Raw genomic sequence first — 230,686 nt, forward strand, 5'->3', positions numbered from 1 at the left:
CAACGTGTTTACCCAGCCCGCCTGGGCGGCCGCCAAACGCGACTTACTGGCCGCATTGCTGCGCGCAGAGTTTCCCAATGCCAGAATCACGCAATCACAAGCCATCGTGCAACCGCAAACCCAGGAAGTCTCAATTAATATTGCGGTGGACTCCGGCCCGGTCGTGCGTTTCGGCAAGGTCAATATTCATGGCTTGCAACATTACCCGGAAGCCTTGATCCGCCCGTTGAACACCCTGAAACCCGGTGCTCCATACCGGCAGTCAGATTTACTGTTATTGCAAAACAGTTTCATGAGCACAGGCAAGTTCAGCCAGGTAGATGTGGTGGCAAACACGCACGCACTGAACCCAGACCACACCGCAGATGTAGAGGTGACCGTGCGTGAAATAGAAGAAAAATCCTTTCGCATAGGCGTGGGCGCCAGCACAAATACCGGCGCGCGCATTGTGTTTAATTACACTGATCGCAATTTGTTTGAGCGCGGATTGCTGTGGGATAGCAGCATACGCCTGGAACAGCGTTTGCAGGCCGCCACCTCCAACATTACTTTCCTCACAGATGATAAAGGCTACCGGGACAGCATACAGAACAGTCTGACCCGCACCGACCTCGAAGGGCAAGTGACTACTGCGTTTCAAAACGGGGTGCGGCGCTACTGGGGCCAACCGCGCAAGTTTGAACAATTTGTAGGCGCTAACCTGTTATATGAATTTTTGGAAGTGGATGACGTCACTTCGCAGTTCAATAAAGCCGCCACAGTGACTTATGGTTTGAATATGCGCGAGCTGGATCACCAGCAGGCCCCGACCAAAGGCTGGATATTGAATACGCAATTTCAGCTTTCGCCGTTTGAACGTATTTCTGATGGCCGTTTTTTGCAGTCGCAGGCCAGGTTGCAGGCGTTTTACCCGCTGACCAGCTCGACCCAGTGGCTGGGCAGGATTGAAGTAGGCAGTGTCAATGGCTCCGCCAGCAAGGTTCCTGCGACTTATTTATTCCGTGCCGGTGGTGACCAGTCTGTGCGTGGCTATGCTTTTCAATCGTTAGGCGTGAATGAAGGCGGCGCCACGGTCGGCGGTCGCGTATTGCTCACCGGCAGCAGTGAAGTGGTGCAATGGCTGACGCCTTCATGGGGCGCAGCGGTATTTGTGGATTTTGGTAATGCTGCCAATAGCTGGAAAGACTATGACCCGGTGCTAGGCTATGGCCTGGGTGCGCGTTTCCGCAGCCCGATCGGCCCGGTAGGCGTCGATATCGCCTATGGTGAAGAAACCAAGGAATACCGTTTGCACTTTAACCTGGGAGTGAATTTTTAATGTCATTTGTTCACTTACTGTCACGACTATGCAGGTTAAGTCTTGTTTCCACGCTCTGCCTGAGCCTGATCATCACGCCACAAATGGTCTGGGCCGCCAATGTCATGGTGGTGACCAGCCTTAAAGAATTTGAAACTGACCTCGGCAATGCTACGCTCAAGGTCGAAGGTATCGCTTCGGATATGCGGCTGGGGGTGACTCCTCGTGGCGAACTGACCGTATCGAGCTTTACTGCCAGGCAGGTGACTTTACAGTTCAAAACACCAGCAGATACGCCGCCTGCCAGCACTAAAACGGCAAGCGGCCCCTTGCCAAAGCGCATCAACATCCCACTCCCCTTTCATCTGCTGTCAGGCCATATTGAACGCCTGACCATTATCCAGGGGCAAAGCACTTACCATATAGAACAGATCAGCTTTGACCTGGATGCCGACAACCAGGCCATGCAATTCCGCATTGCGCAGGCGCATAGCCCGTGGGGCGAAATCAGTACTCATTTCCAGATGCAGAATGCGGCACCGTTTCCTTTAACTGGGTGGATGGATGTACAGCAGTCACAAGGCACCCTGCCCTATCATCTGCGTACAGAATTACATGGTGACCTGACCAAGCTGGAAATTGCCGCCAGCCACCATTACCAGCCTGATGCCAAACCATTTGCGATTGTGCCTGCCACGCAAGACGGCCAAGACATAGTGGCGCTCAAAGCCACTATCGGCCTGAACGAGGCGCGCAACAGCCATTTTCTTTTTCATTTGCAACAATTCCAGGCCAGGCATGTGCATCCACAGCTGGCAGGGCATATGGATTTAAAAGTCGTGGCCGATGGCAGCCTCACCGACCAGGGTACGATACAAGTCACGGTAGATGCCGGAGATAGCCGCTTGCAATCGCAACCCCTGATTGTACGCGGCACGGCGACCCTGCAAGCTCAGCAACTGACCAAGCTGGATTTGCTGGCACAACTGGATAAAAACACGTTCACCATCCGCAGCGCCCAGCCTGCGCCGCCCGCAGGCACCCAGCTGAACTGGCAGGCCGATCTACCCAACCTGGCGCACTTTATGCCGGGATTCTCAGGCCAGGTCAAAGGAGATGGCACGGTTCAGCATCTTGCTGATGGCTTTTATGCCAGCTACCGTTTGTCTGGCCAGCAACTGCAACTACCTAAAGGCCTGGTCATCGCTGGTTTTGAGGTAAAAGGACAAGCGTCGGATAATCTGCAGGCTGCCATAGACCAACAAATCAAACTGCACGGCCTGTCGCAACAGAACAGCCAGGGCACTGACAGCCCGCCGATTGAGGCAGAACTGAATTTAAAAGGCACACTGGCGCAGCACCAGCTCACACTGCAAATCAAGGATTCTGACCCGTCATTGCAACGCAATATCCAGCTCGCACTGAATGGTGCCTGGCAGAACGACAGCTGGCAGGCCCAGCTGACACAATTGCAGGATGCCAGCGGTAAAGTTTTCCGGCTGGCAAGCCCGGCAAGCATGTCGTGGAGCGCCGCACAAGGGTTCGACCTGCAACAGCTGGCACTGAATGTGTTTGCCGGTCAACTGCAACTGGAAAAGTTACACTACCGCCCTGCCCAGGCTGACAACCCTGCCTCTGCGCAAGCGGCCCGCATGATGCAATTACAGTCGCGTGGCGTCCTGAAGGATTTTCCACTGCAAGCCTTAATGGCCTGGCTGGTGCCTGAACAATCAGCGCCGTTACCGGCAGACCATCTGCAATTATCTGCACAGTGGGATATGCAGCTGGACCAAAGCCTGAATGGTTTCCTGCAACTGCAGCGCAGCCAGGGCGACTGGCAGGTGTATGACATCAACAATGCCAAATGGCAGGGCTTGGGCCTGCAGACGCTCTCGGCGGATATCAAAGCTGCAAACAACAACGTGAGCGTTGCCAGCACCATCAATTCCGCCGAAGCCATCAACCTGCAATTGTCGGCAAACACCGTGGTTACACCAACGCTGACCGGGCTTGTCATCAAGAACTCGGCCCCGGTTTCCGCCAGTCTGAAAGCGGATATTAAACAACTGAGCTGGTTCGCCAAACTGTTCTCCGACATACAGCCTGCGGGCAGCCTGGCGATAGACGCACAGATCAGCGGCGTGATGGCAGACCCGCAACTGAAAGGGTCTATTCAAGGCGAATCACTTGCCTTGCAAGTACCTTCACAAGGGGTATGGTTGGAACAAGGGCGCTTGAACGCGACCATGGCAGGCGATCAGGTGACTTTCAACCAGATACACTTTGCCGGTAAGAGCGGTGAATTGAATGCCACCGGGGTGTTAGCCTTGAAGCAACCTGGCTGGCAACTGGACCTCTCCGCGCAACTGAACAAACTGCAGGCACTCTCGCGGGTAGACCGCTGGGTGCAACTCAGCGGGGAGACCAAATTACGGCTGAATAGTGAAAACACCAATATCAGCGGCAATCTTAAAATCCATAAAGGCTTATTTGAATTACCTAAAGCGGATAAGCCACAACTGGATGAAGATATCATTATTGAATCGCCGGAAAATGCCGTAGCCAAGCAACAATCACGCGTGACCTTCCACGATTTCGGGCTGGATTTTGGCGACAAACCACTAGTACTACCCTTCAAGGAATCTGAACAGTTCATGCTGCGCGGCCAAGGCTTGAATGGCGCGCTGAGCGGAAAAATGCGGCTGGATGGCGCGCTGGATGACCTGGGGGCGACCGGCACGCTGGATTTGACCGGCACCTACCTGGCTTATGGACAATCGTTGAATATAGAAACCGGCCGGCTGATCTTCAGTGGCAAGATCCCGAATATCGGCCTGGATATCTTGGCCACCCGGCAGGTAGAAAATACCAAAGTCGGCATACAAATCAACGGCAGCCTGCAAACACCGGAACTCAAACTGGTTTCCACGCCGGAAACCAGCAATGAGAACAAGATTTCGCTACTGGTACTGGGGCAACCGATGTCGGCGGTCGGCAGCAATGATTTAGCCATGCTGTCGGTAGCAGCCAGTGCATTATTGTCACAAGGCGACTCCGTCTCCCTGCAAACCAAAATCGCACAGACCATAGGCCTGGACAGCATTGATGTACGTGGCTCAGGTTCTACCAACTATGCGGTCAGCGTAGGCAAACGCATCAATAACAAACTGGTGGTCGGCTATGAAAAAAGCATTGTCGGGCTACTAAATGTTGGTAAACTCACCTACCAATTAACCAACCGCATCTCGATTGAAACCAGGACCGGTTCGGATAATGCGCTGGATGTGTTCTACGGTTTCAGCTTTGATTAATCCAGGAGGATGGCATGCATCAGGACAATAAAAATCCACGGCTGGCAGTCTTGATAGATGCTGACAACACGTTCAAGGTCATTCCTATTATTGATGAACTGTTTGAAGAAATGTCCAAATTCGGCGACATCAGTGTCAGGCGTATTTATGCCGACTGGACTTCAGACCATGTCAAACAGTGGAAGCCGGTATTACCTAAACACGCTATCCAGCCGATACAGCAATACGCCAATACCAAAGGCAAAAATGCCACCGATAGCGCCCTGATCATTGATGCCATGGATTTGCTCTACACTGCCCCGCTCGATGGTTTCTGTATCGTCTCCAGCGATAGCGACTTTACGCGGCTGGCGATACGCTTGCGCGAAGCCGGCAAGTTTGTGTATGGTTTCGGCGAGAATAAAACGCCGGAATCATTAAGAGCCGCCTGTAACCAGTTTGTCTATTTTGAGATCCTGCTGCAGGAGAAAAGCGTGGAGGAATCTTCTGCGCCAGTCGAAGCCACCACCAAACCCAAGCCGGATGACGAACAAATCACGCTGGTGCCGATTGGCAAAAAAACCAAACAACAATTGGCGAACGATGCCAAATTGGTTTCACTGATCCGTTCAGCGATTGAAGGGCTGTCTGACGAAACCGGGTTTGCCGCCATGGGCGCGGTGAAAAACCATATCGTTAAAAACTTTTCCGCCTTCGACTCACGCAATTACGGATATACCAAATTCAGTGAACTGGTGAACGCCATCGGCTTGTTTGAGTTAGATGACCAAAAACAGAAATTACGCGACAAACGAAAAAAATGACTGATATCCTGATTCTTTATTATTCCCAGGGCGGCGCTGTCAAAGAAATGGCGCAACTGATCGCACGCGGTGTCGAAAGCGTGCCTGGCGCCAAAGCCAAGCTGCGTACCGTGCCTAAAATCTCCGCCAATCACGAAGCGACAGAGCCTGATATTCCGACTGCGGGTGCGCCTTATGCCACGTTGCAGGACCTGGAGGAATGTGCCGGGCTCGCTTTGGGCAGCCCTACCCGTTTTGGCAATATGGCTGCACCGATGAAATACTTTCTCGATGGCAGCACCAGCCTGTGGCTGAAAGGCGCATTGATCGGTAAACCGGCAGCTGTGTTCACTTCAACCGGGTCCATGCATGGCGGTAACGAAATGACGCTGATGACCATGATGATCCCACTGATGCATCACGGCATGCTGATGGTGGGCCTGCCTTACTCCGAACCGCAACTGGGCACGACCAAAACAGGCGGCACGCCGTATGGCGCCAGCCATATTGGCGGCGCGAAAGATGACCAGCCGATATCAGATGATGAAAAAAAATTATGCATGGCGTTAGGGAAACGCCTGGCCGAAACCGCACTCAAATTGCAATAACTGTTTACTGAGGAAAACTCGTATGTCCGCCGCTCTCACCCGCGAAGCCCGCCAATTTTTATTCGCCACACGCCATGCCGTGCTGTCCACCTACTCGATGAAGTATCCAGGCTATCCGTTTGGCGCCATCGCGCCGTTCGTCTGTAACCAGCAAGCCGAGCCTGTGATCCTGGTCAACGCCTACGCCGAACATGCTAAAAATATGCATGAAAATGCCAAAGTCTCATTGCTGATATTCTCTGAGGCAGGCAACCAGCAGGCACAACTGACATTAATAGGCGAAGCGCTGCCCTGTGAAAAAAATGACGAGGATTTCCGTGCCCGTTACCTGCGTTATTTTCCCGATGCAGTGACTTATTATGACCTGGATGAATTCCATCTCTACCGTATCCGTGTGGAGCATGTGCGCTTTATTGCCGGGCTTGGCCGGGTGGACTGGTTTGAGGGAGAAAGCCTGAATGAAGATTTAGCAACCAGCATGCTGGCAGCACAGGAAGCAGGCATCGTTACACATATGAATGATGACCATATCGACAGCATGCTGGAATACTGCCAGCACATTCACGGCATCACCGCCGACCAGGCCGAGATGACCGGGCTGGATGCCGAAGGTTTTGACGTCAAATATACGCAAGGCGAAGAAAACTACGGCCAGTTACGCTTTCAGTTCGAGCAACCGGTGTTAAACGCGATGGATGCCCGCAAAGCCCTGGTCGCACTCGCACAAGCCTGCCGATCATGATAGCGACGATTTTGAAATGGAGCCGCCTGGCTGCCAGTATTAGCCTGCTGGGTTTGATCCTGTTATGTCTGGGTTGGGAGATTTTCTGGTCACCCCTGCGCAGCGGCGGCAGTTTGCTGTTTTTAAAAACCCTGCCTTTGCTGGCACCATTGTTCGGCATTTTGCGCGGCAAACGCTATACCTACCAATGGGCTGGCATGCTGATCCTGCTTTACTTTACTGAAGGCGTGGTCAGGGCCTGGTCTGAATCTGGCGTCACGCGCGCACTGGCATGGACGGAAATCGTCTTGAGCCTGGTTTTCTTCGCCAGTGTGGTGGCGTACGCCAAATATACTGGAAAGCGTTACCAGGTTGCCTGATGCTGACATTTGACAATCGCTGATCCGAATTTGCATGCCCTAAATTCTTTCATGTACCGGCATAAACAAGCGCACTAAACCTTATATAATATCCGGCATGAAAATCCTGTTATCCAACGACGATGGCTACCTGGCTCCAGGCCTGGCTGCCCTGGCACAACACCTGAGTAAAATTGCTGATATTACGGTGGTCGCGCCGGAACGTAACCGCAGCGGCGCCAGTAATTCCCTCACGCTGGATAGACCCTTGAGTGTCAAACAGGCTGCCAATGGCTTTTTTTATGTGAACGGCACCCCCACCGATTGTGTACACATCGCCCTGACAGGGTTGATGCAGGAAATGCCGGATATGGTGATCAGTGGCATTAATGACGGTGCCAATATGGGTGATGACACCATTTACTCGGGCACGGTAGCGGCAGCGACTGAAGGTTACCTGCTGGGCATTCCCTCTTTTGCCGTTTCGATGTCACAGCATGCGCCAAGCCATTTTGAAACTGCTGCAAAGGTGATGGTGGACCTGGTCCAGCGTTTTAACCGTAGTGAAATCCTTGAGCCTACCCTGTTAAATGTCAACGTGCCAGATGTTCCATTGCAGGAGATCAAAGGCCAGAAAATCACCCGCCTCGGCAAACGCCACAAAGCTGAACCGGTGATTCAACTGAAAACCCCGCGTGGCGAGACCGTGTACTGGGTCGGCGCGGCAGGTCAACCGAATGACGGCGGCGAAGGCACTGATTTCCATGCTGTTTCACAAGGGTTTGTGTCGATCTCACCCATACAGGTTGACCTGACCAAACACTCCCAAATCAACACCATGCAACAATGGTTACAAGCCAAGAATTAAGCACCATGGCAATTCCGAGAACAACCAATAAAACCGGCATAGGCATGACTTCCTCGCGTACGCGGGAGCGCATGCTAACCCGTTTGCGTGAACAAGGCATACAGGATGAAGTCGTCATCAATGTCATGGCAGAGATCCCGCGCCATATCTTTGTCGATGAAGCATTGTCCATCCGTGCCTATGAAGATGTGTCCCTGCCGATAGGCTATGGCCAGACTATTTCGCAGCCATACATTGTCGCTAAAATGACGCAGATTCTGCGCAATGGCAAACAACTGAACAAGGTGTTGGAAATCGGCACCGGTTGTGGCTACCAGACCGCGGTTCTATCGCGCGTGAGTAATGAAGTATTTTCGCTGGAGCGTATCCGGCCACTGGTCATGAAAGCCAGGACCCATTTGCGGGCATTAAAGTGTACCAATGTGAAACTCGACCACGCAGATGGCAGCATAGGCCTGAAAGATTACGGCCCGTTTGATGCCATCATGGTCACAGCAGCCTCCAGCCATGTGCCGCAGGAACTGGTTGACCAATTGGCAGTAGGTGGCCGCATGGTGATTCCGGTCGGCACCTCGGAACAGGTGTTGCACCTGATTGAAAGGACCGCGCAAGGCGTACAGAAAACCGCCCTGGAACCGGTCAAATTTGTACCATTATTAGGGGGAACCGCTTTATCATGAGATTACGCTCGCTGCTCATCACCGCATTCACTGCCATGACCCTGGCAGCGTGTGCGCTTAACTCCCCCATGCCGCGCGCACCGGTGAGCAGCGCCTCCAAAACCCCAGAAAACAAAACAGCGGCCCCAGTCTCAGTCGGCGCTAACCAGTATCTGGTGCAAAAAGGCGATAACCTGTTCAATATCGGCAGGAAATTCGGCATCCCTCACCTGAAACTCGCTGAAATCAACCAGTTGCAAGCGCCTTACGAGATTCATGTCGGCCAGGTATTGAATATTAAAGCGCCAGCAGCTGTGGCAAACAATAAAGCCAATGATACATCCGGCGCAGACGACGCTGAAGTCGTGACTTCCGCCATCACGCGTCCTGAACTTGCGCCTGCTGGTGAAACTGCCAATTCAACTGTAACCAGCCCTGGCACTGCAACAGATGGTACAAAACCAGCGGCTGAAGGACAGGATATTGAAGCTGTTGCCGATAGTGATATTCAATGGCAATGGCCAGTTTCCGGCAAAGTCAGTGCCGGGTTTGACCCGCAACTGAATAAAGGTTTGAATATCACAGGCGCCGCCGGGCAAGCAATTAACGCTGCCGCTGCTGGAAAAGTCATATACAGTGGCATGGATGTGCGCGGTTATGGCAAGCTGATCATCATCAAGCACAACAGTAATTTGCTGTCTGTATATGCGCACCAGGGAAACTCCCTGGTCAAAGAAGGTGTCTTTGTGACACAAGGTGAAAAACTGGCGATACTGCCCGCCGCAAGCAATAACAAACCACCCACGTTGCATTTTGAGATTCGGCAAAAAGGCAAACCGGTTGACCCGGTCAGCTACTTGCCTGGCAACCCAGGTACCAACTCAAGCGCGGCAGGCAGCAACAGCAATAGCTAACTTTACGACGGCGGATGTAGTATCCGCTTGATAGTAGAGGTGTATCAAACGGTCAATCGCACAGTGTGCAGGATGTTTGGGAAAGGAATTGCTGTATGGATCCTGATCAATTCAACAAGAATCGCGACATTCGCCCGGATGGTGCCTGGCAGGTATTGCAGGCCATCATCACCGTCGCCCTCATTATCTGCGGACTGATAGGCATTGCCGTCCACATGTTTGGCTCCGGTATCACGCCCTATGACTGGTGGTATTGGCTGACCGCCTCGCCGCTCAATAGCGCGATCGCGGTGCTGGCGATTGTGGTGATCATAGTTTTCCACCGTTACAACTCTCATATCAGCAACCAGAAGCGGCGTTACGCCAGCAACCTGCCAGTCTATTTCATGATGCTGGTGGGCGTGTATTTCATCTATCGCTTGCTGACCACCGGGCACTGGTAAACGGTAGCATCAGCCATGCGCTGGCATGACTGACCCCCTAAGTTATAAGGCAGACTTGGTTATCAAGCAGACTTGGCCATAGCCCCTGACACCATGCCTTCTGGAACCAGATCATCTGCAGCAAGACCAGAGCGATTGATACCACTGATGATCGCCTGGATGGAGGCAGTCACAATATCCGGGTGTATGCCTACGCCGTAATACACTTTACCGCCGCAAACAACCTCAACAAAAGCACACGCCGACGCCTCCCCAGCCGAAGCACTGGCGCCGATAGAGCGTTCCTCGAAACTACGCACCTGGGCAAATACACCTATCCCTTGCAGTGCATGAATCGCGGCATCTACCGGTCCATTGCCCTGCCCGCTCAGTATCGTCGACACGCCATTGACATCCACGGTCAGCCGGATGGCCTGGCCGCCTTCTTGCGATTGCAGTTGATACTCATGAAAACTCAGCGATGAGGCGGGTTCGGTATAAGTGCGGTTAAACAGTTGCCAGATATCCTTCGCCGTCACCTCACTGCCATGCGTATCCGTGTATTGCTGCACGACACCGGAAAACTCCACTTGCAGGCGACGCGGCATCACCACGCCATACTGGCTTTCCATCAGGTAGGCGACGCCGCCTTTGCCGGACTGGCTGTTGACGCGAATGATAGAGTCATAACTACGGCCCAGGTCTTTAGGATCAATCGGCAGGTAAGGCACATTCCAGCGCGCATCTTCCTGCTGGCTGGCGAAGCCTTTTTTGATCGCATCCTGGTGTGAGCCGGAAAACGCCGTAAATACCAGGTCACCGGCATATGGATGGCGCGGGTGAATATCAATCTGCGTACACTCTTCGACCGTACGCCCTACCGCATTCATATCCGAGAAATCCAGGCCAGGATGCACGCCTTGCGTATACATATTCAGGGCGACCGTGACCAGATCGACATTGCCGGTACGCTCGCCATGCCCGAACAGGCAACCTTCTACCCGGTCAGCACCCGCCATGATACCAAGCTCAGTCGCGGCCACTGCCGTACCCCTGTCATTATGCGGGTGCAGGCTCAGGATCACGCTGTCACGTCGCGCAAGGTGACGGTGCATCCACTCAATCTGGTCTGCATAAATATTGGGGGTGGCGACCTCCACTGTCGCCGGGCAATTGATGATCACCTGGCGATCAGGCGTCGCGCCCCAAGCCTCTGTCACCGCATCACAGACTTCTTTAGCAAACTCAAGCTCAGTCGCAGTAAAGGTTTCCGGGCTGTATTGCAGAATCACCTCTGTTTCTGGCATATCGGCCGCCATCGCTTTGACCAGTTTGACAGAGTCAACCGCCATCGCTTTCACTTCAGCTTTGCTCATGTTGAACACCACTTCGCGAAAAGTCGGCGAAATCGCATTGTAAATATGCACGATCACACGTCGCGCACCGCGCACCGACTCCATGGTGCGGCGAATCAGGTGCTCACGCGCCTGCGTCAGCACTTCTATCGTCACATCTTCAGGAATATGGTTTTGCTCGATCAATGAACGGACAAAATTGAAATCCGTTTGCGAGGCAGAAGGGAAAGCTACTTCAATTTCTTTAAAGCCGATCTGGCACAGCATATTGAACATACGCATCTTCTTGTCCGCATCCATAGGCTCGAACAGCGATTGATTACCATCACGCAGATCGGTACTCATCCACACCGGCGGCTTGGTGATCACGGCACTTGGCCACTGGCGGTCCTTGAGTTGCACAGCAGGAAACGGCTGATATTTTTGTGAAGGTTGTGCGTGCATGTTGTCATTCCTGAATAGTGATTCGATAGAAGACATGATAGTGATTTTATAAAAAATATTATTGCTTATTTTGTTTAAAATAGCTTAATATTGAAATTCAATTTCAATTTATAAATAATAAATGCAATATTATTTCAATTTAAAATCTAATGCGCAAAAAAAATGAAACTAGACCGTTTTGATAAGCTTATTCTGGATATCCTGCAAACAGATGGACACATCAGTAACCAGGAACTCGCTGAGCGCATAGGACTCTCTCCTGCCCCTTGTTTGCGCCGCGTAAAAGCACTGGAACTGGCAGGCCTGATTACCGGCTACCAGGCCTTGGTCGATGCCAAAAAACTGGGATTGAGCCTGATGGCGTTAATCGGTATTTCTATGGACCAGCATACGCCGGAGCGATTCGCCAATTTTGAAGCGAGTATCGTCAATGTGCCGGAAGTGCTGGAATGTTTGTTGATTACCGGGCAGCAATCAGATTACTTATTGAAAGTGGTGGTGAAGGATATGGATGACTACCAGCATTTATTACTGCACAAGATTACCAGGATCGCTGGGGTGACTGGTGTGCATACCAGCTTTGTCTTGCGCAATGTGATTGCACGTGCCAGATTGCCTATCGTGTAAAAAACAAAAGGCCATGCAATGCATGGCCTTTTATACACGCATTATTTAAGCCTTGTTTTTCTTCGCATCTTCTTCAGCATAATGCTTGCGGATCTGTGTCATGTCATAGTCACGCGCCCATTTGATGATCTCTTCCAAAGCGGGGGCACCAATCTCGCCCACTTGCGCATTGATCCCTGCACGCTCGCGAATCACCAGCAGGCCCGGGATCTGTTTCACATCAAAATATTCGGAGATTTCCGGGTCGGCTTCCGTATTGACCATACCAAACACGATGTCTGTATGCTTGGCAGCGGCGGCTTCAAAGGTTGGTGTGAATGCCACACATGGATCACACCACGGCGCCCAGAAATCTACGATAACAAAATCATTGCTTTCAATGGTTTCTTTAAAATTCGCTTTAGTCAGCGTTAATACTGCCATGATATTTCCTGTTCCAATGGATTAATTTTTGTGTCGTTATTGTAGCAGAGGATACGACTGCTATTACCAACCCGCAGACCAAACTATACCTCCGGCGCTCTCTCTGCGCTATGTCACATAAAGCGGCAACACTTGAATAACATTTCACCTGAGGTATGATGAAGCCAGGAAGTGAGGACGACCCCACCGCTCCATTTGCTCCAGGGACGACCCTGATTTAACCTGAAAGGAATGTAGTATGGCTTGGTTTATTCTTGTGATTGCAGGATTGTTTGAGGTGGGTTGGGCGATTGGCTTGAAGTATACCGATGGTTTCAGCAAATTATGGCCTACCGTAGGCACCGTGTTAGCCATGGTCATCAGCCTGGGTTTGCTGGGGTTAGCGATGAAAACCCTACCTGTAGGCACGGCCTATGCCATCTGGGTAGGCGTTGGCGCCATAGGCACCGTGATATTAGGCATGATATTGTTTGGTGAACCGGCAACGCCATTGCGTATAGGCAGCCTGGTGTTGATTGTGGCAGGCATTATTGGCCTTAAAATAGCAGCCCTGGTTTAATCTTTCCAGGGCATTTCAAACGAAGTGGGTGCAGCCGCGGCCACTTCATTGAGAATCTAAACCCTTTACCATAAAGATAAGGATGACAGATGATACTTTACGTCGATGCCGACTATCTCTCGCCCTACGCCATGTCGGCTTTTGTCGCGCTGCGTGAAAAAGGCCTCACCTTTGAACTGCGTCTGTTAGATCTGCAACAATCCGAACAGTCCGCACCCGCCTACGCCGAGATTTCAAGCACGCAACGGGTGCCCGCCATCGTCGATGATGACTTCAGCCTGTCCGAATCTTCCGCAATCAGTGAATATATTGATGAATGCTATATCGGCCCTAAACTGTATCCCATCGACCTGTTAGCGAGAGCGCGCGCAAGAGCATTGCAGGCCTGGCTAAGGAGTGACTTGCTCCCTATCCGCGAAGAACGCTCGACAGAAGTCGTGTTCCTGAGCCGCTCACCACAGCCATTATCAGCAAAAGCACAGGCGGCGGCCAACAAGCTGTTTCACGCAGCAGCGCAGTTATTGCAACCTGGCCAGCTACATTTGTTTGAACAATGGTCTATTGCCGATACCGACCTGGCACTCATGATTAACCGCCTGGTATTGGCCGGCGACCCCGTGCCTGAATACCTGGCCGATTACGCGACGTTACAGTGGCAACGCGCCAGCGTGCAGGATTGGGTCAACCTGCCCAGAAAAATCACGTAATCTATGGACATAAAAAAGTGCGATAGGCCATTAGCCATCGCACTTTTACATTAGCGCTGCAAATACATTCGTGCAGTGAAACTTGGCTACACTACACGCTTGCTGATAAGGCTATCCCAATTTAGATAATTGGATTTTCCCAAGCGCCATCAAAAAACAACTCACCCAGTGGCTGACGATTACGCGCGGCCAGTTCCCGTTCCTTCACATCGTCAGGCAAGGCCTCTACTGCAGCCAGGTAACCGACAGTCACCATAGGCAAAATCTGGAAGCGTTCCGGCACTTTAAACGTGGCGCGCGCTTTATCGGCATCAAAGCCCCCCATCTGGTGCGCCATCAAGCCTAATGCAGTGGCCTGCAAACACAAGTTTTCTGTTGCAGCACCGGTGTCATAAGGAGCCCATTTGTTTGGTTTGCCATTCGCCCTGAATACGGTGTCTGCGCAAATCAGCAGCAATACCGGCGCATTGACCGCCCAGCCCTGGTTACCTGGCACCAGGCAATCAAAGGCCGCTTGCCAGGCCTGCATATTATCGGCCTTGTTACACACCACATAACGCCACGGTTCATCCCCAAAACAGGAAGGTGCCCAACGGGCGGCCTCTAACAGGCTGATGACTTGCTCTTTGGCCACCGGCTTGCTGGCATCATAGGCTCGGCCGCTCCAGCGGTTGGCGATGACTTCATGAACAGGTTGTTGGGTGATTGCTGGTTTTTGTATGGTCATAAATCCTCACGATTGTTTTCTAAAGTCTCACAGTTGTTTTTTTAAAGCATAGAGCAGTTCTAAAGCCTGCTTGGGCGTTAAGTCGTCTGGTTGTATGCTTTCCAATGCTGCGACCACCGCATGCAGTGGCGGTTCCTCAGGTTCAGCATTGGCGGCAAACAAATCATTTTGCGGTGTGGTGGCCATGCTCTGGTTTTCCAGTTGCTGCAACTTGCGCTTGGCCAGTTGCACCACTGATCTTGGGATACCAGCCAGTTGTGCCACCTGTATGCCGTAGCTCATGGTTGCAGCGCCCTCTTCTACCTTATGCAGGAACACAATACCCTGACCATGTTCAACCGCGTCCAGATGCACATTGGCCGCGTGTTTGGCTTCATCGACGATGCGCGTCAGCTCAAAATAATGTGTGGCAAACAAGGTCAGTGATTTGTTTTTTTCCAGCAATTGCTTGGCGACAGCCCAGGCCAGGCTCAGGCCATCAAAAGTACTGGTACCACGGCCAATCTCATCCAGCAACACCAGGCTATTGGCGCTGGCATTATTCAAGATGTTGGCGGTTTCAGTCATTTCCACCATAAAAGTAGAGCGACCGCCGGCCAGGTCATCCGACGCGCCTATGCGGGTGAAGATGCGGTCAATCTCTCCAATGACTGCCGTCTGTGCCGGCACAAAGCTGCCACAATAAGCCAGCAGTACAATCAGTGCAGTCTGGCGCATAAAGGTAGATTTACCGCCCATGTTAGGGCCGGTGATCAGCAACAACTGGCGATAAGGATTCAGCACCACATCATTTGCCACATAAGGCTGGGCGATGCTCTCTACCACCGGATGGCGACCTAGCTGGATATCTAGGCCAATATCGGCACGGAATTGCGGTTGTACATAATTCAACGCCCGCGCGCGCTCGGCAAAACAGGCGAGTACATCCAGGGTGGCGACTGCGGTGGCAATCCGTTGCAAGGCCGTGATATGCGGCAACATGGCATCCAGCACCTGTTCATACAGCATTTTTTCACGCGCAAGTGCCCGCTCGTTGGCGCTGAGCACCTTATCCTCAAACGTCTTGAGTTCCGGCGTGATAAAGCGCTCCACATTTTTCAATGTCTGGCGGCGACGGTATTCTGCTGGCGCACTCTCCGCCTGCAAACGGCTGATCTCGATATAAAAGCCATGCACGCTGTTATATTCGACCTTGAGGTTGGCAATGCCGGTCCTGGCCTTTTCTGCCGCTTCAAACTGCAATAAAAAGTCGCCGTGGTCAGTTTGCAAAGCACGTAGCTCATCCAGCTCTGCATCATAGCCGTTGGCAATCACGCCGCCTTCACGCAGGATGGCTGAAGGCTCGGCCTGAATCGCTTGTGCCAATAACTGTAAAGCGTCCGACGGGATCTGCAACTCCGCCAACAGGCCGAGAAATAAACTGGATTGCACATGCGGCAATGCCTGGGTGAGGGATGGCAATTGCAACAAACTATCACGCAGGCCGGACAAATCACGTGGCCGCGCACTTCGGAGTGCCACGCGCGCAGTCATGCGTTCAATATCACCGATAGGATGCAAAGCCTGCTGCAAGACGCTCTCTAAAGATTGCGCCAATAACTCAGCCACCGCCAAATGGCGCTGCTGGATCACATGCTGGTTGCGCAAAGGATGGTGCAACCAGTGCCGCAACAAACGTGCGCCCATCGCCGTTTGCGTTGAATTCAACAAAGAATATAAAGTGGGGCTAGACTCACCGCGAATGGTGGTGTCTATTTCCAGATTGCGGCGGGTGGCAGCATCCAGTTGCAGATAATGGTTAGTCTGTTCTACCCGTAAACCGGTGATATGCGGCAATGCCGTGCGCTGGGTATGCTTGACGTAATCCAGCAAAGCACCTGCCGCGGCCACCGCTACCGGCATCTCGCCACAACCAAACCCGGCCAGGTCATGCGTATTAAACTGTTGGGAAAGACTACGTTGCGCTGATTCCTGATCAAACTGCCAGGGCGCCAGCCGCTTCTTCGCACAACGCGCCTGCTGCAACACCTCTGACACATGATCATCACCCGTGATCAATTCGGCAGGATGAATACGTTCCAGCTCCTGTGACAAATGACCGGGCGCAATCTCGCTCAATACAAATTCACCGGAAGCAAGATTCAGGCGTGCCAGCCCCAGCACGCCATCGCCTTTGGCAATACAGAGCAAAGTATTGTCGCGGGTTTCATCCAGCAGCGCTGCATCCGTCAAAGTGCCAGGCGTTAAAATGCGCGTCACTTCACGCGCCACCGGCCCCTTGGAAGTCGCCGGATCACCCACCTGCTCGCAAATGGCGACCGCCTCCCCCATTTTTGCCAGCTTGGCCAGATACTGCTCGGCAGCATGATAGGGCAACCCTGCCATTTTAATCGGCTCGCCATTACTGGCGCCGCGGCGGGTGAGCGTGATCCCTAACAACCGTGACGCTTTTTCGGCATCTTCAAAAAACAGTTCGTAAAAATCGCCCATGCGGTAAAACAGCAGCATGTCTGGATACTGTGCTTTAAGCGCCAGGTATTGACGCATCATTGGGGTGTGGTTTTCGAAGGCCATGCGGGAGGATAGATTTATAAAGATGATGAGTATAAAAAGCTGTTGTATCTTACAACAAAAGCGGCATTTTTCAGTGGGAGATTGCTTGAATAACTTTTAGCAGGATATTCGCCGTAGCAGATCATTATTCAGGCGCTGGCGGTCAAGGTATTGGCTTGATTCGAATAGAGAACGATTGTTGCATTTCCTGCGAAGTTCTAAATGGTATTTCTTTGGATAGTTCTGTGCTCTATTTCACCATTTTCTTTCGCCTCTAGGCGAGTGACTTTTCTTTGCTTGCCCAAAGAATAAGTCACCAAAAGAAAAGGCACCCTAGCTTCCGCTTGTTTCCTCCGTTGCTCGCCAAAATAAGCGGTCACGAAACTCAACCTGGTAGCTCACACAAACCGTGAGCTACTGCGGGATTCGGACAGTCGCTCCCTTCCTCCTTATTTTGCCTGCGCTACTCGGCGCGTCAGATAGGGGCCCGGTTAAAACCACCACGATGAGATGTTGGTTAAACGTATAGCACTCAGGGCGCTAAGTGACTTTTTTATAAGACCTAAAGCAAATGACCAACAAACTACTTTGTTGGTCATTTTGTCCGTTTGCTTTGTTCTATTTCAATGGTTGTACGGGACGCAATGTAAGAAATCTCACTTAAGTAACCGCGTGGTGCTTTTCACGGGCCCCTATCTGACGCGCCGAGTAGCGCAGTCAGCGTGGGAGTTGTCGGCCAGCGCTTGTTTGAGCTCCGCGGTGGCTTGCGTTCTTTGCAAGCCGCTAGGGCGAGTTCCGCTGGACGCCCACGTTGACGAGCAACGCAGGAAATAAGCGGAAGCTAGGGTGCCCTTTCTTTTGGTGACTTATTCTTTGGGCAAGCAAAGAAAAGTCACTCGCCGAGTGGCGAAAAGCATCCGTCCAACAGAGGAACAATAGCAAACTACTCCCCTACAGGCGATAAGCAACCGTGAAATCATCTAAAGAATTACCGTTTAAAACTTCACCGCAAATGCATACTTCGCGCATACGCCACCCACAAAAAAACCCGGCTATCACTACCCGGTTTTTTTCCCAACACTGACCAGACCTACGCCTCTAACGTCGGCGTCTTAATCCGCTCCGTCAAATGCGGTGCAATCACCTGCAACATCTGCCCGAACACCTTCGGGTTCGCCGCCACAATATTCCCGGTCCGTAACCAGCTCTCATTACCTTCAAAGTCACCAATGATGCCGCCTGCTTCCTGCACTAACAACGCACCGGCAGCGATATCCCAAGGTGACAAATTGATTTCAAAGAATCCATCCGAGAAGCCTGCCGCAACATAAGCCAGGTCAAGTGCCGCTGACCCTGGACGGCGCAAACCAGAGGTTTTCTTCGCCATGTCACGGAAAATATTGATGTAGGTTTCAAGGTAGCTGAAATCCTTGAACGGAAAACCGGTAGAGATCAGGCTTTCTTGCAAACGGGTGCGTTGCGTGACGCGGATACGGCGATTATTCAAGAATGCACCGCTGCCCCTGGTGGCTGTGAACAGGTCATTGCGTACCGGGTCATAGATCACCGCTTGTGTGAGTACGCCTTTTTCCTGCAAGGCAATCGAGATACAGTACGCCGGGAATCCATGCAAAAAGTTGGTGGTGCCATCCAGTGGATCAATGATCCAGATGCTTTCTGCTTCAGCATTGGATTTACCGCTTTCTTCCCCCAAAAAGCCGTGTTTTGGATAGGCATCTTTCAAGATATCGATGATCGCTTGTTCAGCACCGCGGTCGACTTCGCTGACAAAGTCGTTAGTATCCTTTTGCTCGATTTTTAAGGCGCCAATATCCTGGGCGGCACGGTTAATGATTTTGCCTGCTTCACGCGCGGCGCGAATGGCGACATTTAGGGTAGGATGCATGCTGTATTTGGGAGGATCAACTGATAAAATAGCATTTTAACGTTTTATCATGCGTTCACAAAATGAATTGCAGTTTAAATTGAATAAGTGATTCATTAAGTACGCGCCAGTTCTATCACCTCAACCAGCCAGGCCATGACTATCCACTTCAATAATATCCGCGTTGTACTCTGCCAGACCAGCCATCCCGGCAACATTGGCTCCACTGCCCGCGCCATGAAAACCATGGGGCTGGACCGTCTTTACCTGGTCAGGCCCAAGCACTTCCCTGATCCTGAGGCAACGTCACTCGCTGTGAATGCCGCGGGTGTACTTGAGGAGGCAGTGGTCACACAAACACTGGAAGAAGCACTGGCTGACTGCCAGTTTGTGATCGGGGTCAGCGGTAAAGAGCGCTCACTGTCACAGCAGGTGATGACTGTGCGTGAAGCGGCGCAAGTAGTGAAAACGACTTCTGAACATAGCCAGGTGGCTTTGGTATTTGGGACTGAGATGAGCGGGCTGAGTAATGCCGAGGCTGATCTCTGCCATGTATTAGCCACTATTCCGGCTAACCCGGAATACACTTCACTGAACCTGGCACAAGCGGTGCAAATCATGAGTTATGAAGTGCGTATGGCGGTGACCACTGGTGAACTGCACTACCAGGAAAAACCATCTGAGCTGGCGACGCAAGATGACCTGGAACGCTTTTATGAGCATATGCGTGAGGTGCTGGAACATATAGGTTATATCAACCCACGCGCACCGAAAAAGCTGTTTGAGCGCCTGCGCCGTTTATATGGCCGCACCCGGCTGGAAAAAGAAGAAGTGAATTTGCTGCGTGGGATACTGACATTATCGGTGAACCCTAAAAAGCATAATAAGTATTAAGCATGACAAGTTGAGAACAACCCCATCGAAAGTTGCTCGCTGCCAAAAGTTGCCTTTGCGGCTGTCGCAACAACTTATGGCATAATGCGCGCATGTTTGATCACCTCAAAGAAGATATCTCAATTGTGTTCGACCGCGATCCGGCGGCACGTACACACTTTGAAATCCTCACTACCTATCCTGGCGTACACGCACTCATTCTCCACCGGGTTAGCCACTGGTTATGGACGCACCGTTTGTACTGGCTAGGCCGTTTGCTTTCTCATTTCGGGCGCTGGATCACTGGTATTGAAATCCACCCCGGTGCGGTGATTGGTCATCGCGTCTTTATCGATCATGGCATGGGCGTGGTGATTGGCGAAACAGCCATTATTGGTGATGACTGTACTTTGTATCACGGTGTCACGCTTGGCGGGACAAGCTGGAATAAAGGCAAACGTCACCCTACGCTGGAAACCGGCGTGGTGATAGGTGCGGGCGCCAAAGTGTTAGGCCCAATCACCATAGGTAAAAATGCCAAAATCGGCTCGAATGCGGTGGTGGTGAAAGATGTGCCTGAGGGCGCGACCGCTGTCGGCATCCCTGCCCGCATCCTCGAAGAAGAAAAGAATAAACAACGGCAAAGCGCTGCGCAAAAAATGGGTTTCAGTGCCTATGCGGTGGGCAATGATGAAAATGATCCCATGATCAATGCCATCAACAGCTTGCTCGACCATGCGCATAAGCAGGAAACCGATATTGCGGAACTAAAAGCGCAGTTAGCCAAGCTCAGTGACGCTGAAACCGAGTCTGGCGTCGGTGAAGCGTTCGCCAAAAAACCGGAATAAGAACCGTTCTCAACACCAATATCTATGCGGCATTCAGCCCCTTTTAAGCATTGAACTTTTCGCCCATAATAATTGACTAAATTAGTAGGTTATTATACAATTTCAGTCTGTTTTAAAAGGTGTTACATAGATGCGATTAACCACTAAAGGACGTTTTGCAGTCACAGCCATGCTGGACATAGCGCTTTATGAGGCTGACAAACCGATCACATTGGCTGGTATCAGTGAACGTCAAAGCATTTCCCTTTCTTACCTGGAGCAGCTGTTCAGCAGGTTGCGCAAGCAAGGCCTGGTTTCCAGTGTACGTGGGCCTGGTGGCGGTTACCGAATTGCCAAGGCACATGCCGAAATTTCAGTCTCTGACATTATCACCGCGGTGGATGAGCAGATTGATGCTACTCAATGTGGCGGCAATGAAGACTGTCATGATGAGGGCCGTTGCATGACGCATGAGTTATGGGCATCACTGAATGGCAAAATCCTTGATTATTTGTCTGGCGTGAGTTTGGCTGACATGGTTGAAATGCAAAAGAAAAAAGGCGCTGGCACAGTGCATTTTTCACCGCGCAAATGTAACTCTGACGCTACGCTTGCAGCTTAAGGCTGATTAAATTCGCATGAATACGGTTTACTTTGACCATAACAGCACCACCGCTTTAAAACCTCAGGTTTTGCAAGCAATGCTGCCCTGGTTAACTGAAACGACCGGTAACGCAACTAGCCGCCATGTATATGGGCGCAATGCGCGCGATGCCGTTGAATCGGCCAGAAAACAAATTGCTGCCTGCCTTGGTGTGCAAGCGTCGCAAGTGGTGTTTACCTCTGGTGGTACTGAAGCGAATAACTTCGCTGTTAAAGGCATCACTGCCAATCTGGCGCCTGCGCAATTACTGGTCAGTGCCATCGAGCATCCTTGTGTATCGCGCCCTGCGCAATCGCTAGCCTGGCATTCTTGGCAGGTGCAAACGATACAAGTAGATGCCCAAGGTGTGATTGACCTGGCAGATGCCGAGCAAAAGTTAAGCACGCGCACCGGCCTGGTTTCAGCCATGCTGGCAAATAATGAAACCGGTGCCATACAGCCCATTGCAGAATTGGCAGCACTGGCCAAAGCCCACGGTGCCTCATGTCATACCGATGCAGTACAGGCGTTTGGCAAGTTAGCAGTAGATTTTAATGCACTTGGCGTCAACGCCATGACGATTTCCAGCCACAAAATAGGCGGGCCGGTGGGTGTAGGTGCCCTGATACTGGATAAGCGTGTGGATATTGCACCGCTGTTACATGGCGGTGGCCAGGAACGCGGCCTGCGTAGCGGCACCGAAAACGTCGCAGGCATTGTCGGGTTTGCTGAAGCCTGCAAGCTGGCAGCCCAGACATTGAAATCGCGTAGCGAGGCCCAATCTAAGTTACGTGCGCAGCTTGAAGTCGGCTTGCAAACGCTGGGTGTTACTTTATTTGGCCAGCAGGCCAACAGGCTGCCAAATACCAGTTTTTTTGCTATCCCCAATATTGAAGGGGAAACACTGGTAACCGCGCTGGACAAAGCCGGTTTTGCTGTAGCAAGTGGCTCAGCGTGTTCCAGCGACAGCACAGAGCCCAGCCATGTGTTACTGGCGATGGGTGTCGAACCCGATCTGGCACGTGGCGCAGTGCGCGTCAGTGTCAGTGACAGCAATACTGAAGTTGAAATACAAGGATTTTTGAAAGCGTTGCAGCAGGAAGTAAAACGCTTAAAAGGATTAAGTGCCGTTGCGGTATAAGATTTTTATTGAAAGAGCTGAAACATGTCTGATAGAAAGCCGATTTACCTGGATTACTCTGCGACCACACCGGTAGACCCGCGTGTTGCGCAAAAAATGATCCCTTTTTTGACTGAAGATTATGGCAATCCTGCTTCACGCAGCCATCCATACGGTTGGACTGCTGAAAAAGCAGTTGAGGACGCACGTGAAGAAGTGGCCAAACTGGTGAATGCCGATCCACGTGAAATCGTGTGGACCTCAGGTGCGACAGAATCGAACAACCTGGCCATTAAAGGTGCGGCGCACTTTTATGCAGAGGGCAAAGGCAAGCACATCATCACGGCGGCAACTGAACATAAAGCTGTGCTGGACACCTTCCGCGAATTAGAACGCGAAGGTTACGAAGCGACTTATCTGCAACCAGAAGCAGATGGCCTGATTAATATCGAGACCTTCAAGGCAGCCATTCGCCCGGATACCGTGCTGGCTTCCATCATGCTGGTCAACAACGAAATCGGTGTCATTCAGGATATTGAAGCACTGGGCAATATTTGCCGTGAAAACAATGTGATTTTTCATGTGGATGCGGCACAAGCGACCGGTAAAGTCGTAATCGACCTGGAAAAACTGCCAGTCGATTTAATGAGCTTCTCAGCGCATAAAACCTACGGCCCTAAAGGCGTTGGTGCATTGTATGTGCGTCGTAAACCACGTATCCGCATCGAGGCGCAAATGCACGGTGGCGGCCATGAGCGCGGCATGCGTTCCGGCACACTGGCCACACACCAGATCGCGGGCATGGGCGAAGCCTTCCGCATCGCACGTGAAGAAATGGCAAGTGAGAATGAACGTATCCGCATCTTGCGTGACCGCTTGCTTCACGGCCTGCTGGATATCGAAGAAACTTATGTAAACGGCGACCTGGATCATCGCGTGCCGCATAACCTGAACGTCAGCTTCAACTTTGTTGAAGGTGAATCACTGATTATGGCGATTAAAGGCATTGCAGTTTCTTCCGGCTCTGCATGTACTTCAGCCAGCCTGGAACCAAGCTATGTACTGCGCGCACTGGGCCGTTCAGATGAACTGGCACACAGCTCTATCCGTTTCAGCATTGGCCGTTTTACCACTGAAGCCGATGTGGATTACACGATAGACCTGCTGAAAAGCAAGATCGACAAGTTGCGTGAACTCTCTCCATTGTGGGAGATGTTTAAAGACGGCATTGATCTGTCCAAAGTAGAATGGGCAGAGCATTAAAAATTGATCTTTGACCGCCTGGTGGCGTAGTCGGATAGCTTGTTTAGAAAAACTAAACGGCGCTACCCTCCGCCTTGCCAGACAGTCAAATCTTCAATTTTTTAAAGAATGGAAGTTTAACTAAAAATTAAAAGGCGAAACAAAATCAAGGCGGTGAGGCGCAGACAGTACGTTTAGTACGGCAAACCGATCCAACGCAGAGTTTGTGCAGCATTTTAATTTTCGAGGAGTATAGAGATGGCATATAGCGATAAAGTTTTGGACCACTACGAAAATCCACGTAACGTTGGTTCTCTGGATAAAAATGATCCTACAGTAGGCACCGGCATGGTGGGCGCGCCTGCTTGTGGTGACGTGATGAAACTGCAAATCAAGGTCAACACAGCTGGCGTGATTGAAGATGCCAAGTTCAAGACCTATGGTTGCGGCTCAGCGATTGCTTCAAGCTCATTGGTCACAGAATGGCTAAAAGGCAAGACGCTGGACCAGGCGCAGGAAATCAAGAATTCAGCGATTGCTGAAGAATTGGCCCTGCCACCAGTGAAGATCCACTGCTCTGTACTGGCAGAAGATGCGATTAAATCTGCCATTGCTGACCTGAAATCCAAACAAGGCAAATAAGATGGCGATTACCCTGACAGAAACTGCGGCTCAACGCGTAGAGAAATTCCTGGCCAACCGTGGCAAAGGGATTGGTCTGCGCCTGGGCGTGAAAACCACCGGCTGTTCCGGCATGGCTTACACGCTGGAATTTGTCGATGACATGCAACCTGAAGACAGCATGTTTGAAAGCTATGGGGTGAAAGTGATTGTAGACCCGAAAAGCCTGGTGTATATCGATGGTACCGAGCTGGATTTCACCAAAGAAGGCTTAAACGAAGGGTTCAAGTTTAACAACCCGAATGTGAAAGATGAGTGTGGCTGCGGCGAGTCATTCACGGTTTAGGCCTGAGAATGATTTGCTTCAACCACCTTACTCACTCTGGCTGACCGTTAGGTAGATTTTGCATCCTCTTTTTTGTTTTTGCTGCTAACCATGCAAAATTATTTCGCCTTATTTCAGCTCCCGCAGCAGTTCAATATTGAACCAGCAACGCTGGATGCTAATTACCGTACTTTGCTGGCTGAAGTGCATCCGGATAAATTTGTGAATGCCTCACCGACTGCGCGCATGCAGTCCATGCAACAAGCCACACTGGCAAATGAGGCTTACCGGACACTTAAACAGCCGACCGCGCGGGCGAGATACCTATTACAGCTCGCTGGTGTCGCCACCGACGAAGAGAACAATACCGCCATGCCTGCTGATTTCCTGATGGCGCAGATGGAATGGCGTGAAGCGATGGATGATGCCAGATCGGCCAAAGATATCGCCGCGCTGGATGCACTGCTGAAAGAAATGAAGTCACAGGCCGCTGCCTTGCAACAGCAAGTAGCAGATGAAATCACCCAGGCACCTGCCGAAGCAGCCAAGACAGTCCGCAAACTGCAGTTTATTGATAAAGTGAGCGAAGATGTGAATGCATTGATCGCTCAGTTGGAAGATTAAGTTTCATGGCGTTATTACAGATTTCAGAACCAGGCATGTCCCCTGCCCCACACCAGCACAAACTGGCTGTGGGTATTGATCTGGGTACCACCAACTCGCTGGTGGCGACGGTGCGCAGTGGCATGAGCACAGTATTGCATGATGAACATGGCCATGCCCTGCTGCCTTCCGTGGTGCGTTATCTGGCGGATGCCGTGATTGTCGGCCATGAGGCGCAAGCAGCGCAAAGCCTGGATCCGATCAATACCATCGTCTCCGTCAAACGCTTTATGGGACGTGCCTTAAACGATATCACCGACCGTGCGCATATTCCCTATCACTTTGTCGAAAATGCAACGTCTGAAGGCATACTGGAACTGAAAACCCGCGCCGGCCTTAAAAGCCCGGTCGAAATCTCCGCTGACATATTAAAAGCATTAAAAATCCGCGCCGAGAAAGCGCTGGGCGGTGAACTCACCGGCGTAGTTGTGACCGTGCCGGCTTATTTTGACGATGCCCAACGCCAGGCCACCAAAGATGCCGCCAGGCTAGCTGGCCTGAATGTATTGCGCTTATTGAATGAGCCAACCGCCGCCGCAGTCGCCTATGGCCTGGATAATGCCGCTGAAGGTATTTATGTGATTTATGACCTGGGCGGTGGCACCTTTGATATCTCGATCCTGCGCCTGAGCAAAGGCATCTTTGAAGTACTGGCGACGAATGGTGATTCCGCACTTGGCGGCGATGATTTCGATCACCGCATCTATTGCTGGCTGCTGGACCAGGTCCGCAGTAAAACGGCAGATTTCAAGCCACTGACTGAAGCCGACACGCGCTTACTGTTGACCAAATCACGCCAGGCAAAAGAATGGCTGACCGATAACCATGAAGCGAACATCCTGTGCAAACTCAGCAATGGCGCACTGGTGGATGAAACGCTGACAGTGAACCAATTTATCAGCCTGACAGAAAACCTGGTCAGCAAGACTTTAAGCCCAACCCGCAAAGCCATGCGCGATGCCGGTTTGAGTATGGAAGAAATCAACGGTGTCGTGCTGGTAGGTGGTGCGACGCGTATGCCGCATATCCGCCATGCGGTGCAGGCGTTCTTCCAGCAGGAACCGCTGACCAACCTGGACCCTGACAAAGTGGTCGCACTGGGCGCTGCCATTCAAGCCAATGTGCTGGCAGGCAACCGCAGTGACGAAGATTTATTGCTACTGGATGTCACCCCCTTGTCATTGGGCCTGGAAACCATGGGTGGGCTGGTAGAAAAAGTCATTCCTCGTAATTCGACCTTGCCGATTGCGCGTGCGCAGGATTTCACCACCTATAAAGATGGCCAGACTGCGATGGCGATACACGTGGTACAAGGCGAACGTGAACTGGTAGCCGACTGTCGATCGCTGGCCCGCTTTGAGTTGCGTGGCATTCCGGCCATGGCCGCGGGCGCTGCACGTATCCGGGTGACCTTTCAAGTCGATGCTGATGGCCTGCTTTCCGTGAGTGCACGCGAGCAAGCCAGCGGTGTAGAAGCCAATATCACCGTCAAGCCATCTTATGGCCTGAACGAAGACCAGATCACCAGCATGCTGAAGGATTCCTTTGGTGCGGCCGAAAGTGACAAAGCAGCGCGTATGCTGCGCGAAGCCACGGTCGATGCGCAACGCCTGATCGAAGCGATTCAGGCTGCCCTGGCAGAAGACGGCGCGACCTTACTCGCGCAAGACGAACGTGACACCATACAAGCGCACCTGGACGCCTTGCACACCCTGTGCCAGGGCACGGATAGCCTGGCCATTAAACATGGCACTGAAGCATTGAACCATGCGACAGAAAACTTTGCTGCCAAACGCATGGATGTGTCTGTACAAAAAGCCCTCGCGGGTAAAAACCTGGACTCTCTGGAACTGTAATATGCCTAAAATCACTATTCTCCCGCATGCTGAACTTTGCCCGAAAGGCGCTGTGATCGAAGCAGAAAAAGGGACCTCTATTTGTGATGCACTGCACAATCATGACATTGATATTGATAGTGCCTGTGGTGGTGTCTGTGCCTGTACCACTTGCCATGTAGTCGTGCGCGAAGGATTTAAAACCTTGAACGAGATCGAGGAAGACGAAGAGGATATGCTGGACCGTGCCTGGGGCTTACAGCCTTTCTCACGGCTCTCGTGCCAGGCCATTTTGCAAGAGGCCGATGTGACGGTGGAAATCCCCAAATACAGTATTAACCTGGCCAAAGAAGGCCATCAATAATCAAAAAAGCCGATGTCAACATCGGCTTTTTTGTTTGGTAGTGCTGAGTGACTCATTCTGCTTAGTCGCCAAGCACGTAGTCATTAGCCTACATACGTATCATCCAGGAAGTTCACCTTACCTGTCGAAATATCATAGATCGCACCAACAATCGCAATTTGCTTGCTTTGTATCATGTCATCCACGATATCGCTGCTGCGGATAATCGTATCTATCTGGTACCTGACGCTTAATTCATTGATCTTTTCCACAAAATCAGGATTTTTGGAATTACGTTGTGCCGGGTCAGCCACCGTTTTTTCATGACGGATCGCAGGTTTGATCAGGTTGATGATTTCACCGATATGGCCATCTTTAAAGTCATCACACGCAGCTTTGACTGCGCCACAGGAAGTATGGCCCATCACCACAATCAATTTGCTGCCCAGGTATTTGCTGGCGAATTCCAGGCTGCCCATGGCTTTGTCTGACGCAATGTTACCTGCCAGGCGGACGCTAAAAATATCACCTAATGCCTGATCGAATAACAACTCGACCGGTGCGCGCGAATCACTGCAACTGAGGAAAGAGGCAAACGGATGCTGCTTATCCTTAGTGATCTGAATCAGCGCCTTGAAATCCTTTTCTTCCTCGATATCTGAAGTAAAACGACGGTTACCTTCTATCAAGATATCCAGCGCCTCACGCGGCGTCATTTTTTCACGGTCCAGTAATGGGTGCTTATACATGTATATATCCTCTAATAAATTTTTTGTATTTGCAGGGCGCCAGGGCCCTGCTTTTTATTAATGCCCCAGAAAATGCTTGGGCGGGTTGAAAGCGATTGTTTCTACGGTAATATTTTTCAGCTTGGCATGTTGCTGATAGCCATGGATGAATTCCACCACATCATAGGCAATTGCTTTGCTGTTGGTGCAATCGATGATGACTTTGCTATTGGGTGGAATAGCTTCCAGTACTTCCAGGATGCTGGCCTTGTTGAAGAAAGACACTTCTTCTGCTAACGCCAGCTCATAGACATCCTGGCCATCTTTAGTCGTGCGGGTCTGCTTGATGTAATGCGAGTTACGATAGCTGTGGTGCAAGGTGAAGAATATCGCGACAACCAAACCCAGGCCGATGCCGGTGAGCAGGTCAGTGAACACAATGGCCACAATCGTCACAATGAATGGAATGAACTGTTCCCAACCCAAAGCATACTGTTGTTTGAACAAACTCGGTTTTGCCAGCTTATAACCGACCATGATCAGGATAGTCGCCAGACTGGCAAGGGGGATGAGGTTCAGGAAACTGGCAATGGTAATAGCGCTGAGTAGCAACCAGAAACCATGCAAAATAGCAGAGATTTTAGTTTGTGCGCCAAAAGTGATATTGGCACTACTGCGCACGATCACCTGAGTGACGGGCAATCCACCAATCAAACCAGAAACGACATTACCCAGGCCTTGCGCTTTAAGCTCACGGTTGGTCGGCGTCACGCGTTTCAAGACGTCCAGCTTATCGGTTGCCTCTACACATAACAATGTTTCCAGGCTGGCGACAATCGCCATCACCAAGGCTGTTTTAATCACTGCAGGATTTGCAATCTGGCTGAAATCAGGGTGGGTAAAGAAGCTGGTGAATTCACCCAGACTACCTGCTACCGGCAATCGTACAATCTGATCTTCAGCCAGCGTGAAATTTAACCAGCCGCGCATAAAGGCAATATTGAACAATATCCCGACCAATACTACTACAATCGGGCCTTGTAGCAACTGAAAGATCCTGTGTTTTTTGGTTAATACGGTATCCCACAGAATCAGGATTGCAAAAGACACTGCGGCAATTAACACAGCCCCTGGCGTCAACAAGTCCCATGCTTGCAAAATATCGCTGAAGGTATTGTGCCCATCAAACGCATCAAAGGACTCATCGCCTTCGTAATCAGCGTCGTAACCGAAGGCATGTGGGATCTGTTTCAGGATGATCAGTAAGCCGATACCGGTCAGCATGCCGGTAATTACCGAAGAAGGCACAAAATAGGCGATAAATCCGGCCTTGAACTGACCCAGTAAAAACTGGAACACACCCGCCAACACCACGGCAGCTAAAAACACTTCATAAGAACCAAGGTTGCCGATCGCAGCCATCACGATCACGGCCAAACCAGCAGCCGGACCACTGACACCCAGTTGTGAGCCACTGGCCAGGCCAACCACGATACCGCCGACGATGCCTGCGATCACGCCTGAGAATAATGGAGCACCAGAAGCAAGTGCAATCCCCAGGCAAAGCGGGAGTGCGACAAAGAACACAACAATTGAAGCCGGTAGATCCCGGTTAAAATGCTTAAACAGGTCGAAAAAATTCGACCTTGATGATGCAGCGGACATAGTGTTTTTCCTTCACAAATGAAACAATTATTTATTATATTATTATCGTTAATTATAATTAAATTTTCTAATTACGCCACATACACAAAACCCCGCACGCATGCGGGGTGATTAGAACTTAAACACAATACTCAGTTCGCACTTAGTCTCTAGGCGTATCAGCAACGTATGGACGCTTGCCGATAAAGTTTAAGCGCAATTGCTGGTGCTTATCAAAGCCTTTGTCTGGCTTGTCAGTCACAATACCTGCGCCTTCCCATTTATCTTCAGCGCTTTGCTGTTTAGCAACCGGTGTTTTAGTGTAAGGACGCTGGCTGCTAAAGTTCTTATGATGCAAAGTACGTACATCATTATCCTGCGCTTGTGTTTCATCTGCATGAACATTCGCTAACAAGCCGAATGAAACCAATACTACCAATAATAATTTACTCATTTCATACTCCTTTATCATTTAATCTGTCACGCAGCCTTCATGCATCCTACATAAGGCCTGGCAGCATTATCTGCCAGCAACCTTACGTGACTCTGACTACAGCGGGCGCTTACCGATCGAATGCATTCTCAATAATTGCAGGTGTTTTTCTTTCTGCTCCTGACCGGCAGTCATGGAAGCACCCACCCAGCCTTGTTCAGCATCAGCCTTGTTAGCCACCACAACTGGTGCCTGGTAAGGGCGTTTGCTCAAAAACTGTTGATGATGCACTTTAGATTCCACAGCGACTTCTTCATCCTGTGCATGTACTGGCAAAACAGCCACCAGACCAAATACCATTAATACTGCAGCATATACGTTACGCATGTTGTTTCTCCTATTCATTGTTTGTTGGACATTCATTGTTGGTTTGTGTTTTATCTGATTCATCATGGTTTGCATTTTGCACCGTGCATGGCAACAAAAAATCTACCGATATAGGTAGTTCGGTATATACTTAACGGCATATGCCGAATGACAGCCCCACCCCGGAAGCCGAGAGCGCATTTGCCCTGCGTAGCGCCTTGAAACAAAGCCAGGCGCAAATGGCGCAGGACAAACTATTTGAAAAATTCGGCCAGCAATTATTCGTTTCCGGCTGGTCTACCGAGTTGTTGCAATGGTTGTTGGATGAGATTTGCCTGCAATTTGGTGCCCAGCACGGTTTGATCAGCCAGCAACACGGTGGCGCATTGAAGATACTGGCCCAGCGCGGCAAGAGCTTTCCCGTGGGCGCACGCATCCCCATGCTCGGTGTCCTGGGGCAATGGTTAAAAGAACCTATCCGCTTTGAAGTACATACGCAATATGTGCCCAGCTTATGGACATTACCAACCCCACTTGATGCGAACATCCATAGTTACCACCTGCCTATCGCCTGCCAGCAACGTGCTGTCGGCCTACTAGCACTGGTCACCGGCAACCCTTTGAGTCACAACAGCTTGCAGATTCTGTATAGCCTGTGCGGCATGCTGGGCTTTGCTTTGTATGGTCAGGCCCAGGCCACCAGTGTGATAGATGACAGTTATGCGCAGAAACTGACGCCGCGTGAGCGCGAAGTATTTGCACTATTGCCCTCTGGCGCCAGCAATGCCTTGTTAGCCGCTAAACTAGGCATCTCGCCCGGCACGGTCAAAATCCACATTGAGCGCATCCTCAGCAAACTGGATCTGAATGACCGCACGCAAGCAGCCGTCAAGGCAGTAGAAGCCGGATTCAAAAGCGATGGATTGTGATTCCTGATATGGCTTTCCGTCACCTACAAGCGTTCAGTTACTTAAACCAATTGTGGCAAGACGCGCCTTTGACCATCAAGGGCATTATATTGAACACCTTGCCATTGACCGTGTTGCTGGCTTCCCTGGCCCTGATTTTTGAAAGTGAACAACAGGCGGCTTTGCTGGAGCGACGCGTGCAGAATGCCTTGCAGATCCAGCAGGATATTCAAACCCTGCAAACACAATTGCTGGAAGCCTCTACCGGCGTGCGTGATTACCTGCTGACCGACAATAGCCAGTTCCTGTCCGGCTACGAAAGCGCGAAGCAAGCCATGCCGCAGTTGCTCAGCTCGCTGGAACTGCGGCTGGATGACCAGGCACAACAGAAACTGCTATTGGTGATACACCCGCTGGTACAAAAAAACCTGAATGACCTGGCCGCCCTGGCCAGCAATACCGAGAAAGAAGCCAACGAAGAACTGATCCGCAAATTCAGCTCGCAGGGCGCAGCGCTGAATCAGTTGCGTACACATCTGGACCAGATGAGTTTGCGCGAGTCGCGCATTGTTGACCAGGATAAAAAAGAAGTCATACATGAGCGTAAACGCAATCTGCGCATCACCTTGATGGCGGTGATTGCCGGTGTATTTGGCTCACTGATAGGCGTATGGGTGTTCACACAAACCATCGTCGCGCGCGTCAGGACCATACGAGACAGCGCCATCCACCTAGTGAAAAGTGAGCCACTGGCGCTGCCCAGCATCAGTCAGGATGAACTGGGCGAACTGACCATGGAACTTGAACATGCCTCACAATTGCTGAAAAAAAGTGCCCAGGAAGCGCATCTGGCAAGAGTGGAAGCCGAAGAAGCCAGTGCCGCCAAAAGCAATTTCCTGTCGCGCACCAGCCACGAGTTGCGCACACCGCTCAATGCGATTTTAGGCTTTGCGCAGATCCTGGAAAATGATTTACCGGATGGCCGCCAGAAAGATAGCGCCACCCTGATCCATAATGCCGGCCAGCATCTGCTCAAACTCATTAATGAGGTGCTGGATATTTCGCGCATTGAAAGCGGCGATATCGGCATGTCTATGGAAGTCATCGCGCTCAACCCATTGCTGGAAGAAGCCTACCACTATCTCAAACCGCTGGAAAAAGTACGCGATATGAGCATGGAAACCCTTTTTGAACCTGGGTTGAAAGTGCGTGCCGACCGCCAACGCCTGTTGCAAGTGATTTTGAACCTGCTGGCAAATGCGCTGAAATATGGTCCTGAAAACACCTCCGTCAAGGTCAGCGCCTATCGCCAGCATGGGCAGATCCGGGTTGAAGTGATTGACCAGGGCAAAGGCATCCCTGGGGAACTGCGTTCACGCCTGTTCACGCCATTTGACCGTCTGGGCGCAGAACGTACAGTGACCGAAGGTACCGGGCTAGGCCTGGTACTCAGTAAACAACTGATGGACGCCATGGGCGGGCAGATTGGCGTAGCTGAAGATAAAAGCATGTTCTGGTTCAGCCTGCCAGCCTGCGAGGATGCACTGCAGGCACAGGCATCGCCCGACTCCGCTACTGAGCTCAATGTGCAGGGCTCAGTCACCACTTCCTCCCGTAAACGCCATGTCCTGTATGTGGAGGATAATCCAAGTAACCAGGCATTGATGGAAGCCATCATGACCAAACATCGCCATATCAAGCTGCATATTGCCGCCAGCCTGCAAGAAAGCATGGTCTGGCTGCGCGACATGACGCCTGATATGCTGTTGCTGGATTTAAACCTGCCTGATGGCTCAGGTGAATCGCTGATTCAACATATCCAGTCCACACGGGATAACCTGCGCGATATACCACTGGTGATCCTGAGCGCTGATGCCTTGCCTGAAACTCTGCAGCGCCTGAATGCGCTCGGCATTACCCATTACTTTACCAAGCCGTTGAACGTCGCGACTTTTAACCAGTTACTGCTAAAAATATTGCCTGAACCGACACCATGAATATTGAACAATTGCGCGCCTCCAAAATCCTGATCATTGATGATGCTGAAGCCAACCTGCGGTTGCTGGAAGAGTTGCTGACCAAGGAAGGTTTTGAGCAAGTGATCAGCACCACTGACCCGACTAAAACCATGGATCTGGTCAATGCCTTCCAGCCAGATTTAATTCTGCTGGACCTGATGATGCCGGTACTGGATGGCTTTGCCGTGCTAGACCAGCTGTCGCATCATGTCGGCCCGCATGATTTCTTGCCGGTTTTGGTGTTAACCGCGGATGCGACTATCGCGACCCGCCGCAAGGCACTGGCATTGGGCGCCAAAGATTTCCTGACCAAGCCTTTTGACCACATGGAAGCCATGCTACGCGTGTGGAACCTGCTGGAAACACGCTGGCTGTTCAACCAGCTCAAAATGCATCAACCCAGCCTGCACTTGCCTGGCATGAATGCGCATACACCTTAATCACCTGCAAAATTCAGCGTGAATTAAGGCACGCAGACTATCGTGATGATTCAACCACTTTAATTTGGAGATCACGATGAACAACTTTATTCAAACATCCAGCCGTGTCCTGATGCTCAGCCTGCTTTGCGGCATGCTGGCAAGCCAGCCAGTGATGGCCGATGATGATGGCGACGACATTCAGAAAATGACAGAAACCGCAAAAGCGTTTGGCTTTATTTCGTGGGAAGAAGCACAAGCGAAAGCCCTGGCAGCCAAACCCGGTGTGGTGAAAGAGGTGGAACTGGAACGCCGAAAATTCAAATCTGGCTATGATTACGAAGTGGAAATCGTCGATGCCAATGGCGCGGAATGGGAAGTGTATATCGATGCGAAAACCGGCAAGGTCAATAGCATCAATCGCGACTGGTTTTAATTTTGAATCAGTGACTGACCTGATGCCTGCGTTATGCTGGCATCAGGCTTAATTGAATACGCAAACCACCTAGCCGCGCAGAATGGTCCAGCGCAATGTCGCCATGGTAATGCTGCACGATATCCTGCACGATCGCCAGGCCCAAACCACTGCCCGGCTTCGATTCATCCATGCGCATGCCGCGTTGCAGCAGTGTTTCCAGTGCTGGTGCGCTGCTGCCGGGCCCATCATCTTCCACGATGATGGTAATGCCATGCTGGCCCGTCATATTTGGTTGTACTTCCATATTTGGTTGTACTTCCATATTTGGTTGTACTTCTATATTTGACTGGACTTGTATATTTAACTGTACTTGGCCACGACACCATTTAAACGCGTTATCCAGCACATTGCCCAGCAGTTCCAGCATATCTTCCCTGTCTATCATCAGCTTGGTCTGTGTGTCGTGTTGCCAGGCAAAAGCCACTTGTTTTTCACTGTAGATTTTTTGCAGGGTCGCTACCAGTTTGGGCACTTCGATTTCCAGGTCGGTCTGCTGACTGGTATACACATCCCCCATCAGCCGGGCACGTTTAAGCTCACGCTCTACATCCTGGTGGATTTCTTCTGCACAGACTTTCATCGACTGCCTGAGTTGCGATATGCCTATCCTGGCTTCGCTATCGAATAACAAATTCAAATGCGCCAGCCTGGTTTTGAGTGCATGCGCGAGGTTGCCGATCGACAATCGGGAGCGCTTGGTTTTCTGGCTGGCACTTTTCAGGATGCGGTTGAACTCATTGACCAATGGCATCACCTCTGCCGGGCCATTGGCAGTGATCTGCTGTAACTCACCGCTGGCGACACGCGCCAGGTTCTCTTTGATTTCTTGCAACGGGTTTAAGCTATTCAGCACGATCCAGCGCTGCAAGGCTAATAATGCCAGCAGGCCTAACAACGACAATGCCCCATAGATACCGTGGAACACGCGCAAACTATGCTGTAAATCGACCAGGCTTTCAGCGATATAAATGGTGATATTGTGCTGCTGTTTACGGTAGCCGTGACCTAAAAACAGCAAAGGCTGGTCTTCAGGACCGGTGATATGTGACACCTGCTGTTCACCCACCGCCAGTGGCGTGACCGGCAAATTGACATCCCAGGCTGAACGCGACTGGAGTTTATGCGTTTCATCCGTCATCACTACAAAATAGCGTCCGGAAAACGGGCGTTGGTAACCAGTAGTGATCAGGCGTTGTTCTACCACTGGTTGGCCGCGGGGATTGATTGTCACTCCCGCCAGCAGGCCTTCTGCTTCCTGCTGCATGCGTTCCGTCATCTGTGACTGCACGAGGTGGTCAATAGTAAAGGTCACCACTGCCCATTGCAGCGTGAGCAGCCCGACCAGCGTGAGCGTCAGGCCCAGAGTGAGCTGCCTGCGTAGCGATTTCATGCGCGATGACTTTCAGCAGCAGGATTGCCGAATACATAGCCCTGCCCGCGCCTGGTCTGTATCTTGTCGACACCGATTTTTTGGCGCAAGCGATTCACATAGACTTCTATCACATTGCTGTCTTTGTCTGCATCATAGGCATACACATGTTCGGTCAATTCGCTTTTGGAGAGTATCCGCCCCGGATGCAGCATGAAGTAGCGCAACAGGCGGAACTCCGTCCCGGTCAATGCATAGGACTCAGCCCCGTGCCAGACTGTTTGCGTATGTTCATCCAGCCGCAAATCTTCCATGGCAAGGTCGCCACTGACCAGGCCTATGCTGCGTTTATGCACGGCGCTGATACGCGCCAACAACTCCTCGATATGAAAAGGTTTGGTGACATAATCATCGGCACCCAGGTTAAAGGCTTCTACTTTTTCCTGCCAGCTACTACGGGCAGTCAACACTATCACAGGCATGCTGAGCCCTTCGGCACGCCAGGCTTGCAGTATTTGCAGGCCGTTCAGCCCCGGCAAGCCAAGGTCCAGGATAGCTACATCATACGGTTCCAGGCTGCCCTGCACTCTGGCTTCGTCACCTTGCTGAAACCAGTCACTGGCATACCCGGCGGCTTTAAGTGCCTGTTGCACATTGGCGCCCAGCAAAGCATCATCTTCTGCCAGCAGCAAGCGCATCAGTCATCCAGTTCCATCTTGAGCAGCTGGCCGGTTTTGGCATCCAGCTTCAGCTCCCATACCTGGCTACGTGTATCCAGGATTTCCACTTCATACACATAGCGCCCATGTTTTTTTTCTAGCTCCACTTCCAGGATCTCACCTGCTTTGTAAGACTTGGCCAGTTTAGATATTTTCTCCAGACTTAAAATCTGGCCTTTGGCAGAAAGCTGCCCGGCACTGGCCGGGCTCTCCCCTGAGCCAGCCTGTGGCATCAACCAGCCTGCGACAGCCATACTCAACACCACAAAACCCGCCATCATTACCGTGCGGGAGAGGGTCAAAAACTTACGCATATCACTCCTTGAGCTATGATAGTCAGCATGCATACTGGTTAAAAGTGTAACAGCAATAAGATTAAATCAAGCTGAATAGTCATGTACGCCCCGCCATTTTATCTTTTTCGCAGTCGCGTTTTTAAAGCAAAAAATACATACGAACATGCATGTAAACGTTACAATAACGCATTGAAGATTGAAACGATTCCACCAGTTAAAAACATGCAATTCCTTACCCATAGTTCCAGCGCCAGGCTGCCTACGCAGTATGGTGATTTTGATCTGCACGTGTTCCAGGACAACCGTACCAATGTTGAACATATTGCACTGACCTGCGGCGACATCACGCGTTCACAGAATCCGCTGGTACGTGTGCATTCCGAGTGCCTGACCGGGGATGTGTTCTCCTCTACCCGCTGCGATTGTGGTGAGCAATTGCACCATGCCCAACGACTGATCCAGGAACATGGCCACGGGCTGGTGTTATACCTGAAAAACCACGAAGGCCGCGGTATAGGCCTGAGCAATAAAATGCGCGCCTATGCTTTGCAGGACCAGGGGCTGGATACAGTAGAAGCCAATGAAGCACTTGGGCTGCCGGTGGATAGCCGCAGCTATGAAGCGGCTTCTGAAATGCTGGCTTTTTTTGAGATTAATTCTGTACGCCTGCTGACCAACAACCTGGGTAAAAAGTCTGCGCTGGAAGCCCTGGGAGTCACTGTGCATCAGCAAGTGCCACTGCTGACAGAACCAACTGCTGAAAACCTGAAATACCTGCAAACCAAATCCATCAAGCTCGGCCATATTATCCCTGACCTGATGGGATAACACGCGGCAAGCGCATGGCCGCGCTTGATTTATCCGCTGCACACCTCTTCTATCGCAGTTATAAGCATTCAATTAAATGTTATAAACGCGATCAAATGCCAGGTTTATACTCCTTTCTTGTCACCTGCAAACACAAGGAGCAAGCGAAATGAAACCTGAAACCATCTCCATCCATGGTGGCTACTCGCCAGAAGCCACCACCAAAGCCGTGGCAGTGCCCATTTACCAGACCACTTCTTACGCATTTGATAGTACGCAGCACGGCGCCGACCTGTTTGACCTCAAGGTACAGGGCAATATTTATACACGCATCATGAACCCGACCACTGCGGTGCTCGAAGAACGTATTACCCAACTTGAAGGCGGCATAGGCGGCCTGGCAGTAGCTTCAGGCATGGCCGCCATCACCTATGCTATCCAGACCATTGCCGAAGCGGGCGACAACATTGTCTCGGTATCCACCCTGTATGGCGGCACTTATAACCTGTTTGCACACACCTTGCCCAAACAAGGCATTGAGGTACGGTTTTTTGATTACCGCGACCCGGCCTCGCTGAAGAAACTGATCGATAGCCGCACCAAACTGGTGTTCGCCGAAACCATAGGCAACCCGCTGGGCAATGTCGTGGATCTGGCAGCGATCAGCGAAGCCGCGCACAAGCATGGCGTGCCTGTGATTGTCGACAATACTGTGGCTACGCCTATCCTGGTAAAGCCGTTTGAGCATGGTGTAGATATCGTCGTCCATTCACTCACCAAATATATAGGCGGGCATGGCACCTCCATAGGCGGCATCATTGTGGATAGCGGAAAATTCCCGTGGGCAGACCATGCCGAGCGCTTTCCTAGCCTGAATACACCTGACCCCAGCTACCATGGTGTCAATTACGTAGAAGCCCTGGGGCCGGCCGCTTTCATCGCCCGTGCGCGTGTCGTGCCTTTACGCAATACCGGCTCGGCCATCAGCCCGTTTAATAGTTTCCTTATCCTGCAAGGGCTGGAGACATTATCGTTACGTATGGAGCGGCACAGCAGCAATGCACTGGCGATTGCGCATTACCTGAAGCAGCACCCGAAAGTGAAATGGGTCAACTATGCAGGCCTGGAAGACCACAGCGATTACCCGCTGGTGAAGAAATACCTGAATGGGCTGGCGTCCGGCATCCTGTCTTTTGGTGTGCAAGGCGGTAAAGAAGGTGGCACCAAGTTTATTGATGCGTTGCAATTATTCACCCGCCTGGTCAATATCGGTGATGCCAAAAGCCTGGCCTGCCATCCGGCGACCACCACGCACCGGCAACTGAATGAGGAAGAACTGGCAAAAGCAGGTGTTAGCGAAGACCTGGTCAGGCTTTCGGCTGGCCTTGAGCATATTGATGACCTGATTGCAGATTTGGAACAAGCGTTGGCACAAGTTTGAATTGTTTAAAATCGATAACGCTTTTGACGAAAACTCAAATTCGACATACCGTATCAGCCTCACTCCATTTAGGAAAAAACAATTGAAGTCTGTGCGCTTATTCATCCTGAGCTTTTTCATCTCCACTTTTGCCGGTGCTGTGGTTGCACAAGAAGCATACCTCGGCCAATTTCTTTTTAAATATGACGGCGGCAGTGTGTATCGCGTGACGGTGAAAAATGCCAAGTCCATGTCATGGGAATGCATAGAAGGCCCGGAAAAAGGTGCGAACGGTGCAGAAAAACCTGAACGGTTTAAAGTGGCAGATAAGATTTACTTTGTCAGCTGGGTGGAGAAGACCGGAATCTATGTCTCTCAGGTGATTAATTTAAACAGCCTGAAAGTTTACTCAACGATTATTGATGGCAAAGAGCGCTATGTTGTTGCTGGCGATATCATTCGTGAGAAATAACTGAAAAGTGAGAAGCAAGAACTTTTCATCTCGACCTGTCATCAGAATGTCTGACAGACCTTCATTGTTTAACCGCATCTTCATAGTTATTGAAAAAATTGGCGCAAACATTTCCTAAAATAAGTCTTTTCCTTAAGGAGAAAATATGAAAAAGATCATCGCACTCACGCTGGCATTTGCCTCAAGCGCGGCATTGGCAGATATCGTTGTGCCATTAAATATAGTGGATGAAAAAGGGCCAGGAGCCAACGCGGGGAAAGTCACTATCTCTGAAACTAAATATGGCCTGGTGTTTACGCCTGAGCTGCAAGGCCTGCCTGCCGGGACGCACGGGTTTCATATACACCAGAACCCAAGCTGTGAGCCTAAAGAGAAAGATGGCAAAGTCGCGGCCGCAGGTGCTGCCGGTGGTCACTACGACCCTGACAACAGTAACAAGCACGATGCACCGTGGGGCGATGGCCACCTTGGGGATCTGCCAGCGCTTTATGTGAACGCCAATGGCACTGCAAATCAACCTGTGTTGGCGCCACGCCTGAAATTGAGTGATGTCAGCGGCCGTGCGCTGATGGTACATGTCGGCGGTGACAATCATTCTGACCATCCTGCCACTTTGGGCGGCGGTGGCGCACGGTTTGCCTGTGGCGTGATTAAGTAAAGCCTGTTCAGCAGAAGCGATTTCATCGCATGACTCACACCAAAACCAAGGCATAGCATGTCAGACACAGATAAGATTAAAGGCCCTGCTTCCTACTTTCCATCGATAGAACAAAAGTATGGCCAACCGGTGGAGCACTGGTTCGATATTTTGCGCCATGCCGGCAACCTCAAACATATGGAACTGGTGGCCCTGCTCAAATCATCACATGGCTTAGGGCACGGCCATGCCAATGCGCTGGTTGCGCACCACCTGTCAAAAGCCAAGGTCTAGGCTACAGATTGAGGTTTTAACTTTGTGCTAAACAAAAAAGGCGTCACGGTGACCGTGACGCCTTTTTATTATCGTATAGCCGATTAAAACACGCGTAATTGCGTAGGTTTCAGGTACACCGTCTCGCCCTGTTTGAAATTCAGCTGATTGAATACATCACGGCCCAATTCCACATCGACATATTGTTCATTATCAGTCCGCTTGATCTCCAGGCGCACTAATGAACCGACCGAATGCACATAAGTTAAGGCACCGGCGATGCTGTTCAAAGCAGGCTCACGGCTGACGGCGATCTCGTAAGGCCGCACAAAGCCTTTGCCTTGTGGCGTATCAAATGCGTTCACATTCCCGAGGAACTCATACACAAATGGTGTGACCGGATTGTCGTACACCGCTTGCGGTGAACCCACTTGCTCTACTTGCCCGTGGTTCATCACAACAATGGTGTCAGCCACTTCCAGGGCCTCTTCCTGGTCGTGCGTCACAAACACGCTGGTGACATGTAACTCATCGTGCAGGCGACGTAACCAGCGGCGCAGGTCTTTACGCACTTTGGCATCCAGCGCGCCAAACGGCTCATCCAGTAACAATACTTTTGGCTCAACCGCCAATGCACGTGCTAGGGCGATACGCTGGCGCTGGCCACCGGACAGTTGTGGTGGGTAGCGGTCTGCCAGCCAGTCCAGTTGCACCAGCTTCAGCAAATCATGTACGCGTTTTTTGATTTCGGCGTTGGAAGGACGTGTTTCCTTAGGGCGCACACGCAGGCCAAAAGCGACGTTCTCAAATACCGTCATGTGCCTGAACAGCGCGTAGTGCTGGAACACAAAGCCGACCTGGCGTTCACGTACATCAGCATGCGTAGTATCTACGCCATCAAACAGCACTTGGCCACTATCTGGCGTTTCCAGACCGGCAATGATGCGCAGCAGCGTGGTTTTACCGCAACCTGATGGTCCTAGCAATGCGACCAGCTCACCGCTCGGCACTTCGAGGTGTATATCACGCAGTGCGCTAAAGCTACCAAAACCCTTGCTAATTTGTTGTATGGTGATGCCCATATTAAACCGTCACTTCCTTTTCCTGAGTAGCTGCATCATGTGATGCCCGCCATTCGACATAGGTTTTCAAAACCAGCGTTACCAGTGCCAGCAAAGTCAGCAGTGAAGCCACTGCAAACGCTGCTGCATAGTTATATTCGTTATACAAGATTTCGACATGCAAGGGCATGGTGTTGGTCATGCCACGGATATGGCCGGACACCACCGATACCGCGCCGAACTCTCCCATGGCCCTGGCATTGGTGAGTATCACGCCGTAGATCAGCCCCCACTTCACGTTCGGCAACGTCACATGCCAGAGGATCTTCCAGCCTGAAGCCCCCAGCACCAGTGCCGCCTCTTCCTCTTCCTTACCTTGCGCTTCCATTAAAGGGATCAGCTCACGGGCCACAAACGGGAAGGTAATAAAAATAGTCGCCAGGATAATGCCTGGTACGGCAAAGATCACTTTGTAATCATGATCGATCAGCCATTCGCCAAACCAGCCTTGCAGGCCGAAGATCAGCACAAAGATCAAACCGGCAATCACTGGGGACACGGCAAATGGTAAATCGATCAGCGTGATCAGGAAACTTTTACCGGGAAAATCAAACTTGGTGATCGCCCAGGCAGCCGCCACACCAAACACCAGGTTTAAAGGCACCGCTACTAAAGAGGCGATCAGTGTCAATTTCATGGCGGATAAAGCATCTGCATCGGTGATCGCTGCCAGGTAAACACCCCAGCCTTTACGCAACGCTTCTGAAAAAACGGCTGCCAGTGGAATCAGCAGGAATAAGCTCAGGAACACTAATGCCGTGAGAATCAGTGCCCAGCGTACCCAGGCAGGTTCTGAAGTGGCACGTTTATAAGCCACTTTGCCCTGGTATTGTTCAAATTGTGTTTTATGCATAGTTTTTATCGTTTAATTAAAACATTCAAGCCGCAGGATCGAGGGCTAGCCAGATGGCAGAAACCGGGAGTGACTGTGTTGTCATCGTTTGCGCAGTCAACCTATTTACCGCCGTGGCGATGGCTGCTCCACCATTGCAATAGATTAATTAATAGTAGCAAGGCGAATGAAATCACCAGCATGACCACCGCAATCGCAGTGGCGCCAGCGTAATCATATTGCTCCAGCTTGGTGATAATCATCAATGGCGTGATTTCTGAAATCATCGGCATGTTACCGGCGATAAAAATCACAGAACCATACTCACCCACCGCACGGGCAAAAGCTAATGAGAACCCGGTGAGTAGCGCCGGCCAGATGGCAGGTAGAATGACTTTAAAAAATGTTTGCCAGCGATTGGCGCCCAGGCTGGCGGCAGCTTCTTCCAGTTCGGTACTGAAATCTTCGAGTACGGGCTGCACGGTACGCACCACAAAAGGCAAGCCGATAAAGGTTAAGGCAACCACGACACCCAAGGGCGTGAAAGCGACTTTAATGCCGTGCGGTTCCAGCCATTGGCCTAGCCAGCCATTAGGGGCATAAATCGCCGTCAGGGAGATACCTGCCACCGCTGTGGGCAAGGCAAACGGTAAGTCGACCAGTGCGTCCAGGATTTTTTTGCCGTAAAACTGGTAGCGCACCAGTACCCAGGCCGTGAGTAAGCCAAATACCAGATTGATTAAAGCTGCAAACAGCGATGCACCAAAGGTCAAACGGTAAGTAGCCAGTACCCGCGGTGTGGTCACCACTGCCCAGAACTCGCTAAAGCTCAATTCAGCGGTGCGCAGGAAAACGGCTGCCAGTGGGATTAATACGATCAGGCTTAAATAAACCAGTGTGTAGCCTAGTGAAAGGCCAAAGCCGGGCAATAAATGTTTTTTTCTAGTTGTCATATTGACTCGTGACCGGTTTGAACAGGGGCTAATGTAGCCGGATTCTTATTATTCACAAAAGAATGATTAATCATTAATTTATAATTGACTGTTATATCAACACTGCCGGATGACTATGTACTGCTTTTAAAGTCATTCCAGCAGTGCAGTATTATAGTATTTAACGCATTTTTATGATCAAGCAAACCAGTATTTAAGCCACTTTCGGGGCACGATGCTGGAATTGGTCATTCAATACCTTGGCAACCACTGGCTCAGCCAGAAAATTACCTTGCAGTATCGTCGCTCCGGAAGCAATGGCGATATCCAGTTGTTGTTGCGTTTCCACTCCAACAATCACTGGCGTGCTGCCCAGGTCCTGCACGGCATGCACCAGCCCGCCCAGCGCTTTGGCCAGTGAAGGCTGTTGCGCTGCCTGGTGGATGACAGAGATATCAAACTTGATAAAGTCATGCTGCACACCCCACAAGCGATAAAGTTTGCTTTGGTGATTGCCGACATGGTCAAACGCAATTCTGTAGCCTAATGAGCGGTAGTTCTCAATCGCTGCGATCAGGTGTTTGTCCTGATCGATCAGGGATTCATTGATTTCCAGCACGACTCTATCAGTTGGCACCGAGTACTGATGCAATATCTGTTCAAACACCTTACCGTGCGCGCTGACTTCCAGCAACAATTTAGGATGCACATTCAGGAACAGCAAGCCGTTTTCCTGGTGGATGGCGCGGAAGTTGAGCACATGCTGCGAGCGGCATACGCGGTCAAACTGCACCAGCTTGCCGGATTGTTCGGCATAGGTGAATGCGAACTCCGGCGTGCTGCCCAGCGTGCCAAACAAGGAAGGACGGATCAAGGCTTCGTAGCCGTAGATATCTCCCTGCTTAGCATCGTAGATAGGCTGAAAAGCCGTTTTCAGGTGTACGCCGATAAAGGTACTTTCATACTCACCGGTATTGGCTTCAATCAGCCCTAACTCTTCCAGATCCAGCGCCAGCACTTGCTTTAACTCGGCGCGTAACTGCACTACATGTTCTGGTTCCTGATGTTGTTGTCGCTGGGTCATCATCCCCTCCTTATACTATGCTGCGTTATTGCTTGTGCGTTTATTTCTGGTAAATTTGGTCAAAAATACCGCCATCACTGAAGTGGGTGTTTTCAGCCTCAGTCCAGCTACCGAATGCTTCTTTTACCGTAAAGGTATGAATCTTTTTAAAGGCTGGCTGCGCGGCTTCACTCACTTGCGGACGCAAATAATGCTTGGCGGCGATGGCCTGGCCTTGAGGTGAGAAATGGTATTCGAGGTAAGCTTGTGCCTGCTTGCGCGTGCCTTTTTTATCGACTACTTTATCGACGACAGACACCGGGTTTTCAGCCAGCACAGTCACTGAAGGATAAACCACTTCATATTTATCTTCGCCCAGCTCTTTTTGCAGTAGATACACTTCATTCTCAAACGTCACCAGCACGTCACCGATTTCACGTTGTGCGAATGTGGTCGTTGCACCACGGCCACCAGTATCCAGTACTGGCACATGCTTGAATAACTCCGTCACGAATTGACGTGCCTTGGCGGCGTCGCCCCCTTTTTGTGTGACATAGCCCCAGGCAGCCAGATAACTATATTTACCGTTACCGGATGTTTTTGGGTTAGGGATCACAGAAGACACACCCGGACGGATCAAATCATCCCAGTCTTTGACATGCTTGGGATTGCCCTTGCGCACCAGGAAAACAGTAGGCGAAGCGCTAGGGACACTATTGTTGGGCAGGCGTGTTTGCCAGTTTGCCGGGATCAATTTACTTTTTTGCGCCAGGATATCGATATCCGCACTGCGGTTCATCGTAATCACATCGGCTGGCAAGCCATCTACGACTGAACGTGCCTGTTTGGTAGAACCGCCATGTGATTGATTGATCGTCAGGGTCTCACCGGTTTTTTCTTTCCAGTATTGTATAAACGCCGGGTTGAAATCTTTGTAAAACTCACGCGTCACATCATATGAAGCATTCAACAACTCTGCGGCTTGCAGTGACACACTGCTAAACAATACGGCCAGAACGGCACTGCGTAACAAAGATGACATACCCTACTCCTGAGATGAATTGGTCTGCACTATACAGACCTATTTATATTTTTAAAAAGAATAAAAAATAATATATTTATAACGTAAAAATATATTAAAAAAGCTTGGTTATTTTACTTCTATTTTATTGCAAACTGCCACGCAGAAGAGTAGCTTTATAGCCTCAATGGATTTACATCAATGTCTTATAAAGAGGCTTTTGAATATTTCTTTACTAATAACCAAATGGAATAAGCAAATAATTAATAATTATTTGACTTAAACCCTGTTCAATTACTGAAGTTTATTTTATAGTGAGCGCACAATCAGCTGTCTAGACCACTGGAAGCCAGTTTGCACTCATGATGCAACTGGTTTTTTGTTTTTGAACAGCCACCAAAGCATACTGACAGGACGAATTGACGATGCAAGAAATCGCGATCGAACACATCGTGCAACAACTGGCCAACATCAGGGAAAGCGCATTGCAACAACGGCAGCGACTATCGCAACCACCCAAGCTGCCTTCACGCAAGGCATTGGGACAGTGCGTGGAATGGCTGGCTGCAGCGCTGTTCCCTAACCGTCTGGGTGACCCGGATATTCAGGCGAATGCCATTAATTTTTACGTGGGCACCACGCTGGATAAGGCCTTGCGTGAACTGCAACACCAGATCCGCCTGGAACTGGCGTTTAAAGCCCCCGGTGAACCCACCAACCAGTTTCGCGCTCAGGCGCATACGCTCACCGGCCAGTTTTCTGAGCAATTACCGCGTATCCGTTTGCAACTGGATACTGACCTGGAAGCCGCTTATCAGGGCGACCCGGCCGCAGACAGTGTGGATGAAATCCTGGTCAGCTATCCAGGCATACTGGCATTGATTCATTACCGTATTGCCCATGTGTTACATGGCTTGGGATTGACCATCATTGCGCGTTTGATTACTGAGATCGCCCACTCGCAGACCGGGATCGATATCCACCCTGGCGCGCGTATCGGCGACCACTTTTTTATTGATCATGGCACCGGTGTCGTGATCGGGGAAACAGCCATTATCGGCAACCATGTACGCCTGTATCAGGCGGTCACATTGGGTGCAAAAAACTTCCCTAAAGATGCCAACGGCCATCTGGTGAAGAAATTCGAACGCCATCCCATACTTGAGGATTACGTAGTCGCCTATGCCGGTGCGACGATCTTGGGTCGTGTCACCATAGGCAAGCATTCAGTCATTGGCGGTAACGTGTGGGTGACCCGCAACGTGCCCGCCAATAGCCACGTCACACAAGCGCATTCGGATGCCAAGCCCATTCCGGCCGCTGCTTGATTTTTTTGTAGTATTTTAAAGCCATACCAAATAAGGAGAATACATGTCACAACAGCCATCACAAAGTGCATTAGGCGATGTCGCCGCACGGACGCTTGCCAATGCCACCAAATCGGTACCTATGCTCAGTACCATCAGCCCACGCTGGCTGGTGCACTTATTGAACTGGGTACCGGTAGAGGCAGGTATTTACCGCGTTAACAAGGCAAAAGACCCAGCTGCGATTACGGTTGATTGTTCAAGCAAGGACGAAAAAGACCTGCCAGCGACCTTTGTTGATTACGAAGAGTGGGGCCGTGAATATGTATTGAATGCAGTCAACACGGTAGTGGATGTGCATACCCGTGTATCTGACCTGTACAGCAGCCCGCATAACCAGATCAAAGAACAGTTACGCCTGACCATTGAAGTAGTGAAAGAGCGCCAGGAAAGCGAACTGATCAATAACAAAGAATACGGTTTACTGAACAATGTGGCTAAATCACAGATCGTGAAAACTCGTAATGGCCAGCCTACACCGGATGACCTGGATGAGTTGCTGAGCAAAGTATGGAAAGAACCAGCGTTTTTCCTGGCGCACCCGAAAGCGATTGCCGCATTTGGCCGTGAGTGTACCCGTCGTGGCGTGCCGCCGCCAACAGTGTCATTGTTTGGTTCACAGTTCATCACCTGGCGCGGCATCCCGCTGATTCCTAGTGACAAACTGCCTATCGTCAATGGCAAATCAAAAATCCTGCTGTTACGCGTGGGCGAAAGCAAACAAGGCGTGATTGGCCTGTATCAACCGAACTTGCCTGGTCAACAAAGCATGGGCCTGTCTGTGCGCTTCATGGGCATTAACCACAAAGCAATTGCTTCTTATCTGGTTTCACTCTATTGCTCACTGGCAGTATTGACTGAAGATGCGATTGCCGTACTGGAAGATGTCGGAGTTGACCACTACTATGACTACAAGTAATCCAAACACACATCAGGCACTAGATTTGGCTGGGTTTGAGCCGGAGGCCATTTTGGCCTCACTGCCGGGCGAGCATCCAAAGATGGCGGCTGCACTGGGTGTAGGCCGTGAGTTGGAACAGACCGGGTCACTCGATATAGACACGCTGAATCAGCTGGTCAATGAGTTGTATGCGGAAGGGTTTCCCGCGACGGCGCCATTTGCAGCGGCACAGTTTGCGCAGACATTGGTCTCACCAAACCAGGCGCAAGCAAAAGTGCCAGCGACTGATTCACTGACAACGCAAGTGGGTAATGTCACCGGTGGCAACGCCAGGGATATTACTTCGCCCAGCTATGCGCAATCGTCTATACAGCCAGTCACGCTGGAATCACAGGCACAGCAATTAACCTATGCGCCAGGGGTTGAGACACTTGCAAGTGATCCTAATCATCAGGATGCGCTGCATACTGACCCTGACTACCTGATTCCTGGGCAATTTGCCAGTTTAGGCATTGAGATTCCATATCAACAGGAATTAAACCGTTGGCTTGGGTATTCGAATCCGTCGACTCCAACGACTCAAAACCAGGTACCTAGTCATGGGTCTCCTGGCATCGGATCACTAGGCAATGTACCGCCTGCCAAGGGTTCTTCGTCAAGCGGGCAGTCGTTTTACTTCCTGCAAGCTGAGCAACCTGCCCTGCACAATAGCCTGCCTGCTTCCGCACATCCGGCATTTGATGTGTTGAGCGTTCGCCGGGATTTTCCTATCCTGAACGAAAAAGTGAACGGCAGGCCATTGGTCTGGTTTGATAACGCGGCCACCACGCAGAAACCACAAGTGGTGATTGATAGGGTTAGCTATTTCTACGAGCATGAAAACTCCAACATTCACCGTGCTGCGCATGAACTGGCAGCGCGTGCGACTGATGCTTATGAAGATGCGCGCGAAACCGTGCGCCGCTTTATCAATGCACCTTCGGTGAATCAGGTCATTTTTGTGCGCGGCACCACTGAAGGCATCAACCTGGTCGCTAAAACCTGGGGTAAAAAGCACCTCAGCGCTGGTGATGAGATTGTGGTCTCCAACCTGGAACATCACGCCAATATCGTGCCCTGGCAACAACTGTGTCAGGAAACCGGTGCGGTGCTGAAGGTCATTCCTGTGGATGACAGTGGCCAGATCTTGCTGGAAGAGTATCAGAGACTGCTGACACCAAGAACCAAGCTGGTATCCTTCACGCAAGTGTCTAATGCGCTGGGCACCGTCACGCCTGCGCAGGAAATGATTGCCATGGCGCATAGAGCGGGTGCCAAAGTCTTGCTGGACGGCGCGCAATCTATCTCGCACATGCGTATCGATATCCAGACGCTGGATGCAGATTTCTTTGTATTCTCCGGTCACAAGATATTTGGCCCGACTGGCATAGGCGTGGTGTATGGCAAAGCAGATGTCTTGCAAGACATGCCTGCCTGGCAAGGTGGTGGCAACATGATCCAGGACGTGACGTTTGAAAAAACCGTCTATCATGCAGCCCCTGCCAAATTTGAGGCAGGTACCGGCAATATCGCAGATGCGGTGGGCTTAGGTGCAGCACTCAAATATGTCGAGCGCATTGGCATCGAAAACATTGCCAGCTACGAGCATGCTTTGTTGGAATATGCCACGGCAGCCATGCGTGATATTCCGCACCTGCGCCTGATAGGCACTGCCAAAAACAAAGCCAGCGTGCTGTCTTTCGCGCTCAAAGGCTACCAGAGTGAAGAAGTAGGTGCTGCACTGAACGAGGAAGGCATCGCCGTGCGTTCCGGACATCATTGTGCACAACCTATCTTGCGTCGTTTTGGGGTAGAAACCACGGTGCGACCTTCAGTGGCGTTTTATAACACCTATGAAGAAATCGATCGTATGATTGTGATTCTGCAACGTCTTTCATCGCGTAAGCCTTGATATAAATGCAGCAAGGATGAATGCAGCCAGGCAACTGGCTGCATTTTTTCTTTCCAGCTACCGCCCTCTTCTGTTGTGACATTCTGTCCAACCCTCTGTAAAATCATTTTCATCCAGACAACCTATTGATTCATCTGCTTTGAGATGAACCGCCCCCTACAGATGAAATTTGACCCGCGCAATAATAAATTTACCGCCATTTTCACTGGTGAGATTCTGGGCGCCATGCTGCCCTCTATCCTGCTGATCTGCCTGGCCCTGTTTGTCGCCTATAAGTTTATTGACCCTGCCCCGCCCCGCAAAATTGTGATCGCCACCGGCAATAACGATATCAATTACAAGGCGTTTGCCTCTATCTATGGCGTGTTCCTGCAGCAAGAAGGCATCACCCTGGAAACCCGCACCACTGCCGGTGATAAAGAAAACCTGCGCTTGCTCAAAGACCCCGACTCTGACGTAGACATCGCTTTCATCCAGGATGGCGAAGCCCATGCAGAAGGCGCGGGTACATTGCTATCCCTGGGCAGTCTTTACTACCAGCCGGTATGGATTTTCTGTCGCTGCAAGCTGGAAACCACGCATCTCTCAGCGTTAAAAGGCAAAAAAATTGCTGTTGGCTATAGTGGCAATGGCACCAACACACTGGTGAGTACACTGCTGGCTGAAAGCGGGGTCACCAACGAAAACAGCCACCTGGTGGAGACAGGTGGCGAAGAAGCAGCGGAAGCGTTGCGCAACGGCAAGCTGGATGCAGCGTTTTTTGTCGATGTGCCGACTTCCTATGTGATCCGCAGTATGGTCGAAGATAAACGGCTTAGCATGTTGAGTATGGATACCGCAGAGGCGTTCTCCCGCAAGTTCTCGTTCCTGCATCATCTGGTATTGCCCGAAGGCGCCATGGATCTGGTGCATAACATTCCCGCCCATGATGTACATATGGTGGCACCAACGGCCACCCTGGTGGTGAAGGAAAACATGCATCCGGCACTGGTTTACCTGATGATGAAGGTGATTGCGCAAGTGCATGGCAGCCCTGGCATGTTTAATACCAAAGATGAGTTTCCTTCTGCCAAAGATACTGACTTCCCCTTGAGCACCCAGGCGCTGAACTTCTATAAATCCGGCCTGCCGTTTATCGACAAATACCTGCCGTTCTGGGCTGCCACGTTCGTGAACCGGACCCTGATTGTGATTCTGCCGTTACTGGCATTATTGATTCCTCTGACCAAAATCATCCCGATGATTTATGTCTGGCTGGTCAAACGAAAGTTATTCCGCTATTACGGCGAATTGCGTTATCTGGATACGCAACTGAGGGAAATTAAAACCGCCGAGGATCAGCGCCTGTTTGTAGAAAAGCTCAATGAAATTGAATCCAAGGTGATCAATGTGCAGCTGCCAGTGCCTTTCTCGCAATATGCCTACGAATTACGTGCGCATATCGAGCTGGTCAGGTCAAAACTGCAGCATGAAAAATACAAGGCGGCTACAGAATCAGCCTCAGGCTAGCTTTATTTGCTGAGAGCGCATACTAACCCCGCGCTTGCACCCATTGCTGCAACGCTCGCTCAGTCATGGGTTTGGCATATAAAAAGCCCTGCACAAAATCACAGCCCAGCCCCTTGAGGTAATTGGCCTGCGCTTCTGTTTCCACCCCTTCTGCCACAATCTGGTAATGCAGGTTTTTGCCCAACACGACAATCGCGCTGGTCACCGCTTCTGAGCGCTCTTTACCCGGCACATCGTTGACAAAAGAACGATCTACTTTCAGGTAGTCTCCGGGAATATCCCGCAAATAAGCCAGGCAGGAGTATCCGGTGCCAAAATCGTCAATCGCCAGTTTCACGCCTATGTGTTTCAGGGCCTGGAGATTTTCCATACTCTTGCAATCAGAATGTACAAACGCGCTCTCGGTGAGCTCTATCACCAACCGCTCTGGGGCCAGGCCTGTTTCCCGCAGCACCTGTGCCACATATTCAGTGAACCCTTCTGACTGGAGTTGCAGGGGTGAAACGTTCACGGATACTTTGGCATTCGCCAGCTCGTGATTTCTCCAGTGAGCAACTTGCTGGCAAGCAGCTTTAAGCACCCATGCGCCCATAGGCACGATCAACCCGGTCAACTCTGCCACGCCAATAAACCTGTTTGGCGGAATGACGCCCTGTTGCGGATGCTGCCAGCGGATCAGTGCTTCAACGCCCACCATCTTGCCGCTCTGGAAATCAATTTGCGGTTGATAGACCAGATAGAATTCCTCATGTGCAATCGCGGCCTCCAGCTCACTGGCAAATGCCAGGTCTTCTGGCGGCAATACTTGCTCGTGGACTACTCCCTTACGGTAATAAGTTGTGGTCATGATGCTGACAATGGCCATCAGCGCAACCGTAATAATAATGGGCGTGACGCGCGGGTCATGCTTGAAGTAGACACCGACACCGCCAAGCACAATTGAACAGAGAAATAAAATACAGACTATCCAGCGCAGATGCTTGCCCGAATCATCCAGCAATAACAGATAACTCATGGAGGTTTGCGAGATCTGTTTGGCCAACAACGCTGCAGCGCACAGCAGCCCGCCAAGGCTGGCTAACGGTGAGAGTTGCCCATAAGCATCAGGAATGCCATATAAAGAGGCCAGCAAGCCATTGACCGGCATCAGTATCACGATGCAAAGCAATGCCTGGCTGCACTTGCTCCACTGAATATGGCACAACACAGATGCAAACATGACTAAAGCAGCCATGATTAAATCTGTGGTCAATTGATCAAGGCTAGTGGCATCATGATAAGCGCTGGCAAGATCAAAATCGATGTGCCTGTGGCTGCTGACCACCAGGAATATTTCAGCCAGAAACAACAGCATGACTGAAGCAGACATGATTTTGGTCAAGCGGTCCTTGCGCCATGTTTCGAGCAGGGTGCGCAAACTGACCGTAATAAAAATCAGGTAGCCCAGGCTCAGGGCAATGCACAAACCGTACTCGTTGGGAAAGGTAATAAAAGGAAACGTCAGGAACACGGTGACAATACTGGCAATCGCCAGCCATGGTGCCTGCTTCTGAACACTACGCAAAAAGCGGTGGCGCATATACTGCCGTTGCGTGCCACATTCTTGAACATTCACAGCTAACCAGTCGATACTGGAAACTGACATATGATGCCCCCTGTCCCTGACGATTTTTATCACCGGCATGGCCAGTGGTTTTTTTATACTATAGGGGGTGCGGCAACCGGATTATCGAGGAAGCAACACTGGATTCATCTTCCTTTTCATTTAATTAGTTTGATATCAAAGATAACGATCACTAAACATCATGCATGCAAACCATACGTACTGAAAAGCATGCTGTTAGTAAAAGAAAAACAGGTCCGATTGCAATGCGGAAGATGAGAATGACCAATCAGGCTAGCTGATAGCCAATTTAGATAATACTTATTTTGGAATGGCGGCAGGCAGGTTTTCGGCTGCCCAATGTTGCAGTGCTTCGGCTTCCAGCGGGCGTGAAAACAAGAAGCCTTGTATGATGTCACCACCAATGTCCTTGATAAACTTAGCCTGCGCCTGTGTTTCAACGCCCTCGGCAATTATCCGGTAATCCAGGCTTTTGCCCAGGCTCACAATGGCCTGGATCACGGCTTCAGCTTTATTATGCCCGGGCAGTTCCATCACAAATGAACGGTCTATCTTGAGGTAGTCACCCGGGATATCACGCAGGTAAGAGAGACAGGAATAACCAGTACCAAAATCATCAATCGCCAGCTTGATGCCGGCTTGTTTTAATTTGTGCATCATGCTGGCGTTCTGGCCATCATCTTGTACAAATGCACTTTCTGTCAGTTCAACCACCAGTCGCTGCGGTGCTAAGCCGGTTTCTTCAAGTATCTGCAAAATATCTTCCACCAGCGTGCCTGATTTCAACTGCAATGCCGAGACATTGACAGCCACTTCTATATTGCCCAGCACCGGGTCATTATTCCACTTGGCAGCCTGTGTACATGCGGTGCGCATCACCCATTTACCCAAAGGCACAATGAGGCCGGTCAGTTCAGCCACGCGAATAAATTTTTCTGGCGAGATAATCCCTTTTTCGGGATGGCGCCAACGTATCAGTGCCTCTACCCCTTTTAACTGGCCAGTGTTGAAATCAATTTGCGGTTGGTACACCATATAGAACTGCTGGTTGTCCAACGCCGTCTCGACCTGGCTGGCGAAATCCATATCGGCAGCAGGCAATACGATTTGCTCACTGGTTTGCCCTTTACGGTAATAGGTGGCCGTCATGGTGTAGATAATCGCAAGAATAGAGACCACCACCACCACTGGCAGCGCGCGCAACATGTTGTCACCAAACTCGACACCAGCCCTGGCTAACATAATCGCGAAGAAACTCAGGAAAACGATACTGAAGCGTATCTGCTTGCCATTATCGTCCATCAGCAACAAATAACTCATAGGCGGGTGCGAAGCATGCTTTGCCAGTAAGCTGAACGCACATAACAAGCCGCTCAACGTAGTGAGTGGTGACATGATGCCGTAAGGTTGCGCAACGCCGCAGAAAAAGCCTAATAAAGGGATCAGTGGAATCATCACGGCGACGTATAAAATCGCTTGGCTAGCTGCTAACCAGCCGGAACGCTGGAATAAATAAGAAGTGGCAATCAGACAAGCCAGCAATGCACCGGCTGCATATTCAAGCACTTGTGAGAAATGATGCACCTGTATTTCACTGGTCATGCGCAACAAATGCGCAGTGTCATTGAAATCGGCAGCGTAGGGAGAAAGTTGAACGACGAATAAACTCACGGTGACCAGCGACATGGTCAGCATGGCCAGATTAGTCCGCCCGTTTTCCAGCAGCAGGTTATAGCTCACCAGAATGAAGGTGAGATAAGTGAGCAACTGTGCCAGCCAGACATTGTTATCCACGTCCAGTAGGTAATGCGGGAAGCCCAATAAGCCACATACCATGCTGGTCATGGCCAGGAAATGCGTATTGTCCTGTACTTTGCGTACAAGACGATGGCGCATGAACTGGCGCTGCGTGGCATTTTCATTGAGTGGCGCTGTTTTCTCGCCAATCCCGTTTTGACTCATTATCTACCCTTGTAAACCCATACACTGCCATTTTATGCGTGATGCACAAAAGACTGATGAGAATGCCATTTAACCTTAAAACCCTAACTGTTTATCGGTTAATAAAGAGGATAAATTTAGACTAAATCAAAGATAAATGTAAAAAAAATTTAAATAGTGGCGAAACTGAACAATCAGGCAGCTTCCAGCACACGTTGCATGCCATCTGCGCTGTTTCGTGTGTAGACCACTTTAAGGCCACGTTTGTGTGCGACATGCTTGATACGGTACATCATGGAATGATTTAACCAGCCGGTCACCAGTACGATCACATTCACATTGGCAGGCAGCTCGCGCTTGACATCACCAGGCTTGCGGCCGGTCCAGTGATCGATTTTGTCTATACCTTGCGCGTGTAATACCTGTTTAATGCCTTCGATACGGTCACCACCAATGACTAATGCTTTTGACATACATACTCTCCTTATAAGAGAAAAAGAAAAAGGCATTGGGTAAATGCCTTTTTCTAGAATCACAGCTTATTTTTGGTAAATCTCATCAAACACACCGCCATCGGCAAAATGTGTTTTTTGCGCTTTCTGCCAGCCGCCAAATGTTTCATCGATTTTGATCAGATTAACTTTTGGAAACTGTTTCTCGTACTTTTTAGCGACAGATTCCAGGGTTGGGCGATAGTAGTTTTTCGCCGCAATTTCCTGGCCTTCTTCACTGTATAAATACTGCAAATAAGCCTCGGCTACTGCTTGTGTATTGTGGCGTTTAACATTCTTGTCCACCACAGTCACTGGCGGTTCAGCCAGGATAGACAACGAAGGCACGACAATATCAAACTTGTCCGGACCCAGCTCTTTTTGTGCCAGGAAGGCTTCGTTTTCCCATGCCAGCAACACATCACCAATACCGCGTTCAACAAAAGTGGTGGTTGATCCACGCGCACCGCTGTCCAGCACCGGCACATTCTTGAACAACTTCTTCAGGTAGTCTTTGGCTTTGGTTTCATCCTGGTTGTTTTGCTTGAGTGCATAAGCATAAGCTGCCAGGTAATTCCAGCGTGCGCCGCCTGATGTTTTAGGGTTAGGCGTGATCACGGAAGTACCAGGTTTCACCAGGTCGCCCCAGTCCTTGATGTTTTTCGGGTTGCCTTTACGCACCAGAAACACAATCGTAGACGTGTATGGAGAACTATTGTGCGGCAAACGTTTCTGCCAATCCGCCGGGAACAACTTGCCCTTGATGCCAACCTCGTCCACGTCATAAGACAGGGCTAAAGTCACCACATCCGCCTGCAGGCCATCAATCACCGAACGTGCCTGCTTGCCGGAACCACCGTGTGACTGTTTGATAATCACGTTATCGCCGGTTTTGGCTTTCCAGTAATTGGCAAACGCTACGTTGTAATCCTGATACAACTCGCGGGTCGGATCGTATGACACATTCAGCAAGCTAACATCCGCTGCCCAGGCCGCGAACGGCGAGGCCAGAGCGGCAATTAACACAGCCTTTTTAAATGTTTGGTTCAGTTTCATATCTATCCTCTATTTAGAAGCCGTACAGGGTTAATTCTGTGTAGAAAAAGTCAGAACTCTTGGAACGGTTTTGATCAAACGTGTTAGGGTTAGTACCCGTTTTGACTGCATCCTGAACAAAATCACCCGCCCAGAAGTGTGCATAACCCAGGTTTAGTGCTGCATATTGATTGATCGGGAAACGTACGCGTAAATCGTATTCTTTACCCAGATCCCTGCCAGAACTACCTGTCCTGTCGCGCAAGTTCGCACCGGCGTTCCAACGGTCACTTGCATCATCCAGCTGGTACCAGCTAAAGCCAGTATCCACTTTTACATTGCTCAGGAAAGGCACTACCGGGTCAAACTCCACACGCACTTTAGCTGCACGAATGTTTTCCATCTGGATATAGTCGTTGTTAGACCATGGACGGGCAAACCCGAACAAGCGGTCAAAACGGCCGTTATCTGAGAAATCATTGCCAGTCGCGGGTGATTTATCCCCAGAAGCTACACCGTAAGAAGTACTGAAACGTGGTTTCCATGGATGCTTAACGGTGTAACCTACTTCTGCGTTGTAGGCATAAGCATCATGGTCAACATTCGCATAGCCAATGGCAGTAGTGATAAAACGTTGTTGGTGACCCCATTGTTTGACATAGCTGGCGTCATAATCCCATTGCGTGCCCGGCACTACCCCAAACACGCGAATACCCCCGGTGTGGATTTCACGATCGATTCTCGCTTGGCTCTGTGCAGCGGCAGTCGTAAAGCGGCGATCACTGAGTGAATTACCGTTAGTGTCGTACACTACATCGTCGCCATTTTGTCTGAGCAAGAAGTAATACGGCTGAATGGTCACGTATTCTGACCAACGACGCCAATCACCGATCACGCCATAGAAATTCTGTGAGTGATCTACTTCATCCAACTTGTCTGTAAAACGTTGTACAGGTTGTACTGCAAACGCTTCCAGTTGCCAGTCATTCTTTTTCTCACCGATGTTTGCACGCACACCCTGGAATGTATTGGTGGTGTTACGCCATTCGTTACGCGCAATCAGGCGACGATCCAGGCTTTCCCAGGCCAGGCGTCCGCCACGTACCCAGAATGGACGGCTGTTACCCAGATCATCCTTGCCAAAAATACTGTCTTTGAAATACAGCTCTAAATAAGCCTGTACAAAATCTGCCTTATCGACATCACGTGTATCGTTGCTACGGGTGTAGTCACTGTTGTTACGGCGTGAATCCTGTGCTTCGACCGCAAAACGGAACGGATCCAGAATATTTTTCAAACCAACATAGGCGCGTGTACGCAACAGGAGTGGCTCATCCAGGTTTTCCCTTGGACGGCGGAAGTCATTGTCACGATATTCGTAACGTGCACGGTATTCAAGGCCTACATCCAGCCAGTCAACATCAGCAAACGCGTCATAGTCTTTCAACCAAGTCTTGTTCAGCTGTTTTACGTAACGTGGTGGTTCAGTTTCTTTTTGTGTACCGTAGCTGCGACGCTCTACGTAATAGCCGTTAGCTGCTTTGGCAGCTGCTTTTTCCTCGGCTTTAATTTCAGCCAGGCGTGCTTCAATTTTTTTCTTTTGTTCAATATCTTCCACTTGTGTGGATGTAGTATCTTCCGCAGCATAAGCTTGCGAAATTCCCGCGATACCACTTGCCCACCATAACCCGGTCGCAGCCATTGCGAGCGTTATTTTTTTTAAATGCATTTAAATCTCCCTAGTGATATAAAACTTCCAGCGGTCTGGTCAGCGCCATAAAAATCATGAATTACTTTTTCGGTTTGCTTGGTTCAAAACGCACTTTTTCGCGTCGCTCAATTTGAGTCACGCGTCCGTCATGCACGGTGACCTCTATAGAGCCATAACCAGTGTCGCGCTGTACCGCAATAATCGCGGCATTCACAGCAGCCAGTACAGCTTCGTCATATTGAATATCCGGCTTGGTCAGAGTTGACGACATGATGCATCTCGCTTGAATGAATGAGCGGCATTATTTCAGACTATGTATATTTTAAAAAATAATTATTTATTATTTTTATATATGAATTTGTTATATATAAAAATAAAAAAATCCCGCCGAGTGGCGGGATTCTATTTTTAGTACTAAATTAAGATTTAGAAGTTGTATTGCAGTTGTACGCGCAATGCGTCTGCTTTGAAGTTTTCGTAATCTTCTCTTGGCTGCAAATTGCTTGCTGTGTTTGCAGCAGAAGCTACACGGCTGCCAGTTACTAGATTAGTACGGTTCATACGGTGATACACCATCGCAATTTCAACCTCTGGTGCCAATTGCCATTCAACACCAACCTCCCAGTCATTCACATGATTTTCTGGAGAGTTAGTTTCAGCTTTGTTATAGCCATCAAAATATTGCCATTTGATGAATGGTATCAAGGTGCCATTGGTACTCAAGAATTGGAAGTTATCGATCTTGTACATAGCCTGTATATAACCACCGTTCAGGCTTTTCTTCTCAATCACGTTTTTGGCGATATCTAAACCTGGTGTATTACCCCAGTTCCATTCGGCCTGAATACCAAAAGGTTGAGGGTACATAATAAAGCTGATACCTACACGTTCATCTTCAATACCGTTTCTACCTGACGACGGTGTACCTGTCCCTAATGTTGGAGTAGCTGTCACGAGAGTTCCAGCAGCATTACGGCGGCTATAAGTATTCACTGATGAAACATATTCCCCACGGTAAGCCTGGATACCCGCTTCGTAAATCTGACCGCTTTCTGTTTTCCATGGATAAGTAAAACGGGAAACCACATGGTAATTGTCGTTTTGTTCTGGGCGGTTTGCGCCTTGACCATTGTAAAGACCCAACGCGAACATACCGTAGTTGCCTGAGTGTTTTAAACCTTGTTTGTTGATATCTTCAAACAAAGCCTGAATATCAGTTGGAGTGTAGTAGTAGAAAGCACCCAGATCACGCTCATCACGCACCGCACTGTTTAACGCATCGTTACGATCCAATGCTAAACGGTTTGAGCTTGATTGCAGGTTTTCAAAACCATAAGGCACTTTGGATTGACCAACACGGACACGGTGTACGCGCGTTTTATCAATATATACATCACCATATGCATCACGTAACTGTGCGAAGTTGTTATTACCTGTACCTGCCGTACTAGCAAAGTCCGGCTGGATGTAGTAACTCAAATGATCGCCATAGTCACCAAAAATAATCAAACGCGCACGACGGATCAGGAAGTTTTTATCCGCATCACCTAGAGACTGGTCATCACCAACTGAACGGTCTGACCATAAGTTAATGCCGTCATCACCACCCAACATAGTGGTGTTACGCACCTGCACATAACCACGCAGGTTTACGCGGCTAGTCCAGCTTTTGCTTTCTTTTTTCTTTTGCACTTCGACCTCAGTACTACGGCCCTTGCTTAACAAGGCGCCTTCCTCTTCAGTCAACACCCCTTTGCTTACTAAAGCTTGTACCAGATCCACGGTCGAGTCCGCCATGGCAGGCAACGATAAGCCAACTAACATGCTTCCCGCTAGGGCGGACAACACGATGTGACGTAATTTTGAGTTCATATCTTTTCCCTGTTTGTATATTCATCAATGCAACGGGGCGTATTTTGAACAAGCAATATGACAATTTGATGACAAATAGATGTCTTGGTACTACAGAAAGACTAGTCCGTTGATAGGCATAAAAAAACCACCCGAAGGTGGTTTTTTTATCACTGTGTCGCTTATTGTTCGGAACGCATATGCGGGAACAAAATCACATCACGGATACTAGCACTATCAGTGATCAGCATCACCAGACGGTCAATGCCGATACCGCAGCCACCGGTCGGAGGCATGCCGTATTCCAGCGCACGGATGAAGTCAGCGTCATAATACATCGCTTCCTGGTCGCCCGCTTCTTTAGCTTTCACTTGTGATAGGAAACGTGCCGCCTGGTCTTCTGCATCATTGAGCTCGCTAAAACCGTTGGCGATTTCACGACCGGTGATAAACAGCTCAAAACGCTCAGTGATTTCCGGCTGCTTGTCAGAAGCACGTGCCAGCGGCGAGACTTCTACCGGATAATCAATAATATAAGTAGGCTGCCAGAGTTGGCTCTCAGCTGTTTCTTCAAACAGCGAGAGTTGCAAAGAGCCCAAACCGGCGTGGTCAAATGCTTTCACGCCAAACTTAAGCAACTCTTGTCTGACAAAAGCGGCATCGTTCAATTGATCTAATTTGTAATGTGGCGCATATTTCTGGATCGCGCCGATAATGGTCAGGCGCTCAAACGGTTTGCTTAAATCCACCTCTTTACCGGCGTAACTCAGCACTGCGGTGCCCCTGGCTGCAATCGCTGCCGCACGTATACATTGCTCGGTGAAATCCATCAACCAGTGATAGTCGGTGTAAGCCGCGTAAAACTCCATCATGGTGAATTCTGGGTTGTGGCGTACGCTCAGGCCTTCATTACGGAAGTTACGGTTGATCTCGAACACACGCTCGAAACCGCCGACAATCAGACGCTTTAAATAAAGCTCGGGGGCGATACGCATAAACATCTGCATATCCAGCGCATTGTGGTGCGTGATGAATGGTTTGGCTGATGCCCCACCAGGGATCGGGTGCAGCATAGGCGTTTCTACTTCCAGAAACGCGTTTTCATTCATGAACTGGCGAATCGCAGTGACTACTTTTGAGCGCGCTTTGAAGGTCTCGCGCGTTTCTTCAGAAGTGATTAAATCCACATAGCGCTGACGGTACTTGATTTCCTGATCTTGCAGGCCATGGAATTTTTCAGGCAATGGGCGCAAAGATTTGGTCAGCAAACGTAGCTCGGTGACATGCACCGACAACTCGCCAGTGCGGGTTTTAAACAGGCGGCCGGTTGCCCCCAGGATGTCGCCCATATCCCAATGCTTGAAGCTTTCATATAACGCTTCGCCGATTTCATCCCGCGCAACATATAACTGTATCCTGCCGCTACCATCCTGAATCGTCGCAAAACTGGCTTTGCCCATCACGCGTTTCAACATCATCCGGCCAGCCACCACCACAGGAATTTCTTGTGGATCCAGCGTTTCCTTATCGGCTTCCGCATAAGTTGTTTGCAACTCAGCAGCCTGATGTTGAGGTTTAAAATCATTTGGGAAAACAGCCGACTGACTTGCCGCTGCCTGTTCGCGCATCAGGCGCAATTTTTCCCGACGTTCTGCGATGACATGGTTTTCGTCAACGGCGGCTTCAATAGGGGCCGATGAGGGTTGATTGGATGATTGTGCTGTCATAGTTATCCGGCTGTTGGCCTGAGTGATCTTTAAAACCGCTTATTTTAACATTGTTGCAGCTGAATACGTGCGAATTCAGCCTATAGAAGACTGGTTGGGGTAAGGCAGATGGATACGTACCATAAAGCCCACCGGCGACAGATTGGCCGCTTTGACATAGCCACCATGCGCTTCCACGATATGTTTGGTCATGGCCAGGCCTATGCCGTGCCCATCAATTTGTGAAGCACTGCGGCCACGGATAAATGGTTTGAATATCTGCTCCAGCTCTTGCTGCTCTACGCCATTGCCCTGATCCTGCACTTCAATGATGACTTCGCCGGTACGCTCGCTGCGCTGCAACTCAATCGCCACTTCCCCTAACACAGGGCCATACTTGACTGCATTACGCACCACATTTTCAATTGCGCGCTGTAGCAGTTCCAGCTGTCCGTGTATCTGGATGACGCTTTCTGGCATATCAAGGTGTATCCGTGCATCCTGCCTTTCAAACTGCACATCGCCAACAATGCCAGCCAGCAATCCTTTTAAATCGAGGTCGGTTTTCTGCAGTTTCTGCATGCCGGACTCCAGGCGGAAAATTTCCAGCAATTCTGCAATCATCTTCTCCATGCGCACAGCTTCGAGCTCAACGCGTTGTAATGAGCTTTGCATTTTTTTTGGATTTTGCATCACCAGCCCGACCGCCATCTGGATACGTGCCAACGGCGAGCGCAACTCATGTGACACATGGTGCAGCATATTCGATTGACTTTTGATCATGCTATTCAGGCGCAATGCCATCAAGTCGAATGCAGCGCCCAACTCGGCAAACTCATCATGACTGACAGTGATTTTGGGGCTGACGCGAACCAGCAGATTACCTTCAGCGGCAGTCTTCAAATGTTCGAGCAGTAATTTGATCGGATGAGAAATGGACCAAGCCAGCACCCCGGCAAAGATCACACTGGTGATTAAACAGAATACCAATGCAGAAAACGGGAAGTTTAATAACAGCTCGACATAATTCAGCTCATTGGGCACATGAACATACCCAGGCCGGTTCTCAACTGTTTTTGCGGGATCTGAAGGGCGGGGAATCGTCAGCGAAGACGATTGCGAGGATGGGAAATGCGTGTGCGCTATTTTCTGATGCAACTCCCACTGCACGATATTCCCTACCGTAATCACGGTGGAGATAAGCGCTAGAAACAGTGCTGCAAACAACTTCCAAAACAGCCGTCCCATAGCCCCCGCTATTATTTCAAATGATTAGTCTCGGACTAATTGATAACCGACGCGGTAAATCGTTTGAATCACGTTTACGCCGCCGGAAGCTTCTGATATTTTTTGCCGGATACTGCTCAAGTGTACATCAATGCTGCGGTCATACTTCACTAATGATCGACCCAAAGCTTTAATAGACAAGTCTTCTTTGCTGACGATAGTGCCCGCATGCTTGGCTAAAATCTCGATCAAACTAAATTCGGTGCTGGTGAACACAATCGGTTGGTCACCCCAGAACACTTTTCTGCGCTCACCGGAAACCACCAGTTGGCCGACCACAATATCATTACCTTTAGGCGCGTCGCTATTCTGGCGGCGCAAGATAGCACGGATACGGGCCACCAGCTCACGCGGCAGACAGGGTTTTTGCACATAGTCATCTGCCCCGCCCTCCAGGCCTTCAATGCGGCCTTCATTGTCGTCTTTGGCTGTCAGCATCAGCACAGGAATATCCGAATGTTGCCTGACGTTCTTTAACGTCTGCATCCCATCCTGGCCTGGCATCATCACATCCAGAATCACTAAATCGAACTTACCGGCCAATACATATTGCTCCCCGGTCAAGCCATCGTGCGCAGTTGTGACACCAAAGCCCTCTTGTGTCAGGAACTCTTTTAGCATATTGGCTAACTCGACATCATCGTCAATCAACAGCAGCTTGCTCATTTTATCCTCTTACTGATTAACAGAAGGCTTTTGAACCTTAGCCTCGGAATCTTATAGAACAATCAAATCAATTAACAAGCGTTAAGCAACAAATTTACCCAAGTTTTCACAGTGTATCAACTTTGTTAATCTTTTTAAATTATAAACCGATTTGATTGATTGCAACATATTTAAATTGAACTAAATGCTTCACACAGCTGACTAAGCAACTGACCAAACAATGGCAGTACTTCTGAGGCCCCGTGCGGGCTTTCGTCATCAGTGGCAGCAATAATATAGCTGATAGTCACTTTATCCAGATTCTCGCGATACTCCAGCCAGTGTTCGGCATCCGCTTCAGCGATCAATTTGAATTTATGGAATCCTGATTCGATAATCTCGGCCAGCAATTCAGCGGAGATGCCTTCAAACAGCGCACTACCTATCCTCACCTGCGCTTCGTCGTAATCCGGCTGATGCCCTTCCTGTGTCAGTGGCATGGATAAAAAGGCAAACACCATTAATGCGAAACACTGGTACACGCCCAGCATTTCAAAGTCACTCTGCAACTCTTCACCCGGATGGCGGCCAGCAGTCTGTATCGCTTTAAATGTGACAAAGCTGGCAATATAATAAGTTGCTTGCTCTACATCTACATTGGCAAACGCGGCTCTGGCTTCTTCTTCAGAGTGCTGTACAACCTGCCGTGTTTCCACCTGACATAACTGGTGCAGTAATTTCAGACGTTCGGTATAAGTCATTTCCATTGATAATCCTTCATTAATAATTCAGTCATTCAGGCAGTGCTTCGAGCTTTTCCTGACATGCCAGCCATTCACCTTCAATTTTGTCCAACTGTTTACGATTTTCTGCCTGCGCCATCAGCAAGCTTTGTAATTCAGCTTTTTGCGAGATTTCATAGATAGCACTGTCAGCCAAGCGGCTTTCCAGCGCATTTTTTTCGATTTCCAGCGTGGCCATTTTCTTTTCCAGGTTGGATAACTCCTTTAACAATGGCCTGCGCTCAATCAGCCTGGCCTGCCTGTCGGCTTTTTGCTGATGGTAGCTGTTTTGTTTGGGCGCCGCGCCATTGTCGGTGGTGGCAGACACTTGCGTCATTTTGAGCAGATGCTGTTTGTAGTCATCGAGGTCGCCATCAAAAACTTCGGCCTTGCCATCGGCGACTAGCATGAATTTTTCGCAGCAAGTCGCCAGCAGCGTGCGGTCATGAGACACCATGACCATTCCGCCCTCATAAGCTTGCAATGCCAGCGATAATGCGTGCCGCATTTCAATATCCAGATGGTTGGTCGGCTCATCCAGCAAAATCAGGTTAGGCCGCTTCCAGATCAACATGGCTAACGCCAGTCTGGATTTTTCGCCACCGGAAAATGGGCCGCAAGCGGTTTTGGCCATTTCGCCACGGAAATCAAAACTACCGAGAAAATCCAGCAATTCCTGCTCGCGCGCTGCAGGGTCCAGCCGCTGCAGATGCTGTAATGGCGAGTCAGTCGCAATCAGTTGCTCCAGTTGGTGCTGGGCAAAGTAGCCAACGCGCAAATCCTTGCCTTCTACCCGCTCGCCAGCCAGCAAAGTCTCCGACTGCGCCAACGTTTTGATCAAGGTAGATTTACCTGCGCCGTTTTTCCCCAACAGGCCGATACGCTCCCCCGGGCGGATAGCCAGATGCCCAAAACTCACCAGCACTTTATCGGCATAGCCCAGCTTGGCCTGGTTCAATACCAGTAAAGGATCAGGCGCGGAACCAGGGTCACGAAAACCGAAACTGAAAGGAGAATCCACATGTGCGGCACTGATGCGCTCCATGCGCTCCAATGCCTTGATCCGGCTTTGCGCCTGCCTGGCTTTGGTGGCCTGCGCGCGGAAGCGATCAATATATTTTTGCAAATGGGCCACATGTTGTTGCTGCTTCTGGTAACTCGCCTGCTGCAACGCCAGCTTTTCAGCACGTTGCCGTTCAAAATCACTGTAACCCCCACGGTATAAATCCAGCTTGCGCTGCTCTATGTGCAGGATATGGTTCACCGTGTTATCCAGAAATTCGCGGTCATGTGAAATCAATAACAGTGTGCCACGGTAGGCATTGAGCCAGCTTTCCAGCCAGATCACCGCTTCAATATCCAGGTGATTGGTCGGTTCATCCAGCAAGAGCAAGTCTGAGCGGCACATCAACGCCCGCGCCAGGTTCAAGCGCATGCGCCAGCCACCGGAGAAATCACTCACCGCTTGTGCTAACTGCGCCTGCGAAAACCCCAGGCCAGCCAATAAGGTACTGGCTCGGGATTCAGCACTATAGCCGTCAATATCGGCCAGGCGCTGATGCCATTCGGCAACAAGCAATGGGTCATGTGCTTCACCAGACTGTGCCTGGGCAAGATTGGTTTGCAAGGCACGTAGCTCTTCATCACCATCCAGCGTAAAGTCCAGTGCTGATTGTGACAGTGCCGGCGTTTCCTGAGCGACATGCGCAATCACCCAATGTGCAGGAATCAATAATTCTCCGGCGTCAGCCACCAATTCACCGCGCAACAAGGCAAATAAAGTCGATTTACCCGCGCCGTTAGCGCCAGTCAAACCTATTCTGTGCCCGGGATGCAATTGAAAACTGGCGTCTTCGACCAGTGCCTTGCCTGCCCTTGAAAAAGTCAGTTGTTTAAACTGAATCACTGCTGACCACTTTCATTTAACTTGATTTCCACTGTGTGACTTTCACTTTAGATTGATTCACTACCTGTTGCTTCGTCGCGCATTCACTGGCGCAGATTGACTTGCGCCTGCACCCGAATCTTGCAAATTCGGCATTTTAAACGATTCATCCTCATCAGACTGCATAATTCTCGCCGTTAAACCAGCATCTCCTGCGGTGCTGCAACTGTTTTCGAGTAAAATAGTCTGTTGATAAACCACCTGCATCCAAGACCCGTCACTGCTCATGCCTCTGCAAAAAATCAAACGCTGGCTGCTCACCTTACTCATTATCTTATTTGTGATCCTGGCAGGCATTATCGGTGTGATCCAGTTTTATGTGTTTCCACACATTGATGATTACAAAGACCGCATCGCCCAGGCATTAAGCCAATCGATGAAGCAAGAGGTCACGATTGCGCATATCGGTATCCGCTGGAGCGGTTTTGCGCCGCATGTGACCCTGGGCAATGTCACAGTATTCGACCAGCAACAGCGCCCGGCGCTGGAACTCGCAAAGGTCACGACCCGCCTTTCATGGAGCAGTGTGGTACTGCTAGCACCTTCATTAACCAGCCTGCGTATAGACGCGCCCAACCTGATTATCCGGCGTACTGAGAATGGTGAACTTTACCTGGCTGGCATTTCCATGTCTGGCCAGGGCAATCCGGCATTTTCCAACTGGCTGCTGTCACAACGACGCATCAGCATTACACACGCCACCGTGACCTGGGTCGATGAACAGCGACAGGCACCGCCGTTATTGCTTGAAGACCTGAATGTAGAAATCCTGACCCCGGTCTGGCAGCGACTGCTCAACCGGCACACCATCCATATGGATAGCCTGGTCTCTACTGGCACCCAGCAGCGCATTACCCTTGACGCTGTATTGATTGGCCACGATGTGGCTAAACCGGAAGCCTGGCATGGCGAAGTTTCCTTGCGCTTGCCACAAATGGATCTGGCTGCCTGGAGCCCATGGCTGGATTTGCCGGTGAAGGTGCATAAAGGGCAAGGCAGTTTAACAACCACCTTTGCATTTGAAGCCATGCAACTGCAACGCCTGGCTGCGCAGGTGAACTTGAAAACCGTTTCTGTCACCCCGCCCAATGGCAACGAGACTTTTTTAGCCAATGCAGTCAGTGGCGAGGTGCGTTGGCAGCGCGTTGAGCAACGCCACATGATTCACCTGAAACATTTTTCTGCGGATATCCATCCCGGCTTAACGCTTGAAGATGCCAACGGCGAGTTGCAATGGGAAGCGCAAGGCCATGAAGGCGTGCTGACAGTCAAAAAACTGGTGCTCGAGCAAGGCGAAGCACTGGCCAAGTGGCTGGATGTGCAATTGCCAGATTCAGAGGTACAAGCCTCGTCGTCCAGTACGGAGCAATCAAACATCGCACAAATGCTTGAGCACGTAGCCCCCAGTGGCAACGCCAGCCAGATCAAACTGCGTTGGCTTAATCGCGCGAATAAATGGCAGGATTACGCGCTTGAAGCCAACCTGAATGCTATTCACACAAAGGCTTATGAACAGCTCCCGGGGCTTGAGAATTGGTCGGGCCAACTGACTTTGCAACCCAATGCAGGGAGTATCGAACTGGACACGCAAAAAGCCAGCATAGATCTAGCCGGCGTCCTGCGCTGGCCAGTGCCTATCGATCGTTTGCAAGGTAACATCGCGTGGGACAATAACGGCAAAAAAACCTTGATCAGCGCCCGTAACCTGCAACTGTCTAACCCACATATTGCACTACGCACCAATCTGGAATACCAACTGGGTGCTGCCGGTGGCGACACGATACAAGTGCAGACCCAGATCGAACGTGGCGATGCCAAACACGCTCCCTTTTATTACCCGCTCATCCTCGGTGAGTCGACATTACACTGGCTGGATACTTCCATCCTGTCTGGCCAGATCCGCCGTGGTGAATTAATCATCAAAGGCCGCATCAAGGATTTTCCGTTTGTGAATGCAGCGCATCATGCAGACCCTGCGTTAGGTTTATTCAAGGTCACCGCCCAGGTAGACCATGCCAGCCTGGAATACGGTACCGGCTGGCCGTTGATTCAAGGTGTAGATGCTTTCCTCAAGTTTGAAGGCAAGCGCATGGATATCGCCGTCAAAAATGGCACTACCGTCGGCCAGCGCATCACGCAAGCACAAGTAGAAATCCCACAGCTGGACGCAGACTGGCCCATGCTGAACGTCAAGGCGACGGTGACAGGCACCGTTGAGCAAGGCGTCAAGTTTGTAAACACCAGCCCGGTGCGTCAGGTGACCATGGGCTTTACCGATTACCTGAAAACGGCTGGCGATGCTGAGTTGAAACTGGCATTGCAGATTCCGCTCAATGATGTCGATCAGAGCCAGTTTCAGGGCGATTATGCGATCAGGAATGGCCGCATTGCTGCTAATCCAGAGATCGCCATGCCGGAAATGACCAATATCAATGGCCACCTGAAGTTTACTGAAAAAGGCCTGCAAGCACAGGGCGTGCAGCTGTCACTGTTTGATAATCCGGCATCCGTCAGCCTGACGTCCAGAAGCGATAAATCCGTCATTATCCAGGGGAGCGGCCGTATCACCGATGCCGCACTTAAAAAGCTGGATAGTAATCTGCTGACCAAAGCACTGCATGGCACCACAGACTGGAAAAGCAGCCTGCTGATTCAACCGCCTGGCAATATCCGCCTGGATATCCGCTCGCAGCTGATAGGCATGGGCATTGATTTACCAGAACCCATGAAAAAAGCTGTAGAAACCCCGGCAAACTTAACCATACGCCTGCGGCAGGAAAGCAACCAGCCTGACAAGATCGCCATCCATTATAACGACTGGTTACATGCCAACTTTTTACGCACGACCGGCGGGCCGGAACCAAAAATCAGTGCGGGTGAAATCTCGGTCAATACACCGCCACGTTTACCTGCTGGCGATGGCATCAACCTGCGGGCGGATTTCCAGAAACTAAACGTCGACGAATGGCTGGCCTATACAGGACAAACAACAGCTGCAGGCACTGAGCCCGCCCGCCCCGTGAACATCCCGCTCAACCGCATAGACCTTAGCGCTGGCACCCTGCAAGTGTTTGACCGTAACCTGCACCAGATCAAGCTTAGTATCACGCCAGATCAGGAACGCCTGAAAATGTCCATCCAGAGCCAGGAACTGGCGGGGGACGCAGACTGGATAACCGCTAAACCGAATAACAAGCTGATTGCCAAATTGAGTTATCTGCGCGTACCACGCAGCCTGGATACTGACAACACGCCTGCTGCCTCCGGCGAAGTGCGTCGCCTCAATATGACTTATCCCGAAGTGGAGATCTCTGCGCAAGAGTTCCAGTTTGGCGACAAGCAACTCGGCAGCCTGGATATCAAAGCCTATAACAGCGGCGAAAACTGGGTGATCCAGAAAATGAACCTCAACAATCCCGATAGCCAACTGACGGCTGACGGCACATGGCGCAACTCTGTACGCAACCCGCAAACCAGCCTCAAATTCAACTTGAGCTCCAGCAACCTGGGCAAAACCCTGCAACGCTTCCAGCCAGGCGGCGAGATGGTCAAAGGTGGCACGGGCGAGATAGCCGGTCAAATCGGCTGGCCGGGTAGCCCGCATCAATTTGCGGTGGAGCGGCTGGATGGCAACTTCAGCATGCAGCTCGAAAAAGGGCAGATCCTTAAAGTGCAACCAGGCGTTGGCCGCTTACTTGGCTTGCTGAGCTTGCAGAGCCTGCCACGCCGCTTGACGCTGGATTTCCGCGACTTGTTCAGCCAGGGCTTTGCCTTTGACAAAATCACCTCTACCGCCAATATCCGTGATGGCATCTTGCATAGCGATGACCTGTTTATGACAGGCCCGGCAGCGGAGGCGAGGCTCAAAGGTGAAACCAATTTAAAAGCGGAAACCCAGCGCCTGAGGGTTAAAGTGATCCCGCACATCAGTGACTCTGTTTCCCTGGCAGCACTCGCAGGCGGGCCTATCGTTGGCGTTGCTGCCTTTATTGCGCAAAAACTGTTAAAAGACCCATTGAATAAAATCAGTTCCAGTGAATATATGATCACCGGCACCTGGGATAACCCACAAGAAGTGGATATTGATAAAGCAGAACCGACTAAGCAGCCTGTTCAACCCTTAAAAAGTATCCAGTGATGTCACACTGGATGTCGTTAAAACATTCATTCTAGTTCCAACGGAAAATATGCCATGGCAGACAATAAAACAAAAAAACTGAAATCCGCAGCAAATGAAGATATCGTCAAAGTAGCCGCCATTCAGATGGCTTCTAGCCCGAATGTGGCAGCCAACCTGGTGGAAGCCAAACGCCTGATTGAAATGGCAGTCAAGGCAGGCGCCAAACTGGTTGTGCTACCTGAATATTTTTGCATCATGGGCCTGAAAGATACAGACAAAGTCGCCATCAGCGAAAAACCGAATGACGGCCCTATCCAGCAATTTTTAAGCAAAACGGCCAAAGCGTTCAAGCTATGGATCATTGCCGGATCGGTGCCCATGCAAAGCAACCACCCAAAAAAAATCCGCAACAGCTGCCTGGTTTACAACGAGAAAGGTGAACAAGTTGCGCGTTACGATAAGATCCACCTGTTTGGCCTGGACATGGGCACCGAGCACTACCATGAAGAAAACACCATAGAGCCTGGTGACAGCGTGGTCGCCATCGACACGCCTTACGGCCGCATCGGGCTGTCGATCTGCTATGACTTGCGCTTTCCCGAACTTTACCGAGCCATGGGCGAAGTCGATATGATTGTGGTGCCTTCCGCGTTCACCGAAACGACCGGTAAAGCCCATTGGGAAACGCTGGTGCGTGCCCGCGCCATCGAAAACCTCTGTTATGTGGTGGCCTCGGCCCAAGGCGGTTATCATCTTTCTGGCCGTGAAACACACGGCAACAGCATGATTGTGGACCCATGGGGTGTGGTGCTGGACAGATTGCCACGCGGCTCAGGGATTGTAATTGCCAATATCAACCGCAACTATATTAAGAACCTGCGTCAGAGTTTACCGGCGCTGAAACACAAAACCATTACTACTGTTTCATGAAAATGCTGAGTGCCGTGATGGCACTCTTTTGATGAAAACATTTCAAACAATGACGTATTAATAAGTTGACCACTATGCAAACGCTACTCACAACTGCCAATGACATGCTCCTACGCCCTGCCGGGCTGGACCAGGACGCCCTCAGTAAAGTCCTGTCTGGCATGATGACGCACAATATTGATTATGCCGACCTGTACTTCCAGTACAGCCGTAGCGAATCGTGGGGGCTGGAAGAAGGACAGGTGAAATCTGGCAGTTTTAATATCGATCAGGGCGTGGGCGTGCGTGCCGTCAGTGGCGAAAAAACAGCCTTTGCCTACTCAGACGATATCCATCTGGATGCCTTGCAGCAAGCGGCCCAGGCAACACGTGCGATTGCAAGTTTAGGGCAAGAAAAAACCGGCCACAGCATACTGACCCGTAGCCATGCGCCACTCTACTTACCGCAAGACCCGATTGCCAGTTTAAGTGCAGATGCCAAGGTCAAACTGCTGGAAAAGCTGGAGCGTTATGCCAAGGCGCAAGACCCGCGCGTGACGCAAGTCATGGCCTCGATCGCGGCCGAGTATGAAGTAGTGATGGTCGCACGCAGTGATGGCGTGATGGCAGGTGATGTACGCCCGCTGGTACGCTTGTCATTGCAAGTGATTGCCGAACACAATGGCCGCCGTGAACAAGGTAGCAGTGGCGGCGGTGGCCGCTTTGATTACAGTTTTTTCACTGATGAGGTTTTGCAGGATTATGCACAAAAAGCCGTACACCAGGCATTGGTGAACCTGGACGCACGCCCTGCCCCGGCTGGCAGCATGACAGTTGTGTTGGGGAGTGGCTGGCCAGGCATTCTGTTACACGAAGCCATCGGCCACGGCCTGGAAGGCGATTTCAACCGCAAAGGCAGTTCCGCCTTCTCTAACATGATAGGCCAGCAGGTCGCTGCCAAAGGCATCACCATTGTCGATGATGGCACCATTGCCAATCGTCGTGGCTCATTGACCATGGACGATGAAGGCAATGCACCACAAAACACCGTGCTGATCGAAGATGGCATCCTGCGTGGCTACATCCAGGATACGCTCAATGCCCGCCTCATGGGCATGGGCCTGACCGGCAACGCACGCCGCGAAAGCTATGCGCACATTCCTATGCCACGCATGACCAACACCTATATGCTCAATGGCGATAAAGACCCGCAAGAAATCATCAAGTCGGTTAAAAAAGGCCTTTACGCAGCCAACTTTGGTGGCGGCCAGGTCGATATCACCAGTGGAAAATTCGTCTTCAGTGCGGCTGAAGCCTATATGATCGAAGATGGGAAAATCACTTATCCGGTCAAAGGTGCTACCCTGATTGGCAATGGTCCAGATGTGCTGACTAAAGTCAGCATGATAGGCAATGATATGTCACTGGATAGTGGTGTAGGTACTTGCGGTAAAGAAGGCCAAAGCGTGCCTGTCGGTGTTGGCCAGCCTACATTGAAGATTGATGGATTGACGGTGGGTGGTACTTCAGCTTGATGCTGCCTGGGCATTGATGCCCATGTCCAGCACATGACTCATGTTTTATTAACGGGCCCTATCACTACAATAAATTTTAGAAATATTTTTAGGTTGATCCATGCCTGCAATCACTTACCCTCGGCTGATAAAAAGAGTACGTGCTGTTCTGATTGATTGGACATTCGCCATACTCGCCATCTTCTTAAGCATATGGGTTGGTAGCAAGATGGGGGTTTCAACTGTCACGGGCAAGGTGATGCTGATTGCTTTGCCAGCACTGATCCTGGACCCTATTCTAGTGACAGTCACCGGAGGCACGATCGGACATCATCTCATGGGCATACGCGTGACGCGTATGGATGGCTTGAGCAGGATTAATATTGTTGCCGCGACTATCCGCTTTATTGTAAAAGCGCTACTAGGCTGGTTCTCGTTTATTTTTGTGCTGACAACCTCAAAGTACCAAGCGATACATGATGTAGCTGTGCATTCAATTGTTGTACACAAAAATCCGCAAGGGCTGCCCAGCTACGAAATCCTGACTGAACGACCACCCAAAACTGACCCCTACCTATACCCCGCTGCATGGCGTAGGTTTTTAGTCATCGCAGTTTACTGGGTTTTGTATACCCTGATCATCAGTGTGTGCTCGGCCATTTTCATCACGCAAACTTGCCTGGATCATCAACATTGCGGAGCGCCTGAGGATATAACGAGCTATATATTATCGCTCGCCTGGTTGCTGGGCATCGGCTGGATCACGGTACGCGCTGGGGTGGCAAATTGTATGGCAGCAGAAGAAAGCTGCTGACGACATCCGAGCCAGGATGAAAAAGAACATCAAGCTATGCGTGTTGCCAGGTTTTTAAACCCCAGCCAGGCAATATACACATAACAGATCACAGGCAAAATAAACGCATGATGCAAGCCCAGGCGATCTGCCAGTAAACCAGTCAATAGCGGTACAATGGCGCCGCCTAAAATTGCCGTAGCCAGCAAACCAGAGCCCTTCTTCTCCTGCCCGGCTTTCAGGCCTTTAATACCTAAAGTAAATATCGTTGGGAACATAATCGAATTACAAAGACCCACCAGCACCATGCTACCTATGGCCAGCGTGCCTGATGCTTGCATGGAAATCAGGATCAAGATCACAGCAAGCAATGCGTGGGTCATCAACACTCGGGCTGGCGCAAATGCCTTCAGGGTGAAAATGCCGAGAAAGCGTCCTACCATGGCTCCACCCCAGTAAAAAGCGACTAAGGGGGCTGCCTGGGTTTCTGTGACCCGGCTGATGTCCATCACATAATTGACCAGAAAGCTGCCAATCGCGACTTCAGCACCCACATAAGCAAATATACCGATCACACCTAGCAACAAGCCTTTTTCTTTTAAAACTTCCAGCCAGCCGCTTTCGTCTGCTGTTGTGCTTTCCAGCCCGGTCAGGTTAATGCGCGAAAGCACCAGCGCTATGACGATCAACACAAAGGCAATAAAGAAATAGGGATAGACCACGCCTTCGGCATGCGTGGAGTTTGTCATGGCAGACAGGATGAAATAGGCACCAAACAATGGGGCGATAAAAGTGCCCAGTGAGTTAAATGCCTGCGCCATGGTCAGGCGCGAAGAAGCCGTTTCTTTTGGGCCGATGACGGATACACAAGGGTTGGCCGCTACTTGCAACAGCACAATGCCGGATGCAAGCACGAACAATGCGGCTAGGAAAAGCGGGTAGGTATGCAATATGACCGCAGGGTAAAACAGCAGGCAACCCAATGCAGCTAAAGCAAAGCCGATCACCATGCCTTTCTGGTAGCCGACACGCTCGATCAATTTACTGAATGGAATGGATGTGAGCCCGTAAGCCGCAAAAAAACAGAACTGGACCAAGGCGGCCTGGCTGTAGCTTAGCGAAAAAATAGCTTTCAGGTATGGCACCAGGATATCGTTCAGACAAGTGATAAACCCCATCATAAAGAACAAGATGGTGAGTGACGTCAGGGCCTTTTTATACATGGATATCCTTATTATTGCGGGTGCGCAAGCACTACATCATAAATAGCCTGGCTTGAAAAGGAAATAATCCCAAACAAAGCTGCGAACTAGTCATTCAATTCAGAGTCTGCTCATTTAGCGGCTTGACGGCAAGTGTTATTTTTTAATAAGATAATCCTCACGAGGTCACAAGCCTCTCACCTTTATTTCACTCTAGATCAAGGAGATATGATGGCCACCAGCAAACCCACAGACAACGGCAATAAAAAACCTGCCGTAAAAAAACAAGCTGCATCCAAAACAGCAGCTTCTAAACCGGTAGCAAAAAAAACTGCCAGCAAAACCACCACCACTAGCAAAAAAACCAGTTCAGCTGCGATTGTCACCAGTGCTGACCGCCTGCAGATGATTGAAGTGGCAGCCTATTATATTGCCGAACAAAATGGTTTCAACGGCCCGAGCGCTGATCACTGGCTTGCGGCAGAGAAAAAGATTGATAGCAAACTAAACGCCTAAAGCGTTTACAAAGCCTGGCACTGCAGCCATCAGTGCTGGTTACCGTATGGATGTAGCGGTGCCGAAGTAAACTGTATGTCGGCACCGCTATGCAGCGCGTATTGCAAAAAACCTAACACTTCTGGATGACTTAAACGCAAGCCGTAAGCAATGTATGGGTACTCAGACAGGGGGACCTGCTTTTGGAAAAAAGGCCAGTGCGGGCTTGGATTATAAAAGCGCTCGACCAGACTGGTGATCCCCAGTAACTCGTATTCTCCACGTGCATTCAGCACTAACCAGGGTCCACCCGAGTCGCCAACGGTAGGCATGGCGATGGTATGGTCATACTGATCCATCTCATTCAGCCGATTGACGGCCAGTAACGCTTTTTCAGCGTGCACCAGTTCCTGCGTATAAGTGAATTGCGTCTGCGCCTGTAAATGCAACATTTCATCCATCTCGCGATAGGCTCTCGGTAACACCTGATAGAAATCAGATAAATCACGCACAGACTTACGCTCGCCGCAACGCGGGTGCCGGGTATCTGCTTCGCCATAGCCACGCCCGTAACCGCAGATCATCAGCATCTCAGGTAAACGATCATCCAGGCGGATGCGCAAAGGTTGAATCGGGCTCAGTACTTTCGCGTCGAACACCAGCACAGCAACATCCTGGGTTAGATCTTCTGATACCTGTTCAAAAGGCCGGTAAAAAGCCTGCTTGAGGTGAATATCTTCAATACCCAGTAATTCCGGCTGCGCGATGGAGAGCATGGGCAAACCCGTGGGGCCAGTCAGCCGCACCTCTTTCAGGCAGTGCGCGGCGGTGAGCAGTGTGAGCGGCTTGCGGCCTACAATGGCTGCGCTACAGATTGAATCGTAGTACTCCCACTTTTCGACTGACTGCAGAAAATGGGCGTGCTGGATGCTCAATTTGACGGTGGAAATCGCCATGCCAGGAAAGGTCAGCCCATGAATAAGCGCCTGCGTAGAATGGCCGATTGTTAAACCCAGGCATACCACCATGATGGGCATGATGCGCCTGAGCAATAGTAATCCAGATTGCCACATTTGGCGACAGCGCTTCAATCTCAGGGCAGGCTTCTGGTCGCGTTAATCTTTAATTCAAGCGGGCCAAAGCAGGCCTCAAGCGAAGGATTATCATCGTCACAAGAAATAAAACTACGCCCATCCGGCTGGAAAAGCACATAACTGGTTTGCTCGGTGTTGATTTCAGAAGTTTGCCGGGTACAGTCCAAGCCTTTGTTGCTTAAGATCACACGATGAGTGAGCTTGAAAAATCCCTGCGCGTCCGGCTGCGGAGTGACCTCGTAACGTGCTTCCAGTTGCTCATCGCCACTGGTAAACACTGCCGTGCCATCTTCTTTGAACCAGTAGGATTCCAGACAGCCGGTCTCGGCAATTTTTGACTCCCAGTAACCGACCAAAGGATGCTTCAATGAACGTGCGTCTGTCTCAGCTACCGACATCGAACTCACAGTGAGCCCAATCAGACTCAAGAGACAAATGATGATGACTCGTTTATTGCTGACCAGCGGATGACGCATTGCAACCCTCCTGAGAGTGAGATGATGTAAAGCTGCCAACGATTGTCAGTGAAAAAAATCATTATCAATAGTGAATCATTCCCAACAATTTACGAAAAATTTCCCTAAACATTCGCCGGTGACATGACAAATACAATAGTGATGCGCAACAAAAAACCCAGGCTAGCCTGGGTTTTTTTAATGCTGAGTAAGCGGTGTGATTATTTCATCACACGGTTACGGTATTCACCAGTGCGGGTATCGATTTCGATCCTGTCACCCTGGCTAACAAACAATGGCACCGGAATTTCAAAACCGGAAGCGATTTTTGCTGGCTTCATCACTTTACCGGAAGTATCGCCTTTAACAGCTGGCTCAGTGTAAGTGATTTCACGCACAACAGTAGTTGGCAGTTCGATAGAAATAGCTTTGCCATCGTAGAAGCGCACTTCACAGGGCATGCCGTCTTCCAGGTATGGCAGCGCATCTTCCATGAATTCTGCATCTACGTCATATTGGTTGTACTCGGCATCCATAAACACATAGGTTGGGTCAGCAAAGTAAGAGAAAGTCACTTCTTTCTTTTCCAGTACGATCACGTCAAACTTGTCCTGAGCAGCGTAAACGTTTTCGCTAGGTGCGTCAGTCAACAGGTTTTTCATTTTCATCTTCACGACCGCTGAGTTACGGCCGGATTTGTTGTATTCGGCTTTCACAACAACCATAGGATCATTACCAATCATGATCACGTTGCCTACGCGTAAGTCCTGAGCGATTTTCATACTAGAGCCTTTAAATTGATTTTTTGGATAATAAAGCGGCGCATTATACCCGATTTGCGCGCAATTTCTCAATAAAAATCACCAAGTTAGTGGCAAGATCAGCCTGCTGCGATAACTGACGTGCATAGTCACGTGCATGCTGCAAAATACTGTCGCGATGCGTGATAAAGGTATGCCAATGCTCGGCAGACCACTCTCCTGTCGCCCAGGCCTGCATGAATGATTCAACTGTAGTTTTCACATCATCATCGGCTGATGCCAGATAATGTTGCAAAAACGCTGCCAGTTTATCCAGGTGCGTGTTTTCGGATTGCTGATACGGTAACCAGATCATGGGTTTGGCAGCCCAGATTGCGCGAACCCAGCTATCTTCACCGCGCACAAAATTCATATCACACAGCGCCAATAACAGGTCATAGTCGATTTGCGACAAAAATGGGATGACAGTGATCGTACAGTGTTGGTGTTGCAAGGTCTGACCTGCGGCTAACATTTGCTGACCTAAAGCCTGTGTGATTAATGGCGCCACACTCTCAGGCACAATCAACCGCACGTGTTGCGGAGAAGCCGCCATGCATTCCAGCAATGCCTTGATCGGTGCATGTGCATAGCAAAACATCGAAACGTTGATAGTCTCGGGCATGGCTGGCAAAGCTAACTGCTGCCAGGCAACAGCTGGGGATTGCTCCGCTTGCAAAGCTAATCGCGGCAGAAACTGCTCGCGCAACAAGCCACCTGTCTGCTGGTTAAAGCCTGGGTAAAAGAAATAGCGTATGCGTCCATTGGCTTGTGGAGATGGCTTGCCATGAAAACCTTGCACCCATGCTTCGGCGGATAAGTAATCTATATTGAGCCAGAGTGTCTGTGGCGACATGACTTGCTGGTAACTATCTGGCAGGCCACAACTAAAAGTTTCAATCACCACCTCTGCTGCCTGCGAAAAACAGGATTCATTCGTCCAGTGCATCAAGGTGACTGACGGATTTCCAGCACCAGAAAATCGCATGGCCAAATCTATATCATCCACCCAGAGTCGGATATTGATTGCATGCTCATCCGCCAGCTGACGCGCCAAACGCCAACTGACGCCAATGTCGCCGAAATTATCAACGACACGGCAAAAGATATCCCAATTGGGCCTAAGTAAACTTGGGGAAGACATGACTGGTGTAAACGACGCTGTTAAACAAGGCACTCTACCATAGCGAGCTATGTGTAGCGTAATGGCTGGCAACAACTGCCAGTTTGTAGGGCGAATCCGAAACTAGCCAGCGAGCTCAGCGGTCATTTCGGTGGTTTTTAACCAGGTGAGCTGCAAGGCTTGGGCATCGATCGCAGCGCGGTGCTGTTGTAAGCCAAATTCATCACGGATGCTCTGCTTGGTGTCATGCCAGACATTTTTCTGCTCTGGAGTCAGTAACACGCTCAGATCTTCCAGCTTGAAAGCCGGGCTCATACCTGCGGCCTCATACAAACTGTGCAACCAGACAAAATCCTGGTACCAGCCATCGGTATACACGGTCTGCCCGGCAAAAGTTTTATTCAGGTGTATGGCGATCTCACGTGCGGTTTGCCCATGCTGTACCAGTTCCTGGCGGGATTGCTGGTGTAATTTTTCCGCTTCATGATCCCAGTGCAGCCATTCTGCATGCGGCTGTATCTGCGCACTCCACACTGCTCCCGCCGCATCGACATAGCCGATCTCAATCGGGTAGCTGCCTACGCCAAAGCCAGAAGCTTCAATATCCAAGATGATGGGGGGATTCATGTGTAGTATTTAATGCCTGAAATCTGGTTGGGTTATATGCGTCGCCTGTATGAGTGACTGCCATACCACACAGAAAATTCAACGACAGATTGCCTGATTATTTGAGTCAAGCTGAGATTATACGCAAGGATATGGCAACTCATTGCCTAAAAATCATGTATTTTCAGTCGCTTATCATGATTTACATATGATTGAACCTGTTTCAATCAGGTGCCGCGACTGGCACAGATGACCAGTCGCAATTGAGTAGCTTAAGCCTTTGTCGCCTCAAGCCACCGGCGTTCTACTTCAGCCCAGTTCACCACGTGGTAAAACGCAGCAATATATTCAGGCCGCTTATTCTGGTAGCGCAGGTAATAAGCATGCTCCCAAACATCCAGGCCCAGGATAGGCGTGTTGCCATGCATCAGCGGGCTATCCTGGTTGCCACTACTTTCGACAATGAGCTTGCCTTGCGGGTTTACGCTAAGCCAGGCCCAGCCACTGCCAAAACGGCTGATCGCCGCTTGTGTAAATGCCGTTTTAAACGCCTCCAGGCCGCCAAGGTCGCGGTCAATCGCAGCCAGTAAATCAGCGCTGGGCTGGCCATCGAATGCCGGTGTCATCACACTCCAGAACAAAGTGTGATTGGCATGACCACCGCCCTGATTGCGCACCGCAGTCTGCAGATTTTCAGGCAGGCTATCAAAGCGGCGCAAGAGTTGGTCAACTGGCTCTTCCTCCAGGCCAGTGCCGGCTAATGCGTTATTCAGGTTATTGATATAGGTCTGGTGATGGCGCTGATGGTGGATCTCCATGGTCTGCGTATCGATATGCGGTTCAAGCGCATTCACGGCATAGGGGAGTGGTGGCAGGCTGTGCGGCATGGTATTTCCTTTTTTTGTGGAGTATAAAAAATCAATGTATGCGTGCAGTCGATCTTGGGAGCTCGGGCGTCATCTGCATTTGAGGTTGTGTACGCGCAAGGCAGGCCTCCACCAGGGGCGACACACGTGAATCATGGCCCTGCGTATGCGCAAACTGTGTGAGAGCGGCGTAGGTCTCGCGTTGATGGCGGCATGCGGCTTCGCGCAGTGCAGGCTCGGCAGCCGGATGGCAACTGCACATCACCAGCCGCTCATGCGCCATACACAGGGTGTCAGCCGCCTCATCGCTACGACCAAGGCGCTGCTGAGTGTCGGCCAGGTTGAGGTAACTGACCACCATTGCTGCCAAGGCATTGTCAGGCGTATCCCAGTCTTCGAAATGCTGTAACAGCATGCTGCGTGCATGTTCGTAACAGGCTAGCGCTTGTATATAAGCATTCTCGTGGAAGTGCGCGTTGCCCTCACTGGTCAGCGCTTTCCATGTGTCGCAAATGTGGCTGCCGCAAATAGTGTTTTGTTTCATGATGCCGTTCGTGGTTTACGCCAAAGCGGTGTCCAGCATCATCATCAACACAAAACCAACCAGCAGCCCGGTGGTCGCGAACAGCTCGTGCCCCTGGCGATGTGATTCTGGGATCACTTCATGGCTGACGACGAACAGCATCGCGCCTGCGGCAAAAGCCAGACCCCATGGCAACATGGGTTGGCTGTAGATCAATACGGCAGCACCCAGTACGGCTGCGACCGGCTCGACCAGGCCGGAAGCCGCACCCAGCAACGCCGATTTCCATTTACCCATACCCACACTGCTCAGCGCGAGCGCCACCACCAGCCCTTCAGGCACATCCTGTATGGCAATGCCGGTAGCTAAGGCAGCAGCACGTGCAGCGTCATTCCCGGCTGCGGATACACCTATGGCTAATCCTTCCGGAATGTTGTGCAGCACGATCGCAAACACGAACAACCAAAGCCTGCGGATGCGCTGCGCACTTTCCGTGCCAGCACCACCGAAGAAATGCTGGTGTGGCAATTTGCGCTCCAGCAACATCAGGCAGCCTGCCCCCATGAGGATACCCGTACCAGTCAGTATCGAAGCGCCCCAGCGTCCCATGCCTTGCGTCTGCGCCACATCCAGCGCAGGCACTATCAATGAGAAACAGGTCGCTGCCAGCATCACGCCTGCGCCAAAGCCCAGCAAAGTGTCATGCACACGGCGACCCGGCGCACGTGTCACCAGCATAGGCACAACGCCCAATGCCGTTGCCAGCGCTGCGATAGATCCTGAACCGAGGGCGATACGCAAGGTGGGCTGGCTTGCAATCAATTGCCAGGCCTCATGCAACAGAAACACAGCGCCGACTGCGCACACTGCATAACCAAGCGTGCGCCACCCGTAGCTCACGGCCAGTCTGAAACCATTTTTCTGAAGGAGGGAGTGCATGTAACACCTTTCAATCACTGAATGTGTGCAGGATGGAAGCCAAACACAATTGTTCTTTTAAACATTATAAATACGAATCATTATTATTCGCAATAAATAAAAACCTTACACTTGCATCAAAATGTGACTAGGCAGGCTCAAAAAAATTCTCTAGCCGCTGCCTGATGACTGAACTTAGCTTGCATATGCATGACCAACCAGAGTTACAAAAACTTTCTAAGGAGGAAAAAATGCATAACAACATTCATAACATAGTGACGGTTTCATTATTAACAGCTGCGATTGGCTTGTCCGGTTGCGCGAACATGAGCGAAACACAGAAAGGCACAGCCAAGGGTGCCGGCATCGGTGCAGCTGCCGGTGGCGTGATTGGTGCCATCGCCAATGGCGGCAAGGGTGCTGCGATAGGCGCAGCTGTGGGTGCAGGTGCCGGCGCCATCGCGGGCAACATCTGGTCCAAAAAAATGGAAGCGCAAAAGCAGGAAATGGAACAGGCGACTGCTGGCACTGGTGTGGCGGTGACCAAAACCAGCGACAATCAACTCAAACTCGAAATCCCCAGCGATATTTCGTTTGATAGCGGCAAGTCTGATATCAAACCGAATTTCCGCCCTATCCTCGATAAATTCGCGACCGGCCTGCAAAGCAACCAGGCGGCACGCGTGACCATTGTGGGCCATACCGATAACAGCGGCTCAGATGCCGTGAATGATCCATTATCAGTCAATCGCGCTTCTAGTGCCCGCAAGTATTTGTCTGAGCGCGGCATTGCCACCAGCCGTATCACGATAGATGGGCGCGGATCGCATGAACCTGTTGCAGCGAATGACACTGCCGCAAACCGTGCAAAAAATCGCCGGGTAGAGATTTTTGTCGCCGAGCCTGATCCGGCAACGCCAAAATAACACCTTCCAGCCAGCAAAAAGCCGACTTCAAGTCGGCTTTTTTTATCACAGTGAAGCCCCGATGACGCATTAAACAATCATCGGGGCCAGGCAAAGATTACTCAATCAGTAACGGTGCCACGAATGCAAAGAATGCGCCTATCATGAACAAAACCACAGAAAACACATACATCCATAGGCTTTGCTGGCGCGTTTTTCTACACAAGGCAGCTAATGCCGGGTCTGTCGGGCAAGGCAGCAGGCGCGCCTGCCATTGCAACCAGCCAGCCACCAGCAACATCGCCCCTGCTACGCTAAACACGAGTGGCTTATGCTCGCTGATCCAGATCAGTTGCGGAAACTGGCTGATCAAACTGGTCAGCGTTGCCACCGAGCCAATTGCCACCAGCGTGGCTGGCAATGCACAACAGATCAAGGTCGAGCCGCTGGTGAATAGCGATAACAGATTGAGTCTCTTGGCCGTCTGCAACCTATGCATTTCAGCGGCCATCACTTGCCGCCTGCTTTTCCGGCATTCGCCACTTGCGCTTGAATCTCAGCCAGGGTCAGGCCGACCCGCTCTATCTTGCTGACAGAGTATCCGGCATCCTGAATGACCTTGTTAAAGGCTTCATCAGAAACCTCTTTTCCTTCTTTCAACTGCAAGGCCACGACGCGGCTTTTTAAATCCACAAAAGCGCCCTGCCCTTCCGGCAATGCCTTGAGCTTTTTCTCTATGCCTTTGGCACAAAATGCGCACACCATGCCATTGACTTCGGCCTTAATTGTCGTTACTGCAAAAGCAGCCGGGGCCATGGCAGATAACATCAGGGTAATCAGTAATTTTTTCATTTTTAATCCTTAAAGTATTGATGGTTAAAACACAAACATGGCATTCAGGCGCGGCGCAAAGCCTTCTCCTTGCCATGGATTGGTTACACCAAATTCGAGAAAGTAGTTTTTGTTGATCAGGCGCAGCGCAGGCGTGATTTGCAGGCCAGGGTCGTTATTGCGCATGGTTTTGGCTTCGATGACAAACCACGGTTGTGTCTGGTCAAACCCGGTTTCATAGAATGAAAACCCAGCCTGGACTGCCGCCGTGTCATAGTTCATCCCAGGCGCACGCACCATGCGGGCCTTGGCCAGGAAATACAAGCGGGTCGATTCCATATCGAATTGCAGGCTGGGTGTATAGGCAAAGCCATCGTACTGGCCTTTGGCCTCGCCTACGCTGCCGTTGAACCAGATATTGGCCTGCGCCGCTGGCAGGTTCCAGCGTTTGATCAACCCGGTGTAATTGATACCAGTGATGGTGGTCGCCCGCTCGCCTTTACCCGACATACGCATCTGCTCTACGCCGATGGCATGCCCGAGTGTGGGCGAGTAGTTCAACATCCACTCCTGGTTATAGCGACCGATTTCGGTCATGAGCATGGCGCTATCTTCAAAGCCCATCAGTGCTGCCGCCTGGGCTGGCAGCGCTAACTGGCTTAAAAAGAAGGCGCTCAATGCAATGGTGTATTGCCTGGACATAAGCCCTCCATATTCAACTTAGCAAAAACGCTTTAGAGCAAAGCGTGATCAGGATAAGCGGACAAATCGACAGACGGATTTGTCCTGCCTGCTAGCTGGATATGGGTGGTTTTATAGCGGGGGGGTAAGTTTGGGAATGTACAGGCGCTGCCACGAACAATGGCGTAGCCGAACTCAGGGCTAACAGTGGCAGATTGGAAAGTGCATAAAAATGTGCGACGCCACCGCTGATGGCGCAAAATCCACATACATCGCAATGATGCGGTTTGGCTGTGTTCGTTTCGCCTGTGTTTGCAGAAGCATGCGCTGACTGGTGCTCATGGCAAGGCATTTCGCTCATCGCCTGCGCTGCATGCGCGTGCGTTTCTGCCGGTTGTGATACAGGAGATAACTGCGACAGCATCATTTGCATAGACATGACGCTAGCGGCCATGACAAAGCATGGCAACCAGCAGATCAGGAAAATGCAAAGACGTTTTTTCATCGTGGCAGTAAGAGAGACTTTAGTCTATTTTAGTTCAAAATCATGCCGTCACGCGCTTATTCATAACGGATATCAATGATTTCGTATTCGGTTTCGGCCGCAGGCGTGACCACACGCACTGCATCGCCGAGATTTTTACCCAATAAAGCTTTCGCCATAGGCGCTACCCACGAAATATACCCCTTTGCAGGGTCCAGCTCATCCTGGCCGACGATGCGGATGATGATCTCACTCTCATCGTCAAGGTTGAACAAAGTCACCCAGGCGCCAAAAAATACTTTTTCTGTATTGGTTTGCGTGCGGCTATACACGATTTCGGCGGCATCCATGCGCTTGGTCAAAAAGCGGATGCGTCCATCAATCTGGCGCAGGCGTTTCTTTCCGTAAATATAGTCACCGTTTTCACTGCGGTCACCATTGCCTGCCGCCCAGCTAACAACACGCACCACTTCCGGTCTATCAACCTTGATGAGGTATTGAAACTCTTTCTCCATCGCAGCGTAGCCTTCCGGCGTAATGTAATTTTTGTGCTCTGCCATTGATTAGTAACTCTATTCAGGGTCTCCCCTGCTCTTGTTCATTTCAGCCCTGCACATCATACAACGGTTCACGATTTCCCCTGCGAATTCATTCGAAATCCTGACTCGTTTTATGAAGCTTTTATGAAGCTTTTATTTTGGCCTTCAGTTCCGGGATTTTCACGCGTAATTCACATGTGTGCTGCTCAAACATCACATATTAAGGCAACGCCAGTTGCTGGTTATTCAAGCATTATCTAGAGGAATTCATGAAAAAATCCATCGCTCATCTGAATGTGGGCACCCGTTTATTTTTAGGGTACGCATTACTCATTCTTTTTACCGCACTCATTTTTGCCATTGCCTGGCGCGGATTCAATCACATCCACCAGACCTGGCAGCATTTTGAAAACACCAACCTGGTCAAACGCAGCCAAATTGAAAATGCCAGCAAAGGCTTGAGTGAAGGCGTGCATCACTTCAAGAATTATGTGTTGCGTGGCGGTCGCGAAGCCACCAAATTCCAGCACAGCATGGAGGATATTGAACAGGCAATGGCGGCTTACAAGGCGACCGGCGAAATCAACCAGCAGGAAGAAGAGATTCTGGGCAATATGGCGCTTGGCCTTGCCACTTACCGCGCTGCGATTGCCCGTTGCGAGGAACTGAAAAATGGCGGCATGAGCGTGACCGAGATCGACGCGACCGTGAAAGGGGCCGACAAGCCATTGAACCACTCGCTGAGATTGCTGATGGATATGAATATCGCAGGCGTCACCGAGGCTTCCGGTCAATTCGCCTCCACCATTGCGGCGGCTAACAAGCAGATTGAAACTGCCTTACTGATCGCTGTCATCATGGCGATAGGCATTGCCTGGAAAATGACCCGCTCTATCACCCGGCCGTTAAACCAGGCTTTGCATTTATCGCACCAGATCGCCAACGGTGAGTTTATGACGCATGAGATACCCACCCGTAATGACGAGACCGGCAGGTTGCTAAATGAAATGCAACGTATGCAAGCGACCATTCAACGCATCGTGGCGTCGCTGAATGAGATGTCCAGCCAGCACAGCGCAGGCCTGATTGATCACCGTATCGACAGCCAGCAATTTAACGGTGCCTATCAGCAACTGACTGAAGGCATCAACCGCATGGTGGAAGAACACATCCTGGCGCAGACGAAATCATTACAGATTGTGACCGCGTTTGGGGAAGGCGATTTCAACCAGCCGCTGGAAGTATTTCCCGGTCAGCGCAGTTATATCAATCAAAGCATAGAGCAAGTGCGCCAGAATTTTAAACTGCTGATAGAAGATGTGCAGACTTTGTCGCAGGCTGCTGAAAACGGGCAACTGAGTATCCGGGCGGATGTGTCACGTCACCACGGTGACTTCAAGCAGATTGTCGCTGGATTTAACCAGACGCTGAACGCTGTAGTCGATCCGTTGAAAACCACTGCCCGTTACCTGGATGAAATGGCGGCCGGTCATATTCCTACCCAGATTGAAGCGCATTTTGTCGGTGACTTTAACCTGGTGCAAACCAGCTTGCAGCACTGTGCAGGTGCTATCCATCAATTGATTACCGATGTGCACCACCTGGCTTCCGACGCACAACAGGGCCAATTGAATACTCGTGTCGATATTGAAGCGCATGCAGGTGACTTCCGTAAAATCATCCACGGCATCAACCAGACACTGGATGCGGTGGTATCACCTCTACACGTGGCGGCTGATTGCGTGAAACGGATTGCGGCGGGGGATATTCCTGCGCCTATCGACAATCAATTCCATGGCGATTTCAAGATATTGATCAACAACCTGAATACCTGCATACATGCCGTTAACCACCTGGTGGAAGACACGCGCCAGATTGCCGGCGAGGCGCAGCAAGGCCAACTTTACAGCCTGGTGGATGTTACCGCCCATACTGGCGATTTCAGGGAAGCATTACAGGGTTCACAGGATATCCTGCAGCGGATGATAGCGCCCATCCAGACGGTCAAAGTAGCAGCTGAGACCATCCAGGTCGCTGCGGCAGAAATCGAGAAAGGCAATAACGACCTTTCGCGTCGCACCGAAACCCAGGCCAATGCCTTGCAGGAAACCGCCACTAATCTGGAAACCTTGACCAGCAACATCAAGCAGACCGCAGATCATGCGCAGCAAGCTAACCAGCAAGCCAACCAGGCCAACCAGCTGGCGCTGGAAGGCGGCGAGGCGTTTAGTGCGCTGACCACCACCATGCAGGCGATTAACCACACCTCGGCGCAAATCGAGCAGATCACCGGCGTGATTGACAGTATCGCGTTTCAGACCAATATCCTGGCGTTGAACGCCGCCGTAGAAGCGGCACGTGCCGGCGAAGAAGGACGTGGCTTTGCCGTGGTCGCCGGTGAAGTGCGCAATCTGGCCAAGCGTTCTGCCGCTTCTGCCAAAGAAATTAAAGAACTGATTGCCGCCTCTGTCTCTCAAACCAGTGACAGCGCCAAGCAGGTCAGCCGGGCCGGGCACACCATGCAGGAGATTGTCGGCGCCGTACAGCAAGTATCACACAGCATACAGGCGATTTCTGAGGCGTCCATGCAGCAAAGTAGCGGCCTGGAGCAAATCTACGAATCCATGACGTCCATCGATGAAACCACCCAGCAAAATGCTGCACTAGTGGAACAGGCAGCCGCCGCGGCAGAAAGCATGCTGGAGCAGGTGCATACCCTGGTGGTGTCAGTGAACCAGTTTAAAACAGAGAACCATGAAGCAGACACCCGGCAACACATGCGTTTAATCGCTTAACCGCGCATTCTATTGACGCATATAAAAATGCTCCCTTTCGGGAGCATTTTTTGTTTTAAGCAGCGAACAATTACTGTTTTTCGTCATCGATCTCTTGCGCATCATAGACATAATGACTGGTCTCGCCAAAACAGCTAGAGGGCACGCCCTTGTGTTCTTTGTATAACAACCGCGCCCGCTCACCTGCCAACTGGTTCACTTTAAGCACCACCGCCGGATCACGCACCGTGAAATGGAATTTTTCAGCTTGCGTGCCGGGGATGGTCACCAGCACCAGCTCGCCTTCCCAGGTTTTGCACACCCAGCCTTTGTTGGAGAGCTTTTGCACATAGCCGATCCGTTCGCCGTAGGAATATACCCAATTCAGGGATGCCCAGGTGTAGAGCGTGAAAAAAACCACCGGGAACAGGATCAGCCAGAATATTATTTTTATAAATTTCCCCATATTTGATATGCACCTAATTAAATATTGTTAGAATCAGCTAGCGTTAAGGATTGATATTACCTGAGAAAATCATCAGGTAAAGAATTGATATTCGCCACGCACCACATTCGCAGTTTTCGTTTGCTCGCATCCCATTTAAACGCAACAATATGTCATCTATGCCGCAAGTAAACTTAATCGTGTTAAAAACTGCCAACCCACTGATTCATTACGCTTAAACTTTCCATCGGATGCATTCCCAGCCCACAGCAAACAAACGCATTATTTTATGCGCCTCCGCGCGCCTGGCACAAGGCATCCGCCAGACGCTGCAGCAACAATGCCAGCAACAAGGTTTGTCGCAATGGGAGGCGCCTGAGGTCTACCCTTTGCAGGATTGGCTTAACCAGCTGACCGAACATGCGATTTTATGCGGGCAGATCGAAGTCTCACAGGCGCCACTGGGCATGCTTTCCACAACGCAGGAAGCATTGCTGTGGGAACAAGCCATTCAATCCAGCCTGAACCGTCACGAAGCCGCGGCGTTATTTAATACCAATGGGCTGGCCAGCGCGGCCCTGGAAGCCAACCGCTACCTGATCGAGTGGAATATCAGCGTGGATATGGACACGGCGACCGAAGAGACGCGCCAGTTCATGCAATGGCGCCAGCAGTTCCAGGCCTTGTGCAGACAGAGTGGTTATCTTGAAAGTGTGCGTTACCAGGCCTGGCAATTGGGGCAACTGCAGCAACAGACTTATTCGTTGCCTGGGGAAATACAACTGGCCGGATTTGACCGCATCAACCCGCATTTGCAGGCACTGATCAGCGAATTGCAGGTGCAAGGCGTCAGCGTAACGACATTTGACATGGGCGTCGCCGCCGATGAAGTCCAACGCATGGTATTTGCCGAAGCCATGGACGAATGCCGCGCTGCCGTGCACTGGGCGCAACAACATTTAGCCACCAACCCCCAAGCCAGGCTGGCGATTGTAGTGCCAGAACTGGATGCCCTGCGTGACACACTGGCCCACCTGCTCGACGATGTATTTCACCGCGAAGCATTGCATCCGGCACATGCAGAAACACCACGTTGTTATGAGTTTTCACTCGGCTTGCCACTCAGCCGCTGGCCGCTGGTGGATACTGCGCTCAGTTTGCTCAGGCTAGCTTTCCAGCAATCGCCTTTTACACAAACCGAGCTTTCTGCCTTATTGGGAAATATTTATTGGTCGCAAGCGCAATACGAAGCCGATCCGCGTGCAGCACTTGATGCAGAGATGCGCAGGCAATTGCCTTTGCAGGTAAAAGCCACGACCTTTCTGCGCTTTATCGAGCGCAGACAACAGGATATCCACCCTATCCTTTGCCCGGCGCTATGCGCTGATTTAAATGCCCTGCTCACACAGGCAAAACAAACACCGCGCAAACAGCTCCCTTCTGCCTGGGTGACCAGTTTTAATCAACTGCTGGCAGCCACGCACTGGCCGGGCGAGCGCAGTTTGTCCAGCCACGAATATCAGTGCCAGCAATCGTTTCAACGAGTATTGGGCCAGCTGGCAGCGCTGGATGCATGGCTAGGTGCCATCGATGCCATGTCTGCCCTGCACCGCTTATCGCAATTATGCCAGGCACAGATTTTCCAGCCGCAAACAGTGCATGTGCCCAATATCACACTGATGGGCATGCTGGAAGCCTCAGCACAACCGCTGGATGGCGTGTGGGTGATGGGCATGAATGACCATGTATGGCCACCGTTATCGCGCACCAACGCCTTGATCCCCGCCGAGCTGCAACGCCAGGCGGCAACGCCGAATGCTAGCAGTGAAGTGCAGATAGACTTTGCCAGCCAGATTCACCAGCGCCTGCTACGTTCAGCCAGGCAGGTGATTTTTTCGTATGCTGACCGTGAAGGTGACCGCCTGTTACGCATCAGCCCGCTGATACAGGCCATCCCGGAAACCACCTCAACACCAGGCGCGGCCACGTTAGCCGAAACACTGGCAAAAAACAGCACCCACGACTGGCAATGGCTAGATGATCATCAGGCACCGGCCGTACAAGACGGCGAGCATGTCAGTGGCGGCACTGGTTTACTGCGTGCGCAAGCGCTGTGCCCGGCCTGGGCGTTTTATCAATACCGCTTGAAAGCCCGCAAACTTGAAACCCCGCACAATGGCCTGGATGCCATGCAGCGCGGCGATTTGATCCACCAGGTGATGGCGGCGTTCTGGGCACAGCAGCCTTCTGTCGCATGGTCAACCGTGCAGCCAGAAACGCTCAAAACTCAACTAGACCAGATCGCCACCGCAGTGATTGCCGATTTCAACCAGGCATTTTCACAACCGTTTTCTGACGTGTTTTGCCAGCTGGAAAGTGAACGTTTGAGCAAACTGGCGTTGACCTGGCTATGGGAAGTCGAACGCGCACGGCCGCAAGCATTCAACGTGACCCTGACAGAAGAAAAATTTACACCCCTGATCGAAGGCATACAAGTCACCCTGATCATAGACCGCGTCGATACGCTGGAGGATGGCCGACTGGTGGTGATTGACTACAAAACTGGCAGCGCGCCTGATTATAAAAACTGGGCCAGTGACAAAATCACCGAACCTCAACTGCCTATCTATGCCGCTTTTATCCTGCAGGATGCAGACATCGCCGCGGTTTGCTTTGGCAAACTGAGGCTGACGGACGGCGGATTCACCGGTGTGGCGGCTGAAGATGACATCGTGACTGGCATCAAAGCGTTCAACCACGAAAAAAACAAATTATTTGATCCAGAAGCCTTCCCCGACTGGACTTCGATATTGCAGCACTGGCGCAACCAGATCACCAAAACCGCACAGGCTTTAAAAGCAGGCGAAGCCGCTGTGATATTTGAATCCGAGCAGGATCTGGATTATTGCGATGTGTTGCCATTGTTGCGCCTGCCTGAAAGGCAATTGCAATTTGAACACAAGCATAGTGGTGACCAGCCATGAGTGTGACTATGCATGATGCTGACTTGCAGCAGGCACTGGCTAACGATACGGCCAACCGCCAGCGCGCGCTGGCAATAGAATCCTTTATTGTTGAAGCGCCCGCCGGTGCAGGCAAAACAGAGCTACTGACACAACGTGTGCTCAAGCTACTGCAAACCGTGCAGGCGCCGGAAGAAATCATAGCCATTACTTTCACCAATAAGGCAGCTTCTGAAATGCGTGCGCGTATTCTCGATAGCCTGCAACTGGCGGCGGCAGGCGTGATGCCAGAAGCCCCGCATAAACAAATCACTTTTGAATTAGGGCAGCAGGCGCTGCAACGTTCAGCCGAACTCAACTGGCACTTGCTGGAAACGCCTGCAAGATTACGTATCTACACCATAGACTCACTGTGTGCCAACCTGGCGCGGCAAATGCCGCTGTTAAGCCGTTTTGGTACACAACCGGCGGTGACTGAAGATGCCTGGGCCTATTACCGCGAAGCAGCCGGGCAAGCGTTGCAGACCATGGACGATGCCACGCTGGGCGAACCGGTACGCCTGGTGTTGCGCTATATGGATAATGACCAGTCACGGCTGGAAGGCCTGCTGATGGCGATGCTCTCAAAGCGTGAACAATGGCTGCATTTGAGCCAGACAGGCGACAAAACTGATGCGGCCAGGCTGGCATTGCACCATTTAATCGAAAGCGAATTACAGCAGGCAGCGCAGGCATTGCCCGGGCGCCTCCAGTCGGCGCTGATGCCGATTGCGCGCTATGCCGCCAGCCAGCTCCCGCCCGATCACGCGATGTCTGCCTTACTGGATTGGCAACAGCCATACACAGCGAGCATTGAGGATTTACCCGGCTGGCGCGCGCTGACCGAGTTATTACTGACTGCCAGCGGTGGCCTGCGCAAACGGCTGGACAAAAACATGGGCTTGCCAGCGACTGATGAAGCCAAGCCCTATAAAGAAGCATTGACTGAAATACTGGATGGGTTGGCACAACACAGCGACAGTGAGGCCAGCATTGCCCGCATCCGCATGCTGCCTGACCCGGACAGTGAAGACGATGCCATCATCCAGGCCCTCAGCCAACTTTTAAATATTGCGGCTGCCCAATTATGGTTATGCTTCCAGGCACAAAATGAAGTGGATTTTGTCGAGATCGCGCAACGGGCATTGGCCGCACTGGTAGAAGGTGGCGTATCCACCGAACTGGCCATGCGGCTGGATTACCGCATCCAGCATTTGCTGGTCGATGAGTTCCAGGATACCAGCCCCATGCAGATCGACCTGCTCAAGGCACTCACGCGTGGCTGGCTGCCCGGCGATGGCCGCACCCTGTTTGCCGTGGGCGACCCCATGCAGTCCATCTATCGCTTCCGCAAAGCCAATGTCGGCTTGTTCCTCAATGTGGCGGTGTATGGCATAGGCGACATCCTGTTAACGCCACTCAAACTGTGGCGCAACAACCGTTCGCGACCACTGGTGGTCGATTGGATCAACCAGACTTTCAAGGGCATGCTGCCTGCCAGGGACGCACCGCAACAAGGTGCCATCGCTTACCGGCCATTTGTGGCGACCAGGGAAGATGCAAATGGCGCCGGCGTCTTTGTGCATCCGCTATTAATCCCTGTCGCTGAAACAGATGACGAACCCGCCGATATCCGCCACCTGGAGGCCGAGCAGATCATCCGCATCATCCAGCAAACACGCGCGGATAAACCGGATACCACCATTGCCGTGCTGGTGCGCGCACGCCGGCATCTGCATGCATTGGTGAGCGAGATGCGCCGTAACCACAGCGAATTAAGTTTTCAGGCAGTCGAGATCGAAGAACTGGTCAATCGCCAGATTGTGCAGGATTTGCTCACCCTCACCTATGCGTTGCATCAACGTGCTGACCGCGTGCACTGGCTGGCGTTGCTACGTGCACCCTGGTGTGGCCTGACCCTGGCAGACCTGCATGCATTGATAGGCCAGGACAGTCATAGAAGTGTGATGCATTTGCTCAGCGATGAGGCGGTGCTCGCCAGGCTGAGTGAAGATGGCCAGCAACGTGCCTGCCATGTAAGGGAAGTCATGCTATCTGCGCTGGATTGGCGCGGGCGGGCAAGCGTCAGCCGCTGGGTACACAATACCTGGTTACGGCTGGGCGGTGCACAATGTCTGTGGAATGAAAACGATGTGCAGGACGTACAGGCGTTTTTTGCGCGTATCGCCGCCTTGGAACAACACAACCAGTTCAGCCCGCAGACGCTGGCAGAAGATGTGAAAAAACTCTACGCCGCACCGGATGCCAAAGCCGATGCCAGTTTGCAGTTCATGACTATCCACAAATCCAAAGGCCTGGAATTTGATACCGTGATCCTGCCCGGGCTGGATGGCGGCAACCCGCCAGATGACGCCAAGCTGGTGATCTGGGAAGAAGTCACGCTAGCGCATGGCATCACAGAACTGGTCGCTGCGCCCTATGTGCCTGCGGCGCGCAAACGTCAGCAGGCCGCACTGGGTAAAACAGCCGTGGTCACAGCCTATGACTATTTAAATGACCTCGACAAAACCCGCGCCGCTTACGAAGATGCGCGCGTGTTGTATGTGGCTGCGACACGTGCCGAGCGACAATTGCACTTACTGGGCGCTGCCAAACCGGATAAAAATGGGGATCCGCAGCCGCGAAAAAATACTTTCCTGCACTTGCTATGGCCTGCGGTGAGCGCATGGTTTACCGCTGAGCACGACCTGGTCGCACGTGCACCGCTTGCGCAAACAGATGCGGATCTCAGGCAGTTCGTGCCGCAACTGATCCGTGTGCGGCAAGCAGAAACCCCTGTTTTGCTACAAGCATCCGGCACCCTGGCGGCAGTGAACTATACCCAACAGACCGAAGATGCACCGGTAGCGGCATTGGAAGCAGACACCGGCACCCTCGCCCACCTTTACCTGCAACTGATTGCCGGGCAAGGTATCGCTCGCTGGGGCGACAGTGTCAAAAATCAATTCCTCATGCACATGCCGGCAATGCAACGCTGGTTTAAACAACGCGGATATGCCGAGAACGAAGTGACGCTTGGCGCCGCCAGAGCCGCCGCCATACTGACCACCACGTTGCAATCGGCCGACGGGCAATGGGTGTTACAACTTCACCCCCAGGCGGCCTCAGAACTGGCGATAGAACAGCTGGCTGATAGCAAAAAAGTCATTGATCGCACGTTTATCGCAGAGGGAGTGCGCTGGATCATCGACTATAAGTCCATGCCCGTGAGCAGCCAGCAAGATCTGAACGTGTTGGCGGCGCACTTTAAGCCGCAGCTGGCGTCTTACGCAAAGCTATTTCAGCAAGAAAAGCTGCCAGTAAAAACAGCCATCTTGTTTTTGAGTGTTGGTAAGTTAGTCACGATCGATTAAGGATGAATAATGATAGCGCAACAAGCCATCCTGGATGCATTCCAGTTCCGCCATGCCTGCAAAGAGTTTGATGCCAGCAAACAAATCCCCGCTGCAGAATTTGAGTTGATACTCGAATCTGCACGCCTTTCGCCCAGCTCGTTTGGTTTCGAACCCTGGCACTTTATTGTGGTGCAAGACAAAACCTTGCGCGAAAGCCTGAAACAGCATGCCTGGGGCGCACCACTGAAACTGGATACCGCCAGCCATTTTGTATTGTGCCTGGCAATGAAATCACCGTTTTTAAAACCGGATGGTGCTTACCTGCCCACTTTTATGCGCGATGTGCAGCATCACCCGCAAGAAGTGATCGATATGCGCCTGGGTTTTTATAGCCAGTTCAAACAATCCGATTTTGATTTAAGCGATGAACGCAAACTGTTCGACTGGGCCAGCAAGCAATGTTATATCCCGCTGGCCAACATGATGACAGTTGCCGCCATGCGCGGCATAGATTCGTGCCCGATTGAAGGGTTTAAACAGAAGGAAACGGATGCATTGCTGGCTGAAAAATTCGGCGTGAATCTGCAAGAGTACGGTCTGGCGTATATGGTGGCATTTGGTTACCGAAAAACTGAACCCAAGCCGAAAACGCGTCGCGATATCAGCCAGCTAGTCACGTGGAAATAGCGACATCGAAATAACAAACGCCTCAATAAAAAAGCTGCCTATCGGCAGCTTTTTTATTATTCGTGCTCGTTTTTAAAATGCCTGCGCACATACCACACGATAAATACCAGCCCCAGCGCGGCAATTACATAATGAGACTCATGGAAGTAGACTTTCAGGTCTTCCCAATGCTCACCGGCTTTCATGCCGATATAGCCAAGCACCCAGCACCAGATCAATGAGCCGACAAACGTATAGGCGACAAACCGTGTCATGTTCATGCGCGCCACACCGGCCGGAAAGGCAATAAAGGTACGCACGGCTGGCAACAGGCGGGCGATAAAGATAATGATCTCACCGTGCTCGGCAAACCAGCGGTCCGCCATATCCAGGTCTTTTTTGCTGATCAGCACATATTTGCCGTACTTTTCCACCAGCGGACGGCCACCGTACATGCCGAGATAATAGGCAGGAATCGAGCCGACCACGCAGCCGATCGCGCCTGCCAGGGCAATGCCCCACAAGGTCATTTCACCTTTGGTGACCAGGAAGCCGGCAAACGGCATGATGATTTCTGAGGGCAAGGGGATACAGGCAGATTCAATCGCCATCAATAACACGATGCCGCCGTAGCCCATGGTGGAGATCACGCCCATGATCCAGGCGGCGATGGCGGCGAGTAATTTTTCTAACATTAACTAAATTCCTTCAATAACGTTTTAACCAGTTCTACCCGGTGATTCAAATTGCCCAGCTGCACTGTAACACGTAATTTATCCGGCCCATTCATGCGGCAGCGCTTGTCGCGTTGCAATAGATTCACCAGCTTCATCGGGTCGATATCGGCTTTGACATTGAACTGCAACTGGATGGCGGCATCGGAGGCATCGACCTTGATGATACCCAGTGGTTTGGCGGCAATACGCAGACGATGGCAGGCGATCAGCGCTTCACCCGGCTCTGGCAATAAGCCAAAGCGGTCTATCAGTTCTTCCTGCATCACATCCAGCGCTTCATCGTCTTCACAGTTGGCAAGGCGTTTATACAGCACCAGGCGTTCATGTACATCCGGGCAATAGTTGTTGGGCAACAACGCGGGCGTATGCAGGTTGATTTCGGTGGTCACGCCCAGTGGTGAATCCAGGTCAGGCTCTTTGCCCGCTTTGAGCTGTTTCACTGCATGGTTGAGCATATCGGAATACAGGTTAAAGCCTATCTCCTGCATCTCGCCGCTTTGGCTATCGCCTAACAGCTCGCCTGCGCCGCGGATTTCAAGGTCATGCATGGCCAGGTGGAAACCGGCACCCAGGTCTTCCAGCAACTGGATCGCATCCAGCCGTTTTTGCGCTTGTGGCGTAATCGTGCGATGCGGGTCTGTCAGCAAATAGGCATAAGCCTGGTGATGGCTACGTCCGACGCGGCCACGTAACTGGTGCAATTGCGCCAGGCCGAACATATCTGCCCGGTTGATAATCATGGTGTTGGCGGTAGGTACGTCAATGCCGGTTTCAACGATGGTGGTACACAATAACAAATTGGTACGTTGCTGGTAGAAGTCACGCATCACATGCTCTAGCTCGCGTTCACGCAATTGACCATGGCCAATGGCAATCCGCGCTTCGGGTAAAAACTTCTCCAGCTTTTCCTTCATCACATAGATGGTGTCGACTTCGTTATGCAGGAAATACACTTGCCCGCCACGTTTGAATTCGCGCATCACCGCTTCGCGGATAATGCCTTCGGAATATTCGGTATGGAAAGTTTTAATCGCCAGCCGTTTTTGTGGCGGCGTGGAAATCACAGAAAACTCGCGCAGGCCTTCCATCGCCATGCTTAAGGTACGCGGAATCGGCGTCGCGGTCAGGGTGAGTACATCCACCTCGGCACGCAGGGCTTTCATTTGCTCTTTTTGGCGCACGCCAAACCGGTGCTCTTCGTCCAGGATAGCCAGCCCCAGGTTCTTGAATTTCACATCTTTCTGGATCAGCCTGTGGGTGCCGATAATGATATCGATACTGCCATCTGCCAAGCCTTTGAGTGCTTCGGCCTGTTCTTTGGCGGTACGGAAACGTGAGATCTCGGCGATCTTGATCGGCCATTCGGCAAAGCGGTCGACAAAATTCTGGTAATGCTGTTCGGCCAGCAAAGTGGTTGGCACGAGTACGGATACCTGGCGGCCACCCATCACGGCAACAAACGCGGCGCGCAGCGCGACCTCTGTTTTACCAAAGCCAACGTCGCCACACACCAGCCTGTCCATGGGGCGGCCTGATTGCATGTCTTTAATGACGTTTTCAATCGCTTCCAGCTGGTCTGGTGTCTCTTCAAACGGGAAGCCTTCACAGAATGCTTCGTAATCCTGCAGGCTCAAGGTAAACGCATGGCCACGGCGCACGGCGCGTTGCGCATACAGATTGAGCAGTTCAGCCGCGGTATCACGGATCTGCTTGAGTGCTTTTTTCTTGGCTTTTTCCCACTGGCCACTACCCAGTCTATGCAAAGGTGCGCTTTCCGGCGGGCCGCCGGAATAACGTGAGATCAGGAACAGCTGCGATACCGGTACATATAACTTATCTTCGCCGAAATACTCGATCAACAGTAATTCTGTTTCGCCCTCGCCAAAATCGATATTGACCAGGCCTTTGTAACGCCCAACACCATGCTGCTCATGCACCACCGGGTCATCCAGGCGCAATTCCGAGAGGTCTTTCAGCATACCCTCGGCATTGCGTGCTTTTTCCTGATTACGGCGGCGCTGCTGGCGCACGGTGCTGGCATACAACTCAGCTTCGGTGATAACGGCTAACTCACCATCCACAAACCCCTGGTGTAATGGCGATACGCCGAGCATGACTGGAAACTGGCTTTTCTCAAACCCGCCCCAATCCTCAGCCAGTGAAAAAGTCACGCCATGTTCGCTGAATAGTTGCGCAATGGTTTCGCGGCGGCCCAGGCTTTCAGCCGCAATTAACACGCGACCCTCAAACTGGCTGATAAAGCCCTGTAATTTGTGCAAGGGCTGCTCTGCGCGGCGGTCGACTTCCACCGGCGAAATCGTAGTGACGTTTTGTATCTGCTGATGTACAAGCGTAAAGGCATGTGTCTGCTTGAAAAACTCATCGGTTTTTTGCAGCAGGGTTTCTGGCCGCAAAATCGGTTTTTCTGCATCGTAAGCCATCAGTCTATGACGGCTATTGGCATCGGCCCAGAAGGTTTGCGCAGCTTTATCCAGGTCACCATGCAGGCACAGCACGGTTTGCTTGGGCAGGTAATCGAACAGGCTGGCAGTTTGCTCAAAAAACAATGGCAGATACCATTCAACACCGCCGCTGGCCGTGCCCTTACTCACATCCTTGTAAATCTTTGCGCGCTGCGGGTCGCCTTCAAAGTATTCGCGGAACTGGCTGCGGAATAATGTAATTCCGGCTTCATCCATGGGGAATTCGCGCGCCGGCAACATGCGGATCTCACCGACCGGATACACACTACGCTGGGTATCGATATCAAACGTGCGTATGGTCTCGATCTCATCATCGAACAAATCGATACGGTAAGGCAGCGTGCTGCCCATGGGATATAGATCCACCAGGCCGCCACGCACACTGAACTCGCCCGGGCTCATGACCTGGCTGACATGGTGGTAACCGGCCTGTGCACATTGGTTACGCAGGGCATCGACATCCAGTCGCTGGCCTTTTTTCAGCATAAACGTGTGCGCCGCCAGGTAAGCCACCGGTGGCAGGCGCAGCAAGGCCGTCGCAAGTGGCACAATCACCACATCACTCTGGTTCTGGCTGAGCTGGTATAGCGTGGACAGCCGCTCGGAGATCAAATCCGGGTGCGGGGAGAACACATCGTAAGGCAGTGTTTCCCAATCTGGCAGCAAATGGACTTCTATGCCTTTACCAAAATAGGGAATCTCATCCATCAGACGCTGCGCTTCAAACGCATTGGCGGTTAAAATCACCAGCGGCGATTGTGTTGCTTTTAAACCACAGGCCAATTCGGCCAGCGCTTTACTGTCCAACCCCTGACTGTGAAAAGAAAAACGTTGGGGATGTCCGACGACGGGAAGTGAAACTGCCATAAAAGAATAAAATCTTATTGCTCAGGTTAGGTGAGTAGTTCTTGGCGAATCTGCCGAGTTTGCTATTATAACTGCAAGCGTCCGCTGACTGTACCGGCATTATAATGAGACGCTAGAGCGATTACGGTGCACAGACACGAAGTTTGTGGGTAAATCCGGCACGGAGAAAACATATGAACGATAAACAGGCCGTCGCGCTAGAAGCAGCCAGCTACGTCAAGAACGATATGATTGTTGGGTTGGGCACAGGTTCCACCGCCAACTATTTTATTGAGGCATTAGCCACCCGCCAGCAACAGGAAAACCTGCGCATCACTACGGTTGCCAGCTCCAATATCAGTATGATCAAAGCCCAGTCTGTTGGCTTAACCGTACTGAGTTTGTCGCAATTAAGCCAGATTGACCTGTACGTGGATGGCGCTGACGAAATCACCGACGACAACAGCCTGCTGAAAGGCCGGGGCTACGACCTGGTCATGGAGAAGCTACTGGCAAAGGCCGCGAAAGAATTTATCGTAGTGGCAGATAAAAGCAAACTGGTCAGCCGTATCGGCGAAAATTACCCTATCCCGATTGAAGTGATGCCATTTGCCTGGCAAGCAGTAAAACGTAGCATAGAAGCGATGGGTGGTAGCGGCGATCTACGCCCGAATGCGGCCAAAGATGGGCTCAGTATCACCAGCTATGGTAGCCTGGTACTTGATATGCGTTTTGACGCCCAATTAGATAGCCATCAATTAAATGCTTTGCTTAATAATATTCCCGGTGTGGTTGAGCATGGCATTTTCACCAAGCTGGCAAGCAAAATTCTGATTGCCGACCAGGGCAAGATCGAAACGCGGGCTTAATCGCTTTTTTGCTCCTGACTTATGCGTTTTCTCACCTGTATTTCCACGCGTCCCGCATGGCAATGGTTGTTGATTACCTGTTTATGCGGTGGGCTGCTGGCCTGTAACGAGCCGACCACGCCCAGGCAACCCGTGCAGGAAAAACCGAAACCAGACCCTCACACTATCCGTTTTGTCACCATTAACAGCCCGGACACCTACTTTATTGATAGCCAGAACAATTACGCCGGACTGGAATATGACCTGGCCAAACGTTTTGTCGATTTCCTTGGCCCGCCTTACAAGCTTGAGTTCATTGTGGTGGAGAGCTTTGATAAGGTTTTCCCCGCCCTGATGCGCGGCGATGCTGATATTGCGGCGGCGGATATCAGCATTACCGCCTCGCGTAAACGCCAGTTCCTGTTTGGGCCAGCCTTTAACCAGGTGCAGTCCATGGTGGTGTATAACCGCGACCAGAATAGCGAACCCGCCAAGCCAGATGCATTACTCAATAAGAGAGTTGTGTTGCCAAAAAGCACCAGTTTTGTTGAACGCATGCGCGAATTGCAATCGCAACATCCGCAACTGACCTGGCGCGAAACTGAAAAACTCAGCTCTGAACAATTGATAGAAGCCGTCGCGCGTAATGAAATCGACTTTACGGTGGCGGATAACCATTTGCTGGCCATCATGCAATATCTTTATCCGCAACTGGATGCCGGACTGATGCTAGGGCCGGTCGATAAAATCGCCTGGGCCCTGAATAAATTTTCCGGCGAAGAAAAACTGAAACAGGTACAGGCGTTTTTCAAGAAGATAGAAAAAGACGGTACTTTGCGTAACCTGCTTGATCGATATTACGGCCACACCAAACGCCTGAAGCAGGTAGATGTAGCGACTTTCTTAAGCAAATCCAATACCTTATTACCCAGATATACGCGGCTGTTCAAAGGCGCGCAAGAGGTGACGGACATAGACTGGCGCCTGCTGGCAGCGCTGAGTTACCAGGAATCACATTGGGATAATTACAGCACTTCACCAACCAATGTACGCGGTTTGATGATGCTCACCGAGCAAACCTCCAACATGATGAATGTGACCAATCGGCTGGACCCTCAACAAAGCATTATGGCCGGCGCCAAGTTTTTGCTGTGGCTGAAAGACCGCCTGCCAACGCGCATCCCCGAGCCGGACCGCACTTTTATGACACTGGCCGCTTATAACAATGGCGTTGGCCACCTGGAAGATGCGCGCATCATTGCGCAACGGCTGGGGCTGAACCCGGACAGCTGGGCGGATGTGAAACGCGGCTACCAGCTATTGAATGACCCCGAGCATTACGTGCATGCCAAGCATGGCTACTGTAGCTGTGGCGCGCCGGTGATTTACACCGAACTGGTGCGCAGCTATTACCAGATCATGCAGAAATACTATCCTATTTATGAGCCTGGCCTGGACCCATACAAGATCGCAGATAACAAAATGCCCTGGTTGTTAGCCAGGGCAGAGTGAAATACTTTTCTTTTCAGATTAAGCCGTAATCACGGCCTTGCCGCCCATATAAGGCTGCAACGCTTTCGGGATAGTCACGCTACCATCCGCATTCTGGTTATTCTCAAGCACCGCCACCAGCGTACGCCCTACTGCCAAGCCTGACCCATTCAAGGTATGCAGCAACTCAGGCTTGCCATTGGCATTCCTGAACCTGGCCTGCAAACGACGTGCCTGAAAAGCCTCACAGTTAGACACAGAAGAAATTTCACGGTAAGTATTCTGCGCAGGCAACCAGACTTCCAGATCATAGGTCTTGGCTGCGCCAAAGCCCATATCACCCGTACATAATGACACCACGCGATAAGGTAATTCTAAGGCCTGCAACACGTTTTCGGCATGGCTGACCATTTCTTCCAGCGCCTGGTAACTGTTTTCAGGGTGCACAATCTGCACCATCTCGACTTTATCAAACTGGTGCTGGCGGATCATGCCTTTGGTATCGCGGCCATAAGAACCAGCCTCTGAACGGAAGCAAGGCGTATGCGCCGTCAGTTTGATCGGTAGTGACTCCAGCGCCACGATCTCATCGCGCACGGTGTTGGTTAAGGTGACTTCAGAAGTCGGGATCAGGTACAGCTTGCTATCGTTATGCGGCGTGACAAACAGGTCTTCTTCAAACTTTGGCAATTGCCCGGTGCCAACCAGCGTCTCGCGGTTAACCATATATGGTGTATAGCATTCGGTGTAACCATGTTTTTCGGTTTGCAGATCCAGCATGAATTGCGCAAGTGCACGGTGCAACCTGGCAATCTGGCCTTTCATCAAGGTAAAACGCGCCCCTGACAATTTAGCGCCGGTATCGAAATCCAGTCCTAACGGTGCGCCTACATCGGCGTGGTCTTTCACTGCAAAATCAAAACTACGTGGCGTGCCCCAACGACGTGCTTCCACGTTTTGCGTTTCATCATGACCGACAGGCACGCTTTCATGCGGCAAGTTAGGCACATTCAGCATCAATGCCTGCAGTTTGGCCTGTACCTCGTTCAATTGCGCTTCAGCAGCTTTTAATTCATCACCCAACCCAGCGACTTCCGCCAGGATCGCGCTGGCATCTTCCCCTTTGGATTTGGCAATGCCGATCTGCTTGGACGCGGCATTGCGTTTAGCCTGCAGGTTTTCAGTGCTGGTCTGTATGGCTTTACGCTCTGCTTCCAGCGCTTTAAATACATCCGCCGGAAAATCAAACTTGCGCGCTTTCAGGCGCGCGGTGACATTGTCCAGATCGTTTCTAAGTTGTTGTATATCTAACATTTATTTTTTCGCTTTGCTGTTCAGGTATTCTTGATCTAGTGCTTGTAAGTGGTTGAGTTTTTCGCTTATTTTACCTTCCAATCCACGCGATGTGGGCTGGTAAAACGATTGCGCGGGTAAATCATCCGGGAAATACTGTTCACCGGCGGCATAAGCATTCGGCTCATTATGCGCATAGCGGTATTCTTTACCGTAATCGAGCGCCTTCATCAGTTTGGTTGGCGCGTTGCACAAATGCAAGGGCACCATGCGTGATTTATCCTGTGCCACAAAGGCCTTGGCCTGATTGTAGGCCATATACGCGGCATTGCTTTTAGCCGCCACCGCCAGGTAAATCACAGCATTACTGAGGGCCAGCTCGCCTTCTGGTGAGCCCAGTCGCTCATAGATCTGGATGGCTTCCAGAGCGATGGTTTGCGCTTTGGGGTCAGCCAGGCCGATATCTTCCACCGCCATACGTACAATACGCCGCGCCAGGTAGAGCGGGTCGGCACCGCCATCCAGCATGCGTACAAACCAGTAGAGTGCCGCATTGGGGTTGGAACCGCGCACCGACTTATGCAAGGCAGATATCTGGTCATAAAACGCTTCGCCGCCTTTATCAAACCGGCGCAACTTGCTGGCCATGCTCGATTGCAAGAATGCATCATCGATCGTCTCTATCTTGGCCGCCAAAGCACCGTTGAACAGCCCTTCGGCAAAGTTCAGCAAGCGTCTGGCATCGCCATCGGCGTAATCTAATATCTGTTCTTTGACCTTATCGTTCAGGGTGATCTCTGGTGCCATTTTGAGGCGTGCGCGTTCAAGTAACTCGGCGAGCTCATCTTCAGTCAACGCCGTCAGCACGAACACCTGTGAACGGCTCAGCAAGGCACTATTCACTTCAAATGAAGGGTTTTCGGTCGTCGCGCCGATAAAGGTGATCAGTCCGCTCTCGACAAAGGGCAAAAACGCATCCTGCTGGCCTTTATTGAAGCGATGGACTTCGTCTACAAACAGAATGGTATTGCGGCCGGTTTGCTGCAATGCCAGTTCGGCGCGCTCCACCGCTTCGCGGATATCTTTTATACCAGACAACACCGCAGACAAAGGCACGAATTCAGCCTCGGCCGTTTGCGCGATCAGGCGTGCCAGGGTGGTTTTACCGACGCCCGGCGGCCCCCACAAAATCATGGAAGGTAACTTGCCGGATTCAAACGCGCGCCGTAAAGGCTTGCCTTCGCCCAGCAAATGCGTCTGCCCAACCACTTCGTTCAGTGTTTTCGGGCGCAGTTGCTCGGCAAGCGGGACGGAAGAAGGTGTTTGTGGTTCAAACAGGGATGACATATTGCCTGTGTAGTGGTGATGGTTTATTCACCAACCACATCTACCCCTTTGGGAACGGTGAACAGGAACTGCGAAGTATTCAATGACGGATTCACTTCTACATTAGAGAACACAATGTGCGTGCTTTGCCCAAACGCATCCACCAGGCGCATTTCGGCCAGCTTGCCGTGGTCAAAGGAAATGATCACCACCTGAAAGCCGCTGTCTTTTTGTTTGGGCTTGGCTTGCACGCGTTGCAGGCCCTCATAATCAACCAGGCGAGACAAACGGAAGCTCTCTTCTACATTGGGCCCGCCTGCCAGCAAAGCGGCCGGGCTGGTGCCTAGTACTTTATCGACTGTACGCACACTCACCTGCTGCAAATCCACATCAAACAAAAACACCTGGCGGCCATCGCTGATGATCTGCTGTTCGTAAGGTTTCTGGTAATCCCAGCGGAATTTGTTAGGGCGCTGCAATAACATATTGCCATTGACCTCCTGCAGCTTGCGGCCCTTTTGGTCGAATACCGTTTGCTTGAACAACGCGCGCATGGATTGTGTGGATTGATAAAAATGCTTTAAATCATCCACGCCATCGGCATATACCATGGCTGAAGAACTCAAGCCGACCACTAATGTGGCTACGCCTAGCGGTGTGCTAAACACTGAAAAAAACCTGGCAGCCCATGTGCGGCCTGGCCACTGCTTACCTAACATATTACTCATGGTCACCTCCTGCTTTCACTAATACTTCACGGTTACCATTACTTTGCATCGCGGATACCAAACCTGCACGCTCCATATCTTCAATTAATCTTGCCGCACGGTTATAACCTATTCGCAACTGGCGTTGCACGGACGAAATAGACGCACGGCGGGTTTTCAGCACAATGGCAACCGCCTCATCATACAACGGGTCTTTTTCGCCACCGGCATCGTCGCCACCCAACACACCATCGATGTCACCACCTTCGGTCTCATTGGTCAGAATACCCTCGATGTAATTAGGTTCACCCTGCGCCTTGAGGAAATTAACCACATTGTGCACTTCGCCATCGCTGACGAATGCGCCATGGATACGTTGTGGGTAGCCGCTGCCTGGCGGCAGGTAAAGCATATCGCCCTGGCCCAGCAAGGTTTCCGCACCCATCTGGTCCAGAATGGTACGTGAGTCTATCTTGCTGGATACCTGGAAAGCCACCCGTGTCGGCACATTGGCTTTGATCAGGCCGGTGATCACATCCACCGATGGACGCTGTGTCGCCAGCACCAGATGGATACCGGACGCACGTGCTTTCTGTGCCAGGCGGGCGATCAACTCTTCCACTTTCTTACCCACCACCATCATCAGGTCGGCCAGTTCGTCAATCACCACTACGATCAGTGGCATTTCATCCAATGGCTCCGGCGCATCCGGTGTCAGGCTGAATGGATGCGGGATAGAAGTCCCTTGTTTTTTTGCGTCCTGTATCTTCTGGTTGTAGCCTGCCAGGTTACGCACACCCAGGGTGGACATCAGTTTATAGCGGCGCTCCATCTCCGCCACACACCAGTTCAGCGCATTGGCGGCCTGACGCATATCCGTGACAACCGGTGCCAGCAGATGCGGAATCCCTTCATACACAGATAACTCCAGCATTTTCGGGTCGATCAGTATCATGCGCACACGATTGGCTTCTGATTTATAGAGCAAGCTCAGGATCAGCGCATTAATCGCGACAGATTTACCGGAACCGGTGGTACCTGCGACCAGCACATGCGGCATTTTGGCCAGGTCAGCCACAATCGGCTTACCGGCAATATCTTTACCCATGGCAATGGCAATAGGCGAATTCATATCGGCGTAAGCCTGGCTGCCCATGATTTCAGACAGCGACACAATCTGGCGTTTGGGGTTAGGGATTTCCAGCCCCATATAACTTTTACCGGGGATGGTTTCGACTACCCGCACGCTGATTACAGACAATGCTCGCGCCAGATCCTTGGACAGGTTGGTGATCTGGCTACCCTTGACGCCTGGAGCCGGGTCCAGCTCATAACGGGTAATCACCGGGCCAGGCTGGGCGAGCACGACTTTGACTTCGATCCCAAAGTCCATCAGCTTGCGTTCTATCAGGCGTGATGTGAAATCCAGTGTTTCTGCTGATTGCAGCTCCACCGATTGATTAGGCACATCCAGCAAATGCAGTGCGGGCAGGCCTTCCTGCTCAATGGCTTCAAACAATACGGTTTGTTTTTCTTTAATCACCCGTTCACTCGGCACTACCAGTACTTCAGGCACGGCAATTTCTACCGGTTTGCGGTCTTCCACGCGCTTGCGTTCAGACTCGACAAACTCTTCACGCGCCTGCAAGGCCTGGCGCCCCACTTTGCGGTCTTGCCAATCCTGGAATTTCAGTGTGCTCCATTGGTGAAAGTGGATTACCCACTCGCCCAGGCGCTCGCTCATGCTGATCAACGACCAGCCGGTAAACAGGCTAAAAGCGGTGGCAAACAACACCAGCAACAACATGGTAGAACCGGCAAAACCAAACATATTGCGCAACAAATGATCAATACCACTGCCGATCACGCCGCCCTGTTTTAATGGGAAGTCGGCAGGAAAGCTGACCAGGTGGCCGGATTCAAGCGCGGCTGAAGCCAACAGTAACAAGGCGAAGCCTACACCGTTTAACCACCAATCCTGCCTTTCGATGGCATCGAGATGCAGCCGCTCATACATCAGCCACACGATGTAAAAGGCCAGCACCACAAACCACCAGGAAGAAAAACCGAACAGGGATAGCAATACATCAGCAATCCAGGCACCGACTGTGCCACCAGCATTGTGAATAATGTCATGCTCGCCGATCGCATGTGTCCATCCCGGGTCCTCATGCGAGTATGATGCCAGTATCACTGCCAGAAATACGCCAAGTGCTGCCAATGCAATCCAGCTGACTTCGCGCAGCAATTTGGCATCGCGCAGCTGCTTTTCTGTCGACACTTTTTCCAAACGGGCATTGGATACATTTTTTTTATTAAAAAACAATGCGTTATCTCTTTCTTTACGCAAGTGAACTTAAATGATTATAACAAAATCAAATTGCACACAGGCGATCTAGCTTTTAAAATACATTCAACGACAACAAGGAGACATCATGGATATTGGTATTAATAATAAAGACCGCCACGAAATTGCAGAGGGCGTATCAAAACTGTTGGCAGATACCTATACTTTGTACCTGAAAACCCATTACTTCCATTGGAATGTCACTGGCCCGATGTTCAACACCCTGCACCTGATGTTTGAAACACAATATACCGAGCTGGCATTGGCAGTCGATCTGATCGCCGAGCGTATCCGCTCACTGGGCGTGCATGCGCCAGGCACCTACGCGCAATTCTCCAAACTGACTTCTATTGAAGAAACTGTAGATGTGCCGAAAGCACAGGACATGATCAGCGAACTGGTGGCTGGCCATGAGGCAGTCTGTCGTACCGCGCGTAGCGTGTTCCCGGCTGCAGAAAAAGCGGCTGATGAAGCCACAGCGGATTTGCTGACCCAGCGTTTGCAGTTACATGAGAAAACTGCATGGATGTTGCGTAGCTTGTTGGAAAAATAAGCGACGCAAGCGGTTTTCGGCGAAGGCTAACTCGGCGCAGCCGATGTTAAGTAAAACGGCCGCAGCCAAAAACCCCTATGCGTAGCCTGTTGGAAAAATAATTCTTTGCCATACAAGTAATATTTAGTACCTGAATTTGGGGATGAAAGCTTGCAACAAGTGATTTCATCCCCATTTTATTGAATAGATTAAACCAAAAAAGAAAGAAAAGTATGGCTACCAAGCATGCGCGTTTATTGATTCTAGGCTCCGGCCCTGCCGGTTACAGTGCAGCCGTTTATGCGGCCCGTGCCAATTTAAGTCCGGTCCTCATCACCGGCCTGGCACAAGGTGGCCAATTGATGACGACGACTGAAGTGGATAACTGGCCTGCGGATGCTGACGGCGTGATGGGTCCAGAGTTGATGGAGCGTTTTCAAAAACACGCCGAGCGTTTCAATACCGAAATGATTTTTGACCATATCCACACCACGCACCTGAAAGAAAAACCGATCCGCCTGGTGGGTGATAACGGTGAATATACCTGCGATGCGTTGATTATCGCCACCGGCGCCTCAGCCAAATACCTGGGCTTGCCTAGCGAAGAAGCGTTTGCCGGTAAAGGCGTGTCTGCTTGTGCAACCTGCGATGGCTTTTTCTACCGTAACCAGGAAGTGGCCGTGATTGGCGGCGGCAATACGGCGGTGGAAGAAACCTTGTATTTATCTAATATTGCCAGCAAAGTGACGCTGGTGCATAGACGCGATAAATTCAAAGCGGAAGCTATCCTGGTCGATAAACTAATGGAACGCGTGAAAGAAGGCAAAGTGGTGCTGGAGACTTTCCATACCCTGGATGAAGTGCTGGGTGATAACACTGGCGTCACCGGCATGCGCGTGAAGGACGTCAACGCTGGCACGACCAAAGATGTGCCATTGAAAGGCGTATTTATTGCAATTGGTCACCAGCCAAATACTCAGATTTTTGAAGGCCAGCTGGAGATGGAAGGCGGCTACATCATTACCCAGGCCGGTCGCCAGGGTAACTTTACGGCCACCAATATCCCCGGTGTATTTGCAGCCGGTGATGTACAGGACCATATTTACCGCCAGGCGGTAACCAGTGCCGGTACCGGTTGTATGGCGGCACTCGATGCTGAGCGCTACCTGACCAGCCTGGAATAAACGGCAAATAATCAGGACAGGCAGTCAATCTGCCAAATCGAAGCGCACCCAGGTGATTATCCAGGGTGCGCTTTTTTCTTTTAGAATGCAGGCTTGAACTAGTAGAATATATCGCCATGACCAACGACGTGCCGAATACAGAGGATGATGACGACATTCACCTGTTCCATGAAGCAGTCAAAGGCGCACGTCCTGTAGCACCCAAGCGTATCCTGCACACGCCTAAAAAACCCAAACCGATCCCGCGACAGCTGATCCGTGATGAACAGCAGGCGCTGATCGATTCCTTAAGTGACCACTATATTCCCGCGCATGAACTGGAAAGCGGCGAAGAACTGCTCTATTTGCGCGATGGCCAATCGCCACTGGTATTGAGTAAATTGCGCCGTGGTCACTGGGTAGTGCAAGCCCATATCGACCTGCATGGCCTGATCAGTGATGAAGCCAGACTGTATGTGTCCGAGTTTATTGCAGATTGTAAAAAGCGTGGTTTGCGCTGCATACGCATTGTGCATGGCAAAGGCTTAGGCTCAAGAAACAAAGAGCCGGTACTCAAACACAAACTGCGCAACTGGCTGATGCAAAAAGATGAAGTCATTGCCTATGCGCAGGCCAGGCAGACAGATGGCGGTAGCGGTGCTGTGATTGTGCTGCTCAAAGCATAAACGCGATCCCGGCACAGGATCGCGTTTCTATTTCACAAAACAATTAAGTTTAAGGCCATACAGGTGAAAGCCATCCAGGTGAAAGCATAGTATTACCTGATGACGGCCTTGCTTTACTCCCAATAACGACGTGGTTTATGTGCCCCGTGCCCTTTGATGGCTTTTGAGCGGTAATCAGACTGGCGATAAGCCGCCGGCCGATACACAACAGGTGCCGGCTGAATCTGGGTGTAATGCGGCCTCATGACTACAGTCACATCCATCACCGGGCCTGGGTCCCTGTCCATCAGCGTACTGTACTGACGGCCCTGGTATTCATAATTCACCATATAGCCAGTGGTCACGGTTTGCCATTGGTCAACCACCACACACTGCTCAACCGGGCGTGTCACAACGCGCTCATAGCCGTAGGTATTCTGGTTGCCTACCCGGTCACCAACAATCGCGCCGACACCGGCGCCCACTGCAGCGGCGGCAACGCGGCCACCGCCTTTACCAATGGTGCTACCCAGCAGGCCGCCGGCCACACCACCGATAATGGCGCCCGTGTTAGAGCGTGCAGGTTGCTCATAGACGCTTTCACGCACATAGCCAGTGTGGCATTCCTGGCGTGGCTGGTTGATCTGCTGCACTTGCGGGCTGACAGACAGCACTCTGGCCCGGTCTATAAATTGCGTATCAGCAAACGCCACTTGGCTGGACGCCATCAATACCACACTTAATCCTATCAGTTTACGCATTCACTTTCTCCTCTCAACAGCCTGCTTGATGCAGTTATTTCCATAACGTGCATTCAATCACGGCAGATGACTGGTGAATGTATCGATCTGTGGCGGATTTGTATCTTTGAAGATACAGGCACAGCATTTATTGGCTGCTGTTGGCCAGTTTGAGCAATTCGCCGCGCTGCTGGATTTCAATCACACCGCGGCCCATGGTCAGCCAGCCTTTCAGCTCAAGACGCTTTAACTGGCGGCTGATGACTTCCCGCGCTGTGCCCAGTTCATCGGCAATCTGCTGGTGTGTACGATGAATGTTGTTATTGCCGATATCCAGCAAACATTTGGCCAGGCGCGCATCCAGCGTCTGGAAAGCCACTTCATCCAGCAACACGATCAAATCGCTGATCAGGGCGCCATAGTTCTGCATGACGTATTGCCTGAATACAGGCGAATCTATCATCAGGCGCTGGAAAATCGCATCTGGCACAATCACATCTTCAATCGCTTCTTCCACAATGGTGGAAGCCGGATACTGGCTATTGCCTAACAAACAGGTGGTGGTGATGACACAGGTTTCACCGGCGCCCACGCGGTAGAGCAGGATTTCGCGGCCGCTGGCAGACATTTTATAGACGCGCGAACGGCCTTTCAGGCGTAGCACATAGCCGCCACAATGATCACCTTCCTGATAACCAATGGTGCCAATCGGCGCTTCCACAATACGTGCGTACTGCAACAATAATTTTTTGCACGGTTCCTCCAGCGCTTCCAGCTCAGGAAAAAGACTCATCCATGATAATGATTGCATACTGTACTTTTGCCCCTATTGGTTTTTTGTTTATATCTGTATCAATGTATCAGTCAACATGAAGTCACGCAGAAAGAACCATGACAGACTTTTATGCGATAAACTTTATCATAATTGATACATTAATCGTCATGACGGTGAATCGATATGACAGGCGGATGATTCAATTACATCAATTCATACAATATAAAAATAATGTTTTTCATAGGGGTAGTATGCAATGTCTGAGATCACAGCGAATATTTTTGAACAGTTGAGAGCATCGGCCGACCAGGCCAGCAGTCTTTTAAAGGTGATGGCCAATAGCGACCGGTTGATGCTGCTATGTCAGCTTTCGCAGGGAGAAAAATCCGTCAGCGCCCTCGAAAGCAATTTGAATTTACGACAACCCAGCCTGTCACAACAGTTAACCGTGTTACGCGAAGCACAACTGGTGATTACCCGGCGTGAAGGCAAAAATGTGTTTTACCGCATCAGCAGCCCGGCGGCGCTGGCAGTCATCCAGGTATTGCACAGGGAGTTCTGCCAACAGGCAGTCCGTTTTGAAAGCGCTTAGGAGTCAAGTATGGAAGTCAAACAAATAGACCCGCGATTTAGCGTCGCAGGCCAATTAAATGCAGCTGATCTGCAAGAAATAGTCGACCAGGGATTTAAGCTGGTGATTAACTTTCGCCCGGATGGCGAAGGCGGTGACGCTCAGCCAGCCAATGCCGCACTGGCAGAAAAAGCACAGGCACTTGGCCTGCATTACGCCTACATCCCTGTCGTCCCTAACCAGGTCCAGGCCAGCGATGTGGATCAATTACGCACCTTTTTAACACAACATACAGGTCCGGCGCTTGGTTTCTGCCGCACTGGCAACCGTGCCAATACGGTTTACCAGCAAGTGCTGCAGTCAAGCAATCAGGGTTACGGTGCCAGCAAACCCGCCTGTTGCCAGCCACAAAATACGCCTGAAAACCTGTCGTCACGTGTATTGGGCTGGATTAAACGGTAAGATTGGCAAAACCAACCTTATGAGCATTGAAACTTATGAATAATACTTCTTTCGAAGTAGTCATCGTCGGCGGCGGCAGCGCAGGCTGCGCTATGGCTGCCAGCCTGAAAAAGCGGTCACCTTCCCTGAAGATCGCCATTATCGAACCTTCTGACCAGCATTATTACCAACCTGCCTGGACTTTGGTCGGTGCCGGCGAGTTTGATGTAAATAAAACCGCCAGGCCCATGGCACAAGCGATTCCCGATGGGGTGACCTGGTTGCAGACAGCAGTGACTGCGTTCAATCCGGCTGAAAAACATGTCACCACCGCCACACTAGGCAACATCGAGTATGCGCAACTAGTAGTGGCCGCTGGCCTGAAACTGAATTGGGAAGGCATTAAAGGCCTGACGGAGACCCTGGGCAAACATGGTGTCACTTCCAATTACCGCTTTGACCTGGCGCCTTACACCTGGCAACTGGTACAGGAATTGCAATCAGGTGTCGCTCTTTTCACGCAACCACCCATGCCTATCAAATGCGCAGGTGCTCCACAAAAGGCGCTTTATCTTTCCTGCGCTGAATGGCTGGGCAAAGGCAGGTTAGGCAAGATCAAGGCATCTTTCTATACGTCAACACCCGCCTTGTTTGGCGTGAAAGAGTATGTAGAGCCGTTGATGCAATATATCCGCCGTTATCAGGTGGACCTCAACCTCAATACCACGCTGGTAGAAGTAGATGGCCCGGCAAAAACTGCCTGGTTCAATGTAAAAGATGCGGAAGGCAATGTCAGCCGCATCAGCAAATCCTTTGATTTATTACACGTGGTGCCGCCACAAACCGCTCTGGATTTCGTCAAGCAGAGTCCGCTCGCGAATGCGGACGGCTGGGTTGAGGTCGACCAGCACAGCTTGCAGCATGTGAAATACCCCGAGATTTTTGGCGTAGGCGATTGCACCAATACGCCGAACGCCAAGACCGCAGCTGCCGCACGCAAGCAGGTGGTGATCGCAGCGGAGAACCTGTTGGCGCAACGTGAAGGGAAACCGTTACCCTCACGTTACGATGGCTATGGTTCCTGCCCGCTAACGGTGGAAAAAGGAAAAATCATCCTGGCCGAGTTTGGCTATGGCGGCAAGATTGTGCCGACTTTCCCCTGGGATTCGACCAAGCCACGCCGCTCAGCCTGGTGGCTCAAGAAATATGTTTTACCCTGGCTGTACTGGAACCTGATGCTCAAGGGGCGTGAGTGGCTGGCGCGCTGTGGCGCCTGCGGTTAGGCATTCACGCTATTTTCTGCCAGAAAATCCTTTAGCCACTGCAAGGTCAATGCCACGCCAAACCCATTGACCTCGCTGGCGACTGCGCCCAGGCCATCTTTGTGTGTATAAGAAGATAGATCGACATGACACCATGAGATATCGCCTTCAATAAACTTGCCGAGAAAGCGCGCCGCGATGATATGGTCAGCGTCGCTTTCCATGGTGCATTGCTTGATATCGGCGATCTCGCTATCCAGCTCACTGTCATAATCTTCGGCATAGGGGAAAGCCACCACGCGCTCGCCACTGGCAATACCGGCAGCCACCATCTGTTGATTCAATTGAGCACGATTGGCGACGATACCACTCATGCGTGAACCCAATGCCGTCTGCATGCTGCCGGTCAGGGTCGCGTAATCGAGCATAACGTCAGGTTGATCACGACTGGCTAATGTGAGTGTATCAGCCAGCACCATACGTCCTTCAGCATCGGTATGCACGATTTCAATGGTCATGCCATTGAGTGCAGTCACCACATCATTCTGTTTATAGGCATTGGGCCCGATATGGTTTTGCGCGATCGCCAGCCAGCAATCAATATTCACCGGCAATTGCTGCTCGCTGATGGCCTGCAACACACCCACCGCCACCGCACTGCCATTCATATCCTGATGCATGCCCTGCATATATTTGGCTGACTTTAAATTATGCCCACCGGTATCAAAGCAAATGCCTTTGCCGACCAGGGCAATGGTTTTTTGTGCCTGCGGGTGCCTATAAGATAATTTGACGATAGCGGCGTCTCGCGGGTCTGAGCCTTGCGCCACAGCCAGAAATGCACCTGCCCCCATTGCTGAAAGCTGGTCACAATCCCATTCTGTATATTGCCAGTGCTGCCCAGTGGCCAGTGCCTGCAAGCGTTGGCGGTAAAGCTGGGGCGTTTGCTGGTTGGGTGGCGTGAGCGTGAGTGCGCGGGTCAAGGTATTGCCTGCCACCGTGGCCTCGACTTCGGCAATCCATGGCAGTGTGCTGACACCAAAGACACAGATATTTTTCAGTTCATTAGATTTCGCTTCTCGCTTTTGCACGGGCAGGTTCTGGGCATTCACAACTGCCACATAGGCCACTTGGCGGGCAATTTGGCTAATGCCTTCATCTTTCCCGACAATTGCAATCGCCAGGCTTTGCGGACGCTCATCCAGCAAGGGTTTCACCGCTTGCCTGAGCAGTGTCAGCTGTTCAAATACCGACTGGTGCATTTGAATCTGTACTGCACTTACCAGCGCCCCGTTCGCCAGTTCCAGCGTCAATGGTTTTTCAGCGATGTCCTTTAAAGACTGCTGGCTGCGTTTCAGTTTATAAGCCAGCGCCTGTTGAAACGGGATGGTTTCAGGCAGGGCATCCACAAATACCAGTAACAGATGCTGGGAAAAATCCAGCATGGTGGATTCGTTTACCTCGGAATGATGGGTCCAGTTAATCAGCATAAAGTCAGAAAACACTCTTATATAAAATATCAAATAAACGTAGCAAATACCTGTAGTTAGGCATTGTTAATTCATGCAAAACTTGACCAAAAGCAGCAAAAAAGAGACACTTACGGCTGATTGAAAGGTTGGCTTCCCGCATCACTATGAGGAAGCGCAACGTGATACCATTAAAATAACAAGTATCCGATTTCGGAACCCCTTCTTGGTAATCAACAATTGCTCAACTCCAGGCACTGCTACTTGGTTTAGTACCCAGCCCTGGATTATACGCACAGCGACTTAAAACTCGGAGAATCCTCACGCATGGCAACGCATTCGCAAGCACACCTCAATGAAACTGATGCTCAAGAAACCCAGGAATGGTTAGACGCACTCAGTGCAGTAATTGAGAATGAAGGGCCAGAACGTGCCCACTTCCTGCTGGAAGCAATGATTGATCAGGCCCGCCGTTCAGGCGGCCATTTGCCGTACAAAGCAACGACTTCTTACGTCAACACGATTCCCACGCACCAACAAAGCAAGCTACCTGGCGATCCTGAAATGGAGCGCCGTATCCGCGCCCTGATCCGCTGGAACTCGATCATGACCGTGCTGCGCGCGAACGAAAAATCGCCTGGCATTGGCGGTCATATCGCCAGCTTCCAGTCCGCAGCGACGTTGTATGACGTTGCTTTTAACCATTTCTTCCGCGCGGCGAATGAAAGTTTTGGTGGCGACTGTGTATATTTCCAGGGCCACTCATCACCAGGCGTTTATGCGCGTGCTTTCCTTGAAGGCCGCATCACCGCAGAGCAGATGGATAACTTCCGCCAGGAAACCGGCGGCAATGGTCTTTCCAGCTACCCTCACCCATGGTTGATGCCTGATTTCTGGCAGTTCCCTACCGTCTCTATGGGCTTGGGCCCATTGGCAGGTATTTACCAGGCGCGTTTCCTCAAGTACCTGCATAACCGCGGCATTGCCGATACTTCCGACCGCAAGGTATGGGTATTCTGTGGCGATGGCGAGATGGATGAGCCTGAATCACAAGGCGCGATCTCACTGGCTGCGCGTGAAGGCCTGGACAACCTGATCTTTGTCATCAACTGTAACCTGCAACGGCTGGACGGCCCGGTACGCGGCAACGGCAAAATCATCCAGGAGCTGGAATCCAATTTCCGCGGTGCTGGCTGGAACGCGATTAAAGTCATCTGGGGCTCTTACTGGGACCCGCTGTTGGCCATGGACAAAGACGGCCTGCTGCGCAAACGCATGGAAGAGTGCGTCGATGGCGAATACCAGAACTTCAAGCAAAAAGGTGGCGCTTACACGCGTGAACACTTCTTTGGCAAGTATCCTGAGTTGCGTGAAATGGTGGCAGCGATGTCTGACGCCGATATCTGGCGCCTGAACCGTGGCGGTCATGATCCGCACAAAGTCTACTCAGCCTACCATGCAGCTGTGAACCACAAAGGTCAACCAACCGTGATCCTGGCTAAAACCGTGAAAGGTTACGGTATGGGCGACGCGGGCGAAGGCCAGAACACCACCCACCAGCAAAAGAGCATGGACATTGCGTCACTGAAAGCTTTCCGTGACCGTTTTGACCTGGCACTGACAGACGAACAGGTTGAAAGCCTGTCTTACTACCATCCTGGTGAAGATAGCCCGGAAATCAAGTACATGATGGAACGCCGTGCGGCTTTGGGCGGCTTTGTGCCTGCCCGTAGACGTAAAGGCAACGAGCTGACCGTACCTGAGCTGTCAGCCTTTGAAAACATGCTGGGCGCGACTGGTGAGCGTGAAATCTCCACCACCATGGCGTTCGTGCGTATCTTGTCTACCCTGGTGCGTGACAAGCAAGTCGGTAAATATGTCGTGCCTATCGTGCCGGATGAGGCGCGTACCTTTGGTATGGAAGGCATGTTCCGTCAATTGGGCATTTACTCTTCCGTTGGCCAGCTGTACGAGCCACAAGATTCTGACCAGGTGATGTTCTACAAAGAATCACAAAGCGGCCAGATTCTGGAAGAAGGCATTAACGAAGCCGGTTCATTTGCCAGCTGGCTGGCTGCTGCCACGTCTTACAGCGTGACCGGCACCCAGATGATCCCGTTCTATATCTACTACTCCATGTTCGGTTTCCAGCGTATCGGTGACTTTGCCTGGGCCGCTGGCGACAGCCGCGCACGTGGCTTCCTGCTGGGTGCCACTGCCGGTAGAACCACCTTGAACGGTGAAGGCTTACAGCACGAAGATGGCCACAGCCATTTGATGTCAGCCACCATCCCGAACTGCGTGAGCTACGACCCGACCTTTTCTTATGAGTTGGCAGTGATCATCCAGGAAGGCATGCGCCGCATGGTGCAAAATCAGGAAGATGTGTATTACTACATCACCCTGATGAACGAAAACTACACGCACCCTGCCATGCCTGAAGGCAGTGCCGAAGGCATCCTCAAAGGCATGTACAGCTTCAGTAAATCCAAAGCCAAAGGCCCGAAAGTGCAATTGATGGGTTCAGGCGTGATCCTGCGTGAAGTTATTGCCGCCGCCGAATTGCTGGAAAAAGACTGGGGTGTCTCTGCTGATATCTGGAGTGTCACCAGCTTTACTGAACTGCGTCGTGAAGGCATTGATGCCGAGCGCAAAAACCTGCTCAACCCTGAAGCCAAACCGACACTGAGCTATGTGGCGCAGTCGCTGGCAAAAGCTGAAGGTCCGGTGATTGCATCTACAGATTACATGCGTTCATTTGCAGACCAGATCCGTAACTTTGTGCCTAACCGCTTTGTAACACTGGGCACCGACGGTTATGGCCGCTCTGATTCACGTGAGGCACTGCGTAGCTTCTTCGAAGTGGACCGTTACTACGTGGTTCTGGCAGCCTTGAAAGCCTTGGCTGATGATGGCAAATTACCAGCCGGCAAAGCGACTGAAGCGATCAAAAAATACAATATCGATATCAGCCGCGCCAACCCAACAACGATTTAATAAGTGACACCGCTACTGCATGCGATGCGGTAGCGCGTTTTTATAAAGGTTTAATACATGAGCTTAAAAGAAGTTCTGGTACCAGATATTGGCAACTTTGACACTGTAGACGTCATTGAAGTCCTGGTCAGCGTAGGTGACACGGTCGCCAAAGAAGACTCTTTGATTACCGTTGAATCTGACAAAGCCTCGATGGACATCCCCTCCTCTTTGGCAGGCGTGGTCAAGGAAATCCACATCAATGTGGGTGACAAAACCAAACAAGGTGCCCTGATCATCACGCTGGATACCGCTGGCGAAGCAGCCCCTGCTGAGAAACCAGCGCCACAACCAACGGCAACGCCAGTAGTGGCAACGGTTAAAGTCGATGAAAAAACAGTGGCCATCCCCGAGCCTAGCCGCCCGGTCGCCGAAGCACCAAAAGTCGTGCAACCACAATCCACGCCTAACCCGGTGGCAGAATCCAGCGTAGGCACGTCCGGCAAACTGGCGCATGCCAGCCCTTCCGTACGTAAATTTGCGCGTGAGCTGGGTGTGAACCTGTCATTGGTCAAAGCCACCGGCCCCAAGAACCGCATAGTACAAAGTGACGTGCAAGGCTACGTTAAAGGCGAGTTATCCAAACCACGTTCAGAAAATATGGGCGTAGGTACCGGTTTAAGCACATTGCCTATGCCAGTCATCGATTTCAGCCAGTTTGGTGCGATTGAAAGCAAGCCGCTGTCACGCATCAAAAAACTGTCCGGCGCCAACCTGCACCGTAATTGGGTGACTGCTCCGCATGTGACGCAATTTGACGAAGCGGATATCACTGACCTGGAAGATTTCCGTAAATCCATGCTGGTGGAAGCGGAAAAGCGCGGCGTGAAACTGACCCTGCTGGCTTTCCTGATGAAGGCAGTGGTCAATGCATTACGCACTTACCCTAACTTCAATGCTTCGCTGTCGCCTGAAGGTGATAGCCTGATCCTCAAGCAATACTACAATATCGGTTTTGCCTGCGACACGCCTGATGGCCTGGTCGTACCTGTAGTACGCGACGTCAACCAGAAAGACGTCATGGACATTGCCCGCGACCTGGCTGACCTGTCTGCCAAAGCACGCGAGCGTAAATTGAAGGTTGAGGAGATGCAAGGCGGCTGCTTTACCATTTCCAGCCTGGGCGGTATCGGCGGCACCATGTTCACCCCTATCATCAATTGTCCTGAAGTGGCGATCCTGGGTGTTTCCCGTGCAGCCATGCAGCCTGTTTACAACAAAGAGTCTAATGGCTTTGATCCACGCCTGATCATGCCGCTGTCACTGTCATATGACCACCGCGTGATTGACGGTGCCGATGGTGCCAGATTCACCAGCCATCTGCGTGTGATGCTGAGTGATGTGAGAAGGTTGTTGCTGTAATTTTTAATAGATAAACACAAAAGGCGCTTTTAGCGCCTTTTGTATTTTTAAGCTGGCAGCCGCATTTTCATAAAATCCCCTGCTTTGATCAGCACCTTATCCGCGACTGACCATTGATAAAGGTAAATCCAGGCGTGTAAGGTGACATTACCATCAATGGCATCAATACGTGCGATGACACGTTGATATTCAGCAGGTTGCGCATGCTGTGCACTACATTCTTCATAGGCATCTAACATCACTAGCGAAGCTTCGGCGTCATGTAAGCTGTAAACTTCACCGTAGATACGCTCATTTGCATCAGCAGAAGCAACCACACCCGGATAATCGCTGATCTGGTACATACGGCCACGAAACCAGCCATAGGAGACGAATTCAGCGTGCGTGGACAAATACACAGCCATCGGATTTGAATGACCTTTACGCAGCGTTCCATACACAAATAGTAAATCAGACATGCGTAGATATTAAAACAGCGCTAGCTGCGCGTTGCTGGGCTTGTGCCGCCATGATTCTGGTACCGCAAACAAATCCGTGCGAAAGCCTGTCCGCTCGCCAGACATCCCTAGCTTGTGGCAACTCAGCTTGAAGCGGTTAGCCAGCAAATCTGCAAAAATGCCTTCTCCGCGCATGCGTTTGCCAAAATCACTTTGATAGCTCTTGCCGCCCCGGCTTTGTTTCACCAGGCTCATGACATGTGCAGCCTTTAGGGGAAAATACTGCTGTAACCATGCTTCAAATAAGGCCGTCAGTTCGTGCGGCAAACGTAGAAACACATAACCGGCTTTTCTGGCACCTGCCTGATGCGCTTTTTCCAATATCTGTTCCATATGATTATCGGTCAACGCCGGAATCACTGGCGCAACCATCACTCCGGTAGGAATGCCCGCTTCGCTCAGTTTGCGCAAAGTCTCAAATCGCCGCTCAGGAGCAGCGGCGCGCGGCTCCAGGCGGCGGGCAATCTGCCGGTCTAATGTTGTAATGCTGAGATAAATGCTGACAAGGCCTTTGGCAGCCATAGGCGCGATCAGATCGATATCGCGTTCGACTAATGCTGATTTGGTGACCAGACTGAAAGGATGATTGGCCTCGCTGAGCACCTGTATCACTTGCCGTGTCAGCTGGTATTCGCGCTCTATGGGCTGGTAGCCATCAGTGTTCATGGCCAGTGAAATCGGTGCGCATGTGTATTTTGGATGCGACAATTCCTTTTTAAGCAGCGCGACGACATCTGGCTTCATCAGTAACTTTGACTCGAAATCCAGGCCAGGCGATAAGCCAAGATAGGCATGGGTCGGGCGTGCGTAGCAGTAAATGCAGCCGTGTTCGCAACCGCGGTATGGATTCAGGGTGCGATCGAAAGGAAGATCTGGTGATTGTATGTAGTTGATGACGGACTTGGTTGCATCCAGCATGACTTCAGTGCGTAAGGCAGGCGCCTCTTCATCCAGGCTACCCCATCCATCATCCAGCGACTCACGTGTGCAGGAATCAAAGCGGCTGACCTGGTTGCTGCTGGCGGCGCGACCTTTATAAACAAGCGGTTTTTCATTCATCGAAATAGCATTCCTGAAAAAAGGCCTCTGACAAAATGCGATTTTTTTTGTTGTTAACCTGCCAAAACCTTCATTGAATAAGGCGTTAATCGATCGTTGCAATCGATTAACGCTTTTTTAAAATCACGCGCCTGGAAATCGTTAGCGTTTTTCAGAAATCCACTGACAAGCCACTGCGCTCCAATACGGTAAAGATTGCAATGCCAGCATGGAGACCCACAATTGCGCATCTAGGTTACTGAATCCACGCGCGTACAGCATGGCTGAACCGCTTAACACCAGGAAAATCAGGATCAGCAACTCTTCTTTAATCGGGTCTATCAGTTGCCAGTTGCTGAGTTTGCCTTTGGTTTTATTCGTCACCACAAACACGCCGGCCTTGTGGGTCAGGCCGCCGATAATGCCTCTGGCAATGGCATGTGACAAGCCTAGGCTGGCCAGCGAAGCCCCAAATATATCTGTCCAGCTGCAATGCATGGTTTTACGGTAAAGCACCGGCCCCAGAATCGCCTTGATCGCCAGGAAACACAAGATCGGCACAATCATGACGACGACCGGCAAGCTGAAGTGCTTAGGGAACACCAGCATGGCAATGGTCCATAAGACAGACCCGATGGTGAACATCAATTGCAAAGCCTCGCCAAACCAGCCAAACCAGCCGGTGAGAAAGTGGTAACGCTGGCTGAAATCGAGTGTCGATTTCCCCAACAGTTTAGGCATATGGTGCTTGAGGATCTGCATGGCGCCGAAGGCCCAGCGATTGCGCTGTGACTTAAGCGCCTTGAAGTTAGCAGGCGTGAGGCCACGGCCAAACGTTTCATCAATATAACGCAGCTCCATTTTGTTTTCGAGCAGGCGCAAACCGAGTTCGGTATCTTCACAAATACACCATTCAGACCAGCCACCCAGGGTTTGCAATGACTCGCGGCGGATCAGCGTCATGGTGCCATGCTGGATCAGCGCATTACGTTCGTGCCTATGATGCATGCCGATACGGAAAAACCCTTCAAACTCCCAGTTACACATGCGATGGAAGAACTGGTTCTCCCACTCACGGTGTGCTTGCGGTGCCTGTACCACAGCAACCTGCGACTCAAGGAAATGAGGCACCAGGTCTGACAGCCAGTCAGTAGTCACCACATAGTCGGCATCGACCACACCGACCACTTGTGCATCCGGGTGCGTTTTATCCAGCGCAAAATTCAGCGCGCCGGCCTTAAACCCTGGCCATGAAGGCAAGTGATAAAAATGGAAGTTATCCGGCAAGGTCGCCATGTAGGCTTCGATCGGTTTCCACTTGGCTTCGTCCTTGGTGTTGTTATCGACCACGATCACTTCATAGCGCGTATAACTCAAATTACGCAGGCTTTCGATAGTCGCAATCACCATATCCGGCGGTTCGTTATAACAGGCCAGATGGATGGAAACAAACAGTTCTTTATCCGCAGGTAAAGGCGTGGCGCGTTTGAATAAACGCCGCCATTGTGGCTTGAACATCACCTCACTAAACTCGGCGGCATAAATCATCAGCACCATAGAAGTCAGGGCGATAGCCAGGATCAAACCGATCAGCACCACAAAATCACGCAGGGTGTAGTAGTAATCACCCGGCAGGTTCCAGGCGATGGTGAGTGTGGTGATACACGCCTGGAACAAGATCGCCATCGACAATACACCGCCTATGCCCCAGTGCTTGAAACGCCAGGCGATAAACATCATAGGGATAAACGCCAGCACTGTTGACCAGGTGGCTTTGGCGATCCAGCGCGTATTGGGCGGCACTGCGCCTTGTAAAGAATATTTCTGGTGCCTATCAGCGTTATACATGCCCCAATAAGCACCCGCCCAGCCTTCCAGGGCGACTTTCCAGGGCTGGTCAAACGCTTCCATCAGGTAAAAGTCGAGATCTTCAATTGAATTACGCGCCAGGAACTCACGGATAAAACGTGCTTGGTTCACTTCACTTGCGACTGAGGCACCGATGGAGGGCCCGCGACTAGGCCAGCCCACCTCGGTAATCACTATCTTTTTACGGGGGAAAGCCGCCATCAGCTGGTTATATCGCTCTATGGTGTATTGCACCGCGCCTTCAACGGGCACGCCTTCGTGGTAAGGCAACAGGTGAACGGCGATGTAGTCTACATGTTTGACCAGCTCAGGGTGCTTGAGCCATACATGCCAAGGCTCAGCGGTAGAGACAGGTACCGTGCTGTGCTCCCTGACGAAATCCAGGTATTTGATGAGTGCTTCGGTCGGCAAATCATTACGCAGCAATGCCTCGTTACCGACAATCACGCGATCGATATTGCTGTAGTTTTCAAGTTTCTCAAGCAAGGCAGACACTTCGCGTGTATTTTTTGCGCCATCCGTATCTATCCAGGCACCCGCAATGACCTTCATATTGCGTCTGGCTGCCAGCGGGATCGTCTCATTCAAATCCAGGGAAGAATACATACGGATATGCTTGGTATGCTTGGACATCAGGTCCAGGTCTTCAGCCAGTTCAGCAGTACTCGGATGCTGCCCATCCAGAGGGCTCTGGTTGCCCCTGTAGCCACTGTAAGCGAACCCGTTCACGGCAGGTTTTACACTGATGAGTGGTAAGGCGCGGTTAGCCAGCGCCCAGACCCCAAAGTGCAATGCAGAAAACAGAATGGCAAACACCAGGCCAGGGATGAGTTTTTTAAACCAGGACAGTATCACTTCTCACACTTTCTTAAACGATGCGTATTTTTTAAAGAGGCCAACAATCAAGCGTCAGTGGTTTTGGCAGCCTGTTGCATACTTTTGGCAGGCAACACAAATAATGCCAGGCCGCAGACGAGGCTCCACCACCAGGCGGTCAGGTTACCAGGTTCCGTCATGGCAACCGCCACAGACAGGTTAGCTGCCAGCAATACCATCACCACAGTGAACCAGATGCCAGTCTGTTGACCAACCGCCTCAGGCTGCCGGAGAGTGATTAAGGTAATCAGCAGGCTTATCAAAGGCAACCATGACAGAATTAACGGGAAATCCAGATAACGCCCATCAAAAGCCAACCCGGCACTGGTGACAAATAGCCCGATGGCAAACAACCTGAGCAGGCATTGCTCAGTGCAAGACTTAGGCGCTAATCCTAACCAATGACGCAGTTGCAATCCCACCAAGCCCCAGCCCAGCAGGACAAAACCACCCAGGGCTGCAAACTCCAGCGTATTACGTGCGGCCAGTTGCACATAATCCACCTGCAAATAACCATGCAGACCAAGCGTCGCGGCCACTACGCCTGACAAGATTTTCTGGCTAGTGGGTAATTGTTTGTGAGTTGTCCAACCGACAGCACCCGCCGCTAATACCAGGGCGATGAGGTAAGGCACCCAACCATCAGACCGTTCTGATACTGGACCTTGCAAATTGAATTTTGGTTGCAACTGATCGTTAAAAATGCCCCAGAAACCGCCAACAGTGCCTTCCAGTTCACGCTTCCACGGCTGATCCATCGCTTCGATGATATTGTATTGCCAGCCGGTTTGCTTGGCGGCCTGTAAAAACCCGCGTACATACAGCACCTGGTTGACCACACTGGGTTTGGCACGGAAACGTTGACGCCCTTGGGAAGGCCAGCCGGTTTCGCCGATGACCAGTGGTTTTTTAAACACGGTGCCCAAATGCCCCATCACCGAAGCCGTATGTGCCACCGCCTGGTCAATCGCGACTGGTTTATCTTCCCAGTAAGGCAAAATATGCACGGTGACGAAATCCACCTCTTGCTCAAGTGCCGGATACTTTAACCAGTATTCCCAGACATCGGCATAGGTCAATGGCACTTTGGTGCGCTCTTTAGTCCATTGCAGGTATTCATGCATTTTGGCTTCGGTCTGCTCGCCGCGCAATAACACTTCATTACCGACGACCAGGCCACGTACAGTGTCAGGATACTGATTGGCCTGTTGCACCGCCAGTTCCAGCTCTTTCCTGTTATCTACATCTACCCAGCCTATCCATGCGCCGAGTATCACCTGCATGCCATACTTCTGCGCTGCTTTGGGCACATAATCCAGCCCTTGCGAGACAGAATAAGTACGCACGCATTTGGTGACTTTGGACAGTGCCTGCAAATCCTGCTCAATCTGCACCGGATCGACAAATGTGTCTTTAATTGTGGGATTCATGCCCGGCTTGTAATAAGGCGCATACGAAACGCATTGCAATGGCAAAACGTCAGAGGGCACCTCGATCAATGGCTGGGGTTGTTGCAACCGCCATACATAAAAGACTGTTCCGATCAGAAACAGGCTTGCCCAAAATAACGCCGGAATACGGTAAAACGAACGTTGCACCATGGTGGATTCTGAAAATCAGCTGTATGGAAAGAGCGTGTATTCTCTCACAAATACTTGTTACATGCGTCCTACAAGCTTCACACCTTAGACGCTAGACTACTAAAAGAGACTTGGTGATTTAAGCAATTGGAATTATGATGAAACGATATTTAAAAAGTATGGCCAAAACTGCTTACTTTAACCCTCTCTCGCCAAATAATTATCTCAGAAGTCATATGAACGTTAAATCCTGTTTAACAGCAATTTGTTTGCTATCCGCTTTTTCCATGCCTGCTTCCGCAGCCCCTGCCACTGTGACGACAGATTACAGCGGCGAGTATCTTTGCAAAGGCAATAACATCACTGTGGGCGATTACGAGGTCACCATTTACCTGAAGAAAAACCGGCGTAACAGCACTTCGCAAATCGCCGTATATGACCTGGCAACCCACACCGAAAACAAACAAAGCTATACCGGGCAAACGATTACGCGCGGTAAACAGCTGGCCATGACCTTTAAATTGTCAGATGCAAAGTTTGCGGAATTTTCTACCGGCCTGGGCCAATTCACCAAAGCGGGCAAGCTGTGGTCATTTAAGAATGACTATTACGAGCCTGACGATACCGGTGGCAATTACGGCCATGAAACCTGCACGCAAAAACCTGTCCTACTTTCAGCACCTGCCAATGGAAAAATTCCAGTGACTAACCGTTAAGCCAGCTGAACACGCTAAAACTGATATCGTTTTTTTGGTGTTAAAATAGCAAAATTCTTCTGAACGTAAGGTTTTCATGAGTCAAATGGTTGAAGTAGTGGTGCCGGATATCGGCAATTTTGACAGCGTCGATGTGATCGAGGTACTAGTCGCAGTCGGCGACACCATCGCTAAAGAAGATTCACTGGTGACAGTAGAATCCGATAAAGCGTCCATGGATATTCCCTCTTCCCACGCGGGTGTGGTGAAAGAACTCAAAATCGCGGTCGGTGATAAAGTTGCCAAAGGCAGCCTGATCCTGCTGCTGGAAAGCGCAGCATCTGCTCCCGCAGAAACCAAACCTGCAGCGCCAGCGACGGCTTCAGCACCTGCAGCCGCTGCAACAACAGCTGAAAACAAAACACCTGCGCCCCAAGCTGCAACAGCCACCGGCAATCACGATGTGACTTGCCAGGTGATGGTACTGGGCTCAGGCCCTGGCGGCTACACTGCGGCTTTCCGTGCCGCAGATTTGGGCCTGAAAGTCGTTCTTGTGGAACGTTACCCTACACTGGGTGGCGTCTGCCTGAACGTGGGTTGTATCCCTTCCAAAGCATTGTTGCATACTGCAAAAGTCATCACAGAAGCTGAAGAAACCGAAAGTCATGGCCTGAGTTTCGGCAAACCCAATATTGATTTGGACAAGCTCCGCAACTGGAAATCCAATGACGTGGTCAACAAGTTGACTGGCGGCCTGGCACAAATGGCAAAAGCGCGCGGCGTTACAGTAGTGACTGGCTTAGGTCAATTCACCAGCCCTAACCAGATTTCAGTGACCGCAGCCGATGGCAAAGTCACCTTGGTGGGCTTTGAAAACGCCATTATTGCAGCGGGCTCACAAGCAACAAAATTCCCTGGCGCACCTGATGATGACCGTATTATGGATTCTACCGGCGCACTGGCCCTGGCAGATATTCCTGGCCGCATGCTGGTAGTAGGTGGCGGTATTATTGGCCTGGAAATGGGTACCGTTTATGATGCACTGGGCAGCAAAGTCAGTGTGGTTGAATTTATGGATGGCCTGATCCCCGGCGCTGACCGCGACCTGATCCGCCCCTTGCAGAAGCGCATGGAGAAGCGTTTTGAAAGCATTATGCTCTCAACCAAAGTCTCCAAGCTGGAAGCCAAAGCCGACGGTATCTATGTCGATTTCGAAGGCGCAAATGCCCCGAAAGAAACCCAGAAATATGACCGCGTACTCGTATCTATCGGCCGTCGTCCAAACGGCAAAAACATAGGCGCTGAAAACGCAGGTGTCGCTGTGGATGACCGCGGTTTTATTGCGGTTGATAAACAAATGCGTACCAATGTGCCGCATATCTTTGCAATCGGCGATATCGTCGGCCAACCAATGCTGGCGCACAAAGCCACCCATGAAGCCAAAGTCGCCGCCGAAGTGATTGCCGGGCACAAGGTTGAATTTGTGGCCACAGTGATTCCATCAGTCGCCTACACCGACCCTGAAGTCGCCTGGGTGGGCCTGACAGAAACTGAAGCCAAGGCCAAAGGCATAGAGATTGATAAAGCCAGCTTCCCGTGGGCAGCCAGTGGCCGCGCACTGTCTATTGCGCGTACTGAAGGTGCAACCAAGCTGATTTTTGATAAAGAGACCCATCGCGTGATTGGTGCCGGCATTGTCGGCATTAATGCCGGTGAGCTGTTGGCAGAAGCGGTTCTCGCCATTGAAATGGGCGCAGATGCCCATGACCTGGGTTTGACGATCCATGCGCACCCGACTTTATCCGAAACCGTATGTTTTGCGGCCGAAGTGAAAGAAGGCACGATCACTGATATGCTGCCTCCCAAGAAACGCTAAACCACTCAAGTGTTAACAACAAAAAGCCCGCGATTGCGGGCTTTTTGTTTTGGTTCTGGCAAGCATCACTGACAAGGTATTTCTTTCAGTACCGCATCGGGGAATTGTGACTGGGACTTCTGCAATGCTGAAAACTGTTGCGGATTGACACTAAATAACTTGATGACTGACTGGCCCTGGCCACCATTGCGAGTCGATTTGATCAGCAAGCGCACACCTTTGGCTTTCAGGTCTTCCATCAATTTATCTGCCAGTTTTTCATCGCGGAATACGCCAAATGAAATCGCATTACGCCATTTAGGATCATCCTGGACGATAAAAAAGTCTTCTACCCCCAGTTTGCGCAGCTCATCTGCTTTGGTTTGCACCGCTTCAGCAGATGCCATAGGTGGTTTGTAAATCCAGTAGCGGATATTTTCCTGGCCAAATACCGGCTGGCCGACCTGCGTTTTAATATTGAGTTGCTGCGCCAGATTGACGGCCTCGTTGACCCGGCCAGTATTAAAACTGCTCCACTCATAACATACCCCTGCGGCCACCGGGCGTGATTCAACGTTTTTTACTGGCTCTTTTTTATCCGTAATTTTCGGCGCTGGCAGCACAGCACTTGCAGTCTCCAGCGGTGGCGGGCTGGCAGCCAGTGAGGTATCTTGTGCAGGCGCCACTGTACGCTTGGGGTATGTTTCCAGCGCACTGGCGCTGAGCAACTTGACTTTCTCAGCATGGACTTCAGGTTTAAGGCTACTCACAGTCGGTGATAAGGCGTCGCGCTTAAAATAGGCAAACACAAGCAGATTTAACAGCAGCAGTACCCAGAATAATCTTTTCATTGTTAATTACTTTCAGCCAAACAGGCCAGCCCCTTTAATACCAGATTATCCACAATAATCGCGTTCAATGACAATGCATCTGGCAAATATCTCTGCAAGATGATTGCATCGCCCCCACTCAACACCAAAACCGGCTGACGTCCGTGTGTCATGGCCTGCAACTGTGTGAACTGGCTGGCCATAGGCGCAATCAATGCCTGCACGCACCCTGCCCACATCGCCTGCTGGCTATTTCGCGCAAAGCCATTGGAGAGCGCGGTGTTGTGTGGGTATTCATAATCAAGTTGCGCCGTCCGCTGTTGCAGGCTTTGCCACATCAGGTTTAAACCCGGCTGTATGCTACCACCGGCAAAAGTGGCCGTCCGTTCAGCAGTTTCATCGGGCTTGATGATCAAGGCATCCATGGTCATCGCCGTGCCTGCAGTCACTACCAGGGCATCTTGTTTATGCAAGCGCCACACTGCCAGCAAACTGCACCAGCGGTCGCTGCCTAACTGTGCCGGCATGCTATAGCTATTGTTTAAGCCCAACACGGCGGGTGTGGCTTTAATCAAGGTGACTTTGTCTTTCACAGCATCCAGCGATTGCAGCCAATCAGCGCCTGCCACATTGCTGATCCAAATCTCATCTGCTTGCGCGATGGCGGCTTTTAGCGCCTGGCTATCCGGGCACTCACTGTCACGCAACCACAACTGGTTTTCCAGTGCCACCATTTGCAAATGCATATCAATTGCCAGTGGCTGCTCAGGGCACCATGCCCATTTGGTACGTGTATTTCCGGCATCGATCAGTAATTTCATGCTGCGCTCCGCACGCTGATTTCACCTGCATTAAAACGTTGCTGGCCATTGGCTGTTTCAACCAGCAGGCTGCCCTCTTCTGCCACGCCTATCACTTGTCCTGGCACGACTTGCCCGTTCGCCATTAATAAATTCACCGCTTGCTGATGAAAGGCGTGGTGTGCCATCCACGACTGCTGGAAGTGCGTAAAACCATGCTCCGTAAACTGGTTCAAATGCACGGCCAAGGACGCCAGGCAACGGCCCAGCAACTCGTTTGCATTCAGGGTTTGTCCAAACAGCTGATTCAGGCCCAGCACTGGCTGATCGATTTGCTGGCGTATGGCCTGCTCTATGTCCAGGTTAAGCCCTATGCCGATGACCGCCGCACTTGGCCCTTCCATATCGCCTTGCAATTCAATCAGAATGCCGCCTAGTTTGTGCCATTGCCCCTGATACATGACCACCAGATCATTCGGCCATTTGAGTTGCACATCTTTCAATCCCACATCATGCAACGCACGTAATAATGCCAATCCGATCACCAGGCTTAATCCGGACAACCCTGCCGCGCCACACTGAAAGCGCCACAATAGTGAAAAAGTCAGGCTACCGCCCAGCTGCGAAAGCCAGGTGCGGCCACGCCTGCCACGGCCAGCAGTTTGGACCTGGGCCACGGCGCATGTACCATGGGCAACACCGCGCGCACTTTCCTGCATCAAATAACGATTGGTGGAATCGACTTGTGCCAGCACCTGCAAATGAAACCATGAAGCATATTCGCCACAGGCCTGGAAAATGGCCTCAGCATCCAGCAGCGTCACTGGTTTGGGCAAGCGATAGCCACGGCCACGCACTGAAAAAACCGTAATGCCTATGGCCTGTGCCGCCTGAATGGCGTTGTACACCGTGGCGCGTGTCACGCCAAATTGCTGCGCCAGGGCTTCACCTGAGTGAAACTTGCCATCGGCCAATACCGCCAATATGGGAAATGCCAGCTTATTCATCGGGTTATTCTATGCACAAGTTTTGAGAGGGTGATCACAGTGTGCAGTTTAGCATAGCCGCCTTGCGCAGCCGGTTGATTAAAGCCTGCCACAAAGCGTATTAAGCGTTTTGGGTCAGGTGATGAAGCGTGTAAAATAAACACACTTTTGAAACTTCAAGATTTGCCATGTCTATAGAAAAAGAACCGATTCCAGCCGCCTCCAACTTTATTCGTGCCATCATCGAAAAAGACCTGGCTGAAAACAAATATGCCAGCAAACACTGGGCAGGATCGCCCGGTGATGCCGCGCATCAATCCAGCGGCCAGATAGACTTTGCTAAAATCCGCACCCGCTTTCCGCCGGAGCCGAATGGCTATTTGCATATTGGTCACGCCAAATCCATTTTCCTGAACTTCGGCCTGGCGCGTGATTACAACGGTGTCTGCCATTTACGTTTTGACGATACCAACCCGGAAAAAGAAAGCCAGGAATACGTAGACAGTATCTCTGACATGGTGCAATGGCTGGGCTTCGGCTGGAACAACAGCACCCCCACCGGTGCCGAAACCAATCTCTATTTTGCATCGGACTATTTCGATGTCATGTATCAAGCAGCTGAAGCGCTGATCAGCCATGGCCATGCCTATGTCGACGAACAAACCGCCGAGGAAGTGCGTATCAACCGCGGCACGCTGACCGAGCCTGGTAAAGACTCACCTTTCCGCAGTCGCAGCGTTGAAGATAACCTGCGCATCTTCCGCGAAATGCGCGATGGCAAACACGCCGACGGCAGCATGCTGTTACGCGCCAAAATCGACATGGCCTCGCCTAATATCAATATGCGCGACCCGGCCATTTACCGTATCCGCCGTGCGCATCACCACAACACCGGTGACCAATGGTGCATCTACCCGATGTACACCTTTGCCCACCCGATTGAAGATGCGCTGGAACAAATTACCCACTCCATCTGTACGCTGGAATTTGAAGACCAACGCCCGTTCTATGACTGGCTGATGGCCCGACTGGTAGAAGCTGGCTTACTGGCCAACCCGGTGCCTTACCAATATGAGTTTGCGCGCTTGAATCTGACCTATGTGGTGCTTTCCAAACGCAAACTGATCCAGCTGGTTGAAGAAAAACACGTCAGCGGCTGGGATGACCCGCGTCTGCCAACACTGGCTGGCGCACGCCGTCGCGGCTACACGCCAGAAGGTTTCAAGCTGTTCACCGACAGAATTGGGGTTTCAAAAGCAGACTCATGGATAGATTACAGCATCCTTGAAGACTGCATGCGCGAAGTGCTCAACGAATCCGCACCGCGTAAAATCGGCGTGCTAGACCCGATCAAACTGGTGATTGATAATTATCCAGACAATCAGGAAGAAGACTGCTACGCACCCAACCATCCGCAAAAACCGGACCTCGGTAAACGCGTAGTTAAACTGTCCAAAGAACTATGGATCGAACGCGAAGACTTTATGGAAGAACCTTCCAAAGGCTACTTCCGCCTGTTCCCCGGCAATATGGTGCGCCTGCGCTACGGCTATGTCGTCAAATGCATTGGCTGTGAGAAAGATGCATTGGGAAATGTCACTGTTGTGCATTGCGAATACCTGCCAGACACCAAATCCGGCACGCCGGGTTCAGACAGCGTTAAAGTCAAAGGTAATATCCACTGGGTCAGCGCAGCACATGCTTATGCAGCTGAAATCCGCCTGTATGATCGCCTGTTTAAAGACGCGCATCCTGGAAGCGGTGATAAAGACTTCCTGGATGACATTAACCCGAACTCGGTGACTTCCATTACGGCACAACTTGAGCAAAGCGCTCAAGAGGCTCATGTAGGTGATATCTACCAGTTTGAACGCCATGGCTACTTTGTGGCTGACCGCAAGGACAGCGTAGCTGGCAAACCAGTGTTTAACAGAACGGTGACATTGAAGGATAACTGGCAAAAATAAGCCATTTTCATCATGCAACCAGTTGAAATCACCAAAGCTTTCAGGTTAATTAACCACGGCCCCACGACTATTATTACCTCAGCCCATGCAGGCAAACAGAACATCATGGCGGCTGCATGGGTATGCGCTCTGGACTTTAAACCACCCAAAGTGACGGTTGTGATTGATAGCAAAACTTACACCCGTGAACTGATGGAAGCTGAAGGTACGTTTGCCATTAACCTACCTTGCGTGAAGCAAATCGAGATGGTGAAAAAAGTCGGCAGCATCAGTGGCCGGGATTTTCCAGATACCGACAAGTTTGCTGAATACGATATTGAAACATTTGCCGCACAGCAAATCAGCGCGCCGTTGGTCAAAGACTGCGTGGCCTGGCTGGAATGTAGAATCATCCCAGAGCCTCACAACCAGGGCACTTATGATTTGTTTATTGCCGAAGTGGTTGCGGCCTATGCCGATGAACGGGTGTTTACAGATGGGCACTGGCATTTTGAAGGCCATGATGATTTACGCACTATCCACCACGTTGCAGGTGGCGTGTTTTATGCCACGGGCCAAGAGTGTTAATACATTAATACCGCCAGATGGCTCAAGCAAAAGCCCTGCGAATCACATGCGGGGCTTTTTTATTTTCAGACGATTCCTACAGACCCGCACTAAACTTCTGTTGTACGCTAGTGTCACTTTATATATCAATTTTGCTGGTTAGTGACACGGTGCTTTCCCATGAAAGCGACGAAACGGATGTCGATGCATTCAAACAAGCAAATATATGTGCATCGCACACTTTCCAATCCTTCACTAGCTAGCTGTACACAGATGATCAGCCTATTAACCGGCTGACCTGTGGTTCAGGTTTTAAAATTGCTGTTAGGAATGTATGCGTGCGCCACATCAACAAAAAAATGACCCTTTATATGTATTACTTATCAGTGTCCATGGCCTGATCCGGGCTGAAGAGCTCGAACTCGGTGTAGATGCAGACACTGGCGGGCAGTGTACTTATGTGCTGGACCTGGCCAAGGCATTGGCTGAGCACCCCCAGGTTGGTAAGGTAGATTTGCTCACCCGCCTGATTCAAGACCCGGATGTAGGAGCTGATTATGCGCAGCCTGAAGAAAAAATCAGTGACAAAGCGCGTATCATCCGCGTGCCATGCGGGCCAAAACGCTATTTGCGCAAAGAGGTACTTTGGCCACATCTGGACCAGATGGTAGACCGTTGCCTGCATTATCTACGCCAGCAAGGCCGCCTGCCGGATGTGATTCACTCGCACTATGCCGATGCAGGCTATGTCGGCCGTCAGCTCTCCATGTTATTGGGCATTCCACAAATTCATACTGGTCATTCCCTGGGTAAGCCTAAACAGGAACGCTTGCTCTCGAGCGGCCGCAAAGCCGAAAAAATTGAAAAGCAGTTTAACTTTGAGCGGCGGATCACAGAAGAAGAAGCCCTGGTGCAGCATGCCTCGCTGATTGTCACCAGCACCCGCCAGGAGGTCGAACTGCAATATGGCATGTATACCCGCCCTGATCCCAAGCGTTTCCGTGTGATTCCCCCAGGTACCGACACTTCACGCTTTTTACCACCGGGCAGACGGCCTATTTCCAGCACGGTTGAGCAAAGTATCAATCGCTTTCTGGATAACCCGAAAAAGCCGATGATCTTATGTATTTGCCGGCCGGAGTTACGCAAAAACATCAAAGGGTTGATTACCGCCTACGGCAATAACCCTGCCTTGCAACGACGCGCCAACCTGGTGCTGGTGGCTGGTAGCCGCGAAAATATCCGTGAACTAGAAAAATCACAGGCGGCCGTACTCACAGACCTGCTGCTGGATATAGACACCTATGATTTATGGGGCAAAGTCTCCATCCCAAAAAACCATGCGCAGGAAGATGTGCCTGAAATGTACCGCATGGCCGCAAAAAGCCGTGGTGTATTTATCAACGCCGCCTTCACCGAGCCATTTGGCCTGACACTGCTGGAAGCCGCAGCCTGCGGTTTGCCGGTGATCGCACCAGACGATGGTGGCCCGCGCGATATCCTTGGCAATTGCCATCATGGCTTGCTGGTGGATACCCTGGATAGTGATGCGATTGGCGATACCCTGCTCTCGGCTTTAACCGATAAACCGCGCTGGAGCAAATGGTCCAAAAGTGGCGTATTGAATGTGAAACGTCATTACACCTGGGCCGGCCATGTGAATAAATACGTGAAGGAAGTGCGCAATTTGTTACGCAAGCAGCGCAAAAACCTGCGCAGGCAGCAGGTTGCCATCCATAACGGCAAGTCACATATCCCGCTGGCACAACATGCGTTTATCACGGATATCGATAACACCTTATTGGGTAACCGCGAGGGGCACGAAGCCCTGGTAGACTGGCTGAGGACCAATTCCGGCTACAATATTTTCGGCATTGCCACTGGCAGGCCGCTGGAAAGCGCCATCGACATTTTGCGCAAAAACCGTATCCCGATTCCGGACGTGTTGATCACTTCTGTCGGCTCTGAGATCCATTATGGTTTGCGCAGCATCCCGGATGTCGGATGGGCCAACCATATCCGGCATTTATGGCGGCGGGAATACCTGCTCGAAGCCATGAAACAAATCCCCGGCATTCAATTGCAGTCAGCCGAAAACCAGCGCGAATTCAAGATTTCTTACATCGTCGATCCGCAAAAAATGCCTGCGATAGATGACATCCATGCGCACTTGCGTAAAGAACACCTGCACGCACAGGTGATTTATTCACATGGCGAGTTCCTGGATCTGCTACCCATTCGTGCTTCAAAAGGCCATGCCATCCGCTACCTGTCTTATAAATGGGGGCTGCCATTGGCCAATTTCCTGGTCTCGGGCGATTCCGGCAACGATATTGAAATGCTGATGGGCGATACGATGGCGGTGGTGGTCGGCAACCATAGTGAAGAACTGACCTACCTGAAAGGCGTCAACCGTATTTATTTTGCCGAGGCAAGTTATGCGCATGGCATTCTCGAAGGCATGCAGCATTACAAATTTGGCGCGCCTGCCCATACCGACAAAACCACAGAGGCATTGCCCACCAAGGCCGCAAAGAAAAAATCGCACGACACTCTAGCTGAAAAAGTGATTTAGGAGCACTGATCATGTACGAACAAATCTCGCATTCTTTATTGAATGACATCCTGACAGAACTCAAACAACCCAAAGGTGAAGATTGGCAGCATTTTTATACGCGGCTGGGTGCCAATTTTTATGCGATTTATTCACTGTTCCAGCATTTATACGGACAGCGTGAAGATTTCAAACCACAGCTGGCAAGCCTGGTGTCTGTGCTTTCAAAGCAATATGCCCAGCGCGCGCCGCATCTGAAGTCAAAAGACCTGGAACGTGAAAAAAACCACGACTGGTTTATGCAGCAGAAAATCGTCGGCATGGCGCTGTATTGCGAAGGCTTTGCCGGCAACCTGGCTAATATGAAAGAAAAACTGGCTTACTTGCAGGAACTGGGGGTAAACCTGGTGCATATCCTGCCGATTTGTGACTGTCCGGAGCAGGCAAATGATGGCGGCTATGCCGTGCGCGATTTCCGCAAGATCGATCCGCGCTATGGTTCTATGGAAGACCTGGAGCAATTAATCACCGCCATGCAGCAATGCGATTTGTTGCTGACGCTGGATGTGGTGGCCAACCATACTTCCGACGAACATGCCTGGGCCATCAATGCAAAAAATGGTGACCAGCGTTATCAGGATTACTACTATATGTATCCTGACCGCGCCGTGCCGGACATGTTTGAGGCTTCGATGCCGGAAGTGTTTCCTGAGCATGCGCCCGGTAGCTTTACCTTTAACCCCGAAACCGGCAAATGGGTCATGACGGTATTCAATAACTACCAGTGGGATTTGAATTACAGCAATCCGGCGGTACTGATAGAAATCGTCGATATCATCCTGTTCTGGGCCAATAAAGGTGTGGATATCCTGCGGCTGGATGCAGTGGCTTTTCTATGGAAAAAGATAGGCAGCACCAGCCAGAACGAGCGCGAAGCCCACCTGATCCTGCAATTACTCAAAGACTGTTGCCAGGTCACCGCACCAGGTGTGATCTTCATTGCCGAAGCGATTGTTGCACCGCTGGAGATCATTAAATATTTTGGTGAAGATGCGGTGAATGCCAAGGAATGTGAGATTGCTTATAACGCGACCTTTATGGCTTTGTTATGGGATGCGGTGGCGACGAAAAATACTGTTCTACTCACCAATGGCGTCAAAGATTTACCAGAAAAACTAGACCGGGCGACCTGGCTGAATTATGTACGCTGCCACGATGATATCGGCCTCGGTTTCAGCGACCAGGCGATTATCGCCTCCGGTTTTGAGCCAGTCTCGCATAGACGCTTCCTGGTCGATTACTACACCGGGCAATATCCTGATTCCAATGCGCGTGGCTTTGCGTTTGGTGTGAACCGTAAAACCGGCGATGCCCGCATTTCCGGCGCGCTGGCCTCGCTTGCCGGCCTGGAAACTGCGCTGGCAAATGATGACCAGCCCGCGATTGACAACGCCATCCTAACCATCGTCTTGCTGCATAACCTGATCATGTCATTTGGCGGTATCCCGCTGCTGTATTACGGCGACTCGGTAGGCACCTTGAATAATGACGGTTATTTGCAGGATTCTTCCAAAATGAACGATAACCGCTGGGTACACAGACCCACACTCGATTGGGAAGTGATGGCACTCAGGAATGAGCCCGGCACTGTGCAGCAACGCCTGTTCAGCCAGATCAAGCAGATGATCGCCATCCGCAAGGAGATCTCTGCGTTTGCCGATTTAAACAACCGTGAGCTGATTGATATGGTCAATCCACATTTATTCGCCTTTAACCGTTATGTGCAGACCGGCATGAATCCGAAAGTCGTGGTCGTTGCCAACTTTGATGTGCATCCGCAGCGTGCCGCCGTGCATCTGTTTAAACAAAAAGGCCTTAAAACAGACGGCACCTTAATCGACTTATGCAGCGGCCAGGCGATACTGATAGAAGATGATGCCATCATCATCCCGAAATTGACCGCTTACTGGTTACCCGTTTAAACATTGAGAAAGTAGATTGAATGACAGAATGGTTCACACACTTTGGTATCGCTGATCCGGCAGAGGCCCTCATACTGACAAAAACGCTGCTGCGTATTTTTGTCATTGTTGTGATTGCCTACCTGCTTAACCGTTTGAGCAAACGTGCGTTGAATGCCTTGCGGGACAGCTTGAGCAACAAAACCGTTGAGAACCTGGAAGAAATCAAGCGCATCAATACCGTGACCATGGTGCTGCGCTATATTATCACTACGGTCATCATCGCCATCACCATTGTCGAAGTGCTGCATGAATTGGGGATTTCGATTGCCCCGGTGCTCGCCGCTGCTGGTGTGGTGGGCCTGGCGATCGGTTTTGGCGCGCAGAGCCTGGTCAAGGATTACTTTACCGGTTTCTTTTTGCTGCTGGAAAACCAGATACGTAAAGACGATGTGATTGAAGTGGCTGGCAAATCAGGCCTGGTCGAAGAGATCACGCTACGCTATATCAAAATGCGTGACGATGACGGCAATGTCCACTATGTGCCTAACGGGCAGATTCTTACCGTCACCAACCGCTCACGCGATTTTTCTTATGCGGTGATAGAGATTACTGTAGTCGATCAGGAAAACAGCAGTAAAGCCATGCAAGTCATGCAGGAAATCGCAGATGAATTAGCGCAGGACGATGCGTTTAAAAACAAAATCCTTGCGTCCGCTGAGGTGAGTGATATCGGCAAACTGACAGACGCTTCATTAGTGCTTCGTTGCCGCTTCAAGGTATTGCCGCTAGAGCAAGCGGCGGTAAAGCGGGAGTATTTTAAACGAGTTAAAAATGCATTCGACCGGCAGAAGATTGAGTTTCACCTGCAAGCCTGATAGGCGCTAATCACTGGCCGGTTTAAAGGCCGGTGAGCCGCTTTCTCTTTTGCCGTTGTCTATAGGCGAGCAACAGAATAATCCCCGCCACATTGGGAAACCAGATATACCAGGTTGACCACGGAATGCCGTCGATCTTGAAATCGGAAACAGGCCAGAACATGGGCGTTGGGAAATATTGCAGGCTATGGAACGGGAAATCCAGCGTAATATGAAACGGCCAGCCTAGCATTGCGAATGCGATATCCTTGCGCCAGATGGCCACCAGGCCAATCACAGCAAAAGCGATCACAAAACTGTGCCCGACCGTGTAAGCCGGATAAATCCAGGCAGGTAATGTCGCCAGCGCCGGCTTGCCCCAGCGATAAGTCCCATCAATCACACGCGTCAACATCAGCGCCCCGAAAGAAATCAGGTCAGGCATGGCGCCCATCAGTGCGGCAAATTTAGGATATTTACGGATGCCAAACAGGCCATATCCCCACAGTGCGTGACTAAAGGTATCCATGCAGTGCTCCTTGTTTGTTAGGCGGCAAGCTGGCGGATAACATCTGCCAGTGTTTCTGCCTGCGATTGCACCAGCGACTGGTTCAGGCCTTCTACCATGACGCGGATTTTAGGCTCGGTGCCAGAGGCGCGTAGCAACACCCGGCCTTCACCATTGAGTGCGGTTTCAGCCTGTTTCACGGCGTCCTGCACTGCGTTTTGCTCCAGATCCAGTTTCTGCTTGGTCGTCACATTGATCAGCACTTGCGGATAAAGCTTAAGATCAGCGCCGAGTTGTTGCAAGGTCTTACCGCTTTCGCGCAATGAATGCAGCACTTGTAGCGCCGCAATAATAGCGTCACCGCTGCTATGTTTATCCAGGGTGAGGATATGCCCGGAATTTTCGCCGCCTAGTTTCCAGTTTTTGCTTTGCAGTAATTCGAGCACATAGCGGTCACCTACTTTTGCGCGGCCAAATGGAATCTGGTGTTTTTGCAGCGCATGCTCCAGCGCCAGGTTGGTCATCAGCGTGCCTGCAACGCCGCCCTTGAGTTTGCCTTTGGCATACAGGCCCATGGCGATGATATACAGTAATTGGTCACCATCGAGCAATTGTCCGGCACCATCAACCATCATGACGCGGTCACCATCGCCATCAAACGCGATGCCCAGATCAGCCTGATGCTCAACCACCGATTGTTGCAACGCTTCAGGGTGCGTAGAGCCTACCTTTTCATTGATATTGAGGCCATCCGGCTGGTTGCCGATGGCAATGACTTCGGCGCCCAGTTCATGAAACACGTCTGGTGCCACGTGATAAGTAGCACCGTGGGCACAGTCGAGTACAATTTTCAGGCCGCGCAGATCTAGGTGGCTGGGGAAAGTACTTTTACAGAATTCGACATAACGCCCGGCTGCATCATCCACACGTCTGGCTTTACCCAGTTTGGCCGATTCCATCACCTGCATGGGTTTGGCAATTTCTGCTTCAATGGCAAACTCCACATCGTCCGGCAATTTCGTGCCTTGCGCGGAGAAAAACTTGATGCCGTTGTCGTAATAAGGATTATGTGAAGCCGAAATCACGATCCCTGCCTGTGCACGTAGCGCACGGGTCAAATAAGCCACGGCTGGCGTCGGCATGGGGCCGGTCAGCAAAACATCCACCCCTGCGGCTGACAAGCCTGCCTCTAATGCCGCTTCCAGCATATAGCCGGAAATCCGTGTGTCTTTACCGATCAGTACCGTAGGGCGCTGTCCATTGGGCAAGTTTTCTTGACCAGCCAGCACCCGGCCAGCGGCGTAGCCCAGTTTCATGACAAATTCGGGATTGATGACTGACTCGCCTACGCGTCCGCGGATACCATCAGTGCCAAAATATTGTTTACCCATACTTATATACTTTCTTGATTTATTTGAGTGCTGTGACAACTTTTAATGCTTCTACAGTCGCTTTGACATCGTGTACCCGCAACAAATGCGCGCCCTGCATGGCACTCACCACGGCAGCAGCCACACTGGCATACAAACGGGCAGCGACATCATTACCGGTCACCTGGCCTAACACCGATTTGCGCGACAGACCTACCAGCAACGGACAGTCCAGAGCTAACAACTCCGCTAAGGACTTAGCTAAAACGATATTATGCGCGCGCGTTTTACCAAAACCAAATCCAGGGTCCAGCAGAATGCGCTCTTTGTCTATGCCTGCTGCCAGGCAGGCATCACGGCGTGCACGCAGAAAATCTTTGACCTCAGCCACCACATTTTCGTACTGCGGGTCGTCCTGCATGGTTTGCGGTGTGCCTTGCATATGCATCAGGCAGACACCTGCATGACTTTCGGCAACGATGTCTAAAGCGCCTGGCTCCTGCAATGCACGCACATCATTCACGATACTGGCGCCTGCCTTGATTGCAGCGCGCATGACGGCGGGCTTATAAGTATCAATCGAAATAGGGACTGGGATATTGCGCGCAACCAAGGCTTCAATCACCGGGATGACGCGTTGCAACTCTTCTTCTAGCGGGACAGGCGTGGCATTCGGCCGGGTGGATTCACCACCGATATCAAGCACAGCAGCGCCCTCTTCAATCAATGCCAGCGCATGTGCAACCGCAGATTCCGTGTGCGTATATTGCCCACCATCCGAAAATGAATCCGGGGTTGCATTGAGTATCCCCATCACTTGAGGGGTGCTTAAATCTAATGTAAATGCGCCGCAGCGTAAGTGCATAAAAACAATTCTGTAAAAAAATAAAGGCTGGCAAAAGCCAGCCTTTATATTCTAACTTAAAGCCCTGAGTCTATTGATTATTTAAATCAGTTTCATCAGTTTTAGCCGTTGGTTGTGGTGATGTGTTGACTACCGTACCACCGCTACCACTACTGCCACCGCTTGTCACTGCAGGACCATTTTTCGGCTTGGCCGGACGCACAGGCAAGCCTGCCATGATATCGTTGATCTGGTCAGCATCGATGGTCTCCATTTCCATCAAGGCTTTGGTCATGGCTTCAACTTTATCGCGATTCTCTTCAAGCAGCTTACGCGCAAGCGCATATTGCTCATCCAGGATACGGCGGATTTCAGCATCTACCTTTTGCTGGGTCGCTTCAGACACTGTACGCGAAGACATGCTACCCATCCATGAATCCTGCTCGCTACCTGCATACACCATAGTACCCAAACTGTCAGACATCCCGTATTTGGTCACCATATCGCGCGCCAGTTTCGTTGCACGTTCAAAGTCGTTTGAAGCACCGGTAGACATCTGATGCATAAAGATTTCTTCAGCGATACGGCCACCGAACAGAATCGAAATATCATGCAACATTTTGTCTTTGTAATTACTGATGCGGTCATGCTCAGGCAACTGCCAGGTCAAACCTAACGCCCAACCGCGTGGCATGATGGTGACTTTATGCACCGGGTCAGCCGTTGGCAACAATTTGGCAACCACAGCATGGCCTGATTCATGGTAAGCAGTATTCAAACGCTCTTCTTCGCGCATGACCATAGACTTACGCTCTGGACCCATGAAGATTTTATCTTTAGCATCTTCAAAGTCTTGCATATCCACAGTGCGCTTGTTACGGCGAGCTGCAAACAATGCGGCTTCGTTCACCAGGTTGGCCAGGTCAGCACCACTAAAACCAGGTGTACCACGTGCCAGGATATCTGCTTTCACATCTGGATCAATCGGCACTTTGCGCATATGCACATTCAGGATCTGCTCACGGCCTTTGATGTCTGGCAAGCCAACCATCACCTGGCGGTCAAAACGTCCCGGACGTAACAATGCTTTATCCAGTACATCGGCACGGTTAGTGGCCGCGATCACGATCACGCCAGAATTAGCTTCAAAGCCATCCATCTCAACCAGCATCTGGTTCAGTGTTTGTTCACGCTCATCGTTACCGCCGCCAGTACCTGCGCCACGGTGACGACCGACCGCGTCGATCTCATCGATAAAGATGATGCAAGGTGCATTTTTCTTGGCATTCTCGAACATGTCACGCACACGGGCAGCACCCACGCCGACAAACATTTCTACGAAATCAGAACCGGAAATGCTGAAGAAAGGGACTTTGGCTTCACCGGCAATGGCACGTGCCAGCAAGGTTTTACCAGTACCCGGAGGGCCTACCATTAATACGCCACGTGGAATACGGCCACCCAGTTTCTGGAATTTGCTAGGATCTTTGAGGAACTCAACCAGTTCGGCGACTTCTTCTTTCGCTTCATCGCAACCGGCCACATCGGCAAATGTCGTGCTGTTATTGGACTCATCCAGTTGGCGTGCTTTGCTCTTGCCAAAAGAGAATGGGCCACCGCCCTTGCCGCCACCCTGCATCTGGCGCATAAAGAATATCCAGACGCCGATCAGCAAAATCATCGGGAACCAGGACACGAAAATGCTCATGAGCATGGATTCGCGCTCTTCAGGCTTGGCATCCACAATCACGTTATTTTTTAATAAATCAGACACCAGCCATGGGTCTGAAGGAGTGAAGGTATCGTAGTTTTTACCTTCATTGGTCGTCACGTGCAAATTACGCCCATCAATCTGGACCTTTGCGACGCGGCCATCCCTGACCTCTTGCATAAATTGTGAGTAAACCACCTGACCACTATTTTTGCTGGTGCCGTTGAATTGATTAAATACCGTCATCAACAACAAGGCGATAGCTACCCAAATCGCGATATTCTTCAATAGATTGTTCAAGATGGTTCCTTAACTTAAAAAACGAAAGGCGGGGGATATCCCTACTGGTGACAATGGAGGCAATAGCAAAATTTTCAAGCCCTACATTGTATTGTATACATAAACTTTAGGTTATGCGATGAAACTAGACGGCAAAAACCATTGCATTTCAAGGTTTTCGATGTAATCCCAGCAAGTACACTTCGCTGCTGCGGTCACGAGAAGCTTTGGGTTTGCGGGTGACGACTTTCTCAAACTGACTACGCATTTGCTTCACGATTTCGTCAAAACCGCTGCCTATAAATACTTTGACCAAAAAATGTCCGCCTGGTTTCAACCAATCCTGACAAAATTCCAAAGCCAATTCTGTTAAGTAAGCTGCCCCGGCCTGGTCGACATCTTTAAGGCCGCTCATATTGGGCGCCATATCAGCAATCACTAAATCCACCAATTTATTTTTCAGGCTCGCTTCCAGTTGCTTCAACACTACTTCTTCGCGAAAATCGCCGCAAATAAATTCTACACCGGGGATAGGGTGCATCTCCAGCAGATCAAGTGCAATAATGCGGCCCTGCCCTTTCAGGCGTTGCACGGTCACCTGGGACCAACTACCGGGCGTCGAGCCGAGATCGACAACCGTCATACCCGGTTTTATGAGTTTGTCTTTATCGTCGATTTCCAATAACTTATACGCCGCGCGGGCGCGATAGCCATCTTTTTGTGCGCGTTTGACGTATTCGTCGTTCAGATGCTCTTGCATCCAGGCTTTGCTGGTTCTGGTAGGTTTCATAGAGTGATTATTCGCTTCGTGCTAAAATAGAGGCTGTCTTGAAGGAATGCTTTTATGCAACTAAATAGTAAACAAATCGCGCATTTACGTGGCCTTGCCCACACACTGAATCCAGTGGTCATGATAGGTAATAATGGCCTTACAGAAGCGGTATTAAAAGAGATCGATCTCAACCTGAATGCCCATGAACTTATCAAGGTGCAGGTATCAGGAGATGACCGCGCATTACGTAAAAATATACTGGATGAAATTGCCACCAAGGTGAATGCACTTGCTGTTCATCACATTGGCAAACAACTGGTGTTTTACCGCGCCAGTGACACGGTAAAAGCTTCGGCAAAAATCGTCATCCCCAAAATTTGAACTAGTGGATTCGATTAAAAAAACGCGCAAATAATGCGCGTTTTTTATTTGCTAACTGGACTTGATCACCAGCCACAATCCCAGCAGACATTCGACCAGGTAAGCCACACTGGCAATACCGTGCCAGGTCTTGAACCGGCTGGCAAACACGCTCTGCATGACATCATTCGGTAAGGCGCTGGCTTTCAGCTGTGCTAACAAAGGCTGGATACCGAACTCGCCGACCAGTACCAGTATCCACATAATCAGCACACTCCAGAACAGGCTTTGCTTAAAAGCTGAAAAACCATCAGCGCTTAAGCGCTGTAACAGCAACCAGAGACCACTGCCTATACCAATATAACTGACAATCGTAAACAGCTTACCCGCTACCAGCCCGGCTAATGACCGATCAGCGATGGTCTGGAATAATACGCTGGCAGTGATGCCTGTCATCCATAATGCCCCCACCCAGAGAGTGAGTAACACCGGTGTTAACCATCCTATCAATCCAGCTTTGCGTGCCATGTGCTTGCCTTATTATTTAGGGAGCCTGTCATCAGTGCTTTTAAATCAGCGCTTAAACTTTAGATATACTGCACTTCAATGATTTCGTATTCCTTGACGCCGCCTGGAGATTGCACTTCAGCGACTTCACCTTCGGATTTACCGATCAGGCCACGCGCAATCGGTGAACTCACGGAGATTTTCCCGTTTTTGATATCGGCTTCATCTTCGCCAACGATCTGGTAGATTTTGCTATCGCCGGAATCCAGGTCTTCAAAACGCACTGTCGCACCGAATACTACACGGCCTTCAGCATTCAATGTCGTCGGATCAATGATCTGCAAGTTGGAAAGTTTGGCTTCCAACTCGGAAATACGTCCTTCAATAAAGCTTTGACGCTCTTTGGCTGCTTCGTACTCTGCATTTTCTGACAAATCACCCTGCGCACGTGCTTCTGCAATGGCCTGAATAATATTGGGGCGATCAACCGCACGCAGGCGTTGTAATTCTTCTTTTAGTAATTCTGCACCGAGCACGGTCACAGGAAATTGATTTACTGCCATAACGAAAACCTTGAAAAAATTAGTATAAAAAAAATAAACCACACCCGGTCGAGCGTGGCTTATTTCAATAACAGTATAGCGCTATATTAAGTGCAATATTTCTTAATGCAATGACCTTAGTTTAAGTTATGCCAGACGTTTGTGCAAGTCTTGCACCGAATACACATCCATATCCTTGCTTTGTGCCATACCGATACAGGCAGCGCGTGCGCCGGCCAGTGTCGTGTAGTAGGTCACTTTGTTTTGCAAGGCACTGCGGCGGATCTCGTATGAGTCTGTAATCGCTTTTTTGTCTTCTGTCACATTCACAATGAGGCTGATTTCATTGTTCTTGATCATGTCGACAATATGCGGCCGGCCTTCGGCTACCTTGTTCACTGGCGTCACTTCCAGGCCCTGCTCTGACAAGGCACGCGCGGTGCCTTTAGTCGCCACAATGCTAAAACCAAGGCTGACCAAATCTTTGGCGATATCAATCACTTTGCGGTGATCTTCATTACGCACACTGATAAAAGCACGGCCACCGGTTGGCATTTTCACCGAAGCGCCCAGCTGTGATTTGACGAAGGCTTCGGCAAACGTATTGCCTACCCCCATCACTTCACCAGTTGATTTCATTTCTGGGCCAAGAATAGTATCCACACCCGGGAACTTGATGAACGGGAATACTGCTTCTTTCACCGAGTAATAAGGTGGAATGACTTCTTTAGTCACGCCTTGCGACTTGAGTGACTGGCCTGCCATACAGCGTGCAGCGATTTTCGCCAGTTGCAAACCACAGGCTTTGGAAACGAAGGGCACGGTACGTGATGCACGTGGGTTCACTTCCAGTACATACACCACTTCACCCTGTTCAGTATTCTGCACAGCAAACTGCACGTTCATCAGGCCTTTAACACCTAATGCCTTAGCCATCTGAACGGTTTGGCTACGTAATTCATCCTGCAATTCGTCGCTCAAACTGTATGGTGGCAATGAACAGGCGGAGTCACCGGAGTGTACCCCAGCTTGCTCAACGTGCTGCATAATGCCGCCGATCAATACGTCTTCGCCATCGCTCAGTGCATCGACATCGACTTCAATCGCGTCATTCAGGAAACGATCCAACAATACCGGTGATTCGTTAGAGACTTTCACCGCTTCGCGCATATAGCGCTCGAGCTGGCTTTGCTCATGCACGATTTCCATCGCGCGGCCACCCAATACATACGATGGACGCACCACTAATGGATAACCGATTTCCATGGCCAGACGAATCGCTTCTTCAGGCGCACGCGCAGTACGGTTTGGTGGTTGTTTCAGGTTCAGTTTATGCAACATCTGCTGGAAGCGCTCACGGTCTTCGGCACGGTCAATCGCGTCAGGCGTGGTACCAATAATAGGCACACCGGCTTTTTCCAGGTCACGCGCCAGCTTCAATGGTGTTTGACCACCGTATTGCACAATCACGCCGACCGGTTTTTCGATATTGACGATTTCCAGTACGTCTTCCAAAGTCACCGGCTCAAAATACAGGCGGTCTGAAGTGTCGTAATCGGTAGATACGGTTTCCGGGTTACAGTTAACCATAATGGTTTCGTAACCATCTTCGCGCATGGCGAAAGCTGCATGCACGCAACAATAGTCAAACTCGATGCCCTGGCCAATCCGGTTAGGACCACCGCCCAACACCATGATTTTCTTGTTGGTGGTTGGTTTCGATTCGCACTCTTCTTCATAAGTCGAGTACATATAAGCGGTATTGGTCGCAAATTCTGCCGCGCAGGTATCCACACGCTTGTAAACAGGGCGCACACCCAAAGCCTGACGGAAAGCGCGCACGGCATGCTGGTCAGTGTCCAGCAATTTGGCCAGACGACGATCAGAAAAGCCTTTGCGCTTCAGCCTGAACACGGTGTCTTTGCTCAGATCCGCAATGTGTTTGCCGATCAGGGATTGTTCCAGTTTGATGATTTCTTCGATTTGCACCAGGAACCAGCGGTCTATTTTGGTGATATCAAAAATCTCATCCGTGCTCATGCCCAGACGGAATGCATCAGCCACATACCAGATACGTTCAGGACCTGGCTCGCCCATTTCCTTGACGATGCGGTCTTTGTCATCGGTGACGCTATCCAGTCCATCAAAGCCGACTTCCAGGCCGCGCAAAGCTTTCTGGAAAGATTCCTGGAAGCTACGGCCAATCGCCATCACTTCACCGACAGATTTCATCTGTGTGGTCAGGCGGCTATCAGCCTGCGGGAATTTTTCAAACGCGAAACGCGGCACTTTGGTGACCACGTAATCAATCGAAGGCTCGAATGAAGCCGGCGTCTGACCACCGGTAATCTCGTTACGCAACTCGTCCAGCGTGAAACCCACCGCCAGTTTTGCGGCCACTTTGGCAATCGGGAAACCAGTGGCTTTAGAAGCCAGTGCAGACGAACGCGACACGCGCGGATTCATCTCGATCACGATCATACGGCCATCATCCGGATTAATGGCAAACTGTACGTTTGAACCACCGGTATCAACGCCGATTTCACGCAGCACAGCCAAAGAGGCGTTACGCATGATCTGGTATTCTTTATCGCTCAATGTTTGTGCAGGCGCGACGGTAATACTGTCACCGGTATGCACGCCCATAGGGTCGAGGTTCTCGATCGAACAGATAATGATGCAGTTGTCCGCCTTGTCGCGCACCACTTCCATCTCATACTCTTTCCAACCCAGCAGTGATTCTTCAATCAGCAACTCGTTGGTAGGCGAAGCATCCAGGCCACGTTCACAAATAGCGATAAACTCTTCACGGTTGTAAGCAATACCGCCGCCGCTGCCGCCCATGGTGAATGAAGGACGGATAATCGCGGGATAACCAATATTAGCTTGAACCTGCAGCGCTTCTTCCAGGCTGTGTGCAATCGCAGAGCGTGCAGAACCCAGACCGATTTTGGTCATGGCTTCTTTAAATTTCTGGCGGTCTTCGGCTTTATCAATCGCTTCTTTGGAAGCGCCGATCAGCTCGACATTATACTTTTGCAGCACGCCATGCTTGTCCAGGTCCAGCGCACAGTTCAATGCCGTCTGGCCACCCATGGTTGGCAGCAATACGTCAGGGCGTTCTTTTTCAATGATTTTTTCAACAATTTGCCAGGTGATAGGCTCGATATAAGTCGCATCTGCCATTTCCGGGTCGGTCATGATAGTGGCAGGATTGGAGTTCACCAGAATCACGCGGTAACCTTCTTCGCGCAAGGCCTTACAGGCCTGGGCGCCGGAGTAATCAAACTCACAGGCCTGGCCGATGACAATCGGACCGGCACCGATAATCAGGATACTTTTAATGTCAGTTCTTTTTGCCATTAGCTGGACTTTCTATCTTGCATTAACTGGATAAAGCGATCAAACAACACACTCATTTCTTGCGGGCCCGGGCTCGCTTCCGGGTGGCCCTGGAAGCTGAATGCTGGCTGGTCGGTACGCGCAATGCCTTGCAGGCTGCCATCAAATAACGAGATGTGCGTGATTTTAATATTGGCTGGCAAAGTCGATGGGTCCGCCGCAAAACCGTGGTTCTGGCTGGTGATATACACGCGTTTGCTGTCGACATCCTGTACCGGATGGTTGGCACCATGGTGACCAAACTTCATTTTCAAGGTTTTTGCACCGCTTGCCAGTGCCAGCAACTGGTGGCCCAAACAGATACCGAATGTAGGGATACCTGTATCCACCAGTGTTTTGATCGCCTTGATGGCGTAGTCACATGGCTCAGGATCCCCTGGGCCGTTGGACAGGAAGATACCATCAGGCTTGTAAGACAATGCCTGTTCAGCCGTGGCCTGTGCGGGCAGCACAGTGACCTTACAGCCGCGCGAAACCAGCATGCGCAGGATGTTCTGTTTTACACCGTAATCGAAGGCAACGACATGGAACTGTTGCTCAGCAGCTGTGTTAAAGCCTTTGCCTAGCTGCCACTCTTGCTGGGTGAATTCGTAAGGTTGGGTACAGCTCACCACTTTGGCCAGGTCCATACCTGCCAAACCCGGGAACCCCTGGGCATAGGCCAAAGCCTGTGCTTCATCGACGGATTCACCGGCCATGATACAGCCAGCCTGTGCGCCTTTTTCGCGCAAGATACGCGTCAGTTTGCGCGTGTCGATATCGGCAATCGCCACCACATCATTGCTGTTGAGATAATCGGAAAGATTTTGTTCACTGCGGAAATTGCTTTCCAATAAGGGCAAGTCACGAATAATCAGACCTGCAGCATAGACCTTGCCTGACTCTACATCTTCACTATTGGTACCATAGTTGCCAATATGTGGATAAGTCAGCGTCACAATTTGTGAGGCATACGAAGGATCAGTAAGAATTTCCTGATAGCCGGTCATGGAAGTGTTGAACACCACCTCGCCAACCGTATGACCCGAAGCGCCAATGCTAATGCCCTTAAAAACAGTTCCATCTGCTAAGACTAAAATCGCTGGAATTGTTTTTGACACCTTTAGCTCCTTAAGTTTGATACGAAACACATCCTTTAGAGGGTTCAGCCTGGCGCCTGAAAGGCATTCAAGCGCCGGTGAATAGATGTGCAAAACGGGAAAAGCTTTTTGGACTCTTCCCGTTTCAGAATTGCAGCATTATAGCCTAATATGACTGGTCACTCAAGAGCGCCCATGCGCGTAAATGACTTAGTTTTTGTCGAAACCCAGCACATCGCGCATATCAAACAAACCGCTGGGCTTATCCGCCAAAAATTTGGCCGCACGCAAAGCGCCTTGTGCAAATGTCGCGCGGCTGGAGGCTTTGTGCGTTAATTCGACCCGCTCACCCACGCCAGCCAACACCACCGTGTGGTCACCAACCACATCGCCACCGCGTAAGGTCGCAAAGCCGATAGTGCCAGTTTCACGTTCGCCAGTGACGCCTTCACGCGCATACACGGCACAATCTTTCAATGCTTTATCAATCCCTTTGGCCGCCGCTTCGCCCAGGCGTAAAGCAGTGCCAGAAGGCGCATCTACTTTGTGGCGGTGATGCATTTCTACCACTTCGATATCGTAGCCCTCGTTCAACACGCGCGCTGCTTGCTCTACCAGGTTAATCAGCAAGGTCACGCCCACACTCATATTAGGGGCGAACACGATAGCTGTTTGTTTAGCAGCGGCTTCAATGGCGGATTTTTCGGCTTCGTTAAAACCGGTGGTGCCTATCACCAACTTCACTTTGGCCTGCTGACAGCTTTGCAAATATTGCATGCTGGCTTCAGGGCGGGTGAAGTCGACCAACACATCGGCACCTTGCAGAGCCAAAGCCACATCTGAGGTAATCTTGACACCCGTCACCTTACCAAACTGTTCTCCGGCATCCCGGCCCAGCATGGCGCTGCCAGCCCTATCCAGTGCCGCATGCAGCTGTAAACCGCTATCAGAAAATACACCATCCAGCAGGGCATGCCCCATACGGCCTGACACACCTGCAATCACTACTTTTAACATAAATCGCTCAATACACTCTAATTCTTGTTCGCCAGGCTTTGGTTAAAACCCGATTTGTTCCGGTGCAGCCTCTGATGACTCCGGGCTAGACTCAGCCGGCGGTGTCGTCAGTTGCTGTTTAGCCGCGGGTAAATCTGTAGCTGTCGTTGCAGTCTCACGCACGATCAGCCAGGCATGCGTCGCCGGATCCAGTTTTAACTGCAATTTTTTGACCATGACATCGCGGTAAGCTTTCGCTGCATATTTTTGCGTAAAAGTCGCGACCGCATTATTTCCATCACGGGTAACATTCACTGCATCAATTTCCAGGCTGATATTACCCTGGTTAGGTGACAAGCGTTTTTTGCGCTGTGCTTCCCAGGCACGTTTGTTAGGCAAGTCCTCTGGCACAAACTCTGGCGAATACGCAGCCAGGTAGCTGGTGATATTTTTGCTGCGCCAGGCTTGTGCCCAGCCTTCAATGGCAGACTCCACGCTAGGTTCAGTTTCAACAGGAATCTGCACCTTCTCCTCTGAAGCAGGCGGCACGGCTACCGTCGCCTTATTAGGCAAAGCCACCACTGCCGGAACGGCTGCAGAACCCAAAGGCGCAGTGCGTTCACGCGTAATCAACCAGCGCTTCTGTGCAGGTTCGTAACGCAGGTCCAGTGTTTTCAACAACTCATCTTTATAGGTTTTTGCCGCATATTTCTGTTCAAACTGCACGACGGCTTCTCCGCCATCACGCTGCACCTGGAGATTATTCAGCACCAGTGTAATCTCACCTTGTTTGGATGAAAGGCGTTGCTTGCGTTGCGATTCCCAGGTTTTTTTACTTGGCACGCCATCAGGCACAAACTCAGGTGCGTAAGCGGCGAAATAGGCATCCACGTCCTTGCTTCTCCAGGCTTGCGCCCAGGCAGCTACCGACTGATTTACACTTGCGTCACTGGTTGCAGATGCTTGCGTCGCAGTTTCAGAGACTGGTGCCAGCTTATCGGCTTGAGGCGCTGCAGATTTTGAAACTGAAGTCGATGCGGTCTCTGCTGCTGCCAATGAAGCTGCACTTGCTGCTGCAGGGGTTACTTTCGCCACTGGTTTCACTGGTAGTGGCGGTAACTCCGGCTCAGGTTCTGGTTCAGGCAGTTGTTCGGCAATAAAAGTAGGCGCTGGCTCAGTCGCTTCACCACTTTCCTTAGGTGCCACGCCCTTTTCAGTGACCTGACGCGCTTCAGCATCAATAGCTGGTGCATTTGCCTCAGCCATATTGCCTTTAACCATGTCCCCTTCGGTAGGGATCACAGGCTCCACATACTCTCCCTCAGCGATATAAGGAATCACCTCATCATCGTCAAGCAGGGCCGGATCTTTGGTTTTGATAATAGTAATACCAGTTGCCTTAGACGCCGCAGCTTGTGGCACGGCAGGTTTTGCCGCTGCAGCTTTAGTAGCCACTACTGATTTGGCCGGTGCGGATTTAGAAGGTGCCGCCTTCGTTACAGCAGCAACAGCCACTGGTGCCGCGGCGACTGCTGGCTTGATAGGTGCAAGCACACTTTTAGTGGCAGTTGTTGCAGTAGCAGTAGGTGCAGCCGGTTGCGGTGCTTTTACGGATGGCGGCAAAACAGGCTCTGGTTCTGCCACGACCGCAGGTGCTGCCACAGCTTGATGCTCAAACACTGGCGGTGGTTCAACAGTTTCAGCTGCTTTGGCAGCCAGTGTCTTTTCATTGACCGCATGCGCATTTGCTTCTGTCACCTGATTCGCGCCGGCATCCAAGTTGCCTTTCGCCATGTCTTGTGGCGTAGGCGCACCCTTGTACTCCCCTTCAGGGATATACGGGACTACTTCGTTATCAGAGACATTTGCAGGCGCTGGTTCAGCAGCTTTAGTGGCTTGAGGCGCCGGAGTTGCTTCAGTGGCTGGCGCTGGCTCTGCCGGCGCAGGAGTGCCTTGTGGTTTTGCTTCTGCATTGACGGGTAGAGCCTCCGTAGCTGGTGCAGCAGCGATTGCAGCAGCACCTGTGGCTTCGGCATTTGCCGCTTCATCACCCTTCCAGAATTTCAGCTTATCTGACCAACTTTGATCTTTTGCTTCTTCAACTTTTTGCTTAGGTGTATCAACAATGGTCTTAATATCAGGATTATCAGCGGATGGAATCACGTCACCACGTACCGCCAGCAAACTGTCTTTATCAAAATCCAGGATGACCCTGCGTTTTTCAACCACGGACCCCTGTTTGCGCAATTCATAAAAATAATCCCAGCGGTTATCGCGGAAACTATCTACAATCAGCGGTGTCCCCATGATGTAGCGCACTTGGGTACGCGTCATGCCCGGACGCAGTTGCAGTAACATTTTGGAAGTCACCACGTTGCCCTGTTGCACTTCCATTTTGAAAGGCTTCATGGATGGAAGCTTTGCGCCACATCCACTCCCCAGAGATGCAACAACCAACACAAAAAAAATAGAATTACGCATTGGATTCACTTTATAATCGGTATATTGAAAACAAACATTAATATACCACGTAGTTTCGCAATCAAATATGCCGGACTACATAACAATGGACAAAACACTATGCATGACTCAAAAGATCTCAAAAATGCCGGTCTGAAAGCCACACTGCCACGTTTAAAAATTCTGGAATTATTCGAGCGCAGTGAGCAGCGTCATTTGTCAGCTGAAGATATTTACAAAGTCATGATAGGCAATGGCGAAGATGTCGGCCTGGCGACAGTTTACCGTGTGTTAACGCAATTTGAACAAGCTGGCCTGCTGGTGCGCCATCACTTTGAAAGTGGCAAAGCAGTGTTTGAACTGAATCATGGTAGCCACCATGACCATATTGTCTGTATCAAGTGTGGCCGCGTTGAAGAGTTTTACGACGAAGAGATCGAGAAAAGACAAAAGAGTGCTGCGGAGCAATATGGTTTTACCATGCAGGATCACTCCCTGACTATTTATGGTGTATGCAAAGACCAGCCTTGCAATGAATAACTGCTGAAAATGTCGAGTTGGCAAGGTGACCTGCCGACTCGCTTTTCGATCTACCCCAACGCATCAGCCTTGACTGATCTCCCAAACACTTCCACCTCTCACTCAGTCGGCTTCCCGCCTATCCTCGGCGATCACCCTGACATTCTGATTCTGGGCTCATTGCCTGGCATCGCATCACTGACTCAGCAACAATATTACGCGCATAGACAAAATGCATTCTGGCGAGTGCTGGAAGCGCTGTTTCAAATTCCGGCCAACGCAGAATATGCGCTACGCTGCGCACAGGTGAAAACAGCAGGACTGGCGATCTGGGATGTCTGTCACTCGGCTTACCGGCCTGGCAGCCTTGATAGTGCCATTAGCCAGAACACCGTGATCGCTAATGATATTAACGGCTTGCTGGCACAACACCCATCCATCAAATTAATCGCATTCAATGGCAATGCCGCCGCCAGCTTATTCAAGAAACATATACAGCTGGAGCAGCCGGCCGCAACCGTTATTTTGCCATCCACCAGCCCGGCTAATGCCAGCATCCCCTATGCAAAAAAGCTGGAAAAATGGTCAGCGTTACTCGATTTTCGTGATTAATCAGCGGGCGTTTGGCGATTTAATAACCAGTGTTTCGTAATTGAAAAACCAGGTTTGTGATTAAACAGAATGCATTGCCCTAAAAGCGCGGCTTGAGATGCTGATTGAATTATTATCGGGATCTTTAGTATTGGCAAAATGGTAGCCATTTGCTTGATGGATGGTGCCAAATACAAGGCCCTGCGCCTGCGCTGCCTGTACAAACTGCGCGACATCCTGCACATCAAATGAAAGCTTAACGCCGACTTGCCCCAGTTTGACTGACTTGGCAGCTTGGTGCACCAGGATAGTTGCGCCACTATGCCTGGGGCGCAGCTCCACCAGCCCCTCAACGATTTCACCTGTCGTTTCAAACCCGAAATGGTCGCGATAAAATGCAACGGTTTTCGGGATATCACGGGCGTAAATAATAATAGTGCCTAGTACTGCCTGCACATTGAGACCTTATTTGCGGAATCGAATGTTTTTAAAGGCCAGTGCATTAATGTGTCGCCAGCTTGAGCATTTCCCGCGCGTGATTACGTGTGGCTTCGGTGATCTGCAGACCACCGATCATGCGCGAGATCTCTTCGATCCGCTCATCCACACTCAAGCCTCGGATACGGCTTAACGTTGCACCGTTCAACTCGGATTTGCTCACCTGCAAATGCTGCTGGGCCTGTGCAGCCACTTGGGCCAGATGTGTGATCACCAGCACCTGGCGTTGCTGGCCCAATTGGTTAAGCAAGCGGCCAACGACTTCTGCCACACCGCCACCGATACCGACATCTACTTCGTCAAAAATCATGCATGGCACACTGCCCAATGAGGCAGTCGTCACTTGCAGGGCCAGGCTGATGCGTGACAATTCACCACCGGAAGCCACTTTATTTAATGGCCGCGGCTCTACACCTGCGTGCCCGGCCACCAAAAACTCCACCTGCTCCAGGCCATGGGCGGCTGCCTCGCCTGGTGTCAGCGCGACTGCAAACTGCCCGCCTTTGAGCGACAGCGTTTGCATTTCTTCAGAAATGGTTAGCGCCAGTTTTTTGGCGGCCTGCTGCCGTTGCGCAGAAAGCTGTGTCGCTGCTTGCTGGTAGGCTTGCCATGCCGCGGCTACCTGCCTGGCTAACTCGCCATCATCTGCAAAACCTTCCAACACCTGCATGCGTGCCGATTGTTGCGCCAACAGATCCGGCAACTCTTCCGGCTTGGCACGATATCTACGCGCCGCGCCGTGAATGGCTTGTATGCGCGCTTCAACCTCTGCCAATCGCTCGGGATCGAGTTCACTTTTCTGCAAATGGCGGTTCAGCGCGCGACTGGCCTCCTCCAACTGAATCACCGAAGAATCCAGGATTTCTGCTATCGGTTGCAAACCAGCATCTATGGCTTGCAGTTCACTTAATTTGACCTGCACTTGCGAAAGTAACGCTAGCGCATTCACTTCGCCATCTTCACTCATCCACTGCAAACAGGTTTCCATGCCGCTAAGCAAGCTGGCACCGTTGCTGAGGCGCACATGCTCCTGCTGCAAGGTTTGCCACTCTTCTACAGAAAACATCAATTGTTTCAATTCACGGGTACTGTCGCGCAGCTCCGCCAGTTCGTCGGCAAACTGGCTGGCATTTTTTTCATAAGCTGATTGTTGTTGATGCAGTTGCAACCAGTCTTTATATAAGACACTGACCTGTTTTGCCAACGGCGTGGCCTGCGCATAGGCATCCAAGATCTCACGCTGGGTAGCGAGTTTTAACAAAGAGTGATGCGCGTTCTGGCTGTAGATATCAATCAGGGTTTCGCCTATGTCACGCAATTGCCCTACGGTGGCGGAGGTGCCGTTGATAAAAGCGCGGCTGCGGCCATCGGCATAGATGAGCCGGCGCAATATCAGTGTGTCTTCAACATCTATTTCCTGGGCTTGCAACCAGTCGCGCGCTGCCTGATTACCGCTGATATCAAAAGTGGTGGATATTTCGGCTTTTTCATGGCCTTTACGCGTCACATCGCCTTCATTGCGCGCACCCAAACTCAGCGAAAGTGCATCAATCAGGATGGATTTACCGGCACCGGTCTCACCGGTGAGGGCGGTATAGCCTGCCGAGAACTCGAGTTCGAGCGACTCAACAATCACAAAATCACGAATAGAAAGGGCTTGTAACATAATTTTTATTATAAAGCCTGGCTTTAACCCCAGTTTAGTTTGTTACGCAACATATCGAAATAACAGTAAGTTTTAGGGTGTACCAGTTGGATTTCCTGTTCGCCACGCGCGATCCGGATATGGTCGCCTTCAATCAGTGCATGCTGGCCCTGACCATCGAAACTGATTTGTGCATCGGCTGCGTTCACGATGATGACTTCAATCACACTCTCTGCCGGGACGGTGATCGGCCGGTAACTCAAAGTATGCGGGCTTATAGGCACAATGGAAATGGCGTGCAGATCAGGATGCATGATAGGCCCACCGGCTGACAAACCATAAGCAGTGGTGCCTGTAGGCGTCGCCAGTATCAGGCCATCCGCGCGCTGGCGCGAAACGAATTTACCATCCACATGCACTTCCAGCTCTATCAGGCGGAACGCGCTTTTAATCACGACATCGTTCAACGCAACTGACTGCCATTGTGACGACTGCGCGCGTGAGACTTCAGATTGCAGCAACATGCGTGATTCGAGCTGGTACTCGCCCTGCAAAATCTTTTCAATTTCACCCAGCATATTGTCGGTTTGCAGATCGGTCAGGAAACCCAGGCGGCCACGATTAATCCCTATCAGCGGCACATTGGTGTCACGCAGGGCGCGGGCCACGCTAAGCATGGTACCATCACCGCCCATGACCACTACCAAATCTGCTTTATGGCCGATATTTTCCAGGCTGGCCAGTTGAAAACCTTCATGCCTGACAAAACGGGCGGTCTGCTCTTCTACGCATACATGCAGGTCTTGTGACATGAGATACTGCACCAACCGCGTCAAGTCATCACGCATGTTTTCCAGCGCTGACTCATCCATGTATTTGCCGACGATGGCAACCGAGCGAAAGTAAGGAAGCATGCGCGCATTAAAGCACAGAAGCCCTGAACTGAAAAGCACAGGGGGCTGTTATCCTGAGCATAAATCGGGCAAAATCCCCCTACGTTAACAAGGCTGTAAAAAGTGGATAAACGCGCGCAAATTTTACTAAAAACCCTGGTTGAACATTACATCAGTGGCGGTCAACCGATAGGCTCACGCACATTGCTGCAACATTCCGGCCTCGATGTGAGCCCGGCGACCATACGCAATGTGATGAGCGACCTGGAGCAATTGGGGTTTATAGCCAGCCCGCATACTTCCTCTGGACGCATCCCCACCAAAAAAGGCTACCGCCTGTTTGTCGATTCATTGATGACAGTGCAGCCTTTGGATCATAGGGCTGTGGCGCAGCTCAAAACCGGCTTTTCTTCGCCTAACCAGCAGGAACTGATCAGCAGTGCCGCAGATATGCTGTCGCAACTGACGCAATTTGCCGGGCTGGTGATGACGCCCAAGCGCACACGCAATGTACTCAAGCATATGGAATTCCTGCATCTGAGTGAAAAGAAAATCCTGGTCATCCTGGTGACAGAAGACGGCCAGGTGCAAAACCGTATCCTGATAGCAGAGAAAACATTCAGCAGCAGCGAGCTGATCGCCGCCAGCAATTATGTCAACAGCCATTGCCAGGGATTAACGCTGGATGAACTGCAGCATAAATTAAAGCAGGAGTTACAGCAGGTGCAGGCGGATATCAACCGGCTCATGTCAGCCGCACTGGATGCTGCCGGCCAACCCGAACCATCCGCCAAGGAAACTGTGGTGATCTCCGGTGAGCGCAACCTGTTGCAAGTCGACGAGCTTTCTACCAATGTCACCAGCCTGCGCAAACTGTTCGAGATTTTTGAGCGCCGCACGGCACTGATGCAGTTACTTGACCACAGCCAGCGCGCAGATGGCATTCAAATTTTTATTGGTGGCGAAAGCGGATATTTACCACTCGATGAATGCAGCCTGATTACCGCCCCCTACGAAGCCGATGGGCAGGTAGTGGGTACATTAGGAGTCATAGGCCCTACCCGCATGGCTTACGAACGTATTATCCCTATCGTCGACATCACGGCAAAACTCTTGTCGAACGCCCTTTCTAATCAATAATTTCTTTATCTTTACATTTTTTTCTAAAATGTATGAATTGTCCGACAGGACAATCAGCCTCCCCCCTCTTCGCCTCTGCTGACTAACTTCTCATAATCACACTACGTTCAATTCAATAGGAATAGAGGTGGTGAAATGAAAAATCATAAACCATTGATATGGTCCATTTTACTAGTGACTGCACTGAGCACTTCCGGCTGTGGTTCTATGAGCTCGCGCGGTAAAAGTACTGCATTAGGTGCAGGTATAGGCGCGGTGGGTGGTGCAGTGCTCACTGGTGGCAGTGCATTAGGCACTGTTGGTGGTGCAGCCGTTGGCGGAGTGGTCGGCAATCAGATCAATAAGAAGTAGCCCTCATATATCCCGTGTAGCCCAGCCCTCCGGCTGAGCTACAGCCTGACATTTAGCTTCATTTTCTCGCTTAATCCGGTGCGTCTACTGTGCCTGTTATGCACAGCTTTGCCTGGATACGTCCGAAAAATGTAAGCCTTAACTCGATTTTTTAACCGTTGCTTTAGGAGTTTAGTATGAAAAAACCTTTATTAATGCTGGCACTCGGCCTGAGCACTGCCTTCGTCTTCAATAGTGCTTACGCTGCCACCTATGCCGCTACACCTTCCGGGGATGGCTACCAGTTCAGTAGTTCATTTTCCGGTGATACCAGCTTTAATGACTACATCAGTTTCAGTACTGTAGGTTTTCAAAATATCGTAGCCAGCATCTCTGGAACATCTATCACTACTTTCGAGTTTGATACATTCAATCTTGTCGATTCAGACAAGAACCTGGTTGCCACCGGCTCTGTGTTAAACGGCATTCCACAGGTGTCATTCGGCTTTCTTGAAAGTGCGCAATCTGGCACTTATTACCTACACGTTGTCGGTAACAGTGTAGGTGCTACCACTGGTTACAATGGCACCATTACCACTACGGCTGTTCCTGAGCCTGGAAACTATGCCTTAATGCTTGCTGGCCTAGGTTTAGTGGGTGTGATTGCACGTAAAAAGATGCGTGAGAACGCTTAAAAACATTATTTTAATGTGACCATGAATCCCCGCTCAGGCGGGGATTTTTTGTTTTTATAGATAGCTGTGTGCTAAATGCCATAAAGGAATGCAACTCTCTTAGCTATCCAGGCCCGAATCGCTTAAAATAACGGCATGCCTTACTACAACTCAGAACCCAAGCAGACCCCTGACAGCCCCGCCAAAGTGGGTATTTTACTGGCCAATCTTGGCACACCTGAGGCGCCCACTGCCAGCGCCTTACGCCCCTACCTGCAACAATTCCTGATGGATAGACGCGTGGTAGAGATTCCACGGTTTATCTGGTGCTGGATCCTGCATTTCATTATCCTGGTTATCCGCCCCAGAAAATCCGCTGAGAAATACGCCAGCATCTGGACCAAGGATGGTTCTCCGCTAATGGTGTACGCCCAGCAACAAAAAACACTATTAGAGGCACAACTGGCGGATGCTTTGCCCGCGCAATGCGCCGTCGAACTGGGCATGACCTATGGTAAACCAAGCATCAAACGCGCGCTTGATTCGCTGAAAGCACAACAATGTGACCGCATTCTAGTGTTTCCCTTGTATCCGCAATATGCCGCCAGCAGCACGGCTGCCGCTCTGGATGCCATCTGGCGTGTGCTTCTGAAAACACGCAACGTGCCGGCGATCCGCACTATTAAGGATTATCACGACCATCCTCAATATATCCAGGCGCTGGCGACCAAGGTCAAAGACTATTGGCAACAACACGGGCAACCAGAAAAACTGGTGATGAGTTTCCACGGTGTGCCCAAGTTCCACCTGGAGAAAGGCGACCCCTATTATTACCAATGCATGGAGACAGGGCGTTTGCTGGCAGCAGCATTGAATCTGGCAAAAGACCAGTACGAGATTGCATTCCAATCTCGCTTTGGTCGCCAGGAATGGCTACAGCCTTACCTGGCAACGACGCTGGATGCGCTAGGCAAGCAAAAACTGAATCGCATAGACGTCGTATGCCCCGGTTTTAGCAGTGACTGCCTGGAAACACTGGAAGAAATCGCCATGGAAGGTAAACATTTATTCCAGTCTGTTGGCGGCGGAGACTATCACTATATCCCTGCATTAAATGCCGAATCTGCTTGGATAGATGCCATGCGCGTCATCACGCTGGAACATTTGCAAGGATGGATAGCAGACACAGATGCGGCGACACCAGCACCAGCTACTCGCTAGCGAGTATAGGCATTGGGAGCCTTGCAATAAGGGTTTATAATGCCCGCTATCTCAACCACAAACTCAACTAGGCGTACGTGTGTACTCGCAACTTCATGATGCGAACTACAGCGTCTGACATGCATTTATGATAGTCATTACCGGTGGCGCAGGCATGATAGGTTCTATCATGGCCTGGCACTTGAATACCAAGCTCGGCAGACAAGACCTGATCATTGTTGACCGCATCACCCATGAGAACCAGTGGCAGAACCTGGTGCATAGGCATTATGCCGAATACCTGGACAAAGACCAGCTGTTCGATTTCCTGGAAGACAATGACGATGTCACAGCGGTGATTCATATGGGCGCCATCAGCGCCACCACTGAACGCGACTTCAACAAGCTGGTTGCAGATAATATGCACTACTCGCAGGACTTATGGTCCTGGTGTGCCGAATATGAAGTGCCTTTCTTTTACGCCAGCTCTGCTGCCACTTATGGCGCAGGTGAGCACGGTTATGATGATGCCAGCATAGAAGGCTTACGCCCGCTGAATGGTTATGGTTATTCCAAGCATTTCTTTGACCAATGGGTGCTTGAACAGGTGAAACAGAAACAGCCTGCACCACCTGCCTGGGCCGGATTTAAATTCTTTAATGTGTATGGCCCTAACGAATACCACAAAGAACGCATGGCCAGCGTGGCTTTCCACACCTTTAACCAGTTCAGTGAAACCGGTACCATGCGCTTGTTCAAAGGCACGAAAGCAGACGTTGAAGATGGCATGCAGTTGCGTGACTTTGTCTATGTGAAAGACGTCGCCGATGTGATGGGTTTTTTCCTGGAAGCGGCCCTCAAGCAAAAACCGGCGACCAGTGCCATTTATAATATAGGCACCGGCCAGGCACGCAGCTTTAAAGACCTGGCAACCAACGTCATGACCAGTATGGCCCGCGAACCGGATATTACCTACATTGATATGCCGCAGGACCTGCAAGGGAAATACCAGTATTTCACCCAGGCCGAAATGCAAAAGCTGCGCAATGCCGGCTACAAAAAACCTTTCACCAGCCTGGAAGAAGGCGTGAAAGATTATGTGCAACAGTATTTAATGCAAGAAGATGCTTATTGCTAACCATGCGCCTGTTATCCTCCACTTGCAATTTCATTCCATTGCCCGCATTTGATGCGTACACAACCACTGATTTAAAGGCGACATCATGAGCTATGTTGAATACCTGGAAGGCGAGCATGCGGCGCATATGGCCATGTTTGAGGCCTTGAAAACCACATTCCCGCTCATCAGTGAAGTCGGCATTGTCATCCGCAACTGTATCCAGCAAGGTGGCAAAATTTTGTTGTGCGGCAATGGCGGCAGTGCGGCAGATAGCCAGCACATTGCGGCTGAAATCGTTGGCCGCTTCAAGAAAGAGCGCAAAGGCCTGCCATCGATCGCACTCACCACCGACACTTCCATACTCACTTCTGTCGGCAACGATTATGGCTACGATTATATTTTTGCGCGGCAGGTAGAAGCCTTATGCCGCCCGGAAGATATCCTGATCGGCCTCACCACCAGCGGCAACAGCGCCAATGTGGTCAGGGCGATAGAGGCTGCGAACGAGATTGGCGCGACGACCATAGGTCTGACCGGTGGTAGTGGCGGTAAGTTAAATGATCTGTGCAAATACAATATCGTCGTGCCCTCGAATGTGACTGCCCGTATCCAGGAAGCCCACATTTTCATTGGCCACAGCCTGTGTGAAATTCTGGAATCCTGATGACTGGCACGCAAACGAATACCAGCCTGGCAGCATTAGTGCAACATTTCGGTGATAAGCACCAGCATGTGCTGGTCATTGGCGATGTGATGCTGGATCGCTATCTTATAGGCGAAGTGAACCGCATCTCGCCTGAAGCGCCGGTGCCGGTGCTACTGATCAAATCCGAACAGCATTGCGCCGGTGGTGCTGCCAATGTGGCTGCCAACCTCGCCTTGCTAGGCATAGACACGCGCATGATAGGGCTGATAGGCGAAGACAATGAAGCATCATTATTATTAAACGCCATGCACAGCCATGGCATTGATACGCAAGCCATGATCAAAACGGCAACGCGCCCGACCATCGCCAAAACCCGTATTCTGGGTGGGCATCAGCAGATGATGCGGCTGGATCAGGAAATCACCAGTGAGCTGACAGCCAGCGAAGCAAGCCAGGCCATCCAGGCCATCCAGGCAGCGCTTGAGCAACAACCTGCCTTGGTGATTCTGTCAGACTATGCAAAGGGCCTGCTCACAGAGCAGATTTGCCAGCATGTGATTCATGATTGCCGCGCTAAAACAATCCCTGTCCTGGTTGACCCTAAAGGCCGTAATTACCACAAATACCGTGGTGCGACGGCGCTGACACCGAACAAGAAAGAAACCGCTGAAGCCTGTGATACCCAGGTCAACGATGCTGCGCTGATTGAAAAGGCCAGCGCATTGAAAGCCAGTATAGCGCTGGATTTCCTGGCTGTGACACGCGGTGAAGAAGGCATTAGCCTGATCACCGACCACACCGAACACCTGGGCGCGACCGCCAAACAGGTCTTTGATGTTTCAGGTGCCGGAGATACCGTGATCGCCACACTGGCGGCTGGCCTGATCCATGGCCTGTCGCCCCTGGAAAGCTTATCCCTGGCCAACATTGCCGCAGGTGTGGTGGTTGGCAAAGTCGGCACCGTACCGATTACCAAAGCCGACCTGGTCTATGCACTTGCAAGTGCACAAGGCAGCGCCCAGGCACACAAAGTCAGCGAATTGCCGGACTTGCTGCAAAAAGTATCCGCCTGGAAGCAGCAAGGGCAAAAAATCGTGTTTACCAATGGCTGCTTTGATTTGCTGCATGCAGGTCATGTCACCTATCTCGAAGGTGCTAAAAAACGTGGCGATAAATTAGTGCTGGGCCTGAATACCGATCGTTCCGTGTCTGCCCTCAAGGGCCCTACCCGTCCCGTGGTCAATGAAAATGACCGCGCACGTGTATTGGCGGCGCTGGAATCTGTGGATGCCGTGATTTTATTTGACGAAGATACACCGCTGAATTTGATCAACGCCATTCGGCCAGATGTGATCGCCAAAGGCAGTGACTACACCGCCGACCAGGTGGTCGGCGGCCAGGAAGTATTAGCCTGGGGCGGTGAGATTGCGCTGATTGACCTGGTCGAAGGCCGCAGTACGACTAACCTGATTAAAAAAATGCACGTATGAACAAGATCCTGGTGATGGGCCCATCATGGGTGGGTGACATGGTGCTGGCACAAAGCCTGTTCAAACAACTCAAGATCGACCAGCCGGATTGCCAGATTGACGTTGCAGCACCGGCCTGGACCCTGCCGCTGCTGGAAAGAATGCCGGAAGTCACGCAGGCGATTGCCCTGCCCTTCAAACATGGGAATTTAGCCATAGGCGAGCGCTACCGGTTTGGCAAGCAACTGGCAAAGCATGGCTACACACAGGCCATTTTGCTGACCAACAGCCTGAAATCCGCCATCCTGCCCTGGGCAGCCAATATCCCTGTCCGCACAGGCTTTAAAGGTGAAATGCGTTATGGCCTGGTCAACGACATGCGGCCGCTGGATAAGTCCATCCTAAAAAAAACCGTGGAACGTTTTGTAGCACTCGGCCGCGCCAAGAATGCGGTTCTCCCACATTCGCTCCCACTGCCAGTATTGGCCGCTGACCGCACCAAGATCACTGCATTGATGCAACAACATGGCATTGCGCCCTCAGCCGGCCGTGTGCTTGGCTTGTGTCCAGGCGCAGAATATGGCGAGGCTAAACGCTGGCCGGTGGAATACTATGCCGAGGTGGCCAACGCTGCGTTAAGCAAAGGCTGGCAGGTATGGCTGTTCGGTTCAGACAAAGACCGGCCAGTCACCGCACAGATCCAGCAACACACACAGCAGCGTTGCGTAGACCTGGCCGGAAAGACCAAGCTGGGTGAAGCGATCGATCTAATGTCTGCCTGCCACACCATGATCAGCAATGATTCTGGCCTGATGCACGTGGCAGCAGCGCTGGATAAGCAGCTGATTGCGATCTATGGCTCCTCTGACCCCAGCCACACGCCGCCTATGCATCCACAGGCAGTGGTTGAGTATCTGGGATTATCCTGCAGCCCGTGTTTTGAGCGCGTGTGCCCGCTTGGCCACCTCAACTGTTTAAAACATATTCCGCCAGAGCGCGTGATACAGCATCTTGCTTTAAGCACGCAAGCACCACAGGCATGACTTATCCGCTGCTGACAGCTCAACACCTGGCTGGTGCACGTATCGTTGAACGTGACCCGCGTGGCATCAAAGTATTACAATTGCCAAATGGCGACTACCTGAAAGTGTTCCGCCTGCGCCATCGCTTCAGCTGGGCACGTTTCCAGGGTTACGCGCAACGATTCGCTAAGCACGCCAGTACACTCGCTGCATTAGGGATCCCCACCCTTAAAGTGATCAATTGCTATCAAGTAAAAGATGCGCGGCTGCTGGATGATACGCTGGCGATGAACGACTCTGAAACCGCATCAGCGCCGTTAAGCCATACCTTTGTCGTGCATTACGCGCCCTTGCCAGGCAATACCCTGAAAGACCTGCTTGATCGACAGCAATTGCAAACGGCACATATCAAGCAACTGGGTACCTTTATTGCTGAGTTGCATGCCAAAGGCATTCACTTCCGCTCACTACATCTGGGCAATATCGTGCTGACACCGGAAGGCGAAATGGGATTGATTGATATTGCCGATATGAAGATTTACCCTTGGGCACTCTGGTTCGGCACACGTCTGCGCAGCTTCAGGCATTTGACACGCTATGCGAGGATGAATGTACCGTTTGGCGCGTCGAACTGGGACATGCTAGTGGATAGTTACATTGAGCATGCAGCACTTGGTCCATCCAAAGCCGATACCCTTAGAAAGAAAATGCAGCATTTCTTGCTGCATCCGCCACACTAGTGAATACGTTTAAACACAAGTAGCTGTTTTTTATGCTTGTGCCCATAGAAGGTTTTATCCAGCTGAAAATCCGTTAGTTGCTGCTGAAACACTTTTAACTTGGCTTGTTCTTCTGCTGTGTCATCAAATTTAATCACCAGATAACTGTATTGCCTGATGCGTCCATCTGTGACTAGCTGTGCCAGGTAATCCCACTCATGATCGAATCTGCCATCATAAGGTGCATCGGCATAGAAGCGCTGCTTGGCCGAGCTGTAAAAAGCCTGCTGGCCTGCTGGCAACCTGGATTTAACATAGGCAACGGCATCAATTTCATAATAAAAATCGGCACCTTTGGGTTTGATGTTGTTGATATACCCCGCAAGTACGATCAGGGCAACCAGCAGCAACAATAATTTTTTGGCATACACCATTTTGTTTTTTGGGTAATGCAATAGTTTGTGTATTGCAAAACTTGAAAACACAATCAGCACGAAGCCGAACAATGCCACATACCGCGCAGATAGCAGGTTGACCTTGAAGGTAATTAAACAGCCTATCACCCACGAGACGAACAACAAAAACAGCAGCACCTGGTATGCCACCGGCTGCATGCTTTTCTTGATGCTATGTTTTTCAGCCAGCACCAGCAATGGTGGCGCCCAGCCAGCCACGCCCAGGCACTTTAGCGTGGCGATTGAAAAGTAGGCCAGCAGGAAGGTAAACCAGGCGTACTCCTGGAATGGTTCACCAATCACTGCGTCGCGCATGATGCCGACACGATGCACGATATCCTGGGTGACATTCATCTCGATATCTTTAAACCCGGTAAAAAGTTCTTTGACGCGGCCCAGGTCTTCCAGACTCATATGCATGGCCAGTAAAACAAATGGGGCAATCAGGCCACCAACCATTAACAGGGAATACGGCGCTGCGATTCTTTTCCACCGCCCTGACACAGGCGGTGAAATCATGAATCCGGCCAGCGGTAGCACCAGCCACTGCACCGCGCCCTCTATCCTGAACAGTGTCGCCAGCAGTACAAATATCTGCCAGTAAATGGCCTGTTTCCAGCGCCCGTGCTGGTAGAACAGAATCAGCTGATTAACGGCATGTATCATCATGGCCCAATAGCCAAGGTCACGGCTGGCCATCGGTAAAATATTTCCCACGATATAACCAGAGCCCAGCAACAAAGCCACGGCATAAAACTGCGTCCAGTCATTTCCCCCGGCAATGCTGACCATGCGCATCAGCCCCCATACCAGCAGCATGAAGAAGACCACAATCAGTAAGTTTGCACAGGTTTGTAAGTCCAGGCCGCTGACTGTATGTAGGCCTGCAATCAGGGCAGGATAGAAGCCCCAGCTATAGCCTTCAAACGGATGCGGATCACCCAGGGCAAAATGGTGTGCCATTCCAAAGTAAAGAATGGAGTCATTGGTGATCCAGCCATGCTGGATGCCGATAATGCGGCAACAGGTGATAAAAGCGAGCGCGAGCGCCAGGTATAGCGGTAAATGTTTGCGGTGGTTAATCATGTTTAATCGCTTGCAGCTCCCATAACACATGGGTCTGCGGTTTTAGTTTTAGTTTTCTGAAGACAGTTTTAAGCTTGGTGGAAAAATCATCGTTGGCACGATAATGCAGCCTTGGATAGACCCACGCCACGCGTTTGGCTTTAAACAGGCCGGTAAAACCATAGTTTTTGCCATAGCAACGCCCTTCACAAAAATAGGTATGCGTTGCATCAGTGATAAAGTTTACATGCGTGGGGTCGATAAACGCTTCTTTGCTCGGATAAGCAGGCGTCAGGGCATAAAACACACCATCGTGCTTTAACACGCGCCATATCTCGTTCATTAATTCAATAAAGGGGAAACGGGTGCCGTACTCGCCACCATTGAGTATGCGTGGAATATGCTCAATAAAATCAAATGCGGAAACAGCATCAAAGCTGTTATCCGGATAAGGGATGGGATCAACAGACAGGTTGGCTGTTTTAATTTCCACATCTGGCGCTACGATAGGATGCGCTACCAGATCGATCCCACACACCACCTCATACGAAAAAGGATTCCTGGGCTTAGCGCCACAGCCTAAGTCGAGGTGATGTCTGGCTGTATGCACTTTACTACCCCTTGGTGAGTTGATTGACCAATCCGCGCAAACCAGCCAGCTCCTTGATGGGGGAGTATTTGTCTTGCAGGGTGGTGATGTTCTCTTTTATCTTATTAAAATCAAAATGCCCGCTATCGATTTCTTTGATTTTATTCAGTATCACTTCCGAAAAGCTGCGGATATCGCCACACTTCACCTCATGAAACTGCCCGTCTAACCAGTACTCCTTACCCGCTTCACCAGTATAGCCAATCACCAGATTGCCAGCCAATGCCGCTTCTATCGGTGGCAGGCCCAGGCCTTCAAGCTCGCTAAAAGATAAGAATATTTTAGATCTGGATAAGGTTTCAGCCACTGCTTGCTGATTCATGTTCTGGATGGGGAAAATCGTCCACGAGGCAGGCAGCTTTCTGGCGATATAATTCAGCACCAGCGTTGAATGTTTCTCAAGCTTGCGTGGCATATAAGTGATGATGTTCTCTTTTTGCAGCGCCGGCTTGAACAGGTTTTCTTCAACAGACAGATGCAGCCGGTAAATTTTCTGCTCAAACTCCGGGAAAAGAAATACCAGGCATGCGTAAATATCATCTGAGACGCAGGTAATCAGCTCTGCATGCTGGTAGGTCGTGTAGACAGAAGCAATATCTGCTTTACGAAAAATATCATAGCCGCCCTGTACTTGTATGATGTACCTGATGCCTTTATCACGGGAGATCTTCGCCTCGCGCGCGGCCCACATCTCATGGATCACAAACACTTCATGCTTTTTATTAAAGATAAAGTTTTTCTTGAAATCCAGGTTGGCAAAGGGCGCATCGCAGCGAAAATTCACATCCTTTGGATGAAATACCTGCGCTTTCACTGCAGCCATCTGCATATTGTTGATCAGCGAAACATGCCGGTAAATCACCTTGACGCCGCCCGACGCTTTTTCTGCATTTGGGCATAGATAAGTCAGGGTCAATGTATGCTCAGACCGTTCATCCCTGGTCTGATACCTGAATTTTCGTAATTTGAAGATCAAATTATTGACTATCTTCGGCAGAGAGAAGCGCATCATTTTTTAATCTTTTGGGTAAATAGCAAAAATTGATTCAATAAAGCATCATGCCACACATGGTCAGGTTCTATCACATTTCCTTCTGCCCACTCGTTCCATGATTTGATCACAATCACCTGGGTTGGTAAATGCTGCTGGCGCTGACTCAATTGCAGATAAATCTTTTGCAGATGCAAGGCAAAAGATTGCGGGTCAAACCCGCTCAAAATGGTACCGCGCCTGAGATGTCGCGGGGTGGTATCCCAACCGGTGAATACGATAGGGATCTGGTGCGGGTCTTCAGATAACGGATCGTTATCTATCACCAGCCCTTGATAGCGATAGACAAATGGCCCCAGTTGCTTGAAGTGGAAGGTCCTGGCCAGTTTTTCACGGATATAAGACCACCAGTTATCCCGTTTGCGCCACTTAAAAATACTGCCGGACTTATTATAGCCATCAAAATATTTCTTCCACGGCTGATGCGGCTCGGTATTATCTGCCAGCCAGTAAATGCCAGCGAAGCCATATTGCAACGCACATTGGTTAAAAGTCTCTATGAACACCTCAAGATCTGGAATATCCCTGGGGCTGAAAATTGAAAATACCGGTTTGCCATCTACCTTGATGTAATTGCCGGACTGAAAATGCGGCAACAACTGCTCAAAGTAAGCGGTGTAATCTTCAGCACCCAGATATTGCTGTAACTGCAGCGTGATATTTTCGCGTTTGTTATACCAGGTGTGGTTAGCCCAGCAGAAGGCATATTTGAAATCCAGCTGCTGATCCAGCACCAGTTGCATGGGCTTTTCGAGTAACTTTTTACCCTGGCCAAACCAGTAATCAAATACCAGGAAACCATCAATACCATGCGCCTGGGCCACTGATTGCTGCCACTCAAATACGGCTGGATTCAATAGGTTGTAATCACCAAAAGGTGTGTCTGGCTTATGAATCTGCTGCCAGTCAAAATACGTTTTTGCCGTATTGAGCTGCTGCCACTCGGTAAAGCCTGCCCCCCACCAGCGATTGTTTTCTTCGATCTCGTGGAATTGCGGCAAATAATAAGCCAGGCTGAGCAGACGATTCGTCATGATGTTTTTTTACCGATCCAGGCGGCTGTCTGCAAGAATGGCTTCACCGTCTATGCCACGCAATTTGGCATTGATGCGTTTCGCGCCTTCACGCATGTTTTTTTCGCTAGTGCCCAGTTGCGGGTTGAATATCAGCGTGGCATGGTTGAGATGGTCTACATACTGACCCAATTGCACAGAGTCCAGAAAGCGCATCTCATAACCCGCGGCGACCATTTTCTGGTGCATGACCATACCGGCAGTTTTATTCTCATCCGAAAAACAGGTGTTCAATGCACGGATGATATCCGTACGGTACATGGCGCAGTGGCTGCGTAAATAATATTTGCTCTCATCCAGCCGGTTAGGGTTATAGCCGCGATAACCAAACCATTGGTGCAACGCCTTTTTCCAGGATTGCTCGAAGCGGATGCCCCAGCGCTGCAAGGTGGTTTTGGATTCCAGCTTCCATGAGCCAACACCGGCCAGCTTGGGATCATCCTTGAAGGGCTGCAATAACATCTGCAACCAATCCGCACGCTTCACAAAAGTATCAGTATGAATAGACAGCACATAAGGTGTGGTGACTTTGGCTAACGCCAGATCGAGCGCGCGCGAGTGCGATAGCGGCACCGTATCGTCAGGTGCAGGCTGGCGCTCAATCAAGGTCACCCAGGGTAAAGAACGCAAATACTCCAGCGACGCATCTTGGGAGTTGTTATCGATCGCAATGACTTCCACCTGGCTGAAATCAGTGTATTGACGCAGCAAGCGCATGCAGATCTTGGTGATTTCCGGCGTTTTATAGTTAGGCACCAGAATGGTGACTTGTTTGTTATCTGTCGTCATGACCGGCATTATAAGTTAGTGTCATTGTTCACTCAAAAGGCGCAAGCGCGCTACTTAAAAGTCTGTGTAAGGCTGTAATTCCAGATGATGGCTCACTGTCACCTGGTGTTGTTTGCAGTAGCTTTGCCAATCCGGCATATCTGTCCAGTCGGAGACAAACACAAAGTCCAGGCCAGCGCCGGTAGAGGCCTGGTGGTCAAAGCGGCTGTCGCCGATAAACAATGCAGGGAACTGTATCGTGTCATCTGCAATCATCTTTGCCAGATGTTCATTCTTTTTGGTTGGTCCGCCGTAAATCCCCAGTTCAAACAGGTGATCCAGCCCTCGGCGTGGGAAAATCTTGCGTAACTCTGCCTGGTCGCCGCCAGACATCAGCATCCATTTGGCATGCGCGGTTTTTTCTTTTAAATGCTCCAGCTCTGGTGCAACCTCGCATTGCATCAGCGTTTCATCCAGGATTTCAGTGAATGTATCCATCAGTGTTTGAAAAAATGTTTCGCTGAAAGGCTGTTTCAGGATGTCGCTGATGTAATAACGGATTTTATCATTGCGCGGAATGCTGCCCAACTTGATATGGTAATCAACAAACGCCTGTGCCTGCGCATCAGTCCCGCCGGTACGTTTGGAAGTATTGTAATAAGCATCCACCTTGGTTTGGTTGCTATTCAGCACGACGCCATCGCAATCCAGCACAATGGTTTTATATTTTTCGAGATTCAGAGACTTGGACATAAGCGGAGGGCAATAAAAAAGGCCTGTATGACTACAAGCCTTGATTATAGCGGATTTGATTTACCTTAATTGTGACGAACTTAATTATGACACGACACTTGCGCAGTCTGGATTATTTGGCCGCAACGATCGCTGAGGCTTCTTTTGCCAGCTTAGTGATATGCGCCCAGTCTTTACGCTCAACGGCGTCATTTGGCGTTAACCAGGTACCGCCACACACCACGACGTTAGGCAATGCCAGGAACTGTGGTGCACTTTCAACACTCACGCCACCGGTTGGGCAGAATTTCACATCGGCAAACGGGCCGGCAAAACCTTTCAACAGGTTGATACCACCTACAGCCACAGCCGGGAACAACTTCAGGAAGTAGTAATCATCAGCGTTCGCCATCATGATTTCAGAACCGGTAGACACGCCTGGCAACAAAGGCAGGCCGATTTTACGGGCAAACTGGCCTAACTCAGTCGTGTAACCAGGGCTCACGGCAAACTGGCAGCCGACATCTTTAGAAGCTTGCGCATCTTTCAAGTTACGCACAGTGCCTGAACCAAGGATCGCATCAGGCACGTGTTTGGCAATTTGCTCCATGGCTTGCAAGGCAACTGGTGAACGCAGAGTCACTTCCAGTACCTTCACGCCACCCGCCAGCAATGCTTCTGCCATAGGCACTGCATCTTCCACTTTATTGATAACAATTACCGGGATGACCGGGCCATGGTTCGCTAAATCTAATGTGCTCATGTGATGAATATTTACCTAATTAATAGTTGAATTCTAAAGAAATAAACTTTTGATATCTCTGTAATTAAAACTTCTAAGCAAGACTAGGCGCAGAGCGAAGACAGTACGAATAGTACGGCAAGCGACTGCAACAACGTATTGCGACGAAGTTTTAATTACAACCAAGTAATTGCGCCTTCTTCGGCAGACAGTACATTCCTGCGCATCCCGCCAAACAACTCACGGCCTAGACCATGCGCGTTATGGTGGCGTTTGGCATCGCTCAACTCTTCAGCCTCACGTTCAGCCCAAGTATCTTCATCAACCAGTACATTCAACTGGCCGACCGTACCATTCAAACGAATAATGTCACCGCTGCGGATTTTAGAAATCGGGCCGCCAGCACTGGCTTCAGGGCTTAAGTGAATCGCTGCCGGGATCTTTCCGGAAGCACCACTCATACGGCCATCAGTCACAATCGCCACGCGGAAACCTTTGTTTTGCAGCACAGCCAACGGTGGCGTTAGTTTGTGTAACTCTGGCATACCATTGGCTTTAGGGCCCTGGAAGCGCACCACGGCAATAAAGTCTTTTTCCAGCTCGCCACGGTCAAAGGCAGCTAGCAGTTCTTCCTGCGCATCAAACACAATGGCTGGCGCTTCAATGATATGTCTATCTTCAGGCACGGCAGAAATCTTGATCACACTACGGCCAAGGTTACCCTTCAGCAAGCGCAAGCCGCCGGACTCATTGAATGGATGCGCCGCGGTACGCACGATGGTTTCATCGCCACTTTCTGCCGGGTAATCTTTCCAAACCAGCTTGTCTGCCTCTTTTTCAGGCTTTTTACCGTAATCGCGCATGCCACCGCCACTGACGGTGTAGACATCAGGGTACATGTAACCGCCTTCGATCAGCTCGCGGATCACGAAACCTGGACCACCGGCTTCCTGGAATTCATTGACGTCAGCCTTACCGTTCGGGTAAACGCTGGCCAGTAATGGCGTCGCCCTGGCCAAATAATGGAAATCGGTCCAGTCGATCACGATACCCGCAGCACGTGCCACAGCTACCCAGTGAATCAGGTGGTTGGTTGAACCACCGGTGGCCAGCAAAGCCACCATGGCGTTCACAATGACGTGCTCATCGACCAGACGACCAATTGGCACAAATTTGTTTTTCTGCGTGTTCTGTATCACCATGCGCACAGCTTCACGGGTAAAGTCTTCACGCATCCCATCATGTGGATGAATAAAAGCAGCGCCAGGCACATGCAGCCCCATGGCTTCCAGCAACATTTGGTTACTGTTTGCAGTACCGTAGAAAGTACAGGTGCCAGCGCCGTGATATGCAGCAGACTCACTGGCCAACAGTTCGTCACGGTCACACAGACCCTGCGCATATTTCTCACGCACTTTGGATTTGGACGTGTTATCGATACCGGTGCTCATCGGTCCCGCGGGGACGAATACACAAGGTAAGTGTCCAAAATGCAAAGCACCGATTAACAGGCCTGGTACGATCTTGTCACACACGCCCAACAGCAATGACGCATCGAATACATCGTGAGACAAAGCGACGGCTGTACTCATGGCAATGGTATCGCGGCTGAACAAGCTCAGCTCCATGCCTGGTTCACCCTGGGTGATACCATCACACATCGCAGGCACGCCACCGGCAACTTGCACGGTTGCGCCATGTTTGCGGGCTTCATCACGAATGATATCGGGATAGTTCACATAGGGCTGATGGGCGGACAACATTTCGTTGTAAGCCGTCACGATCCCGATATGGGTGGGTTTTTCAGCGTAAATCTTGAACTTGTCGTTCTGTGGCATCGCCGCAAATGCGTGCGCCACGTTGGCACAGCCCAGACGATCCGGACCTTTTTCACGGTTCAGATAATCATCAATACGCTGCAAATACGCCTTGCGGGTCGGTCGACTGCGCTCGATGATGCGTTCTGTTACTTCAATGTGAGATTGTTTCATTGACTATCGCTCAACTGTGTTTTAACTACCTGAACTATCCTGATGAACTGCTTTGACTTGCTTTAATCACAGTTTAGGGACTTATTGTATATGAGTCCAAACTGAACTCTATTCCCGATTATCGCTAAACTACTGGAATCAGTCAAACCTAAAAAAGGGTCAACCTCTATTTTTTTGAATGATTCCAAACACTTAAACCGGAAAAAGCGATGGATGGATTTAACTTTTCGTCACCAGCACATCTTCCAGCATCAGGTACTCTAAGTCACAGCCATAAAACATATTCAATGCATCGGTCGGGCTGCAAATCATAGGTTCGCCACGGCGGTTTAACGAGGTGTTCAACACCACCCCATTGCCACGCAGCGTTTCCAGATGCTCTATCAGCGCATAGTATCGCGGATTGGTTGCCTTGGTGACTACTTGCGCCCGTGCGGTACCATCTTCATGCACCACTTCCGGAACACGTGATTTCCAGGCGGGATTCACATCAAAGGTAAAGGTCATATAAGGCGCCGGGTGATTCGTTTGCAGAATATCCTCTGCCACGCGATCGAGCATGCTTGGGCAAAATGGCCGCCAGCGCTCGCGGTATTTGATTTGCGCATTAATGCGATCAGCCACGCCAGGAAAGCTCGGGTCACCTAGGATACTGCGACAACCCAGTGAACGCGGGCCAAACTCCATACGCCCCTGGAACCAAGCCAGCGGATTACCAGCCGCCAGTAACTCGGCTGCTTTTTGCGGGCCATTTTCAACGCGCGTGAATACGGGCTTTTCCGGATGTGCTTCACAGGCGGCAATACATTCTTCATTGCTGAATGCAGGCCCCAGGTAGGCATGTTCCATTTTATGGATGGTTTCACCCGCCAGATGGGCAGCATAGGTAGCAGCACCCAAGCTAGTGCCGTTATCACCGGCCGCCGGCTGCACAAATAACTCTTTCACATGCGGCAACGAGATGATGCGCTGGTTCAGTTTTACATTCAGGGCTACGCCGCCTGCCATCACGATCTTGCCGGTTTCGCGGATAATGTCGCCCAGATAATACTCAATCATCTGCAGCGCAAGGTCTTCCAGCAACTGCTGTACGCTCGCCGCGTAGTGGATATAGGGATCATCAATCTCATCGCCAGAGCGTTTCGGCCCTAACCATTCGATCAGTTTCGGCGTGAAGTAAAAGCCTTTACCGTTTTCTTTATAACGGCGCAAACCTACCACGTTGACATATTCAGTGTTGATCACCAGCTCGCCATTTTCAAACTTGGCTAAACGGCTTAAATCATATTTCTTGGCGTCGCCATAAGGCGCCATGCCCATGACCTTGAATTCGCCATCCAGCATTTCAAAGCCCAGGTATTCGGTAATCGCGCCATATAAACCGCCTAGCGAATCCGGGTCGTAGAATTCCTTTATTTTGTGAATCTTGCCGTTTTCGCCATAGCCAAAGAAAGTGGTGGCGTATTCGCCTTTGCCATCGATGCCGACGATGGCGGTTTTTTCTTTAAAGCCACTCAGATGATAAGCACTGGAAGCATGTGCCAAATGGTGCTCAACCGGCACGAATTTCGCCTTGCTCAAGCCTAAGTCCTGCATCAGTTTGAGGGATTTATCACGATTGCGGCGGAAACGACGGTTACCATTAAAAATGGCATCCAGTGCGCGGTCTGGCGCATACCAGTAACGTTTGGCGTAATGCCAGCGCGCAGGCGAAGCCAGGGAGATTTCACCATAGGGAAAAGCCACGATATCGACTTGCTCAGGCGTGATACCCGCTTGTTTCAAGCAGAACTTAGCCGCTTCATACGGCCAGTGATTTTTGGCGTGCTTATCGCGTATAAAACGCTCTTCTTCGGCGGCGGCAATGATTTTGCCATCGACCAGAATAGCTGCAGAAGCATCGTGCCCCAGTGCGCCGGATAACCCTAATACAATCATTCAGTGACTCTTTAGTAGATTTAAATAGAAATGCCTGCCAGTTTTAACGGTGTGTGATCTGCGTACACCGCCTGAAAACTTTGCAACAGCGCATTATACAGCGAAGTATCGTCTTTCCAATTTTGCAGCAATCGGCGGATGTCTTTCACATGCGCACGCAAAGCACGTCTGGCACAACGGTGCTGTTGCATGCTATCCAGGTCCATCACGATAATCTGACCTTGCGGACTCACCTGTAAATTACTGGCTTTCAGGTCACCGTGAGAGATTTGCAACAGGTAGAACTGGTAGCAAGTGAGCGCCAATTGCCTGAGCGCTTCTGCTCGCAAGGGATCGTTTTTAACCGTCTGAAAAAAGGTGAGTGCATCGGGCAAGGCGCTGATGGCAGACACAAAATAGGCTTCACCACGCATGCCGAAAAATCGTTTTTCCAGCATGGCCAGCGGTTGCGGCGTTAAAAAACCATAATACTGTAAACGATGCGCGTTGGACCATGAATGCGTCGCCCGGCTTGGGCGCCAGCTTCGGCTGAGGGCATGCAGCAGGTGTTTGATATTGTAGCGTTTGATGACCACGCCCTGTTGTCCCAGCCGCGCACTTGCGACGGTGCTGGTGTTGCCATCTTTGAGCACACTCCCCGCTTGCATAGCCGCTTCCAGTGTGTCAGGAGTTAAATCGGGAAAAACCACATGCGCATTGCGCGCCAATACAAATCCAGAGCTTTGCTGCCACACGACATCTGTACAATTACGGAAGATTTTGCGTTCAACATATTCGCGTACTGCCCTGGCTTTATCACGTGAGGCCCAGTCCAATATCTGCTTGGCATTGATCGCGCCTGACCATAACCGCACTTGCAGATAAGCACTTAACAAAGACGCAGCCCATGCCTGCTGGTCAAGCACTGCAAGTTTTCCGATCAACGCAGCAAGCTGCTGATAAGCAGCGCGTTCAGATAATGTTTTCTTGCGTATGCCATCACCATCAATCGACCATACCTGGTCATGGGCGAGCATAAAGTTTTTCAGATGCAAATCAGTCTGCACCAAACCTGCCGCATGTTGCTGAGCCAGTACACGAACGACTTTTTCAATCAGCGCCAACCTTTGCCCAACATCGCTGTGTGCATAGACCTGGTGCACGTTCTCCGCCTGGGGGATAGCGGCATAAATCAACACCTGAGCCGGCCCATTTTGCGCATGGCCCTGCCATAACAAGGCAGGTGTCAGCAGTGCAGCTTCCATCAGCCACAAAGCTCCTTGCGCATCGCGTTTGGCATATTTATCTGCCTGCGGGCCAGTAAAAACTTTGGCGAATACCGGCTGGCCTTGCCACTGCGCGCTGAATACCCAACGGCGTCCCGGCAGCATGCGATGTACCTGCAATTGCGTTAAGGCACTGCCATCTGACAGCAAAACTGCACCCTCAGTGACCATAGGGCATGCGGAAGGCGGTATATCAGTCGTTAAAGGATAAGGGCTTGTTTGCAGGTCAGGCATGCAGAGTGTCATTTCAGAATGATGGCCTATTTTACTGCAAACCACGCCTGATGCATGCCGCAATAGCAACACATAAAAACTTGGCCGCCAGTTGCAGCTTGCCCACCAGAGTTTGTTAAGATAGTCACATCCTCAATTTTGCCTGTGATTGATCACTCATGCTGTTTTACTTTTGCAAATGCATTGCCTGCCTGCCCCTGCGCTGGGTGCATAAACTGGGGGCTGGCGTAGGCACGTTGTCATATTGGCTGGATGGCAAAAGTAACTGGATTGCGCTGGCTAACATTCTGCAAAGCGGCCTGGCTGAAAATCACGACCAGGCCAAGCAATTAATGAACCGTAGCCGCATCGAAGCTGGCAAGGCCTTACTGGAAACTTTTTTCATCTGGGGGCAACCCGCTGAACAACTGCTACCGCTCATTCATGAGGTGCACGGCTGGGAGGCCGTGACGCAAGCACAGCAGGAGGGCAAAGGCCTGATTTTCCTGACGCCTCATCTGGGCTGTTTTGAAATCACCTCTATTTACTATGGCGCACACCACCCGATTACGGTGTTGTACCGTCCGCCAAAAATGCAAGCGCTGAGCAACCTAGTGGTGAATGGACGACAAAAGGGCCAAGTGACGATGGCGCCAGCCAATGCCAGCGGTGTCAGGAAACTATTGCAGGCGCTCAAAGCCGGGCAGGCGGTAGGCATATTGCCAGACCAGATCCCCCGCAGCGGTGAAGGCGAATGGGCAGATTTTTTTGGCAAACCGGCGTATACCATGGGGCTGGCCAGTAAACTGGCCAGCAAGTCTAACGCAGTAGTGGTCATGGCATTTGGTGAACGATTAGCAGATGGTAAAGGCTTTAATATTCACCTGGCCCGCGTCGGCGATATTCATACGCCTGCCCTGCTTAACCAGGCGATTGAACGGCAGATTGCACAATGCCCGACACAATACTTATGGCAGTACAACAGATTCAAACAGCGCCGCTATGCCATGCACAAGCTTGAAAAGCAATCTTCTACCACGCAAGCAGATACGCCAAGCGAATAACTGCTGGTTGAAAAATATGTGTCGCTAGTATTGCAGGATATTAACTGTGTACTAAACCCTGAATCCAGCGGCTGTACACTTTATCGGCAACGGTATGCAAGCGATCACAACCCGCTTCGACTTCTGCCAGCATGGATTCGGCAGATTGCACGGCCGGGCTAGACGAGGACTCTGCGATATCCGCTTTCCATTTATCAGTCCACATCCTGACCATTTCCGGCATCATTTCAATATGGCACTGAAAACCGATATGTTTGCCAAAGGCATAGGCCTGATTTTCGCAATATGGGCTAGCCAGTACACGAGTCGCGCCCTCTGGAACGGTAAAGGTTTCACCATGCCAGTGAAAGCTGTTAAAGCCAGACAAATCGCCGAACCAGTCTTGCGCTAACTGACTATTCAACACCGACACTTCCCCCCAGCCGATTTCCTTGACCGGGTTTTTAGTAATCGTACCGCCAAGTGCCTTGCTGATCAGCTGACCACCCAGGCAATGCCCTAGCAAAGGGATATCTTTGGCTACAGACTCGCGGATCAAATCCAGCAAAGGCGGAATCCATGGCAAGTCATCATTGACACTCATAGGCCCGCCCATCAGCACAATGCCGCTGTACGCTTCGACTGAGGCAGGGACTGCTTCGCCTTTATCAATACGCACTTCGCACCATGGAATGGCATGTTGCGCTAAAAAAGTGCCTAAATAACCTGCACCTTCGCAGCAGGCGTGCCTGAAAACAACCACCGGTTTCATACTGACCCTTTTCGCTTCCTTTGCTTGTTACTATATTTGCTTAAATTAAACTGCTTTATATTTACCAAGCAAGATTCCGTCCAGATTGTATGGGCCGATGGCATAGCGCACCAGTCGCAAGGTCGGAAAGCCCACATGAGCCGTCATTCTGCGTACCTGGCGGTTCTTGCCTTCGCTTATTTTCAGCTCTAGCCAGGTGGTGGGGATAGCTTTGCGTTCACGGATGGGTGGCTCCCGCTGCCACAAATGGGCAGGTTCGGTGATGATTTTGACCTGCGCGGGCTGCGTCACAAAGTCACCTAAATCAACACCTTGCTGCAATGGCATCAAATCTGCTTGTGTAGGAGCACCTTCAACCTGAACCCAGTAGGTTTTGATTTCTTTGTGCTTGGGATGGCTTAAACGATGTTGCAAAGCACCGTCATCGGTTAAAATGAGCAATCCTTCAGAATCGGTATCCAGCCGCCCGGCCGCATATACGTTGGGAATCGGAATATAGTCTTTGAGCGTCGCATGTTTCTCGTGAGGAGTGAACTGGCAGACGACGTTAAAAGGTTTGTTAAACAGTAACAACATGGAAAGCGCTATGTCAAAAATCAAGGTGCCAGCGACTGGCAGCAAAATCGTCGTGAATGCCGATAATACCCTAAATGTTCCCGACCAACCTATTATCCCTTTTATTGAAGGCGACGGTATCGGGCTGGACATCACGCCACCAATGATTAAAGTAGTCGATACTGCCGTAGAAAAAGCCTATGGCGGCAAGCGCAAGATTTCATGGATGGAAGTCTACGCCGGAGAAAAATCCACCGCAGTATACGGCAAAGATACCTGGCTATCAGACGAAACCATGTCTGTGCTGAAAGAGTATGTCATCTCCATCAAAGGCCCATTGACCACGCCGGTCGGTGGCGGCATCCGTTCATTAAACGTCACCCTGCGCCAGGAACTCGACTTATACGTCTGCCTGCGCCCGATCCAATATTTTGAAGGCGTGCCTAGCCCGGTGAAACATCCTGAAAAAACCGATATGGTGATTTTCAGGGAGAATACCGAAGATATTTACGCGGGGATCGAATGGGCTGCCGGTACTGAAGAGGTCAAGAAGGTCATTAATTTCTTGAGCGATATGGGTGTGCGTAAAAAAATCCGCTTCCCTGAAGCGTCTTCCATCGGCATCAAACCAGTCTCTATCGATGGCAGCAAACGCCTGATTCGCAAAGCGATTCAATATGCGATTGATAACAACCGTGCATCGGTGACCATCACGCATAAAGGCAACATCATGAAGTTTACCGAGGGCGGCTTCCGTGACTGGGGTTACCAGCTGGCTAAAGAAGAGTTTGGTGCGGAACTGATTGATGGCGGCCCTTGGTGCAAACTGCCAAATGGCATTGTGATCAAGGATTGTATTGCGGATGCGTTCTTGCAGGAGATCTTGCTGCACCCGGAAGATCATGATGTCGTTGCCGCCCTGAACCTCAACGGTGATTACATCAGCGATGCACTGGCGGCACAAGTGGGCGGCATTGGCATTGCACCAGGTGCGAACTTGAGCGACACCATTGCCATGTTTGAAGCCACGCATGGCACGGCACCAAAAATCGCCGGCAAAAACCTGGCCAATCCAAGCTCTTTGATTTTGTCTGCAGAGATGATGCTACGCCACATGGGCTGGGTAGAAGCCGCAGATCTGGTCATCAGCGGTGTGGGTAAAGCAATCGCCAGCAAGCGTGTGACTGGGGATTTCTCCAGCCAGATGGAGGGCGCAACCCAGGTCAGTTCCGCCGAGTTTGGCGATGAGATCATCAAGCACATGTAAGCTGCCATGTGCGCTATCTAAGTGCCATGCGCTAAAGCAAGGCCATAAAGCAATGAGGTAACAAAAAACGGCTCACCAATGTGTGAGCCGTTTACATTTGGTGCCCCTAAACGATCATTATGCTTTTTGGATATTGCTTGCTTGCTTGCCTTTTGGGCCTTCCGTCAGATCAAAGCTGACGCGCTGGCCTTCTTTTAAGCTTTTGTAGCCTGACTCAACGATTGCGGAAAAATGCGCAAATAAATCGTCGCCGCCATCATCAGGCGTAATGAATCCGAAACCCTTAGAGTCGTTAAACCACTTCACGGTACCTGTTGCCATTTTACTTCCTTACTTTTTTTACTTATTGAAAGGGAGGCGCCCCAAAAGTTTGTCTCAAGTACTTAAGTCGCAATTAACAAGCTTTGCTTTACTTAAAGACGGCTACAAAAAACCTGAACGCAAACGCCTTGAGGACTTTATACATTCAGCATTATTTAAATGTCAAGCGTAATTTTTCATCTTTTCGCGAATTGGCGTAAATCCGATTAAAATTTGTATAAATGCTGCATGAGAGTACGTCTTTTCTCTGATTTGATGAGAATCAATCTAAAGTATACTCAGGGAAAAAGTATTGTTGTATCAATACATTAACCCGAATAACTCGAGCTCAGATATCACTTTATGGCAACGCTTGGCAGTACACAAAAACTTGGCGGCATGGCGCGTACACTGGTGCAGTCTGCGCTCATTAGCGAAGATGAAGCGGGTGAGCTTCAGCTAAAAGCACATACCCAGAAAATCAGTTTTGTGGCGGCGATCCTGGCGCAGAAAAAAATCTCCTCCAGGTTGATTGCGCAGGCAGCATCTGATGCCTTTGGCTTTCCATTTTTTGACCTGGACGCCCTGGACCAGGAGTCGTTACCGGCTAAAACCATTGATATCAAACTGATGCAGTCGCAACGGGTGTTGTTGCTGCAACAAAAAAGCAATGTCGCCTATATTGCAATCTCCGACCCGACCAACCTGCAGGCATTGGATACCATACAGTTTCAAATGGGGGCGACCTTAGCGCCACTGGTGGTGGAAGACGACAAGCTAGGCAAATGGATAGACAGGATTGTAGAGTCTAAAGATACCAGCATGGCGTCGTTGAATGCGGGTAGCGATGACTTTGATCTAGGTCTGGAAGAAGCCAATCAGGAGCAGGAAGCCGAAGCCACTCAAGAAGTTGACGACGCACCTGTCGTGAAATTTCTGCAAAAAATATTGATGGATGCGATCAATATGGGCGCATCTGACCTGCATTTCGAGCCTTACGAAAAGTATTACCGCATCCGTTTCCGCATTGATGGCGTGCTGAGGGACATGGCGCAACCGCCTCTGGCGATTAAAGACAAACTGGCTTCGCGCATCAAAGTGATTTCCAACCTGGATATTTCTGAAAAAAGAATCCCGCAAGATGGCCGCATGAAGTTGCTGCTCTCGAAAACACGCTCGATTGACTTCCGCGTCAGCACCTTGCCATTGATTTATGGTGAAAAAATCGTGATGCGTATCCTGGACCCGACCAGCGCCACATTAGGTATTGAGGCGTTGGGCTATGAGCCTGAGCAAAAAGAAGCTTTGCTTAAAGCGGTTCAGCGCCCTTATGGCCTGGTGCTGGTCACAGGCCCGACCGGCTCAGGAAAAACGGTGTCGCTTTATACCTGTTTGAACTTGCTCAATGACCCTGGCGTGAATATCTCCACCGCCGAAGATCCGGCAGAAATCCCACTGGCAGGTATTAATCAGGTCAACGTCAATGACAAACAAGGCCTGACCTTTGCCGCAGCACTGAAATCATTTTTGCGGCAAGACCCGGACATCATCATGATTGGTGAGATTCGCGACCTGGAAACGGCCGACATGGCGATTAAAGCCGCCTCGACTGGCCACATGGTGTTATCCACCTTGCATACCAATGATGCGCCAACCACTTTATCTCGTTTGGTAAATATGGGGGTTGCACCCTTCAATATTGCCTCGGCAGTGACGTTAATAACAGCACAACGTCTGGCCAGGCGCCTATGCAAGCATTGCAAGGTGCCTTTGGATGTCCCCAAAGAAGCTTTATTGAGTGTTGGTTTTAAAGAGGCTGAGCTTGATGGCAGCTGGCAGTTATATGATGCAAAAGCAGGCGGCTGCGAGCACTGCAACAATGGCTATAAAGGCCGCGTGGGCATTTATCAGGTGATGCCGGTCAGTGAAGAAATGGCCCGCATCATCATGGCGAGCGGCAATGCCATGGATATCGCGGCACAGGCAAAACGCGAAGGCGTCAGGGACTTGCGGGAATCAGGCTTGCTCAAAGTGAAGCAAGGGCTGACTTCTATCGAGGAAGTAGAAGCCGTCACTAACGAATAATGCACCATTTGATGGATCATCAGTAAGAAAACATTATGGCAACTGCAAATATCAAACAATCCGTGTTCCTTTGGGAAGGTAAAGACCGCAAAGGCAAGGTGGTCAAGGGTGAGATGCGCGCCAATGGTGAAGCCGTAGTCAACGCCACCTTGCGCCGCCAGGGCATTGCTGTGACTAAGGTCAAAAAACAGAGTTCGCTGACGATTAAAGGGCGAGTGACGGATAAAGACATCACTTTATTCACCCGCCAGCTGGCGACCATGATGAAAGCCGGTGTGCCGCTGTTGCAGGCGTTTGATATCGTCGGCAAAGGTCACCATAACCCGGCAGTGGCAAAACTGCTGGCCGATATTAAAGCGGATGTCGAAACCGGTAGTAGCCTGAGCGCAGGCTTCCGTAAGTACCCGTTGTATTTTGACAACCTGTTTTGCAACCTGGTCGCGGCTGGTGAGCAGGCAGGTATCCTCGATGCCTTGCTCGACAGGCTGGCCACTTATAAAGAGAAAATCCAGGCCATCAAAAGCAAAATCAAATCCGCACTGGTGTATCCGGTGTCCATTATCGTAGTGGCATTTGTCATTACGGCCGTGATCATGATTTTTGTGGTGCCGGCGTTTAAAGATTTGTTCAGCAGCTTTGGCGCCGACCTGCCCGGGCCAACCGTGGTCGTGATTAATATTTCCGACTTTTTTGTACACTACTGGTGGGCCATCTTTGGCACGCTAGGATTTGGCATCTGGTTTTTCCTGTACACCTGGAAGCGATCAGAAAAGCTGCAAGCCTCGATGGACCGTTTAATGCTGCGCTTGCCTATTTTTGGCGCATTGATACGTAAAGCCACCATCGCGCGGTTTGCCCGTACACTGTCCACCATGTTTGCAGCCGGTGTCCCGCTGGTTGAAGCGCTGGATTCGGTTGCCGGTGCTTCTGGCAACAAGGTCTATTATGACGCCACCAAAAGGATACAAAGCGAAGTCAGCACTGGCACCAGCCTTACAGTTTCCATGCAAAATGCCAATGTATTCCCCAACATGGTGATACAGATGACAGCAATTGGCGAAGAATCCGGTTCGCTGGATTCCATGCTGACCAAAGTCGCTGACTTTTACGAAGGAGAAGTAGACGATGCAGTCGCCTCCATCTCCAGCCTGATGGAACCGGTGATCATGGTGGTATTAGGCGTACTGATAGGCGGCCTGGTCGTGGCCATGTACATGCCTATCTTCAAAATGGGTAAAGTGGTCAGCGGCGGCGGTTAGAACCCTGCCTGAAAAGCAGTGATGACACAAACAAAAGGCCGGTGAAACCCGGCCTCTTGTCTATTGTCACTGCGTGAAAAACTACTTCTTGGCAGTCTGCAATGCTTTTTCGATCTCGTCAGCAGGCTGCGCACCTAACATACGTTTGCCGTTTTCAAAAAACAGGGTCGGCGTGCTGTTTACGCCAACTTTTTGGGCCAGTTCACCCACTTTTTCCAGCGGCACGTCGCACTTGGCGGTGCTCGATGGCAATTTATTATTGAATATCCACTCCTGCCAGGCTTTGACGCGGTTGCTGGCGCACCAGATGCTGCGTGACTTGTTAGCGGCATCCGGATGTAATTGCTCAATCGGATACAGGAAGGTGTAAATAGTGACGTCATTGATTTTGGTCAACTCGTTCTGCTCCAGGCGTTTGCAAAATGGGCAATCCACATCGGAGAACACCACCAGTTTGCGTGCACCATTGCCTTTCACTACTTTAATGGCCTGATCCAGCGGCAGGCTGTTGAAGTCGATTTTTGTCAGTTCATCCAGGCGTTCACCAGTGATGTCTTTTTTGGACTTAGGATCTACCAGGCGGCCTTCAGCAATCAGAAAACTGAATTTATCATCGGTGTAGATAATCTGCCCACCCATGAAAATCTCATATAACCCGGCATAGCTGGTTTTAGTGACGCTATCGACCTTAATTTTCGGGTAAGCCGCTTCAATGGCTTTTCTAACAGAAGCTTCATCTGCAACACTGCTGACTGCGCCCAGTAAACCGACGCTGACTAAACCTGCGCTGACCAAAACCGGTAAGCTCAGCTTGCGAATGGCAGAAAGCCAAAAACCTTTTTTCATAAATCACTCTTTCTTAGCGTGCACACCACTTAACCTTGTGTGGCGGTGCGAATTAAAAATCGTTTTAGCATAGCACTGTTTTCCAGCCCGCGTAAACCCAGGATAGCGGCATGCGTCCATGCCGGCTCCGGCCGTGAGAACAACTTATCCAGACCGCGGGTGAGCGTATGCATTTTCAAGATATCCAGTTGCCGCATGCGCATGACGTGACGCAGAAACCGCACATCTCCCATAGGACGCAAGGCTGACAGTTTAGACAACTCTTGGCATAAGGCCTGCACATCCTGGAAACCCAGATTGACGCCCTGCCCCGCCATCGGATGCACCTGATGCGCAGCATCACCTAATAATAGTACCGCAGGCAATGCCATTTCATCTGCTGTTTGCTGGGTCAGCGAAAACCCCAGGACAGGTCCATTCGGCCGCAGCCTGCCCAGCACATGGCCACAACGTTGCTCGACTTCTGCTGCCAATGCTGCCGGCGACAGGGTCTGTTTGATAGCAGCCTGGTCCTGTGGCAAAGCCCATACCAGAGAGACTTGTTGTTGCGGCATGGGCAGCAATGCCAGTGTTTCATGTGCGCCAAACCATTGCCTGGCAATATTGCCATGTGGTTGGTCGGCCAGGTAATTGGTCACCAACGCTGTTTGTTCAAAATCTACACTGTTAACCCTGACGCCACTTTGCTCACGCACCCATGAACGGGCGCCATCAGCGCCAAGCAGTAGTTGTGCTTGAATGGTATGTTGCGGCAATGTTAACTGCACAATATGACCAGATTGTTGCAAAGATTGCGCCGGGGCGTCAGTGATGACGGTCACTTCTGACGCATCCAGCACTTGCCAGCACGCATGTATCAGGGTCTGGCTTTCGACTATCCAACCCATTTGCGCCAAATGGGCATCTTCAGCATTCATGCTCAGGCTGGGGGTAGCATGTATGGCGGTTGGAGACCATAAATGCATGGCAGTCATGACATTGACGCGACTGGCGGGCACTTGCTGCCACACGCCTATTTCGCTCAACCACTGCACTGTTTCATTGGTTAAAGCATAAATTCGGGCATCCCAGTTCGCGGTATCTTCCACCCAGTCATCGGGCAGTAACGGGCGTGGTTTGGCATCGGTCAGCACCACTTTTTTACCTAGCCTGGATAAAGCAATGGCGGCTGTCAGGCCTACCAGCCCGGCGCCGACGATCACCACATCGCTACTGATCAACGTTTGACTAGCTGCCATAACTCATCTTATTGACCAGAAAGCGACGTGCTACAGGCAGTAGGCTAAGCGCGCCCAGGCCTGCCCCGCGTAATAGCCCGACACCAATCAGGTCATTAGAAAACACATTGACCAGGAAATCGGTAAATAGCAATCCGCGGCCGGTATCACGGGCGCGGGACTGGTGATATTCCGTGAGCCTGTGCGCAGCGCCCCACTCTGCTTCTGTACTGGCGGCGATATTCTTGGCCAGCGACATGGCATCCCTGATGCCAACGTTAAAACCCTGCCCGGCCACCGGGTGCATGGTTTGCGCCGCATTGCCGATCACCACGCAATGCGCTGGAAAAGTCTGCTCCAGTTTACTGAGTTTCAGCGGGAATCTGCCGCGTTTGCCTATCTGTAAAAACTTGCCAACGCGATCGCCAAATGCCTGGTGCAGCGCCTGTAAAAAGGCAGCATCATCCAGTGCAGCGATCTGGTCTATATACGCCTGCTCACCGGTCCAGACCAGGGAAAACTGATCGCCATTCGGCAGCAATGCCATCGGGCCATATGGGGTAAATCGCTCGTAAGCAATATTGCGGTGTGGCAACTCGGCTTGCACCAGGCCGACTAATGCGTCATGGCCGTAATGTTTGGTCTCCCGGATCAAACCGGGGATAGCTTCCAGGCTGCGCCCGCCATCGGCAATCACTGCCAGCGGTGCCACCAGTACCTCACGGCGAGTGGCAGCAGCGCTTTGATACGTTACTTCAGCAGCATTGGCATCCACATGCAGATTCTGTACTGGCACCTGGTAGCGAACTTCAATGCCAGACTTCGTCTCAGCCATGCGCGCATCCAGGGCTTGCATCAATGCGCCATAGGATACTACGTAGCCAAGGGCTGGCAACTGATGTTCACCCGCCTTGAGTAAGGCACGGCCAAAGCCTTTTTGTTGCGAGACATGGATGGTTTCAATCGCTGTGACTTTTGATTGCAGCTGGTGCCAGACACCCAATTGCTCAAGCACCTGCCGGGTGCCATAAGACAATGCCAACGCACGACCATCGCCGTACATTGCGCCGGGCTGCTGCGCTTCAAGCACCGTCACCGGCACGCCAGACTGTTGCAGTGATAATGCCAGTACCAGCCCCACCGGGCCGCCACCTATCACTACGGGATGCGTGACCGTTTGCTTCAATATTTCAGTCTTTCCTGTCACTGCATTTTCATCCTGCGTCACGCATCAGCGCTTCAATATCATCGACAGATTTAATCGCTGCCGCTGTGATCACCTCATGCCCTGTGGCAGTCACCAGCACATCGTCTTCAATCCGTATCCCGATGTTCCAGAAATGGGCTGGCACATTATCCGCTGGTCGCACATAACAACCCGGCTCCACGGTCAGCACATTGCCAGGCTGCAACATGACCCAGTCGCCAGCCGCTGTTTTGTATTCACCGGCATCATGCACATCTAGGCCCAGCCAGTGGCCGGTTCTGTGCATATAAAACTGGCGATAACTGCCATTTTCCAGGACTTCGTCACGGCTACCCTGGCAAAGTCCATAATGGATAAAGCCATCCACCAGCACATCCAGCGCCGCTTCATGCGGTGCATTCCAGTGATGTTGCGGGCTGACACTGGCGATAGCGGCTGCCTGCGCAGCCAACACCAGTTCATACAGATCTTTTTGCGGCCCGCTAAAGCGTCCATTGACCGGAAAAGTACGCGTAATATCAGACGCATAGCCGTCCAGTTCACAACCGGCATCAATCAGCAGTAAATCGCCGTCTTTCAATTGGGCATTGTTTGCGTTGTAATGCAAGGTGCAGGCATTGGCACCGCCAGCAACTATGCTGGTATAAGCCGGTGCCTGGGCGCCGTGGCTATAAAACGCATGCAGGAATTCTGCCTCAATTTCATATTCCCACTTGCCCGGCTTGGCCACCTGCATGGCGCGATTGTGCGCACCGGCGGCAATCTCCGCCGAACGACGCATCACGTCTATTTCCCAAGGGGATTTAATCAGGCGCAAGGTATCTATGTGTTGACGTACATCAACCACCGCCGCAGGTGCCTGTATACCACTACGCGTTTGCGCGCGCACTGCGTTCAGCCAGCCAGTGACTTTAGCATCCCAACCGGCGTCGTTGCCCAGGCTATAGAACAGCGCAGGCTGGTTCGCCATCAGTTTGGGCAATACCTCATCCAGCTCGTTGATGGAATAGGCTTCATCAAAACCAAACGCATCTTTGGCCGCTTGCGGGCCATGGCGGAAACCATCCCAGATCTCCCGTTCAATGTCCTTGTCACGGCAGAAAAGAATACTTTTGTTTTCTGGCCCGGCTACGAGTACCAGTACCGCCTCAGGTTCTGTAAAACCGGTCAGGTAATAAAAGTAGCTATCAAAACGATAAGGGTAATGGCTGTCCCGGTTACGCGTCACTTCTGCAGCCGTAGGAATCACCGCGATACCGGCTTGCATGCGGGACATCAGCTGTTGACGACGCTGGGAAAATTCTTGCCGCGAAGATTCGTGCATGGAAAAACTCAAAGTGATCCTGGATGGTTGGGCATTTTAGCTTATTTGGTAGGCATTTGCTGGAATGGTTCAACGCCAGGCAGGCTTCAGAAGCCCATCATTTCATATAGCTCAGATTGCCTGACATTTTTTTCAGCCTGTTGGATCGTGCCATCCAGCTGCCATTTTTGCAGGATATTCGCCAGGATAGGCTTGACCTGGGTAGCGCGCATGCCCGGCTTGATGGCGGGCTGATAAAGCATTTTCAGCAACAAGGCATCCAGGCCGGTGAGTAGCGATTCAGGCGTATGGTCATTAAAAATGGAGGGGAACACTTTATCCGAATCACTGGGCAGCCCCATCGCCTGCGTCGTCTCTTCCACAATGCAGGACAATAACTGGCGGTGCTCCTGCGCATGGTCAACCGGGATCACCACCCAGGCTTTCCTGATGGCCTTTTTATCGTCCAGGTCCAGGCCAAACATGCAGGCGGCGTCATTTGGCGGTTTGATGGACAAATCACCGCTGACCAGGGCGATGTCATTACGCCAAAGCTGCAGGTGCGAGAACACCACCACAAAGTTGGCTTCCTGCCGCGATCTGGCAAAACTGATGGGATGGCCGGTGATTTTAGCCAAATGCTGGAAGTGGTATTTGGTGAGCAGGCTATGCTGCTCAGTCTGGTCAGTATGATGTTCCAGCCACACTTTGACAGGCTGCAACCATTTGCGTACCGGCTGTTCGCCGGTGACATATTCACTATGCAAGGCAACTTCAACAAAGGCCTGCTGCAGGTATTCAGGTGACTGCCAGGCTTCGTCTGCACACGCCGAAATGGCAAACACCAAACAGCACAGCCCCAGCCAGCAACGATTAGCCATGTTTTACCCCAGCATTGCCCCGTAAGGGCTCCAGTAAAGAAGACAACCCATTATGGTCGATCTCCTGCATGAGTTGCAGCAATCGTCCCAGCTCTCCTGGCGGAAACCCTTCCCGCGCAAACCAGTTCAGGTAATTCCCGGGTAAATCGGCAATCAGCCGATCTTTGTATTTGCCGTAGGGCATTTTCAGGCTTACCAGCTGCATCAGGTCATTTGTATTCATAGCTATTTTTTGGCAATCCAGGGTTTGATTATCGCGAACAATACTTTTTTTATAAATTTTTTATTTTTACTCTCAAAAAATCTAATTAGCCGCCGTTAATCACATTAGGTAATAAAAATTAGTCATTAAAAAAAATAAATTGCGGTGAATTCTACCATCGCGAAAGAGACATGATGCAATACGAAATCAGCAAAGAAAAGAGTGCAGAGTTTCTGCGACAGGCCATTCAGCATATGTCCATGCAGGATGCTGCCTTTCATCCGGTCAGCTACGCCGTCTGGTACGAATATTCGTCCGGCGAGCACGCGCATCTGATAGATGAAGTTAACTCATTGATTGAAAAAGAAAAGAAACTCAACGAGAAAAGCACTGCCCAGCTATTTAACAAGCACATTGCCAGCCTGGATGCAGACAGTGCGCAAAATATCGTTGATCGATTTAATAATGTGGTGTCGGACATTAACGCTTCGACAGAAAAAGCTGGCCAGGAGACCACACAATTCAGGAAGACGCTGGATGCCTGGTCTGGCGAACTGCAACAGCTGGATGGTGAAGTCGCGCGCCATATGGGCGAGCTGTTATCAGAAACCGCTAACATCCAGCAGTCCATGCACACCTTGCAGAATCAGTTGCACTCCAGCATGCAAGAGATCGCCGATTTGAAAAATGAAATCGTCAAAGCCAAGCAGGAAGCGATTTCAGATGGACTGACCGGGTTAATGAACCGCAGAGGATTCGATCTGGTATTGAAACAGAGCCTGGAATCAGCCACTGCGCATGAAGATACCTGCCTGATTATCGGCGACATAGATTTTTTCAAGCGCGTCAATGATACCTATGGTCATTTGTTTGGCGACAAAGTCATCCAGGCGGTCGCCAGGATCATGAAAGCCGTTTCCGGTGACATGTATACCGCAGCCCGCTATGGCGGTGAGGAATTCGTATTGTTATTGCCACACACCCCGCTGGAGACGGCGCGGGAAGTGGCTGAGAATATCCGTCAGCACGTCGCCAATATCAGTATTAAAAATAATGTGACGAGCAAACTGATCTCAAATGTCACGATTTCGCTCGGCGTTACCGCCTATGAAGCCGGGGAAACGACTGACAGTTTCCTGAATCGCGCAGACCAGGCCTTGTATACATCTAAGGCAAATGGACGCAATCAGGTCACCATCATTGCAGAAGAACTGGCTGCCGCTTAAGCAGACACGGCTTTAAACGGCCCCTCCCTTTATAGCAGATCGCGCTTTTGCTCGGGAATATCCTCATAGGGATACCGAGCATGGCCAAATCGCATGACCAGTACGGAAATGGCCAAAATCAAAATCGCTGCAGAGACCGCCAACATATGCGTTTCGGTCATTTCCTTCATATCCAGCAACAGATACCGCGCTAACGCCACCATCGCGATATAGATCGGGTAACGCATAGGCAGTTTTCCGGTACCAAAATAGCTATTGATCATGGAGAAGACTTCCAGGTACAAAAATAGCTGTAGCAGGTCTCCCAGCCCCACCATGCCGACATTCCACATACGGGCCAATTCGTGTGACAGCGAGAAAAAAGTGGCGATGGTCACCAGCGCCAGCCCCAAACGCTCTATCCACATCAATGCCTGATGCGCAATCTTATCGGTTTTATGCTCATATGGTGGTCTCATGATTCCCCCTGTTTTTTTGCTATGTTTAGCGAGTCATCCAGCTGTTTCAAGCGTTCTGGTGTGCCTATATCATGCCACATGCCTGCGTGGTGTTGCCCGCTGACCAGCGCCTGCTGCATGGCACTGATGAGCAAGGGTGCTAATTTGGCGGCCTCACCACGATGAACTGACTGAAACAGGTCTGGATGATAAACCCCAATGCCTGAAAAAGTCAGCTTATGCTCAGCAGTCTGTTGAATCAACCCATGCTGTAAAGCAAAGTCACCTTGCGCATGCTGCGGCGGGTTATCCACCATCACCAGATGCGCCAGCTTGTCTGGCGCCAGCACCAGGCCGGCATAATCAATATCGGTAAACACATCGCCGTTCACCACCAGAAAAGGCTGCGTACCCAGCAATGGCAAGGCGTTGGCAATACCACCTGCGGTTTCCAGGGCGGTTTTTTCAGGACTGTACTGGATATGCACCTGCCATTGCTGGCCATTGCCCAGCGCCTGCTCGATTTGCTGCCCCAAATGAGCATGATTGATGACGATCTCGGTGATGCCTGCCTTTGCCAGCCGCTCGATATGCCACACGATCAACGCTTTACCACCTACTTGCAGCAATGGTTTGGGCGTGTGATCGGTTAACGGCCGCATGCGTTCACCACGCCCCGCCGCCAGTATCATCGCGCGCATGCCTAGTCGGCCTTTTCCAGCGACTGCAACAATCTGAGGAAAGGACGCAACTCTACATAACGTTCGCAGGCTGCTTGCAGGTATTGCATGACTAAAGGCATATCCTTGAGATAGCCGTCTTTACCATCCCGGTGATACAGCCGCGCAAAGATACCCAGCACCTTGATGTGCCGCTGTACGCCCATCCATTCGAAATCACGGTAGAACTCACCGAAATCCTCACGCACAGGCAAGCCGGCTTTTTTGGCCGATTGCCAGTAGCGCACCACCCAATCCATCAGGTCTTCTTCATCCCAGCGGATATAAGCGTCTTTAAACAGCGAAGCCAGGTCATAGGTAATGGCGCCTATCACTGCATCCTGAAAGTCGAGCACACCCGGATTATGTTCTGCCGTGACCATCAGGTTGCGTGAATGGTAGTCCCTGTGCACAGTCACCTGCGGTTGCTGCAAAATATTATCAATCAGTTGGGAGAAGGTCTTATCCAGCACCGCCTGCTGCTCTGCTGACAATGTCTTACTCAGATGTTTAGCCACATACCATTCCGGGAACAACTGCAACTCGCGCATCAGCAAAGCGGCATCATACGGCGGCAATGCCTCTTTATTCGTCGCCAGTTGCATCTTGATCAACGCCTGACAGGCATCGCCATACAAGGCTTTGGCATTTTGCGGGTTGAGTTTAGACAGGTAAGTGTCATTGCCGAGGTCACTCAATAACAGAAACCCTTGTGCGACATCCTGGGCGATCACTTGCGGTACATTGATACCGGCAGCCAATAATTGCTCGGCAATATTCACAAACGGACGACAGTCTTCCTGCGGTGGCGGAGCATCCATGGCGATCAAGGTTTTTTGCGGCAGATGCACGCGGAAATAACGCCTGAAACTGGCATCAGCAGAAGCCGTGGTGAGTGTATAAGGCTGGTCTAAAACCTGCGCCAGCCATTGTTCTAGTTGTTGTGTTCTATCCACAAATTTTCCCGGATCATGAATAAGCGATTCAAGTGCACTCGCTTGCTGTTAAAATGCGGCTCACATTTTAAGTGAAAAATGACTTTTTAAGCGTTTTAATGAATAATATAGCCCAAATGAATGGGGCATCCGGCCAGGTGGCACGAATTGCATGCATATAACAACTCTGCGAGCCGCAGAGCCTACTGAAACTATCACTCTTTGACTAATTTGCAAGTTCATTCCTCCACTTCACGGGAGCGCGGCATTCGCCTGATACTGGCGCTGGTGGCAACCGGCACCCTGACGTCTGCGCATGTGCAGGCGGACGAGAGCAGCAACGTCCCTGTTGTCGTGGCCGAAAATGCCAGTTTGCCTGGCGCAGTCGAGATTGAGGGCGACACACTCAAGCTGCGTATGGACAGGCAGATGTGGGCCAGTGGCAACGCCGTGATCCGCAAGGATGGCCAGCAGGTCACCGGCGACGATATCCGTTATGACATGCAAAATGATGAGTTGCAGGTAGAAGGCAATGCCGTGATTTCAGCCGGCCTCACCACTATTAAAGGGCCGATGTTGCGCATGCGCCTGAGTGAAAATATCGGTGAAATGCGCGATGTGACCATTGAGTTTCAAAGCGCTCCGCCCAGGCCGAGCAATCAGGATACCAATACACTGCTCGATGACCAGGCCATTCTGATCAGTGATCCTAAAAGATATATTGATGATAACGCCTCCTACAGCAATCAGGAGAAAAAAAGCTCTTTTGATAATATCCGCGCGTCAGCCAAGCAGGTGTTTTTTGAAGGGCAGAATATCAAGCGCCTGAAAAGCGCCAGTTACACTTCGTGTGCTGCCGATGTCGATGACTGGTATATCAAAACCGGCAGCCTGGAATTGAATGATTACACGCGTACCGGCGAAGCAACCAATGCCTATGTCGAATTCAAGGGTGTGCCCATCCTCTATACGCCATGGATGAGTTTCTCCTATAACAACCAGCGTAAAACCGGCTTGCTGGCACCATTGTGGGGGACGACTTCACGCAGTGGTTTCGAGCTGCTGACACCCTACTATATCAATATCAGCCCGGATAAAGACGCCACACTTGCCACCCGTGTGCTAAGCAAACGAGGCATACAGTTCCAAGGCGAGTTCCGCTACCTGGGTGAGAACTACATGGGCTCGAATAACTTCGAGTACCTGGATAATGACAGCATGACCGGCCAGGACCGGTTTTATGCCAAACTGGCGCACCGCCACCAGTTTTCCGACCACTGGTCTGGCGGTTACAGCCTGGAAAAAGTCTCGGATGATAAATACTTCTCTGAAATGGCAACCAGGATCCAGGTGACTTCGCGAGTCAACCTGGGGCAGACTGCATTTGTGAATTATGCAGATGAACATCTGACCTTTAACGGCACCATACAGCGCTACCAAAACCTGGATAACCTTTCATTTGTCTACCAGCGATTACCGCAACTGACCGCTACGTACACCAACGACTGGAAAGGCTTTACCACAAATACGGGTGCGCAATTCGTCTATTTTGACGCCATGAAAGAAATGGTGAATGCTCCAAGCGGCAGCCGCTTTAGCTTATATCCATCGATCTCTTATCCGATGAAGAATTCTTATGGTTTTGTCACGCCAAAGGTCGGCGTACAAACCACGCATTACAACCTGACCGGCAATGTGCCGCTGGGTTACACCGAGGAATACAATCAGCTGACCAGAACGTTACCGATAGTCAGCCTGGATTCAGGGATGTATTTTGACCGGCAAACCAACCTGTTCGATAACAGCTATACGCACACGCTGGAACCACGTGCTTACTATGTGTATATCCCGTATCGCGACCAGAGCAAGATCCCTATTTTCGATACTTCGCTCAACACCCTGAACCAGAACTCTATTTTCTACGAAAACCAGTTCAGTGGTGATGACCGCATCAATAACGCAAACCAGGTCACATTGGCCGTGACCAGCCGCCTGATCGACAGCGAGACCGGCATCGAGCGCCTCAGCGGCACCCTGGGCCAGCGTTTTTACTTTGATGACCTGGAAGTCTACATGCCGACCACGGCGCCAAGCACGCGTAAATCGTCTGATATCCTGGCAGCATTCACGGCACGTCTTTCCAGCCGCCTCAACCTGGATACTTACTGGCAATATGACCCAGACCGCGGCAATATGGAACGTAACAATTATTTGCTGCGTTATAATCCGGAACCTGGCAAATCATTCAGCTTTGGTTACCGTTACACCGCCAATACACTTGAGCAAATCGATACCGCCGGCCAATGGCCGCTGGGCAACAGATGGTACGGTGTTGGCCGCATGAACTACTCCATCCGTGATGGCAATGCGGTACAAATGCTGGCTGGCCTGGAGTATGATGCCGGATGCTGGCAAGGCAGAGCCGTGATGCAAAGGGTACAAACCGCGACGGCAGATGCGAACTATGCCATGTTTTTTCAACTCGAACTGGGTGGGCTGACTTCCATCGGCGCCAACCCATTAAACGTCATCAAGCGCAATATCCCGACCTATATGCGCACCAATGACATCCCGGGAATTTACAGAGACCAGAACACCCAATGATGAAATACTTATCAACATTATTACCATCCGCTATTGGCGTTGCGCTGTTACTGAGCGTATCAGCCCATACCAGCGCAGCAGAAAAATCCTCTATTGAAAAGATGGACAGAATTATCGCCGTGGTGGATCAATCGGTGATCACTGAGCGGGAAATGCTGGACCGCATGGAATCGGTCAGAGCACAAATGATCAAAAAAGGCGTGGAATTACCGCCGGACGATGTGCTGCAAAAGCAGATCCTGGAACGCCTGATCGTCGACAACCTGCAATTACAACTGGCCGGGCAAACCGGGATTAAAGTAGACGATGCGCAACTGGATAAAACCATAGAGCGTATCGCCGAGCAAAACAAGTTGACCTTGCCCGCCTTTAAAAAAGCACTGGAAGAAGACGGCACCAAATTTTATAAATTCCGTGAAGATATCCGCAATGACATCATCCTCACCCGTTTGCGCGAGCGTGATGTGGATAATAAGGTCAATATTTCCGAAGCGGAAATCGATAACTACCTGACTACACAGGAAAAAGAAGGCGACCTGGACGAATTCAATATTTCCCAGATCCTGATCCGCCTGCCGGAAGACAGCTCACCGGAAGATATCCAGAAAGCCAGGACCCGGACTGAACAGGCAATCAAAGCTATGTCTGAAGGCATGAGTTTTGAGAAAGCCTCAGCCAACTTTTCCGACGCACCCAATGCGCTCGATGGCGGAGAGCTCGGCTGGCGTAGTGGCCAGCAAATGCCGCCCCAGTTTGTAGACCTGATTAAAACACTGGAGGTAGGTGGCGTTTCACGCCCTATCCGCAGTGGTAGCGGCGTGCATATCTTCAAACTGAATGAAAGACGCGCAGGTGCCAGCACCTTAATCGTAGACCAAACGCATGTGCGCCACATCCTGCTGAAGCCGAATGAAGTACTTTCTGACAAAGAAGCCCAGCAAAAAATCGAATCGATCAAGGAACGTATCGATCACGGCACGCCTTTCCAGGATATGGCACGCCAATACTCTGACGATGGCAGTTCTTCCAGTGGCGGTGACTTAGGCTGGATCAATCCGGGCGATACGGTGCCGGTATTTGAAAAAGCCATGGCCGAACTAGCACCTAATGAAGTCAGTTCGCCTGTACGCAGCCAGTTTGGCTGGCATATCATCCAGGTCATCGAGCGCCGCAAACAGGATATGTCCAAAGAATCCAAACGCCTGAAAGCACGCCAGGAAATCCGCGCCCGTAAGGCAGAAGAAGCTTACAACGAATGGATACACGAACTGCGTGACAAGGCGTTTGTCGAGTTGCGCCTAGAAGACAAGTTTTAAATGGCAAGATATAGTCTAACTGGATGAGCACGCTCCCCCGTATCGCGATTACCGCTGGTGAGCCTGCCGGGATAGGCCTGGATATCTGCGTCAAGCTGGCGCACACCGCGGTGCCTGCCGCACTAGTGATTTTGGCCGACCCGCATGCATTGCAAGCCAGGGCCGCCCAATTAAATCTTCCATTAACCCTGCATTGCTATGAAGATGTTGCGCCTGCGCATGCGGGCGATGGCAGTTTGTGTGTATTGCCTGTGCTGGCAGGTGCCACAGTCACCGCAGGCACGCTGGACCCGAAAAACAGCCCGTATGTCTTAGCCATGCTCGATCAAGCACGTGAAGGCTGTGAGTCCAATGCGTTTGACGCCATGGTGACCGCACCTGTGCATAAAGGCATCATTAATGATGCAGGCATTGCCTTTACCGGCCACACCGAATACCTGGCCGACACCACTGGCACCGCGCAAGTGGTGATGATACTGGTGGGCGGCGGCATGCGAGTCGCATTGGCCACCACGCATTTGCCGCTGACGCAGGTGAGCGACGCCATTACGCGTGAATCATTGACCACCACCCTGCGCATTCTGCATCAGGACCTGGTGCAAAAATTTGGCATTGCCAATCCCACTATTTATGTCGCCGGCCTCAACCCGCATGCTGGCGAAAATGGCTATTTGGGCGACGAAGAAATCAACACCATCAACCCGGTGCTGGATGCCTTACGTGCAGAAGGCATGCAGTTAATCGGCGCATTGCCGGCTGACACCATGTTTTCACAGAAAAACCTGGCCAAGGCAGATGCATTTTTAGCGATGTATCACGACCAGGGCCTGACGGTACTCAAGCATGCCAGCTTTGGTGAAGGCGTGAATGTCACTTTGGGCCTGCCGATTATCCGCACCTCGGTTGACCATGGCACGGCGCTGGACATTGCCGGCACAGGTCAAGCCGATATCGGCAGCATACTCAGTGCCATCAATCTGGCGATTGAAATGGCACACAAACGCGTCGCAGCTGGCTAATCCAGCCTGCTGGCGCATCACACAATCCAAGAATATTCGAGTACATGAAACACCTAGCAAAAAAACGCTTCGGGCAAAACTTCCTCACCGATCAAGGCATCATTGGCAGCCTGATTACCGCGATCTTGCCCGCGCCAGATGACCTGATGGTTGAGATCGGCCCTGGACTGGGCGCCATGACGCAACCCTTGCTCAAACAGCTGAATCACCTGCATGTGGTAGAGATCGACCGCGATATCATTCAGTGGATGCAATCCTTTTACCCTGCTGACAAAATCACCATCCACAACTCGGATGTACTCAAGTTTGATTTCAATACCATAGGCGAACGCATACGCGTCGTCGGTAATTTGCCCTATAACATTTCCAGCCCTATCCTGTTCAAGTTGCTGGAAAACACGGCTCAGATCATCGACATGCACTTCATGCTGCAAAAAGAAGTGGTAGAACGCATGGTTGCCTCGCCCTCTACCTCTGAGTACGGACGCCTTTCGGTGATGCTGCAATACCGTTTGCAGATGGAATATCTGATCACCGTGCCGCCGGAAGCATTTGAACCTGCGCCAAAAGTTGAATCGGCATTTGTGCGTTGCGTCCCACATGCACAATTACCGTTTCCTGCCAATGATGAAGCACTGTTTGCCAAAGTGGTGCTGTCCGCTTTCGGCCAGCGCCGCAAAACGTTGCGCAACACACTCAAAGGCCTGCTAAATGATGACGGATTCATCGCACTTGGTATCAACCCGCAACTCAGGGCCGAAAACCTGAGCGTGGCTGAATTTGTGACAATCAGCAATTATGTTGCCGTAAATCCACTGACTGAATAAGTTTCAAGCAATCGCGTTAGGCCAGCTTTTTTTAGCCTGATATAATCTTTCTTTCCTCAAAAACAATCTTTTGGAGCATGACATGCGTTTGATTCTGCTGGGTGCGCCCGGTGCCGGTAAAGGTACTCAGGCCACTTTCATCAAAGAAAAATACAACATTCCGCAAATTTCTACTGGTGATATGTTACGAGCAGCCGTGAAAGCAGGCACTCAGCTTGGCCTGGAAGCCAAAAAATTCATGGACGCGGGCGGCCTGGTGCCTGATGAAGTGATCATCGGCCTGGTGAAAGAGCGTATCAAAGACGCAGACTGCGCCAATGGATTCCTATTTGATGGTTTTCCACGCACTATTCCGCAAGCAGAAGCCATGAAAAACGCGGGCGTCGCCATTGATTACGTGGTTGAAATCAATGTGCCTGATGCCGCGATTGTTGAGCGCATGAGCGGCCGCCGCAGCCACCCTGCGTCTGGCCGTACTTACCATGTGAAATTCAACCCGCCAAAAGTCGCGGGCAAAGATGACACCACCGGTGAAGAGCTGGTACAACGTGAGGATGACAAGGAAGAAGTCGTGCTCAAACGCCTGCAGGTGTATCACGACCAGACCGAACAACTGATAGGCTACTACTCAGACTGGGCAAAATCCGGCATCGCTGGCGCGCCACAATACGTCAAGGTCAATGGCCTGGGTGAACTGAATGCAATTAAAGAAGAAATCTTTGCTGCATTGAAATAAGAGTTCGCTCTGTTAAGTAAAAAACCCGCCGTTCAATGAACGGCGGGTTTTTTGTTGCTTGTACGATAGCTAATAAAACCTAGAAATCGTAACGGATGCCACCGAATACCTGGCGCTGACGTCCTGCAACCTTACCGTCAACACGACTGATCAAGTACTCTTTATCTGCCAGGTTATGGCCGCTCAAGAAATAAGTGAGCTTGGACCCAGGCGCTTTAAAGTTGACCGATGCGTTAAGCAAGGTATAAGCAGGGATTCTGCCTTCCTGGCCATCCAGACTCTCAACTGTGCTGTTATCGGGATCCACGTATTGTGTACTGACGTAATCCACACCAATACGTGCGTTAATGCCGACTGGATGCTGATAACCAAAATTGATGGAAGCGATATCGCGTGGCGCATAAGGCAAACGATTACCACTGGTTGTTTCATCGGTGTTTTTCTTGAACTTGGCGGTAAACAGGTTTGTGTAATTACCGGCAATATAGAAGTTATGCGGGCTATCATAAATTCTGCCGAAATCTACACGTGCCGCTAATTCCAAGCCAGTTTGCTGTGATTTACCGGCATTGATAAAATCACCCGCGTTTCTTTGAATCACAATCTCATCAAAATCGATATTGAACAATGTGGCTTCAAAACCAACCCCTTTGAAATAAGAAGAACGCACGCCGACTTCTGTGTTGGTGCTTTCCTCTGCACGCGTGCTGCTAATCGCGTCCAATCCAGCCAACTCCTCAAAGTTGATATCACGTGATGGCCTTGGTGGAGCGAACCCTCTGTGAATACCGGCAAACAAGGTGGTATTCGCAAACCCGTTCCAGGTGGTGCCTATGCCAGGCAACCATACGGTCTGGCTATTGGTTTTAGCAAACCCTTGCGGATCCCCTTCTGCCTGCAACACATTGATTTTCTTCTTATAATCCTCAACGCGCAAGCCTGGTGTCAATGTCCAGTCACCCAGGTAAAACGTGTTTTGCGCATAGTAAGATTTCGCTTCGATATCGATACGGATATCTTCACGGAAAGAACCGAATGCCTTGGCATAAGACAAACTTTGCGCACGTGGATCACCATCTCTGAACTGTTGGCGCCTATTGCCTTCTTCATGGTATCTGAAGCCGACGACCGCACTACTTTCAATACCAAATAGGCTATGTTTGATATCTAAACGAGGCTCAAACCCGTAGTAATCATAGCTTCTTGGACGATGGCGGCCACCGCACTGAGCTGCATTTGCGACTGTTGCCGGACCTAAACTCTGGCATCGATCCATGACAGAGACACCTGTTTGAATATCAGGTGAGCCGCTTATAGTGCCAGGCGCATTGATTTGCCTGAATGAGCTACGGAAAGCATCCACATAATAAGCATTTGTGGTTAAGGTGGCGTTAGCGTTGATATCGAAGATATGCTGCAACTGCAATGACTTGCGTTCGTATTCAAACTTGTCATTTTTGCCAGTCGGTGCCTGGTATTTGTCCTGCGCGTATTCAATCGCGCCTAACCCTGTTTCGGATACATGAGAATTTTCTTCATAGTAACCAACTTTCGCAATGATGCGCTGGCTTTCAGTCAGGTTCAATTGACCTTTTACCATCAGCTCGCGCATTTCAAAATCATGATTCTTGCGGATACCATCGCCCTTTTTCTGTATCGCATCAATCATGATGCCGCCCTGCTCACCACCCACACCCAGATTTGCGGCAAAGCCGGTAAAGTCATTGTTACCCACCATACCAGTGACGCTACCTTCAAATCCATTTTTCGGGACTGGTTTAGTCACAAAGTTGATCATGCCGCCAACTGTCTGCGGGCCATACAAAATCTGGCCAGAGCCTTTAACTACTTCGATGCGCTGCACGCGTTCAATAGGCGTGGTGTAATGCGCCGAAGGGTCCCCATAAGGGCCGAGGAACAATGGCATGCCATCTTCCATCAACAATGTGCGAGATGTCCGTCTCGGATCCATGCCTCTGACCCCGATATTGACGCCTAAGCCAAACGTATTTTCGCCAACAATGTGTATCCCTGGCACATTATTGATCGCCTCCTGGATTGAAAACGGCCTGCGCTCATTCAGCGCTTTTTCATCCACTACGCTATACGAGCCAGGCACTGTTTCCAGGCGGTCCGGCAAAATGCCTTTCACTACGACTGAATCTACTTCTAAAGAATCGTTTTTATTTCCCTGTGTTTCTGCAAATACTTGTGTGCCATTGACACCCATCGCTAGTGCTGTCGCAGCCACTATGATGTTTTTATTATATGTGTACATCCTCTTTGTCCTCTTGTTGTAAAAAAATGACGGGGAATGCTAAGCAACATCTACACCACCACAATCACGACAATCATTATCTCGTTGATTTATTTATGCATATATTTTTCCAGTAAATCAGCGGCTTAGAATAAACACACCATTGACCAATCATCATTGGTTCATAAAAGCCAACATGGTTATTTACTGGTTCATATGAACCAAATACAACCGTTAGCTTGCTGCCGTTACACGTCCTCACACACCACCAGCCGCAGGGTTCTCAGGTATAATTACGCTTTTCGTCATTGCGTCCCAATCCCCATGCAACAGCAGTATCCATTTAAAGAAGTCGAACAACAGGCACAGCAATTCTGGGGCGCCAGACAAAGCTTTTTAGCCAAGCCGGAAAGTAACAAACCCAAGTACTACTGTTTGTCCATGTTTCCTTACCCCAGCGGTAAGCTGCACATGGGCCATGTGCGCAATTACACCATTGGCGATGTACTCAGCCGCTACCATCACATGAAGGGTTTCAACGTGTTGCAGCCTATGGGTTGGGATGCGTTTGGCCTGCCTGCCGAGAATGCGGCGATCCAGAACAAGGTACCGCCAGCGCAATGGACGTATGACAACATTGCCTACATGCGCAAACAATTGCAGTCACTCGGCTTTGCCATTGACTGGAGCCGTGAACTGGCGACCTGCCAGCCTGAATATTACAAATGGAACCAATGGCTGTTCCTGCGTATGCTCGAAAAAGGCATTGCTTACAAAAAAACCCAGGTGGTGAACTGGGACCCTGTCGATCAGACCGTACTCGCCAATGAGCAGGTGATTGATGGCCGCGGCTGGCGTACCGGCGCACTGGTCGAAAAACGTGAGATCCCCGGTTATTACCTGAACATCACCGGCCATGCCCAGCAACTGTTGGATGACCTGGACAAACTGCCTGGCTGGCCCGAGCGTGTCAAAACCATGCAGGCCAACTGGATAGGCAAAAGTGTGGGCGTACGTTTTGCTTTCCCGCATACCGTTCAAAATAATGAGGGCAAGCTGATTGATGACGGCAAGCTATGGGTGTTCACCACCCGCGCCGATACCATCATGGGCGTGACTTTCTGTGCAGTGGCCGCCGAGCACCCGTTAGCCACGCATGCCGCGCAAAACAACCCTGCCCTGCAAGCGTTTATCGATAAATGCAAGCAAGGGTCTGTCATGGAAGCCGATATGGCGACCATGGAAAAAGAAGGTATGGATACCGGCCTGACCGTGACGCATCCGGTGACTGGCGAACTAGTGCCGGTCTGGGTAGGCAACTATGTGTTGATGACCTACGGTGAAGGCGCTGTGATGGCCGTGCCTGCACATGACGAACGCGATTTTGGCTTTGCCAAGAAATATAATCTGCCCATCAAGCAGGTCATCAGCGTCATGGACCAAACCTTTGACAATAGCGCCTGGCAAGAGTGGTATGGCGAGAAGAGTAAAGGCGTGTGCATTTACTCGGGCAAATACAACGACCTCAACTATACACAAGCGATTGATGCAGTGGCTGCCGACCTGGCTGAAAAAGACCTGGGCGGCAAACAGACCAATTGGCGCCTGCGTGACTGGGGCATTTCCCGTCAACGTTACTGGGGCTGCCCTATCCCTATCGTCCATTGCGAAAGCTGTGGCAGCGTACCGGTGCCGGATGACCAGTTACCGGTCAAACTACCGGAAGACTGCGTGCCTGATGGTTCTGGCAACCCGCTCAACAAGCGCGAAGACTTTTTAAATTGCGCCTGCCCCAGCTGCGGCAAACCAGCCAAGCGCGAAACCGACACCATGGATACTTTTGTCGATTCAAGCTGGTATTACGCGCGCTATGCGTCCGGCTTTAGTGCAGACGCCATGGTTGATGCGCAAACCAATCACTGGATGCCGGTAGACCAGTATATCGGCGGCATTGAGCATGCCATTTTGCATTTGCTGTACTCGCGCTTCTGGAGCAAAGTGATGCGCGATCTCGGCCTGGTCAATTATGACGAGCCGTTTGCCAACCTGCTGACGCAAGGCATGGTGCTTAACCATATCTTCTCGCGCCGTACGGCAAAAGGCGGCATTGAATACTTTGCACCCGAAGAAGTCGAACTCATCCAGGATGAGAACGGCAAGACGACCGGTGCCAAACTGGTTGCCGATGGTTCTGCCATCGATTACCAGGGCATAGGCACCATGTCTAAATCCAAGCGTAACGGCGTGGACCCGCAATCACTGATAGAACAATACGGCGCGGATACCGCACGTTTCTTCATGATGTTTGCGGCACCACCGGAACAAACGCTGGAATGGTCTGACAGTGGCGTCGAAGGCTCGCATCGTTTCCTGAAACGGGTGTGGAACTACGGCTATGGCCTGTCTGACACACCGGCAGCAGAAATGCCTAACAAGCTGACTGGTGAACTGGCTAATCACAGGCGAGAGATCCATACCGTATTGAAACAGGCCAATGTCGATCTAGCAAAACTGCAATTCAATACCGTGGCTTCTGCCTGCATGAAGATATTGAATACGCTGGAAAAGGTACAGAAAGAGGCAGAAAAAGACTGGTCAGCGGTGGCGTTTGAAGGCTACAGCATTCTGTTACGCGTGCTGTCACCGATTGCCCCGCACATTGCGCAAGTCATGTGGCAAACCCTGAACCTGGGTGAAGATATCCTGGCTGCCAAATGGCCAGAACCTGCCAACTCAGCGCTGGTGCAGGACGAGGTAGAATATGTCGTGCAAGTGAATGGTAAATTGCGCGGCAGTATCAATATCCCCAAGAGTATGGCAAAAGAACAGATTGAAGCCACTGCCGTCAACCAGGACTTTGTGCAAAAATTCCTCAATGAAGGCAGCGTCAAAAAAATCATTGTGGTGCCAAACAAATTGATTAACATCGTCGTTGGCTAACCCATGCCAGCGTTGAATATCGTAGAAAGGATGACCATGCTGCTTTCCCGCCTGACACCATTGTCGCTGAACCGGTTTTCGTTGAGCCGGTTTCTGCAAAATTGTGGCTGGATGGTATTACTGGCAGCGTTGACCTCATGCGGTTTTCAACTACGGCAACCTTCACCCATCGCGTTCAAGAGCATATTCATTTCGGGCAGCTCCACTATTTCTGCACCTTTACGCAAAGCGCTGACTGAGCAAGGCATTAAACTGGTGGAGAGCTCGGAAGATGCCGAGTTACAACTCGAATTGCTGAAGGAAGAAAACGAGCAGCGCATTCTGTCCCTGAGCGGTACCGGTGTGGTGCGGGAATACGAACTGTATTATCGCGTGCAATACCGCACCAAGGCAGCAGGTGAGCCAACCTGGTCACTGCCGTTAGTGATGGAAGGCCGCCGTGACTATACCTATAATGACGCCAACTTGCTGGCTAAACAGACAGAACAAAAACTGCTGACTGAAAGCATGCAAACCGACGTGTTGAATGGTATCTTGCGCCGTCTATCAGTCCTGAAAAAAGCCGAGTAAGCGATGCGCATTCAAGCTGCGCAACTGTCACAGCACCTGCCACCGAAACAGCATTTATTCGTGCTGGCGGGTGACGAGCCGCTCTCAATCACTGAATCCCTTGATCAGATCCGCGCAGCAGCCAGACAACATGGCGCACAGGAACGCGCCAGTTTTTCAGTCGAGCGTTATTTCAACTGGGGGCAAGTCAGCCAGTTTCTGCAAAGCTTCTCCCTGTTTGCCGAGCAACGCATACTCGAAATCAACATCCCGACCGGCAAACCCGGCGTTGAAGGCGCGAAAGCCCTGCAACAATTAGCCGAGCTGCCAGCGGCAGATACCACCATTATCATCACCTTGCCTGCGCCTGACCGCGACATGACCAACAGCGCCTGGTACGAAGCCCTGTTACAACAAGGTGTGGTTCTGATTCATAACCAGGTGCCGCTAGCGCAACTGCCGGATTGGATAGGCCAGCGGCTTGCCTTGCAACAACAGACAGCAGATGAAGTGTCACGCCGCTTTATTGCCGAGCAGGTTGAAGGTAATTTACTGGCCGCGCACCAGGAAATCCAGAAACTCGGATTGTTATATCCGCCCGGCCCCTTGTCTGAAGAAGCCATCCGCCAATGTGTACTCAATGTCGCGCGTTTCGATGTGTCGCAATTGGGCGAAGCCATGCTGCAAGGCGATCAAAGCCGCATCCTGCGTATCATTGAAGGCCTGCGTGAAGAAGGCGAAACCGCAGTCACCGTCATGAACCCGCTGGTGTGGTTATTCCGCCCCCTGTTGCAAGTGCGTATTGCCATGCAAAACGGGCAATCGCTGCAAAATGCCCTGACCCAGGCCAGGCTGTTTGGTGACCGCCAGCAATTAGTTAAACGTGCAGTGGAATTTTTACCGCAAAAACATATCGAAGCAGCACTACAAAAATTGTCAGATATCGACCGCATGGCAAAAGGTGTAGGCGATGGCGATGCGTGGCTGGAGTTATCGCGTTTGTGTACTGGCATTGCCAGGATGGCGGCCAGCAAATCGGCCAGAGCTGGGGCATCAAGAGCACGCTAACTTTTAGGGTGAAGCTGGTTTAGGATAAAATAACAAATTATGGACATTCAACACTATATGAAACAGCTGGGAGAGCAGGCGCGCGCCGCCTCCCGTTTGATGGCTAAGGCAGATACCAACACCAAGAACCAGGCCCTGCGCAATATCGCCACCCTGATCCGCCAGCATGAAAAAGCCCTGCTCGCCGCCAACCAGCAAGACCTGGACGCCGCCAAAGCCAATGGTATGGAAGCCGTCATGCTGGACCGCCTGGCCCTGAGCGAAAAATCCGTGGCAACCATGGCAGAAGGCCTGGAACAAATCGCCAGCCTGCCAGACCCTATCGGCGAAATGAGCAATTTCAAATACCGCCCTTCCGGCATCCAGATCGGCCAGATGCGTGTGCCACTCGGAGTGATCGGCATTATTTACGAAGCCCGCCCAAATGTGACGGTGGATGCTGCCGGTTTGTGCATCAAATCCGGCAACGCCTGTATCTTGCGTGGCGGTTCTGAAGCGATTCATTGCAATCAGGCTTTGGCCAAGCTCGTCCATCAGGGCTTGCAACAGGCGGGCCTGCCACAAGCCGCGGTGCTGGTGGTTGAAACCACAGACCGCGCGGCGGTGGGTGAACTGATCACCATGAAACAATATGTAGATGTGATCGTGCCACGTGGTGGCAAAGGCCTGATCGAGCGTATCAGCAGTGATGCGCGCATTCCAGTGATCAAACACCTGGATGGCAATTGCCATATCTACGTCGATGATGAAGCCGACCTGGACAAAGCGGTACGCATCCTGGAAAACGCCAAGACCCAGCGCCTGGGCACCTGCAACACGGCGGAATCATTACTGGTGGCGCGTAGCATCGCCAAGACGGCTTTGCCTGTACTGGCCGAGATGCTGATCAGCAAAGGTGTGGAGATCCGCGGCTGCGACGAAACACGTGCCATTGTGAAAGAAGCCAAAGCGGCGACAGAAGAAGATTATTACACCGAATACCTGGATGCGATCATCTCGTGCAAAGTCGTCAGTGGTGTGGAAGAAGCGATCGCCCATATCAACCAGTACTCCAGCCAGCATACTGAAGCAATCGTCACCGAGAATTACACCAAGTCACGCCAGTTTTTGCGAGAAGTGGATTCCAGCAGCGTCATGGTCAACGCCTCTACCCGCTTTGCCGATGGCTTTGAGTATGGCTTTGGCGCTGAAATCGGTATTTCTACCGACAAACTCCACGCACGCGGGCCTGTGGGCCTGGATGGCTTGACCTCACTCAAGTATATCGTCCTTGGTGACGGCCACGTTCGCGCCTGACAAATGGCCTGAATCGAGCGCTTCACGGCGTTGCACGGTGCTCGACTACGCCATTTGAACATTGACTGATGCGCCGAAAGAATCATTAAAAATGGAAATCATCGGACTGTTTGGCGGCACTTTTAACCCCATCCACAATGGTCATCTGGCGCTGGCGCAAAGTGTGCTGGATAGCTTGCATTGCAGCCAGATCCGTTTTATCCCGGCCGCCATTCCCCCGCACAAAGCCATACCGACAGTCACCGCACAGCACAGAGCAAGCATGGTGCAACTTGCCATCGCCGATTACCCGCGCTTCGTTCTCGATACCTGCGAACTGGACCGCCAGGGGCCTTCTTACACCATAGAAACCTTGCACCTGCTGCGGCACCGCCTGCCGGACCAGTCGCTATGCCTGATCATGGGGCAGGACAGTTATCTTAAGCTACCCACCTGGCACCGCTGGCTTGAGCTGCTCGATTACTGCCACCTGCTGATCGTGCATAGAGCCGAGATTGAACAGTCACTACACCTGCACCCTGCGCACGCACACAAGCTGGTGGATATCACCCAGGCACCGCAGCAATTTGCAGCTCAAACACATGGCCTGATCTCTTACCTGTCTATCACCCCGCCCGATATTTCATCCACGCGCATACGCGAAGCCTTAAACCAGGCCGACCGTACAGCAATTGATGGCGTACCCGAAAAAGTACTGCACTACATCAAAGAAAATCATTTATACCAATCGTAGGACCCGCTTTCATAGACACTAGCGGCCTCCAAGCTACTAATAAACCCGGGATTCTCCTCGGCCATTTTCGATCAAAACCCGTCATTCTGGCGGAGGCCAGAATCAAGGCCAGGTTAAATACTAGCTTGCTTACCACAAATAGCCATGCGGGAAAATTAACCAAGGCTGGATGCTGGCCTCCGCCAGAATGACGTCGAATTTTTGCATTGGGTGATTGAATTTAGTTTTATTGACTCTTTCTAGCCTACACAATAAGAAAGACTCAGCGGCATTATCGCTGAGTCTTTTTATGGCTATCCTGCAGAAATGTCGCTTCTAGCAAATACTAGTGTTTTGATGGCACACCTATCAGTGTTTTTAACTGTTGCAGGTCGATTTCACCATTGGCGCCATTCAGCTTGCCCAGTATTTCTTCTTTGCGGGCGGTAAAGGTCACTGCCAGTGCACGCAGATCCAGTTCCTTGGACTTTCTCACCTCAGGGAACATTTCTTCCTCCTCCTCATCCACATGGTGAGTAATGTACTCGCCCAGCACAGTCACTTTGGCATCGTACATAGGGTCTGAAGCATCCATAGACTGGATCTGGGCGATCAAGTCTTTAGCACTCTCATGCTCAACGATGCCTTCATTGATCAGCGCGTCATCTTCGGTTGCAGCCAGTGCACCGGGATAAAAAATCTCTTCTTCGGCAAGGGTATGGGCGATCAATTCGGCACAGATTTTATTGGCAAGTTTCACCTTGGCTTTTGTGTCTTGTTTTTCGGCCAGTTTATCGAACTGCTTGAACAGTTTTTTAACCTCGTCATGATCATTTTTCAGTAACACGATGACATCGTGTTTTACGGCAGTCACTGCTGCTGATTTCTTTACTGGTGCATTTGCGGCTGTTCTCATGGTAAATCTCCTGGTAAGTAGCGTTGAATCCGTCTATCAATCCAGCCATTCGCCTATCGAATGACCTTTTTATTAGCCTCCATCATGCGTACTTAGCGCTAAACACACCATGCATTTTCTGCTGAATTTACTGTAGGAAAAGTCACACAAACGCCTACCTTAAGCATGAGGCGATGCTGAGATAGATTGACGCCAAATAAGGGTGCAACAAATTAGGCATTCAATCAGGTGAAATTGCTGTGGGAGGTACTTAAGAATGATGGAACACCACCACCAGGGGTTTGACTTATAAAAATTGAAGCGCTAAGCATGCGGGCTAAATCAGGCGCCCGTCACTCCCAGGTCAAGCGCTACGCTGTTGCCGCGCTAAGAATTGGTCCAACTGTTTGGCAAACGCGTGACGGTCGGAAGACTGCATGGCATTGGGGCCCTCGGTTTGTACACCGCTGGCGCGTAATGACTCCATAAAATCGCGCATCGCCAGCCGCTCACGGATATTTTCCGTTGAGTAAAACTCTCCGCGCGGATTCAGGGCATGGCCGCCTTTTTCAATCACCTGTGCGGCCAGCGGAATATCGGCAGTGATCACCAGGTCACCCGCCGTTAGCGCCTTCACAATCTCATTGTCTGCCACATCAAAGCCTTGGGCGACTTGCATCGCCTTCAGGTAAGGCGATGGTGGCACAAATAATAATTTATTCGCCACCAGCGTGGTGGCTATCTTGGCGCGCTCGGCTGCCCGGAACAGGATCTCCTTGATCACCACCGGGCAGGCATCGGCATCCACCCAAATATGCATTAGCGGCCTCTGGGTTTATTCCTGTTGGCGGCATGATTGCCCTGGCCGTTGGCAGGGTTTGCACCAGGCCTGGGGGTGAACAAAGCGCCAGCAGGCTTGTTGCCACCCTGGCGGTGTTGCGCAGACGCATTCGCCTGGTTGCCATTGGCCGCATTTCCTTGCGCAGGACGGTTTTGGTTAGGCTGACCTGACCTGTTTTGGCCAGGCTGACCTTGCGCCGGGCGTTGACCATTCTGTTGCGATTGCGCCGGTTTTCCGCCAGCAGCTGGCTTGCCTTGACCCTGACGACCCTGGTTAGGGCGCCCCTGGCTCTGACGGCCTGGGTTCTGCCCACGTGGAGGCCTGTCCGGCTCTTCACTGCCTTTTGCCGGTGGCTCAAAGCCTTCTACCTCCACGCGTGGGATCTCACGTTTAATCAGCTTCTCGATGTCTTTCAACATTTTGAGTTCTTCGCGATCTACCAGTGAAATTGCTGCGCCAGTGGCACCGGCACGGCCAGTACGGCCAATACGGTGCACATAGTCTTCCGGCACATTCGGTAATTCAAAATTCACCACTTGCGGCAGTTGGTCGATATCCAGCCCGCGTGCGGCAATATCTGTCGCCACCAGTGCCGGAATCGCACCCGCTTTAAATTCAGCCAATGCCGCCGTACGCGCATTCTGGCTCTTGTTGCCATGGATCGCCATCGCCGGGATACCATCCTTGACCAGCTTTTCCGCCAGACGGTTAGCACCATGCTTGGTGCGTGTGAATATCAGCACCTGCTTCCAGTTATTCTGCTTGATCAGGTGACTGACCATTTCGCGTTTGTGCGCTTGCGGCACCATGTGCACACTCTGCTCGATCAGCGCGTTCGACGCATTACGGCGCGCCACTTCCACCAGGTCAGGCGCATTCAGCAGGTTATCCGCCAGCTGCTTGATCTCGTCAGAGAACGTCGCCGAGAACAGCAGGTTTTGCCGTTTTTTAGGCAGCAGGGCCAGCACTTTTTTAATGTCATGGATAAAACCCATGTCCAGCATACGGTCGGCTTCATCCAGCACCAATATCTCGATGCCGGACAAATCCAGCGCCCGTTGCTGCACTAGGTCAAGCAACCGGCCAGGCGTCGCCACCAGGATATCCACCGGCTTTTTCAGGCGGGCGATTTGCGCATTCACACTCACGCCACCAAATACCACCAGGCTTTTCAGTGGCAAATACTTACCGTAAGTCGTCACTGACTCACCAATTTGCGCCGCCAGCTCGCGGGTAGGTGAAAGAATCAGGCAGCGTGGTTTGCCAGTTGCCGTATTGACTGGGCTTTCAGATAAACGATGCAGGATCGGCAAGGTAAAGCCGGCCGTTTTACCGGTACCGGTTTGTGCGCCCGCCAGCAGATCGCCGCCGCGTAACACGTAAGGGATAGCTTGCGCCTGGATAGGCGTCGGCACGGTGTAGCCGGCATCGGTAATGGCGCGTTGCACAGGCGCACATAAATTTAAATCAGCAAACGTCACGTTTGCAGGGGTATTGTTTTCTATGGACAAAGTAATTCACTTATAGAGCGTGCGCGGCCCATATGAAATAAGGCCACACAACAAATTATTAGGCGCTGGTCTGTTGCGACTCGCAACACCAATCTGGACAAACGAAGATGATATTTCTAGAGGTTTGCTAGGCCGCTGTGATGATTGGAAGGTCACAGGGTGGTGGCATTATACGCGCTATTCGCCAATTTCTAGTGTTTTGAATATATTTGGTTTTTTACAGCACACACCATGACAACCTGGTCACAGGCAGTCATGGGTTATTATCTTAACGGTCTGTCGCTACGCTTTTTCCCCGCGCCGCATGCAACTTCCTGTAGCTATCAATCAGGCGATGATGCCTGTCCAGCCCTTCCAGTTTCATACTGGTAGGTGTCAAGCCATAAAAATGCACACTGCCATCTACTGAGCCAATCACCGCATCCATTCGGGCATCACCAAACATACGGCGGAAATTGACTTCATAGTCTGCCAGTTCCAGCTCGTCATCCAGCATCACTTCTAGCACCACATTCAATGCCTGGTAAAACAAGCCGCGTTCCAGCGTATTGTCGTTGTACTGCAAAAAGGCGCCAACCAGATCCTGTGCCTCTTCAAATTGCTGCAAAGCCAGGTTGATCAATAACTTTAATTCCAGCACGGTGAGCTGGCCCCAGGCCGTGTTCTCATCAAACTGAATACCGATCAGGGTGCCGATATCACCGTAATCATCCAGCTCGCTATTTTCCAGACGATCCAGAAGTGCTTCCAGGCTGGCATCGTCCAGTGTGTGCAGGTTCAGGATATCTTCGCGGAACAATAGGGACTTATTGGTGTTATCCCAAACCAGGTCTTCTACTGGGTACACCTCAGAATAGCCTGGCACCAATATGCGACAAGCAATCGCGCCTAGCTGATCATATACCGCCACATACGTTTCTTTGCCCATGTCAGCCAACATCCCAAACATGGTCGCGGCCTCTTCAGCGATAGCATTTTTGCTCTTACCTGAGAAATCCCACTCAACGAACTCGTAATCCGATTTGGCACTGAAAAAGCGCCACGACACAATGCCGCTGGAATCAATAAAGTGTTCGACAAAGTTATTCGGCTCAGTCACTGCTTCGCTGGCAAAGGTCGGTTGCGGCAAATCGTTGAGGCCTTCAAAACTGCGGCCTTGCAGCAATTCGGTCAGGCTGCGTTCCAGCGCAACCTCCAGTGTCGGGTGTGCGCCAAAAGACGCAAACACGCCGCCAGTACGCGGGTTCATTAAAGTCACACACATCACCGGGTATTCACCGCCCAGCGATGCATCTTTCACTAATACCGGAAAGCCCTGCTCTTCCAGCCCTTTGATACCCGCCACAATGCCAGGATATTTCGCCAGCACTTCCTGCGGCACATCCGGCAAGGCGATTTCACCTTCAATTATTTCGCGTTTCACTGCCCGCTCAAAAATCTCGGATAAACACTGCACCTGCGCCTCGACCAGCGTATTGCCTGCACTCATGCCATTGCTGGCATACAGGTTCTCCACCAGGTTAGATGGGAAATAAACCACCTCGCCATCTGACTGCCGCACAAAAGGCAGCGAACAGATACCGCGCTCGGCATTGCCGGAATTGGTGTCTACCAGGTGCGAACCACGCAGCTCCCCATCGGGGTTGTAAATCTCCCGCGTGTATTCATCGAGTATCTCTTTCGGCAGCGCATCTTTACGGCCAGGTTTGAACCAGCGCTCGTTCGGGTAATGCACAAATTCGGCATTAGCGATCTCCTCACCCCAGTACGAGCCGGCATAAAAATGATTGTTACTCAACCGCTCGATATACTCGCCCAGCGCCGAGGCCAGCGCGCTTTCCTTGGTTGCACCTTTTCCGTTAGTGAAGCACATCGGCGAATGCGCATCGCGGATATGCAGCGACCACACATTGGGCACAATATTGCGCCACGAAGCGATTTCAATCTTTATACCCAGGCTCGCCAGCAGGCCAGACATATTGGCGATGGTTTGTTCTAAAGGTAAATCTTTGCCGGTAATGTAAGTGAGCGCATCAGCCGCCGGATTCACCATCAGCAACGCCTGTGCATCCGCATCCAGATTAGCCACTTCTTCAATAATAAATTCAGGCCCGGCTTGCACCACCTTCTTCACCGTACAGCGGTCAATAGAACGCAAAATCCCCTGGCGGTCTTTGTCGGAGATATCAGAAGGCAACTCAACCTGAATCTTGAAAATCTGCCCATAACGGTTTTCAGGGTCAACGATATTGTTATGCGAAAGACGGATATTCTCGGTAGGGATATTGCGCGTGTTGCAATACAACTTCACAAAATAAGCCGCACACAAAGCCGATGAAGCCAGAAAGTAATCGAACGGCCCCGGCGCCGAGCCATCGCCTTTATAACGGATAGGCTGATCGGCTATCACAGTGAAGTCATCGAACTTGGCTTCAAGACGTAGCTTATCGAGAAAATTGACTTTGATTTCCATGGGGGAGAATTCCGAGAATGCTGCAAAAAATGCTGAGGGCGCTATTATCTCTCAACAAGATGATGCCGCCTAAAGATAAATGGCAAGCTTCTGATTAAATGCGATTTTTAGAAAATGCTGACTAAAACGTCCACACTTCAAATGGCTTTGCTTTTGGCCGTGCCCCCCCTTTCCTCATTAGCACTACACTTTGCTTGTACTAATAAAACTAAAGTCATAATCATATTAATGGATATTTAAAATATGAAGAATTGAGACTCCAGATGAAAGTAAGTAAAAATTGATTCTTTACAAAGCTCTAATATGATCGCTATATCGGTGTTGCAAACTAGATGAAAAGAATCCACCGCAATCATGTAATTTAGTACAACCATCACATTCAGGTGCGAATTCATTTTTCCAGTCTGAAATAGATTTTTTATAAAAAGGCAAAACATCTGCATTGACAGTACAAAGCTGGTGGTTATAAACAGACGTTGTTAATCCATAACTACTTAAAATATTAACTGCATCACTTAAAATGTCCTTATATTCAAAAGGATCTATCCAAAGACTATCCAAGTTTGCTCGCGTAAATCCCATCATTTCCAACCCCATCAGAGCCACATGATCAACAAACAATAAATTTCGCCCGATGAATTCACATAGGTCTGATAAGCCTTCAATTGATTGCTTGTGAATAACAACTCTAATTTCGACTTTTTGATTTAATTTTTTCAGATTTAAAACACCAGCCAACGTTTCATCTAAAGCACCTGAACTTTGAACTATATAGTCGTGTGTTGAGGGATTTGATGAGTAAATTGGGATACCTACCATCATGTCAAAATGATTAATATCGGCATATCTTTTAGCAAAATCTATGTTTTTAAAAGATCGTCCATTGGAAAGAATATGGATACCAGTTTGAGGTAGGTGGCTTTTAGTAAACTCTAATAACTCTAAAAACTTCTCTCCAAACAACGTGGGTTCCCCTCCAGAGAAACCGATTTCCTTAGTATTTTTAGGTATTAACTTAATGAGATTAAAAGCTTCACTTAATAAATAAGAATCGTCGTGATTTTTAGGCGGCTGTGAACACATTAAGCAATAATGATTACATTGCTCTGTAATCATTATCGTATTATTAGTCGCCATTTTGCGGTATAGAACTCGTATGTGTTCTTTATTTGGTGTGATACGAACAATATCTTCATCATTCAAGTAACTAAACTCATCTGGCAAAACAGTAAAGTTCTCACCCTGAGAAAACTCTACTTCATGGACTAGCGACTCAAACGTAATGTAATGTGAAAATCCCTTAGGAGCATTCGTGGACCTAGCAATAAATGCTTTATCGCTTCTTAAAACCTGAGGTAAGTTTGGATTAGAGCTTAACGCAAATAACTTTGCTTTTTCAGAAACAAGTTCATGAACTTGAATTACTTTACCTCCGAGTTTTATCATCGGTTAGCCCATCCGAGGAATAATTTTTTTGTATTAGAATCATTTTCCATGAGAGTAATTAAGTACTTAAAAATACTCATGTTCTTTTTACAAAACTCTGACTCAGGCTTCCGCCCTAAAAAATCCTTATGTATCGCATGGTGATAAACTGGCTCGGAACCACAGTATGGCTCAAATGCACATTCAGAACACATTGGAGCACTCAGAGTAAAAGACTCTTCAATTGCATCAAGTAATTTGTCTGAAAGAATTATATCCTCGTAAGAATCAGACAATATATTACCTAATTCAAAAGTCTTATCCCCCATTTCAGCAAGCATTCTGCTTTCATCCGAAGCATAAACTTTACCATCGTAATTAAACACAATTGCTGCAATCCCAATACCAGCTGGATTCATTAAATCAACATATCCAGACTCTTGGGCTGTAAGAATTTTCTTCAAAATTAAACTGGAGTAATACTCTGAGAACTCAACTCCATTTCGATTCAGTTCAATGATGTAATCAAGGCCAGCTTTATAAAACTGTAACCATCGGTCGGTGTTGTATGCCATAAACTTTTTTGTTTTTATCGCAAAACCGTACGGTGACAGTGGCCTTAAAAAAACACCTTTGAATCCTAGTTTTAAATATTCGTCGATAATGTCTCTAACTTTATCTAGACTCAACTCTGTAGTTGTCATCAAAGCCGAGACTTGATCATAACCAAGTCGACTTCTTGCTTGCTCTAATCCGGTAATGAATCTTTGGTAGCTATCCTTGTTTGGTCTTGGTCTATTTGAATTATGCAAAACCTCGGGACCATCTAGAGAAGTTGATATCTGGATTTTATGTAATTTACAGAAATCTAAAATTTCATCAGTCACCAAAGATAATGTGGTTGCGATTACGAATGCTAGGCTTCTGTTTGCAACCTTGTTTCTATTTTCTGCTGACTCAACAATATATTTGATAAGCTCAAAATTTAGTAACGGCTCTCCGCCTTGGAATTCAATTTTGATAGCTGGTGATGGCGATTTGAATACAAAGTCTAAAGACTTATCTGCCATTTCCATAGTCATATCAAACGATGACTTGTCCTCAGACTGTCTAGAAACTTGGCAATATGGGCAGCTATGATCACAGCGCAGAGTAACTACGAATATATGCAAATTCGTAAATTGAGAAAGTCTGGATAATTTAGTTCTCAACTTAAGAGCCAATAATTGAATTGGTGACTTTTCGTTTGGTAACCTTATAAAGTGCTTAGACCTTAGTTTAGAATATAAACGGTTAGTAACATCGAGTTTTCGATGAACTAATCTTTCTAAGTCGTCATTCTCAACTAGCAGATACTCTCCAACAAAGTTAGTGATAATGTAACTTTCATCATCAAATCTATCAAACTTAAAGGGCAGCAACTCATAAGATGAGTCTTTTATAGAGTAACTTTCAAACCCTTTAAATTTACTCAATTTTTTGCAGATCCGTATTCAAGAAAGTGGCACTTAGTATTAAATTTCTGACAGTCTCCGTTTCTTTTGAAATCAACTGCCGAAGATGCTGATCAAGAATCTCCTTCTTAAAATCTGCTTCTATTTTTTGGAAGTAAGTATCGGAGTGTTCGCCATCTATGCTGATATGACAAAGTATCGCGCCATCATTTAACTCAAAATCTACAGTGAGTTTATTAATTAAGCGATAGGCTGCCTTCTGTATCGTTTCAACAGAATAAATACGCTCATCAAATTTGAGCGTAAATGTTTTTTTGCTCACTTAATAGCCGGATGAATGTGAACGATGAGATGAATGCGAGCTATGTGAGGAGTGAGAGCGATGAGCCGCATAAAAAATGCCATCACTATTTGGTTGAAGAACGAACTGTAATGCAGTTTTATCGCTAAAGTCGAACTTCTTAAATTCGACTGCCTCAATTTCAAGCAAATTAGTTTTCGCTTGATCATCAACTGAAACATTATCAATTGGCTTAGCATTTGATTGATTTGCTGTTAAAGCGCTTGCTAATACTGCCAATGGCAAAAGATATTTTCTTTTCATGATGATCCTCCCAAATATATTTATTTTTAGGAAAACTAACATAAAATTTATATTTACGTCCATAAATTATCATTTCAAATAATATTAAAACGATGTAAATATTGGTATATTTACCAACTTAATTAGTGAACTTAAATTTGTTTTCTTAAAATCAACAAGTTAGAAATATTTCAAAATTATTTATCTCTATCAAATCAAAAAAAGTGTTTAGGCATAAATGCAAATTACATTTAGGACTGGAATCGAAGTTAATTTATGCAAATCACCCTTTAAAGCATTGAATTAAATATGAAAACACTATCTTCAATGTATATACATGTGTAAAAAACTCTGATATCGTGCAAATTATTAAAAAATTACTGTGATTTACACAGAGCGAGACTCGGGGTGACATTAAAAATGTTAGAGCATAATTCTGGGAAATATTTGTATACGATACGCAGCGCGAATGGCGTGTTGGTTGAGAATTTGCAGGTGTATGGCAAATCCCGCACTGAGGCGGATAACAAGATTCGGCAGATGTATTTGCGTTGTGACATTATTAGCTGCGGCCTGATTGAAGATATCAGGGCACGTGTGCCGAACTTGAAAATGAATTGGGTACGACCATAACGGTTAGATAAGACTGGCTTTAAGAACCAGGCATGTTTTAAAACTCAAAAGGCGCTTTTATAAGCGCCTTTTTTATTGTGCTTTATAACCATAAGCACTAAACCTTTAGAACGCGTTTGTTTTGTGTTTAAGTATTAAACATTCACCAATGCCACTGGATACTGCGCCACCACACTATCAGCTGTTACTAAAGTCACACCTTCGACTAATGTTTGCGATAGCAGCATACGATCGAATGGATCTTTATGAATATCAGGCAAGGTTTCAACGTTAATGGCGTGGGCGCTGTTGATTGTAATTTCTTTAAAACCGTTATCCAATAAGCTGCGTCGCAATACGGCTAGATCAACCTTGAAGTCAGTGCGTCCCAGTTTATTTTTGATCGCGATTTCCCATAAGCTAGCGCTACTGAAATATAGTTGGTTATCAGGGTTTTCAATAAGTGATTTTGCTTTGTTTGAAAGCTGATCAGACCCTTCCGCCGCCCACAGCAGAATATGGGTATCTAACAATAGTTTCATGTTATTCAAGCCCAAACAGGTTGGCGATTTCAGTTTTACCCATGTCGTCAAAATCATCGGGGACTTTGATTTGGCCTTTCATAAAGCCGATTCGCCTGAGAGGTGGTGTTTCTGGCCAATCGAGCTTGATAACCTTAACCAGCGGTTTACCTGCTTTTGCGATAATAAAAGCTTCACCGTTCACAGCTTGATCAACCAGCTTGGAAAGTTGTGTTTTTGCTTCATGAATATTGATCGTTTTCATAGCAATCCACCAGACTAAGTTTAATTAGTTTAGTTTAAAACTTACCCTGTTTTAAGTAAAGCTTTTGTCTTAAAACAATGAAAGGTTATTTGCGCGCACAGTATTTTTGCTGGCCCTTTTTCGGGCTAGTTTTTTCACTGGCGCGTGTTTGGGTGTTAGCGAAGGTTCGTCAAACAGGGATTGCTGCGCAGGGAACATGTCGTTTTGCAGTTGCGCGTTTTGCACATCGAGCCTGAGCTCGCAATCGATGCGGATATCTGATTTGGGTACGCAGCAACAAGGCAGGATTTCATCGGCGGCGATAAATGCCAGCGGTTGTTCGAGGTACTCTACTTCGCCAGCCAGCAGACGCACGCGGCAGCCACCACAATAACCGCTCCGGCATTGGTACTCTACTTCGTGCCCGGTGCGTTCAAGGCCTTCTAGCAGTGTTTCCTGCGGGATGAGGTTAAAGCGGATGTGCTGGCTTTGTACAACGCTCACTTGGGGTGGTGTTCACTTAAAAAGTCGAGTTTAAATAAGTGCGCGAGCGGGACAAAGTGCAAGGCTGCAATTTGCCCGCGCAGCCACTTATTACAGCTCAAAGTCGTTAAGGTCATCTGCTGACATTTCAGAATCAATCTGACCGATCAGGTAGGAGCTGAGCTCTACTTCCTGCGGGGCGACTTGCACGGTGTCTGACGACAGCCAGGTATTGATCCATGGAATCGGGTTGCTTTTGGCTAGCGGAAACGCGGGTGCCAACCCGACTGATGCCATGCGGCTGTTGGTGATGTATTCCACATACTGGCAGAGGATGTCTTTATTCAGGCCTATCATGGAGCCATCTTTGAACAGGTACTCTGCCCATTGCTTTTCCTGCTCGGCGGCAGTTTTGAACATCTCGAAGCACTCTTGCTGCAACTCGGCGGCGATCTCGGCGAATTCCGGGTCATCTTGCCCGGAGCGCATGATGTTGAGCATGTGCTGGGTGCCGGTGAGGTGCAGGGCTTCGTCACGCGCGATCAGGCGGATGATTTTGGCGTTGCCTTCCATCACTTTGCGCTCGGCAAAGGCGAATGAGCAGGCGAAGCTGACATAGAAACGGATCGCTTCCAGGATATTGACGTTCATCAGGCAGCGGTAGAGCAGCTTTTTCAACTCGCGTTTGTTGACTGACTTGGTTTCGCCATTGATGATGTGATCACCCTCGCCCAGTTGTGAATACAGCATGGTCTGGTGGATCAATTCATCGTAATAATGCGCGATATCCGATGCGCGTGCGGTGATATTGTCGTTGCGCACGATGTCATCGAAAATGATGGAAGGATCATTGACGATATTGCGGATGATATGGGTGTAAGAGCGCGAGTGGATAGTCTCTGAAAACGCCCAGGTCTCTATCCAGGTTTCGATCTCAGGCAAGGACACCAATGGCAATAAGGCCACGTTAGGGCTACGGCCCTGGATAGAATCGAGCAGGGTCTGGTATTTGAGGTTGCTGATGAAAATGTGCTTTTCGTGCTCGGGCAGGTTCTGGTAATCAGAACGGTCCTGTGACACATCCACCTCTTCCGGACGCCAGAAGAATGACAGTTGTTTCTCGATCAGCTTTTCAAATACCGGGTATTTCTGCTGGTCGTACCGCGCCACGTTGACGGGCTGGCCGAAGAACATCGGTTCTTTGAGTTGTTCGTTGTCGATTTTGGTGAAGATGCTATAGGCCATGGCCGTGTTCCTAATGTTTAAGTGTTAATTCTCAAACTATTTTTAAAATGTATTCATTACCCACTACAAGAAATGCTGAGTAAGCGAGCGAGCGGAATAAAGTGCAAGGCGCCCGGAGCAGAGAAACCGAAATGTACAAGTAGTACATGAGGATTTCGAGCACCGCGCAACGCCGCAATTTACCCGCGTAGCCGCTTAATCAGCGTTTCTTTAAATTTTGCAAGCTCCGCTGGCGCAACCATCATCCTCTGCCTCGGTGCCCCCTTCGGTGGCTCCGTCGCGGGTATTATGGTAATACAGCGTTTTGATGCCCAATTTGTAGACTTGTAGCAAGTCTTTCAACAGTTGCTTCATCGGCACACGGCCGCCTTCAAAACGGGTCGGGTCGTAGTTGGTGTTGGCAGAAATCGATTGGTCGACAAACTTCTGCATAATGCCCACCAGCTTGAGGTAACCCTCATTGTTTGGCATTTTCCACAGCAACTGGTACTGGTCACGCAGGCGGTCAATCTCTGGCACTACCTGGCGCAGGATGCCGTCTTTGGATTGCTTGACGGACACCAGGCCACGCGGTGGCTCGATACCATTGGTGGCGTTGGCGATCTGGCTGGAAGTCTCTGATGGCATCAAGGCAGTCAGGGTGGAGTTACGCAAACCGTCTTTTTGGATCTCGGTGCGCAGGCTTTCCCAATCCAGCAGCAATGGCTCGCTGCAGACTGCGTCCAGATCTTTTTTGTAGGTATCGATAGGCAGGATACCTTTAGAGTAAGTGGTTTCCTGGAACGCGCCGCATGGGCCAAACTCACGTGACAGTTGTACCGAAGCCTTGAGCAGGTAGAACTGGATCGCCTCGAAAGTGCGGTGCGTCAGGCCCAGCGCTTCATCGCTAGTGTAGTTGGTGCCGTTTTTCGCCAGGTAATAAGCGTAGTTGATGACGCCCACGCCCAGTGAACGGCGCTTGTTGGTAGCACTCAGTGCGGCTTTGACCGGGTAATCCTGGTATTCAAGCAAGGCATCCAGTGCACGCACCACCAGGTCGGCCAGGCCTTCCAGCTCGTCCAGTGATTCCAGCGCGCCCAGGTTGAATGCAGACAAGGTACATAAGGCGATTTCGCCTTCGGTATCGTTGATGTCGTTCAGGGCATTGGTTGGCAGTGCGATTTCCATACACAGGTTGGATTGGCGCACAGGTGCCACAGCCGGGTCAAACGGGCTATGCGTGTTGCAATGGTCTACGTTCTGGATGTAGATACGGCCTGTACCGGCACGTTCTTGCATCATCAGCGAGAACAGCTCTACGGCTGGCAGCGTGCGTTTGCGTATGCTTGTATCGGCTTCGTACTGGGTATACAGGCGCTCGAACTCATCCTGGTCGGCAAAGAAAGCGTCATATAAACCAGGCACATCATGTGGCGAGAACAAGGTGATGTTCTGGCTCTTGATCAGGCGCTGATACATCAGGCGGTTGATCTGCACGCCGTAATCCAGGTGGCGCACGCGGTTTTCTTCCACGCCGCGGTTGTTTTTCAGTACCAGCAGCGATTCGACTTCCAGATGCCACAACGGGTAGAACAAGGTCGCGGCACCGCCACGCACACCGCCCTGCGAGCAGGATTTCACCGCAGACTGGAACAGCTTGTAGAACGGCAGGCAGCCGGTGTGTTGCGCTTCACCGCCACGGATTTCACTACCCAGGGCGCGGATACGGCCAGCGTTCACGCCTATACCGGCACGTTGCGAGACATATTTCACAATGGCGCTGGTGGTGGCATTGATGCTATCCAGGCTATCGCCACACTCGATCAGCACGCAAGAGCTGAACTGGCGCGTCGGCGTACGCACGCCGGACATGATAGGCGTAGGCAGCGAGATCTTGAAGGTAGATACGGCGTCATAAAAACGCTTGATCAGGTCCAGACGCGTTTGGCCTTTGTAGTTGGCGAACAGGCACATGGCCACCAGAATGTACAGAAACTGCGGACTCTCGTAGATCTTCTTGGTGACGCGGTTCTGCACCAGGTACTTGCCCTCCAGCTGCTTGACCGCCGCGTAGGAGAAGTTCATATCGCGCCAGTGGTCGATATAGCCATTCAGCACATCGAATTCTTCACGGCTGTAATCGCGCAGCAAGTGCTGGTCGTATTTGCCAAGCTCAGTCAGGTTAGTGACATGGTCAAACAGGTGCGGTGGCTCAAACTGGCCATAGGCGATCTTGCGCAGGTGGAAGATAGACAAACGGGCTGACAGGTACTGGTAATCCGGGGTTTCTTCCGAGATCAGGTCAGCAGCGGACTTGATGATGGTTTCATGAATGTCGTCAGTACGGATGCCATCGTAAAACTGGATATGGGAGCGCAACTCAACCTGCGATACTGACACATTGTTCAGACCCTGTGCTGCCCAGTCAATCACACGATGAATCTTATCGAGATTGATAGGTTCCTTGCGGCCATCACGCTTGGTGGCTTGCATGGATTCGTATTGTGACATTGATGGCTCCCAAATTCAGGAAGCGGAAGGACTACAGCAACGACGCAAAAGCAACACATATGCAGGCCGGGCAAAACCCGGCACCATGATGATAGCTCTGCTACTGCCGAGGACACCCCGCCTCAAACGTTAACAAGTAAAAAACTGACGGTCGGTCTCCTGGCTCTCAGGTCATGATTATTTGCGGTCGCCTTCCCGAATTTCTTCAGTGGCTTAAAGTGTTCGCAAACAACTCGCTGATCACAGTTGCGGGGGCAGCCCTGGCTTGATGACACCTGCGCGGGTTCACGCACCAGATTCCCTTTTAAATGCCGAAGAAGTGTTTCTTCTGCAAACCGTATGGATGCGACTATAAATCAATATCTATGGCTTTTCAATCAGACAAAACACAAGATATAGTTGTAAAGTCTCACTTTGCTATACAAGGTATTGTTTCTATTAAAGAATATATTCAAAGAATTTTTTTAATATATTTTTTGTGAAAATGCATTGCATTTTTAGTTGAATTGCGCATTGAATGTTACAAAGCTGAAACATTTTTATCCGCCTTATCAAAAGCAAAGGCCGGCCATGAAGGCCGGCCTTTAAACCGTCAACAATGAACCGGGTAAAGCCTGATTCATTGTCCATCTGCGACGACTAAAACCTTATATTAAAAACACCCTATGTGAGTTTAATAAAGTGTCATCTTATAAAGTACCGCGTATCGTCAGCATAAAGTTTTGCGGATCGCCGTAAAACGTTTGTAATGCATCCAGGTAGTAGTGCTTGTCGAACAGGTTGTTGATATTCAGTGCTGCTGTCCAGCGGTTATCAATCTTGTAGCTGGCCTGCGCGCTCCAGATGGCATAGCCACTTTGCTCACGCTTCACATTATCGACAGTCGTGGTGAACCCGGTTCTGCTTTGCATGACTACGCCGCCACCGATAGAGAATCTATCCCAGTCACCGTGCAACTTGTAGGTGTTCCAGGCGCGGAACAGGTTGCGCGGGTTATGATCGCCGTTCAGGCGCACGCCATTCAGGTTGGTATCACCGGCCATGACATATTTAGCATCATTAAAGGTATAGCCAGCAGATACTTGCCAGCCTGGCAGTACTTCACCGCTGATCTCAGCATCTATGCCCTGGCTTTCCTGCTTGCCGGCATTGATGTAGCAAGCGCCGCCGGAAGGTGAACCCGCACAAGTGACCGAATTCAAAGGGTCGATAATGGCGCCGTTGGACTGCTCAATTTTAAATAGCGTCAATGCCGTATTCAGTTTGCCTTGATAAAACTCGCCTTTGATGCCTGCCTCGTAGTTTTTGCCTGTCGCAGGTTGCAACGCGCCACCACCTGCGGTGAAGGTATTACTTTGCGGTTTAAAGATCTCCGTGTAGCTACCATAGAGTGACCAGTTGTCATTCAAGCTGTAAATCAGCGCAGCATAAGGCGTGACCTCGTTGGATTGCTTATAAGCGCCATTGAATGAGCTTTCATAGTCATACCAGCTGACCCGGCCACCCAGGATCAGCTTGAGCGGATCAGCCAGTTGTAACCTGACATTGCCATACAGGCCCTGCCTGGTTTCCCTGGAATCCAGCGCAGCAGCATAAACGCCTGGATAGACGCGTGGCACTTGTGACAGGTTCAGGTTATTGTAGTCAATTGGATATTGCGGTGTATAAGCGGTACGCGCAGTCCTGCTCGATGGCATCTCATTTTGCTGCCAGTTGGCACCGGCAAATACTTCATGCGTTTGCCCGAAAGCGTCAAACTTGCCGACCACCTGGGCGTCCAGTGCCGTGGTTTCATACAACACCCTGGAGAATTCCGCACGCAAATAACGCTGACCGGCCAGGGTTTGTGGATTAATCCTGTCATCCGTAGGGCGGATGATCTGGTCTTCCCTGTCATTACGCTGGTAAAGCGCACTTAGCTTGAACTTCCACGCATCATTAAAGTGATGCGTGATATCCGCAAACACTTCTTGCGTCTGGCTTTCATAACCGGTCCAGCTTGGGCCTAACGAGGTAGAACGTGGCAGGTTCAAATTGCTGCCATCGGTAGACATCGGCAAGCCACCGCGCCAGCGACCACCGTACTGGTGGAAATCCTGGTAACGCATACCGATGGCTGCGACCGTATTTTCGCCGAGGTCGGCTTCCAGCATGCCATAGAGTAACGGCAGTTTGCTTTGCGCTTCATCATAGAAATACTGTCTGTCTTCGTAACCGGCGATCAGGCGGCCACGCAGTGTGCCAGCTGCATTGAGCGGGCCTGTGATATCGGCGTCCAGACGGTAATAATCCCAGCTCCCTGCCCGTCCGGTCAGCTGCAACTGCTGCTCGGCCAGAGGCCGTTTGCGCACCATGTTCACGGTACCACCCGGGTCGCCATTGCCGATCAACAGGCCAGGCGCACCTCGCATCACCTCGATACGGTCCAGCATGATGGTATCCGGCGGTGTGCCTATGCCGCCATACTCACCCATGGGCACGCCATCGACCATGAAGTTGCCGATCTCAAACCCGCGTGAATAATAGGAAGAATGGCCATAGCCACGCAATTGTTTGGTCACACCTGTCGTCTGCGTCAACACGCTGTCCAGCGTGGTCAGGTTCTGGTCATCCATACGTTGACGGGTAATCACACTGACTGACTGCGGAGTTTCACGCAGTGTCTGCTCACTTTTGCCTATGCTGACTGCCCGGGCAGCGTATGACCGGGTGCCTTCGCTGATGGCTTCAGACTCGCGTAGCTTGCTGTCAGTGACTTTGACTTCAGGCAACACAGCATGGCTACTCTCATCGCGTGAAGGGGCTGCCTTGCGCAGTTTCCAGTTACCACTTCGGTCTGCGGTCGCTTCAATACCGCTGCCATTGAGTAATTGCTGGAAACCGTCGCTCACGCCATAAGCGCCTTGCAAACCCTTGCTTTGCAGGCCAGCCGTCAGCGCCGGGTTTAAAGAGAGATTGATGCCGCTGGCACCGGCGAAGGCCGCCAGTGCTTTATCCAGCGAACCCGCTGCGATATTGTAGGTTTGCCTGTTTTCGATAGCCGTCGCATCGGCTGCATAGGCTTGCATGCTGGCAGTACCAGTCATGACCACCCAGGCCAATTGCAATGCGACGCGTATCGCTTTGCGCTGCAGTCGCGGCCCTTGATTACCTTGTTGCATATACATTCCTGTTCATTGGTTTTTAATGGTTACATTTCCAATGTCAGGCGAAATTTAAAAAGGGGACACGCCGGGTACATCGCTAGCAAAAAAGCTGAAAATATTATGGGATAAAGAACTATGACCGACCGGTCAAGGTGACCCAGTAACGGGTACGCTGCTGCACGACCACAGGTAAGGTATCTTCCAGCGCTGCCAGAATACTGTCCGTGTTATTGAGCTGAAAGACACCAGACACTTGCAGCTGCGCGATTTCCGCATCGCAGCGGATGATGCCCGGGCGATACCTCGCCAGTTCATCGACAAACTCGCCTAGCGGCATTTTCACGACATATAGCATGCCCTGCGTCCACGAAGTAAGGGTTTCATCCAGTGGCCGTGGTGCATGCAGTGCATGTGCAGTCAGGCTGGTCTGCATGCCGGCCTGGATCACACCATCCTGTTGCTTTGCCGCGGCTGGCGTGGCTTGCACTGCGCCTTCCAGCACGGCAAGCCGGGTCAATTCCGGCTGTTGGCGCACGGTAAACCGCGTGCCCAAGGCACGCAAATTGCCTTCAGCGGTTTGCACGATGAGCGGCCTGTGTGCAGGTGCGTTATCTGGCGCGGTTTGAATGAGGATCTCCCCTGCCAGCAGGCGGATCAGCCTCAATTCACGCGTGAATTCCACATTGACGGCACTGGCGGTATTCAATAACAGCTGGCTGCCATCCTCCAGCACGATCTGGCGGCGCTCGCCGGTGGCGGTGCGGTAATCTGCCATCCATTCCTGCCACGGGCTATAGCGATACGCCAGTATGCCGCTGGGGATTGCCACCATGCATGCCGCCAATGGCTTGATGAAATCCCTGCGGCTTATTGGCCGCCCCAGCACCGGCATGGCGATATCTGTCGGCACCTGGCTGAGTTTTTGTGTCAACAGCCCGGCATGCTGCCAGGCTTGTTCATGTTCAGGGCTGGCGGCGCGCCAATCGGCAAGCCTGTTTTTCTCTGCGGCTGTCATGTTGCCTGAATGCCACAACGCCAGCCATTTGGCTGCCTGGCGTATGGTCATTTTCTGGGAGGCGTTGGCACTCATATGATTGCGCTTACAGCATGGCCAGCAGGCACTGTTCGAATGCCTGCGCCATATAACGTTTCACGGTACGTGTTGAAATATTCAGTTGCTGCGCGATCTGGTCATAGGTCAACCCATCCAGTTGTGACAGCAGGAAAGCACGTCTGGCGTTTTCAGACAGGCCATCCAGTATTTCGTCTATTTCATGCAGGGTTTGCAGAATAAGCAGCCGTTGTTCAGGCGAGATGGTTTCTGGCTCAGGCAACACCGCCAGTGCCTGCGTATAGGCCTGCTCCAGGGATAGTCGCTGATAATAATTGGCCAGCAGGCGCTTGGCGATAGTGGTCAGGAAAGCCCGTGGCTCCTTGATCTCGGCCACTTCACTGCGTGAAGAGAGTATGCGGGTGAAAGTATCCTGTGCCAGGTCATCCGCCTGGTAGCTGCAACTGAGTTTGCGTCTCAGCATAGTCACCAGCCAGCCGTGATGCGCCTGATACAGATCAGCCAACGTTAACTGTGCGGGATTTAAATGCGAGGGCGCTTGTTGGTCTGCCATGAATATTTACGGGATGAAGGAGTCATATGAAAAAATGCAGGCCCTATGACTGACATCCGGGAACCAGCAAACAGAAGGCATCATTATGCAAATAAGAATCATTGTCAATAAGAACACATAAAAAACAAGGTGGGAGTTAGCCACCTTGTTTTTAGAAATCACATTAATAATGCCTCATCAGTGATTAGAAGTTTCCTCGCAATGTCAGCATGAAGCTTTGTGGTTCGCCATACCAGCGATTGCCTGCGACGGTGTAATAGTGTTTGTCGAACAGGTTGTTAATATTGAGTGCGGCCGTCCAGTGATTATCGATACGGTAATTGGCATGGGCGTTCCACACCGAATAACCGCCCTGTGTATAGCGCACACCAAACTCTTCGGTAAATATTTCGCTTTGCACGTTGATGCCTCCGCCGACGGTGACTTTATCCCAATCCCCCGGCAACTTGTAGGTTAACCAGCTGCGGAATAACTGCCTGGGGATGAAAGCACTTTGGTAGGCACCCCCTTCACTGGTGGTCGGATTGCCATTACTGTCACGATCGCGCACATACTTGGCCGAGTTGTAAGTGTAGCCAGCAAAAGCTTGCAGTCTTGGCAGGATCTCACCGTTCACTTCAGCGTCAAAACCTTCACTCTTGAGTTTGCCGCCATTGATAGAACAACCACCCGTAGATGGCGTGCCCGGGCAACTGAGCGGATTTTGCGGATCGGTCTGCGCAATATCATCGAGGTCGATGCGGAATAGCGCAAATGAAGTATTCAATTTGCCATCGTCAAACTCACCTTTGATCCCCATCTCATAGTTGGTACCCGTGGCTGGCTTGAGCGCACTGCCGCTGGCGGTAAATGAATTACTTTGTGGACGGAACACGTCGGTATAACTGCCGTATAGCGACCAATTGTCATTCAGACGCAGGATGGCAGCCACATAAGGCGTCACCTCACGATTTTCCTTGAATCCGGTACCGCCAAAATTACTATCTTCATACCAGCTCACCCTGCCACCCAAAATGACTTTCAGAGGATCTGCCACTTGCAGCTTGAGGTTGCCATAAAAGCCCTGGCTGGTGGTCACACTGCTCATCGGCGCACCGTAAGTCGTCCCGAAAATGCGTGGTAATGCCGATAGATCTGGCGAACTTGGGTTCACGGCTACAGGGGTTGCATATGTCACCCGGCTATCTTTATAGGCAAGCGTTTCTTCACGCTGCCAGTTGGCGCCCACAAACATCTGGTGCTCCTGGCCCCAGGCGTCAAATTTGCCATGCAATTGGGCATCGGCGCCTCTGCGCCTGTAATTGCTCTCTTCAAAATCGATACCGCGTAAGGCGAAGGTTTGCAAAGTCACAGGATCGATAGGGCTGCCACCTGCTGTGGTAAAGATTGGTGCATCTTCCCTTTCGCTCAGCTGGTAAGTACCGCTGAGCTTGACCGACCAGTCGTCATTGATGTGGTGGGTGATATCGCCAAACACTTCCCTGACCGTGCTTTTGAAATAGGACCATTCAGGGCCATAAGAGGTGGAACGAGGCAACCTTAAATCGGTGCCATTATTGGCATAAGGCAAGCCTTGTGCCCAACGGCCGCCTTGCTGCGAATAGTGTTGATAGCGCATGCCAGCGGAAGCTACCGTGTTTTCACCCAGGTCAGCCTCCAGCATGCCATACAGCAATGGCAATTTGCTTTGCGCTTCGTCATAGAAGTAATGCCTGTCTTCATAGCCCGCAATCAGGCGGCCACGCAAGGTACCAGCCGCATTCAATGGGCCGGTGACATCTGCATCAAGACGGTAATAATC

Annotated in this window: 205 protein-coding genes and 1 riboswitch (2 of these 206 cut by a window edge); of the genes, 91 read left to right on the forward strand and 114 right to left on the reverse strand. The window is 50.8% G+C overall.

The genetic code is table 11. The features are described 5' to 3' along the window. The 10 genes from ACSSVF_RS13225 to ACSSVF_RS13270 form a co-directional block, all read left to right on the forward strand. Positions 1-1,318, forward strand: partial view of an autotransporter assembly complex protein TamA gene (locus ACSSVF_RS13225; RefSeq protein WP_492404040.1) — the 3' portion only. The gene continues 425 nt to the left of window position 1, outside the view; 1,318 of the gene's 1,743 nt are visible here — the last part of the coding sequence; the start codon falls outside the window, past its left edge; its stop codon occupies positions 1,316-1,318. Then, on the forward strand, positions 1,318-4,608 hold the full coding sequence (locus ACSSVF_RS13230; RefSeq protein WP_492404042.1) for a translocation/assembly module TamB domain-containing protein: 3,291 nt from the start codon (positions 1,318-1,320) through the stop codon (positions 4,606-4,608). Before ACSSVF_RS13225 ends, ACSSVF_RS13230 begins: the two co-directional genes overlap by 1 nt. A gap of 14 nt (positions 4,609-4,622) precedes the next feature. Then, the gene (locus ACSSVF_RS13235; RefSeq protein WP_492404044.1) at positions 4,623-5,411 is read left to right on the forward strand and encodes an NYN domain-containing protein; all 789 of its coding nucleotides are present in this window, start codon (positions 4,623-4,625) and stop codon (positions 5,409-5,411) included. Further along, the gene (wrbA, locus tag ACSSVF_RS13240) at positions 5,408-5,998 is read left to right on the forward strand and encodes an NAD(P)H:quinone oxidoreductase (RefSeq protein WP_492404046.1); all 591 of its coding nucleotides are present in this window, start codon (positions 5,408-5,410) and stop codon (positions 5,996-5,998) included. Before ACSSVF_RS13235 ends, wrbA begins: the two co-directional genes overlap by 4 nt. A 22-nt stretch (positions 5,999-6,020) precedes the next feature. Further along, entirely contained in the window at positions 6,021-6,740 is a 720-nt protein-coding gene (locus ACSSVF_RS13245) for a HugZ family pyridoxamine 5'-phosphate oxidase (protein ID WP_492404047.1), read from the forward strand. Beyond that, on the forward strand, positions 6,737-7,099 hold the full coding sequence (locus ACSSVF_RS13250; RefSeq protein WP_492404049.1) for a DUF2069 domain-containing protein: 363 nt from the start codon (positions 6,737-6,739) through the stop codon (positions 7,097-7,099). Before ACSSVF_RS13245 ends, ACSSVF_RS13250 begins: the two co-directional genes overlap by 4 nt. Before the next feature lie 97 nt (positions 7,100-7,196). Next, the gene (gene surE, locus ACSSVF_RS13255) at positions 7,197-7,946 is read left to right on the forward strand and encodes a 5'/3'-nucleotidase SurE (protein ID WP_492404051.1); all 750 of its coding nucleotides are present in this window, start codon (positions 7,197-7,199) and stop codon (positions 7,944-7,946) included. 5 nt (positions 7,947-7,951) lie between these two features. Then, positions 7,952-8,626, forward strand: coding sequence for a protein-L-isoaspartate(D-aspartate) O-methyltransferase (locus tag ACSSVF_RS13260; RefSeq protein ID WP_442586102.1), 675 nt, complete (start codon positions 7,952-7,954; stop codon positions 8,624-8,626). Continuing rightward, positions 8,623-9,519, forward strand: a complete 897-nt coding sequence (locus tag ACSSVF_RS13265) for a peptidoglycan DD-metalloendopeptidase family protein (RefSeq protein WP_492404053.1) — start codon at positions 8,623-8,625, stop codon at positions 9,517-9,519. Before ACSSVF_RS13260 ends, ACSSVF_RS13265 begins: the two co-directional genes overlap by 4 nt. Before the next feature lie 95 nt (positions 9,520-9,614). Beyond that, positions 9,615-9,962, forward strand: a complete 348-nt coding sequence (locus ACSSVF_RS13270) for a hypothetical protein (protein ID WP_442586100.1) — start codon at positions 9,615-9,617, stop codon at positions 9,960-9,962. 62 nt (positions 9,963-10,024) lie between these two features. On the opposite strand, the gene leuA is transcribed toward ACSSVF_RS13270, so the two are convergent. Beyond that, positions 10,025-11,740, reverse strand: a complete 1,716-nt coding sequence (gene leuA / locus ACSSVF_RS13275) for a 2-isopropylmalate synthase (RefSeq protein WP_442586099.1) — start codon at positions 11,738-11,740, stop codon at positions 10,025-10,027. A gap of 162 nt (positions 11,741-11,902) precedes the next feature. Between leuA and ACSSVF_RS13280 the strand changes: the two genes are divergently transcribed. Next, positions 11,903-12,367: an Lrp/AsnC family transcriptional regulator gene (locus tag ACSSVF_RS13280; RefSeq protein ID WP_492404055.1), complete on the forward strand. Its 465-nt coding sequence runs from the start codon at positions 11,903-11,905 to the stop codon at positions 12,365-12,367. 45 nt (positions 12,368-12,412) lie between these two features. Here ACSSVF_RS13280 and ACSSVF_RS13285 read toward each other — a convergent pair whose 3' ends face one another. Then, positions 12,413-12,790 (reverse strand): thioredoxin family protein, encoded by a 378-nt coding sequence (locus ACSSVF_RS13285; RefSeq protein ID WP_442586097.1) that lies wholly within the window; start codon positions 12,788-12,790, stop codon positions 12,413-12,415. Between the two features lie 238 nt (positions 12,791-13,028). On the opposite strand from ACSSVF_RS13285, the gene sugE reads away from it, so the two are divergent. Together sugE and yfcF are read left to right on the forward strand one after the other, a co-directional pair. Continuing rightward, a complete protein-coding gene (gene sugE / locus ACSSVF_RS13290) occupies positions 13,029-13,349 on the forward strand; it encodes a quaternary ammonium compound efflux SMR transporter SugE (protein WP_442586096.1) in 321 nt (106 codons plus the stop codon). Positions 13,350-13,438: 89 nt separating this feature from the next. Next, positions 13,439-14,056, forward strand: a complete 618-nt coding sequence (gene yfcF / locus ACSSVF_RS13295) for a glutathione transferase (RefSeq protein WP_442586095.1) — start codon at positions 13,439-13,441, stop codon at positions 14,054-14,056. A gap of 121 nt (positions 14,057-14,177) precedes the next feature. Here the strand turns inward: yfcF and ACSSVF_RS13300 are convergent, their stop codons facing one another. The 3 genes from ACSSVF_RS13300 to ACSSVF_RS13310 form a co-directional block, all read right to left on the reverse strand. Further along, positions 14,178-14,777, reverse strand: coding sequence for a nitroreductase family protein (locus ACSSVF_RS13300; protein ID WP_492406357.1), 600 nt, complete (start codon positions 14,775-14,777; stop codon positions 14,178-14,180). A 33-nt stretch (positions 14,778-14,810) separates the two neighbouring features. After that, a complete protein-coding gene (mutS, locus tag ACSSVF_RS13305) occupies positions 14,811-17,333 on the reverse strand; it encodes a DNA mismatch repair protein MutS (RefSeq protein ID WP_442586094.1) in 2,523 nt (840 codons plus the stop codon). Positions 17,334-18,426: 1,093 nt separating this feature from the next. Then, complete coding sequence (locus ACSSVF_RS13310; RefSeq protein WP_442586093.1) at positions 18,427-19,242, reverse strand: inositol monophosphatase family protein; 816 nt, start codon at positions 19,240-19,242, stop codon at positions 18,427-18,429. A gap of 135 nt (positions 19,243-19,377) precedes the next feature. On the opposite strand from ACSSVF_RS13310, the gene ACSSVF_RS13315 reads away from it, so the two are divergent. The 10 genes from ACSSVF_RS13315 (at position 19,378) to fdx (ending at position 27,734) form a co-directional block, all read left to right on the forward strand. Continuing rightward, on the forward strand, positions 19,378-20,115 hold the full coding sequence (locus tag ACSSVF_RS13315; RefSeq protein WP_442586092.1) for an RNA methyltransferase: 738 nt from the start codon (positions 19,378-19,380) through the stop codon (positions 20,113-20,115). Between the two features lie 92 nt (positions 20,116-20,207). Next, positions 20,208-20,942 carry a serine O-acetyltransferase gene (cysE, locus tag ACSSVF_RS13320; protein WP_442586091.1) on the forward strand — a complete coding sequence of 245 codons (735 nt, stop codon included), beginning with the start codon at positions 20,208-20,210 and terminating at the stop codon, positions 20,940-20,942. A 130-nt stretch (positions 20,943-21,072) separates the two neighbouring features. Next, positions 21,073-21,543 carry an Rrf2 family transcriptional regulator gene (locus tag ACSSVF_RS13325; RefSeq protein ID WP_442586090.1) on the forward strand — a complete coding sequence of 157 codons (471 nt, stop codon included), beginning with the start codon at positions 21,073-21,075 and terminating at the stop codon, positions 21,541-21,543. A gap of 16 nt (positions 21,544-21,559) precedes the next feature. Further along, positions 21,560-22,705: a cysteine desulfurase family protein gene (locus ACSSVF_RS13330; RefSeq protein WP_492404059.1), complete on the forward strand. Its 1,146-nt coding sequence runs from the start codon at positions 21,560-21,562 to the stop codon at positions 22,703-22,705. 24 nt (positions 22,706-22,729) lie between these two features. Further along, positions 22,730-23,947, forward strand: coding sequence for an IscS subfamily cysteine desulfurase (locus ACSSVF_RS13335; protein WP_442586088.1), 1,218 nt, complete (start codon positions 22,730-22,732; stop codon positions 23,945-23,947). Between the two features lie 237 nt (positions 23,948-24,184). Then, on the forward strand, positions 24,185-24,568 hold the full coding sequence (gene iscU, locus ACSSVF_RS13340; RefSeq protein ID WP_379055018.1) for a Fe-S cluster assembly scaffold IscU: 384 nt from the start codon (positions 24,185-24,187) through the stop codon (positions 24,566-24,568). A gap of 1 nt (position 24,569) precedes the next feature. Continuing rightward, positions 24,570-24,893: an iron-sulfur cluster assembly protein IscA gene (iscA, locus tag ACSSVF_RS13345; protein WP_379055016.1), complete on the forward strand. Its 324-nt coding sequence runs from the start codon at positions 24,570-24,572 to the stop codon at positions 24,891-24,893. Positions 24,894-24,983: 90 nt separating this feature from the next. Further along, on the forward strand, positions 24,984-25,496 hold the full coding sequence (gene hscB / locus ACSSVF_RS13350; RefSeq protein WP_492404062.1) for a Fe-S protein assembly co-chaperone HscB: 513 nt from the start codon (positions 24,984-24,986) through the stop codon (positions 25,494-25,496). A 5-nt stretch (positions 25,497-25,501) separates the two neighbouring features. Beyond that, positions 25,502-27,391: a Fe-S protein assembly chaperone HscA gene (hscA, locus tag ACSSVF_RS13355; RefSeq protein WP_492404064.1), complete on the forward strand. Its 1,890-nt coding sequence runs from the start codon at positions 25,502-25,504 to the stop codon at positions 27,389-27,391. A 1-nt stretch (position 27,392) separates the two neighbouring features. Then, the gene (gene fdx, locus ACSSVF_RS13360; RefSeq protein WP_442586085.1) at positions 27,393-27,734 is read left to right on the forward strand and encodes an ISC system 2Fe-2S type ferredoxin; all 342 of its coding nucleotides are present in this window, start codon (positions 27,393-27,395) and stop codon (positions 27,732-27,734) included. A gap of 83 nt (positions 27,735-27,817) precedes the next feature. On the opposite strand, the gene ACSSVF_RS13365 is transcribed toward fdx, so the two are convergent. The 4 genes from ACSSVF_RS13365 to ACSSVF_RS13380 form a co-directional block, all read right to left on the reverse strand. Continuing rightward, on the reverse strand, positions 27,818-28,462 hold the full coding sequence (locus ACSSVF_RS13365; RefSeq protein WP_492404066.1) for a carbonic anhydrase: 645 nt from the start codon (positions 28,460-28,462) through the stop codon (positions 27,818-27,820). Positions 28,463-28,519: 57 nt separating this feature from the next. Further along, positions 28,520-30,106 (reverse strand): SulP family inorganic anion transporter, encoded by a 1,587-nt coding sequence (locus tag ACSSVF_RS13370; protein WP_492404068.1) that lies wholly within the window; start codon positions 30,104-30,106, stop codon positions 28,520-28,522. Positions 30,107-30,248: 142 nt separating this feature from the next. Then, positions 30,249-30,539 carry a hypothetical protein gene (locus ACSSVF_RS13375; RefSeq protein WP_492404070.1) on the reverse strand — a complete coding sequence of 97 codons (291 nt, stop codon included), beginning with the start codon at positions 30,537-30,539 and terminating at the stop codon, positions 30,249-30,251. A gap of 96 nt (positions 30,540-30,635) precedes the next feature. Further along, complete coding sequence (locus tag ACSSVF_RS13380; protein WP_492404071.1) at positions 30,636-30,905, reverse strand: hypothetical protein; 270 nt, start codon at positions 30,903-30,905, stop codon at positions 30,636-30,638. Positions 30,906-31,045: 140 nt separating this feature from the next. Between ACSSVF_RS13380 and ACSSVF_RS13385 the strand changes: the two genes are divergently transcribed. From ACSSVF_RS13385 to ACSSVF_RS13400, 4 genes are all read left to right on the forward strand, one after another. Continuing rightward, positions 31,046-31,813, forward strand: a complete 768-nt coding sequence (locus tag ACSSVF_RS13385; protein ID WP_492404073.1) for a LuxR C-terminal-related transcriptional regulator — start codon at positions 31,046-31,048, stop codon at positions 31,811-31,813. A gap of 8 nt (positions 31,814-31,821) precedes the next feature. Beyond that, positions 31,822-33,789: a hybrid sensor histidine kinase/response regulator gene (locus tag ACSSVF_RS13390; RefSeq protein WP_492404075.1), complete on the forward strand. Its 1,968-nt coding sequence runs from the start codon at positions 31,822-31,824 to the stop codon at positions 33,787-33,789. Next, the gene (locus tag ACSSVF_RS13395; protein ID WP_379054998.1) at positions 33,786-34,250 is read left to right on the forward strand and encodes a response regulator; all 465 of its coding nucleotides are present in this window, start codon (positions 33,786-33,788) and stop codon (positions 34,248-34,250) included. The genes ACSSVF_RS13390 and ACSSVF_RS13395 overlap by 4 nt, the downstream gene beginning before the upstream one ends. 76 nt (positions 34,251-34,326) lie before the next feature. After that, positions 34,327-34,665 carry a PepSY domain-containing protein gene (locus ACSSVF_RS13400; RefSeq protein ID WP_492404077.1) on the forward strand — a complete coding sequence of 113 codons (339 nt, stop codon included), beginning with the start codon at positions 34,327-34,329 and terminating at the stop codon, positions 34,663-34,665. 31 nt (positions 34,666-34,696) lie between these two features. Here ACSSVF_RS13400 and ACSSVF_RS13405 read toward each other — a convergent pair whose 3' ends face one another. Genes ACSSVF_RS13405 through ACSSVF_RS13415 form a run of 3 tightly spaced genes read right to left on the reverse strand, consistent with a single transcriptional unit; the run spans position 34,697 to position 37,049 of the window. Then, positions 34,697-36,097 carry a sensor histidine kinase gene (locus tag ACSSVF_RS13405; protein ID WP_492404078.1) on the reverse strand — a complete coding sequence of 467 codons (1,401 nt, stop codon included), beginning with the start codon at positions 36,095-36,097 and terminating at the stop codon, positions 34,697-34,699. Continuing rightward, complete coding sequence (locus ACSSVF_RS13410; RefSeq protein WP_492404080.1) at positions 36,094-36,774, reverse strand: response regulator transcription factor; 681 nt, start codon at positions 36,772-36,774, stop codon at positions 36,094-36,096. Before ACSSVF_RS13410 ends, ACSSVF_RS13405 begins: the two co-directional genes overlap by 4 nt. After that, on the reverse strand, positions 36,774-37,049 hold the full coding sequence (locus tag ACSSVF_RS13415; protein WP_492406358.1) for a PepSY domain-containing protein: 276 nt from the start codon (positions 37,047-37,049) through the stop codon (positions 36,774-36,776). Before ACSSVF_RS13415 ends, ACSSVF_RS13410 begins: the two co-directional genes overlap by 1 nt. Positions 37,050-37,313: 264 nt before the next feature. Between ACSSVF_RS13415 and ribA the strand changes: the two genes are divergently transcribed. From ribA to ACSSVF_RS13440, 5 genes are all read left to right on the forward strand, one after another. Then, entirely contained in the window at positions 37,314-37,919 is a 606-nt protein-coding gene (gene ribA, locus ACSSVF_RS13420) for a GTP cyclohydrolase II (RefSeq protein ID WP_484179267.1), read from the forward strand. A 148-nt stretch (positions 37,920-38,067) separates the two neighbouring features. Next, complete coding sequence (locus ACSSVF_RS13425) at positions 38,068-39,339, forward strand: O-acetylhomoserine aminocarboxypropyltransferase/cysteine synthase family protein (protein ID WP_492404082.1); 1,272 nt, start codon at positions 38,068-38,070, stop codon at positions 39,337-39,339. A 1-nt stretch (position 39,340) separates the two neighbouring features. After that, the gene (locus ACSSVF_RS13430; RefSeq protein ID WP_492404084.1) at positions 39,341-39,790 is read left to right on the forward strand and encodes a phenolic acid decarboxylase; all 450 of its coding nucleotides are present in this window, start codon (positions 39,341-39,343) and stop codon (positions 39,788-39,790) included. A gap of 145 nt (positions 39,791-39,935) precedes the next feature. Then, complete coding sequence (sodC, locus tag ACSSVF_RS13435; protein ID WP_492404086.1) at positions 39,936-40,448, forward strand: superoxide dismutase [Cu-Zn] SodC; 513 nt, start codon at positions 39,936-39,938, stop codon at positions 40,446-40,448. A 57-nt stretch (positions 40,449-40,505) separates the two neighbouring features. Next, complete coding sequence (locus tag ACSSVF_RS13440) at positions 40,506-40,721, forward strand: DUF4287 domain-containing protein (RefSeq protein WP_492404088.1); 216 nt, start codon at positions 40,506-40,508, stop codon at positions 40,719-40,721. 83 nt (positions 40,722-40,804) lie between these two features. Here ACSSVF_RS13440 and ACSSVF_RS13445 read toward each other — a convergent pair whose 3' ends face one another. The 5 genes from ACSSVF_RS13445 to ACSSVF_RS13465 all read right to left on the reverse strand — a co-directional run bounded on the left by ACSSVF_RS13445 (position 40,805) and on the right by ACSSVF_RS13465 (position 45,690). Beyond that, complete coding sequence (locus ACSSVF_RS13445; protein WP_492404090.1) at positions 40,805-41,782, reverse strand: sulfate/molybdate ABC transporter ATP-binding protein; 978 nt, start codon at positions 41,780-41,782, stop codon at positions 40,805-40,807. A 1-nt stretch (position 41,783) separates the two neighbouring features. Continuing rightward, a complete protein-coding gene (gene cysW, locus ACSSVF_RS13450; protein ID WP_492404092.1) occupies positions 41,784-42,674 on the reverse strand; it encodes a sulfate ABC transporter permease subunit CysW in 891 nt (296 codons plus the stop codon). Between the two features lie 101 nt (positions 42,675-42,775). Then, the gene (gene cysT, locus ACSSVF_RS13455) at positions 42,776-43,606 is read right to left on the reverse strand and encodes a sulfate ABC transporter permease subunit CysT (RefSeq protein WP_492404094.1); all 831 of its coding nucleotides are present in this window, start codon (positions 43,604-43,606) and stop codon (positions 42,776-42,778) included. A 193-nt stretch (positions 43,607-43,799) separates the two neighbouring features. Next, positions 43,800-44,669: an EAL domain-containing protein gene (locus ACSSVF_RS13460; RefSeq protein ID WP_492406359.1), complete on the reverse strand. Its 870-nt coding sequence runs from the start codon at positions 44,667-44,669 to the stop codon at positions 43,800-43,802. 40 nt (positions 44,670-44,709) lie between these two features. After that, positions 44,710-45,690: a sulfate ABC transporter substrate-binding protein gene (locus tag ACSSVF_RS13465; RefSeq protein WP_492404096.1), complete on the reverse strand. Its 981-nt coding sequence runs from the start codon at positions 45,688-45,690 to the stop codon at positions 44,710-44,712. Positions 45,691-46,094: 404 nt separating this feature from the next. Here ACSSVF_RS13465 and epsC point away from each other — a divergent pair, with 404 nt between their 5' ends. The 4 genes from epsC to ACSSVF_RS13485 all read left to right on the forward strand — a co-directional run bounded on the left by epsC (position 46,095) and on the right by ACSSVF_RS13485 (position 51,397). Next, positions 46,095-46,997, forward strand: a complete 903-nt coding sequence (gene epsC / locus ACSSVF_RS13470) for a serine O-acetyltransferase EpsC (protein ID WP_492404098.1) — start codon at positions 46,095-46,097, stop codon at positions 46,995-46,997. Positions 46,998-47,040: 43 nt separating this feature from the next. Continuing rightward, the gene (locus ACSSVF_RS13475) at positions 47,041-47,955 is read left to right on the forward strand and encodes a family 2A encapsulin nanocompartment shell protein (RefSeq protein ID WP_379054968.1); all 915 of its coding nucleotides are present in this window, start codon (positions 47,041-47,043) and stop codon (positions 47,953-47,955) included. After that, on the forward strand, positions 47,942-49,888 hold the full coding sequence (locus ACSSVF_RS13480) for a family 2A encapsulin nanocompartment cargo protein cysteine desulfurase (RefSeq protein ID WP_492404100.1): 1,947 nt from the start codon (positions 47,942-47,944) through the stop codon (positions 49,886-49,888). Before ACSSVF_RS13475 ends, ACSSVF_RS13480 begins: the two co-directional genes overlap by 14 nt. Before the next feature lie 144 nt (positions 49,889-50,032). Beyond that, on the forward strand, positions 50,033-51,397 hold the full coding sequence (locus tag ACSSVF_RS13485) for a TAXI family TRAP transporter solute-binding subunit (protein ID WP_492404102.1): 1,365 nt from the start codon (positions 50,033-50,035) through the stop codon (positions 51,395-51,397). 22 nt (positions 51,398-51,419) lie between these two features. Here ACSSVF_RS13485 and ACSSVF_RS13490 read toward each other — a convergent pair whose 3' ends face one another. The 12 genes from ACSSVF_RS13490 to ACSSVF_RS13545 all read right to left on the reverse strand — a co-directional run bounded on the left by ACSSVF_RS13490 (position 51,420) and on the right by ACSSVF_RS13545 (position 66,376). Further along, positions 51,420-53,042, reverse strand: coding sequence for a putative bifunctional diguanylate cyclase/phosphodiesterase (locus tag ACSSVF_RS13490; protein ID WP_492404103.1), 1,623 nt, complete (start codon positions 53,040-53,042; stop codon positions 51,420-51,422). 279 nt (positions 53,043-53,321) lie between these two features. Further along, positions 53,322-54,983 carry a putative bifunctional diguanylate cyclase/phosphodiesterase gene (locus tag ACSSVF_RS13495; protein WP_492404105.1) on the reverse strand — a complete coding sequence of 554 codons (1,662 nt, stop codon included), beginning with the start codon at positions 54,981-54,983 and terminating at the stop codon, positions 53,322-53,324. Between the two features lie 173 nt (positions 54,984-55,156). Then, on the reverse strand, positions 55,157-55,435 hold the full coding sequence (locus ACSSVF_RS13500) for a DUF2325 domain-containing protein (RefSeq protein ID WP_029146612.1): 279 nt from the start codon (positions 55,433-55,435) through the stop codon (positions 55,157-55,159). A 66-nt stretch (positions 55,436-55,501) separates the two neighbouring features. Continuing rightward, positions 55,502-56,509, reverse strand: a complete 1,008-nt coding sequence (locus ACSSVF_RS13505) for a sulfate ABC transporter substrate-binding protein (protein WP_492404107.1) — start codon at positions 56,507-56,509, stop codon at positions 55,502-55,504. Between the two features lie 13 nt (positions 56,510-56,522). Further along, on the reverse strand, positions 56,523-58,217 hold the full coding sequence (locus ACSSVF_RS13510) for an alginate export family protein (RefSeq protein ID WP_492404109.1): 1,695 nt from the start codon (positions 58,215-58,217) through the stop codon (positions 56,523-56,525). Positions 58,218-58,278: 61 nt separating this feature from the next. Then, a complete protein-coding gene (locus ACSSVF_RS13515; protein WP_492404111.1) occupies positions 58,279-58,470 on the reverse strand; it encodes a YezD family protein in 192 nt (63 codons plus the stop codon). Positions 58,471-58,625: 155 nt separating this feature from the next. Continuing rightward, positions 58,626-60,071 carry a porin gene (locus ACSSVF_RS13520; RefSeq protein WP_492404113.1) on the reverse strand — a complete coding sequence of 482 codons (1,446 nt, stop codon included), beginning with the start codon at positions 60,069-60,071 and terminating at the stop codon, positions 58,626-58,628. A 161-nt stretch (positions 60,072-60,232) separates the two neighbouring features. After that, entirely contained in the window at positions 60,233-61,777 is a 1,545-nt protein-coding gene (lysS, locus tag ACSSVF_RS13525; protein ID WP_492404114.1) for a lysine--tRNA ligase, read from the reverse strand. Between the two features lie 75 nt (positions 61,778-61,852). Continuing rightward, complete coding sequence (locus ACSSVF_RS13530; RefSeq protein WP_492404115.1) at positions 61,853-63,004, reverse strand: sensor histidine kinase; 1,152 nt, start codon at positions 63,002-63,004, stop codon at positions 61,853-61,855. 24 nt (positions 63,005-63,028) lie between these two features. Next, on the reverse strand, positions 63,029-63,709 hold the full coding sequence (locus ACSSVF_RS13535) for a response regulator transcription factor (RefSeq protein WP_442586053.1): 681 nt from the start codon (positions 63,707-63,709) through the stop codon (positions 63,029-63,031). Positions 63,710-63,879: 170 nt separating this feature from the next. Continuing rightward, a complete protein-coding gene (locus ACSSVF_RS13540) occupies positions 63,880-64,455 on the reverse strand; it encodes a hypothetical protein (RefSeq protein ID WP_492404116.1) in 576 nt (191 codons plus the stop codon). 25 nt (positions 64,456-64,480) lie between these two features. Continuing rightward, positions 64,481-66,376, reverse strand: a complete 1,896-nt coding sequence (locus tag ACSSVF_RS13545; RefSeq protein ID WP_492404118.1) for an ATP-binding cassette domain-containing protein — start codon at positions 66,374-66,376, stop codon at positions 64,481-64,483. 265 nt (positions 66,377-66,641) lie between these two features. Here ACSSVF_RS13545 and ACSSVF_RS13550 point away from each other — a divergent pair, with 265 nt between their 5' ends. The 4 genes from ACSSVF_RS13550 to ACSSVF_RS13565 all read left to right on the forward strand — a co-directional run bounded on the left by ACSSVF_RS13550 (position 66,642) and on the right by ACSSVF_RS13565 (position 73,772). After that, the gene (locus tag ACSSVF_RS13550) at positions 66,642-70,553 is read left to right on the forward strand and encodes a YhdP family protein (RefSeq protein ID WP_492404120.1); all 3,912 of its coding nucleotides are present in this window, start codon (positions 66,642-66,644) and stop codon (positions 70,551-70,553) included. A 54-nt stretch (positions 70,554-70,607) separates the two neighbouring features. Beyond that, positions 70,608-71,465, forward strand: coding sequence for a carbon-nitrogen hydrolase family protein (locus tag ACSSVF_RS13555; protein WP_492404122.1), 858 nt, complete (start codon positions 70,608-70,610; stop codon positions 71,463-71,465). A 74-nt stretch (positions 71,466-71,539) separates the two neighbouring features. Beyond that, complete coding sequence (tldD, locus tag ACSSVF_RS13560; protein ID WP_492404123.1) at positions 71,540-72,979, forward strand: metalloprotease TldD; 1,440 nt, start codon at positions 71,540-71,542, stop codon at positions 72,977-72,979. Between the two features lie 100 nt (positions 72,980-73,079). Next, positions 73,080-73,772 carry an RDD family protein gene (locus tag ACSSVF_RS13565; RefSeq protein WP_492404125.1) on the forward strand — a complete coding sequence of 231 codons (693 nt, stop codon included), beginning with the start codon at positions 73,080-73,082 and terminating at the stop codon, positions 73,770-73,772. Between the two features lie 29 nt (positions 73,773-73,801). On the opposite strand, the gene ACSSVF_RS13570 is transcribed toward ACSSVF_RS13565, so the two are convergent. After that, positions 73,802-74,974, reverse strand: coding sequence for a sugar MFS transporter (locus tag ACSSVF_RS13570; RefSeq protein WP_492404127.1), 1,173 nt, complete (start codon positions 74,972-74,974; stop codon positions 73,802-73,804). 132 nt (positions 74,975-75,106) lie between these two features. Here ACSSVF_RS13570 and ACSSVF_RS13575 point away from each other — a divergent pair, with 132 nt between their 5' ends. Next, positions 75,107-75,469 carry a DUF2934 domain-containing protein gene (locus ACSSVF_RS13575; protein ID WP_492404129.1) on the forward strand — a complete coding sequence of 121 codons (363 nt, stop codon included), beginning with the start codon at positions 75,107-75,109 and terminating at the stop codon, positions 75,467-75,469. A 29-nt stretch (positions 75,470-75,498) separates the two neighbouring features. Here ACSSVF_RS13575 and ACSSVF_RS13580 read toward each other — a convergent pair whose 3' ends face one another. The 8 genes from ACSSVF_RS13580 to ACSSVF_RS13615 all read right to left on the reverse strand — a co-directional run bounded on the left by ACSSVF_RS13580 (position 75,499) and on the right by ACSSVF_RS13615 (position 81,854). Then, a complete protein-coding gene (locus tag ACSSVF_RS13580; RefSeq protein ID WP_492404131.1) occupies positions 75,499-76,521 on the reverse strand; it encodes a hypothetical protein in 1,023 nt (340 codons plus the stop codon). A gap of 20 nt (positions 76,522-76,541) precedes the next feature. Continuing rightward, positions 76,542-77,018: a hypothetical protein gene (locus ACSSVF_RS13585; protein WP_492404133.1), complete on the reverse strand. Its 477-nt coding sequence runs from the start codon at positions 77,016-77,018 to the stop codon at positions 76,542-76,544. Positions 77,019-77,218: 200 nt separating this feature from the next. Further along, positions 77,219-77,779: an elongation factor P gene (efp, locus tag ACSSVF_RS13590; protein ID WP_442586042.1), complete on the reverse strand. Its 561-nt coding sequence runs from the start codon at positions 77,777-77,779 to the stop codon at positions 77,219-77,221. Between the two features lie 43 nt (positions 77,780-77,822). Beyond that, the gene (gene earP, locus ACSSVF_RS13595) at positions 77,823-78,941 is read right to left on the reverse strand and encodes an elongation factor P maturation arginine rhamnosyltransferase EarP (RefSeq protein ID WP_492404135.1); all 1,119 of its coding nucleotides are present in this window, start codon (positions 78,939-78,941) and stop codon (positions 77,823-77,825) included. A gap of 102 nt (positions 78,942-79,043) precedes the next feature. Further along, positions 79,044-79,547 carry a hypothetical protein gene (locus ACSSVF_RS13600; RefSeq protein ID WP_492404137.1) on the reverse strand — a complete coding sequence of 168 codons (504 nt, stop codon included), beginning with the start codon at positions 79,545-79,547 and terminating at the stop codon, positions 79,044-79,046. Between the two features lie 251 nt (positions 79,548-79,798). Beyond that, positions 79,799-80,413 carry a superoxide dismutase gene (locus ACSSVF_RS13605; protein WP_492404139.1) on the reverse strand — a complete coding sequence of 205 codons (615 nt, stop codon included), beginning with the start codon at positions 80,411-80,413 and terminating at the stop codon, positions 79,799-79,801. Between the two features lie 31 nt (positions 80,414-80,444). Next, a complete protein-coding gene (locus ACSSVF_RS13610) occupies positions 80,445-80,936 on the reverse strand; it encodes a tetratricopeptide repeat protein (RefSeq protein ID WP_492404141.1) in 492 nt (163 codons plus the stop codon). Positions 80,937-80,951: 15 nt separating this feature from the next. Further along, the gene (locus ACSSVF_RS13615) at positions 80,952-81,854 is read right to left on the reverse strand and encodes a ZIP family metal transporter (RefSeq protein WP_492404142.1); all 903 of its coding nucleotides are present in this window, start codon (positions 81,852-81,854) and stop codon (positions 80,952-80,954) included. A 230-nt stretch (positions 81,855-82,084) separates the two neighbouring features. On the opposite strand from ACSSVF_RS13615, the gene ACSSVF_RS13620 reads away from it, so the two are divergent. Then, positions 82,085-82,759 (forward strand): YiaD family glycine zipper/OmpA-like lipoprotein, encoded by a 675-nt coding sequence (locus ACSSVF_RS13620; protein WP_492404143.1) that lies wholly within the window; start codon positions 82,085-82,087, stop codon positions 82,757-82,759. Between the two features lie 97 nt (positions 82,760-82,856). Here ACSSVF_RS13620 and ACSSVF_RS13625 read toward each other — a convergent pair whose 3' ends face one another. From ACSSVF_RS13625 to greB, 5 genes are all read right to left on the reverse strand, one after another. Further along, positions 82,857-83,249: a hypothetical protein gene (locus ACSSVF_RS13625; RefSeq protein WP_492404144.1), complete on the reverse strand. Its 393-nt coding sequence runs from the start codon at positions 83,247-83,249 to the stop codon at positions 82,857-82,859. Then, complete coding sequence (locus tag ACSSVF_RS13630) at positions 83,249-83,590, reverse strand: heavy-metal-associated domain-containing protein (protein ID WP_492404146.1); 342 nt, start codon at positions 83,588-83,590, stop codon at positions 83,249-83,251. The genes ACSSVF_RS13625 and ACSSVF_RS13630 overlap by 1 nt, the downstream gene beginning before the upstream one ends. Before the next feature lie 24 nt (positions 83,591-83,614). Continuing rightward, a complete protein-coding gene (locus ACSSVF_RS13635; RefSeq protein ID WP_492404147.1) occupies positions 83,615-84,271 on the reverse strand; it encodes a hypothetical protein in 657 nt (218 codons plus the stop codon). 91 nt (positions 84,272-84,362) lie between these two features. Further along, on the reverse strand, positions 84,363-84,755 hold the full coding sequence (locus ACSSVF_RS13640; protein ID WP_492404148.1) for a hypothetical protein: 393 nt from the start codon (positions 84,753-84,755) through the stop codon (positions 84,363-84,365). Between the two features lie 56 nt (positions 84,756-84,811). Further along, on the reverse strand, positions 84,812-85,294 hold the full coding sequence (gene greB / locus ACSSVF_RS13645) for a transcription elongation factor GreB (protein ID WP_492404150.1): 483 nt from the start codon (positions 85,292-85,294) through the stop codon (positions 84,812-84,814). A gap of 248 nt (positions 85,295-85,542) precedes the next feature. On the opposite strand from greB, the gene ACSSVF_RS13650 reads away from it, so the two are divergent. After that, positions 85,543-88,068 (forward strand): methyl-accepting chemotaxis protein, encoded by a 2,526-nt coding sequence (locus ACSSVF_RS13650; protein WP_492404152.1) that lies wholly within the window; start codon positions 85,543-85,545, stop codon positions 88,066-88,068. 70 nt (positions 88,069-88,138) lie between these two features. Here ACSSVF_RS13650 and ACSSVF_RS13655 read toward each other — a convergent pair whose 3' ends face one another. Continuing rightward, on the reverse strand, positions 88,139-88,513 hold the full coding sequence (locus ACSSVF_RS13655; protein WP_492404154.1) for a hypothetical protein: 375 nt from the start codon (positions 88,511-88,513) through the stop codon (positions 88,139-88,141). Between the two features lie 230 nt (positions 88,514-88,743). Between ACSSVF_RS13655 and ACSSVF_RS13660 the strand changes: the two genes are divergently transcribed. Genes ACSSVF_RS13660 through ACSSVF_RS13670 form a run of 3 tightly spaced genes read left to right on the forward strand, consistent with a single transcriptional unit; the run spans position 88,744 to position 95,537 of the window. Next, positions 88,744-91,476, forward strand: coding sequence for a PD-(D/E)XK nuclease family protein (locus ACSSVF_RS13660; protein WP_492404156.1), 2,733 nt, complete (start codon positions 88,744-88,746; stop codon positions 91,474-91,476). Next, positions 91,473-94,868 (forward strand): UvrD-helicase domain-containing protein, encoded by a 3,396-nt coding sequence (locus ACSSVF_RS13665; protein WP_492404158.1) that lies wholly within the window; start codon positions 91,473-91,475, stop codon positions 94,866-94,868. The genes ACSSVF_RS13660 and ACSSVF_RS13665 overlap by 4 nt, the downstream gene beginning before the upstream one ends. A gap of 9 nt (positions 94,869-94,877) precedes the next feature. After that, a complete protein-coding gene (locus ACSSVF_RS13670) occupies positions 94,878-95,537 on the forward strand; it encodes an NAD(P)H-dependent oxidoreductase (protein WP_492404160.1) in 660 nt (219 codons plus the stop codon). A gap of 56 nt (positions 95,538-95,593) precedes the next feature. Here the strand turns inward: ACSSVF_RS13670 and ACSSVF_RS13675 are convergent, their stop codons facing one another. Together ACSSVF_RS13675 and mfd are read right to left on the reverse strand one after the other, a co-directional pair. Further along, positions 95,594-96,211, reverse strand: a complete 618-nt coding sequence (locus ACSSVF_RS13675; RefSeq protein ID WP_492404161.1) for a DedA family protein — start codon at positions 96,209-96,211, stop codon at positions 95,594-95,596. Next, positions 96,211-99,603, reverse strand: a complete 3,393-nt coding sequence (mfd, locus tag ACSSVF_RS13680) for a transcription-repair coupling factor (RefSeq protein WP_492404163.1) — start codon at positions 99,601-99,603, stop codon at positions 96,211-96,213. The genes ACSSVF_RS13675 and mfd overlap by 1 nt, the downstream gene beginning before the upstream one ends. Before the next feature lie 173 nt (positions 99,604-99,776). Here mfd and rpiA point away from each other — a divergent pair, with 173 nt between their 5' ends. Both rpiA and mltF read left to right on the forward strand, forming a co-directional pair. After that, positions 99,777-100,451, forward strand: a complete 675-nt coding sequence (gene rpiA / locus ACSSVF_RS13685; RefSeq protein WP_492404164.1) for a ribose-5-phosphate isomerase RpiA — start codon at positions 99,777-99,779, stop codon at positions 100,449-100,451. Between the two features lie 69 nt (positions 100,452-100,520). Continuing rightward, positions 100,521-101,942 (forward strand): membrane-bound lytic murein transglycosylase MltF, encoded by a 1,422-nt coding sequence (mltF, locus tag ACSSVF_RS13690; protein WP_492404166.1) that lies wholly within the window; start codon positions 100,521-100,523, stop codon positions 101,940-101,942. An 18-nt stretch (positions 101,943-101,960) separates the two neighbouring features. On the opposite strand, the gene serS is transcribed toward mltF, so the two are convergent. The 4 genes from serS to ACSSVF_RS13710 form a co-directional block, all read right to left on the reverse strand. Continuing rightward, a complete protein-coding gene (gene serS, locus ACSSVF_RS13695; RefSeq protein WP_492404168.1) occupies positions 101,961-103,235 on the reverse strand; it encodes a serine--tRNA ligase in 1,275 nt (424 codons plus the stop codon). Continuing rightward, entirely contained in the window at positions 103,236-104,561 is a 1,326-nt protein-coding gene (locus tag ACSSVF_RS13700) for a replication-associated recombination protein A (protein ID WP_492404170.1), read from the reverse strand. Positions 104,562-104,584: 23 nt separating this feature from the next. After that, on the reverse strand, positions 104,585-105,151 hold the full coding sequence (lolA, locus tag ACSSVF_RS13705; protein WP_492406360.1) for an outer membrane lipoprotein periplasmic chaperone LolA: 567 nt from the start codon (positions 105,149-105,151) through the stop codon (positions 104,585-104,587). A gap of 109 nt (positions 105,152-105,260) precedes the next feature. Next, positions 105,261-107,573 (reverse strand): DNA translocase FtsK, encoded by a 2,313-nt coding sequence (locus ACSSVF_RS13710; RefSeq protein WP_492404172.1) that lies wholly within the window; start codon positions 107,571-107,573, stop codon positions 105,261-105,263. A 109-nt stretch (positions 107,574-107,682) separates the two neighbouring features. Between ACSSVF_RS13710 and ACSSVF_RS13715 the strand changes: the two genes are divergently transcribed. From ACSSVF_RS13715 to ACSSVF_RS13725, 3 genes are all read left to right on the forward strand, one after another. After that, complete coding sequence (locus tag ACSSVF_RS13715; protein ID WP_442586016.1) at positions 107,683-108,147, forward strand: Dps family protein; 465 nt, start codon at positions 107,683-107,685, stop codon at positions 108,145-108,147. Between the two features lie 212 nt (positions 108,148-108,359). Continuing rightward, on the forward strand, positions 108,360-109,310 hold the full coding sequence (gene trxB / locus ACSSVF_RS13720; protein WP_492404175.1) for a thioredoxin-disulfide reductase: 951 nt from the start codon (positions 108,360-108,362) through the stop codon (positions 109,308-109,310). Between the two features lie 116 nt (positions 109,311-109,426). After that, the gene (locus ACSSVF_RS13725; RefSeq protein ID WP_492404177.1) at positions 109,427-109,975 is read left to right on the forward strand and encodes a Smr/MutS family protein; all 549 of its coding nucleotides are present in this window, start codon (positions 109,427-109,429) and stop codon (positions 109,973-109,975) included. A gap of 113 nt (positions 109,976-110,088) precedes the next feature. On the opposite strand, the gene ACSSVF_RS13730 is transcribed toward ACSSVF_RS13725, so the two are convergent. Continuing rightward, positions 110,089-110,715, reverse strand: a complete 627-nt coding sequence (locus ACSSVF_RS13730) for a glycine zipper 2TM domain-containing protein (RefSeq protein WP_492404179.1) — start codon at positions 110,713-110,715, stop codon at positions 110,089-110,091. 127 nt (positions 110,716-110,842) lie between these two features. Beyond that, positions 110,843-111,505, reverse strand: coding sequence for a Crp/Fnr family transcriptional regulator (locus ACSSVF_RS13735; RefSeq protein ID WP_492404181.1), 663 nt, complete (start codon positions 111,503-111,505; stop codon positions 110,843-110,845). A 220-nt stretch (positions 111,506-111,725) separates the two neighbouring features. On the opposite strand from ACSSVF_RS13735, the gene ACSSVF_RS13740 reads away from it, so the two are divergent. The 3 genes from ACSSVF_RS13740 to ACSSVF_RS13750 are packed head-to-tail and all read left to right on the forward strand — an operon-like array spanning position 111,726 to position 113,764. After that, positions 111,726-112,061 carry a metalloregulator ArsR/SmtB family transcription factor gene (locus ACSSVF_RS13740; RefSeq protein ID WP_492404183.1) on the forward strand — a complete coding sequence of 112 codons (336 nt, stop codon included), beginning with the start codon at positions 111,726-111,728 and terminating at the stop codon, positions 112,059-112,061. A gap of 9 nt (positions 112,062-112,070) precedes the next feature. After that, on the forward strand, positions 112,071-112,502 hold the full coding sequence (locus ACSSVF_RS13745; protein WP_492404185.1) for a protein tyrosine phosphatase family protein: 432 nt from the start codon (positions 112,071-112,073) through the stop codon (positions 112,500-112,502). Positions 112,503-112,537: 35 nt separating this feature from the next. Then, positions 112,538-113,764 carry an NAD(P)/FAD-dependent oxidoreductase gene (locus ACSSVF_RS13750; protein ID WP_492404186.1) on the forward strand — a complete coding sequence of 409 codons (1,227 nt, stop codon included), beginning with the start codon at positions 112,538-112,540 and terminating at the stop codon, positions 113,762-113,764. Here the strand turns inward: ACSSVF_RS13750 and ACSSVF_RS13755 are convergent. Further along, entirely contained in the window at positions 113,761-115,233 is a 1,473-nt protein-coding gene (locus ACSSVF_RS13755) for a M17 family metallopeptidase (protein ID WP_492404188.1), read from the reverse strand. The genes ACSSVF_RS13750 and ACSSVF_RS13755 overlap by 4 nt on opposite strands. Before the next feature lie 306 nt (positions 115,234-115,539). Here ACSSVF_RS13755 and aceE point away from each other — a divergent pair, with 306 nt between their 5' ends. Together aceE and aceF are read left to right on the forward strand one after the other, a co-directional pair. Then, positions 115,540-118,209, forward strand: coding sequence for a pyruvate dehydrogenase (acetyl-transferring), homodimeric type (gene aceE / locus ACSSVF_RS13760; protein WP_492404190.1), 2,670 nt, complete (start codon positions 115,540-115,542; stop codon positions 118,207-118,209). A gap of 57 nt (positions 118,210-118,266) precedes the next feature. After that, entirely contained in the window at positions 118,267-119,610 is a 1,344-nt protein-coding gene (gene aceF / locus ACSSVF_RS13765; RefSeq protein ID WP_492404192.1) for a dihydrolipoyllysine-residue acetyltransferase, read from the forward strand. 47 nt (positions 119,611-119,657) lie between these two features. On the opposite strand, the gene ACSSVF_RS13770 is transcribed toward aceF, so the two are convergent. The 4 genes from ACSSVF_RS13770 to ACSSVF_RS13785 form a co-directional block, all read right to left on the reverse strand. Then, entirely contained in the window at positions 119,658-120,068 is a 411-nt protein-coding gene (locus ACSSVF_RS13770; RefSeq protein ID WP_492404194.1) for a gamma-glutamylcyclotransferase family protein, read from the reverse strand. A gap of 9 nt (positions 120,069-120,077) precedes the next feature. After that, entirely contained in the window at positions 120,078-121,166 is a 1,089-nt protein-coding gene (locus ACSSVF_RS13775) for a PA0069 family radical SAM protein (RefSeq protein ID WP_492404196.1), read from the reverse strand. A gap of 141 nt (positions 121,167-121,307) precedes the next feature. Continuing rightward, a complete protein-coding gene (locus ACSSVF_RS13780; RefSeq protein WP_492404197.1) occupies positions 121,308-123,869 on the reverse strand; it encodes a glycosyltransferase in 2,562 nt (853 codons plus the stop codon). A gap of 47 nt (positions 123,870-123,916) precedes the next feature. Then, entirely contained in the window at positions 123,917-125,491 is a 1,575-nt protein-coding gene (locus tag ACSSVF_RS13785) for a glycoside hydrolase family 17 protein (protein ID WP_492404199.1), read from the reverse strand. 266 nt (positions 125,492-125,757) lie between these two features. Between ACSSVF_RS13785 and ACSSVF_RS13790 the strand changes: the two genes are divergently transcribed. Both ACSSVF_RS13790 and lpdA read left to right on the forward strand, forming a co-directional pair. After that, positions 125,758-126,186: a hypothetical protein gene (locus ACSSVF_RS13790; protein WP_492404200.1), complete on the forward strand. Its 429-nt coding sequence runs from the start codon at positions 125,758-125,760 to the stop codon at positions 126,184-126,186. Positions 126,187-126,262: 76 nt separating this feature from the next. Continuing rightward, positions 126,263-128,041: a dihydrolipoyl dehydrogenase gene (gene lpdA / locus ACSSVF_RS13795; protein WP_492404202.1), complete on the forward strand. Its 1,779-nt coding sequence runs from the start codon at positions 126,263-126,265 to the stop codon at positions 128,039-128,041. Between the two features lie 65 nt (positions 128,042-128,106). On the opposite strand, the gene ACSSVF_RS13800 is transcribed toward lpdA, so the two are convergent. From ACSSVF_RS13800 to birA, 3 genes are read right to left on the reverse strand one after another with little or no spacing between them, the layout of a single operon-like run. Then, on the reverse strand, positions 128,107-128,871 hold the full coding sequence (locus ACSSVF_RS13800; protein ID WP_492404204.1) for an SPOR domain-containing protein: 765 nt from the start codon (positions 128,869-128,871) through the stop codon (positions 128,107-128,109). 2 nt (positions 128,872-128,873) lie between these two features. Beyond that, positions 128,874-129,671, reverse strand: a complete 798-nt coding sequence (locus tag ACSSVF_RS13805; protein ID WP_492404205.1) for a type III pantothenate kinase — start codon at positions 129,669-129,671, stop codon at positions 128,874-128,876. Continuing rightward, positions 129,668-130,657: a bifunctional biotin--[acetyl-CoA-carboxylase] ligase/biotin operon repressor BirA gene (gene birA, locus ACSSVF_RS13810; RefSeq protein WP_492404207.1), complete on the reverse strand. Its 990-nt coding sequence runs from the start codon at positions 130,655-130,657 to the stop codon at positions 129,668-129,670. The genes ACSSVF_RS13805 and birA overlap by 4 nt, the downstream gene beginning before the upstream one ends. Before the next feature lie 167 nt (positions 130,658-130,824). Here birA and ACSSVF_RS13815 point away from each other — a divergent pair, with 167 nt between their 5' ends. The 5 genes from ACSSVF_RS13815 (at position 130,825) to ACSSVF_RS13835 (ending at position 138,542) form a co-directional block, all read left to right on the forward strand. Further along, a complete protein-coding gene (locus tag ACSSVF_RS13815) occupies positions 130,825-132,603 on the forward strand; it encodes a glutamine--tRNA ligase/YqeY domain fusion protein (RefSeq protein ID WP_492404209.1) in 1,779 nt (592 codons plus the stop codon). A 12-nt stretch (positions 132,604-132,615) separates the two neighbouring features. Continuing rightward, positions 132,616-133,170 carry a flavin reductase family protein gene (locus ACSSVF_RS13820; RefSeq protein ID WP_492404211.1) on the forward strand — a complete coding sequence of 185 codons (555 nt, stop codon included), beginning with the start codon at positions 132,616-132,618 and terminating at the stop codon, positions 133,168-133,170. A 313-nt stretch (positions 133,171-133,483) separates the two neighbouring features. Beyond that, complete coding sequence (locus ACSSVF_RS13825; protein WP_492404213.1) at positions 133,484-135,724, forward strand: HAD-IIB family hydrolase; 2,241 nt, start codon at positions 133,484-133,486, stop codon at positions 135,722-135,724. 11 nt (positions 135,725-135,735) lie between these two features. Then, positions 135,736-137,685, forward strand: coding sequence for an alpha-amylase family protein (locus ACSSVF_RS13830; RefSeq protein ID WP_492404215.1), 1,950 nt, complete (start codon positions 135,736-135,738; stop codon positions 137,683-137,685). Positions 137,686-137,705: 20 nt separating this feature from the next. Further along, on the forward strand, positions 137,706-138,542 hold the full coding sequence (locus ACSSVF_RS13835; protein WP_492404217.1) for a mechanosensitive ion channel family protein: 837 nt from the start codon (positions 137,706-137,708) through the stop codon (positions 138,540-138,542). 22 nt (positions 138,543-138,564) lie between these two features. On the opposite strand, the gene ACSSVF_RS13840 is transcribed toward ACSSVF_RS13835, so the two are convergent. From ACSSVF_RS13840 to rlmE, 5 genes are all read right to left on the reverse strand, one after another. Beyond that, a complete protein-coding gene (locus tag ACSSVF_RS13840) occupies positions 138,565-139,050 on the reverse strand; it encodes a hypothetical protein (RefSeq protein WP_492404219.1) in 486 nt (161 codons plus the stop codon). 17 nt (positions 139,051-139,067) lie between these two features. Next, positions 139,068-140,420 (reverse strand): phosphoglucosamine mutase, encoded by a 1,353-nt coding sequence (gene glmM, locus ACSSVF_RS13845; protein WP_492404221.1) that lies wholly within the window; start codon positions 140,418-140,420, stop codon positions 139,068-139,070. A 19-nt stretch (positions 140,421-140,439) separates the two neighbouring features. Next, positions 140,440-141,264 (reverse strand): dihydropteroate synthase, encoded by an 825-nt coding sequence (gene folP, locus ACSSVF_RS13850; protein WP_492404222.1) that lies wholly within the window; start codon positions 141,262-141,264, stop codon positions 140,440-140,442. A 70-nt stretch (positions 141,265-141,334) separates the two neighbouring features. Next, positions 141,335-143,254, reverse strand: a complete 1,920-nt coding sequence (gene ftsH / locus ACSSVF_RS13855) for an ATP-dependent zinc metalloprotease FtsH (protein WP_492404223.1) — start codon at positions 143,252-143,254, stop codon at positions 141,335-141,337. Between the two features lie 148 nt (positions 143,255-143,402). Beyond that, the gene (gene rlmE, locus ACSSVF_RS13860) at positions 143,403-144,023 is read right to left on the reverse strand and encodes a 23S rRNA (uridine(2552)-2'-O)-methyltransferase RlmE (RefSeq protein WP_492404224.1); all 621 of its coding nucleotides are present in this window, start codon (positions 144,021-144,023) and stop codon (positions 143,403-143,405) included. 54 nt (positions 144,024-144,077) lie between these two features. On the opposite strand from rlmE, the gene yhbY reads away from it, so the two are divergent. Then, positions 144,078-144,386 (forward strand): ribosome assembly RNA-binding protein YhbY, encoded by a 309-nt coding sequence (yhbY, locus tag ACSSVF_RS13865; RefSeq protein WP_492404225.1) that lies wholly within the window; start codon positions 144,078-144,080, stop codon positions 144,384-144,386. Between the two features lie 51 nt (positions 144,387-144,437). Here yhbY and ACSSVF_RS13870 read toward each other — a convergent pair whose 3' ends face one another. From ACSSVF_RS13870 to ACSSVF_RS13895, 6 genes are all read right to left on the reverse strand, one after another. Further along, the gene (locus ACSSVF_RS13870; RefSeq protein ID WP_492404226.1) at positions 144,438-144,893 is read right to left on the reverse strand and encodes a DUF4149 domain-containing protein; all 456 of its coding nucleotides are present in this window, start codon (positions 144,891-144,893) and stop codon (positions 144,438-144,440) included. A gap of 59 nt (positions 144,894-144,952) precedes the next feature. Further along, positions 144,953-145,435, reverse strand: a complete 483-nt coding sequence (gene greA / locus ACSSVF_RS13875) for a transcription elongation factor GreA (RefSeq protein ID WP_492404227.1) — start codon at positions 145,433-145,435, stop codon at positions 144,953-144,955. Positions 145,436-145,561: 126 nt separating this feature from the next. Next, positions 145,562-148,777 (reverse strand): carbamoyl-phosphate synthase large subunit, encoded by a 3,216-nt coding sequence (gene carB / locus ACSSVF_RS13880; RefSeq protein WP_492404229.1) that lies wholly within the window; start codon positions 148,775-148,777, stop codon positions 145,562-145,564. After that, positions 148,777-149,916, reverse strand: a complete 1,140-nt coding sequence (gene carA / locus ACSSVF_RS13885; RefSeq protein ID WP_492404230.1) for a glutamine-hydrolyzing carbamoyl-phosphate synthase small subunit — start codon at positions 149,914-149,916, stop codon at positions 148,777-148,779. Before carA ends, carB begins: the two co-directional genes overlap by 1 nt. A 189-nt stretch (positions 149,917-150,105) precedes the next feature. Beyond that, positions 150,106-150,912, reverse strand: coding sequence for a 4-hydroxy-tetrahydrodipicolinate reductase (gene dapB / locus ACSSVF_RS13890; RefSeq protein WP_492404233.1), 807 nt, complete (start codon positions 150,910-150,912; stop codon positions 150,106-150,108). 42 nt (positions 150,913-150,954) lie between these two features. Further along, positions 150,955-153,300, reverse strand: a complete 2,346-nt coding sequence (locus tag ACSSVF_RS13895; RefSeq protein ID WP_492404234.1) for a L,D-transpeptidase Cds6 family protein — start codon at positions 153,298-153,300, stop codon at positions 150,955-150,957. A 171-nt stretch (positions 153,301-153,471) separates the two neighbouring features. On the opposite strand from ACSSVF_RS13895, the gene fur reads away from it, so the two are divergent. Both fur and ACSSVF_RS13905 read left to right on the forward strand, forming a co-directional pair. Then, complete coding sequence (gene fur, locus ACSSVF_RS13900) at positions 153,472-153,891, forward strand: ferric iron uptake transcriptional regulator (protein ID WP_492404235.1); 420 nt, start codon at positions 153,472-153,474, stop codon at positions 153,889-153,891. A 9-nt stretch (positions 153,892-153,900) separates the two neighbouring features. Then, complete coding sequence (locus tag ACSSVF_RS13905) at positions 153,901-154,482, forward strand: DNA-deoxyinosine glycosylase (protein WP_492404236.1); 582 nt, start codon at positions 153,901-153,903, stop codon at positions 154,480-154,482. A 60-nt stretch (positions 154,483-154,542) separates the two neighbouring features. Here the strand turns inward: ACSSVF_RS13905 and ACSSVF_RS13910 are convergent, their stop codons facing one another. The 3 genes from ACSSVF_RS13910 to ACSSVF_RS13920 are packed head-to-tail and all read right to left on the reverse strand — an operon-like array spanning position 154,543 to position 157,518. Next, positions 154,543-154,917, reverse strand: a complete 375-nt coding sequence (locus tag ACSSVF_RS13910; protein ID WP_492404238.1) for a VOC family protein — start codon at positions 154,915-154,917, stop codon at positions 154,543-154,545. 46 nt (positions 154,918-154,963) lie between these two features. Further along, positions 154,964-156,625, reverse strand: coding sequence for a DNA repair protein RecN (gene recN / locus ACSSVF_RS13915; RefSeq protein WP_492404240.1), 1,662 nt, complete (start codon positions 156,623-156,625; stop codon positions 154,964-154,966). Between the two features lie 23 nt (positions 156,626-156,648). Beyond that, on the reverse strand, positions 156,649-157,518 hold the full coding sequence (locus tag ACSSVF_RS13920; RefSeq protein ID WP_492404241.1) for an NAD(+) kinase: 870 nt from the start codon (positions 157,516-157,518) through the stop codon (positions 156,649-156,651). 102 nt (positions 157,519-157,620) lie between these two features. Here ACSSVF_RS13920 and hrcA point away from each other — a divergent pair, with 102 nt between their 5' ends. The 9 genes from hrcA (at position 157,621) to ACSSVF_RS13965 (ending at position 165,838) form a co-directional block, all read left to right on the forward strand. Further along, on the forward strand, positions 157,621-158,637 hold the full coding sequence (gene hrcA / locus ACSSVF_RS13925) for a heat-inducible transcriptional repressor HrcA (RefSeq protein WP_492404243.1): 1,017 nt from the start codon (positions 157,621-157,623) through the stop codon (positions 158,635-158,637). A gap of 135 nt (positions 158,638-158,772) precedes the next feature. After that, positions 158,773-158,988: a YMGG-like glycine zipper-containing protein gene (locus ACSSVF_RS13930; protein ID WP_492404245.1), complete on the forward strand. Its 216-nt coding sequence runs from the start codon at positions 158,773-158,775 to the stop codon at positions 158,986-158,988. A 176-nt stretch (positions 158,989-159,164) separates the two neighbouring features. Then, positions 159,165-159,662 carry an FxDxF family PEP-CTERM protein gene (locus tag ACSSVF_RS13935; RefSeq protein WP_492404247.1) on the forward strand — a complete coding sequence of 166 codons (498 nt, stop codon included), beginning with the start codon at positions 159,165-159,167 and terminating at the stop codon, positions 159,660-159,662. Between the two features lie 135 nt (positions 159,663-159,797). Then, a complete protein-coding gene (hemH, locus tag ACSSVF_RS13940) occupies positions 159,798-160,862 on the forward strand; it encodes a ferrochelatase (protein ID WP_492404249.1) in 1,065 nt (354 codons plus the stop codon). Between the two features lie 127 nt (positions 160,863-160,989). Beyond that, the gene (gene rfaD / locus ACSSVF_RS13945) at positions 160,990-161,979 is read left to right on the forward strand and encodes an ADP-glyceromanno-heptose 6-epimerase (RefSeq protein WP_492404251.1); all 990 of its coding nucleotides are present in this window, start codon (positions 160,990-160,992) and stop codon (positions 161,977-161,979) included. An 85-nt stretch (positions 161,980-162,064) separates the two neighbouring features. Continuing rightward, on the forward strand, positions 162,065-162,625 hold the full coding sequence (gene gmhA / locus ACSSVF_RS13950) for a D-sedoheptulose 7-phosphate isomerase (protein ID WP_492404252.1): 561 nt from the start codon (positions 162,065-162,067) through the stop codon (positions 162,623-162,625). Continuing rightward, the gene (gene rfaE1, locus ACSSVF_RS13955) at positions 162,625-164,097 is read left to right on the forward strand and encodes a D-glycero-beta-D-manno-heptose-7-phosphate kinase (protein WP_492404253.1); all 1,473 of its coding nucleotides are present in this window, start codon (positions 162,625-162,627) and stop codon (positions 164,095-164,097) included. Before gmhA ends, rfaE1 begins: the two co-directional genes overlap by 1 nt. Further along, positions 164,094-165,119: a lipopolysaccharide heptosyltransferase II gene (gene waaF, locus ACSSVF_RS13960; protein WP_492404254.1), complete on the forward strand. Its 1,026-nt coding sequence runs from the start codon at positions 164,094-164,096 to the stop codon at positions 165,117-165,119. The genes rfaE1 and waaF overlap by 4 nt, the downstream gene beginning before the upstream one ends. After that, the gene (locus ACSSVF_RS13965; RefSeq protein WP_492404256.1) at positions 165,116-165,838 is read left to right on the forward strand and encodes a BUD32 family EKC/KEOPS complex subunit; all 723 of its coding nucleotides are present in this window, start codon (positions 165,116-165,118) and stop codon (positions 165,836-165,838) included. The genes waaF and ACSSVF_RS13965 overlap by 4 nt, the downstream gene beginning before the upstream one ends. Here ACSSVF_RS13965 and ACSSVF_RS13970 read toward each other — a convergent pair. From ACSSVF_RS13970 to ACSSVF_RS14015, 10 genes are all read right to left on the reverse strand, one after another. Further along, positions 165,835-167,358, reverse strand: coding sequence for a hypothetical protein (locus ACSSVF_RS13970; RefSeq protein ID WP_492404258.1), 1,524 nt, complete (start codon positions 167,356-167,358; stop codon positions 165,835-165,837). The two genes, ACSSVF_RS13965 and ACSSVF_RS13970, sit on opposite strands and share 4 nt — an antisense overlap. Beyond that, positions 167,351-167,947 (reverse strand): methyltransferase domain-containing protein, encoded by a 597-nt coding sequence (locus ACSSVF_RS13975; RefSeq protein ID WP_492404260.1) that lies wholly within the window; start codon positions 167,945-167,947, stop codon positions 167,351-167,353. Before ACSSVF_RS13975 ends, ACSSVF_RS13970 begins: the two co-directional genes overlap by 8 nt. 4 nt (positions 167,948-167,951) lie before the next feature. Continuing rightward, the gene (locus ACSSVF_RS13980; RefSeq protein ID WP_492404262.1) at positions 167,952-168,998 is read right to left on the reverse strand and encodes a glycosyltransferase family protein; all 1,047 of its coding nucleotides are present in this window, start codon (positions 168,996-168,998) and stop codon (positions 167,952-167,954) included. Continuing rightward, positions 168,995-170,071: a glycosyltransferase WbsX family protein gene (locus ACSSVF_RS13985; protein WP_492404264.1), complete on the reverse strand. Its 1,077-nt coding sequence runs from the start codon at positions 170,069-170,071 to the stop codon at positions 168,995-168,997. The genes ACSSVF_RS13980 and ACSSVF_RS13985 overlap by 4 nt, the downstream gene beginning before the upstream one ends. Before the next feature lie 9 nt (positions 170,072-170,080). Continuing rightward, positions 170,081-170,899 (reverse strand): glycosyltransferase family 2 protein, encoded by an 819-nt coding sequence (locus ACSSVF_RS13990; protein WP_492404266.1) that lies wholly within the window; start codon positions 170,897-170,899, stop codon positions 170,081-170,083. Positions 170,900-170,953: 54 nt separating this feature from the next. Next, the gene (locus ACSSVF_RS13995) at positions 170,954-171,631 is read right to left on the reverse strand and encodes an HAD family hydrolase (RefSeq protein ID WP_492404267.1); all 678 of its coding nucleotides are present in this window, start codon (positions 171,629-171,631) and stop codon (positions 170,954-170,956) included. A 112-nt stretch (positions 171,632-171,743) separates the two neighbouring features. Beyond that, positions 171,744-172,373 (reverse strand): bifunctional 4-hydroxy-2-oxoglutarate aldolase/2-dehydro-3-deoxy-phosphogluconate aldolase, encoded by a 630-nt coding sequence (eda, locus tag ACSSVF_RS14000; protein ID WP_379035619.1) that lies wholly within the window; start codon positions 172,371-172,373, stop codon positions 171,744-171,746. A 155-nt stretch (positions 172,374-172,528) separates the two neighbouring features. Continuing rightward, entirely contained in the window at positions 172,529-174,343 is a 1,815-nt protein-coding gene (gene edd / locus ACSSVF_RS14005) for a phosphogluconate dehydratase (protein WP_492404268.1), read from the reverse strand. Between the two features lie 219 nt (positions 174,344-174,562). After that, positions 174,563-176,281 (reverse strand): carbamoyltransferase family protein, encoded by a 1,719-nt coding sequence (locus ACSSVF_RS14010; RefSeq protein WP_492404270.1) that lies wholly within the window; start codon positions 176,279-176,281, stop codon positions 174,563-174,565. 20 nt (positions 176,282-176,301) lie between these two features. After that, entirely contained in the window at positions 176,302-177,780 is a 1,479-nt protein-coding gene (locus ACSSVF_RS14015; protein WP_492404272.1) for a lipopolysaccharide kinase InaA family protein, read from the reverse strand. A 158-nt stretch (positions 177,781-177,938) separates the two neighbouring features. Between ACSSVF_RS14015 and ACSSVF_RS14020 the strand changes: the two genes are divergently transcribed. Further along, positions 177,939-178,823: a lysophospholipid acyltransferase family protein gene (locus ACSSVF_RS14020; RefSeq protein ID WP_492404274.1), complete on the forward strand. Its 885-nt coding sequence runs from the start codon at positions 177,939-177,941 to the stop codon at positions 178,821-178,823. Positions 178,824-178,863: 40 nt separating this feature from the next. On the opposite strand, the gene ACSSVF_RS14025 is transcribed toward ACSSVF_RS14020, so the two are convergent. After that, the gene (locus ACSSVF_RS14025) at positions 178,864-179,574 is read right to left on the reverse strand and encodes a type 1 glutamine amidotransferase (RefSeq protein WP_492404276.1); all 711 of its coding nucleotides are present in this window, start codon (positions 179,572-179,574) and stop codon (positions 178,864-178,866) included. 45 nt (positions 179,575-179,619) lie between these two features. Then, entirely contained in the window at positions 179,620-180,150 is a 531-nt protein-coding gene (locus ACSSVF_RS14030) for an rRNA large subunit pseudouridine synthase E (RefSeq protein WP_492404277.1), read from the reverse strand. Between the two features lie 10 nt (positions 180,151-180,160). Between ACSSVF_RS14030 and icd the strand changes: the two genes are divergently transcribed. Then, positions 180,161-181,396: an NADP-dependent isocitrate dehydrogenase gene (gene icd, locus ACSSVF_RS14035; protein WP_492404279.1), complete on the forward strand. Its 1,236-nt coding sequence runs from the start codon at positions 180,161-180,163 to the stop codon at positions 181,394-181,396. Positions 181,397-181,513: 117 nt separating this feature from the next. Here the strand turns inward: icd and ACSSVF_RS14040 are convergent, their stop codons facing one another. After that, a complete protein-coding gene (locus tag ACSSVF_RS14040; protein ID WP_015831543.1) occupies positions 181,514-181,717 on the reverse strand; it encodes a cold-shock protein in 204 nt (67 codons plus the stop codon). 342 nt (positions 181,718-182,059) lie between these two features. On the opposite strand from ACSSVF_RS14040, the gene pilB reads away from it, so the two are divergent. Together pilB and ACSSVF_RS14050 are read left to right on the forward strand one after the other, a co-directional pair. Continuing rightward, positions 182,060-183,781 (forward strand): type IV-A pilus assembly ATPase PilB, encoded by a 1,722-nt coding sequence (pilB, locus tag ACSSVF_RS14045; RefSeq protein ID WP_492404280.1) that lies wholly within the window; start codon positions 182,060-182,062, stop codon positions 183,779-183,781. Positions 183,782-183,816: 35 nt separating this feature from the next. Further along, a complete protein-coding gene (locus tag ACSSVF_RS14050) occupies positions 183,817-185,040 on the forward strand; it encodes a type II secretion system F family protein (protein WP_442585951.1) in 1,224 nt (407 codons plus the stop codon). An 81-nt stretch (positions 185,041-185,121) separates the two neighbouring features. On the opposite strand, the gene ACSSVF_RS14055 is transcribed toward ACSSVF_RS14050, so the two are convergent. From ACSSVF_RS14055 to ACSSVF_RS14080, 6 genes are all read right to left on the reverse strand, one after another. After that, on the reverse strand, positions 185,122-185,886 hold the full coding sequence (locus ACSSVF_RS14055; protein WP_492404282.1) for a DsbC family protein: 765 nt from the start codon (positions 185,884-185,886) through the stop codon (positions 185,122-185,124). A 29-nt stretch (positions 185,887-185,915) separates the two neighbouring features. Then, on the reverse strand, positions 185,916-187,124 hold the full coding sequence (locus ACSSVF_RS14060) for an FAD-dependent oxidoreductase (protein WP_492404284.1): 1,209 nt from the start codon (positions 187,122-187,124) through the stop codon (positions 185,916-185,918). Then, positions 187,114-188,289 carry an FAD-dependent monooxygenase gene (locus ACSSVF_RS14065; protein ID WP_492406361.1) on the reverse strand — a complete coding sequence of 392 codons (1,176 nt, stop codon included), beginning with the start codon at positions 188,287-188,289 and terminating at the stop codon, positions 187,114-187,116. Before ACSSVF_RS14065 ends, ACSSVF_RS14060 begins: the two co-directional genes overlap by 11 nt. Positions 188,290-188,317: 28 nt before the next feature. Then, positions 188,318-189,634, reverse strand: coding sequence for a Xaa-Pro aminopeptidase (gene pepP, locus ACSSVF_RS14070; RefSeq protein WP_492404286.1), 1,317 nt, complete (start codon positions 189,632-189,634; stop codon positions 188,318-188,320). Positions 189,635-189,720: 86 nt separating this feature from the next. Next, entirely contained in the window at positions 189,721-190,494 is a 774-nt protein-coding gene (locus ACSSVF_RS14075; protein WP_492404288.1) for a DUF2927 domain-containing protein, read from the reverse strand. Further along, a complete protein-coding gene (locus ACSSVF_RS14080; RefSeq protein ID WP_492404290.1) occupies positions 190,487-190,717 on the reverse strand; it encodes a DUF3820 family protein in 231 nt (76 codons plus the stop codon). Before ACSSVF_RS14080 ends, ACSSVF_RS14075 begins: the two co-directional genes overlap by 8 nt. Positions 190,718-190,887: 170 nt before the next feature. Here ACSSVF_RS14080 and ACSSVF_RS14085 point away from each other — a divergent pair, with 170 nt between their 5' ends. Beyond that, positions 190,888-191,922, forward strand: coding sequence for a GGDEF domain-containing protein (locus ACSSVF_RS14085; protein WP_492404291.1), 1,035 nt, complete (start codon positions 190,888-190,890; stop codon positions 191,920-191,922). 29 nt (positions 191,923-191,951) lie between these two features. On the opposite strand, the gene ACSSVF_RS14090 is transcribed toward ACSSVF_RS14085, so the two are convergent. The 3 genes from ACSSVF_RS14090 to ACSSVF_RS14100 are packed head-to-tail and all read right to left on the reverse strand — an operon-like array spanning position 191,952 to position 194,034. After that, positions 191,952-192,380 carry a phosphate-starvation-inducible protein PsiE gene (locus ACSSVF_RS14090; RefSeq protein WP_492404293.1) on the reverse strand — a complete coding sequence of 143 codons (429 nt, stop codon included), beginning with the start codon at positions 192,378-192,380 and terminating at the stop codon, positions 191,952-191,954. Then, positions 192,377-193,060: an N-acetylmuramate alpha-1-phosphate uridylyltransferase MurU gene (murU, locus tag ACSSVF_RS14095; protein WP_492404295.1), complete on the reverse strand. Its 684-nt coding sequence runs from the start codon at positions 193,058-193,060 to the stop codon at positions 192,377-192,379. The genes ACSSVF_RS14090 and murU overlap by 4 nt, the downstream gene beginning before the upstream one ends. A 2-nt stretch (positions 193,061-193,062) precedes the next feature. Next, complete coding sequence (locus tag ACSSVF_RS14100; protein WP_492404297.1) at positions 193,063-194,034, reverse strand: aminoglycoside phosphotransferase family protein; 972 nt, start codon at positions 194,032-194,034, stop codon at positions 193,063-193,065. A gap of 201 nt (positions 194,035-194,235) precedes the next feature. On the opposite strand from ACSSVF_RS14100, the gene ACSSVF_RS14105 reads away from it, so the two are divergent. The 5 genes from ACSSVF_RS14105 to adk all read left to right on the forward strand — a co-directional run bounded on the left by ACSSVF_RS14105 (position 194,236) and on the right by adk (position 200,515). Beyond that, positions 194,236-196,617 carry an LPS-assembly protein LptD gene (locus tag ACSSVF_RS14105; RefSeq protein WP_492404299.1) on the forward strand — a complete coding sequence of 794 codons (2,382 nt, stop codon included), beginning with the start codon at positions 194,236-194,238 and terminating at the stop codon, positions 196,615-196,617. Continuing rightward, positions 196,614-197,933 carry a peptidylprolyl isomerase gene (locus ACSSVF_RS14110; RefSeq protein ID WP_492404301.1) on the forward strand — a complete coding sequence of 440 codons (1,320 nt, stop codon included), beginning with the start codon at positions 196,614-196,616 and terminating at the stop codon, positions 197,931-197,933. The genes ACSSVF_RS14105 and ACSSVF_RS14110 overlap by 4 nt, the downstream gene beginning before the upstream one ends. Positions 197,934-197,956: 23 nt before the next feature. Further along, positions 197,957-198,952 (forward strand): 4-hydroxythreonine-4-phosphate dehydrogenase PdxA, encoded by a 996-nt coding sequence (gene pdxA, locus ACSSVF_RS14115; protein ID WP_492404303.1) that lies wholly within the window; start codon positions 197,957-197,959, stop codon positions 198,950-198,952. A gap of 44 nt (positions 198,953-198,996) precedes the next feature. Next, positions 198,997-199,779 carry a 16S rRNA (adenine(1518)-N(6)/adenine(1519)-N(6))-dimethyltransferase RsmA gene (rsmA, locus tag ACSSVF_RS14120; protein ID WP_492404304.1) on the forward strand — a complete coding sequence of 261 codons (783 nt, stop codon included), beginning with the start codon at positions 198,997-198,999 and terminating at the stop codon, positions 199,777-199,779. A gap of 82 nt (positions 199,780-199,861) precedes the next feature. Continuing rightward, complete coding sequence (gene adk, locus ACSSVF_RS14125) at positions 199,862-200,515, forward strand: adenylate kinase (RefSeq protein ID WP_492404306.1); 654 nt, start codon at positions 199,862-199,864, stop codon at positions 200,513-200,515. 79 nt (positions 200,516-200,594) lie between these two features. On the opposite strand, the gene ACSSVF_RS14130 is transcribed toward adk, so the two are convergent. Beyond that, the gene (locus ACSSVF_RS14130; protein WP_492404308.1) at positions 200,595-202,793 is read right to left on the reverse strand and encodes a TonB-dependent receptor family protein; all 2,199 of its coding nucleotides are present in this window, start codon (positions 202,791-202,793) and stop codon (positions 200,595-200,597) included. 303 nt (positions 202,794-203,096) lie between these two features. Here ACSSVF_RS14130 and leuS point away from each other — a divergent pair, with 303 nt between their 5' ends. From leuS to nadD, 5 genes are all read left to right on the forward strand, one after another. After that, positions 203,097-205,712, forward strand: coding sequence for a leucine--tRNA ligase (gene leuS, locus ACSSVF_RS14135; protein ID WP_492404310.1), 2,616 nt, complete (start codon positions 203,097-203,099; stop codon positions 205,710-205,712). Between the two features lie 3 nt (positions 205,713-205,715). Continuing rightward, entirely contained in the window at positions 205,716-206,282 is a 567-nt protein-coding gene (locus tag ACSSVF_RS14140) for an LPS-assembly lipoprotein LptE (RefSeq protein ID WP_492404312.1), read from the forward strand. Positions 206,283-206,285: 3 nt separating this feature from the next. After that, positions 206,286-207,329 carry a DNA polymerase III subunit delta gene (gene holA / locus ACSSVF_RS14145; protein WP_492404314.1) on the forward strand — a complete coding sequence of 348 codons (1,044 nt, stop codon included), beginning with the start codon at positions 206,286-206,288 and terminating at the stop codon, positions 207,327-207,329. A gap of 39 nt (positions 207,330-207,368) precedes the next feature. Further along, positions 207,369-208,625: a glutamate-5-semialdehyde dehydrogenase gene (locus tag ACSSVF_RS14150; protein ID WP_492404316.1), complete on the forward strand. Its 1,257-nt coding sequence runs from the start codon at positions 207,369-207,371 to the stop codon at positions 208,623-208,625. A 91-nt stretch (positions 208,626-208,716) separates the two neighbouring features. Then, positions 208,717-209,358: a nicotinate-nucleotide adenylyltransferase gene (gene nadD / locus ACSSVF_RS14155; protein ID WP_492404318.1), complete on the forward strand. Its 642-nt coding sequence runs from the start codon at positions 208,717-208,719 to the stop codon at positions 209,356-209,358. Between the two features lie 325 nt (positions 209,359-209,683). On the opposite strand, the gene ACSSVF_RS14160 is transcribed toward nadD, so the two are convergent. The 8 genes from ACSSVF_RS14160 to hxsA2 form a co-directional block, all read right to left on the reverse strand. Continuing rightward, the gene (locus ACSSVF_RS14160) at positions 209,684-210,253 is read right to left on the reverse strand and encodes a hemerythrin domain-containing protein (protein ID WP_492404320.1); all 570 of its coding nucleotides are present in this window, start codon (positions 210,251-210,253) and stop codon (positions 209,684-209,686) included. Positions 210,254-210,596: 343 nt separating this feature from the next. Beyond that, complete coding sequence (locus tag ACSSVF_RS14165; RefSeq protein ID WP_492404322.1) at positions 210,597-211,052, reverse strand: YaiI/YqxD family protein; 456 nt, start codon at positions 211,050-211,052, stop codon at positions 210,597-210,599. After that, positions 211,052-212,584, reverse strand: coding sequence for a DEAD/DEAH box helicase (locus tag ACSSVF_RS14170; protein ID WP_492404324.1), 1,533 nt, complete (start codon positions 212,582-212,584; stop codon positions 211,052-211,054). The genes ACSSVF_RS14165 and ACSSVF_RS14170 overlap by 1 nt, the downstream gene beginning before the upstream one ends. Before the next feature lie 268 nt (positions 212,585-212,852). Next, complete coding sequence (locus ACSSVF_RS14175; protein ID WP_492404326.1) at positions 212,853-215,057, reverse strand: OsmC domain/YcaO domain-containing protein; 2,205 nt, start codon at positions 215,055-215,057, stop codon at positions 212,853-212,855. A gap of 288 nt (positions 215,058-215,345) precedes the next feature. Continuing rightward, complete coding sequence (gene hxsC, locus ACSSVF_RS14180; protein ID WP_492404328.1) at positions 215,346-216,503, reverse strand: His-Xaa-Ser system radical SAM maturase HxsC; 1,158 nt, start codon at positions 216,501-216,503, stop codon at positions 215,346-215,348. Next, the gene (gene hxsB / locus ACSSVF_RS14185; RefSeq protein ID WP_492404330.1) at positions 216,500-217,957 is read right to left on the reverse strand and encodes a His-Xaa-Ser system radical SAM maturase HxsB; all 1,458 of its coding nucleotides are present in this window, start codon (positions 217,955-217,957) and stop codon (positions 216,500-216,502) included. The genes hxsC and hxsB overlap by 4 nt, the downstream gene beginning before the upstream one ends. Next, the gene (gene hxsD, locus ACSSVF_RS14190) at positions 217,950-218,258 is read right to left on the reverse strand and encodes a His-Xaa-Ser system protein HxsD (protein WP_492404332.1); all 309 of its coding nucleotides are present in this window, start codon (positions 218,256-218,258) and stop codon (positions 217,950-217,952) included. The genes hxsB and hxsD overlap by 8 nt, the downstream gene beginning before the upstream one ends. After that, positions 218,259-218,540: a His-Xaa-Ser repeat protein HxsA2 gene (gene hxsA2, locus ACSSVF_RS14195; protein WP_492404333.1), complete on the reverse strand. Its 282-nt coding sequence runs from the start codon at positions 218,538-218,540 to the stop codon at positions 218,259-218,261. 399 nt (positions 218,541-218,939) lie between these two features. Between hxsA2 and ACSSVF_RS14200 the strand changes: the two genes are divergently transcribed. After that, a complete protein-coding gene (locus ACSSVF_RS14200; RefSeq protein WP_379035536.1) occupies positions 218,940-219,152 on the forward strand; it encodes a hypothetical protein in 213 nt (70 codons plus the stop codon). 134 nt (positions 219,153-219,286) lie between these two features. On the opposite strand, the gene ACSSVF_RS14205 is transcribed toward ACSSVF_RS14200, so the two are convergent. The 9 genes from ACSSVF_RS14205 to ACSSVF_RS14245 all read right to left on the reverse strand — a co-directional run. Then, on the reverse strand, positions 219,287-219,673 hold the full coding sequence (locus tag ACSSVF_RS14205) for a type II toxin-antitoxin system VapC family toxin (RefSeq protein ID WP_492404336.1): 387 nt from the start codon (positions 219,671-219,673) through the stop codon (positions 219,287-219,289). A gap of 1 nt (position 219,674) precedes the next feature. Next, positions 219,675-219,917, reverse strand: coding sequence for a type II toxin-antitoxin system Phd/YefM family antitoxin (locus tag ACSSVF_RS14210; RefSeq protein ID WP_492404338.1), 243 nt, complete (start codon positions 219,915-219,917; stop codon positions 219,675-219,677). Positions 219,918-219,986: 69 nt separating this feature from the next. After that, positions 219,987-220,400 carry a class I ribonucleotide reductase maintenance protein YfaE gene (gene yfaE, locus ACSSVF_RS14215; protein WP_492404340.1) on the reverse strand — a complete coding sequence of 138 codons (414 nt, stop codon included), beginning with the start codon at positions 220,398-220,400 and terminating at the stop codon, positions 219,987-219,989. Between the two features lie 90 nt (positions 220,401-220,490). After that, on the reverse strand, positions 220,491-221,624 hold the full coding sequence (gene nrdB / locus ACSSVF_RS14220; RefSeq protein ID WP_492404342.1) for a class Ia ribonucleoside-diphosphate reductase subunit beta: 1,134 nt from the start codon (positions 221,622-221,624) through the stop codon (positions 220,491-220,493). Positions 221,625-221,834: 210 nt separating this feature from the next. Further along, entirely contained in the window at positions 221,835-224,114 is a 2,280-nt protein-coding gene (gene nrdA / locus ACSSVF_RS14225) for a class 1a ribonucleoside-diphosphate reductase subunit alpha (RefSeq protein ID WP_492404344.1), read from the reverse strand. Positions 224,115-224,246: 132 nt separating this feature from the next. Continuing rightward, positions 224,247-224,469: riboswitch (cobalamin riboswitch) on the reverse strand. A 334-nt stretch (positions 224,470-224,803) separates the two neighbouring features. Then, positions 224,804-227,275: a TonB-dependent siderophore receptor gene (locus tag ACSSVF_RS14230; protein ID WP_492404345.1), complete on the reverse strand. Its 2,472-nt coding sequence runs from the start codon at positions 227,273-227,275 to the stop codon at positions 224,804-224,806. Positions 227,276-227,393: 118 nt separating this feature from the next. Beyond that, positions 227,394-228,350: a FecR domain-containing protein gene (locus tag ACSSVF_RS14235; RefSeq protein ID WP_492404346.1), complete on the reverse strand. Its 957-nt coding sequence runs from the start codon at positions 228,348-228,350 to the stop codon at positions 227,394-227,396. Between the two features lie 10 nt (positions 228,351-228,360). Further along, on the reverse strand, positions 228,361-228,885 hold the full coding sequence (locus ACSSVF_RS14240; RefSeq protein WP_492404347.1) for a sigma-70 family RNA polymerase sigma factor: 525 nt from the start codon (positions 228,883-228,885) through the stop codon (positions 228,361-228,363). Between the two features lie 184 nt (positions 228,886-229,069). Further along, positions 229,070-230,686, reverse strand: the 3' portion of a protein-coding gene (locus ACSSVF_RS14245) for a TonB-dependent siderophore receptor (RefSeq protein ID WP_492404348.1). The gene runs 873 nt beyond the window's last position; the window shows 1,617 of its 2,490 coding nt (coding positions 874-2,490); the start codon falls outside the window, past its right edge; its stop codon occupies positions 229,070-229,072.

Source organism: Methylophilus sp. E2MeOHC9 (assembly GCF_058744375.1).

Bases quoted from the DNA above. Each gene is read 5' to 3' on its own strand.
- ACSSVF_RS13230 (WP_492404042.1), top strand. From the start codon at position 1,318: ATGTCATTTGTTCACTTACTGTCACGACTATGCAGGTTAAGTCTTGTT.
- ACSSVF_RS13235 (WP_492404044.1), top strand. From the start codon at position 4,623: ATGCATCAGGACAATAAAAATCCACGGCTGGCAGTCTTGATAGATGCT.
- wrbA (WP_492404046.1), top strand. From the start codon at position 5,408: ATGACTGATATCCTGATTCTTTATTATTCCCAGGGCGGCGCTGTCAAA.
- ACSSVF_RS13245 (WP_492404047.1), top strand. From the start codon at position 6,021: ATGTCCGCCGCTCTCACCCGCGAAGCCCGCCAATTTTTATTCGCCACA.
- ACSSVF_RS13250 (WP_492404049.1), top strand. From the start codon at position 6,737: ATGATAGCGACGATTTTGAAATGGAGCCGCCTGGCTGCCAGTATTAGC.
- surE (WP_492404051.1), top strand. From the start codon at position 7,197: ATGAAAATCCTGTTATCCAACGACGATGGCTACCTGGCTCCAGGCCTG.
- ACSSVF_RS13260 (WP_442586102.1), top strand. From the start codon at position 7,952: ATGGCAATTCCGAGAACAACCAATAAAACCGGCATAGGCATGACTTCC.
- ACSSVF_RS13265 (WP_492404053.1), top strand. From the start codon at position 8,623: ATGAGATTACGCTCGCTGCTCATCACCGCATTCACTGCCATGACCCTG.
- ACSSVF_RS13270 (WP_442586100.1), top strand. From the start codon at position 9,615: ATGGATCCTGATCAATTCAACAAGAATCGCGACATTCGCCCGGATGGT.
- leuA (WP_442586099.1), bottom strand. From the start codon at position 11,740: ATGCACGCACAACCTTCACAAAAATATCAGCCGTTTCCTGCTGTGCAA.
- ACSSVF_RS13280 (WP_492404055.1), top strand. From the start codon at position 11,903: ATGAAACTAGACCGTTTTGATAAGCTTATTCTGGATATCCTGCAAACA.
- ACSSVF_RS13285 (WP_442586097.1), bottom strand. From the start codon at position 12,790: ATGGCAGTATTAACGCTGACTAAAGCGAATTTTAAAGAAACCATTGAA.
- sugE (WP_442586096.1), top strand. From the start codon at position 13,029: ATGGCTTGGTTTATTCTTGTGATTGCAGGATTGTTTGAGGTGGGTTGG.
- yfcF (WP_442586095.1), top strand. From the start codon at position 13,439: ATGATACTTTACGTCGATGCCGACTATCTCTCGCCCTACGCCATGTCG.
- mutS (WP_442586094.1), bottom strand. From the start codon at position 17,333: ATGATGCGTCAATACCTGGCGCTTAAAGCACAGTATCCAGACATGCTG.
- ACSSVF_RS13310 (WP_442586093.1), bottom strand. From the start codon at position 19,242: ATGCATCCTACCCTAAATGTCGCCATTCGCGCCGCGCGTGAAGCAGGC.
- ACSSVF_RS13315 (WP_442586092.1), top strand. From the start codon at position 19,378: ATGACTATCCACTTCAATAATATCCGCGTTGTACTCTGCCAGACCAGC.
- cysE (WP_442586091.1), top strand. From the start codon at position 20,208: ATGTTTGATCACCTCAAAGAAGATATCTCAATTGTGTTCGACCGCGAT.
- ACSSVF_RS13325 (WP_442586090.1), top strand. From the start codon at position 21,073: ATGCGATTAACCACTAAAGGACGTTTTGCAGTCACAGCCATGCTGGAC.
- ACSSVF_RS13330 (WP_492404059.1), top strand. From the start codon at position 21,560: ATGAATACGGTTTACTTTGACCATAACAGCACCACCGCTTTAAAACCT.
- ACSSVF_RS13335 (WP_442586088.1), top strand. From the start codon at position 22,730: ATGTCTGATAGAAAGCCGATTTACCTGGATTACTCTGCGACCACACCG.
- iscU (WP_379055018.1), top strand. From the start codon at position 24,185: ATGGCATATAGCGATAAAGTTTTGGACCACTACGAAAATCCACGTAAC.
- iscA (WP_379055016.1), top strand. From the start codon at position 24,570: ATGGCGATTACCCTGACAGAAACTGCGGCTCAACGCGTAGAGAAATTC.
- hscB (WP_492404062.1), top strand. From the start codon at position 24,984: ATGCAAAATTATTTCGCCTTATTTCAGCTCCCGCAGCAGTTCAATATT.
- hscA (WP_492404064.1), top strand. From the start codon at position 25,502: ATGGCGTTATTACAGATTTCAGAACCAGGCATGTCCCCTGCCCCACAC.
- fdx (WP_442586085.1), top strand. From the start codon at position 27,393: ATGCCTAAAATCACTATTCTCCCGCATGCTGAACTTTGCCCGAAAGGC.
- ACSSVF_RS13365 (WP_492404066.1), bottom strand. From the start codon at position 28,462: ATGTATAAGCACCCATTACTGGACCGTGAAAAAATGACGCCGCGTGAG.
- ACSSVF_RS13370 (WP_492404068.1), bottom strand. From the start codon at position 30,106: ATGTCCGCTGCATCATCAAGGTCGAATTTTTTCGACCTGTTTAAGCAT.
- ACSSVF_RS13375 (WP_492404070.1), bottom strand. From the start codon at position 30,539: ATGAGTAAATTATTATTGGTAGTATTGGTTTCATTCGGCTTGTTAGCG.
- ACSSVF_RS13380 (WP_492404071.1), bottom strand. From the start codon at position 30,905: ATGCGTAACGTATATGCTGCAGTATTAATGGTATTTGGTCTGGTGGCT.
- ACSSVF_RS13385 (WP_492404073.1), top strand. From the start codon at position 31,046: ATGCCGAATGACAGCCCCACCCCGGAAGCCGAGAGCGCATTTGCCCTG.
- ACSSVF_RS13390 (WP_492404075.1), top strand. From the start codon at position 31,822: ATGGCTTTCCGTCACCTACAAGCGTTCAGTTACTTAAACCAATTGTGG.
- ACSSVF_RS13395 (WP_379054998.1), top strand. From the start codon at position 33,786: ATGAATATTGAACAATTGCGCGCCTCCAAAATCCTGATCATTGATGAT.
- ACSSVF_RS13400 (WP_492404077.1), top strand. From the start codon at position 34,327: ATGAACAACTTTATTCAAACATCCAGCCGTGTCCTGATGCTCAGCCTG.
- ACSSVF_RS13405 (WP_492404078.1), bottom strand. From the start codon at position 36,097: ATGAAATCGCTACGCAGGCAGCTCACTCTGGGCCTGACGCTCACGCTG.
- ACSSVF_RS13410 (WP_492404080.1), bottom strand. From the start codon at position 36,774: ATGCGCTTGCTGCTGGCAGAAGATGATGCTTTGCTGGGCGCCAATGTG.
- ACSSVF_RS13415 (WP_492406358.1), bottom strand. From the start codon at position 37,049: ATGGCTGTCGCAGGCTGGTTGATGCCACAGGCTGGCTCAGGGGAGAGC.
- ribA (WP_484179267.1), top strand. From the start codon at position 37,314: ATGCAATTCCTTACCCATAGTTCCAGCGCCAGGCTGCCTACGCAGTAT.
- ACSSVF_RS13425 (WP_492404082.1), top strand. From the start codon at position 38,068: ATGAAACCTGAAACCATCTCCATCCATGGTGGCTACTCGCCAGAAGCC.
- sodC (WP_492404086.1), top strand. From the start codon at position 39,936: ATGAAAAAGATCATCGCACTCACGCTGGCATTTGCCTCAAGCGCGGCA.
- ACSSVF_RS13440 (WP_492404088.1), top strand. From the start codon at position 40,506: ATGTCAGACACAGATAAGATTAAAGGCCCTGCTTCCTACTTTCCATCG.
- ACSSVF_RS13445 (WP_492404090.1), bottom strand. From the start codon at position 41,782: ATGGGCATCACCATACAACAAATTAGCAAGGGTTTTGGTAGCTTTAGC.
- cysW (WP_492404092.1), bottom strand. From the start codon at position 42,674: ATGCATAAAACACAATTTGAACAATACCAGGGCAAAGTGGCTTATAAA.
- cysT (WP_492404094.1), bottom strand. From the start codon at position 43,606: ATGACAACTAGAAAAAAACATTTATTGCCCGGCTTTGGCCTTTCACTA.
- ACSSVF_RS13460 (WP_492406359.1), bottom strand. From the start codon at position 44,669: ATGACCCAGCGACAACAACATCAGGAACCAGAACATGTAGTGCAGTTA.
- ACSSVF_RS13465 (WP_492404096.1), bottom strand. From the start codon at position 45,690: ATGTCATCTTTGTTACGCAGTGCCGTTCTGGCCGTATTGTTTAGCAGT.
- epsC (WP_492404098.1), top strand. From the start codon at position 46,095: ATGCAAGAAATCGCGATCGAACACATCGTGCAACAACTGGCCAACATC.
- ACSSVF_RS13475 (WP_379054968.1), top strand. From the start codon at position 47,041: ATGTCACAACAGCCATCACAAAGTGCATTAGGCGATGTCGCCGCACGG.
- ACSSVF_RS13480 (WP_492404100.1), top strand. From the start codon at position 47,942: ATGACTACAAGTAATCCAAACACACATCAGGCACTAGATTTGGCTGGG.
- ACSSVF_RS13485 (WP_492404102.1), top strand. From the start codon at position 50,033: ATGAACCGCCCCCTACAGATGAAATTTGACCCGCGCAATAATAAATTT.
- ACSSVF_RS13490 (WP_492404103.1), bottom strand. From the start codon at position 53,042: ATGTCAGTTTCCAGTATCGACTGGTTAGCTGTGAATGTTCAAGAATGT.
- ACSSVF_RS13495 (WP_492404105.1), bottom strand. From the start codon at position 54,983: ATGAGTCAAAACGGGATTGGCGAGAAAACAGCGCCACTCAATGAAAAT.
- ACSSVF_RS13500 (WP_029146612.1), bottom strand. From the start codon at position 55,435: ATGTCAAAAGCATTAGTCATTGGTGGTGACCGTATCGAAGGCATTAAA.
- ACSSVF_RS13505 (WP_492404107.1), bottom strand. From the start codon at position 56,509: ATGAAACTGAACCAAACATTTAAAAAGGCTGTGTTAATTGCCGCTCTG.
- ACSSVF_RS13510 (WP_492404109.1), bottom strand. From the start codon at position 58,217: ATGCATTTAAAAAAAATAACGCTCGCAATGGCTGCGACCGGGTTATGG.
- ACSSVF_RS13515 (WP_492404111.1), bottom strand. From the start codon at position 58,470: ATGTCGTCAACTCTGACCAAGCCGGATATTCAATATGACGAAGCTGTA.
- ACSSVF_RS13520 (WP_492404113.1), bottom strand. From the start codon at position 60,071: ATGAACTCAAAATTACGTCACATCGTGTTGTCCGCCCTAGCGGGAAGC.
- lysS (WP_492404114.1), bottom strand. From the start codon at position 61,777: ATGACAGCACAATCATCCAATCAACCCTCATCGGCCCCTATTGAAGCC.
- ACSSVF_RS13530 (WP_492404115.1), bottom strand. From the start codon at position 63,004: ATGGGACGGCTGTTTTGGAAGTTGTTTGCAGCACTGTTTCTAGCGCTT.
- ACSSVF_RS13535 (WP_442586053.1), bottom strand. From the start codon at position 63,709: ATGAGCAAGCTGCTGTTGATTGACGATGATGTCGAGTTAGCCAATATG.
- ACSSVF_RS13540 (WP_492404116.1), bottom strand. From the start codon at position 64,455: ATGGAAATGACTTATACCGAACGTCTGAAATTACTGCACCAGTTATGT.
- ACSSVF_RS13550 (WP_492404120.1), top strand. From the start codon at position 66,642: ATGCCTCTGCAAAAAATCAAACGCTGGCTGCTCACCTTACTCATTATC.
- ACSSVF_RS13555 (WP_492404122.1), top strand. From the start codon at position 70,608: ATGGCAGACAATAAAACAAAAAAACTGAAATCCGCAGCAAATGAAGAT.
- tldD (WP_492404123.1), top strand. From the start codon at position 71,540: ATGCAAACGCTACTCACAACTGCCAATGACATGCTCCTACGCCCTGCC.
- ACSSVF_RS13565 (WP_492404125.1), top strand. From the start codon at position 73,080: ATGCCTGCAATCACTTACCCTCGGCTGATAAAAAGAGTACGTGCTGTT.
- ACSSVF_RS13570 (WP_492404127.1), bottom strand. From the start codon at position 74,974: ATGTATAAAAAGGCCCTGACGTCACTCACCATCTTGTTCTTTATGATG.
- ACSSVF_RS13580 (WP_492404131.1), bottom strand. From the start codon at position 76,521: ATGTGGCAATCTGGATTACTATTGCTCAGGCGCATCATGCCCATCATG.
- ACSSVF_RS13585 (WP_492404133.1), bottom strand. From the start codon at position 77,018: ATGCGTCATCCGCTGGTCAGCAATAAACGAGTCATCATCATTTGTCTC.
- efp (WP_442586042.1), bottom strand. From the start codon at position 77,779: ATGAAAATCGCTCAGGACTTACGCGTAGGCAACGTGATCATGATTGGT.
- earP (WP_492404135.1), bottom strand. From the start codon at position 78,941: ATGTCTTCCCCAAGTTTACTTAGGCCCAATTGGGATATCTTTTGCCGT.
- ACSSVF_RS13600 (WP_492404137.1), bottom strand. From the start codon at position 79,547: ATGAATCCCCCCATCATCTTGGATATTGAAGCTTCTGGCTTTGGCGTA.
- ACSSVF_RS13605 (WP_492404139.1), bottom strand. From the start codon at position 80,413: ATGCCGCACAGCCTGCCACCACTCCCCTATGCCGTGAATGCGCTTGAA.
- ACSSVF_RS13610 (WP_492404141.1), bottom strand. From the start codon at position 80,936: ATGAAACAAAACACTATTTGCGGCAGCCACATTTGCGACACATGGAAA.
- ACSSVF_RS13615 (WP_492404142.1), bottom strand. From the start codon at position 81,854: ATGCACTCCCTCCTTCAGAAAAATGGTTTCAGACTGGCCGTGAGCTAC.
- ACSSVF_RS13620 (WP_492404143.1), top strand. From the start codon at position 82,085: ATGCATAACAACATTCATAACATAGTGACGGTTTCATTATTAACAGCT.
- ACSSVF_RS13625 (WP_492404144.1), bottom strand. From the start codon at position 83,249: ATGGCCGCTGAAATGCATAGGTTGCAGACGGCCAAGAGACTCAATCTG.
- ACSSVF_RS13630 (WP_492404146.1), bottom strand. From the start codon at position 83,590: ATGAAAAAATTACTGATTACCCTGATGTTATCTGCCATGGCCCCGGCT.
- ACSSVF_RS13635 (WP_492404147.1), bottom strand. From the start codon at position 84,271: ATGTCCAGGCAATACACCATTGCATTGAGCGCCTTCTTTTTAAGCCAG.
- ACSSVF_RS13640 (WP_492404148.1), bottom strand. From the start codon at position 84,755: ATGAAAAAACGTCTTTGCATTTTCCTGATCTGCTGGTTGCCATGCTTT.
- greB (WP_492404150.1), bottom strand. From the start codon at position 85,294: ATGGCAGAGCACAAAAATTACATTACGCCGGAAGGCTACGCTGCGATG.
- ACSSVF_RS13650 (WP_492404152.1), top strand. From the start codon at position 85,543: ATGAAAAAATCCATCGCTCATCTGAATGTGGGCACCCGTTTATTTTTA.
- ACSSVF_RS13655 (WP_492404154.1), bottom strand. From the start codon at position 88,513: ATGGGGAAATTTATAAAAATAATATTCTGGCTGATCCTGTTCCCGGTG.
- ACSSVF_RS13660 (WP_492404156.1), top strand. From the start codon at position 88,744: ATGCATTCCCAGCCCACAGCAAACAAACGCATTATTTTATGCGCCTCC.
- ACSSVF_RS13665 (WP_492404158.1), top strand. From the start codon at position 91,473: ATGAGTGTGACTATGCATGATGCTGACTTGCAGCAGGCACTGGCTAAC.
- ACSSVF_RS13670 (WP_492404160.1), top strand. From the start codon at position 94,878: ATGATAGCGCAACAAGCCATCCTGGATGCATTCCAGTTCCGCCATGCC.
- ACSSVF_RS13675 (WP_492404161.1), bottom strand. From the start codon at position 96,211: ATGTTAGAAAAATTACTCGCCGCCATCGCCGCCTGGATCATGGGCGTG.
- mfd (WP_492404163.1), bottom strand. From the start codon at position 99,603: ATGGCAGTTTCACTTCCCGTCGTCGGACATCCCCAACGTTTTTCTTTT.
- rpiA (WP_492404164.1), top strand. From the start codon at position 99,777: ATGAACGATAAACAGGCCGTCGCGCTAGAAGCAGCCAGCTACGTCAAG.
- serS (WP_492404168.1), bottom strand. From the start codon at position 103,235: ATGTTAGATATACAACAACTTAGAAACGATCTGGACAATGTCACCGCG.
- ACSSVF_RS13700 (WP_492404170.1), bottom strand. From the start codon at position 104,561: ATGTCATCCCTGTTTGAACCACAAACACCTTCTTCCGTCCCGCTTGCC.
- lolA (WP_492406360.1), bottom strand. From the start codon at position 105,151: ATGGTATATGCCGATGGCGTGGATGATTTAAAGCATTTTTATCAATCC.
- ACSSVF_RS13715 (WP_442586016.1), top strand. From the start codon at position 107,683: ATGGATATTGGTATTAATAATAAAGACCGCCACGAAATTGCAGAGGGC.
- trxB (WP_492404175.1), top strand. From the start codon at position 108,360: ATGGCTACCAAGCATGCGCGTTTATTGATTCTAGGCTCCGGCCCTGCC.
- ACSSVF_RS13725 (WP_492404177.1), top strand. From the start codon at position 109,427: ATGACCAACGACGTGCCGAATACAGAGGATGATGACGACATTCACCTG.
- ACSSVF_RS13730 (WP_492404179.1), bottom strand. From the start codon at position 110,715: ATGCGTAAACTGATAGGATTAAGTGTGGTATTGATGGCGTCCAGCCAA.
- ACSSVF_RS13735 (WP_492404181.1), bottom strand. From the start codon at position 111,505: ATGCAATCATTATCATGGATGAGTCTTTTTCCTGAGCTGGAAGCGCTG.
- ACSSVF_RS13740 (WP_492404183.1), top strand. From the start codon at position 111,726: ATGTCTGAGATCACAGCGAATATTTTTGAACAGTTGAGAGCATCGGCC.
- ACSSVF_RS13745 (WP_492404185.1), top strand. From the start codon at position 112,071: ATGGAAGTCAAACAAATAGACCCGCGATTTAGCGTCGCAGGCCAATTA.
- ACSSVF_RS13750 (WP_492404186.1), top strand. From the start codon at position 112,538: ATGAATAATACTTCTTTCGAAGTAGTCATCGTCGGCGGCGGCAGCGCA.
- ACSSVF_RS13755 (WP_492404188.1), bottom strand. From the start codon at position 115,233: ATGCTGATTAACTGGACCCATCATTCCGAGGTAAACGAATCCACCATG.
- aceE (WP_492404190.1), top strand. From the start codon at position 115,540: ATGGCAACGCATTCGCAAGCACACCTCAATGAAACTGATGCTCAAGAA.
- aceF (WP_492404192.1), top strand. From the start codon at position 118,267: ATGAGCTTAAAAGAAGTTCTGGTACCAGATATTGGCAACTTTGACACT.
- ACSSVF_RS13770 (WP_492404194.1), bottom strand. From the start codon at position 120,068: ATGTCTGATTTACTATTTGTGTATGGAACGCTGCGTAAAGGTCATTCA.
- ACSSVF_RS13775 (WP_492404196.1), bottom strand. From the start codon at position 121,166: ATGAATGAAAAACCGCTTGTTTATAAAGGTCGCGCCGCCAGCAGCAAC.
- ACSSVF_RS13785 (WP_492404199.1), bottom strand. From the start codon at position 125,491: ATGGTGCAACGTTCGTTTTACCGTATTCCGGCGTTATTTTGGGCAAGC.
- ACSSVF_RS13790 (WP_492404200.1), top strand. From the start codon at position 125,758: ATGCCTGCTTCCGCAGCCCCTGCCACTGTGACGACAGATTACAGCGGC.
- lpdA (WP_492404202.1), top strand. From the start codon at position 126,263: ATGAGTCAAATGGTTGAAGTAGTGGTGCCGGATATCGGCAATTTTGAC.
- ACSSVF_RS13800 (WP_492404204.1), bottom strand. From the start codon at position 128,871: ATGAAAAGATTATTCTGGGTACTGCTGCTGTTAAATCTGCTTGTGTTT.
- ACSSVF_RS13805 (WP_492404205.1), bottom strand. From the start codon at position 129,671: ATGAAATTACTGATCGATGCCGGAAATACACGTACCAAATGGGCATGG.
- birA (WP_492404207.1), bottom strand. From the start codon at position 130,657: ATGAATAAGCTGGCATTTCCCATATTGGCGGTATTGGCCGATGGCAAG.
- ACSSVF_RS13815 (WP_492404209.1), top strand. From the start codon at position 130,825: ATGTCTATAGAAAAAGAACCGATTCCAGCCGCCTCCAACTTTATTCGT.
- ACSSVF_RS13820 (WP_492404211.1), top strand. From the start codon at position 132,616: ATGCAACCAGTTGAAATCACCAAAGCTTTCAGGTTAATTAACCACGGC.
- ACSSVF_RS13825 (WP_492404213.1), top strand. From the start codon at position 133,484: ATGCGTGCGCCACATCAACAAAAAAATGACCCTTTATATGTATTACTT.
- ACSSVF_RS13830 (WP_492404215.1), top strand. From the start codon at position 135,736: ATGTACGAACAAATCTCGCATTCTTTATTGAATGACATCCTGACAGAA.
- ACSSVF_RS13835 (WP_492404217.1), top strand. From the start codon at position 137,706: ATGACAGAATGGTTCACACACTTTGGTATCGCTGATCCGGCAGAGGCC.
- ACSSVF_RS13840 (WP_492404219.1), bottom strand. From the start codon at position 139,050: ATGGATACCTTTAGTCACGCACTGTGGGGATATGGCCTGTTTGGCATC.
- glmM (WP_492404221.1), bottom strand. From the start codon at position 140,420: ATGGGTAAACAATATTTTGGCACTGATGGTATCCGCGGACGCGTAGGC.
- folP (WP_492404222.1), bottom strand. From the start codon at position 141,264: ATGCACTTACGCTGCGGCGCATTTACATTAGATTTAAGCACCCCTCAA.
- rlmE (WP_492404224.1), bottom strand. From the start codon at position 144,023: ATGAAACCTACCAGAACCAGCAAAGCCTGGATGCAAGAGCATCTGAAC.
- yhbY (WP_492404225.1), top strand. From the start codon at position 144,078: ATGCAACTAAATAGTAAACAAATCGCGCATTTACGTGGCCTTGCCCAC.
- ACSSVF_RS13870 (WP_492404226.1), bottom strand. From the start codon at position 144,893: ATGGCACGCAAAGCTGGATTGATAGGATGGTTAACACCGGTGTTACTC.
- greA (WP_492404227.1), bottom strand. From the start codon at position 145,435: ATGGCAGTAAATCAATTTCCTGTGACCGTGCTCGGTGCAGAATTACTA.
- carB (WP_492404229.1), bottom strand. From the start codon at position 148,777: ATGGCAAAAAGAACTGACATTAAAAGTATCCTGATTATCGGTGCCGGT.
- dapB (WP_492404233.1), bottom strand. From the start codon at position 150,912: ATGTTAAAAGTAGTGATTGCAGGTGTGTCAGGCCGTATGGGGCATGCC.
- ACSSVF_RS13895 (WP_492404234.1), bottom strand. From the start codon at position 153,300: ATGAAGCCTTTCAAAATGGAAGTGCAACAGGGCAACGTGGTGACTTCC.
- fur (WP_492404235.1), top strand. From the start codon at position 153,472: ATGCATGACTCAAAAGATCTCAAAAATGCCGGTCTGAAAGCCACACTG.
- ACSSVF_RS13905 (WP_492404236.1), top strand. From the start codon at position 153,901: ATGTCGAGTTGGCAAGGTGACCTGCCGACTCGCTTTTCGATCTACCCC.
- recN (WP_492404240.1), bottom strand. From the start codon at position 156,625: ATGTTACAAGCCCTTTCTATTCGTGATTTTGTGATTGTTGAGTCGCTC.
- ACSSVF_RS13920 (WP_492404241.1), bottom strand. From the start codon at position 157,518: ATGCTTCCTTACTTTCGCTCGGTTGCCATCGTCGGCAAATACATGGAT.
- ACSSVF_RS13930 (WP_492404245.1), top strand. From the start codon at position 158,773: ATGAAAAATCATAAACCATTGATATGGTCCATTTTACTAGTGACTGCA.
- ACSSVF_RS13935 (WP_492404247.1), top strand. From the start codon at position 159,165: ATGAAAAAACCTTTATTAATGCTGGCACTCGGCCTGAGCACTGCCTTC.
- hemH (WP_492404249.1), top strand. From the start codon at position 159,798: ATGCCTTACTACAACTCAGAACCCAAGCAGACCCCTGACAGCCCCGCC.
- rfaD (WP_492404251.1), top strand. From the start codon at position 160,990: ATGATAGTCATTACCGGTGGCGCAGGCATGATAGGTTCTATCATGGCC.
- gmhA (WP_492404252.1), top strand. From the start codon at position 162,065: ATGAGCTATGTTGAATACCTGGAAGGCGAGCATGCGGCGCATATGGCC.
- rfaE1 (WP_492404253.1), top strand. From the start codon at position 162,625: ATGACTGGCACGCAAACGAATACCAGCCTGGCAGCATTAGTGCAACAT.
- waaF (WP_492404254.1), top strand. From the start codon at position 164,094: ATGAACAAGATCCTGGTGATGGGCCCATCATGGGTGGGTGACATGGTG.
- ACSSVF_RS13965 (WP_492404256.1), top strand. From the start codon at position 165,116: ATGACTTATCCGCTGCTGACAGCTCAACACCTGGCTGGTGCACGTATC.
- ACSSVF_RS13970 (WP_492404258.1), bottom strand. From the start codon at position 167,358: ATGATTAACCACCGCAAACATTTACCGCTATACCTGGCGCTCGCGCTC.
- ACSSVF_RS13980 (WP_492404262.1), bottom strand. From the start codon at position 168,998: ATGATGCGCTTCTCTCTGCCGAAGATAGTCAATAATTTGATCTTCAAA.
- ACSSVF_RS13985 (WP_492404264.1), bottom strand. From the start codon at position 170,071: ATGACGAATCGTCTGCTCAGCCTGGCTTATTATTTGCCGCAATTCCAC.
- ACSSVF_RS13990 (WP_492404266.1), bottom strand. From the start codon at position 170,899: ATGACGACAGATAACAAACAAGTCACCATTCTGGTGCCTAACTATAAA.
- ACSSVF_RS13995 (WP_492404267.1), bottom strand. From the start codon at position 171,631: ATGTCCAAGTCTCTGAATCTCGAAAAATATAAAACCATTGTGCTGGAT.
- eda (WP_379035619.1), bottom strand. From the start codon at position 172,373: ATGAGCACATTAGATTTAGCGAACCATGGCCCGGTCATCCCGGTAATT.
- edd (WP_492404268.1), bottom strand. From the start codon at position 174,343: ATGAAACAATCTCACATTGAAGTAACAGAACGCATCATCGAGCGCAGT.
- ACSSVF_RS14010 (WP_492404270.1), bottom strand. From the start codon at position 176,281: ATGATTGTATTAGGGTTATCCGGCGCACTGGGGCACGATGCTTCTGCA.
- ACSSVF_RS14015 (WP_492404272.1), bottom strand. From the start codon at position 177,780: ATGCCTGACCTGCAAACAAGCCCTTATCCTTTAACGACTGATATACCG.
- ACSSVF_RS14020 (WP_492404274.1), top strand. From the start codon at position 177,939: ATGCTGTTTTACTTTTGCAAATGCATTGCCTGCCTGCCCCTGCGCTGG.
- ACSSVF_RS14025 (WP_492404276.1), bottom strand. From the start codon at position 179,574: ATGAAACCGGTGGTTGTTTTCAGGCACGCCTGCTGCGAAGGTGCAGGT.
- ACSSVF_RS14030 (WP_492404277.1), bottom strand. From the start codon at position 180,150: ATGTTGTTACTGTTTAACAAACCTTTTAACGTCGTCTGCCAGTTCACT.
- icd (WP_492404279.1), top strand. From the start codon at position 180,161: ATGTCAAAAATCAAGGTGCCAGCGACTGGCAGCAAAATCGTCGTGAAT.
- ACSSVF_RS14040 (WP_015831543.1), bottom strand. From the start codon at position 181,717: ATGGCAACAGGTACCGTGAAGTGGTTTAACGACTCTAAGGGTTTCGGA.
- pilB (WP_492404280.1), top strand. From the start codon at position 182,060: ATGGCAACGCTTGGCAGTACACAAAAACTTGGCGGCATGGCGCGTACA.
- ACSSVF_RS14050 (WP_442585951.1), top strand. From the start codon at position 183,817: ATGGCAACTGCAAATATCAAACAATCCGTGTTCCTTTGGGAAGGTAAA.
- ACSSVF_RS14055 (WP_492404282.1), bottom strand. From the start codon at position 185,886: ATGAAAAAAGGTTTTTGGCTTTCTGCCATTCGCAAGCTGAGCTTACCG.
- ACSSVF_RS14060 (WP_492404284.1), bottom strand. From the start codon at position 187,124: ATGGCAGCTAGTCAAACGTTGATCAGTAGCGATGTGGTGATCGTCGGC.
- pepP (WP_492404286.1), bottom strand. From the start codon at position 189,634: ATGCACGAATCTTCGCGGCAAGAATTTTCCCAGCGTCGTCAACAGCTG.
- ACSSVF_RS14075 (WP_492404288.1), bottom strand. From the start codon at position 190,494: ATGGCTAATCGTTGCTGGCTGGGGCTGTGCTGTTTGGTGTTTGCCATT.
- ACSSVF_RS14080 (WP_492404290.1), bottom strand. From the start codon at position 190,717: ATGAATACAAATGACCTGATGCAGCTGGTAAGCCTGAAAATGCCCTAC.
- ACSSVF_RS14085 (WP_492404291.1), top strand. From the start codon at position 190,888: ATGATGCAATACGAAATCAGCAAAGAAAAGAGTGCAGAGTTTCTGCGA.
- ACSSVF_RS14090 (WP_492404293.1), bottom strand. From the start codon at position 192,380: ATGAGACCACCATATGAGCATAAAACCGATAAGATTGCGCATCAGGCA.
- murU (WP_492404295.1), bottom strand. From the start codon at position 193,060: ATGCGCGCGATGATACTGGCGGCGGGGCGTGGTGAACGCATGCGGCCG.
- ACSSVF_RS14110 (WP_492404301.1), top strand. From the start codon at position 196,614: ATGATGAAATACTTATCAACATTATTACCATCCGCTATTGGCGTTGCG.
- pdxA (WP_492404303.1), top strand. From the start codon at position 197,957: ATGAGCACGCTCCCCCGTATCGCGATTACCGCTGGTGAGCCTGCCGGG.
- rsmA (WP_492404304.1), top strand. From the start codon at position 198,997: ATGAAACACCTAGCAAAAAAACGCTTCGGGCAAAACTTCCTCACCGAT.
- adk (WP_492404306.1), top strand. From the start codon at position 199,862: ATGCGTTTGATTCTGCTGGGTGCGCCCGGTGCCGGTAAAGGTACTCAG.
- ACSSVF_RS14130 (WP_492404308.1), bottom strand. From the start codon at position 202,793: ATGTACACATATAATAAAAACATCATAGTGGCTGCGACAGCACTAGCG.
- leuS (WP_492404310.1), top strand. From the start codon at position 203,097: ATGCAACAGCAGTATCCATTTAAAGAAGTCGAACAACAGGCACAGCAA.
- ACSSVF_RS14140 (WP_492404312.1), top strand. From the start codon at position 205,716: ATGCCAGCGTTGAATATCGTAGAAAGGATGACCATGCTGCTTTCCCGC.
- holA (WP_492404314.1), top strand. From the start codon at position 206,286: ATGCGCATTCAAGCTGCGCAACTGTCACAGCACCTGCCACCGAAACAG.
- ACSSVF_RS14150 (WP_492404316.1), top strand. From the start codon at position 207,369: ATGGACATTCAACACTATATGAAACAGCTGGGAGAGCAGGCGCGCGCC.
- nadD (WP_492404318.1), top strand. From the start codon at position 208,717: ATGGAAATCATCGGACTGTTTGGCGGCACTTTTAACCCCATCCACAAT.
- ACSSVF_RS14160 (WP_492404320.1), bottom strand. From the start codon at position 210,253: ATGAGAACAGCCGCAAATGCACCAGTAAAGAAATCAGCAGCAGTGACT.
- ACSSVF_RS14165 (WP_492404322.1), bottom strand. From the start codon at position 211,052: ATGCATATTTGGGTGGATGCCGATGCCTGCCCGGTGGTGATCAAGGAG.
- ACSSVF_RS14175 (WP_492404326.1), bottom strand. From the start codon at position 215,057: ATGGAAATCAAAGTCAATTTTCTCGATAAGCTACGTCTTGAAGCCAAG.
- hxsC (WP_492404328.1), bottom strand. From the start codon at position 216,503: ATGATAAAACTCGGAGGTAAAGTAATTCAAGTTCATGAACTTGTTTCT.
- hxsA2 (WP_492404333.1), bottom strand. From the start codon at position 218,540: ATGAAAAGAAAATATCTTTTGCCATTGGCAGTATTAGCAAGCGCTTTA.
- ACSSVF_RS14200 (WP_379035536.1), top strand. From the start codon at position 218,940: ATGTTAGAGCATAATTCTGGGAAATATTTGTATACGATACGCAGCGCG.
- ACSSVF_RS14205 (WP_492404336.1), bottom strand. From the start codon at position 219,673: ATGAAACTATTGTTAGATACCCATATTCTGCTGTGGGCGGCGGAAGGG.
- ACSSVF_RS14210 (WP_492404338.1), bottom strand. From the start codon at position 219,917: ATGAAAACGATCAATATTCATGAAGCAAAAACACAACTTTCCAAGCTG.
- nrdB (WP_492404342.1), bottom strand. From the start codon at position 221,624: ATGGCCTATAGCATCTTCACCAAAATCGACAACGAACAACTCAAAGAA.
- nrdA (WP_492404344.1), bottom strand. From the start codon at position 224,114: ATGTCACAATACGAATCCATGCAAGCCACCAAGCGTGATGGCCGCAAG.
- ACSSVF_RS14230 (WP_492404345.1), bottom strand. From the start codon at position 227,275: ATGCAACAAGGTAATCAAGGGCCGCGACTGCAGCGCAAAGCGATACGC.
- ACSSVF_RS14235 (WP_492404346.1), bottom strand. From the start codon at position 228,350: ATGAGTGCCAACGCCTCCCAGAAAATGACCATACGCCAGGCAGCCAAA.
- ACSSVF_RS14240 (WP_492404347.1), bottom strand. From the start codon at position 228,885: ATGGCAGACCAACAAGCGCCCTCGCATTTAAATCCCGCACAGTTAACG.